The following is a 226,373-nucleotide window of genomic DNA, read 5'->3' as shown; positions in this document are numbered from 1 at the left end:
CACGCCCTCGCAGGTCGAGGTGGTCGGTCCCCGCAGCCGCGGCACGGGGACGGCCACCGCCACGGGGATCCAGCGGGCGGAGGGCCCCGCTGGATGGGTCCGGGGTCAGGAGCCGAAGGCGTCGCAGAGGTCGACGACGTCGGCGTCGAGCCGCAGGCCGTCCACCGCAGTGGACTCCCCGGTCGCGGGATCGACCGTCAGGCGCAGCAGGATCGTGCCCTCCTCGAAGTACATGAGGTACGGCAGGCCGGCCTCGTCCGCCGCCGCCCGCTCGACGTCGTTGCCGGCCCAGAGCACCGAGGGTCCGTCGACCTCGACGACCACCTGGGTGCCGTCGGACGAGATCAGGTCCCAGCTGGGACCCGAGACGTCCACCTCGTCGATGGTGGCGCCGTCGGACTGCCGGGTGAGGTCGACGGTCCGGCTGCCGCGGAACTCGACGAACGTGGCGCCGTCGTCCAGGACCTGCTGCCGCATCTCCGCCTCGCGGACGTCCCCACCGGCGATCGTGACCACCGATCCGCAGGCCTCCACGTCGACCGGGTCGTAGAACTCCTCCGGGACGGGAACCCAGCCCTCGTCGCCACCGGGTGGCTGTGCGTCCGCCGCGGCGGCCACGCCTCCGGACAGGACCATCACCGTCGCCGCGGTTCCCACCAGGACTCGTCGCACCGCGCCCACCTCCTCGCCGAGTCGGACCCTCGGCGGCGGAGCGTAGGGAGGAACGCGGCAGCCCGCGCCGGTCCGAGGTCGGTCGCGCGCGGGACGACCGCGTTCCGTCCCCGGCAGTGCGGCGGCGGCTACCCGCCGGTGCGGGCCGTCGGAGGTCTCGCCTGCGGTCACGACCGGCAGCCGCGACCGGCTAGCCTGCCGGCGTGCCCGATCGGGACGACGTCCGTGTGCTCGCCCTCGCGCTGCCCGAGGGCGGCGATCGGCTGGACCGCTCCCGGTACGACCTGGAGTTCGCCGAGGACTTCACCGGCACCGAGGTCGACCCGCGCCGGTGGATGGCCCACTACCTGCCGCAGTGGACGACCCCCGACCGGTCGGCGGCCCGGTACGACCTCCTCCCCGGGGTCCTCCGGCTCCGGATCGACGCGGACCAGCCCGCCTGGCGCCCCGACGACGGTGAGCTGCGCGTGTCGAACCTGCAGACCGGGTCGTTCTCCGGCGAGGTGGGGTCCGACCGCGGGACACACCGTCACCGCCCCGACCTCCGGGTCGCGACCGCCGTCCCCACCCGCCGGCTGTACACGCCGAGCAGTGGGCTGGTCGAGGCGCGTCTGCGGGCCGTCCCCGACCCGACCTGCATGATCGCGCTGTGGCTCGTGGGCCTGGAGGAGGCCGCACCGGAGCAGTCCGGGGAGATCTGCATCGCCGAGCTGTACGGCCACGCCGTCGGCCCGGACGGCTCGACCGTGCGCCTGGGCGTCAAGGCCCACCACGACCCCGGGCTCGTGACCGACATGGCCGACGTCGCCCTCGACCTCGACGCCGGCGACTGGCACTCCTACGCCGCGGCGTGGGACGCCGGCGAGACGCGCTTCTACGTCGACGACGAGCTCGTCCGGGTGGTGCCGCAGGGCCTCGCCTACCCGCTGGTGCTGATGGTCGACCTGTTCGAGTTCCCCGTCGGGGCCGATCGGGACCCGGCGGCCTACCCGAAGGCCGCCGAGGTCGGCCCGGTCCGCGGGTACCGACCGGCCTCCGACCGGCAGGCGTGATAGGGGCGGTGGCCGCGCGGCCTGGTGGCACCCGGACCGCTCGGCGTCTCCCGGGAGACGCCGAGCGTCCCGCGGGCGTCCATCTCGCCCTGCGCGGTCAGCCCCCGGACAGGGACTCCTCGACCAGGGCGGAGAGCACCGGACCCAGCAGCGTGGCGTACTCGACGGTCACGTGGTTGTCGTCGCGGAAGACCAGCGTGTCGCCCACGATCACGGGGCACCGGTCAGCGGTGCAGAACAGGTCGGCCAGGTCGGCGTACTGCCCTCCGCCGGCGGTCACGGCCGCCTCCTCCGCCGCGATGCCGGCGTCGTTCAGACCGGCCCCGCGGGTGGGCGCGCACTCGGCGGCGCTGGCCAGGTGCTCCGACAGGCAGGTGGGGACGTTGCCGTGCGGATCCGGGAGGGGGCCCAGGACCAGCACCGGGGCGATGGTGCGCAGGCCGGCCACCGTGCGGGCCAGGCTGTCGACCCACCTCGGGTCGTAGGACGCGAACCCGAAGTCGTCGCCGTAGCGTCGGGACGTGCCGAGCACGATGAGCGCCGGCGGTGCGGCGCGCAGCTCGTCGACCACCCGGGTCCGCCACTGCTCGCACTCGACGTACTCCCGGCCCAGGTAGGGGCTGGTGATCGGCAGGTCGAGCAGCGGACAGGTCACCTTGGCCCGCACCTGCAGCCGCCAGTGCCGCTGCTGGGCGGTCGACTGCAGGGCGGGCTGCCACTGTGCCGCGTGCGAGTCCCCGACCAGGGACACCGTGACGCTGCCCGCCGGGTCGCCGTAGCTGCAGTCCGGCTGTCGCATCTGCGTCCAGGAGAGCGCGCACCCCTCGCGGAACGGCGCCTGCTTGCTGTAGGGGGCACGGTCCAGCGTCGGGGTGAGGTTGGACGGCACGCGCTCCACTCCGACGGACGCCGAGACGGCTGCCTGCACCTGCGCGGTGAGCGTCAGCACCGCCGCCTCCTCGGGATCCACCTCGGGAGGGGGCGGCGTGCTGGGCGGTGCGATCGTCGGCCGGGCCGCTGCGGCCCCCTCCCCGGCCGGGACGGGCACGACCGCCAGCAGGACCAGCGCCGCTGCCGCGCCCGTTGCGGTCGTCGTGGCGCCGAGGAGGAGGCTGCGGCCGGTCGACCGCCGCAGCGGCGCAGCGAAGCGCACGGGGTCCTCGACGAGACGCACGGTCAGGACCGCGAGACCCGCGGCGAGGAGGCCTGCTGACAGCCGGCCACCGAGGCCGAGGGAGCGGCCGACCAGCGCCGGCGCGAGCAGGAGCACCGGCCAGTGCCACAGGTACCAGGAGTAGGACAGCCGTCCCACCGCGCGCATCGGGGCGAGGGCCAGGAGCGAGCCCACTCCCTGGCGGGGGGACGCGCAGCCGCCGCCCACGACGAGGGCGGCGCCGAGGACGGGAGCGAGGGCGGCCACGCCGGGAAAGGGGGTCGACTCGCCCAGCCGGACGCTGGCGGCGACGACCAGCCCGAGGCCCGCCCATCCCGAGGCCGCGGCGACCACCGCGGGCAACCGGTGCCACCAGCGGGCGGTCAGCGCGACCAGGCCGCCGACGGCCAGCTCCCACGCCCGGGAGGGCAGCGAGAAGAACGCCCACGCCGGCAGCGTGGTCGTCCACCGCAGCGAGACGGCGAAGGAGGTCGCCGCGAGCGTCGCGAGGACGGCCAGGTAGGGCGTGACGGACCGGTGGTCCGGGGGCGTCCGGCGGCGGGTCAGGCGGTGCACCACGTAACCGGTCCCCAGCAGCAACGCCGGCCAGAACAGGTAGAACTGCTCCTCCACCCCGAGCGACCAGTAGTGCTGGAACGGTGAGGGGACGACGTCGGCGGCCAGGTAGTCCGTGCCCTGGACGGCGAAGCGGTGGTTGCCGGCGTACAGAGCACTGGCCACGCCGTCCACCAGCACGCTGCGGGCCTCCAGCGGGGGCAGCAGCCAGGCCGACGCCGCGGCCGTGGCGACCAGCACGGTGATCCCCGCGGGCAGCAGCCGCCGGGCGCGGGCGCCGTAGAAGCGGCCCAACCGCAGCCGGCCGGTGCGCTCGACCTCGCGCCAGAGCATCCCGGTGATCAGGAACCCGGAGATCACGAAGAAGACGTCGACCCCGACGAACCCGCCGCCCAGGCCCGGCGTCCGGGCGTGGAACAGCACGACCGCCAGGACCGCGACGGCCCGCAGGCCCTCGACGTCGGGGCGGAACCCCGGCCCCCGTTCGCGCTCAGCCACCGAGGCAGGGCTCCGGAGCCCGGGACGGCGGCCCCGAGCGGACCACGGCCCGGGACGACGGCCCCCCGTTGGGCGACCGGTCTGCCGCCGCCAGGGCACCCGGCACACGACCGCGGCGTCCCGCAGGCGGCCACGCGGGGTGGGGGGCACGCCGACCTCGGCCTCCAGTTCCTCGCTCCGGTCCCGCAGCGAGCCGAGCGGTGGCGCGCTGCGGACCGGTAGGCGTCGCCGGCGCTCGGGCCCTACCCGGCACGGTGGGCCGGAGCACGAGCCTCCCGCGAGCCGGACCGGCTCGGTCGTCGTGTTGCCGGCGGTCTCGTCGGGGACGGTGCACAGGTCCCTCCGTCAGGGGGAGCGGCCCGCCCGGCGCCACTCCTGCGGCGGGATGCCGTGCGCGGCCCGGAACCGCCGGATCAGGTACCCCGCGTCGGCGTAGCCCACCCGGCCGGCCACCGCCTGCACCGTCAGGTCGGTCTCGGCGAGCAGCCGGCGGGCCTCGGCGAGTCTCCGCTCGGTGATCCACTGCTGCACCGTCCGCCCCGTGCGCCGGCCGACCACCGTCGTCAGGTGCCCGGCCGACAGCCCCACCGCCTCGGCCACCTGCCGCAGCGAGATCGGCTCGGCGTACCGCCGCTCGGGGTCGTCGCGCAGCCGCAGGGAACCCGGGACGGCGGCCGCCAGCCGGGCCAGCTCCACCAGCAGCAGGGTCAGCTGGGCCAGCGCGGCCTCGGCGTACCCCTCCCGCAGCTCGCGGTCCAGCTCGTCGAACCGTCGCGACCACGCGGGCCGGTCCGCCTCCGGCACCGACAGCCGCTGGACCCCGCCGGCCCGGTGCCCGACGAACGGGAACAGCAGCGGGTGGGCCCGCCAGGAGCCGAAGGAGCCCGGGCTGCGCCGCTCCACCGCGTCCGGTGGGAAGAACGCCGACCACACCGTCGCCCCGGCGGCGTCCCCGCTCCACTCCGGCGTCACCACCTCCCCCGGAGCGATCACGAAGAGGTCCCCCGGCGTGACCTCCCACCACCGGCCGTCCAGGCACAGCCGGCCCGCGCCACGGTCGACGAAGCTGAGCACGAGGAAGTCGTGCGCGTGCGCCCCGTGCAGCCAGCCCTCGACGGGCGCGTGGGTCCCCTCGAAGCGGGTGACGGTCACCGGTGGCCGCCCGGGGACCCGCTCGTACCCGTAGACCGGCGCACCATCGGCCAGGCGCCCGGTCAGCGGCCGGCCGACGGGTCGCCGAGGTGCCGAAGATGGTCCCATCCCGACCGATGTCCCGCCCTTGTCGTCGCCCGTGCAACGGCCGAGAGTAGCGGCAGCGAACGGAAGATCGTCCAGGACGGAGGGGGATCGGCATGGGTGGGACGACCGGCGCCACGGGCACGCGGACGGCGGTGACCGGCGGGCAGCGCAGCTTCCTCCCCGGGATGCGGCACGCCTGGCTGCTGCCCCTCTACGACCCGCTGAACCGGCTGCTCGGCGTGCGGCGGATCCGCCGGCAGCTGCTCGACCAGGCGGCCCTCCGGCCCGGCCAGCGCGTCCTGGAGATCGGCTGTGGCACCGGCGACCTGCTGCTCGCGGCCAAGCGGGACCAGCCCGCGGCGGTCGTCGTCGGACTCGACCCCGACCTCGCCGCGCTGGCCCGCGCCGACCGCAAGGCCCGCCGCCGCGGGCTGACCGTCCAGCTCGACCGCGGCTACGCCGACGAGCTGCCCTACGCCGACGACAGCGTGGACGTCGTCCTCTCCTCGTTCATGCTGCACCACGTGCCGGACGGCGAGCGGGAGCCGGCGATGCGCGAGGTGCGCCGGGTGCTGCGGCCCGGGGGTGCGCTGCACCTGGTGGACGTGGGCGGGTCCGGCGACTCCGGCCACCGGCACCGGTTCACCCGGGAGCACGCGGTCGACGACGTCCCGGACCTGCTCCGCCGGGCCGGGTTCGCCGAGGTCGCGGAGACCGGCTCCGACGTCCACCGCTGGGTCGGCCGGTACACCTGCTACCGCGCGACCGCCTGAGTCCGGCGAGCACCCGGGTCAGCGGCCGGCCAGCTCCACGACCGCGTCGATCAGCGCCTGGCCGTCCAGCAGCACACGGTCGTTGTGGTCGGCGCCCGGGACCTCCACCAGTCGGTGCAGGTCGGCCGCCGCCGCGGCGACGGCGCGGCTCTGCGCCGGCGGGACGATCGAGTCGGCGTCCCCCAGCACCACCGTGGTCGGCACCCGGATCGTCGCGATCCGCTCCGCCACCGGATAGCGGTCGCGCAGCAGCGCGCGGACCGGCAGGAACGGGTAGTGCTCCGCGCCGACGGCGGCGAGGTCGACGAACGGCGAGCGCAGCACCAGCCCGGCCGGCGGGTGCTCGGTCGCGAGCTCGGTGACGACGCCGGCGCCCAGGCTCTCGCCGAGGTAGAGCAGCCGGTCCGGCGACACCCCGGCCTCCTCCACCAGGTGGGCGCGGGCGGCGCGCACGTCCCGTGCCAGCCGCTCCTCGCTGGGACTGCCGGGGTTGCCGCCGTAGCCGCGGTAGTCGAAGAGCAGCACCGCCAGCCCCCGCCGGGCCAGCGCCGCGGCCAGCGGCGCCCGCAGCCCGCGGTGCCCGCCGTTGCCGTTGGCCACCAGCACGGCGGGGGCCTCCGCGTCGCGGCCGGGCAGGAACCAGGCCCCCAGCCGCAGCCCGTCGGAGGTCTCCAGGACGACGTCCCGGGCGCCGGGCAGCACCGTGGCGGCCGCGGGCACCGGGCCGTCGTCGGGCAGGTAGACGAGCCGCCGCTGCCACCCCCACAGCAGACCGGTCAGCACGACGAGGACGACGGCGAGGACGAGGACCGCGCGGGCCAGGCGCCGGACCGGGCCCCGTGCGGCCATCTCACCTGCGGCCGGGCAGCACCGCGTCGACCAGGTGCGGACCCGGGGCGCCCAGCGCCGCGCGCAGCTGCTCGGCCAGCTCCTCGGCGGTCGTGGCGCGGGTCGCGGGCACGCCCATGCCGGTGGCCAGCGCGACGAAGTCCAGCGACGGCCCACCCAGGTGCAGCAGCTCGCCGGCGCGCTTGCCGTCCTCGGCCGCCCCGACCCGCGACAGCTCGTGCTCGAGGATCGCGTAGGAGCCGTTGTCGCAGACGACGACGGTGACGTCGAGCTGCTCGCGGGCCATGGTCCACAGCGCCTGGATCGTGTACATCGCGCTGCCGTCGGCCTGCAGCGCGAGCACCGGCCGGTCCGGGCAGGCCACCGCGGCGCCCACGGCCATGGGCAGCCCGTCCCCGATCGCCCCGCCGGTCAGTGGCAGCCAGTCGTGCCGCGGCGCCCCGGCGGTCAGCTCGGCCAGGCCGACCCCCGAGGTCAGCACCTCGTCGACCACGATCGCCCGCTCCGGCAGCAGTGCCCCGACCACGGCCGACAGTGCCCGCGGCGTGAGCTCCCCACTCGGCAGCTCCGGCCGCGACGCCTCCAGCAGCTCCGCGCTCGCGTCCGGTGCCACGGCCTCGGCCAGCGCCCGCACCGCGGCGCCGCCGTCCTCACCGGGCGCGGACAGCACGTGCACCGTGCAGTCCTCGGGCACCGGCGTCCCGGGCACGCCGGGGTAGCCGAAGAAGTGCACCGGCGACGTGGCACCGGCCAGCACCAGGTGGCGGGTACCGGCCAGCGCGGCGATCGCCATCTCCGGGGGGTACGGCAGCTTGGGCAGGTCCGGAAGGCCCGCGCCGCGGACCGTCCGCGCGGAGAAGGTCTCGGCCATCAGTCGGGCGCCGGTGCCCGCGGCGACCTGCCCCGCGGCCAGCAGGGCCTCCTCGCCCGCGACGACGTCCCCGCCGAGGAACAGCACGGTGGGCTCGCCGGACCGCAGCACCGCGGCCACGTCGTCCACCACCGACGGCGCGACCTGCGGAGCCGGGCGCGCCGGCTGGGGCGGCGCCGGCTGGGCACCGTCCTCCCACGACACGTCGGCGGGCAGCACCAGCGTGGCGATGCCGCGCCGCGCGGACTCCGCGACCGCCTCGGCGGCGTCGGCGGCGACGTCGGCCGGGGACAGCGAGCGGCGCAGCCAGCCCGACACCGCACCGGCCAGGGCGTCCAGGTCGGACTCCAGCGGCGCGTCCAGCCGCTTGTGCGAGCGGGCGTGGTCGCCCACCACGTTCACCACCGGCGCGCCGCCCCGGCGGGCGTTGTGCAGGTTGGCCAGGCCGTTGGCCAGCCCCGGGCCCAGGTGCAGCAGCGTGGCCGCCGGCCTCCCGGCCATCCGCGCGTAGCCGTCGGCGGCGCCGGTCGCGACGCCCTCGAACAGCGTCAGCACGCCGCGCATCTCGGGGACGTCGTCGAGCGCCGCGACGAAGTGCATCTCCGACGTGCCGGGGTTGGCGAAGCAGACGTCGACCCCGGCGGCCACCAGCGTGCGGATGAGTGCCTGTGCGCCGTTCACGCCCGCGACCCTCGCACGCTCCCGCGGGCCCGGCAGCTCAGAAGGTGAGGACCAGCCGTCCGCGGACGCCGCCGCGCGCCAGCCGCCGGTGCGCCTCGGCGGCCTGCTCGGCGGGCAGCACGTCGGCCACGCGCAGGGTCAGCACGCCCTGCTCGGCCTGCTCGCGGAGCCGGTCGAGCGCCGCCCGGTCCTGGGCCACCCGCCGCACCAGCGTCGGGTGCACCCGGACCCGGCCGGAGCCGTCGCCCCGGTAGCCGCGCACGGTCGCCACCGCGCCGCCGTCGCGCACCGCGGGCAGCACCAGCGCGTCCTGCACCGCGCCGTCGGCCAGGCCGTCGACGCCGTCGGGGAAGCGCTCGCGGATCCGCGCGGCGACGTCGTCCCCCCGGCGGACGACGACGTCGGCGCCCAGGTCGCGCACCAGCTGCTCGTCGGCCTCGGACGCGTCGGCGACCACGGTCAGCCCCTCGGCCCTGCCCAGTTGGACGACGTAACCGCCGAACGCCCCGGCCGCGCCGGTCACCGCCAGCACCTGCCCCGGCTGCAGCCCCATGAGGTCGAGCGCCAGCCGGGCGGTGAGCCCGTTCATCGGCAGCGTCGAGGCCTCGGCGTCGGTGCTGCCGGCCGGCGTGCGGACCACCGAGGCGGCCGGCAGCACGAGGTCCTCGCGGTAGGCGCCGTGCGCTCCCGAGGGGACGACGATCGCCATCACCCGGCCGCCCACCTGCAGGTCGGTGTCGGTGTCCGGGCCGATCTCGGCGAGCACCCCGGCGGCGTCCATCCCCGGCACGTAGGGGAACTCCTGCACCGGGTCGCGCCCGGCGTAGGCGCCCTCACGCAGGTGCGTGTCGGTAGGGCTGACCGCCGCCGCGGTCACCCGCACCCGCACCTGGCCCGGCCCCAGCGGTTCCGGCGGGACGTCGACGACGTGCAGGGCCTCCGGCCCACCGAACTCGGTCACCCCGACAGCTCTCATGTCCGGAAGCCTCGCGGACGCCACCGGCCCTGTTCCCGCGGGGTGCCGCCGGCGTGTCGGGAATGGTGCGCGCACGCCGATCGCTGAACACGTGGAGCACCGCACGCCCGCCCCCGACCCGAGAGGCCGAGCATGCCCACGCTGCTGTCGTCCCGCCCCGTCTCCCTGGACCCGGCCCCGCGCCGGCGGCGTCGCCTCCGTCCCACGCTGGTGGCCGCGGGCATCGGCCTGGCGTTGCTGGTGCCCGCCGGTTTCCAGGTGGCCGACTGGCTGCCGGACCGGCCGTTCGACCAGAACGTCGTCGACACCAGCACTCCTCCGCTGCTGCTGGCCCTCGACGACCTCTCCGAGTACCACGCCGCGACCGGCACCTTCCAGGTCGTCGTCGAGCGCGAGGTGGACACCCGGTACGTCCCGTCGGTGATCAGCGGCGAGTCGGTGAGCTTCCTGGCGACCGGCACCGCCGATGCCTACGTCGACTTCGCGGGCCTCGACACCGGCCGGGTCGCCCTCTCCCCCGACGGCACGTCGGCGACCATCGCGCTCCCCGCCCCGCGGCTGGGCGAGGTGCGCATCGACCCGGCCGGGAGCCGGGTGCTCGACCGCGACCGCGGGCTGCTCGAGCGGGTCGGTGACGCGATCGGGGACAACCCGGTCGACGACAGCGAGATGTACGCGCTGGCCGAGGACCGACTGGCCGCCGCCGCCGCGCAGAGCGACCTGCGCGAGCGCGCCGAGGCCAACACCCGCGACATGCTGACCGGCCTGGCCCGCTCGCTCGGCGTCCAGCAGGTCGAGGTCACCTTCGACGAGCCGGCCGACGGCGAGAGCTGACGTCCTCCCGGGACCTCTCCCCCTGCCCCGCATGGTGGGCAGCGGGAGAGCGCCCGGGAGGACACCCCGCGGCCGTCAGGGCCTCAGCGCTTGAGCGCGTACTCCTTGAGCAGGCCCCGGCTGATGATCGTCTTTTGGATCTCGCTGGTGCCCTCGCCGATGAGCAGGAACGGCGCCTCGCGCATGAGCCGCTCGATCTCGTACTCCTTGGAGTACCCGTAGCCGCCGTGGATCCGGAAGGACTGGGTGGTCACCTCGGCGCAGTACTCGCTGGCCAGCAGCTTGGCCATGCCGGCCTCGACGTCGTTGCGCTCGCCGGCGTCCTTGAGCCGCGCGGCCCGGACCATCATCGCGTGCGCGGCCTCCACCTTGGTCGCCATCTCGGCGAGCTGGAAGGCGATCGCCTGGTGCTGGGCGATCGGCTTGCCGAAGGTCTCCCGCTGCTGGGCGTAGGCGATGGCCAGCTCGAACGCGCGGATGGAGATGCCGCACGCGCGCGCGGCGACGTTGACCCGGCCCACCTCGACGCCGTCCATCATCTGGGCGAAGCCCTTGCCGGGCACCCCGCCGAGGACGGCGTCGGCGCCGATCCGGAAGCCGTCGAACACCAGCTCGGTGGTGTCGACGCCCTTGTAGCCCATCTTGTCGATCTTGCCCGGGATGGTCAGCCCGGGGACGACCTCGCCGAAGCCGGCCGGCTTCTCGACCAGGAAGGTCGTCAGGTTCTGGTGCGCCTTCTCGGCGCCCTCGTCGGTGCGCACCAGCGCGGCGACCAGGGTGGAGGACCCGCCGTTGGTCAGCCACATCTTCTGGCCGTCGATGACGTAGCCGTCGCCGTCGCGGCGGGCCCGGGTGCGGATGCCCGCGACGTCGGAGCCCAGCCCCGGCTCGGACATCGAGAACGCGCCGCGGACCTCACCGGTGGCCATGCGCGGCAGGAAGCGCTCCTTCTGCTCGGCCGTGCCGTGCTGGAGGATCATGTAGGCGACGATGAAGTGGGTGTTGATGACGCCGGAGACGCTCATCCAGCCGCGGGCGATCTCCTCGACCACCAGCGCGTAGGTCAGCAGCGACTCGCCCAGTCCGCCGTACTCCTCGGGGATCGTCAGCCCGAAGATGCCGAGCTCCTTGAGCCCGTCGACGATCTCCTGCGGGTAGGCGTCGGCGTGCTCGAGTTCCTGCGCGGTCGGGATGATCTCCTTGTCGACGAAGGTCCTGACCGTCGACAGGATCTCCTGCTGGATGTCGGTCAGGTCGGCGGTCTGCGCCAGACGGGTCATCGCGTCGCTCCTCCGGGGACTCCGGTGTCCGGGTTACCGGTGAGTATGGGACAGGTGCCGGACGGCGTCCGTGTGCGCCTGCTCACCCTGCGGGGCCCCGCACGTCTAGCGTTCGACCGACCAGCCCCGAGCGCCGGAGGACGACGATGACGCAGGACGACGCCCACCGCGGGGCCCCCGACCCCACACCGTCCACCGGCGGCGAGGCCCCGCGGCAGCCCGCTCACCCGCCGCTGCCCTCCTACGGTGCGCACGGCTCCACGGGGGCCGGCGCGACTGCAGGGCACGGTGCCCCCGGCCAGCCGGGGTACGGCGCGCCGCCCGGGTACGGCAGCCAGCCGGGGTACGGCGTCCCACCGCCCTACGGCCAGCCCGCGTACGGCCCGCCGCCCGGGTACGGCGTGCCCGGCTACGGACCCCCGCCGGGCTACGGCTACCCGCGGCCGACCAACACGCTGGCCATCCTGTCGCTGGTGATGGCGTTCGTCTTCAGCCCGGTGGGTCTGGTGCTCGGCATCGTGGCCCGCCGGCAGATCCGCCAGACCGGCGAGCAGGGCGACGGCCTGGCGCTGGCCGGGATCATCATCGGCGGGATCGCCACCGCGCTGGCCGTGCTCGCCTTCCTGTTCTTGTTCCTCGCGCTCGCCTCGGTCGGCTCGGTGGACTTCGCCCCCTGAGGGACCCGAGGCATAGGAGGCTTTGCCTACGTCTTACGGCCGGCAGACGTATGCAGAGCCTCCTTTGCCTGGGCGTCAGCTCTCCGGCGGGGTGAAGGACGAGGTGCGCTGCATCCCGGCGGCGCGGCCCTTGCCGGCGATGACCAGCGCCATCTTGCGGCTGGCCTCGTCGATCATCTCGTCGCCGAGCATCGCCGAGCCCTTCGTGCCGCCGGCCTCCGAGGTGTACCAGTCGTAGGCGTCGAGGATGAGCTCGGCGTGGTCGTAGTCGGCCTGCGAGGGCGCGTAGATCTCGTTCGCGGCGTCGATCTGGCCGGGGTGCAGCACCCACTTGCCGTCGAACCCGAGGACGGCCGAGCGCTTGGCGACCTCGCGGAAGGCGTCGACGTCGCGCACCTGCAGGAAGGGGCCGTCGATGGCCTGTACGCCGCGGGCGCGGGCGGCCATGAGGATCTGCATGAGGATGTAGTGGAACGGGTCGCCGGCGTAGTCCGGGTGCAGCGCCCCCACCACCAGCGACTTCATGTTGATGCTGGCCATGAAGTCGGCCGGGCCGAAGATGATCGTCTCGATCCGCGGGCTGGCGAAGGCGATCTGGTTGACGTTGATCAGGCCCTGCGCCGTCTCGATCTGCGCCTCGATGCCGATCCGGCCCACCTGCAGGCCGTTGGCCTTCTCGATCTGGGTCAGCAGCATGTCCAGCGCCTGCACCTGAGCGGCGTCGGCGACCTTGGGCAGCATGATGCAGTCGAGGTTCCCACCGGCGCCGCCGACGACCTCGATGACGTCGGTGAAGGTCCACTCCGTGGTCCAGTCGTTGACCCGGACGGTGCGGATCTTCTCGCCCCAGCCGCCCTCGTTCAGCGCCGCGACGATGTTCTTGCGGGCACCGGGCTTGGCCAGCGGTGCGCAGGCGTCCTCCAGGTCCAGGAACACCTGGTCGGCGCCCAGGCCCTTGGCCTTCTCCAGGAAGCGGGGGTTGCTGCCGGGGACGGCGAGGTTGGAACGGCGGGATCGGAGCTCGGCCACGGTGCCTCCGCTACTAGGTGATCTGTCAGCTACCGAAGGGTAGCGACGGCCCGAGGCGGCCTCGGAGGCGCTCAGGTGCCCGGCTCGGCCAGGCCCGTGGGACGGCTCGCCCGCACGACGAGGGCGACGCCGACGACGACCAACGCGACCCCGGGCAGGGCCAGCAACGGGGGCACCTGCTGCAGCAGCACCAGCGCGAACAGCAGGGCGCCGGGCACCTCGAGCAGGATCACCAGGCTGACCATCGTCGGGCCGACCGAGGACAGCACCAGGTTGAACAGCGTGTGCCCGAGCAACTGGGCGCAGACGGTGATCGCGACGACGAGCAGCCAGTCGCGAGCGGCGAAGCCGACGAGCGGGTTGCCGACGGCGACCGCGGCGACCGCGATCGCCGCGGCGCACACCGAGTAGCAGACCACCGCGTACGCCGAGGTGGGAAGCCGCTGCCGGGCGCGTGCCCCGGCCAGCACGTAGCCGCCGGCGCAGATCGCACCCAGCAGCGCCAGCCCGTCACCGGCCAGGGCCCGCAGGCTCACCATGACGTCCACCCCGGCGATCAGCGCCACGCCGACCACCGCCAGCACCAGCCCCCACCAGGTCGCGGCGGGCAGCCGCACCCCGCTGACCCGCGCGACCAGCGCCGTCCAGATCGGGGTGGTGGTCACCAGCGCGGTGGAGGCCGCGACCGTCGTCATCGACAGGCTGGGCAGCCATGCGGCGAAGTGCGCGGCGAGGAAGAGGCCGGCGACGACGGAACTGGTCAGGTCGCGCGGCCGCAAGCCGGCCAGCACCGACCGCTCGCGCAGCAGCAGCACCGGCAGCAGGGCCGCTGCCCCGCCGACGTTCCGCCAGAACGCCAGCGCCAGCATCGGCGCGGCCAGCATCGTGGTCAGCGGCGCCGACACCGAGACGCCGACGACCCCGACCGCCATGATCGCGACGTCGCGCCCACCGGGCCGGTGCAGCGCCCAGGCGCTGGCCGGGCGGCCGCCCTGCAGGGACCCGCCGCGAGCTCGCGAGTGGTGGGGGGCAGGCGGGCCCGTCATGGGACCCGGATGCGTCCGCGGGCCACCGGCACCACCGCACCGCGGACGGTCGCCGCGACCGCGCGGCCCCCGGAGGCGGTGACCGTGCACGACAGCACCGAGGGGCGGCCCATCGCCTCGCCCTGGTGCAGGACGTAGGACGACGTCCCCTCCGGCGCGAGCAGGCCGGTGGCGACCAGCCAGACACCGGTGCCCAGCGCGGCCGAGCCGGTGGCCGGGTCCTCGCCCCAGGCCAGGTCGGCGGCGAAGACGCGGGCGCGGGCGGCGCCGGTCGCGCCGTCCCAGGAGAGCACCGAGACCCCCTCCCCCACGCCGTGTCCGCCGAGCAGCGCGGGGTCCGGCGCGGCGTCGTCCACCACCTCGGGTCGGACGGCGAGGAAGGCGAAGGGCAGGCCGCACCCGGCGACGTGCGCCGGCAGTCCCACGGCGTCGGCGGCGGAGAGCCCCAGGGCCTCGGTCAGCGCGGCCGGGTCCGGCCCGTCCTCGACGGTGGGCCGTCCGCCGGACAGCGTCGCGCCGTCGTCGTCCACGACCACGTCGAGGACGCCGGCGCCGCACTCCTGCCGCAGGGTGCCGGCGGGCAGCCGGCCGGCGCGGACGAGCGCGGACGCCGCGCCGACGCTGGGGTGCCCGGCGAAGGGCAGCTCGGCGTACGGCGTGAAGATGCGGACGCGATAGTCCGCGCCGGGCTCGGTGGGTGCCGAGAGGAACGACGTCTCCGACAGGTGGAACTCGTTGGCCAGCGCCTGGCACTGCTCGGTGGAGAGCCCGTCGGCGTCGAACACCACGGCCAGCGGGTTGCCGGCGAAGGCGCGCGGTGCGAAGACGTCGACGACCTCGTAGTCCAGCTCTCCGGGGGCAGCCACGGCTCGACGGTAGCCTCAGGCCTCGGTGACCGGGCTGGCGAGGTCACGCACGGGCACGGCACGCCCGGCACGGGGCCGACGAGCGCCAGCGAGGAGGACCCGTGACGACGGCGACCAGGGCGTACGTCTCCCGGCTCGCCGGGATGCCCGTCTTCGACCCGAACGGCGACCGCGTCGGCAAGGTCCGCGACGTGGTGGTGGCGCTGCGCGTAGGGACCGCGGCGCCCCGCGTGCTCGGCCTGGTCGTCGAGGTCGTGGCCCGCCGTCGCATCTTCGTGCCGATGGGCCGGGTGACCGCGGTCGACCCGGGAGCGGTGGTGCTCTCCACCGGCACGCTGAACCTCAAGCGCTTCGAGCAGCGTCGCGGGGAGACGCTGGTGCTCGGTGAACTGCTCGACCGGCGGGTGCAGATCACCGAGTCCGGCCGGCCCGCCACGGTGGTCGACGCGAGCATGGAGCAGACCCGCACCGGCGACTGGGTGCTCTCCCGCCTCGCCGTCCAGGAGCCGGGCCGGCTGGGCCGCCGCGGCCAGCTGCACCAGCTCGAGTGGGACGAGGTGACCGGGCTGGCCCTGCCGCAGGCCGGGCAGGGCGCCGAGACGCTGATCGCCACCTACCGCGAGCTCAACGCCGCCGACCTCGCCCACGCGCTGCAGGACCTGCCGATCAAGCGGCGGCACGAGGTCGCCGAGGCCCTGGACGACGAGCGGCTGGCCGACGTGCTCGGCGAGCTCCCCGAGGCCGACCAGATCACCATCCTCGGCACCCTCCACGAGGGCCGGGCGGCCGACGTGCTCGAGGTCATGGACCCCGATGACGCCGCGGACCTGCTGGCCGAGCTCTCCAACGTCGACCGCAACCGGCTGCTGGAGCTCATGGAGCCCGACGAGGCCGAGCCGGTGCGCCAGTTGCTGCAGTACTCCGAGGACACCGCCGGCGGGATCATGACCAGCGAACCGGTCATCCTCACCCCGGACGCCACGATCGCCGAGGCGCTGGCCCGGGTCCGCGACCCCGCGCTGACCCCGGCGCTGGCCAGCCAGGTCTACGTCTGCCGGCCGCCGTCCGCCACCCCCACCGGCCGGTACCTCGGCCTGGCGCACATCCAGCAGTTGCTGCGCGAGCCGCCGTCGAGCTTGGTCAGCGGGGTGCTCGACGACCTCGAGCCGCTGCGGCCCGAGGCGCCGCTGGCCGAGGTGACCCGCTACTTCGCCACCTACAACCTGGTCGCCGCCCCGGTCGTGGACACGCAGGGCCACCTGGTCGGCGCGGTGAGCGTGGACGACGTCCTCGACCACCTGCTGCCCGAGGACTGGCGCGAGCGGGCCCGCCGTGGCTGAGGGCCGCCGGCTCGACGTCCCACGAGGCGCCCGGCACTTCGGCACCTTCCTGCGCCTGGACCCCGACGCGGTCGGCCGGTACGCGGAGGGCATCGCCCGGTACCTCGGCACCGGCCGGTACCTCGCGGTCCAGACGGTCATCGTGATCGTGTGGATCCTGCTCAACGTCTTCGCCATCCGGCTGCAGTGGGACCCCTACCCGTTCATCCTGCTCAACCTGGCCTTCTCCACCCAGGCTGCCTATGCCGCGCCGCTGATCCTGCTGGCGCAGAACCGGCAGGCCGACCGCGACCGGGTGCAGGCCGAGGAGGACCGCGCGCGGGCGGCGCAGACCCGCGCGGACACCGAGTACCTGGCCCGCGAGCTGGCCGCGCTGCGGGTGGCCATCGGCGAGCTGGCCACCCGCGACTTCATCCGGGGCGAGCTCAACCGGATGACCGAGGAGAGTCCCGAGGAGGCCGAACGGCGCGAGCGCAAGGCCAGGAGGAAGCGGGAGGCCGCGGCCCGCGAGGCGGCCGGCTGAAGGAGGACCACCCTTCCACCCCTCGCAGGCTCGGCGCGGGCCCCTGGAGGGTGGCCGACCTCCACGACTCGCAGGCTCGGGGCGGTGCCCGGAGGATCCTCTGTCAGCCGGCGAGGCGCGCGGCGGCCCGGTCCAGCCGGCTGGTCACCTGACGGACCCCCGTGGCGGCGGCCAGCCCCTGCACCGGCACGTCGACGTAGACGCTCTCGGCGCGAGCGACCTGGTAGGTCTCGTGCCAGACCCCGACCGCACCCGGGATGCGGCGGGCACGCCGGTTGAAGGCGGTCCACGCCGGGCGGTGCCGCGCCCCCCTGTCGGTGGCGTAGCGGTAGACGTCCTCGACGCTGCGCCAGTACTGGACGAGCACCGGCCCTCGCCAGCCCAGCGTCATGCGGTAGCCGAGGAAGCCCGAGTCGGGGTCCCGCGCGAGCTCGGCGAGCATGGGGCCCATGGCGGCCAGGGTGGGCAGCCAGGCGTCGGGGCGGTGCAGCGCGTTGATGCGCATCCCGATCAGGAAGACGGTCAGGTCCCCCTCGTGCGCGTGGGTCTAGCGGCCCCGGGCGATGCGTGCCATGACGTCCTCCTGGTTGGATAGTGATGCTCTCCAATATTGGAGAGTGCAGGTATCCAACGTCAAGGAGGACACGTGCAGATCTCCGGGCTGGCCCGCCGGGCCGGGGTCCCGGTCGCGACCGTGAAGTACTACCTGCGCGAGGGGCTCCTGCCGTCGGGCGAGCTGACCGGTGCGACCCGGGCGCGGTACGGCGAGGACCACCTGGAGCGGCTGCGGCTGGTCCGCGCCCTCCTCGGGCCGGGCCGGTTGTCCGTCGCCCGGGCCCGGACGGTGCTGGCCGCCGTCGACACCCCCGGCACCTCCGTGCACGCGGCCCTGGGCGCTGCCCACCGGGCGCTGCCCGGCGTGGGGTCCGAGGGGCAGGTCGACGTGGAGCAGGCCCGCGCCGTGCTGCGGCGTCAGGGGTGGCGGGTGGCCGAGGACTCCCCCGCCCTCGTCGCGCTCGCCGGCGCCCTGGATGCGCTGCGCGCCGCCGGCGCGGCACCGACCGACGAGCTGCTCGACCGCTATGCCGAGGCCGCCGGCCGGATCGGCGAGCAGGACGTCGCCGAGGTGCCGACCGGCTCCGTGGCCGAGGCCGTCCGCTTCGTGGCGGTCAACACCGTGCTGCTCGAGCCGGTGCTGCTGGCGCTGCGCCGGCTGGCCCAGGAGGACGCCTCCCGCCGCCGGTTCCCGGACGACTGCTGAGGGTCGAGCGAGCAGCGTGGCCAGGACGGCGCGCCCCGGCCGGCCAGGTCGCGGCTGCGAGCAGGACCACCGGGTCGACTGCACCCGCATCCTGCGTGACACCCGCCGACCCGGCCGCCCGCCGCGCCGGACAGCCAGGGAGCCGGTCGGCGCTCGGCCGATTCCTGTCGGTCCCCCGCTCTACGGTCTCCACCCGAGGAGGACCTCACGTCCGGCGCCGATCAGTCGTCCACCGGGCATGGGGACGATGACGATGAGCAGGACGCACACCGTGGTGCCGTCACCGATCGGCCCGCTGACCGTCGTCCGCGACGGGGACGGCGCGCTCGTGCGGCTGGCGATGTCGCCTCCGGGCGCGCTCGCGGCGGAGGCGCTCGGCGAGCGGGCCGACACGGGGTTCGAGGACGTCGCGCGCCAGCTCGCCGAGTACTTCGCCGGCGAACGGACCGCCTTCCACCTGCCCCTGCGCCCCGTCGGCAGCCCCTTCGAGCTGGCCGTGTGGGACCAGTTGACCCGCATCCCGTACGGCGAGACCCGCTCCTACGGGTACGTCGCCGAGGCGGTCGGCGAGCCGGGCGGCGCCCAGGCCGTCGGCGCGGCGAACGGGAGGAATCCGATCGCGGTCGTGGTGCCCTGCCACCGGGTGATCGGCCCCGACGGCAGATTGGTCGGGTTCGGCGGAGGGCTACCTCGCAAGCGCTTCCTGCTCGACCTGGAGCAGCGCGCCGACCGGCTCTTCTGACCTGCGGCGGCGCCGTTCGGGGTGGGGCGGACCGGGCGATCGTGCGCGGCCCCCTGCAGGGTCCCGCCGCGAGCCTGCGAGGGGCGGGGAGCAGGGGGCCTCCTTCAGCCGGTGAGGACGTGTACCAGCGCGCCGGTCGCCCCGGCCAGCGCCAGGACGACGATGAACGGCGCCCGCAGCGCCAGCGCGAGCGCGGCGACCGCCAACCCGGCCAGCCGCCCGTCGACCACCAGCGCGGGCCCGGACGTGGCCGCCTGGACGGCCACCAGCGCGGCCAGCAGCGCCGCGGGGACGAACTCCACGACGCGGGTCACCCACGGCCGCTCGACCCAGGCGGCCGGCACCGACAGCCCGGCCAGCTTGAGCAGGTAGCAGCCCACGGCCGCGACGAGGACCACCGTCCACAGCGTCGCGCTGCTCACGAGTCCTCCTCACCGGCGCCCGTCGACCGCGTCGGCGGGGCCGCTCCGTCCTCGGGTGAGCTCGCGAGCTCGCCCGCCTCCGGCCGCGGCCGCCCGGCCAGCGCCACCGCGACGACGGCGGCGATCACCTGCACCCCGGCCGGCACCAGCGGGGTGAGCAGCAGCGCGACGACCGCGCCGCCGAGAGCGACCCGCCGCTGCACCGCGGCCTCGGGGAAGCCGCGCGTCAGCCGCGGCCACAGCAGCGCCAGGAAGGCGGCGGGGACGACGGCGTCCAGCGCGGCCTGCGCCGTCCCCCCGAGCTCGGAAGCGCCGAGCGCGCCGAGGACCGTCGTCAGGTTCCAGCCGAGGTAGATGGTCGCGCCGGTGGCCCAGAACGCCAGCCGGCCCAGCTCCCGGTCGGGCGCGGCGACGGCCATCGCGGTGGTCTCGTCGATCACCCAGTGCGCCGCGCCGACCCGGCGCAGCCCGCTGCGCGGGGCGAGCAGCGGGGCGAGCCGGACGCCGTAGACGGTGTTGCGGGTGCCCAGCAGCAGAGCGCTGCCGATCGCGGCGAGCCCCCCGCCCCCGGCCCCGAGGACGCCGACCAGCGCGAACTGCGAGGCGCCGGTGAACATGACCGCCGAGAGCACCAGCGCCTGCGAGACGTCGAGCCCGGCGGCGTTCGCGGCGGCACCGAACGCCACGCCGTAGAGGCCCACCGCCGACCCCAGCCCGACGGCGTCGCGGAGGGTGGCGGTGCGGGCGTCGGGCACGGCAGCGAGGCTAACCAGCCCCCCGGACGGACCCGGCCCCCCTCGGGACGGACACCGGCGGGTCGCCGGGCCGTGGGCGGGACCCCGCGGCGCCGTGCGTGCAGGTCCGTGGCGGCCGCCGTCGTCGGGGCTGCGTAGGAGATCACCCTCCGGACGGCGGCCGGGCCGGTTGACGGCCGTACAGTGGCAGGAGGCCCGTGAACGCAGGTCACCGCCGTTCCTCGGCGGACCGGACCGGGTCCACCGTCGAAGGAGACAGACGCACACCATGTCCGCCCCGCTGACCGGCGCGCCGGCGCTCGACGCCGTCAACGCCGCACTGGCCACCGTCCAGGACCCGGAGATCAACCGACCGCTTCCCGAGCTCGGCATGGTCAAGGACGTCCAGATCGCCGAGGACGGCACCGTCCGGGTCGAGGTCTACCTGACCGTCGCCGGCTGCCCGATGCGCGAGACGATCACCAGCCGGGTCACCCAGGCCGTCTCCGCCGTCCCCGGTGTCACCTCGGTGCAGGTGGGCCTGGACGTGATGAGCGACGAGCAGCGCGCCGAGCTGCGCCGCACGGTGCGGGGCACCGATGCGCCCGACCCGGTGATCCCGTTCTCCCAGCCCGGTTCGCTGACCCGCGTGTACGCCGTCGCGTCGGGCAAGGGCGGCGTGGGCAAGTCGTCGGTCACGGTCAACCTGGCGGCGGCGCTGGCCAAGCGCGGCCTGTCGGTGGGCGTGGTGGACGCCGACATCTACGGCCACTCGGTGCCGCGGATGCTGGGGGTCGACGACAAGCCGACCCAGGTCGACAACATGATCATGCCGCCGCAGGCCTACGGCGTGAAGGTCATCTCGATCGGCATGTTCACCCCGGGCAACACCCCCGTCGTGTGGCGCGGGCCGATGCTGCACCGCGCGCTGCAGCAGTTCCTCGCCGACGTGTGGTGGGGCGACCTCGACGTCCTGCTGCTCGACCTGCCGCCCGGCACCGGCGACGTGGCGATCTCCATCGCGCAGCTGCTGCCGAACGCCGAGATCCTCGTGGTCACCACGCCGCAGCTGGCCGCCGCCGAGGTCGCCGAGCGGGCCGGCGCCATCGCCACGCAGACCCACCAGCAGGTGGTCGGCGTCATCGAGAACATGTCCTGGCTGGAGCTGCCCGACGGCTCGCGCATGGAGGTCTTCGGCTCCGGCGGCGGCCAGGCGGTCTCCGACGCGCTCACCCGCACCCTCGGTGCGCGGGTGCCGCTGCTGGGCCAGATCCCGCTGGACACCCGGGTCCGCGAGGCCGGGGACGCCGGTGCGCCGGTCGTGCTGGCCGACCCCGACGCCCCCGCCGCCCAGGCGCTGGCCACGATCGCCGACGGCCTGGCCACCCGCCAGCGCGGCCTGTCGGGCATGTCGCTGGGGCTCACGCCCGTCCGTCACTGAGCTGACCGGCAGAGGCCCGGTTCCCCTCCTGGGGAGCCGGGCCTCTCGGCGTCCCTGGCCATGGCCTGCGTTCCTCGTGGGATGCCGGCCCTGCAGCACCCGCGGTCCACGCGGAACCCCGGCAACGCCAGGCGGGACGTCAGATCACGTCGCGTCGGGGTCGAACGGGGGCGGGGCGGCGTGGTCGCGGGTGCGGGCCGCCGCGGCGGCCACCGTGGTCGCGGCCGTGGCCCCGGAGGCGCGCGGCGGCGCGTCGTCGTCGGCGAACAGCTGGTTCCGGATGAAGGTCCGCGGGTGGTACTGGCGCAGGTCGAGGTCGCGCAGCTTGGCCAGGTCGTCGCCCAGGGACTCGTCGACCTGGGCCCGGACGCCGGTGATCGCGGCGCGCACCTTCTTCAGCCCGGCGGCGGCGTCCTTGGCCAGGTCCGGGAGCCGGTCGGGCCCGAAGATGAACAGCGCGGCGAGGGCGAGGACGACGATCTCGCCCCAGCCGATCGAGTCGAACACGCGCCGCTCCCCTCCTCGTGCGCCCGGTCCGGCCGTCACGCGTGTCCAGCCTAGGCTGCGCCCCCGCCGCGGTCAGTGCCCCGATCTGAGGGACTCCGTCCCGGGTCCCGCCGCCCCTGCAGGGTCCCGTCGGCCCCATCCTGAGCCTGCGAAGGGGTGGGGAGGAGGGGTGCTTCCTCAGGCCTCGTCGAGGGTGGCCTCGACCGTCGTCGAGGAGCTCCCCCGCACCACCTCGAGGCTGATCGTCTCCCCCGGGTCGTGGGCGTCGACGGCCACGACCAGCTCCTCGGAGCTGCCGACCGGCTCTCCCTCGACGGCGATGACGACGTCCTGCTCCCGGATGCCGGCCTCGGCCGCCGCGCTGCCCGGCTCGACGTTGACCACCAGCGCGCCGTCCCGGGTGCCGTCGGTGACCGAGCGGGCGTTGACCCCCAGGGAGGCGTGCACCGCGCGCCCGGTCGAGATCAGCTGCTCGGAGATGTCGCGCACGGTGTCGACCGGGATGGCGAAGCCGAGGCCGACGCTGCCGCCGCCGAGCGAGGCGATCGCGGTGTTGATGCCGATGACCTCGCCGGCGCCGTTGACCAGCGCACCGCCGGAGTTGCCCGGGTTGATCGGGGCGTCGGTCTGCACCGCGCTGATCACCGCGTTGGTGTCGCTGCCCTCGCCGGCCAGCCGCACCGGCCGGTCCAGCGCGCTGACGATGCCGCTGGTCACCGTGCTGGCCAGGCCCAGGGGCGAGCCGATCGCGACGACCGGGTCGCCGACGACGACCCCGTCGGACCTGCCCAGCGCGGCGGTGAGCAGGCCGGGCTTCTCCACCTTGAGGACGGCGAGGTCGCTGGCCGGGTCACGGCCGACGATGCGCGCCGCCGACCCGCTGCCGTCGGAGAAGACGGCCCGGATCTCGGCGCCCTCGACGCCGTCGGCGCCGGAGATGACGTGGTTGTTGGTGACGATGTAGCCGTTCGCGCCGTCGATGACGACCCCGGACCCGGTGGCACCGGCCTCGCCGATGCGGACCTCGACCGAGACCACGGCCGGGGTGACCCGCGAGGCGATGTCGGACACCGAGCCCGGCTCGCGGGCGATCCCCTCGTCGGTCTCGCTGAGCTGGGTGCCCGGGGCCAGCAGCGGCGACTCGTCGGCGGTGCGGGTCAGCCAGTAGCCGGCAGCGCCGCCGACCAGCCCGGTCAGGAGCACCGCGAGCAGGGCGAGGACCGCCAGCCGGATCGACACGTCGGCCAGCCGCAGCCGCCGGCGCCCCTTGGCGTCCACGACGACGGGGCCGGTCTGCTGCTCGGGCTCCTCGAACACGGCCGGGCCGGTGAGGCCGGCCGGGGCGTGCGGGTCGCGCCACGGGTCGGAGCGCGCGTCGGACTTCCACCACGGGCCGGTGGCGGTGCGCCGCCGTCCGGGCCGGCCGCCGGGTGGCTCCTGCAGGCCGCCCTGGCCGGGTGCCGGGGCGAAGGCGCGCAGCACCGCCTCGGGCGGCGGGGGCGGCAGCGGGCGGGCCGGCGGGAGCGGCCGGTCACCGGCGAAGCCGCCCTGCACGGCGGCGGGCCGCCCGAAGGCGGCCTGCTGGGCGGGGGTGGGCGCGGGTGTCCGCGCCGGCGCGGGCTGCGGGCGGGGTGGCGGGTCGAAGCCGCCGACGCCGTCCCGCGGCCGCGCGAAGGCCTCGTCGGGCACGGTCGGCTCGGAGCGGCCGTCCCCGCCGGGGGTGCGGGGGACGCCGGAGCTGTGCGGGTCCAGCGGGTCCTCCCCGGACGGGGTGCCGGCGCGGCTGGTCAGGGCGTCCCGCCCGGGTGCGCGGGAGGTGCGACGCCGGTGCCGATGGTCGTGGTGCGGACCACCGGCGGGACGATCTCGGTGCGCTCCTCGAACGAGCCGCGGGCCACCGAGTCCGGCGACGGGCCGGTGCCGTCGGAGCTGTCGATCGGGAGGTTCAACGCCAGGGCGGTCACCCCGATGCCGAGGACGCCGAGCACGCCGACGAAGCCGCGGCGCAGCCAGCGGGCGTGCCCGGGCCGGTCGCTGTCGGCCGGGGCCGGGGTCAGCGGCACCGACCACGAGCCGGTGGCGCCGCTGACGGTGAGCTGGCCGGGATCGGCGCTCATCGCGCCGAGCCCGCTGCCGGTGCCGGGCACGTCGGCGGTGAACGGGATGGCGCGCAGCCGGGACAGCAGGTCACCGGGGACGGCGACGTCGGACGAGGCGTGCAGCGCCTCCTTGGCCTCCCGCTGCGCCTGCACCGCCATCCGGCACTGTGCGCAGCCGGTCAGGTGCCGCGCGGCCCGGGCGGCCGGACCACCGCCGAGCTCGCCGTCCACGAGAGCGGCGATGGCCTCCTGGGCCAGGTGGCTCTCCGGGATGTTCACCCCGCGCTCCCCTCCGCGACGGCGTCCTGGCTGCTCAGCGGTCGGCGCGGGGCCAGGTGCGCGAGCGCCTCGCGCAGCTGGACGCGGCCGCGGTGGATGCGGCTGCGCACCGTGCCGAGCTTGATGCCCAGGGTCGCCGCGATCTCCTCGTAGGTCAGCCCCTCGATGTCGCAGAGGACGACGGCCACGCGGAACTCCGGGGAGAGCGCGTCGAGCGCGGCCTGTACCTGCGGGTCGAGGTGGGTGTCCGAGTAGACCTGCTCGGGGCTGGGCGCCGTCCCGGGCAGTCGCTCGGTGTCCTCGGGCAGGGCGTCGAACCGGATGCGCTGCCGGCGCCGCACCATGTCGAGGAAGAGGTTGGTGGTGATGCGGTGCAGCCAGCCCTCGAAGGTGCCCGGCGAGAAGTCGGCGAGCGAGCGGAAGACCCGGACGAACGTCTCCTGGGTCAGGTCCTCGGCGTCCTGCGGGTTGCCCGAGAGCCGGTAGGCCAGCCGGTACACGCGCGCGGAGTGGTCGCGGACGACCTGTTCCCAGGTCGGTGCGACCCACGCCTCGGTTGCGGCGGGGGCGGGGTCGGCGGCGTCGGACACGGTCCCAGGATCGCAGACCGGAGCCGTCGTCGACCCCCCGACGTCGGCGGGTCGGGCGGGGGCGGCTCTCTCAGGGCGCACGATGGTTCCAACGGGCCGGGCTCGGGGTGGTGTTCCCGTTCACAGGGACCTCACAGCTGTGCCGGCAGCGGGGTGGGGACACCCCGGGCCACTACCCTCGGCCGGTGATGAGCGCCTCGAGGACGACGGGCGAGCGAGCATCGCAGCGAGGTGCCCGGAGCCGAGCGCGAGTGAGCATCGCAGCGAGCGCGGGCGAGCGAGGAGCGGAGCGGGCGGGGAGGCGACTGACGGCGTCGAGCCAGGAGCGGGACGAGCCCGGAGCAGAGCGGTGAGCACCGAGGCACCCGGGCGGGACGGCGCGGCCTACGCCGACCGCTTCGCCGCCGAGACGCCCGCGCTGATCTCGGCCCGGGCCCGCGCGGCGCGGCTGACCGGCGCGCCGCCCGTGACGCCGGCGGAGGGCGCCACCCTCGCCGTCCTGGCCGCCGGGGCCGCGGCCCGCACGGTGGTGTCGATCGGCAGCGGCGGCGGTGTCGCCGGGCTGTGGCTGCTGGAGGGCATGCGCCCCGACGGCGTCCTGACCGTGCTCGACAGCGACGCCGAGGCGCTGCGTGCCACCCGCCGGGCGTTCGCGGAGGCCGGCCACCCGCCCGGTCGCACCCGGATGATCTTCGGCACGACCGGGGAGGTCCTCCCCCGCCTCTCCTCGGGGGCCTACGACATGGTGGTCTGCGCCGGGGCGCCCACCCAGTACGCCGTGCACCTGGACGCGCTGGTCGAACTCGTCCGGGTCGGCGGGACGGTGGCGTGCCACGGGCTCCTGGACGGTGACCGGATCGCCGATCCCCGCGCCCGCGACGACCAGACGGCGGCCTGGCGGGACGTCGCCCGCGCCGTCCGCGAGCACGAGGACCTGACCTCCGCCGTCCTACCGATCGGCGCGGGCCTGCTCGTCGCCACCCGGCGCCGCTGAAGGAGCAGGACCTCCCTGCCCTCGCCGCGGCCCCGTCCCGGGGCTCGTCCCGAGCCCGGACGGCCCCCCTCGGAGGCTCGCCCCGAGCTTACGAGGGGTGAGGAGAGCGGGGTCCTTCCCGAGGAGGACGCGGTCCGTCTACTGCAGGGAGGTCGGTGTCAGCGGAACGGGTACTCCGCGACCGGCGCCCACGGCCCGCCGAGGTAGCGCCACAGGCCCAGGCCGCGCGCGCCGACCCGGTGCGGCACGAACTCCGCGGCCAACCGGTCCCGCAGCGCCCGGGCGACGGCCGGCTCCACCTTGTTCTGCACCGTCACGTGCGGCGCGTGCCGCTGCCCGTCCTGCGGCGTGAGCCACGGCTCCCAGGCGGCCGCCAGCCCGGCGCGCAGCGCGGTCAGCTCCGGCGCCTGCAGCGTGTAGGCCACACCGCGGCCGAGCAGACGCAGGCCGGTGACGGCGACGTCGAACGCCGGGCAGCGCGCCGCGTCCGCGAGGTCGGCCGACACCGCGTCGACGTGGTCCCCGGGCAGCGCGTGGAACAGCGTCACGTGCGCGGAGAGGTGGTTGCGCTCGACCGGGAAGTGCGCCGCGCGCAGCCGGTCGAACCGCTCCTGGGCCTCGGGGTCCAGGAGCAGCGTGACGATCAGCGGCGACGTGCTGGAACGGCCCTCGTGCAGGGGCCCGGCCCGAGCGGAGCGAGGGTCGGGGGGCACGAGGGTCCCTTGTCAGCGCTGGGCGCGGACGCCCTTGCCGAGGACGGTCACGTCGCCGGAGCTGACGTGGTAGCGCTCGCGGTCGGCGGCGAGGTCGACGCCGATGCGGGTCCAGTCCGGGACGACGACGTTCTTGTCCAGGATGGCCCGCCGGACGTAGGCGCCCTCGCCGACGTACACGCCGTCCATGAGCACGCTGTCCTCGACCCGCGCCCCCCGCTCGACGCGTACCCCGGGCGAGATCACCGAGTTGTGCACCGAGCCGCCGCCGATGATGGCGCCGGCACTGACCATCGACTCCTCGGCCCGCCCGCCGAGCACGAACTTCGCCGGCGGCTGCTGCGGCGGCAGGGTGAGGATCGGCCAGCGGTCGTTGTAGAGGTTGAAGACCGGGGTGACCGACACCAGGTCCAGGTGCGCGTCGAAGTAGGCATCGATCGTCCCGACGTCACGCCAGTAGCCGTGGTCGCGCTCGGTGGCCCCGGGGACGATGTTGGTCGAGAAGTCGTAGACGTAGGCGTCCCCCGCGTCGGCGAGCATCGGCATGATCGAGCCACCCATGTCGTGCACCGACTGCTCGTCCTCGGCGTCCTTGCGCAGCGCCTCGAGCAGGGCCTCGGTGGTGAACACGTAGTTGCCCATGGAGGCGAAGCTCTCCTCGGGCGAGTCCGGCAGGCCGGGTGGGTCGGCCGGCTTCTCCAGGAAGCCACGCACCTTGCCCTCGGCGTCGGAGTCGATCACTCCGAACTCGGTCGCCTCGGCACGCGGCACCCGCAGGCCGGCGATGGTGACGCCCGCGCCGCTGCGCAGGTGCTGGTCGATCATCTGGCCCGGGTCCATCCGGTACACGTGGTCGGCCCCGAAGACGACGACGATGTCCGGTCGCGCGTCGTAGATCAGGTTGAGGCTCTGGAAGATCGCGTCGGCGCTGCCGGTGTACCAGCGCGGGCCGAGCCGCTGCTGCGCCGGCACCGGGGTGATGTAGTTGCCCAGCATCTGCGAGAGCCGCCACGTCGTGGTGATGTGCCGGTCGAGGCTGTGGCTCTTGTACTGCGTGAGCACCGCGATCTGCCGGATCTCGGCGTTCACCAGGTTGGACAGGACGAAGTCGATGAGCCGGTAGTTGCCGCCGAAGGGCACCGCCGGCTTGGCCCGGTCCTGCGTCAGGGGGGCCAACCGCTTGCCCTCACCGCCGGCCAGGACGATGCCGAGAACACGAGGACCGCCACGCATGAGTCGCAACGTATCCGCTGACCGGCGCGGGCGCTCCACCACGCTGCGCGCCAATCACCCCTAGGGTGACCGGCGTGCGCATCGGCATGGTGACCCGGGAGTGGCCGCCGGACGTCTACGGCGGCGCAGGCGTGCACGTGGAGCACCTCGCGGCGGCGCTGCGCGCGCTGCCCGACGGGCCCGACCTCGACGTCCACTGCTTCGGCGGCCCACGGGCGGACGCGACCGGGCACGAGGTCCCCGCCGGGCTGCAGGGCGCCAACGGCGCGCTGCAGGCGCTGGGGGTGGACGTGGAGATCGCCGGGGCGCTGGCCGACGTCGACCTGGTGCACAGCCACACCTGGTACGCCAACGGCGCGGGCCTGTTCGCCTCGCTGGTGCACGGCACCCCGCACGTGGTGACGGCGCACTCGCTCGAGCCGCGCCGGCCGTGGAAGGCCGACCAGCTCGGCGGCGGCTACCGACTCTCCTCCTGGGTGGAGCGCACCGCCTACCTCGCCGCCGACGGCGTCATCGCGGTCAGCCACGGCATGCGCGACGACGTGCTCGACGCCTACCCCGACCTCGACCCGGCCCGCGTGCACGTCGTCGGCAACGGGGTGGACGCCGAGGCCTACCGGCCGGTGCACGACCCCGGCGTCGTCCGCTCGCTGGGCGTGGACCCCGACCGGCCCTATGCGCTGTTCGTCGGCCGGATCACCCGGCAGAAGGGCGTGGTCCACCTGCTGCGGGCGGCCGAGCAGCTGTCCGCCGACGCGGGGCTGGTGCTGTGCGCCGGCGCCGCGGACACCCCGGCCGAGCGGCAGCAGGTCGCCGACGCGGTGGCCGAGCTGCAGTCCCGGCGGGACGGCGTGGTGTGGATCGAGGCGATGCTGCCGCGCGAGCAGCTGGTGCCGCTGATCACCGGCGCGACGGTGTTCGTCGTCCCCTCGGTGTACGAGCCGCTGGGCATCGTGAACCTGGAGGCCGCGGCGTGCGGCACCGCGGTCGTCGCCAGCGCCGTGGGCGGCATCCCCGAGGTGGTCGCCGACGGGGTGACCGGCCTGCTGGTGCCCTACGACCCCGACGACGTCCCCGCCTTCGAGGCGGGCCTCGCCGCGCGCGTCACCGAACTGCTGCACGACCCGGACCGGGCCGCCCGCATGGGCGCGGCGGGCCGGGAGCGGGTGCTGGCCGAGTTCGGCTGGCCGGCGATCGCCAAGCAGACCGTGGACGTCTACCGCGCGGTGATCGCAGCCCGGGGCTGAAGCAGGACCCCTGCCTCCCGCCACTCGCGAGCTCGCGGCGGGCCCCTGCAGGGGGCCACGGGCATCCCGGGATGATCGGGTCCCGGCGCGCCGCCCGGGCTGCGCCGGGGAGGAGAGCAGCTCGTGTCGCAGGCCGTCGCGCCCGTCGTCCAGGTCGGGCTGGTGGCCGCACTGGGGGCTCCGGCCGAGCTGGCCGGCTGGCTGGCCGGAGAGCTCGGCGGCGAGCTCGCCGCGGCGCACCCGCAGGTGCGCTGGGAGGTCCGGGCCGTCGAGGACGGGCTGGTGCAGCCCCCCGCCGACGACGACGAGATCGTCGCGGCCACCCGCCGGCGGCTGCTCACCGAGGACTGGGACCTCGCCCTGGCGCTCACCGACGTCCCGCTGGAGGTCGACCGTCGGCCGGTGGTCGGCTCGGCCAGCCCGGTGCACGGCGTGGCCCTGCTGTCGCTGCCGGCGCTGGGCGCGCTGGGGCTGCGCAGGCGGGCGCTGCAGACCGCGCTCGGACTGGTGCGCACCCTGATGGGCAGCGGCGAGGACGGCGACGCCGACGACCACGCCGCGATGGGACGGCGGCTGCGCGAGCTGGCCACCGACCCGGCCGACGGCAGCGCCGGGGTGGCCTTCACCGCCCGCGTGCTCACCGGCAACCTGCGACTGCTGCTCGGCATGGTGCGGGCCAACCGGCCGTAGCGGCTGGCCGTGCGGCTCTCCCGCGCGCTCACGGCGGCGATCGCGGCCGGCGTCTTCGCCCTCATCACCTCCGACATCTTGGCGCTGGCCGACAACTCCGGCTGGCCGCGGCTGACGGTCATCGCCGTCGGCTCGGTGGTCGCCGTCGTGGTCACCCTCGTGGTCGGCGCGGGGCTGTGGGAGCGGCCGCGCTCACCCCGGGTGCGCAAGCAGGTGCTGCTGTTCAACGTGGCGACCACCGCCACCGTCGTCGTCGGCGTCCTGGCCCTCTACGCCGTGCTGTTCGTGCTCGCCCTCGCCGGCGCGCTGCTGCTCGTCGTCGCTCCGCTGTTCGCCGAGGGCCTGGGGCACCCCGCCCGCCTGTCGGACTACCTCGAGCTGGCCTGGCTGACCTGCTCGCTGGCGACGGTGGGCGGCGCCCTCGGTGCGGGGCTGGAGTCCGACGACGCGGTGCGCGAGGCGGCCTACACCTACCGGTCGGAGCAGCCGGCGCACTGATCCGGGGCCCCGGCACCCCGGCACCCCCCATTGCCCCGGGGAGGCGGATGATCGTGCTCGTGTCGTCGATCGCCGAGCGCTTCCGCCTCGCGTTGGAGGACGTCCGCGAGCCCGGTCTCGCCGTTCCCGAGCTGCTCCCGGTACAGCTGGCGCGCGCCTGCGCCCGGACGCTCGGCGTGGACGCGGCGGGGCTGAGCGTGACCGCCGGCGAGCAGGGTCGGGCCCCACTCGGGGCCAGTTCGCCGACCGCCGACCTCGCCGAGCGGCTGCAGTTCACCGCCGGCGACGGCCCGTGCGAGACCGCCCACCGGCTCCAGGAGCCGGTGTTCGCGGCGTTCGCCGACCTGCAGCGCCGCTGGCCGGCGTTCGCGCGGCTGCTGGCCCAGCACACGCCGTACCGGGCGGTGGTCGCCCTCCCCATCGGCGAGACGCTGGCCGGCCCCGGCGCCATGGACCTGTTCTTCACCGACGAGCGCGCCGTTCCCGAGCTCGACGTCTTCGAGGCCATGGCCGTGGGCGACCTGGCCTGCGCGGCACTCGGGGACGCCGCCGTCTGGGCGGAGTGGTCACCGCAGGGCGGCCCGGCGTGGCTGCACGGTCCGACGGCGCAGGGTCGCGGGCGGGTGTGGACGGCGATGGGCCGGGTCGCCATGGCGCAGCACCTGAGCGCACCGGCAGCCCTGGACGTGCTGCGCTGCGCGGCCCGGGCCGCGGACCGCACGGTCGACGACCTCGCCGGTGACGTCGTCGCCGGCCGGATCGACCCCGCTGGCCTCGGGCAGCCGGACGGTTCCTCGCCGACCGCCCGCAGTTGACCGGCGACATCACGCTGGGTCACCGCCCGGTTCCGGTCGGCCCCCTGGGTTGGGGGTCCGCCACCCCCGGGGTCGGGCTGTCCCCGTCCGAGCACCCGTCGGCACACTGACCAGGTGCCGCGGGACGGGCACCGCGGCCGCCGACCGGCCGCGGGGACACGACCACGGCGGCGCGGACCGGAGGAGGCGACGCGTGATCACGGTGCTGCTCGCGGACGACCACGCGTTCGTCCGCGACTCCCTGGTCGAGCTGCTCAGCGCCAGCGGTGACCTCACCGTGGTGGCCGAGTGCGAGGACGGCGCGCAGGTGCTCGACGCCGCCCGGCGCACCCGACCCGACGTCGTCCTCCTGGACCTGGCCATGCCCCGGGTCACCGGGCTGCAGGCGGCCCGCGAACTGCTCGACGAGCGCCCGGAGTCGCGGATCGTCGTCCTCACCGGCTCACTGACCCCGGGCCTGGTGCGGGAGGCCCGGGAGATCGGCGTCGTGGGCTACCTGCTCAAGGACGACGATCCCGGCGCACTGCCCGGGCACGTGCGCACGGTGGCCGCCGGCGGCACCGCCTGGAGTGACGCGGCCACCGCCGCGACCGCCGGCGACTGATCCCACCGATCGGTAGCCGCGGCCACTCCCTCGTACGGGTGAGCGAGCCTGCACGGAGAGGCACTGGATCTGTAACGCAGCGTCGCGACGCGCAGAGACGTGACCGGGGCCACCGAGGATCTCGCTCCCTTGGGGGTGTACGGCCCCTGGCCAGGCGAGCGGATGTCGGGTCCCATGATCCTGCTCCCCCGCAGCGGCGGGCCGGGGCACGGGGATGATCACGGGGGTTCTGATGACGCTTGCCCATGTGGCGCGGCCGACCGACCTGGTGCGTGTCCTGGTGGTCGACGACCACCGCACCTTCGCCGAGCTCCTCTCGGGAGCCCTGGCCTCCGCCGGGATGGACGCGGTCGGCACCGCCCACTCGGCGGCGCAGGCGGTCGCCATGGCACAGGAGCTGCAGCCCGACATCGTCGTGATGGACATCGAGATGCCCCGTCAGGACGGGCTGGCCGCCACCCGCCGCATCCGCGAGCTCGCGCCGGACGCCGTCGTCGCCGTGGTCACCGCCCACCGTGACCCCGACTGGGTCGTCCGGGCCGCGCAGGCCGGGGCCTCGGCGTTCATCCCGAAGGACGGCTCGCTGGCCGAGATGATCGACGTCCTCTCCCGGGTGCAGCCCGGACAGATGCTCGTCGCGCCGTCCACCTTCGCGAGTGGGGCGCCCCGCGCCGCCTCGGCCGGCAGCCGGGGCACGGTGCCGCAGCTGACCCGGCGCGAGCAGGAGGTCCTCGACTGCCTCGGCCGCGGGATGCAGGTCAAGGCCATCGCCCGGGTCCTCGGCATCACCCTGGAGACCTGCCGCGGCTACGTGAAGTCGCTGCATGCCAAGCTCGGTGTCCGTTCCCAGCTGGAGGCGGTCGTCAAGGCCCAGCAGCTGGGGCTCCTCGGCGCCGTGGATGAGCGCTGAGCCCGGCTCCTCCCCCACCCCGGGACCCGCTCCCGCCCGTCGCCGTACCCCCTGGGGCCGCGAGCTGGCCGCCTTCTGCGCGGTCGCGCTGCTGGTCCTGCTCGCCGTCTCGGCGGGCACGGTCTGGCTGAGTGAGCGGATCGCGCAGGACAACGCGCTCGAGGAGGCCGAGGGCGGCGCGGAGCGGCTCGGCGAGCTGCTCGTCGCCCCGGTGCTCACCGAGGCACTGGCCGGGGTCCCCGGGCGGTGGGAGGAGCTCGACCGGATCGTCCAGCACCGGATGAACGACGGGTCGGTGATCCGGATGGTCGTCTGGCGGGCGACCGGCGAGATCGTCTACTCCAGCGACCCCGGGCAGCGGGGCCGGACCATCGCGCCGTCGGACGGCCTGGTGGCCGCGGTCGGCGGCGCGACGGTCTCCGAGGTCGACGACCGACCCGAGACGACGCCCGCCGGCGGACCGCAGACGCTGCTGGAGGTCTACACACCGCTGACCGCCGCCGGTGAGCAGCTGGTCTTCGAGGCGTACTTCTCCTACGACGGCATCGACCGGCAGGCGGCGCGGCTGCGCGGCCGGATCATCCCGATGGCCATCGGCGCGCTCGTCGTCCTGCAGCTGGTCCAGGTGCCGATCGCGGCGTCACTGGCCCGCCGCGTGCGCCGCCAGGAGGCCGAGCGGACCGCGCTCGTGCAGCGCAACGTCGAGGCCTCCGAACGCGAGCGGCGGGCCATCGCCGCCGACGTGCACGACGGGCCGGTGCAGGACCTCGCCGGGGTCAGCTACGCCCTCTCGGCCCTGCGCAACAGCGTGCCCGCGGAGCGACAGCCGACCGTCGACAAGCTGGTGGGTGCGGTCCGGCACGCCGTCCAGTCGCTGCGCCGGCTGATGGTCGACATCTACCCGCCCGACCTCAGCGGGCCGGGTCTGAGCGTGGCGATCGCCGACGCCGCCGAGCCGCTGCGCGCCGCCGGCGTCGAGGTGCTCATGGACGCCGCCCCGCTGCCGGGGACCGCGCCGGACGCGACCGCCGTGCTCTACCGCACGGCCAAGGAGGCCCTGGCCAACGTCGCCCACCACGCCCGGGCCAAGCGCACCTGGATCACCCTCGAGGAGACCGAGCTGCGCGGCGCACCGGCGGTGCGCCTGGAGATCGCCGACGACGGGGTCGGTTTCCCGGCGTCCACCGACAAGCGCAGGGAGGGCCACCTGGGGCTGTCGCTGCTCCGGGACCGGGTGGTCGACCTCGGGGGCACCGTCACGCTGGGTGACCGGCCCGGTGGCGGCGCGATGCTGACCGTTGTGCTGCCACTGCACCACGGACAGTGACGCCACGAGCGGCTGACCTGCGCGAACCCCCCAAATGCGGGAGCCCCCCGCCCCCCTCGTTCCGGCTGTGACGGGGGCGGGCGACGAGGGAGTGTTCCTCCACCGATCACCAGAGGTGAGTGAGGAGCACCCCCGATGGACACGCCCAGCCTGAACCGCCGCGACGTCCTCAAGGTGTCGCTGGCCGGGACCGCGGCCATGGCCCTGCCGTACCAGGCTGTGCTCTCGGCCAGGAGCGCTTCGGAGCTCGACGCCAAGAGGATGCCCCGGCCCTACGTCGCCGCCTTCACCGCCCCACCGGTGCTGGCGCCGTACCGCTCCGACGACAAGCCGGGCAACAGCTACGGCGCCGTCCCGGGCACCGGGGCCCCGATCGTCGGCGCCGCCTACACCGGCACCGACTACTACAAGATCGAGCAGAAGCCGACCCAGGTCGAGTTCGTCAAGGGCGTGAAGACCACGATGTGGGGCTACAACGGGCAGGTCCCGGGGCCCACCATCCGCGTCTACCAGGACAGCTACGTGAACACCGGCCAGAGCCGCCGGGTCGTCATGCAGCAGGTCAACAACCTGCCGGCCAAGCACCCGACCCTGGGCTACGTCCCCTGGACCTCCACCCACCTGCACGGCTCGCCGTCGAAGCCGCAGTTCGACGGCTACGCCGGCGACCTCACCGACCCGGGTGAGTGGAAGAACTACATGTACCCGAACAACTGCTCGCCCCGGACGCTCTGGTACCACGACCACGGCGTCCACCACACCGCCCAGAACGTGTACATGGGCCTGGCCGCCCAGTACCACCTGGTCGACGAGCAGCTCGAGCGCGACCTCGGCATCCCCCGGTACGACCGGGAGAAGGCCCGGCTGGGCCGGCCCCAGTACGAGTTCCCGCTGATCATCAGCGACGTCATGTTCGCTGCCAACGGCCAGTTGATGTGGGACGACGACGGGGAGTCCGGCCTCTACGGCGACGTCATCCTGGTCAACGGGGTGCCGTGGCCGACGATGAAGGTGGAGCCGCGCAAGTACCGATTCCGGGTGCTCAACGGCTCACTGGCCCGCGGCTACACGCTCAAGCTGAGCAACGGCAAGCAGTTCCAGGTCATCGCCACCGACGGCGGGTTCATGCACAAGCCGCAGACGGTCACCACGCTGACGATCGGCATGGCCGAGCGCTACGAGATCGTCATCGACTTCGCCGACCTGAGGGGCACGCGGGTCCAGCTGCTCAACGGCGGGGTCAAGAACGCCCGGGACTACGACCACACCGGCAAGGTGATGCAGTTCGAGGTCGGCCAGACGGTCACGAGCACCGACGGCAACACCGTGCCGAGCACGCTCGGCGCCCCGCACCCGGTGATGACGCTGGACCCGGCCGAGTCGAAGGCCACCCGCCGGATGCGGCTGGAGCGCAGCAACGGCCTGTGGGTCATCAACGGCGAGACGTGGGACGACGTCGTCAGGACCAGGTACGAGCACGTCTTCGCCAAGGTCGAGCCGCGCAGCACCGAGATCTGGGAGGTCGAGAACTCCTCCGGCGGCTGGTTCCACCCGCTGCACGTGCACCTGGTCGACTTCCAGGTCCTCAGCCGCAACGGCCGCCCGCCGCGGCCGGAGGAGCTGGGCCCCAAGGACGTCGTCTACGTCGGCGAGGGGGAGACCATCCGCATCCTCCTGCACTTCGAGCACGAGGAGGGGCGGTACATGATCCACTGCCACAACCTCTCGCACGAGGACCACGACATGATGACCCAGTACCAGGTGGGTCACCACGACATCGACTGCGACTCGATCAACAGCTGCCCCCCCACGCGCGGCACGCCCGACGACTTCGAGTCGGCCGACCCGGACGAGGTGCTCAAGGCGTACGAGAAGGCGTTGAAGGAGCAGGCCGAGGCGGCGGAGGAGGCGGCCGAGGAGGCGGAGGAGGCGGCCGAGACGCCGCCGCCGGCCCCGACGACCGGCACCGGCACGACCGGTGGGTCGCCGGCCGGCACCGGCACCACGACGCCTCCGGCCCCGGCCGCGCCGACGACGTCCGCCCCGCCGGCCGCGCCGGCGACGTCGGCACCTCCGCGCCGCGGTGCCGGCACCCCCACCACGGCTCCGGCGCCGACCCCGGCGACGCCCACCCCGATCCGCCGGGGGACGCGGTGACCGCCGTCGCCCCGGCCCCGGCAGCCGCCCGGGTGGTGCTGCGGTCCCGCCGCTGCACCGCCTGGTGGCAGCTGGCCGCTGCGCTCGGCCTGGCCACGGCCGGCGGGCTGCACGTGGCCGCCGCGGTCGACCACCTGTCCGCAGGCTCGCTCGCGGTCGGCTTCTTCCTGCTCACCGCGCTGGCCCAGGCGGGCCTGGCCGCCTGGCTGGTCCTCGGCGCCTGGGCCGGCACCGGCGCGGGCCGGCAGCTGGTGGCGACGGCGCTGCTTGGCACGGTCTGCCTGCTGGCCCTCTACGTCGTCGCCCACACGACCGGGCTGCTCGACGCCTTCGCGGTGCACGACCCGCTCACCGGCGGCCACGAGCACGACCTCCCCGGCCGGGTGACCACGCCGGTCGACCCGGTGACCGGCGTCGAGTTCGCCCAGGGCATGCCGCTGGGCGCCTCCGGGCCGATCGCGATGGACGGGCTCCCCGGGTCCACCGGCGGGCACGGCCCCGAGGCGGTCGGCACGGCCGTGGTCGCCGCCGAGCTGCTCACCGTGGCGGCGCTGGCCGCCCTGCTGCCGGCGTCCTGGCGAGGCCGGGCGCTCAACGGGCTGCTGGTCCTGGGCGGGGCCGCCTGGGCGCTGTGGCTCACCGGCGTCCTCGGATGAGGACCGCCCCCCGAACCGCCGCCGCGGTCCCCGGTGACCCCCGCACCAGGGACCGCGGCGGCTCCCCCCGGCACCGGGCGCCCGGTGCCGGGGCGGCCCCCGGGCCGACCGCCGCAGCCGGCGCCGGCGGTCGGCCGTGGCGGCGGCTGCGCGGCGCCGTCCTCTGGCTCGCCACCGGGACGGCGTTGCTGCTCGTGGCCGCGACCTCCGGCCTGCTGCCGCTGCAGCCCATGCACGTCGACGCCGCCAGCATGACGCCGACCGTCTCGCCCGGGGACCTGCTGCTGGTGCGGCACGGGCAGGGGCCGGTGCAGCGCGGCGACGTCGTCGCCGTGACCGACCCGTTCGGCGACGGGATGCTGGTCAAGCGGGCGGTCGCGCTGGGCGGCGACGAGGTGGCCATCGAGGACGGCGTCCTGGTCGTCGACGGGACGGCGGTCTGCGAGCCGGCGATCGACCCCGCCCGGCTCGACGGCGTCTGGTTCGGCCCGGTCGCCGTGCCGGAGGGGCACCTGTTCCTGCTCAGCGACAACCGCGACGGATCGGTGGACTCCCGCGCGTTCGGCCCGGTGCCGGCGTCCACGCTCGTCGGCACGGTGCCCGCCCGGCTGTGGCCCGACCCGGGAGCGCTGCCCTCCCCCTCTACCGGCTGCTGAGAGCCGGCACGGCGCGCCGACCAGCAGGAACACCCTGCGGCCACCCGGTGCTGTACCGGGCGTGGGAAGCCCCGCCGCTCCGTCGTCCCCCGTCTCCTCCCCCAGCGACCTGTCCCGCCTGCTGCAGGTGCGCCAGGTGTACGCCGAGCCCGCCGCGCTCGCCTCACCCCGCGGACGGCAGGTCCTGGCCCGCTTCCCCGGCGCCGAGGTGGTCGAGGTCCCCTCGCACTGGAAGATCCCCGAACTGCACGGCAACGAGGGCAACGTCGAGCGCTGGGTGCGGGTCAAGTCCGAGACGCTGGTGCTCGGTGTCAAGAAGTCCCTGACCGCCCGCCCCAACGGCCGCTCGGCGAACTGGATCGCCCCCTCGACGGCCAACGGCTGCGCGATGGCCTGCGCCTACTGCTACGTCCCGCGGCAGAAGGGCTACGCCAATCCGATCACCGTCTTCACCAACATCGAGCAGGTCACCGGGTACCTGCGCCGGCACGTCGCACGGCAGGGCCCCAAGACCGAGCCCGACCAGTGCGACCCGCAGGCCTGGGTCTACGACCTCGGCGAGAACAGCGACTGCTCGGTCGACGCGCTGGTCAGCGACAACGTCGCCGACCTGGTGGCGACCTTCGCCGAGCTGCCGACGGCGAAGGCCTCCTTCGCCACCAAGTACGTCAACCGGCAGCTGCTCGAGCTCGACCCGCGCGGCCGCACCCGCATCCGCTTCTCGGTGATGCCCGAGGACGACGCCAAGGTGCTCGACATCCGCACCAGCCGGGTCGCCGAGCGGATCGCCGCGGTGGACGACTTCGTCGAGGCCGGCTACGAGGTGCACCTCAACCTCTCCCCCGTCGTGCTGCGCGAGGGCTGGGAGGCCGACTGGGCGCAGCTGCTGCGCCGGCTGGACGACGAGCTCTCCCCCGCGGCCAAGGCGCAGGCCGCCGCCGAGGTCATCCTGCTCACCCACAACCGGGACCTGCACCAGGTCAACCTCGGTTGGCACCCCAGGGCCGAGGAACTGCTCTGGCGGCCGGACCTGCAGCAGCCCAAGCGCAGCCAGAACGGCAGCTGGAACGTGCGCTACCGCAACGACGTCAAGCGCGCCGGCGTGACGCGGGTGCAGGAGCTCGTCGCGGCGCACGCGCCGTGGCTGCGCATCCGGTACGCGTTCTAGAGGCGGCTACCCCGACCCGAGTCGACTTGTCGACGCCCCGTGCCGGGACACTGACACAACGTGTGGGACCCTGGGGGCAACCCCGGGTTGGAGGTGAGGGGGTGGCGCTCCACCACGAGGCCGCGCTGACCGCGCCGTCCCTGCTGACCGCGCTGCCGGACACCGTGGTCGTCGCCGACGCCGCGGGCCGGATCACCTACGTCAACCCGCACGTGCGGGTGCTGCTGGGCCACGAGCCCGCCGCCGTCCTGGGCCGGCCGCTCGAGGTCCTCATGCCCCGACGCTTCCGCCGCGGCCACGGCACCGACTACGCCCGCTTCCTGACCACGGGGCAGGGCGAGCTGGCCGGGCGCACCACCCAGCTGCCGGCGCTGCACGCCGACGGCCACGAGGTCACCGTCGACGTCACGCTGGCGATGGTGCCGCCGCCGGAGGGCGCCGGGCCGGAGGAGGCGGGGGTGGTCGCCGTCCTCCGCGACGCGAGCACCACGATCCTGCTGGAGCGTCAGCTGATGGTCAGCCGCTACCTCGCGGCGACGCTGCGGGTCACCGCCGCGCTGACCGAGGCGTCCGACGCCGACGTGGCCTTCCGCGACCTGCTGCCGACCCTGTGCACCGAGCTGGACTGGGACGCCGCCACCCTGTGGGAGCCCGATGGCGCCAGCCGGTCGCTGCACCACGTCGGCACCTGGACCGCTCCCGGTTCGGAGGCACCGGCGCTGCACGAGGCCTCCCACGCCCGCCGGATCGGCCGGGGGGAGCTGCTGCCCGGGCTGGTCTGGTCCCGTCGCGAGCCCGTCGTCGTGGAGGACCTGTGGTCCCAGCCCGGCCTCACCCGGCTCGACGCGGCGCGCGCCGACGGGCTGCGCACCGGCGTCGCCTTCCCGGTGGTGCGCGGCGACGAGCTGCTCGGCGTGTGCGAGTTGTTCTCCCGCGAGCTGCGGCCCGTGCCGGCCGAGCTGCTCGACGTGCTGGCCCACGCCGGCCGCCAGATCGGCCAGTTCCTCGGCCGGCTGCGCGCCGAGTCGGAGGTCCGGCAGCTGGCCGACACGCTGCAGCGCAGCCTGCTGCCCCCGCACCTGCCCGCCATCCGCGGCGTCGACCTGGCCGCCCGGTACCGCCCGGGCGGCGGCGCCGGCCTCGTCGGCGGGGACACCTACGACGTCACGCCGCTGCCCGACGGCCGCTGGATGGTGCTGATCGCCGACGTCTGCGGCACGGGCGCCGAGGCCGCCGCCGTCACCGCGCTGACCCGGCACACCGCCCGCGCGGCGGCCAGCCCGGCGGCCGAGACCATGGCCGGTCCGGCCGACGTGCTGCGCGCGGTGAACGCGGCGCTGCTGCGCGAGCAGACCGACGGCCCCCTGCGCTTCGTCACCGCGGTCTGCCTGGTGCTCTCCCCCGGTCCACGTGGCGTCTGCGCGACCATCGGCGTGGCCGGTCACCCGCTGCCGGTGCTCGCCACTCCGGACGGCGCGCGGGAGGTCGGGGTGGCCGGCCGCCCGCTGGGCATCACCCCCGACCTCGACGTCCCGGTGGTGGAGGCCGAGCTCCCGCCGGGGACGACGATGGTGCTCTACACCGACGGGGTCACCGAGGCCCGCGACGACACCGGTGCGCAGTTCGGCGAGGACGGGCTGCTGCGGGTGCTCGGCGGGCTCGCCGGGGACGCGGAGGCGACCGTCGAGGCGGTCACCGCCGCGGTCGAGGAGCGGCTGCGCGACTCCCGCTACGAGGCCGACGACCTCGCCGTCCTCGCCCTCGCCGTCCCGCGCTGAGGACGGCCCCCGGGACGGCGAGATCTGCACAGTCGCTGCCATCAGGCCGCCGATGACGACGAGTGTGCAGATCTCGCAGGGCCTGGGGTCTCAGCCTGTCTGGCCGGTGTCGGCGTGCGCGGCGCCCACCGGCTTGGACTCCGGCGAGCCGCGCTGGCGCAGGTAGACCGCGAAGATGGCCATCGACCCGACGGCCAGCATCTCCGACTGCCAGTTCTGGAAGGACCGGTTCCAGAAGTCGGCCTCGCCGAGGTACCCGACCCAGCTGACCGGGTCCTGCCGCTGGCCGAGCTGCTGGGAGTTGTAGGCGGCCCAGCCGGCCACCGAGGAGGCGGCCCACGTCAGCAGGAAGAGCGCGCCCATCAGCAGCCCCAGTGATCGGGAGAACACCGCGGTGCGCCACCCACCGGTGCGCGCCCACGCCGGGGACTCCTCGCCGGCGTGCGGTCCCACCTGCTGCTCGCGCTCCGACTCCGTGCCCTCCTCCCCGGGCTCCTTGGACTCCGACGAGCCGCGTTGCACCAGCCAGACGGTGGCGAAGACGTAGAGGAAGAACTGCAGGTACTCCGACTGCCAGTTCTCCATGACGTCGACGCCGAAGGACGACGAGGTGACGTAGTCGAGGAAGGACACCGTGGGCAGCCCGTCGGTCGCCTGCCGGGCGTTGAAGTCGGCCGTCCCGGCGACCGCCTGACCGAACAGGGTCACGAGGAAGAGCGCGCCGAAGACCAGGCTCAGCGCGTTCGCCCGGAGGAAGCCGTAGCGCGGTTCGCTCATCGGCCCATCAGCCCCAGCGCGGTCACGTAGGCGATCCCGAGCAGGATCACGACGAGGAACCCGATGAAGACCCCGCGCACGCCGTTCACGGCCCCTCCACCTGGCAGTCGTAGGGCATCGCGCCGCGTGGCTCGCAGGCCGCGGCGGTCACCCGCCAGCCGGACGGGGTCTCGGTCAGGAACACGGTGTCGCCGCTGAGGCGGACCTGCGCGTCACCGCCCCACACCTCCACCGCCTCGACGGCGCCGCCGGGCAGCGGGACCTGCCCGATGGCGTCGGCGCACGGGGCGGACTCGTCGGACTCCAGGGTCTGCAGCGTCGCCGGGGCGAGCAGCGCGCACCGGTCGGCGGGCGCGGCGGCCGGGTCCTCGAAGGCACCGGCCACGCGCGCGACGTCGTCCTCCTGGAGACCGGTGCAGCCGCTGAGAGCGGCCGTCGCCAGGACCACCGCGGCGAGCCTGAGCGTCGTCGGGGTACCCACGCGTGCCCTCCCGTCCTCCCCCTCTGCCTCCGGTGGTGCTGACCGGGACGACCGGCTACCCCGGCTCGCTCCCGCGGCAAACGGCCGTCCCCCGGCCGGGGGAACGGAGGGTTGCCCCGGAGGTCGGGGACTCGCCCGCCGTACCGTGGCGGCGTGGCGCGGGTGGCGGTGGTCGGCGCCGGTCTCGGCGCCCTGGCGGCCGCGGCCCGGCTCGCCGCCCTCGGCCACGCGGTGACCGTGCTGGAGCAGGCCCCGCAGGTCGGCGGCAAGCTCGGCTGGTACGTCCGCGACGGGCACCGCTTCGACACCGGGCCGAGCCTGGTGACCCTCCCCCAGCTCTACCGCGACCTGTTCGCGGCCACCGGCGGCCCCCTCGAGGACGCCGTCGACCTGGTGCGCCTGGACCCCGCCGTCGCCTACCGCTTCGCCGACGGGACGCGGCTGTCCGTGCCCGGCGACACCGGGGCGGTCCCCGGCGCGCTGGACGCCGCGCTCGGGGTCGGGGCGGGCGCGCAGTGGTCGGCGCTGATGGCGCGGGCCGACCGGATGTGGCGGGTCACCGAGCAGCCGTTCCTGCGCTCCCCGCTGGCCGGGGCGGCCACGCTGGCCCGGCTGGCGCGCAGCGGCTCCGACGTCGCGACGGTCGCGCCGTGGCGCACGCTGCGCGGCCTGGGGACGGCGTACCTGCGCGACCCGCGGCTGCGCACGCTGCTCGACCGCTACGCCACCTACTCCGGCTCCGACCCGCGGCGCGCGCCGGCCGTGCTGGCGACCGTGCCGTACGTCGAGCAGCGCTTCGGCTCCTGGTACGTGCGCGGCGGGCTGCGCCGGCTGGCCGAGGCGGTGGCGGCGCGGGCGGTCGAGCGGGGGGCCGTCGTCCGCACCGGGACCCGTGTCGAGCGGGTGCTGGTCGAGGGCGGCCGCGCCGCCGGTGTGCGACTGGCCGGCGGCGAGGTGCTGCGCGCCGACGTGGTGGTCTCCGGCGCCGACGCCGCGGCGTTGTACGCCGATCTGCTGCCCGCCGCCCGCCCGACCCGGCGGGTGCGCCGCGACCTGGCCCGCAGCACGCCGTCCCTCTCGGGGTTCGTGCTGCTGCTGGCGCTGCGCGGGCGGACGCCGGGGCTGGCGCACCACACCGTGCTGTTCCCCGACGACTACGACGCCGAGTTCGACGCGGTCTTCGGGGTCGGCCGGCACCGCGGCGCCCCGCAGCCGGTCGCCGACCCGACCGTGTACGTGAGCGCGCCCGACGACCCGGCGACCCGCCCCGACGACGACAGCGAGTCGTGGTTCGTGCTGGTGAACGCGCCTCGACACGTCGCCGGGCACGACCCGGCCGGCGGGGTGGACTGGGACGCCCCGGGGCTCGCCGACCGGTACGCGCAGCAGGTGCTCGAGGTCATGGCCCGCCGCGGGCTCGACGTCCGCGACCGGCTGCGCTGGTGCGTCGTCCGGACACCGGCCGACCTCGAGCGCGACACCCGCAGCGTCGGTGGCTCGATCTACGGGACGTCGAGCAACGGCGCCCGTGCCGCGTTCCTGCGCCCGGCCAACGCCTCGCCCGTGCCGGGGCTGTTCCTCGTCGGGGGCTCGTCGCACCCGGGTGGCGGCCTGCCGCTGGTGGCCCTGTCGGCGGAGATCGTCGCCGGCCTCGTCGGTCCGGCCTGAAGAAGGACCCCCCTGCCCCACCGCTCACGAGCTCGCAGCGGGACCCTGCAGGGGGGCCACTGGGCGGACGGCGGACACGGCGACCAGCGGGATGCCGGGCGCGATGCGCCGGGGCGCGGCCGGCTCGAGCCCGGCCTCGACGAGCTGCCCGACCAGGACGCCGGTGTCCGGCAGCTCCATCGCCCCCTCCTGCGCCCGGAGCAGCAGGTCGAAGTGGCGGCTGGTGAGCTGGGGCGTCGCCACGCTGGTCACGACCAGCAGGACGCCGCCGGGGGTGAGCAGCTCCGCGAGGGAGCGCAGCAGGAGGACCCGCTCCCCGACCGGCACGTAGTAGACGACGTTGGCGAGCAGCACGACGTCGAACGGGTCCTCCGTGCCGCCGGCCAGGTCCCGGACGTCGCCCCGGAGGACCCGCGCCCGCCCGGCCAGCCCCCGGTCGGCCAGCGTCCGCCCGGCCAGGACGGCGGCGTCGGCGTCCGCGTCGACCCCGACGCCCTCCGCGCCGGGTGCGGCCTCCAGCACCGTGGCCAGCTGGAGCCCCGCGCCACAACCGACGTCCAGCACCCGCCGCGGGGCGACCGCCGCCACCGTCTCCCGGAGGACGTCGTCGACGAACGGCTCGAAGGCCGCCGAGACCCGGGCGATCACCCCGCCCTCCTCGACGACGTCCCGCCGCCGCGGTCCACCGGCCAGCAGCGGCCCCAGCTCCCGGTACAGCCCGGTGTGGAACCCGGCGAACGCCTCGTGGGTCGCCCGCACCAGGTCGTCGTCCACCAGAGCACGCCCGCCGGCGGAGAGCGACCACCGCCCGCCGTCCTCGCCCACCAGCCCCACCGACACGAGGACACGCAGGAAGGCCGCCAGCAGGTCCTCCGCGGGCGCGCCCAGCCGCCGGGCCAGGTCGGACGTCGCGGCCGGACCGCCGGCCAGGGCGTCGAGCACGCCCGTGCGCAGCGCCGCCGCACCGACATTCAGCCGGACGGCGGCCTGCCCGTCGCGGGTCGCCCGCAGCCGGGCGCGCACGTTCCCCGCCCGGAGGACCGTGAACAGGGTGCGGGCGGTGGACGGCCGGGCCACGGGTCCTCCTGTCGGTCGGCGGGCGCCCACTCCGGCGGAGCGGACGGCTCCCGCGGTGGCCCCGTCCAGAGACTCACCGTGAGCTCGCGAACGGTGAGGAGGACGGGGTCCTTCGTCAGCTGCGGGCGGCGCCGTAGCCGAGCAGCGCGGCCAGGCCGAGCGCGCTGCGCGGTGCGTAGGCCCCTCGCCACAGCCCACCGTGCACCGCGGCGTACGCCTCGTCCTGCCACGGGTGCTCGTGCGCCGGACCACCGCCGGTGTGCAGGTCGTGCACCAGCAGCGCGGCCATGAGCACGTTGGACGTCGCCGGCTCGAAGACCTCGACGCCGAACCGGTGCGCCCCCGCGTAGGCCGCCGCGAGGGCGCGGTTCTTCACCACCGAGCGGGTGCGCGTGGGCGGCGCGACGTTCATCGACACCGTCGTCCCGGCGGCGCGGGCCACCGTCGCCCGCCACCGCTGCAGCCGCTTGGCCAACGCGTAGTTCGGCCCCTGCTGCGCGACCAGGCTGTCGACCACGCCGGGGTCGCTGCCGGGCAGGTACGCCCGCTGCAGCAGTCGCCCGGCCGACAGGGTCCGCAGCGGCCGGCCGAGCAGCTTCGCCGTCCGCGAGCGCCCGGCGTAGGCGCGCACCGACTGCGCCACCGCGTCCGGCGGGACGGCGAAGACGTCGGTCGGCGTGGCGAGGAAGGCCAGCGCCACGTCGTCGCGGGCCGCGGCCAGCCGGACGGTGAGCGCGTCGACCGCCGTCGAGACCCGGACGTTGGTGGCGCCGTCGGCGTAGACGTAGTCGCCGAGCACCAGGCGTCCCGGCAGGCCCGCCACCCAGTCCGCGACGACGGGCACCTCGGTGATCAGGTCCGCTCCGCCGTCGGGGTACAGCAGGGTCCCGGCGCCGCGGCGGGCGGTGTCGAGCACCCGCTCCCACAGCGCCGGGCGGGGCAGGTCGACCCCGGCCACCCGCGCACCCCAGCGCAGCAGCGCGGTCAGCGGCCCCATCTCGGCGCCGGCGCCGAGCACGACGACGGTGGTGTCCGGCAGCGCCAGCCACTCCGGGTGCGCGGCGACGGTGCGCACGGCCTCGGCGGCCGAGGGCTCCACGATGCCGCTCTCGACCCACGTGTCCAGCCGGCGCAGCAGCGCGTCGCCACGCAACCGCTCGCCGTGGAACGGCAGCGACAGCTCCGTCTCCGGCTCGGCGGTGCCGGTGACCTCCGCCGTGGCGAGCGCGCGGCCGGCGGGCGCGGCGACCAGGTCGCCCAGGCCGGTCTCCGCACCGTCCGGGCCGCCCACCCGCATCCGCCGGTGCAGCGAGGCCAGGCCCGCGTCGGCGATCGTCAGTGCCGCCTCCGGCGAGGCCAGCCCGGCCTCCACCAGCCGGCGGAAGTGCGGCAGGTACCCGGCGCGCCAGTTGGTCTCCCGCTCGGTCGCACCGGCCCCGGCCGGGTCGACCGGGCGCAGCGCGTCGGCGACGACGGCCCGGCCGAGCGCCGCGGTGCTGCGCCGTCCCTCCGGCCCCGCCGGGAAGACGACGCCCTGGTCGGCCATCAGTCGACCACCATCGGCGCGTCCACCGGCGCACCGGCCTCCAGCCAGCGCAGCAGGATGCGGGCGCCGAAGCCGGTGCCGCCCTTGACCACCTCGGCGTCGTCGGCCCCGGCGCGGGCCGGGCCCGCGACGTCCAGGTGCGCCCACGGCAGGTCCCCGGCGAAGGGGCGCAGGAAGAGGGCCGCGGTGGTGCCGCCCGGGTTGCCCGGTGCGTTGTTCGCGTCGGCGACGGTGCTCTCCAGCAGGTCGACGTGCTCCTCGGCCAGCGGCATCCGCCACACCTGCTCGCCGGCGTGCCCGGCGGCGGTGCGCAGCGCGTCGGCCAGCCCGTCGGTGGTCGCGTACAGCCCCGCGGTGCGGGTGCCGAGCGCGACCTTCATCGCCCCGGTCAGCGTGGCCACGTCGACCAGCACCGTGGCGCCGAGCTCCAGCCGCGCCCACGCCAGCCCGTCGGCGAGCACCATCCGGCCCTCGGCGTCGGTGTTGAGCACCTCCGTCGTCCGGCCGCCGACGTGCCGCACGACGTCGGCCGGGCGGTAGGACGAGCCGGAGACGGCGTTCTCCGCGGCCGGGACGACGGCGGTGACGGCGACCGGCAGCCCGAGGCGGGCGGCGGCGTCGACCGCGGCGAGGACGGCGGCGCCCCCGGCCATGTCGGTCTTCATCTCGCGCATGCCGGCGTTGGGCTTGATCGAGATGCCGCCGGTGTCGAAGGTGATGCCCTTGCCCACCAGCACGGGGTGTCCGGGGGCGGCACCCGGCGGCCGGTAGGACGCCACGATCACCCGCGGCGGGGAGGCCGAGCCGCCACCGACGGCCAGCACGCCGCCGAAGCCCCCGGCCCGCAGGTCGTCGGGGTCGAGCACGTGCACGGTGACGTGGTCGAGGCCGGCGAGCCGCTCCCCCGCCTCGGCGGCGAGCCAGGCCGGGTCCTTCGTGTTGCTGGGCGTGTTGACCAGGTCGCGTGCCCAGGCGACCGCGTGCCCGGTGATCTCGCCGGCCCGCGCGGCGGTGGTCACGGCGGGGTCGGTGCCGTCGGCGGCGACGACCGTGACCGTCTGCAGCCGCGGCGGGTGCGGCGTGGAGGTCTCCCGGAAGCGGTAGCCGGCCAGCAGCGCGGCCTCGACGGCGGCGCGGACCTCCTCGGCGCCCGCGGGGGCGGCCGCGTCGTCCAGCGGCAGCACCAGCCGGCGCGCGCCGTGCTCGGCGAGGGTCTGCGCGCGGCGGACGGCGGTGGCCACGTAGCCGCGCAGGTCCGGCAGCGTCGCGTCGCCGATCCCGACGGCGACCACGCTGCGCGGGCGGCGGCCGGGTACCGGCAGGTTGGTGACGTTGCCCGGGCGGCCGGTGTTGCCGGTGTCGGCCAGCGCGCCGGTGAGCAGCGCGGTGTCGACCGGCGCGTGCGGCCCGGTCAGCCAGCCGGGCAGGGCGGCGCCGCTGCCGACCGGCACCGCCAGGACGTCGTCCTCACCCAGCGCCGGGAGGGTGGACAGGACCTCGACCCGCGGCAACGGCGCGGCCCCGGTCGCCGGCGTGCTGCCGGCGGCCGGGGCCGCGTCGTCCTGCGCGGGGCTGCCCGGGGGCAGGCTCGCGGGGGTGTTCAGCTGGTCGCGCCCTTCAGTGCCTCGGAGAGGGCCGCGGCCTCGTCGGGCGACAGCTCGACGACCAGGCGACCGCCGCCTTCGAGCGGTACGCGCATGACCAGGCCGCGCCCCTCCTTGGTGACCTCGAGGGGACCTTCACCCGTGCGCGGCTTCATGGCCGCCATGCGTGCCTCCTTCGCGGCCGCGTCCAGCCCGTGGGCTGCGGCGCGGCGTCGTCGATGCTGTGAGCTCCGCTCCCCATGATCCCGTATCCCCGGCGCAGGTCCAACCCGAGCCCCCGTTCGGGCCGTGTCGACGCCCCGAGCGAGGACCCCTCGCACGCTCGGGGACGCCGAGGAGGGGCCGGGGGCGGGGTCACGGCGGTGTCGACGCCCCGACTCCTCGCCCCGCGCCACTGCTCGCTGCGGTGCTCACCGGGCTGTGGTCAGGGGGTGGCGCGGAAGCAGGAGGCGACGTGGTCGTCCACCATCCCGGTGGCCTGCATGAGCGCGTACGCGGTCGTCGGGCCCACGAAGACGAAGCCGCGGCGCTTGAGCTCGCGGGCCATCGCGGTCGACTCCGGACTGGTCGCCGGGACGTCGGCGAGGGTGGCCGGGCGGGGCCGCGGAGCCGTCGGCGCGAAGGACCACAGCAGCGCCGAGAGCCCCTCCGGGACCCGCTGCGCGGCGCGGGCGTTGGAGACGGCGGCGGAGATCTTGGCGCGGTTGCGGACGATGCCGGCGTCGGCGAGCAGCCGCGCCTCGTCGTCCGGGCCGAACTCCGCCACCGCGTCGATCGAGAAGCCGGCGAAGGCCGCCCGGAACGCCGGGCGCTTGCGCAGGATGGTGATCCAGGACAGCCCCGACTGGAACGCCTCGAGGCAGAGCCGCTCGAAGAGGGCGTCGTCGCCGTGCAGCGGCCTCCCCCACTCCTCGTCGTGGTAGGCGACGTACTCGGGCGCGCTGTCGCCCCATGCACACCTGACCAGCTCTGCACAGCGGATGCGCTCGTCCACGGCCGGGGAGGCTAACCGCGCCCACCGACACTCAGGGGACGGCGGCGTCCACGTCCCCCAGCTCGGCGCGGTCGCGGCGCACCGGACTGCGGCGGGTGGCCAGCACGCAGCCGAGCACCACGACCGGCAGGCCGACCGCGAGGCCGAGGGTGAACGGCTCGTCGAGCAGGAGGACGCCGAGCAGCACCGCCACGGCCGGGTTGAGGAAGGTGATGACCAGCGCGCGCTGCGGGCCGACCTCGCGGATCAGCGCGAAGAACAGCGCCAGCGCCGCGGCGGTGCACACGACCCCGAGGACCAGCACGGCCAGCAGTGCGTCGGCGGGTGCCCGGGCGGCCGCGCCCAGCCGGGGGGCGGCGAACGGCGCGTAGACCAGCGCGGTGACGGTGAGCGCCACCGCGCTGGCGGCCACGCCCGGCACGTCGGGCAGCGCCCGGCTGACGATCAGCGGCGCGGTGGCGTACCCGACGACGACCAGCGCGACCGCGAGCAGCGGCAGTGCCGCGAGGCCCTCGACGTCCAGGCCCAGCAGCACGGCGATGCCGGCCACGCCCAGGCCCATGCCGAGCAGCCGGACGCGGGTGAGCCGCTCCTCCTCGCCGGTCAGCCGGCCGGCCAGCGCGGCCACGAACGGCACCCCGGCGACGAGCAGGCCGGTGAGCGAGCTCGACAGCGTCTGCTCGGCGTAGGCCAGCAGCAGCCAGGGGCCGGTCATCTCCAGCACGGTGAAGGCCAGCAGCGGCCGCCAGCGCCGCAGCGCCGGGCCCAGCTGGCCGCGGGCGACCGTCCAGGGCAGCAGCAGCGCCGCGCCGAGCACGCACCGGCCGAAGACGACGACCACCGGCGGCAGCTCCTCGACGGCCACCTTGATGAGCAGGTACGGCACGCCCCAGATCAGCGACATCGCCAGGAACAGCACCCAACCCCGACGGCTCACCGCTGCCCCCGCGCCCCGCCGCACTCCCGCACCCCGTCATCCTGCCCGGGCGTTTCCCGGTCCTCGCACCGGGCACCGCCCGACGGTGCACGCACCTCCCCCGTCCGGACGGCGGCTGGCGGCCTCGGGGCTGCTGTTCGGCGCCGGCCTCATGGGCTCGGTCGACGAGATCGTCTTCCACCAGCTGCTGGCCTGGCACTCCTTCTACGACCGCGCCGGGGGCACGGTGGGCCTGGTCTCCGACGGGTTGCTGCACGCGGTCACGCTCTCGGCCGTCGTCGCCGGGCTGGCGCTGCTCGCCGACCTCCGCCGCCGCGGTGCCCTCGACGTCCGCCGGTGGTGGGGGCTGGTGCTGCTGGGCGCGGGCGCCTTCCAGCTGTGGGACGGCGTGGTCGACCACGAGCTGCTGCGGGTGCACCAGGTCCGCTACGGCGTCGACCTCACCGGCTACGACCTGGCCTGGAACGCCTCGGCCGTCGTCCTCCTCGCGGCCGGCGCGGCGCTGCTGCTGCGCGCCCGCCGCCGCCCGGCCCGGTGACCGGGCTCGCCGTCCTGGCGCTGCCGGCCGCCGGTGCGCTGTACGTGGCGGCCGGCTGGCGCACGCCCTGGCCGCTGCGGCGGACGGCGTCCTGGCTGGCCGGCCTGGCCGCGGCCGGGATCGGCGTCGTCCTCTCGGCCGCCCACGGTGACCTGCGCACGCACATGGCCGGGCACCTGCTGCTGGGCATGGTCGCGCCGCCGCTGCTGGTGCTGGCCGCCCCGGTCACCCTGGCGCTGCGGGCGCTCCCGGTCGGAGCGGCCCGGCGACTGGCCCGCCTGCTGCGGACGCCGCCGCTGCGCTGGGCGACCGACCCGCTGGTCGCCGTCCCGGCCAACGCCGCCGGGCTGTGGCTGCTCTACGGCAGCGGGCTGCACGCCGCCGTCGTCCACCGCCCGGCCCTGGGGGCGCTCGTGGCGCTGCACGTGTTGGTCAGCGGGTACCTCGCCACCGCCGCGGTGCTGGCCGTCGACCCCGCGCCGCACCGTCGCGGGGTCGGCGTGCGTGCCGCCGCGCTGGCGGCCGGCGCGGCCGCCCACGACGTCCTGGCGAAGTGGCTGTACGCCGCTCCCCTGCCGGGGGTGGCGCACGCCGCGGAGGGCGCGCGGTTGATGTGGGACGGCGGCACCGTAGGCACGCTGGTGGTCGCCGCCGTGCTGTGGCGGCGCTGGTACACCAGCCGCGCCGCCGTCCGGGCCGGGGGAGCGCCCACGGCGCCCGCTGTCCGGGCAGCATGAGCGGGTGGACGCCGCCGACCGCCTCGCCGCCCTCGTCGACACCCTCGCCGGCGAACCGGACGTGACGCTCCCCGACGCCACCGGCCCGCGCCGGTTCGGGTCGCGGGCGCTGAAGGTCGACGGCGCGGCGTTCGCGATGGTGGTGCGTGGCGCGCTGGTGCTCAAGCTGCCCGAGGACCGCGTGGCCGCGCTGCTCGCCGACGGGCGCGGCGGGCCGTTCGGCGGCCGGGGCCGGCCCTACCGCGAGTGGGTCGCGCTGCCCGAGGGCGAGCCGGCCACCGACCTGCCGCTGGCGCGCGAGGCCCTGGCCTTCGCCCGGTCCCGGCGCGACGCCGTCAGCTGACCGGCCAGGCCACCTCGAGGTGCGGCTCGTCGGGGCCGACGTCCCGGCCGGTGAGGTAGACCTCGGCCGGGCTGCCGGTGCGCTCCACCCCGGCGGCGTCGCACCAGCGGGCGACGGCGTCGTAGGCGTCGAGGAGGCGCGGGAACTCCGCCTCCGCGCGGGTCAGCACGGTCACCGCTTCGCGGCCGGCGGTCTGCCGCCGCACCCGCAGCTCTCCCCTCGGCCGCACCGTGCCGGTGAACGGCAGGGCGACCTCCACCGGGCCGTCGCTGTCGGCGGTGACCATGCCGTGGTAGACGACCCGCAGCGCACCGGCGCGGGTCGCACCCGCCGCCGCGAGGTGCTCCTCGAGGGCGCGGGCGGCGTCGGAGATGAAGGGGCCGAGCTCCTCGACGGTCAGCCGGCGCTGGGTCGTCAGCAGCGTGGCCTCCTCGGTGGTGCGCAGGGCGACGTCGTGCACGGGGGCCTCCAGGGGGTCGTCGTCGCCGGCGAGTCGCCGGTGCAGGGAGCGGACGAGCGCCCGGCGGCGCGCGACGTCGTCCTCGACGTCGCGCCACCAGTGGTCGACCGTGGCAAGCCGGTCCGCCGGCTCCAGGTCGACCACCTCGCGCACCCGCGCGAGCGGCATGCCGGCCTGGCGCAGCAGCCCGACGAGCCGGGCGCGGGCCACCTGGGCCGGGGCGTACCAGCGGTAGCCGGTGCACCCGTCGACCCGCGCGGGCGCGAGCAGCCCGCGGTCGCCGTAGAGCCGCAGCGCCTTGGGCGACAGGCGGGTGCGGCGCAGGAACTCCCCGACCCGCAGCAGGTGATGGTCCACACCGGTCACCCTGGGACCGGCCCCAGGGGCAGGGTCAAGCGCGGCCGGTGTAGCGCCGGGCGAAGTCGGCGAATCGCTTCAGCGAGAGGCGGACGCCCACCACCGCGGCCGGCTTGACCAGCGGCCAGCCCAGCTGCCCGAGCAGCCCGAAGGGCAGCCACAGCTGCTCGGTCCACGTCACGAGGGACCCCGCCCCCTGGGCCGTGACCTCGAATATGCCCGGCCCGCGCACGATCCGGCCGGTGTGCTGGACGACGGCGCGCCGCGGGGGGTCCCACTCGGTGATGACCATCGTGTCCAGCACGCCCAGGCGCCGTCCCCGCACGGGCAGGCCGGTGCGCGCCGCCAACCGGCCGCCGACCGCGTGCGGGTCCCCGCCGGTGACCTCGACGTCGGTCAGCAGCATCCACTCGCCCTGGCGGGTCCAGTCGGTGAGCGCGGCCCACACCTGCTGCGGCGGGGCGTCGACGACCACCCGCTCCACCAGCTCACGCATCGGTCCGCGCTCCGTTCCCGCCCGCCGGGGCGTCGTCCGCACCGGACGCCTTGCGCCCGGCCTCGTCCAGCCGGGCGCGCAGCGCCGCGACCTCCGCGTCGCGCTCCTCGAGCGCCTCGGCCAGCTGCTCGAGCAGCCAGTCGACCTCGGTCATCCGGTAGCCCCGCACGGTCACCGACATGCGCACCCCGCGGACGTCGTCCGCGGTGACCGGCCGGTCCTCGGGCAGCTCCAGCGGCGAGCGGTCCGGATCGGCCGGCGGTCGGGTCTCCCCCCGGCCGAGCAGCGCCGAGCCACCGAGGAACAGCAACCCGCCGACCACCGCGACGGTGAGGACGAGGACGACCGTCTCGAGCACCCGGGCCTCAGGCGTCGCTCGGGGCGTCGTCGACCGGGAAGGCCCGCATCCCGCCGAGGCTGTCGCCGGCCTCCCGCGCCTTCTCGGCCTCCTGGACGATCCGCACGACCTCGTCGACGTCGTCGGTCACCGTGAACAGGTCCAGGTCGATGTCCTTGATGGTGGCCGCGGGGACCATCGTCTTCCGCAGCCAGTCGACCAGCCCGGACCAGTACTCCGACCCGAACAGCACCACCGGGAAGCGGGTCACCTTGCGGGTCTGCACCAGGGTGAGCGCCTCGAACAGCTCGTCGAGGGTGCCGAAGCCGCCCGGCAGGATGACGAAGGCCTGCGCGTACTTCACGAACATCGTCTTGCGGACGAAGAAGTAGCGGAACGCGATGCCGACGTCGACCCACTCGTTGAGCTCCTGCTCGAACGGCAGCTCGATGCCCAGCCCGACCGAGAGCCCGCCGGCCTCGGAGGCGCCACGGTTGGCCGCCTCCATCGCGCCCGGGCCGCCGCCGGTGATGACCGCGTACCCGGCCCGCGCCAGCGCCGCGCCGATGGCCACGCCGGAGGCGTAGTACGGCGAGTCCTGGGGCGTGCGGGCGCTGCCGAAGACGCTCACCGCGCGCGGCAGCTCGGCCAGCAACCCGAAGCCCTCGACGAACTCGCTCTGGATGCGCAGGACACGCCAGGGATCCGTGTGCACCCAGTCGGTCGGGCCGCGCCGGTCGAGCAGCCGCTGGTCGGTCGTCGTCCCCTGGTCGCGGGGGTCGGGCTCGCCGCCGCGCAGCATCACCGGGCCGCGGTGGCGGGTGGGCCGTGGCTTGCGGGCGTTGGCGGGCTCCGGGGTGGTCGTCATGGGCGCTCCTGGTCCGTGGGCGTCGACAGGTAGGCGACGAGCGCGTCCTCGGCCGGCTGCAGCCGGTCGACGAGCACGTGCTCCTCGCGGGTGTGGGCCAGCGTCGGGTCTCCGGGGCCGTAGTTGACGGCCGGGATCCCGAACGCGGCGAACCGGGCGACGTCGGTCCAGCCGAGCTTGGCCCGAGCCGGGCGGCCGACGGCGGCGACGAAGGCCGCGGCCGCGGGCTCGGACAGCCCCGGCAGGGCCCCACCGGCGTTGTCGACGACGGTCAGCGTCACCCCTGCGGCGAGCGCGTCGGCGAAGACCTCGCGGACGTGGGCCTCGGCGGCGTCCTCGTCCCGGTCGGGCGCGTAGCGGAGGTTGACCGTCACCGTGCAGGCGTCCGGGACGACGTTGCCGGCCACCCCGCCCTCGATGCGGACGGCGTTGAGCCCCTCGCGGTAGACGCAGCCGTCGATGTCGACCTCCCGCGCCTCGTACGCCGCGAGGGTGGCGAGGATGCCGGCCGCGCCGTGGATGGCGTTGACGCCGAGCCAGCTGCGGGCGCTGTGCGCGCGCCGGCCGGGGACCTCCAGCACCGCCCGCAGGGTGCCCTGGCAGCCGCCCTCGATCTCCCCGTCGGTCGGTTCGAGCAGGATCGCCAGGTCGCCGTAGAGCCAGCCCCGGCGCTCCCGCGCCACCCGGCCGAGGCCGTTCTTCACGGCCTCGACCTCCTCGTTGTCGTAGAAGACGAACGTCAGGTCGTGCGCGGGCTCGGCACCGGGGACGCCGAAGCGCCCGGCCAGCCGCAGCATCACCGCGTCGCCGGCCTTCATGTCGCTGGTGCCGCAGCCGTAGAGCCGGCCGGTGGCCTCGTCGAGGCGGCTGGGGACGTTGTCGGCGATCGGCACGGTGTCCAGGTGCCCGGCGAGGACCACCCGGGTGGGTCGGCCGAGGTCGGTCCGCCCGAGGACGGCGTCGCCGACCCGCTCGACCTCCAGACCGCCGAGCGCCCGCAGGGCCGCCTCGACGGCGTCCGCGAGGGGACCCTCGCCACCCGACACCGATGGGGCGTCGACCAGCGCGCGGGTGAGCGTCAGGACGTCGGCGACGGGGTCCAGCGGGGGCAGGGCGGTCACGACTCCCGAGCCTACGGAAGGCGTCGGGGCCGGGCCGCCGCAGCGCGCGGACACCACCGCCCCGTCGCCCGCCGTTCACCGACGCGGGGACGGACCCGGCAGGCACGTCCCCGGAGCGTCTCCCCCTGCCCCGCATGGTGGGCAGCGGTGGAGGCGGCTCGACCCCTGCCCCGCATGGTGGGCAACGGCCGAGCGACCGCGCGGGGACGCGGCGCCGGGCTCCCTGACCGAGTCGTCGGCGCGCGACCGGCGCTCGGTAGCGTCGTCCCCGTGACCGACTCCGCCCCGCTCTCCGCCGTCGCCGCCGGTCTGGCCACCGTCACCCCCGCCGGGACGGTGCTCGACACGTGGTACCCCGAGCCGCGGCTCGGGGTACCCGAGGGCGCCGAGACCGGCACCACCCGGCTGGGCGCGCTCGAGATCTCCGGCGAGCTCGGCCCCGACTACGGCGGCCTGGTCCGCCGCGACGAGTCCCGGGGCGTGGAGGTGATCGCCGTCCGGACGGTCATCGCGGACCTGTCGGCACCGCCCGCCGACACCCACGACGTCTGGCTGCGACTGCACCTGCTCTCGCACCGCCTGGTGCGGCCCCGCACCCTCAACATGGACGGCGTCTTCGGCCTGCTGACCAACGTCGCCTGGACCAGCGCCGGCCCGGTCGAGGCCGCCTCCTTCAACCCGCACCGGCTGCGCGCCGCGCACGGGCAGGTCACCGTCTACGGCGTCGACAAGTTCCCGCGGATGGTCGACTACGTCATCCCCTCCGGCGTCCGCGTCGCCGACGGCGACCGCGTCCGGCTGGGCGCCCACCTCGCCGAGGGGACGACGGTCATGCACGAGGGCTTCGTCAACTACAACGCCGGGACCCTCGGGCCGTCGATGGTCGAGGGCCGGATCAGCGCGGGCGTCGTCGTCGGCGCCGACAGCGACATCGGTGGCGGCGCCTCGATCATGGGCACGCTCTCCGGCGGCGGGAAGGAGGTCGTCTCGATCGGCTCGGGCTGCCTGCTGGGCGCCAACGCGGGCATCGGCATCTCCCTCGGCGACAACTGCGTCGTGGAGGCCGGCTGCTACGTGACCGCCGGGTCGCGGGTGACCCTGCCCGACGGCTCGGTCGTGAAGGCCGCCGAGCTCTCCGGCCGGGACGGGCTGCTGTTCCGCCGCAACTCGGTCTCCGGTGCCCTGGAGGCGCTGCCCCGCACCGGCAGCTGGGGTGAGCTCAACGCCCAGCTGCACGCCAACGCCTGACGGAGGACCCCTGCCCCCGCCACCGCGGCAGGACCCTGCAGGGGCCGTTCCAGCCCCCAGGCTCGGCGCGGGCCCCTGACGGGTGGCCGTTCAGGTGAGGTCGGCGGGCTGCTCGACCGGGACGTCGAGGTGCTCGAGCAGGGCGACGACGAACTCCTGCGGCCGCTCGACGTGCGGGGAGTGCCCGGCACCCGGCAGCACGACCTCCCGGTAGGTCCCCCCGCCGGCGGCGTAGCGGTCCAGGACGGCGCGGGTCTGCGCGACCATCGGCTGCGGCGGGCAGACCCCGGCGCCCGGCCAGCCCGGCACCGCACCCAGCGCCCCCAGTTGCGCCAGGTCGAACAGCGACGCGTCGGAGACGATGGCGTCGGCGTCCCCGCGGATCCACAGGACCGGCGGCTTGGCCGGCAGGTCGGTGATCCCGGAGAGGTCGAACACCGTCGGCGCCATCGTGTTGAGCACCCCTCGCTCCCCCGGCGCCACACCCGGCCAGGTGGCGGAGGTGGCGGCGTTGCCCGGGTAGTGGTCCTCGCCGGTGCGGGTGGAGAGCATCGCGGCGACGAACACGTCCTCGAGCTGCGGGTCGATGGGCAGCGATCCCGGCGCCACGTAGAAGGCGCGCAGGATCGACCGCGGGCTGCTCGGGCGGTCGGCCGTGGTGTCGCCCGCGGCGAGCGCGGCCACGAACTCCGGGTTGGCCGCGCCCGCCCCGGAGCCCGCGCCGTCCTCCGACAGCCGTCGTCCCTCCGGCCCGGCGGTCCCCCCGAAGCCGTACGGGGAGATCGGCGCGACCAGCGCCACCGACGCGACCCGCTCGGGCCGGTCGAGCAGGTACTGCAGCACCACGCCGGCACCCATGCTCCAGCCGACCACGTGCACCCGGTCGAGGCCGAGGGCGTCGACGAGCGCGGCGAGGTCGTCCGCCCAGTCCCGCACCCCGCGCCGTGCGTCGATCGGCAGCGGGTCGGTGTCGCCGTAGCCCCGCAGGTCGACCGCGAGCGGCCGCACGTGGCCGGTCTCGGCCAGCGCGAGCACCGGCTGCTGCCAGAACAGCGCCGAGCTGACGTTGCCGTGCACGAAGAGCACGACCTCCCCGGGCCCGGCCGGGTCGATGCCCTCGGGGTGCAGGACGTTCTGGGTCAGCCGGGCGGTGGGCACCCGCGTCGCGGTGGTGCCGGGCAGCAGGGTGTCGCTCATGCGGTCTCCTCGCAGGTGGCTGGCGGCACACCGTAGCGACGGACACCTCCCCGTGGCGGCACCGCCATGCCAGGAACCGCACCTACAGTTCCGGTCGATGACGAGTGCACGGACCGCGACGGCACGGCGGACGACGGCCGCCCGCCGGCCGCCGGCGCGCCGCCCGACCACCCGGCGCCGCTCATCCGGACAGCGCACGCCGCCCCGCCGGGGACGCGCGCAGACCGCGGCGTCCTGGGGGTGGCTCGCGGTGGTGCTCGCCGTGGTCGCGCTCGTGGCGGTCTCGCTGGACACCGACGGGGAGGACGTGCCGGTGGCGACCGCGCAGTGCACGCTGCCCGCGACCGGCATCCGGCTCACCGGTGAGCAGATCGGCAACGCCCAGACCATCGCCCAGGTCGGCTACGAACGCGGCCTGCCGGAACGGGCCGTGGTCATCGCCCTGGCCACCGCGATGCAGGAGTCGCGGCTGCGCAACCTCGACTACGGCGACCGGGACTCCCTCGGCCTGTTCCAGCAGCGCCCCTCGCAGGGATGGGGGACGCCGGCCCAGGTGCAGGACCCCGTCTACGCCGCCGGCAAGTTCTACGACCACCTCGTGCAGGTCCCCGACTGGCAGACCGGGGAGCTCACCCTCGTGGCTGACGCCGTCCAACGCAGCGCATTCCCGTTCGCCTACGGAAAGTGGTCGGCCCTCGCCGTGGAACTCACCAGCTCGCTGGGTCCCGCCGCGACCGCCGAGTTCCCCTGCCTCTGAGCAGGCGCGGGCGCCCGGGGCGGCCGTGGCCGACACGGTCCGCCCGCAGCTCACCGCCTCAGTGCCACGAGACCCTGCCCCGGGGGATCACCGGCGCCGACAATGCCGGGATGACCACGGTCGGCGGCCTCCCGGCGCACCCGCTGCTCGTCCACGCGGCCGTCGTCCTCCTCCCGCTGGCCGCGCTGGGTGCCGGCCTGGTCGCGGTCCGGCCGTCCTGGAGCCGGCCGTACGGTCCGCTGGTCGCGGCCGGCGCCCTGGCGGGGGCGGTGGCCGCCACGCTGGCGAAGTTCGCCGGTGACCGGCTCGCGGCCGCGATCGAGATCACCCCGGGGTTCCAGCCCGTCATCGACGAGCACGGCCGGCTGGGCCTCTACGTCGTCCTGGCGGCCTGGCCGTTCGCGCTGCTCGCCGTCCTCGCCGCCGTGCTCGGCCGCCGCCCCCGCGGCGCGGCGGCACGCGTCGCGGGGGTGCTGGCCACCGTCGCGGGGGTCGCGGCGGTCGTGACCACGGTGCTGGCCGGGCACTCGGGCTCCGCCGCGGTGTGGGGTGCCGTCCTGCGGTAGGCCGCCGTAGGGTCCCCGCATGCTCGCCCGCGCCTGGGGGATCGGGCGGTCCCTGCTCGTCTACCACGGTGTACCGGGCAAGCACCGGCGCATGGTGCGGTTCTACGGCCAGTTCCTCGGGCCGGGGGACGTCGGCTTCGACGTCGGGGCCCACGTCGGGAACCGGGTCCGCGCCTGGCGGCAGCTGGGCGCGCGGGTGGTCGCGGTCGAGCCGCAGCCGGACTTCGTGCGCCTCCTGCGGCTCTTGTTCGGCCGCGACGACGGCGTCATCGTCGTCCCCGGAGCGGCCGGGGCGCGGCCCGGCCGGGCCCGGCTGGCCGTCTCGTCGGCGTTCCCGACCGTGTCGTCGCTGTCGCCGGGGTGGATCACGTCGGTGTCGGCCGACCGCAGCTTCGCCCGCGTCCGGTGGGACCGCGCGGTCGAGGTGGAGGTCTCGACCCTCGACGAGCTCATCGCCGTCCACGGCGTGCCGGCCTTCTGCAAGATCGACGTCGAGGGCTTCGAGGTCGAGGTGCTGGCCGGTCTGAGCCACCCGCTGCGGGCGCTGTCCTTCGAGTACCTGCCGCCGGCGCACGACGCCGCCCTCGCCGCGCTCGACCTGGTGGAGCGGCTCGGCGCCGCGGTGGGCGGGTACGCGTACAACTACTCCCCCATCGAGACGATGCGCCTCGCCAGCGACCGCTGGCTGACGGCGCCGGAGCTCGTGCCGTTGCTCGAGCGGTTCCGGCCGACGGGCCGGTCCGGCGACGTCTACGCCCGGCTCGCGCGGCCGGACCGCGCGCCCGCGTCGGGGGCCTGAGCGACGTCCCACGCGGTGACGACGTCCTCCGCGGTCAGGTGCACGGAGCGGTTGCGCAACTCGATGCCGTCGGCCACCCGCGCGATCCCGAGGTCGCCCACCGCCTCGGTGCCGGCCCCGATGATCCGGGGAGCGGTGCCGATGACCAGCCGGTCGACCAGCCCGGCACCCAGCAGCGAGGTGATCACGCGGGCGCCGCCCTCGACCAGCAGGGTCCGCACGCCGCGCTCCCGGAGAACTCGCAGCCCGGCGCGGAGGTCCACGCCGCCCGGGCCGCGCGGCAGCACGCAGATCCCCGCGCCCGCCACGCGCACGCGCCGGCGGTCGGCCTCCGTGGCCCGGTCGGTGGTGAGCACGAGCGTCGCCGGGCCACCGTCGAGCAGCAGGGCGTCCGACGGGGTCCGCAGGGTCGAGTCGAGGACGACGCGCAGCGGCGAGGCACCCGGGACGAGGCGGACCGTCAGCCGCGGATCGTCCTGGAGCACGGTGCCGATCCCGACCATCACCGCGTCGCAGGCCGCCCGCAGCGCGTGGGAGAGGGCGCGCTCCTCCGTCCCGCTGATCCACTTCGAGTCGCCGCCCCCGGTCGCGATCCGCCCGTCGAGGGTCTGCGCGTACTTCAGGACGACGCGGGGCCGCCCGGTCGGCGGGTCGGCGTCGCCGATCAGGCCGAGGACGTCGGGCGGCGCCTCCGGCGCCGGCTCCAGCTCCTCCCCCGCGAGCCGCAGGTGGCCGAGCCGCCGCTCCTTCGTCCGCAGGTAGCCGACGTTGCGGCTGTGCGCGGCCGTCCTCAGCGGCTCGGTCCCCACCACCGCGATCCCCGCGGCCCGGAGCCCGGCCACCTTGTCCGGGTTGTTCGTGAGCAGCCGCACCGCGTCGACGCCCAGCTGGCGCAGCACCGCGGCGGAGTCGTCGTAGCTGCGGCCGTCGACCGGGAGTCCGAGGCGGAGGTTCGCGTCGACGGTGTCGGCACCGGCGTCCTGCTCGACGTACGCGCGCAGCTTGTCCACCAGCCCCACGCCGCGCCCCTCGTGCCCCGTGGCGTAGAGCAGCAGGCCCCGCCCCTCGGCCGCGATCCGGCGCAGCGCGAGCCGGAGCTGGATCCCGCAGTCACAGCGCAGGGACCCGAGGACGTCACCGGTCAGGCACTCCGAGTGCAGGCGGGTCAACGGGGGGTCGCCGCCGCGGAGACCGCCCTGGGACAGCGCCAGGTAGACCGACCCGGTCGGCACCTGCAACGCCGTCGCCCGGAACTCCCCGAACTGGGTCGGCAGCGCCACGTGGACCAGTTCGCGCACCTCGTCCACCCTGGCCTCCTCTGCGCGCCCTGAGAGCTGGCTGCCGAGTAGACCCGGGGGCGCCGCCGCGGGGCCAGGGGCGCTGGTCCCGATCCGGCAGCTGGCTGCGCCGGCCGGGTCGCCACAGCAGCAGCACGGCACCGCCGGGGAGGCAGGCGACGAGGCTGAGCACCCCGTAGACCAGGGCGGCGGTGAGGCCCTGGGCCGCACCGAGCCCGCCCGCCGCGAACGCGCCCGCGGCGACGGCCTCCCGGGGGCCCCAGCCGCCGAGGCTGACCGGGAGGGCCATGGCCAGCAGGGCCAGCACCAGCAGCGGGAGCAGCTCGCCGAGCGCGGCCCGGCTGCCGGCGGCCCGCGCGGCGACGACGAAGAGCGTGAGGTACCCGGCCAGCGCGGCGACCGACAGCAGGACCACCCCCGGCCAGGTGCCGGTGGTGAGCAGGCCAGCACGGGCGTCGGCGCCGGCCGTCCGCAGCGTGGCGCGCAGCCGGGAGGGGTGGGGTGCCCGCACGGCCCAGGTGCCCAAGACGGCGACGACGGCGACCACCCCGATGGTGGCCGCAGCGCCGGGGACCACGGAGCCGACCGCGTCCGCGAGCAGCTCGGGCCGGGTGAGCAGCGCCGCGACCCCGACGACCACCGAGATCACCAGCCCGGCACACCGTTCGAGGGCGACCGCGCGGACGGCCCGCCCGAGGTCGCCGGCCCGGCGGCCGTGGAGGACGGCGCGGTCCACGTCACCGAGCACGCCGGCGGGCAGCACCGAGTTGAGGAACACCGCCCGGTAGCAGTGCGCGACCGCCTCCCCCAGCCCCAGGGGCAGGCCGAGACCGCGGGCCACGAGGCGCCACCGCCAGGCGCTGAGCACGGTGGTGGCCAGGCCGATGCCGAGCGCGGCGAGCACCGTCCCGGTGTCGATCGACCGCAGCCCGTCGAGGACGGTCCCATCGCCCAGCCGCACGAGCAGCGCGACCAGGATGCCGAGGCCGGCGAGGGCCCGCAGCCAGGGCCACAAGCCCGGCATCACGCCGCCTCCGCCGGGAGGGCGAGCACGTCGACGTGGCCGACTCCCACCCGCAGTCGGCCGGCGGCGCAGGCGGCGAGCCGGTCCCGCAGGTAGGCGGCTGCGTCCTCCTCGAGGTCCGGCTGCTGGGCGCAGGCCGCGCCGACCCACCCCCGCAGCCACTCCTCCGCCAGCCCGGCCCGGTCGGCGCCGAGCCGCCACGGGCTGGACCGGACCTGCACCGCCGCGCCCCGCCGGGCGAAGGCGTCGGCGGTGGCGACACCGGCGTCCGGTCCCAGCAGTCGCCGCCCGCCGGTGCGGCGCCGTTGGTGGGCGTCGAAGGCGGCCGCGAAGGCGGCGTCGAGCGGGTCGGGCGGGTCCAGCTCGACGTCGCCGGTGACGGTCAGCGTCAGCAGCGCGGCGGCTCCGGCCCCGGCGCAGGCGGCGGCGAGCCCGTCCACCTCCTCGGCGGTCAGCAGGTCGAGCAGGGCGGACGCGGTCACCAGCGTCGTCCCGGCGAGGTCCGCTGCGCGCAGGTCGGTGAGGTCCCCGCGCTGCGTCCGTGCGGTGACCGGGGTGCCGTCGGCGGCCACGGTCGGCGGGCTCCCCGCGGCGCGGGCGAGCAGCCGCGGGTCGCGGTCGTGCAGCACCCACGTCTGCGGTCCGGGCAGCCGCCCGGCCAGCCAGCGTCCCATCGAGCCGGTGCCGCACCCGAGGTCCCGGACCACCACCGGCCGGGCGCGGGTCCCGAGGTGGACGCGGAGGGCGTCGACCAGCTCGGCGGCGCGGGCCGCGGCGTCGGCGTCCTCCCGCAGCGCCAGCCAGTCCGGGGTGCACACGGGCGAGCCGGGGCTGCTCAGCCGGGCGCTCCACGGACCAGGTCGAGCACGCTGCTCAGGCATCGGATCGCTCCCTCCCACCCCTCCAGCCCGGGCCGCCGGGCGCGCGCGGCGAGGCGCAGTCCGGCGCGCAGGTCCGGCTCGCTCCACCAGCGGCGCACGGCCGACGCCAGGGCCTCGGCGTCGTCCGGTGCGACGAGGAGTCCCGGGACCCGGCCGGCCGGGTCGCGGCCGACGGTCTCCGGGACCCCGCCGACGGCGGTCGCGAGCACCGGGACACCGCGCGCGAGCGCCTCGGTCAGGACCATCCCGTAGGACTCCCGGCGGGACGGCAGCACCACCAGGTCGGCGGCGGCGTAGTCCGCGGCCAGCCGGGCTCCGGTGCGCGGGCCGGGCAGCCGCAGCCGGTCGCCGAGCCCGTGCCGCTCGACGGCCTGCGCGACGGCGGCCGCGTACGCGGGGTCGCGGCGCAGCGACCCGACCAGGTCGCAGGTCCACGGCAGGTCGTGGACGGCGGCCAGGGCCTCGACCAGGAGGTCCTGGCCCTTGGTGGGGGTGACCGCCCCGACGCAGAGCAGGTGGGAGGCGCCGTCGGTGCCGCGGGCCGGCGGCGCCGGGTCGACCCCGGGCGGGGCGACGTGCACCCGGCCGGCGGGCAGCCCGTGGACGGCGACCAGCCGGCGCGCCGCCCACGGGCTGGTGGTCACGACCGCGGCCGCGGCGCGCAGCGTCTCGCCCTCGAGGGCGGCCAGTCCCGGTGCCGCTCCCAGCTCGTCGCCGAGCGGCAGGTGCACCAGGACGACGAGCGCCAGCCGGCCCGCCTGCGGGACGACGACCTCCGGGACGCCGCAGGCCACCAGCCCGTCGACCAGCACGACCCCGCCGTCGGGCACGTCGGCGAGGGCGTGCGCCAGCGCCCGGCACGCGGCGGAGCCGGGTCGGGGCCACGCCCCGGGGACGGCGACCTCGGTGACCGGCCACCCGGACGCCGGCAGGCCTGCGCAGACGCGGCGGTCGTAGACGTTCCCGCCGCTCGGGACGGTGTCGTCGTCGACGTCCCCCGGCACCACGACGTGCACCCTCCGCGGGCGGGGTGCAGCCCGGGCGCTCACGGGCGCTCCTGTGCCGGCCGGTGAGCTCGCGAGCTCGCTCACAGCGGGCGCTCGTAGCTCGCCCACGCGACGTGCGACTCGTGCAGCACGACGGTGATCCCGGCCAGGTCGCGGGCCCCGTCCCCGAGGGCGCCGGCGTGCACCCGGTCGGCGAGCCGGTCGGCGACGACCCTGGCGAGGAACTCCGTGGTTGTGTTGACGCCGGCGAAGGCGAGGTCGTCGTCGAGGTTGCGGTGGTTCAGGTCGGCCAGCACGGCTCCCAGCTCCCGGGCCGCGAGCCCGATGTCCACGACGATGCCGTCGGCGTCCAGATCAGCACGGCGGAAGGTCGCGTCCACCACGTACGTGGCCCCGTGCAGCTGCTGCGCCGGGCCGAACACCTCCCCCCGGAGGCTGTGCGCGACCATCACGTGGTCACGGACGGTGACTGCGAACAACGTACTGCTCCTCTCCGGCGGGCTCAGCCCTCCCCGTAGGCGACCCGCACGCACAGCGCCCGGTGTCCGTCGTCGGCCAGGTCCCGCAGCACCGCGGGCAGGTCCCGGAAGGCGATCTCCTCGGTGACCAGCGCGTCGAACGCCGGGTCGGCCAGCAGGCGCAGGGCCAGGGCGAGCCGGTCGCCGGTGCTGCGGCGCGCGCGCCGGGCCGGGGCCACCGTGCCCACCTGGGTGCTGCGCACGGCCAGGCGCCGGGAGTGGAACGGCCCGCCGAGCGGCACCGTCACCGGGCGGTCGCCGTACCAGCTCAGTTCGACGACCTCGCCCTCGAAGGCGAGCAGCTCCAGGGACCGGGCCAGCCCGGCCTGCGTGGCGCTGGCGTGCACCACCAGGTCGCACTCGCCCGCGGCATCGCCGGGGAGGGCGAACCGCACGCCGAGGGCGTCGGCGACGGCGGCGCGGGCCGGGTCGACGTCGACCAGCTCGACCTCGACCCCGGGGAAGCGCGCCAGCACCGCGGCGACGCTGCAGCCGACCATCCCCGCCCCGACGACGGCGATCCGGTCGCCGACCAGCGGGGCGGCGTCCCACAGCGCGTTGACCGCGGTCTCCACGGTGCCGGCGAGCACGGCCCGGGTCGGCGGCACGTCGTCGGGCACCGGGGTCACCGCCGCGGCCGGCACCACGTAGCGGGTCTGGTGCGGGTGCAGACAGAACACCACCCGGCCGCGGAGCCCGGCGGGCCCGCGCTCGACCACCCCCACGTTGAGGTAGCCGTACTTGACCGGTCCCGGGAAGTCGCCCTCCTGGAACGGGGCCCGCATGGCCGTGGACTGGCTCTGCGGGACGCCACCGCGGAAGACGAGGGTCTCGGTGCCCCGGCTGACCCCGGACCAGAGCGTCCGCACCTCGACGTCGTCGGGGCCGGGCCGGGGCACGGCGACGGGACGGATCTCGCCCTCGCCCGGGGCCCGGATCCAGAAGGCGTACGCCGGTGGGTCCACGTCCGCCTCCCAGGTCCTCGCCGCGGAGTGTGTCCGTGCCGGGGACGGCCTGGCTAGAGTCCAACGGGTGACCGGAGCCCGGTCGCGGACCCGGCAGCAGCTGGCCGTCGCGGCAGGTGCCCAGGTCGTCCTGCTCGCCGTGCTGTCGGTCGGGGTCGGCCTGGGCCCGGTGGGCTGGCTGGCCGGCAGCGCCTGCCTCGTCGGCCTGTGCGTGCTGCTGACCGCCGCCACCCAGCGGGCCGGGGTCGCCGCGCTGGGCCCGGCCGACCTCGTCACGCTCACCCGTGCGGTGCTGACCGGGGGCGTGTGCGCCCTCGTCGCCGACGGGCTCCGGGACGGCGCCCCCGCCACCGGACCCCTCGTCGTGGTCGCCTCCGTGGCCCTGGTCCTCGACGCGGTCGACGGCCGGGTCGCGCGGCGCAGCGGGACGGCGTCCCCGCTCGGCGCCCGCTTCGACATGGAGGTCGACAGCTTCCTCGTCCTGGTGCTGAGCGTCCCCGTCGCCGTGCTCCTGGGCCCGTGGGTCCTGGCGATCGGGCTCATGCGCTACGCCTTCGTCGCGGCGAGCTGGTGGCTGCCGTGGCTGCGCTCGCCCCTGCCGACGCGGTACTCCGCCAAGGTCGTCGCCGCGCTGCAGGGCATCGCGCTCGTCGTGGCCGCCGCCGACGTCCTGCCGCGCCCGTGGGCCGCCGCGCTCGTGGCAGTCGCGCTGGCGTTCCTGGTCTGGTCCTTCGGCCACGACGTCGCCTGGCTGCGCCGCTCCGCCGGGGGGCGCGCCCCGACGTGGGTGACCTCCACCCTCGCCGGTGCGCTGGTGCTCGCCGCCCTCGTCGCCCCGAACGAGCTCACCGCGCTGAGCCCCGGGGCGTTCCTGCGCATCCCCGCCGAGGGCCTGGTCGCCGTCGCGGTCCTCCTCGCGCTGCCGTGGCGACACGGGCGGGTGGTCGCGGCCGTCGCCGGGGTGGCCCTCGGCCTGCTGACCGTGCTGAAGGCTCTGGACCTGGGGTTCTCCGCGGTCCTCGCCCGCCCGTTCGACCCGCTGACCGACTGGACGGCGTTCGCCCCCGCCGTGGAGTTCCTCAGCGGCTCCACCGGCCGTGTGGCCGCGATCGCCGCCGTCGTCGTCGCCGTGGTCACCGCTGTCGCCGTCGTCGTCCTCGTGACGGGGGCGGTGCTGCGGCTGGGCCGCCTCGTGCACCGGCGGCGGTCCGCGGCGGCCCGCTCCGTCCTGGTGCTCGGCACGGCGTGGGTCACCTGTGCGGTGTTCGGCACGCAGCTGGTCCCGCACGTGCACGTGGCCGCGGCCAGCACCGCCACCCTCGTCCGCGACCGGGTGGTCCAGGTGCGGGCCGACCTGCAGGACCGGCAGGCGTTCGCGGCGCAGGTCGCGGCCGACGCGTTCCGCGACAGGCCGGCGGCGGAACTGCTGACGGCACTGCGCGGCAAGGACGTCGTCGTGGCCTTCGTTGAGAGCTACGGGCGCAGCGCCGTCCCCGCCCCGCAGGTCGGCGCCGTCCTGGAGGACGGCCGTCGCCGGCTCGCGTCGGCCGGCTTCTCCGCCCGGAGCGCCCTGCTCACCTCACCGACGACGGGCGCCTACAGCTGGCTGGCCCACGCCACCCTGCTGTCGGGCACGTGGGTCGACAGCCAGCACCGCTACCGCGACCTCGTCTCCGGGGACCGGCTGACCCTCACCCGTGCCTTCCGCGACGCGGGCTGGCGGACCGTGGCCGTCATGCCGGGCACGACGCGGGCCTGGCCCGAGGCGGCCTTCTACGGCCTGGACCGGGTGCTCGCCGCGGACGACCTGGGCTACCGCGGTCCGGACCACGGCTGGCCCACCATCCCCGACCAGTACACGCTGGCCGCCTTCGAGCGCCTGGAGCACGGCCGGGCGGACCGTCCGCCGCTGATGGCGGAGATCGTCCTGGCCAGCAGCCACTCGCCGTGGCAGTTCGTCCCCCCGGTCGTCGACTGGGACGAGGTCGGGGACGGCTCGGCCTTCGCCGCCTTCCCCCCGGCGGACGGGGCTCCGGAGCGGGAGCGGTACCGCGACGCGGTCGCGTACTCGCTGGCCTCCCTGCTCTCCTGGGTCGAGACGCACGGGGACGACGACCTGGTGCTGGTCGTCCTCGGTGACCACCAGCCCTTCCCGGTGGTCACCGGCGACGGCGCCGGTGCCGACGTGCCCGTCAGCGTCGTCAGCCGCGACCCCGCCGTCCTTGACCGGATCGCCGGGTGGGGTTGGCAGGAGGGCCTGCGGCCGGGTCCGCGGGCGCCGGTCTGGCGGATGGACGCCTTCCGCGACCGGTTCCTGACCGCGTTCAGCTCGTGAGGCGGGCGACGGCGGCGTCGATCCGCTCGTCGGTGGCGGTGAGCGCCATGCGCACGTGCCGCGCGCCCGCCGGGCCGTAGAAGGAGCCCGGAGCGGCCACGACCCCCAGCCCGGCCAGCCAGTCGATCGTCGCCCAGCAGTCCTCGTCGCGGGTGACCCACAGGTACAGCCCGGCCTCGGAGTGGTCGATCCGGGCGCCGGCGGTCCGGACGGCGGCGGCCAGCCGGTCGCGGCGGGCGCGGTAGCGCTCCCGCTGCTCGTCGACGTGGGCGTCGTCGGCCAGCCCGGCGGCCATCGCGGCCTGCACCGGCGTGGGCACCAGCAGCCCGAGGTGCCGGCGCACCTCCCACACGCGGCGGACCAGCGCCGGGTCGCCCGAGAGCAGTCCCGCGCGGTAGCCCGCGGCGGTCGACTGCTTGGACAGCGAGTGCACGGCGAGCAGCCCGGTGTGGTCCTCGCCGGTGATCGCCGGGTGCAGGACCGAGTGCGGCTCGACGTCCCAGCCGAGGGTCACGTAGCACTCGTCGGCGACCACCGGAACGCCGTGCGCCCGGCCCCACGCCACCCAGGCGCGCAGCTCGTCGTCGGTGAGCACCCGGCCGTGCGGGTTGCCCGGGGAGTTCAGCCACACCAGGACCACGCCGGCGGCGTCGTCCGGCGGGGTGTCGGTGCGCCGCACGGCGAGCCCGGCCAGCACCGCGCCCACCTCGTAGGTCGGGTAGGCGACCTCGGGGATCAGCACCGTGCCGGCACCGCGCAGCCCGAGCAGGGTCGGCAGCAGCGCGACGAGCTCCTTGGACCCGACGGTGGGGATCACCGAGGGGACGGCGCCGAGCGGGTCGGCCAGCCGCACGCCCAGCCGCCGCTCCAGCCACCCGGCCGCCGCGCTCCGCAGCTCGGCGGTGCCCAACGCGGTCGGGTACCCCGGCGCGTTGCCCGCACCGGCCAGGGCGGAGGCCAGCAGCTCAGGGGTGTCGTCGACCGGCGTCCCGATGGAGAGGTCGACGACACCGCCGGGGTGCCGGGCCGCCTTGGCCCGGGCTCCGGCGAGCGAGTCCCAGGGGAAGTCGGGCAGCCGGCCGGCCGCCGTCCCCGGGGTGGTGGTGGTCAGTGACCCTCACCCTGCGGCGGCAGCGCGGCGACGAGCGGGTGGTCCTTGCCGATCCTGCCGGTCTTGGCGGCGCCACCGGGGCTGCCGAGGTCGGAGAAGAACTCCACGTTGGCGTTGTAGAAGTCCTTCCACTTGTCCGGGACGTCGTCCTCGTAGTAGATGGCCTCCACGGGGCACACCGGCTCGCAGGCGCCGCAGTCGACGCACTCGTCGGGGTGGATGTAGAGCATCCGGTCGCCCTCGTAGATGCAGTCCACCGGGCACTCGTCGATGCACGCCTTGTCGAGGACGTCGACGCAGGCCTGGGTGATGACGTAGGTCACGGGTGTTCCCTCCCGGGGACGTGCGGGGCTGCTCCGCCGGCGCCACGGCCGGTCGTCTCTGCCCTCAAGTATGGCCCGTGGGGCTCCGGCGAAACGGGACGGGTGGCGCGGCGGCCCCGGCGGGGGAGGACCCCACCGGATGGCGTCCCACGCGGACGGCGCAGGATCGGGCCGTGGGACAGAGCCGGTCACCCCTCGACGTCGCGGGCCTCGAGCTCCTGGCCACCCGGGGCTGGCGGGGCACGGAGGAGGCCCCGCTGGGCGAGTGGCTGCTGCGCGCGGGGGGCGGCTTCACCGGCCGGGCCAACTCCGCGCTGGTCGTCGGGGACCCCGGCATGCCGCTGCCCGACGCGGTGGACGCCGTCACGCGCTGGTACACCCACCACGGGCTGCGGCCGTGCGCGATGCTGCCGGGCCGCCAGTCCCGCGCCGCCGACGCCGCCTTCGCCACCGCCGGGTGGGAGCGCGACGAGGACGTGCTGGTGCTGACCGGACCGCTCGTGCCGGCGTCGGCCGACGGCGTCCCGGTGGCCCTCTCCCCCGAGCCGGACGACGCCTGGCTGATCGGCTACCGGCACCGCGGTCGGCCGCTGCCGCCCGCCGCCCGCGCCGTGCTCGTCAACGCCGAGGACGTCGTCTTCGCCTCGGTGCGCCTCGACCCGCCGCCGGCCCCACTGGCCGCCGTCGCCCGCGGGGTGGTCACCGACGACTGGCTCGGCGTCGCCGCGGTCACCGTCGAGGAGCGGTACCGCCGGCAGGGGCTGGCGACCGCCGTCATGGCCGCGCTGCAGCGCTGGGGCGCCGACCGCGGCGCCTCCTGGGTGTACCTGCAGGTGTCGGCGTCCAACGCCCCGGCACGGGCGCTCTACCGGCGGGCGGGCCTCATCGAGCACCACCGCTACCACTACCGGTACGCACCGGCCTGACGCCGTCCCGCGGCGCGGCCAGCACCTTCCCCACGGCGAAGGCGGCGGCCACGACACCGGCCAGCAGGAAGGCCAGCGAGAGGAACCCCAGGACCCCGCCGCCGACGAGCAGCAGGTCGCCCTCCGGACGGCGCAGGCTCGCCCCGACCGCGATGACCAGCCACACCACGGCGGGCAGCACCGCGGCCAGGCGGGACCCGGTCAGCCGCGCGGCCAGGCCGACCAGCAGCAGGTTGCCGACCACCGCGGCCACCACCGACACGGGCACGGGGACGCCGACCACCCGCAGCGGCAGCCAGAAGACCTCGACCAGCGCCAGCCACGCCGCCAGCACGGTGACCAGCAGCGCCGCCCCGAGCCTCCGGATCACGCGTCCAGGCCGGCGAACAGGTCGTCCTCCCAGCCCTCGGGTGTTCCCGCCGGGCCCCGCTGCCCGCGCACCAGCCGGTAGTACTCGGTGCCGAGGACCTCCTGGCCCAGGTTGTTCGACAGGGCGAAGAACGGGCCGTCGACGGTGATCTGGGTGGCGTGCGCGCGCATCGCGGCGTCCTTGCGCCCGGCGTGCGCCCGGCCGTCGACCGCCGCGGCGACCAGCTCGTCGGGGACGACGAACGGCACCTCGTCCACGTCCCCGAGGGACTCGAACGGCGAGGCCTCCCCCAGCGCGGCCATCGCCTCGATGCCCTGGCGCATGACCGAGCGCGGCACGCAGGCCCAGTAGACCTTCGCGACCTCCCACGCCCCGCCGAGGTCGGGGCGGTAGGCGGGGTCGGCGGCAGCGTCCACGGCACGCATGGCGACGCGGTGCGCCTGGATGTGGTCGGGGTGGCCGTAGCCGCCGTCCTCGTCGTAGGTCACCACGACCTGCGGCCGGACCTCGCGGACGACGGCGACGGCGTGCGCCACCGCCTCGTCGAGGTCGGCGTTCCAGAAGGCGCGCGGCTTCTCGTTGGCCGGCGTCCCCATCATCCCGGAGTCCCGGTAGCGGCCCGCGTCGCCGAGGAAGCGCCAGTCGGTGACGCCGAGGGCCTCCATCGCCGCCCGCAGCTCGGCGATCCGGTACCCGCCCAGCTGGTCGGCGTGGTCGGCGGCCAGCAGCTCCAGCTCGGGCACCAGCACCTCGCCCTCCTCACCGAGGGTGCAGGTGAGCAGGGTGACCGAGGCTCCCTCGGCGACGTAGCGGGCCATGGTGGCGCCGTTGTTGATCGTCTCGTCGTCGGGGTGGGCGTGCACCAGGAGCAGCCGTCTCTCAGCGATCACGGTGGGCCATTGTCCCCGGGCTGCCCGAGCCGGGGGACGCGCACCCGCGGTGTCGTGCCCGCGTGGGCCCCGGAGGGGTCCGCGAAGGGTGCGACGGCGGGGCTCAGCGCCGGCCGGGGACGGCACGTGGCCGCGGTGCCGGCCGGCAGGCCGGCGGTGTCATCGCCTCACTCGGTCGGGACGACGGTGCGGGCCTCGGCGAAGTGGCAGGCCGAGGGGTGGCCCTGACCGCGGTCGACCAGCGCCGGGGCCTCCTGGGCGCAGACGTCCTGGGCCTTCCAGCAGCGGGTGCGGAACCGGCAGCCCGACGGCGGGTTGGCCGGGCTGGGCACGTCGCCCTGCAGCAGGATCCGGTCCTTCTGCCCGCGCAGGTGCGGCTCGTGCAGGGGCACCGACGACAGCAGCGCCTGCGTGTAGGGGTGCGACGGCGAGCCGTAGACCTGCGCGTCGGTGCCCTCCTCCACCACGCTGCCGAGGTACATGACCGCCACGCGGTCGGAGATGTGCCGGACCACCGACAGGTCGTGGGCGATGAACAGGTAGGACAGGCCGAACTCGTCCTGCAGGTCCTCGAGCAGGTTCACGACCTGGGCCTGCACCGAGACGTCGAGCGCCGACACCGGCTCGTCGCAGACGATGACCTCGGGCCGCAGCGCCAGCGCCCGGGCGATGCCGATGCGCTGCCGCTGCCCCCCGGAGAACTGGTGCGGGTAGCGGTTGACGTAGTCGGGGTTGAGCCCGACGCGGTCGAGCAGTTCCTGGGTGCGCTGCAGCCGGCCCTTCTTCGGGGCGACGTCGGCGTGCACGGCCCAGCCCTCGGCGACGATGTCGCCGACGGTCATCCGCGGGTTCAGCGAGGCGTACGGGTCCTGGAAGATGATCTGGACCTCGCGCCGGTAGTCCTTGAGCGCGCGGCCGTTCATCCTCGCGACGTCGCGGCCCTTGTAGAGGATCTGCCCGGCGGTCGGCTTCTCCAGGGCCACCAGGAGCTTCGACACCGTCGACTTGCCGCAGCCGGACTCGCCGACCAGGCCCACGGTCTCGCCGCGGCGCATGGTGAGGTCGACGCCGTCCACGGCCCGGACGTGGCCGATGGTCCGCTTGAAGACGACCCCCTGGGTGAGCGGGAAGTGCTTCTTCAGGCCGCGGATCTCCAGCAGCGTCTCGCCGGGGGTCGACGCGGCGCGGGACGCGCCGGTCGTGGGCTCAGACACCGAGGACCTCCTCGCTGTAGTGGCAGGCCGCCTCACGGCCCGGGACGACCAGGCGCAGCGGCGGGACGTCGGTGGCGCACTCGCGGCCGGGCGCCGCCTCGGCCCCGAGCCGGCGGCGCGAGCAGCGCGGGTGGAACGGGCAGCCGCTGGGGATCGCCGCCAGGTTCGGCGGCTGCCCGACGATCGGCTGCAGCCGGCCGCCCTTGGCCTCCACCTGCGGCACCGAGCTCATGAGGCCGTCGGTGTACGGGTGCGCCGGGTTGCTGAAGACGTCGTCCACGGTGCCCCGCTCGACGATCCGGCCGGCGTACATGACCGCCACGTTGTCGGCGACCTCGTTCACCACGCCCAGGTCGTGGGTGATGAGGACCAGGCCCATCCCGGTGTCGCGCTGCAGGTCCTCGAGCAGGTCCATGACCTGCGCCTGCACCGTGACGTCGAGGGCGGTCGTGGGCTCGTCGGCGATGAGCACCCGCGGGTCGAGCGCGATCGCCATCGCGATCATCACGCGCTGGCGCATGCCGCCGGAGAACTGGTGCGGGTAGTCGTCCACGCGGGACGCGGCCGCGGGGATGCGCACCCGGTCCATCAGCTCGATCGCGTGCTTCCTGGCGTCCCGCTTCGACATCCCGCGGTGCGCGCGGAACATCTCGCCGATCTGGTAGCCGACGCTGTAGACGGGGTTCAGCGAGGACAGCGCGTCCTGGAAGATCATCGAGATCCCCGGGCCGCGGACCTTGCGCTGCTCCTCGGGCGAGAGCTTGAGGAGGTCCTCGCCCTGGAAGTAGATCCCCCCGCCGGTGATGACCGCGGGCGGGCTGTCGAGGATCCCCATGATCGCCTGCGCGGAGACCGATTTGCCGGAGCCGGACTCGCCGAGGATGGCCAGCGTCTCGCCCTCGGCGAGGCTGTAGCTGATGCCGTTGACGGCGTTCACCACGCCGGAGCGGGTGCGGAACTCCACGTGCAGGTCGTCGACCTCGAGCACGGGCGCCCCGACGCCGGCGCCGGGCACGGGAGAGGTGGACAGGTCGGGTCGGGTCATGCGCGCTGCCTCGGGTCGAGGGCGTCGCGCAGGGCGTCGCCCATCATGATGAAGGCCATCACGGTCAGGGTCAGGATCGCGCTGGGGAACAGCACCAGGTGCGGCGCGCTGCGGAACAGGGACTGGCCGGCCTCGATCTGCAGGCCCCAGGAGATGGCCGGGCGCTGCAGGCCCACCCCGAGGAAGGTCAGGGTGGCCTCCGCGGCGATCATCACGCCGATGGTGATGGTCGTGTAGACGAGGACCGGTGCGACCGCGTTCGGGAGGATGTGCCGGACGAGGATCCGGCGGTTGGACGCGCCCATCGCCCGGGCCGCGGCGACGTAGTCGGAGCTCTTCACCGCGATCACCTGCGAGCGCACCAGCCGCATGGCCGTCATCCAGCTGAAGGCGGCCAGCGCGATGGCCACGGCCACCACACCCCGGCCCAGGACGCCGCTGCGCAGCACGACGATCGCGCCGAGGATGAAGGGGACGGCGTAGAAGATGTCCGTCACCCGGGACAGGACGCTGTCGACCGCTCGGCCGTAGAAGCCGGAGACGGCACCCACGACGATGCCCAGCAGCAGGATGACGAGCACCGCCAGCAGGCCGATGACCAGCGAGTTGCGCGCCCCGTACACGACGTTGGCGAGGTAGTCGCAGCCCTGCTGGTCGAACCCGAACCAGTGCTCGGCCGACGGCTTCTGCTGGCTGTTGGCCAGGTTGCAGTCGCGCGGGTCGGCGCCCCGGGCGAAGACCTGCGGGAACAGGGCCATCAGGAGGAAGAGCACCCCGAGGAGGGCGCCGATCCAGAAGAGGACGTTGCGGCGCAGTTCGCCCCAGGCGTCGCTCCACAGGCTGTTCTGGCGCTCCTGGGTGACGTCGACCGAGGGGCTGGCCAGACCGGTCGTGGTCCCGGCCGTGACCTCGTCGTGGCGGAGGTCGGCCTGCTGCTGGTCAGTCATAGCGGATCCTCGGGTCGAGGACGGCGTAGAGCACGTCGACGACCAGGTTGAAGAAGATGAAGAAGAAGACCAGCAGCGTGACGATCCCGACGACGACGGCGCCCTCCTGGGCGCGCACCGAGTCGAAGATCGCCCGTCCGATCCCGGGCAGGTTGAACACCGACTCGGTGACGATGGCGCCGCCCATCAGCGTGCCGATGTCGGCACCGATGAAGGTGACGACGGGGATGAGGCTGTTCCGCAGGGTGTGCCGGAGGATGACCGCCCGGTTGGGCAGCCCCTTGGCCCGCGCCGTCCGCACGTAGTCGGCGCGCATGTTCTCGGCGACGCTGGTGCGGGTCAGGCGGGCGACGTAGGCCAGCGAGCCGCCGGCGAGGACCAGCCCTGGGAGCAGGTAGCTGTACCAGCCCTCGCCCGCGCCGGAGATGGGGAACCAGCCGAGCTCGAGGCCGAAGACGAACTGGGCCACGAAGGCGAGCACCAGGATGGGGACGGACACCACCACCGTGCTCGACACCAGCACGAGGTTGTCCAGGAACCCGTTGCGACGGATGCCCGCGAGCACGCCGGCGGTCACGCCGATCACGATCTCGAGCAGGATCGCGACGGTGGCCAGTCTGATCGTCACCGGGAGACGCTGCTCGATCGTGTCGAGCACCGGGCGGCCGCGGAAGTCGGTGCCGAGGTCACCCTGCAGCAGGTCGCCGACGTACTTCCCGTACTGGATGACCAGCGGGTCGTTGAGGTTGAACTCCTCGCGCAGCTGCGCGACCACGGCCGGGGACAGCGGGCGGTCGCCGCCGAGGGCGCGGATGGGGTCACCGGGCAGGGCGTACACCATCGCGAAGATCAGGAACGAGGCGCCGATCAGGACGGGGATGGTGAGCAACAGACGGCGCGCTATGTAGCGGCCCATGTTCCCCCTCGGGTCGTCGTGGCACCGGGATCATCCGAGGCCACGGAGTCCATCGTGCCCGGATCGCCGGGCACGCGCGCCGCCGGGGGCGACCGTCCTCGTCGGACGGGCGCCCCCGGCGGGTGGTGCGGGTCCTGCTAGCGGGTCACTCCACGACCTCGACGTTGGCGACGTCGATCCGCCCGAAGGCGTTGATGACCACGTTGTCGACGTGCTCGGAGTGGGCGCCCTGGTTGAGCCGGTAGAACAGCGGGGCCTCCGGCATGTCCCGGACGAGCAGGTCCTCGGCCGCCTGGTAGGCGGAGATGGCCTCCTCGTCCGACTTGGCGGCGTTGCCCTGCGCCAGGAGCTGGTCGAACTCCGGGTTGCTGTAGAAGCTGGTGTTCGACCCCGCCGGCGCGAGCGCGGCGGTGGAGTAGAGCGGGCCGAGGAAGTTCTCGGCGACCGGGTAGTCCATGATCCAGCCGTCGCGGAACGGACCGGTCATGCCCTTCTCGTCGCGCAGCGGCAGGTACTCCGAGAAGTCGAGCTCGCCCCGCAGGACGTACTCCACACCCAGGTTCTCCCGGAGCTGGTTGCCGACGGCCTCCATCCAGGCGTCGTGGCCGGCACCGCCGTTGAACCACAGGTCGACCGGCTGGCTGCGGTCGAAGCCGGCCTCGTCGAGCAGCCGGTTGGCCTCCTCGACGTTCAGCTCGCACGCGTCGCAGGCGTCGGCGCGGTAGCCGTTGATGACCGGGTTGAGGAAGGAGGTCGCCGGGGTGCGGGTGCCGTTGAAGATGGCGTCGCTGATCGCCTGGCGGTCGATCGCCATCGAGAAGGCGCGGCGGACCCGCGGGTCGGCGTACCGCTGGTCGTAGGTCGGGAAGCCGAGCGAGGTGATGTCGCCCTGCACCGTCTCGATGTAGCGGTCACCGAACTCCGACTCCGCCGAGGCGATGGCGTCCGGCGGCAGGGTGTCGATGACGTCGATGTTGCCGCCCTGCAGGTCGGTGTAGGCGGTGTCCAGCTCGGCGTAGACGACGAAGTCGACCGACTCGGCCTTGGCCGGCTGGTCCCCGCCGTACTGGTCGTAGCGGGTCACGGTGATGCCCTGGCCGGGGACGAAGGGCTCGTCGGCCTTGAACGGGCCGTTGCCGACCGGCTGCTCGCCGAAGCCCTCGGGGTTCTCGAAGAACGACGGGGGCAGCGGGAAGAAGGCGGTGTACCCGGTGGTGGTCGGCCACTGTGCGTACGGCGTGGCCAGCTGCACGGTGAAGGTCAGGTCGTCGACGACCTTCAGACCGCTCATCGCGTTGGCGGCCGGGTCGCCGGTCTGGTTGCCGGCGTCGTCGGTGGGGGCCTGGAGGTCGTCGTAGCCGACGATGTTGCTGAAGAAGTAGCTGTTGCCCTGGGCGTTCGGGCTGTAGGCCGCGTAGTTCCACGCGTCGACGAAGGACTGCGCGTTGACCGGGCTGCCGTCGTGGAAGGTCCAGCCGTCCTTGAGCTTGACGGTCCAGTTCGTGGCGTCCGGCGACTCGATGGACTCGGCGACACCGGTGAAGACGGCCTCGTTGGTGTCGTTGTCGTACTCGACGAGACCCGTCCACAGTGCGTCGACGACCTGGCCCCCCTCGGTCTCGCTGGTGTTGCCCGGGAGCAGCGGGTTCTCGGGCTCACCGATGTAGACGCTGAAGCTGCCGCCGTCCGCGGCAGCACTCCCCGAGCCGCCGCCGTCTTCGCCGCCACCACCACAGGCGGACAGCAGCATCGCACCGGACAGACCGGTCGCGATGAGCGCAGCAGAGCGCTTGCTCAACCTCACGTGCAATGCCTCCCTCGTCCCGCGGTGCGGGGGGAACGGACTCGTCGCCGGCAGCACGCGCCTCCTGGCGGGCGCCGGGGATCGTGCGGACAGGTACCGAGCCAACCCGATACGAGCCGGGACCCTAGGCGCGGCCCGCGAAGGGCGTCCACGACCGTCACCGACTTGTGACCTCGGCTCAGGATCCCACAGAGTGGAATCCCGCTTGCCCGCACCCCGGGGCTGCGCCCTCGTCGAGGACTTCCGTACGGACGCGCGTCGCGCCGGACGTCCTCCACCTCCCGCGCCCGCGTGTCAGGCCCGTCGTCCGCGGGTACCACGGTCGCACCGACGAGAGGAGTCGAGATGAGCGGCATCGACAAGATGAAGAACAAGGCCGAGGAGCTCTCCGGCAAGGGCAAGGAGAGCGTCGGCGAGGCGACCGGCGACCGCGACCTGCAGGCCGAGGGCAAGGCCGACCAGGCCTCGGGCAACCTCAAGCAGGCCGGCGAGAAGGTCAAGGACGTCTTCAAGTGAAGGACCCCGTCCTCCTCACCCCTCGCTAGCTCGGGGTGAGCCTCCGGACGGGGCCGTTCCGCACGTCACCAGGGCGCCGCCCCCACACGGGACGGCGCCCGCGGTGTGTCAGAGCCGGGCCAGCAGCGCGCGGACGGCGGGCAGCAGCGGCCGGTCGGCGGGGATCCAGTCCAGCGACTCGAGCTCGTCGGCGGTCAGCCAGCGCAGCTCGCTGTGCTCGTGGGCGGTGACCTCACTGCCGGGCTGGACCCGGGCCCACCACACCCGAAGCGTCGACGCGCCGGGCAGCCCGCCGGCGACCACGCCGTCGAGCACGACCTCGCCCAGGAACGCCTGGGGGACGACGGCCACGCCGAGCTCCTCGCCGATCTCGCGGACGAGCGCGGCGAGCTCCTCCTCCCCCGGCTCGACCTTGCCGCCGGGGAACTCCCAGCAGCCGTCGTAGGGCCCGCCCGACCGCTGCGCCACGAGCACCCGGTCGTCGTCCACCAGCGCGGCGCCGACCACCTGGACGACGTCGAGTGCCCGCCGGGCCGCCGCGGCGGCGTAGCCGTCGAGGTGGGCCCGCATCGCGCGCAGCACCCGCCGCCGCAGCAGCGGGTCCACCACCCGCCCGAGCGGGCGCGGCAGCGCGGTCGCCCAGTCGACCTGCTCCTCGACGAGGGTGCCGGCGCCGGTGGCGGTGAACCGGCGGGAGTGGGTGAGCCAGCGCCAGCCGCGACCGGGCCCGACGGCGTACACGTCGCGGGCCGGGCGGACCGACACGACCTCCTCCAGCGGCACCGGCCAGGGGCGGCCGAGCGCGCGGGCGACGTCGAAGGCAACGGTCAGCGGCGCGTCCACCAACGTGGTGAATCGCAGCTGGGACACGGTGTCACCCTCGCAGACCGGGCCGGAGGGCCCGCATGATGGGCACCGTGCGCATCACCGCCCGGGTCGACTACGCCGTCCGCGCCGCCGTCGAACTGGCCGCGGCGGCGCCCGGAGCCCTGACCTGCGACCGCATCGCCGCGGCCCAGGGCATCCCCTCCCGGTTCCTCCAGTCGATCCTCGGCGACCTCCAGCACGCCCGGCTGGTCACCAGCCAGCGCGGTCGCGAGGGCGGCTACCGGCTGGCCCTGCCGCCCGCCGAGGTCTCCATCGCCCGCGTCATGCGCGTGGAGCAGGGCTTCCTCGCCGAGGTGCACGGTCAGCGCCCGGAGGACGTCGAGTACTCGGGCACCGCCGTCCCGCTGGCCTCGGTGTGGGTCGCCGCGCGGGAGGCCTACCGGCGGGTGCTCGAGCGGGTCACCCTCGCCGACGTCGTCGCGGGCGAACTGCCGCCGGAGGTGGCCGACCTCGTCGCGCTGGAGGAGGCGTGGCGCTCGTTCGGGGACACCGCCAACTCCGCCGAGCGCCGCTGACCGGGGGCGGACCGGGGAGGCGCTGGGCGAAGCCGGCACGGGGTCGCTCCGGGGTCCGGCCGCGAGCTCGGGGACGCCGAGCGGGGGCCTCCGCCGCCGTCTCCTGAGTCACACTCCTCAGGTCCTGCCGCGTGTGGGACCATGGAGGGCGTGACCGCTCGCGCCCTCCTCCTCGTCGCGCGCCGTCACATCGACCTCGCGCTGGTCAGCAGCGCGGTCTGTCGCCCCGCGCGCTGACCCCGGTCCCCCGCAGCACCCGCTGCGCCTCCCGATCCGGCAGCGCCCACCCCGTCCGGTCCCGGCGCCGCGACGGGCCGCGCAGAAGGAAGTGCCATCGTGACGACTCCCCGCACCAGCAACAGGCCCCAGCGTGGCCAGGGCCAGTGGGCGCTGGGCTACCGGGAGCCGCTCAACCCCAACGAGCGGATGAAGAAGGACTCCGACGGGCTCGAGGTCCGCCAGCGCATCCTCGACATCTACGCGCACACCGGCTTCGGGGGCATCGACCCCAGCGACCTGCGCGGCCGCATGCGCTGGATGGGGCTCTACACCCAGCGGGCCCAGGGCATCCCCGGCGGGAAGACCGCCGTGCTGGAGCCGGAGGAGCTCGAGGACTCCTACTTCATGATGCGGGTGCGGACCGACGGCGGCGCGCTCACCAGCGCCCAGCTGCGGACGATCGGCGGGATCAGCACCGAGTTCGGCCGTGACGTCGCCGACGTCACCGACCGGCAGAACGTCCAGTACCACTGGATCCGCATCGAGGACGTCCCCGAGATCTGGCGCCGGCTCGAAGCGGTCGGCCTCACCACGACCGAGGCCTGCGGCGACACCCCCCGCGGCATGCTCAACTGCCCGCTGGCCGGCGTCCTGGAGGACGAGGTCCTCGACGCCTCCGGCGTCATGGCGGAGACGGTGGCCAAGTACGTCGGCAGCCCCGAGTTCAGCAACCTGCCGCGCAAGTGGAAGACGTCGATGTCCGGCTGCGTCGACCACTGCACCGAGCCGGAGATCGACGACGTCTCCTTCGTGGGCGTGCGCAACGCCGACGGCGAGGCCGGCTACGACCTGTGGGTCGGCGGCGGCCTGTCGACCAACCCGATGTTCGCCAAGCGGATCGGCGTCTTCGTGCGGCCCGACCAGGTGACCGACGTCTGGGCGGCCTGCACCTCGATCTTCCGCGACTACGGCTACCGCCGGCAGCGCAACCGCGCCCGCATCAAGTTCCTGATGGCCGACTGGGGCCCGGAGAAGTTCCGCCAGGTGCTGGAGGACGAGTACCTGCACGAGAAGCTCCCCGACGGCCCCGCGGCGGCCCCGCCGAAGCACGAGTCACGCGACCACGTCGGCGTCGCGCGGCAGAAGGACGGCACCAACGCCGTCGGCTTCGCGCTGCGCACCGGCCGGATCACCGGCACCCTGCTCACCCGGATCGCCGACCTCGCCGACGAGTACGGGCAGGGGCGCACCCGGACGACGACGCAGCAGAAGATGGTCATCCTCGACGTCCCCGACGAGCGGGTCGAGGGCCTCGTCGCGGCGCTCGCCGAGCACGACCTGCTGGTGCGCCCGAGCGCCTTCCGCCGCGGCACGATGGCCTGCACGGGCCTGGAGTTCTGCAAGCTCGCGATCGTCGAGACCAAGCAGCACGCCCAGGACCTCTACGCCGAGCTGGAGAAGCGGCTGCCGGACTTCGACGAGCCGATCGGCATCAACGTCAACGGCTGCCCGAACAGCTGCGCCCGGTTCCAGACCGCCGACATCGGCTTCAAGGGCTCGATGGTGCGCGACGACAGCGGCGAGATGGTCGAGGGCTTCCAGGTGCACCTGGGCGGCCACCTCGGCACCGAGGCCGCCTTCGGCCGCAAGTTCCGTGGCCACAAGGTGACCAAGGCCGAGACCGCCGACTACTGCGAGCGGGTGCTGCGCGGCTACCTCGAGCGCCGCGAGCCCGGCGAGCGGTTCGCCGCCTACGTGGCGCGGGCCGAGGAGTCCTGGCTGGTGTGACCGAGCTCGCGAGGTCACCGATGAGCACAGCACGCCCCGTCGCGAGACCGACGAGCGCCGGCGGGGAGGCTGCGTGACGGAGGATCCCCCCGGTGATGGCGGAAGAGCGCGGCAGCTGCCCGTGTTCTTCTGCCCGTACTGCGGGGACGAGGAACTGACCCCGCACGGGGACGGGAGCGAGTGGCACTGCGCCGCTTGCCTGCGGACCTTCACCGTCCGGCTCACCGGGACAGGAGTGCAGCAGCCATGACGACCGCCGTCTGGCCCACGCCCGAGCTTGCCGCGGAGGCCGACGCCCGCTTCGAGGGGATCACCGACCCCGTCGAGCAGGCGCTGGCCGTGCTGCGCTGGGCCGGGGAGACCTTCGGGGACGGCTTCGCGGTCACCTCCTCCATGGCCGACGGGCTGCTCTCGCACCTGGCGTCGCGGGCGGTCCCCGGCGTCCACGTGGTCTTCCTCGACACCGGCTACCACTTCGCCGAGACCATCGGCACCCGCGACTGGGTCAGCGGCGTCATGCCGATAACGCTGGTCAACGTGCTGCCCGAGCAGACGGTCGCCGAGCAGGACGCCGAGTACGGCCCGCGACTGCACGACCGCGACCCCGACCTGTGCTGCTCGCTGCGCAAGGTGCGGCCGCTCGCCGAGGCCCTCGCCGGGTACGCGGCCTGGGGCTCGGGCGTGCGCCGCGACGAGTCGCCCACCCGCGCGGGCACGAAGGTCGTCGACTGGGACGCCAAGCGCGGCATGGTGAAGGTCAACCCGCTGGCCGCCTGGACCCAAGAGCACGTCGACGCCTACATCGCGGAGCACCAGGTGCCGGTCAACCCGCTGCAGGAGATCGGCTACGCCTCCATCGGCTGCGCGCCGTGCACCCGGCCGGTGGCCCCGGGCGAGGACCCGCGCGCCGGGCGGTGGGCCGGCCGCGGCAAGACGGAGTGCGGACTGCACCTCTGATCGAGGACCTCGTCCCACCCCAGCATCGAAGGACCCCGTCCTCCTCACCCTTCGCGGACTCGGGTGGGCCTCGGGACGGGGCCGGCGCCGCGGGCCCCTGGGACGAGGCCGTCGCGCGCGGCAGGATGGCCGCCGTGCCCCCACCGCCGCGCCTCTCCCCCGACGAGCTCTCCGCCGCCCTGCTGGGGCTGCCGCTGTGGTCCGGGGACGGCGACGGCATCCGCCGCAGCCTGCGGTTGCCGGGCTTCCCGGACGCCGTGGCCGCCCTCGTGCGGATCGCGTTCGTGGCCGAGCAGATGGACCACCACCCCGACGTCGACCTGCGCTGGCGCACCCTGCACCTGACGCTGGTCACCCACTCGGCCGGCGGGGTCACCGAGCTGGACCTCGAGCTCGCCCGCCGGATCGACGGCCTGCTGCCGGGCTGACCGCGGACGGGTCATCCGATCGGCGGACAGCGTCCCCCGAGATGGGCGGTCGATCAGGGGTGAACGACTGGTGGACACAGCGCGAACGCGCGGCGTCACCTAGCGTGCAGCGGGTGTCCGACTCCACATCCCGCCCTGCGGTGACTTCGCGGTGAGTCCTGCACCCCGTTCACTCCAGCGCTCGGCGACCTCCCCACCGCAGCCCCCGCCGCCTGCCGGGCCGGCTCGACGGCACGGGCGGGCAACGGCCTGGTGGCCGATCGCCGCCACGCAGCTGGCCGGCGTCCTGCTGGTCGCCGCCACGGCACTCGCGTCGCGGGTGCTGGACGCGCCCGTGGCCGCGTTCACCCGCGACGTCCAGGACCTCGCGGGCATCGCCTGGTACAGCGGCGCGGTCAGCACCCTCACGGTGATGACCTGGACCGCGGTCGCGACGCTGGCGCTGTTCGCAGCCGGGGTCGTCCGCACGCACCGGCGGCGCGCCGCACTGTTCGCCGTCCTGGCGGTGGCGCTGGCGGTGGACGACGCCTTCCTCCTGCACGAGGCGGTCGGACCGGAGAACGGTGTGCCGCAGGAACTGTTCCTGGGCGGCTACGCCGTGTTGGCCGCGGTCCTCGTCGTGTGGTTCGTCCGCACCCCCCGTGCCGGCAGCACGATCGCCTTCCTGCTGGGCCTGGCGTGGCTCGGCTTCTCGGCGCTGGCCGACACCGTCCTCCACCACCGGTTCCTGCTGGAGGACGGGAGCAAGCTCCTGGGTGCCCTGACGTGGCTCGCCGTCCCGCTGCTCACCCTGAGGAGCCGGACGCCACGGGGGTGATCCCCCGGGTCCCTCCCAGCGCGCGCCACGGCGCGCCGTGACCACCGGGTGGCCACGGCGCGCCGTGGCCGTCGTGCGCGGTGCGCTCAGCTGCCGACCCGGCCTCCGTCGTGGCGGAAGACCACCGCGACGCCGGGCCGCGGGTAACCCCCCTGGGCCCGGTGCTCGGGCCAGGTGCTCGACGGGGTCGCCAGGGTCGACCCGGTCGTCTCACCGGGGTGCTGCACCGACACGAACACCGACTTCCCGTCCGCCGGGATCATCGGGCCGCTGCACTCGGCACCGATGGGCACGGTGAGGAACGCCTTGAGGTGACCGCGCTCCGGCCCCTCGGTCGGGACGGCGAAGAGCCCGTCGTTGGTACCCACCAGTCCGGTGGTGTCGGCCTCCTGGTTGCGGGTGGAGAGCACGGTGCCGTCCGTGGAGATCCACAGGTTGCCGGCCGGGTCGAACTCCAGGTTGTCCGGGCAGGAGATGGCGCTGACCTGGGACTTGTCGTAGCCGGCGAAGTAGGTCTCGGGCCGGTCCGGGTCGCCGGCGAGCAGGAAGATGCGCCAGGTGAACTCGGTCCCGCTGGCCGATCCCCTCTCCTCCCACTCGATGACGTGCCCGTTGTCGTTGCCCGGCTGCTCGGCGAAGGTCCCCTCGGCGCCGTCCTGGCCTTCCACGTAGGCGAAGGAACGCGTGAGCGGGTTGGCCTCGTCCGCGCCCGGCCGGCCCTCGGTGCCCCGACGGGAGTTGTTGGTCAGCGCCGCGTACACCCGGCCGTTGACGGGGTTGACCTGGATGTCCTCGGGTCGGTCCATCGTGGTCGGCACCTTCGACGGGTCGTCGACGATCTCCTCGCCCGCGGCGTCGAGCACCGGGTCGCCGTTGTCGTCGAGGCGCTTGCCCAACCGGTCGGCGGCGAGCCGGGTGAAGGTGAGCACCCAGGCGACGTCCTTGCCACGGATCGTGGACCTCCCGTTCTCGACCAGCGGGATCCACCGGCCGGTGCCGTCGAACTGGCCGTCGCCGGGGAGCGCGCCGCTGCCGTCGATCTCGGCGGGCGGGGAGTCGCCGGTGAAGCGGGCGACGTAGAGGTCGCCCTCCTCCAGCAGGGTCGCGTTGTGCTCGCGGGCCCTGCGGCCGTCCCCCGTGCGGAACTCCTTCCTCGACACGAACTTGTAGACGTAGTCGAAGCGCTCGTCGTCGCCGGAGTACGCGACGACCCGGCCGTCCCGGGCGATCTGGATGTTGGCGCCCTCGTGCTTGAAGCGCCCCAGGGCGGTGCGCTTCTTCGGCGTCGAGGTGGGGTCGTAGGGGTCCAGCTCGACGACCCACCCGAACCGGTTGACCTCGTTGGGCTCGCGCGCCAGGTCGAAGCGGGGGTCGACGGTCTGCCACCGGCGGGTGGGGGCGTCCGCGCCGTCGATTCCGTAGCGCTCCAGGGCCGCCAGCTGCTCGGCGTCGGTGATCGGCGCGGAGGCGCCGAAGTACTGGTTGAAGTTCTCCTCGCCGTGCAGGGTCGTGCCCCACGGGGTGATGCCGCCCGCGCAGTTGTTCAGCGTCCCCCGGACGGTGCGGCCCCTCGGGTCGGCGCTGGTCTGCAGGTACTCCGACCCGGCGGCCGGACCGGTGAGCTCGAACTCGGTGTCGGTCGTGATCCGCCGGTTGCGGTCCCGCTCGGGGGTGGGCCGCCACTGACCGGTCCGGCCGACGCGGCGGACCTGCACCACGGAGATGCCGTGCGCCATCATCGCGATGCGCTTCTGCTCGTCGGTGATGTCGCCGGCGCCCTCCTCGTCGGCGACGCCGGTGAACACCAGCTGCTCGTCGGTGTACTCGTGGTCGACCACGAGCAGCGCGTTGTCGTCGTCCAGCGGGAGCCAGCCGATGAAGTCGCAGTCGTAGCCGAACTGCTTGGCCTGCGCCTCCGGCGTCTGGGCGTCGATGCGGAACTCCGGCGCGCCCTCCTCGACCGGGTCGCCCCAGCGCATGACGACCGTGGAGGAGTAGCCGGCAGGGATGACGAGCTCGTCGAGCTGGTTCTGCTCGACCGGCTGGAAGGTCAGCGCGCCCCACCCGCAGCGGAGCTGCCACCGTGGTGTCGCGGTCGGTCGGAGGCGGCCGCGGGCAGGGCCGGCCCGGCCGCCACCACCAGTGCGCTGGCCCCGGCGGCCTTCAGCACGTTGCGCCGGCTGACGGCGGTCTGCACGACCGACGCGAAGGTGGGGTTGTCGGTCCGGTTGGGCACCGGCCGGTCACAGGCGTTGCCGCACTTGTAGAAGCACGTGGTGTGGCTGGTCGTGCCGTGCCGCACCGTGTCGGCACCGAGCAGCGGCAGGAAGCGGCGCCGGGGGGCGCGGATGTCCGTCATCAGGTTCCTCTGATCAGGTGACGAAGGACCCTTGCACGCTAGGCAGGGGCCTTCCCAGATCGGGTGGCCGCGAGGTGAACCTCCCGTGACCTGTGAGGTCGCTGTGAGGGGTCAGCCCTGGACGGGCAGGACGAGCAGCTCCAGCAGCCGGTCGGCCTCGGCGTCCGGGTCGTCCGTGAGCCCGGTGTGCACCGGCCCGGCCTGCACGACGGTGCTGCGCGGCGCGGTCAGCCAGCGGAACCGCGAGCCCAGCGCCTCCCGTCCCGCGGCACCCGAGGCGGGGTCGGCGGCACAGACGTCCGCGGCGGCCTGCAGTGCGCGGTGGATCGCCTCGGCGTCGGCGGTGGGGTCCAGGGCGTGCAGCCGGTCGGTGTCCAGGTGCACCCGTGAACCGAGGTAGTCACGCTGCCGGCAGTAGACGAGGACGCCGGCGTTCAGCGACTCGCCGCGTTCCACCCGCGGCACCACCCGCAGGACGGCGTACTCGAAGGTGTCCCGGCTCATCGCTGGGTGATCCCCTCGGGCGGTGGCGGCCCCAGCCACGACGGCCGGTTCTCCCCCCGCGGGGCCCGGCGCCGTGACCCGCCCGCGGCCGCGGTGGCCACCAGCGGCGGCAGCCACGCGTCCCGGGCGGCCAGCCGGGCGAGCAGATGGTCGACGTAGCGGGCCCGGACCTCGTCGGGGGCAGGTGACGGGTGGGGAGGCCGGGGTCCTTCCTCCTCCAGCCAGTCGTCGGGCACCTGGGCGAGCACGTGCTCCAGCAGCGACCGCGTGACCCGCGGGCCGAGCGCGGCGTCGGCGGCGCGGACGTCGGGAGTGCACTCGACCAGCGCGTGCTGCGCGGCGTCGTAGGGGCGGGACACCGCGGCGGCCGCACCGGGCCAGTTGTGGTGGAAGGTCAGCGCGGCCCCGTGGTCGATCAGCTGCAGCCGGCCGTGCCAGAACAGCATGTTGGGGTTGCGCCAGGAGCGGTCGACGTTGCCGATGAGCGCGTCGAACCACAGCACCCGGCCCGCCAGCTCCGGCTCGACCGACCCGACGCCGGCCTCGAAGTCCAGCGCCCCCGGCAGGTAGTCCAGCCCCAGGTTGACCCCGGCCGAGCGCTGCAGCAGCTCCTGCACCTCGACGTCGGGCTCCCCGACGGCGAGCTCCGGGGCGACGTCCACGGTCACCAGGGCCGGCACCGGCAGCGACAGCGCCCGGGCCAGCTCGCCGCAGACCACCTCGGCGACGAGCACCTTCACGCCCTGCCCGGCGGCCCGCCACTTCACGACGTAGGTGCCCAGGTCGTCGGCCTCCATGAGCCCCGGCAGCGAGCCACCCTCGCGCAGCGGGGTGACGTAGCGGGTGGCGGTGACGGCGGGTAGCACAGTGGCCGCGACCCTACCGGCGGGCGGACCCCTGGACCGGCAGTGTCACCGGGGACACTGCGGATGTGGGCCTCCTGCGTGCGACCGACCCCGCCGACCTGACCGACGTCCCGTTCACCTACCCGGAGGTGGGGGCGACGCGGGACCCCGAGCTGCCGGCCGGCTACGACACGGTCGAGCGCTCGGTCGTCGTCGGCTCGGGGACGGCGACCTTCGAGCGGGCCGCGGCGGCGGTGTTCGACTGGCGGATGCAGCGCAGCGTCGGCCTGCGCGTGCGGGCCACCGGGCCGGCGGGCGAGCCGGGCACCGTCGTCGTCCTCACGGCGGGCCTGTCGCGGCTGGGCTACGAGATCCCCTGCCGCGTGGTGTGGGCGCAGACGACCGGCGACGAGCGCGGCTTCGCCTACGGCACGCTGCCCGGCCACCCGGAGAGCGGCGAGGAGGCGTTCCTCGTGCGGCTCGAGCCTGGCGGGGACGTCGTCTTCAGGCTGCGGGTGTTCGCCCGGCTGGCCTCGCCGATGGCCCGGCTCGGCGGGCCGGTGAGCACGTTGGTCCAGCGGCTGGCCACCGCCCGCTACCTGACCGCCGTCCGCCGGGCCGCCCGCGGCTGAGGACCGTCGGTCGCGGGCACGGGATCCCCGGTCGCCTCAGGGCCGGCGCCCCAGGGCCCACGCTGCGGCCACCGCGGCGACGATCCCGAGGGCGACGCGCAGGTGGTGCCAGCGTGCCCAGGTGCCCAGCAGGTCCCTGGTCCCGGTATCGGTCAGGGCTCCCCCCGTGAACCGGGCGTTGGCCGGCTCGTTCACCGCGACGGTGACCGCCACCACGCCGAGGGTGGCTGCCGCGGCCGTCAGGGAGGCCGGGCCGGGACGGCGGGAACCGGACGCCTCCGAGACCGCCGTGGCGACGCTGACCGTCCCCGCGGCCGCACCCAGCGGCACCATGAGCGCGCGGATCCGCGGGGCGTTCGCGGTGAACCAGCGGCGGAACTCCTCGGGCGGGACGCTGCGCCAGAACGGCAGGAGCACCACCTCGATGAGGAGCATCCCCCCGGCGAGGAGGCCGACCAGCACCGCCGAGAGGAGCGCGACCGGCCGGGCGCTGCCGGCCGGAGTGCGCTGCAGTGGACTCACGGAGGTCCCCTCCTCGCGGTGTCGTCGGTGGAGCTGGCGCAGGTCGTGCCCGTGATGAGGAGGGCCCGGGCGGAGCACACGACCTCCCCGCCGGCGGCAGCCTAGCCAGCCAGGCCGTCCTCGCGGCCGGGTCCGCACGCGCCGGGGCGGCCGCCCCAGACGTCGCGGCGCTCGAGCAGCACCGCGCCGGTCGCCCAGGCGCCGAGCGCCCACGCTCCGCCCACGACCAGCCCGACGGCCCACCCGGTGGGGACGGCGAGGAACGGGTCCTCCCCCGCGGGCAGCGCGGGCAGCGCCTGGGAGAGCCGGGGGGCGACCGCGCCGCCGGCCAGCGCGAGCACCGGCGGCGCCACGAACGCCAGTGCGACCCCGAGGCCGACCGCCCCGGCCGTCGGGCGCAGCACGGCGCCCAGCGCGCGGTAGGGCACGCCGAGAGCACCGTCGCCGTCCCTGCGGTCGGGCGGGTGAGCCCGAGCACGCAGCGCACCGTCGTCGTCCCCGAGCCGTTGGGCCCGGGGAAGCCGGTGACCCGGCCGGGCTCGACGCGGACGGTGAGGCCGCTGACGGCGGCCCGCTCCCCGTAGCGCTTGGTGAGGCCGTCGCGCTCGATCACGCCGGACGGCATGGCGAGCACCGTGCGTCCCGCGCGGGAGGCCCGGCGGACGGCGTCCTCAGGAGGCGGCGGCGGACCGCTCCCGCTCGATGAGCTCCTTGCTCCGCACCAGCCGCAGGAACGTGACGACGACCAGCCCGCCGACGACGTTGAGCAGCGTCGTGTACCAGAACCAGGCCAGCCAGTCGCCGTAGCCGTACGGGGCGCCGTGGTGGATCGCCCCGAAGAGGATCAGCGAGTCCAGGATCGAGTGGAACAGCACCAGGCCCGCGAGGAGGAACGCCCCGGCCACCGCCGCGGCGAGCTTGCCCGCCTCGGAGTCCGCGCCGTGCTGCATGCGGGTCATCAGCGTGATGAAGGCGCCGGCCAGCAGCGCCAGCGAGACCGCCTTGAGGTCCAGCGGCGCCTCGACGAAGGTCCGGCCCGACTCGACCGCGGTGGCGCCGAGCTCGGGGAGCCCGTGCACGACCAGCCACATGACCAGCCAGCCACCGACGAGGTTGGCGACCAGGGTCCCGGCCCACAGCTTGACCAGCTGGCCGGTGCTCGCCCGGCCGGCGACCACCGCGGTCACCGGCACGAGGAAGCCCTCGGTGAACAGCTCGCTCTTGGCGAGCATCAGGGCGATGAAGCCGATGCCGAACGCCAGCCCGGCCAGCAGGTGACTGCCGGTCGCGGCGTACACGGCCAGCAGCGCGACCACGCCGGTGGCCACCTCGAGCCCGCCGGCCAGACCGGTGGTGAGCACCTCCCGCCAGCTGCGGTGCAGCCGCTGCGCCCCCTCGTCGACGATCCGGTCGAAGGCCTGCGCCACCTGGTCCTCGACCGGGGCGTCGGTCTCGCCCAGCTCCTCGCGTGCGGTCTGCGCCACGGCGGGTCTCCTCTCGGGCGGCCCGCCGGCCTCCCCTGGGTCCGAGGCGGAGGCGTGACCGGACGGGGGCTACCCGGGTTCCCCCCGGCCGCACACGTCGGCGTCGCTCAGCCCGGACGGGCGACGGCGGGCGCGTCGTCGATGAAGGGGATCTTGGTGACGTACTGCTGGTAGAGCTTCACCCCGTCCTCGACGGAGAGGGTGCCGAACTCCAGCAGCGTGGCCAGCCCCTCGAGCTCGGCGTCGGCCGCCTCGACCGCGCTGAGCTCCGCGACGGGGTCGCGCGTCCTGGTGATGTTGGTCAGGACCGTGGCGCCGACCGAGACCAGCAGCGCCAGCAAGCAGAGCGTCTTCCACACCGTCGAGCTGCTGTCGAGGCCGAACAGGTTCTGGACCGCCTCGGCGAACGACACCCCGCCGAGCGCGGGTCCGGCGGTGAAGACGGCCGACAGGGACGTGAGCACCAGCGTCACGGTGGCCCACCGCCGGACGCGGGGTCGCCGCTGGCGCAGGTAGGCCTCGACCCCCGCCCGGCGCGCGTTGATCCGCCGCAGCAGGTCCTGCCGGCGATCAGTCTGGTCGGCCATACCAGTCCCCTCGCTCCGCAGCACCGGAAACACGCAGGGTAGCGGCGGTCCCTGCCCGACAGGGCTCTGGACGACGGCCTCGACGCGGCGCAAGCCGTCCGTGACGGGGAGGATCGGGAACGTGACCACGCGACGATTGGCGACCCTGCACGTCTGGGGCGTGCCCGGCCGGTCGGTGCCGGCCGCGCTGCTGCGGATGGCGACCGACCGGCGTCCGCTGCGCCGCTCCCCCGGGCTGCGGTTCGCAAAGCTGCTGGGCACGGGCAGCGGCCGGAGCTTCACCGTGCGCGATGCCGACCCCCGCCGCTGGGCCTTGCTCGCCGTGTGGGACGACGCACGCGCGGCCGCCGCGTTCGAGTCCGGCGACGTCGTCGCCCGGTGGCAGCGGATCGCCGACGAGCAGTGGAGCGCCCGGATGCGGCCGCTCGCCGCCCGCGGCCGCTGGTCGCGGCAGGAGCCCTTCGGGCGGCCCTGGCCGCAGCGCTGGGACGGCCCGGTCGCCGCGGTCACCCGCGCCCGGCTCACCCCGCGCAAGGCGGTGACCTTCTGGCGCGCCGTCCCGCCGGTCTCGGCCGACCTGCACGAGAGCCCGGGGCTGCGCCTGGCCCTGGGCATCGGCGAGGCACCGCTCGGGCTGCAGGGCACCTTCAGCGTGTGGGACTCCGCGTCGGCGCTGAACTCCTTCGCCTACGACCGCGCCCCGCACGCCGCCGTCGTCACCCGCACCGCGCAGGAGGGCTGGTACGCCGAGGAGCTGTTCGCCCGGCTCGCGCTGCTCTCGGCCGCGGGGACGCTGGGCGGCCGCGACCCCCTGGCCTGACGACAGCCGCGGCGGTCAGCCGGGTGTCGCGACGTCCGCCAGCGTGAGCGGCGGGCCGAGGATCTCGTGGCGGTAGCGGGTGGCGGCCTCCGCGAGGCGCGGCACGTCGGGCTCACTGGGCTCCGGGAGACCCGGGCCCGTCGGCGGCCGGCCGAGCTCGGCGACGAGGTCCTCGAACCCCCCGGGCGAGGTGATCTGCAGCCCGCGCACCGGCCCCCGGGTGACGACGAAGACGTGCGGGATCGCGTGCGGCAGGAGGACGAAGCCCCCGGGGCCGGCCGTCCACCGGCGGTCGCCGCACTCCACGACCAGCTCGCCGTCGATGACGTAGAAGCCCTCGTCCTCCACGTGGTGCACGTGGCGCGGCGGCCCGAACCCGACCGGCGCCGAGAACTCGAGGAACGTGAACGCTCCGCCGGTCTGGGCGCCGCCGGCCTTGACCGTCATGCGGGTGTCGAGGAACCAGGAGTCCGTCCCCTCCCCCGCGCCGAGGACGTATCCGCGCTCGTCGAAGCTCATGCCGGCGTTCCCCTCCGTGCGGGTGTGGGGTCCGGGGCAGGATCCAGCGGACAGGCAGCGGCATCAAGTCCGCGGCGCGCGGAGGGTGACGGGACTACAGCCGGCAGGTCAGGTGCAGCTCGTCGCGGTCGTCACCGGGGGCCACGCGGATCGCCCCCGGCATCCGGCCGAACTCGCGGTAGCCGAAGCCCGCGTAGAAGGCCTCGAGACCGGTGCCGCCGCGCACGGTGAGGTGCAGGAACTCCAGGCCGCGCGCCCGGGCGATGTCGTGGACGCCGGCCATCAGCACCCGCCCCAGGCCCCGCCCCTGTCGTTCCGGGCGCACCTGCACACGCAGCACCGTGGCCCAGTGCCGCCGCAGCGGGCTGACCGACAGCGACAGGACGGCGAACCCGGCGAGCTCGCCGTCCACCCGGAGCACGGCGAGCAGCTCGTGCCCGCGGTGCACCCGCTCGATCACCGCGTCGAGGTACGGCGCGAGCCCCTCCTCGGTCACCGGGGGGACGAAGCCGACCGACCCGCCGGCGTTGCTCACGTCGGTCCAGCAGGTGAGCAGCTGGGCCCGGAGCTCGTCGTCGACGGCGTCGACCGGGCAGACCTCGGTGTGCACACGCCCATCCTCCCGGTGCAGCGGACGGCTCCCGACGCGGGCGGTCCCGCGCCGACCCAGGCGCGTGACGTGGCTCACAGCGACTGTCCAGGGTCTCCCCGGTCAGGAAACGCCCCACCCCCCGCGCTCACCCGGCGTCACCCCGGGCTGCGCGACGCGCGCCGGGCTAGCTTCCCGCTGTCCCGGCGTGGGACACGGCGCAGCCACCCAGGAGGGGCCATGGCCCGCAGACCCGTCGTGCTGGTGGCGACCGCCACCGTCCTCGTCGGCCTGGTCCCGGCGACCGCGGCCGCCGACGACGGCCAGGGGCAGTGGTCCGGAGAGCCGACCCCGGGCGCCCCGGGGATCGGCGACCCCTACTACCCGCTGGACGGCAACGGCGGGTACGACGTCGAGCACTACGACCTGGACCTGCGCTACGACCCCGCGACCGACGTCCTCTCCGGTACCGCGACCGTCGAGGCGACGGCGACCCAGGACCTGTCCGCCTTCGACCTCGACCTCGAGGGTCTGGAGGTGCGGTCGGTGACGGTCGACGGCCGGCCGGCGACCTGGAGCCGGGACGGCGGCGAGCTGACGATCACACCGGCGCGGCCGCTGGGGCAGGACCGGGAGTTCGCCGTCGCCGTCACCTACGACGGCGTGCCGGCCACGATCCAGGACCCCGCACTCGGGCAGTCGGGCTTCTTCCACACCGCCGACGGCGCCCTGGTCGCCGGCCAGCCCGAGAGCGCGGCCACCTGGTTCCCGGCGAACGACCACCCGCGCGACGCCGCCTCGGTGGCCGTGTCCATCGCCGTTCCCGAGGGGCTGGAGGGCATCTCCAACGGCGCGCTCGAGGGCACCCGGACGCAGGACGGGTGGACGACGTGGTCGTGGCGCGCCGAGGAACCCATGGCCACCTACCTGGTGACCCTCGCCGTCGGCGAGTTCGACATCCGCGCGTACGAGGTCGACGGCATCCGGTACTGGGACGCCGTCGACCCCTCCCTGGCCGGGCTCGACCCGGACCCGGACGTCGCGGGCCCGAGCGTCGGTGAGGTCGTCGACGCGGCTCTGGCCCGCCAGCCGGAGGTGATCGAGTTCCTGTCCGAGTCGTTCGGCCCGTACCCGTTCAGCACGGCGGGCGCGATCGTCGACAACGTCCCCGGGATGGCCTTCGCGCTGGAGACACAGACCCGGCCCGTGTACGCACCCGGTTTCTTCACCGACCCGGTGCAGGGCGACCTGGTCGTGGTGCACGAGCTGGCGCACCAGTGGTACGGCGACTCGGTCCGGCTCGACGCCTGGCAGCACATCTGGCTCAACGAGGGGTTCGCGACCTACGCCGAGTGGCTGTGGCTGGAGCGGGAGGGGCTCTCGACGCCCCAGAAGGAGTTCGACCAGCTGTACGCCAACGCGGACACGCTCTTCCCCGGCCTGCAGCCGCCGTTCTGGACGGTCCTCCCCGGAGATCCCGGCGCAGCCACTTCACTGCTGTTCCACCCGGCCGTGTACCAGCGCGGCGCCATGACGCTGCACGCGCTGCGGCAGGTCGTCGGTGACACGGCCTTCTTCCAGGTCGTCGACGAGTGGGCCACCTCGCGGGCGGGCCAGGCGGTCACCACCGACGAGTTCACCACCCTGGCGGAGAAGTTCTCCGGGCGCGAGCTCGACGACCTGTTCCAGGCCTGGCTGTACACGCCGGAGCGACCGGTGCTCGGCTGACGAAGGGCCCTCCTGCCCCCACCGCTCTCGCAGGCTCGCGGCGGGACCCTGCAGGAGGGCCGACGAGGGCAGGAGGGTCCTCTCTCAGCCGCTCGCGCCGAAACGCTCGACCCGGATCTCGGCCGCGGGGACGCCGAGGTCGACGAGCAGCTGACTGGCCGCCTCGGCGAACCCGGCGGACCCGCACACGTACGCGGTCCGGCCCGGCTCCCACAGCGGCACCAGCTCGGCGGCGGTCAGCCGCCCGGCCGAGCGGACGCCGTACGGCTCGCGGGTGGTGACGACGAGTGCGCCGGCCGCGAGCAGCTCGTCGGCGTAGGGCAGCTCGGCGAGTGTGCGGGTGGAGACGGCGGTGCGCAGGAGGTCGGTGCGGCCGAGGTCATGGGCGGTCCGCAGCATGGCCACCAGCGGGACGACGCCGGTGCCGCCGCCGACCAGCAGCGCCGGCCGCTCGCCGTCCCAGACGAACCAGCCGCCGATCGGGCCGCGGACGTCCAGCTCGTCGCCGGGCTCGACGACGTCGGCCAGGTAGGTGGAGACCTCCCCGTCGTCCAGCCGCTCGACGAACAGCTCCACCAGCGGGTCACCGGGCGGGGAGGCCACCGAGTAGGACCGCTGCGCGGTGTAGCCCTCCTCGGCGGTCAGCCGGACGACGTAGTGCTGGCCGGCCATGTGCTCGACCCGGTCGGTGACGTCGAGCCGCAGCTGGACGGCGTCCTCGACGGGATGCCGCACGTCGGTGACGGTCGCCGTCCGCCAGCCGCCGCTGGGCGCGTCCGGCCGCCTGGCCCCGTCCCGCGGCTCGCCCCGAGCCTGCCCGGGGGCTGACGGCCTCGGTTCCGGGTCCCGCCGCGAGCCTGCGAGCGGTGCGGGGAAGCGAGGTCCTTCCCGGGGTCCTTCGTCAGTCACCCTGGTAGCGCTGCTCGCGCCAGGGGTCGCCACGGTCGTGGTAGCCGTTCTGCTCCCAGAAGCCGGGCTGGTCGCGCTGCAGCAGCGTCAGCCGGGTGACCCACTTGGCGCTCTTCCAGAAGTACAGGTGCGGGACCAGCAGCCGCACCGGGCCGCCGTGCTCCACGGGCAGCGGGCCGCCGTCGTACTCCCACACCACCCACGCCCTGCCGCCGGTGACGTCCTCGAGCGGGAGGTTGGTGGTGTAGCCGGTCTTGGACGTCGCGACGACGAAGTGCGCGTCGGCGGTCGGGCGGGCCGCCTCCAGCAGGGTGTCGACGCTGACGCCGGCGAACCAGGTGTCGAACTTCGACCACGTGGTGACGCAGTGGATGTCGCCGCGGTACTCCGAGCGCGGCAGCCGGTGGGCCTCGTCCCAGGTCCACGTCGTCGGGTCCTCCACCCGGCCGTCGACGGTGATGCTCCAGGTCTCGGGCGAGATGCGCGGCGTCGGCTCGGCGGTCAGGATCGGCCAGTCGCGGCCGACGTCGTACTGCCCGGGCGGCAGCCGCGGGTCGCGCTCGCGGCGGCGGCCGAGGAATCCTCGCGTGGGTCCAGCCATGTCGTGTCCCTCCCCTGCGGGGACGCCCGCCAACCCCCGGCCGGTGTCGCGCTGCCCACGCGGCCGAGCAGCCTAACCACCCGGGCCGGTAAGGGCACCCTTACGAGAGCTGAGTCACTCTGTGTTCACGTGGTCGCAAACGTGGTAGAGGCATACCTTCGGTGGCTGTGGTGACGGTGACGCAACCCGGCCAGCGCAGAGCGCCCAAGGCCGCGAAGACGAGTTCGGTCTTCAAGAAGGTCGTGATGGCGGTCAGCGGCATCATCCTGGTGCTGTACCTGATCGCCCACATGATCGGGAACCTCAAGGTCTTCGCGGGCCGGGAGTCGTTCAACGGCTACTCCCACTGGATCCGCACGATCGGTGAGCCCGCCGTGCCCGCGCAGACGACCCTCACGATCATCCGCATCGTGCTGCTGGTCGCCGTGATCGCCCACATCTGGGCGGCGATCGCGCTGTGGCGGCAGGCCAAGCGGGCACGGCCGAACGGCTACGTCACGAAGAAGGCGGTGGCCCAGAGCTACGCCTCGCGGACCATGCGCTGGGGCGGTGTGATCGTCGGCCTGTTCGTCATCTACCACATCCTCGACCTCACGATGGGCGTGGCGAACCCCGAGGGCCCCGGCACCACGCCCTACGACCGCCTGGTCGCCGGGTTCTCGAACCCGCTCATCACCGCGGTCTACGTGATCGCCCTCATCCTGCTCGGCATGCACCTGCGCCACGGCATCTGGAGTGCCACGCAGACCCTCGGGCAGAGCAACAAGCGCCGGGAGAAGACGGTCAACCTCTTCGCCCTGGTCTTCTCCGTGGTGCTGATCGGCGGGTTCCTCCTCGTCCCGTTCAGCGTTCTCCTCGGGCTCGTCGGCTAAGGAGCTCAACGCGATGCCTCTCGACCTCTTCACCGTCGGCGACCCGATCGCCGACACCAAGGCGCCCATGGACGTGCCGATCGGCGAGCGGTGGAGCACCCGCCGGTTCCGCGCGCGTCTGGTCAACCCGGCCAACCGCCGCAAGCTCACCATCATCGTCGTCGGCACCGGCCTGGCCGGTGGCTCGGCCGCCGCGACGCTCGGCGAGGCCGGCTACAAGGTCAAGAACTTCTGGTTCCACGACAGCCCGCGCCGGGCGCACAGCGTCGCCGCGCAGGGCGGCATCAACGCCGCCAAGAACTACCGCAACGACGGCGACAGCGTGCACCGGCTGTTCTACGACACGGTCAAGGGCGGCGACTTCCGCTCCCGCGAGAACAACGTGCACCGCCTGGCCGAGGTCAGCGTCAACATCATCGACCAGTGCGTCGCCCAGGGCGTGCCCTTCGCCCGCGAGTACGGCGGCCTGCTCGACAACCGCTCCTTCGGTGGCGCGCAGGTGTCGCGGACCTTCTACGCCCGCGGCCAGACGGGCCAGCAGCTGCTCTACGGCGCCTACCAGGCGCTGGAGCGGCAGATGGCGGCCGGCACCGTCGAGCAGTTCCCGCGGCACGAGATGCTCGACCTGATCGTGGTCGACGGCCGGGCCCGCGGCATCGTGGCGCGCAACCTCATCACCGGCGAGGTCAGCACCCACTTCGCCGACGCCGTCGTCCTGGCCACCGGCGGGTACAGCAACGTCTTCTACCTCTCCACGAACGCCAAGGGCTCCAACGCCACGGCGATCTGGCGGGCGCACAAGCGGGGCGCGTACTTCGCCAACCCCTGCTACACGCAGATCCACCCGACCTGCATCCCGGTCAAGGGCGACTACCAGTCCAAGCTCACGCTGATGAGCGAGTCGCTGCGCAACGACGGCCGCGTGTGGGTGCCCAAGGAGCGCGGTGACACCCGCGACCCGAGGGAGATCCCCGAGGGCGAGCGGGACTACTACCTGGAGCGGATCTACCCCTCGTTCGGCAACCTGGTGCCCCGCGACATCGCCTCGCGCCAGGCCAAGAACGTCTGCGACGAGGGCCGCGGCGTGGGCCCGGGCGGGCTGGGCGTCTACCTGGACTTCGGCGACGCCATGAAGCGGCTGGGCCGGCCGGCCATCGAGGCCAAGTACGGCAACCTCTTCGACATGTACGCCCAGATCACGGGCGAGGACCCCTACGAGACGCCGATGCGGATCTACCCGGCGGTCCACTACACGATGGGCGGGCTGTGGGTCGACTACGACCTGCAGTCCACGATCCCCGGCATGTTCGTGATCGGGGAGGCCAACTTCTCCGACCACGGCGCGAACCGCCTGGGCGCCAGCGCGCTGATGCAGGGCCTGGCCGACGGCTACTTCGTGCTGCCCAACACCATCAACGACTACCTCGCCGACGGTCCGTTCCCGAAGGTCGACGAGGGCCACCCGGCCGTCGTCGAGGCGATGCAGGAGGTGCAGGGCCGGGTGCAGAAGCTGCTGTCGATCAACGGCAACCGCACCCCCGCCTCGTTCCACCGCGAGCTCGGCCGGCTGATGTGGGACCTGTGCGGCATGGAGCGCTCCGAGGAGAGCCTGCGCAAGGCCCTGGACCGGATCCCCGAGATCCGCCAGGAGTTCTGGACCAACCTCAAGGTCTCCGGCGACGAGAGCACGATCAACCCGACCCTGGAGCACGCCGGCCGCGTCGCGGACTTCATCGAGCTCGCCGAGCTGATGTGCGTCGACGCCCTCCACCGCGCCGAGAGCTGCGGCGGGCACTTCCGGGCCGAGAGCCAGACCCCCGAGGGCGAGGCGCTGCGCGACGACGAGAACTTCGCCTACGTCGCCGCGTGGGAGTGGACGCCGGAAGGCGCTCCCCCCGTCCTGCACCGCGAAGTCCTCGAGTACGAGTACGTCCACCTCGCCCAGCGGAGCTACAAGTGACTGCGACACGTGAGGGCGCGAGCTTCGCGTCCGGCACGGCGACCGACCCGGCCATGGCCCCTCACGGCATGACCCTGACGCTGCGGATCTGGCGGCAGAAGAGCCCCGCCGACAAGGGTCGGATGGTGACCTACCAGGTCGAGGACATCTCCCCGGACATGTCGTTCCTGGAGATGCTCGACGTCCTGAACGAGAAGCTGATCCTCGCCGGTGACGACCCGGTGGTCTTCGACCACGACTGCCGCGAGGGCATCTGCGGCAGCTGCGGCCTGATGATCAACGGGACGGCGCACGGCCGCGGCGTCTCGGGTGGTCCCACGACCACCTGCCAGCTGCACATGCGCAAGTTCAAGGACGGCGACACGATCGACATCGAGCCGTGGCGTGCGTCGGCGTTCCCGGTGATCAAGGACCTGTCGGTCGACCGGGGCGCGCTGGACCGGATCATCCAGGCCGGCGGCTACATCAGCGCCCCGACCGGGACCGCGCCGGAGGCCCACTCGATCCTGGTGCCGAAGGCCGACTCGGACGCGGCCTTCGACGCGGCGACCTGCATCGGCTGCGGCGCCTGCGTGGCGGCCTGCCCGAACGCCTCCTCGATGCTGTTCACCGCGGCCAAGGTCAGCCACCTCGGGCTCCTGCCGCAGGGCCAGCCCGAGCGCAACGAGCGCGTGGTCAACATGGTCACCCAGCAGGACCGCGAGGGCTTCGGCGGCTGCACCAACATCGGCGAGTGCTCGGCGGCCTGCCCCAAGGGCATCTCGATGGAGAACATCTCCCGGCTCAACCACGACCTGCTCGGCGCCCTGCGCGCCGGGGCCCGGCCGAAGAGCTGACGGAGGACCCCGTCCTCCCCACCCCGCGCGAGCTCGGCACGAGGACCCTCCTGCCCCCGCCACGCGCAGGCTCGCAGCGGGACCCTGCAGGAGGGCCGCTGGACGGGGCCGGCGGCGGTGCCCGGAAGGGGCCGCCGCCGACCGCCGGAGGGCGGGGACCCGAGCGCCGGGTCCCCGCCCTCCGGCGCGTTCCGGGCCCGGCTGGCGAGAGCTGGGTTCGGTGTGCGAACCTAGCGCGGTGACGACCGGACAGACGGATCTCTCCACGACGCCCGACGGCTGGGGCGAGCCCCGCTCGCGGACGGTGACCTGGCACGACCCGTTCGTCGTGGCCGCCGGGGCGATGGAGCGCAGCGGGCTCGAGACGCTGGAGGCGCTGCGGAACGGCGTCCTCCCGCCGCCGCCGATCGCCCGGCTGTTCCAGATGGACGTCGTCTCGGTCGCCGAGGGTCGGGTGGAGTTCGCCTGCGCGGTGGACGAGTCGATGTACAACCCGATCGGCGTCGTCCACGGCGGCCTGGTCTGCACGCTGCTGGACACCGTGGCGGGGTGCGCGGTGCACTCCACGCTCCCCCGCGGCGTCGGCTACACGTCCATCGAGCTGAAGGTCAGCTACCTGCGGTCGGTGCACACCGGCAGCGGCCCCCTCACCGCGATCGGGACGGTCGTCAAGCCCGGCCGGCGGGTGGCTTTCGCGGAGGGTGAGGTCCGCGACGCCGCCGGGCGGACGGTGGCGACGGCGACCAGCTCGCTGCTCGTCTTCCCCCTCGCCGGCTGACCGTCCGCCCGGGACGGGTTCACCCGACCGGGGTCGCCGTCCTGGCCTCGAGCCACGCCTCCAGCCGCTCGGGCGGCAGCGCCCGGCTGAGCTGGTACCCCTGGACGACGTCGCAGCCCAGGGCGGCGAGCGCGTCGACGGTCGCCTGGTCCTCCACGCCCTCGGCGACGAAGACCAGGCCGAGGGCGTGCGCGAGCTGCAGGGTCGAGGTGACGATCGACGCCGACCGGTCGCTGCCGGTCATCGCGCCGACGAAGGTGCGGTCGAGCTTGAGCTCGGTCACCGGCAGGGTGGCGAGGTAGGCGAGGCTGGACCAGCCGGTGCCGTAGTCGTCGATGGCGACGCCGACGCCGGCCTCGCGCAGGCCGGCGAGGACGCGGACGGCGCGCTCCCGGTCCTCCATGAGCAGGCTCTCGGTCACCTCGAGCACCAGTGCGGTCGCGGGGACGCCGTGCCGCGCGAGCAACCCGGCCACCTCGTCGGGGAAGCCCTCGTCGACCAGGTTCGAGGGGCTGACGTTGACCGCGACGGTCAGCTCGCGCCCGCGGTCGGACCACGCCCGCCGCTGCGCCAGTGCGGTGTCCAGCACCCGCCTGGTCAGCGCCGCCATGAGCCCGGCGGACTCCACCAGCTCGATGAAGGCGTCGGGGAACAACAGCCCACGTTCGGGGTGCTGCCAGCGCACCAGCGCCTCCACGCCGTCGACCCGGCCGGTCGCCAGGTCCAGTTTCGGCTGGTAGTGCAGCACCAGCTCGCCCTCGTCGACGGCTCGCCGCAGCTGGGCGATCGCCTCGAGGCGGTGCCGGCCCGAACCGTGGCGCTCGTCGTCGTAGACCACCGGGCCGCTGCGGCCGGCCTTGGCCGCGTACATGGCCAGGTCGGCCAACTGCAGCAGCTCCTGGGCCTGCCGGGAGTGCCGCGGGCCGAGGGCGATGCCCACGCTGGCCTCCACGCTCAGCGCCATGCCGGCGAGGTGGAACGGCCGCTCGAGCGTGGCGCAGAGCCGTCTGGCCAGTGCCAGGGCGCCGTCCTCCCCCAGGCCGGCCGCCAGGACGACGAACTCGTCGCCGCCCAGGCGGGCCAGCAGGTCATCGGACCGCAGGTGCCCGGCCAACCGCGGCCCGACCTCGCGCAGCAGCGCGTCGCCGACGCCGTGGCCCAGTGAGTCGTTGATCTCCTTGAACCGGTCGAGGTCCAGGACCAGGACGGCGGTGCTGCCGCCGCCGGCCGCCATCCGCGCGTCGGCTGCGGTGAGGGTCTCGAAGACCTGGCGGCGGTTGGGCAGGCCGGTGAGCTCGTCGGTGCGCGCCTGGTGCCGGCTGTCGGCCAGCGCCCGGACCTCGCGGAAGGTCAGCGCGGTGCGGGCGAGGGCGGCCACCACGGCGCCGAAGGCGAGCGCGCCGGCCAGTGGGTCGTGGTCCTGCGAGTAGCCCAGCAGCAGGAGGACCAGCGCGGCGAGGGCGCACAGCCCCGGGACGACGAGCGCGCGCACGCCACGCAGCTGGTCGGGCCTGGGCGGTCGGGGCCCTTGGCAGGCGGCCAGCCCGTAGCAGAGGAAGGCCAGCCCCCAGCCCACGTCGAGCGGGCCGCCGACGACGTAGGTGCCGTGCGCGACGTGGAAGGCGTACAGGCTGTCGGTCAGCACGAACAGCGCCGTCCCGGCGGTGAGCCACCACCAGGCCGCATCGGCGCCACGACCGATGACGACGAGGGCGCCGGCGATGAGCACCAGCAGCAGCAGATCGGCGACCGGGTAGGCGGCGATGAGCACGGCGCCGCGCAGCGCGAGGTCGAGGTAGGGGCCGAAGGCGAACGCCGACGCGAACGCCGCAGCGGTCAACCCGGTCACGACGGCGTCGAGCCACATGCTCGACGTCAGCCGCGGCGCCCGTGTCCGGAGCAGCCGGAACAGCGCGGCGCAGGCCAGCGGGTGGAAGCCGACGAAGGCGACGTCGAACCAGGCGGGGCGGACGACCGGTCCGGGCCCGGTGTCGGCGATGGCGTAGCCCAGCGCGCCGACCGTGTAGGAGCCCACGGCGGCGGCGAACAGCAACCACGCGCCGCGGTCCTCCCGCACCGTGACCGCCCGCAGGACCAGCAGCGCGGTGAGCCCGACGAGGAACACCCACTTGCCGCCGACGGCCAGGTCGCCCAGCACACCGGCGCCCCCGAGCCCGTGGGTCGCCAGCGACAGCACGTAGGCCGACGCCAGGACGGCGGCGCAGACGCGGACGCCCCGCAGCGGCCGGTCGACCGACTGCCGGGTGCGGCCACGCCGGGCGCGCGTGAGGACTCCGACCACGAGGACAGCATCGGTCACCCGGCGGCGGGCCTTCACCCCACGGCCGGGAGCACCGGGCCTGCCTCACTAAAAGGAGAGGAACGGTCACCGAGCGTACGGGCGGCCACGCTGGGTGCCCACCCTGGGGCCTCCCGGTGCGGCGTGACCGACTGGTTATGCTCCCCGAGCGGTCCGGTCAGGCGTCGAACAGTCGGCACCCGGCAACGAAGCCGACGAGCGACGACTGGCATCGGGGGATCGATGACGACCGGCACGCCCAGGCCCGGAGACCAGGGGTCCGGAACACCCGTGCCGCGGGACGCGGCGACCCGGCACGCCGACGCGATGCGGAGCCTCACCGCCGAGGTCGACCGCCTGCGGCACAACCTGGACAGCGTCAGCCGGCAGTCGGAGAACCTGCAGGCGGCACTGGAGAGCAACCGCCGCATCGGCATGGCCGTCGGCATCCTCATGGTCACCTGACGGCTCACCGACGAGGCCGCGTTCGAGTGCCTGCGTCAGGTGAGCAACCGGCGCAACGTGAAGCTGCGCCTGGTGGCCGAGGAGGTCATCTAAAAGGGCGTGCTGGACTAGCGGCTCTGCAGCGCGTCGAGCGCGACGGCCATGGCGGCCGCGACGCGGAAGTCGAGCCGCGGGTCGGGCACGGTGACGGTGTAGCGGTCCCGGACGGCCTTCTGCCGCTCGCTGGTCATCACCGGGGCGCCGGTCGCGGTGTCGACGAAGTCGAAGTGGAAGACGAACGGCACCCAGACCTCGCCGAGGTAGGGGATGAAGTCCCAGACCCGGCGCAGGACGGCGATCGACTGCCGGCGCTCGCGGCCGACGGCGTTGAGGGTGGGGGTCGACAGGTCCCAGGTGGAGCGCAACAGGCTGGCACCGAACTGCTTGCGGAAGTACCCCAGCGGGGTGCCGTACTCGTCGAAGACGTCGTGCTCCGCCGCGACGTCGAGCCGCTGCCGCGCCTTGAAGCGGAAGACCGCGCGGCTCTTGGAGGGGTCGGCGTAGAAGACGACCTCCTCCTTGAGCTTCATGCGCTTCTGCTCCGCGAACGCGAGCAGCGGCCCCTCGGAGCCGTCGGAGTTCATCCCGACGACCTCGTAGCGGTTGACCATCAGCGTGATCCGCTGCCGCACGAAGAAGGCCGGCACGACCATCGGGGCGGGCGGCTGCAGCGGTCCGGGCGGAACGGTCACGTCGGGTCTCCCGTACGGGTCCAGGGGTGGGTGGTCGGGCGTCATCGTGTCCCATCGGACGCCGTCCGCGCCGGTCGACGGCCCCGGTGCCCCCCGTGTCCTCCCCGCTTCAGGGGCCTCGGGGTCAGCTGCGAGGCACCTGCTCCTCGCGGGGCGCCGTCCCCCGCCGCTCCTGGCTGGGGACGACGGCCGCGACGTCGACGTCCCCCGGGCCCTCGTCCCCTCGGGCCGCCGTGGTGCCGAGGTGGCGCAGCGCGAAGCCCAGCACGATGCCCGTGACCCCACGCAGCAGCGCCATGGCCCCGACCCAGAACAAGATCAGGAAGGTGCGGCGGGCGATGGTCGCCGCCGGGTCGGCGCTGGAGGCCCACACGGCGAGCAGCAGCAGGAGCACCCCGCTGACCAGGCCGATCCACCAGTACGGGTTCTCCCGGCGCGAGGCGACCCCGCGGGCGATCTCGAAGGCGCCGGCGAGGAAGAGGACCAGGCCCAGCACCGACGCGAGCGCGAAGAAGGTGTTGATCGGCCGGAGGAACGCCCACAGCCCGGCCAGGACGAACAGCGCGGCGACGACGTAGTGCAGGACCCTCCAACCGCCGTCCACCATGGAGGCGAGGCCGGCCTCGTTGACCCCCGCGGCCAGGAGGACGCAGCCGATCAGCACCCCCACGGCCGCGAGCGAGCCGACGTCGGCCCGGAGCACCAACCAGGCGACGACCAACCAGGCCACCCCCGCGACCACCATCACCCACCAGTACCGGGCCGATTCCCGCAGCAGCACCGCTCCGGTGTCCCGCAGGGCTGTACGTCCTCCGCCGTCCATGACGTCCTCCGACGGTCGTCCGCGGCATGCCGGTCATGCCGCTGTCCACGGCCGGGGAGAGCCTCCCGCGCGGGGGACGCCCGCGACCACGGGCCTACGTCCCCGTGTCGGGCCTCAGGCGTGGTCGGCAGGCGCGGGGCCGGAGCGGGTGCCGACGAGGGCGGTGTGCAGCCGCTCGACGAGCCCGTCCAGGACGGAGGGACGGCGGTCGGGAGGCAGCGGCGCCGACGGCAGCAGCACCCACAGGAGCAGGTAGACGACGACACCGGCGCCACCGGCGACGGTGAGGCCGACCATGCCGACTCGCCAGAGGACGGCGTCGATGCCGCTGTACTCGGCGAGGCCGCCGCAGACGCCGCCGAGCCAGCGGTCGGTGCCGCTGCGACGCAGCTCCGGGCGGGCCGGCGGAGGGGTGGAGTGGTTCGGGATCGCGTTCGTCATGGGGACGAGCGTGGCCCCGCCCGGACGGCGCGGGTACCGGGGAACGCCCCGATCGGACCCCCGTTCTGGGCATCGGGGTGGTCCCTCGTCCCGGCTCGGGGTGTGGGCACGCGTGGCCACGGTGCGGCGGTGCCGACGAGCGACCGCGTGACGACGTCCGGGCCGGCCGGGGCGCCGGCGTCCTGCTGCTGCACCCGTGGTGGGGCGTGACCCCGGCGGTGCGGGAGTGGGCCGACCAGCTGGTCGCCGCCGGGCCGGCGCGGGACCGTGTCGTCGTCCGGCTCGACGTGCCGGCCCCGGAGGTCAGGGGCCGGCGGGCGTCCGGCTGCGCTGTTGGGCGCCGATGTCCCCGTACGGGTAGTCGGCGCGGCCGGGGTCGCTGACCGCGTCCAGCCGGGCGAGCTCCTCCGGCTCCAGCGTCACGCCGACGACGCCCAGGTCGTCGCTCAGTTGCCCGGTGGTGCGGGCCCCGAGGATGACCGAGGTGACGGCGGGCCGGTCGAGCAGCCAGGCGAGCGCGACCTGCGACATCGAGACGCCACGGGCCTCGGCGACGTCCTGGACGACCTCCAGCACGTCCCAGGTGCGCTGCCGGGAGCCGACCCGGTCGTAGGCCTCCATGCCGCGGCCGGGGTCCTCCCCCAGCCGGGTCGCGCCCTCGGGCCGCTGGGCGCGGGTGTACTTCCCCGACAGCCAGCCTCCGCCGAGCGGGCCCCAGGGCAGCATGCCGAGGCCGTTGTGCAGGCAGGCGGGGACGATCTCGAACTCGACGTCCCGGACGAGCAGGCTGTAGCTCGGCTGCAGGGTGACCGGGACGGCGAGGTGCTGGTGCTCGGCGAGGTCGACGGCCTTCTGCACCTGCCAGGCGGTGAAGTTCGACAGGCCCGGGTAGCCGATCTTGCCGGCGGAGACGGCGTCGTCGAGGAAGCGCAGGGTCTCCTCGAGCGGGGTCAGCGGGTCCCAGGCGTGCAGCTGGTAGAGGTCGACGTGGTCGACGCCGAGCCGGCGCAGGGAGTCGTCGAGGGCCCGGCGCAGGTGGCGGCGGGAGGTGCCGAGGGCGTTGGGGTCCTCGCCCATCGGGAAGCGGCCTTTGGTCGCGAGGACGACGCGGTCGCGGACGTCGGCCGGGCGGGAGGCCAGCCAGCGCCCGGTGATCTCCTCGGCCGCGCCGGCGGAGTAGACGTCGGCGAGGTCGACCAGCGTGCCGCCGACCTCGACGAACAGGTCGAGCTGCTCGTGCGCGCCCGCCTCGTCGGTCTCGGCGCCGAAGGTCATCGTGCCCAGGGCGAGGGCCGAGACCGCGCAGCCGCTGCGGCCGAGCGTGCGGTACTCCACGACGGTGCTCCTGTTCCCCGGGGTCCCGCGCGACGTTGCCGCAGCACGCGCGCGGCCACCACTCGAGGTCAGGCCGCCGCGGTGGTGTGTCAGCCGCTCCGCCGGTCGACTGCCGCCCTGAGCAGGCCCGCGACCTCCGGGGTGGCGGCGTACGCGCCGGCGGTCAGGAAGGACTGCTGGATGACCCCGTTGAGGTCGTGCCGCGACATCATGTCGTTGCCCATGGCCCGCTGCTCGGCCGCACCGGGAGCGAAGACGACGGTCCGGACGCCCGCCCGCTGCAACGCCCTGACCTCGTGCTTCAGCAGGCGTGCGGCGTGCCGGCGGGAGGCCGCGTAGACGTCGGGGAGCCAGCCCGCGGGTCCACTCATCGGTGAGATGACGATGACGATGTCCAGCCCCCGGCTGCGGAGCACCGCGGCGTTGGTGGGCGAGTGCACCCCGCCGTCGACGTACTGGTGACCGCCGATCTGGACCGGGGCGAAGTACCCGGGCACGGCGCAGGACGCCGCGACAGCCTGGTGGACCGGCACCTCGGGCGTACCCGGGCGGCCGAACACGACCCGGCGACCGTCGCGCCTGCGGACAGCACAGATCCACAGGTCGGGCTCCGGCCACTGCGGTCCCTCCAGCTCACGGAGGGCGGCCAGCTGTTCGGCGACGTCGTGCCGTCCCGGCGCGATGAGGGCCATGCCGGCCGCCAACGGCCGGAACCGCCACGGTCGGGTCAGCGCCCGCTGCACCATGTGCCGCCCCGGCAGCCGCAGGGGCCGGCGCAGGAGGTGCAGCGGGTTGAAGGGCGCCAGCTCGGGGACGGGCGTGCCGGCCACGTGGCGGAGGACGTCGTCCTCGTCCGACAGCGGGGCCTTCACCGTCCAGGCGGCGAGGTCCTCGGCCGAGACGCCCAGCCGCAGCAGCGTGCCGGTGATGGAGCCGGCCGACGTCCCGACGATCACGTCGACCGTGCGTGCGTCGAAGCCGAAGTCGTGCTCGAGCACCGCGAGCACGCCCGAGTGGTACGCCTGACCCACGACGCCGCCACCGCCCAGCACCAAGCCGACGTGCATCACGCATCGAGCGTGCCAGGCCCCTCCCAGGTCCGCGACGACCCCTCGGGGCGGGGCTCGCCGTGTATCGGACCGGTCGGTGGAGGCGGCGTCGCGCTCGCCTCCACCGACCGCTGGGCTCAGGTGCGGCTGCCGCCCCCGATCATGGGGTCGTCGCCGGAGTCCCGAACTCCCTGCTCGACGCCCTCGGTGGAGGACGGCGCGGTGTAGCCCGCGGGGTCGGACTCGGTGGTCAGCGCGTCGTCCCGCACCACGTCGGGGGGTGGCTGCTCGACGACGGTGACCTCCTGGGGCTGGCGCACGCCGCCCTCCGGCTGCTGCTCGCGCTCACTCCCCTTCGACGAGGCCACGGCCGCGCCTGCGGCTGCCGCGACGCCGGCCACGGCCGCGACACCGGCGGCGACGGCCTTGCCCGACACCCCGGCCTTGCCGCTGTCGCCGTGCGAGCCGACGGCGTCCCCGACGCCGGGCGTGCCGACGTCGAGGTCCTCGTTGATCGAGCCGCGCCAGGCACCGGTGGCGTAGCCCTCGTCCTCGATCAGCTCCTTGAACTTCTTCAGGTCGGAGTCGACCTGCCGCTCCACGATGCCGAGCTTGTCGCCGACCTGCTCCACGGCACCCTCGGGCTCGTACTCCAGGGTCAGGTAGACGATCGTCGAGCTCGGGCCGGCGGGCTCGAAGCGGACCGCGCCGGCGTTCGTGGCCCCGCTGGTCGCGGCCCAGGCGACCTTGCGGTCCGGTTCCTGCTCGAGGATCGAGGCGTCCCACTCCCGGCGGACGCCCGCGATCTCGGCGACCCAGTGCAGGCGCCGGTCGTCGAGCTGGCGGACCTCCCTGACCCCGCCCATGAAGTGCGGGAAGTCCTCGAACTGGGTCCACTGGTTGTAGGCCTGGTTCACCGGTACGTCGACCTGGATCGACCTCTCGACCTTGGTCGTCATCGCTGGTCCTCCCTCGTCGCGGGCAATGGACACCCCGGCTACCCCCGGGCGCAGCAGGTGATGCACGTCACTCGTGAGCGTGCTGCGGCGTGCGGGACACGTGTGACTCCCGGGTTCGCGCCGGGGACGTCGTCCGCCGATGAGGCGGGCATGCGCGCCAGCCACGTCGCCACCGCCCTCGCCGCCTTCCTCGCCGGGTCGACCGCCGCCACGGTCCTGCACCGCCGCGCCGCGCACCCTGTGCCGGCCGCCGCTCCCGTCGCTGCGTCCCCGGCCGCTCCGGTCGAGGAGCACGGCGCCGTCGTCCTGCCGTTTTCCCGCCCGGCCGTCGTGGCTCCCGTGGTCGCCACGCCGGCCGCCGCCGCTCCGGCCCGCTGCGGTGACAGCGGCGGTCGCACCAAGGCCGGCGCGCCCTGCGGCGCCCGCGCCACCACCGGTGGCCGCTGCCACCACCACCCGCTGGCCGCCTGAGCGGCTCCACGTTCCCGCGGGAACGTCTCGTCGGCGGACGTGGGCTCCGGAGGACCGCTCGGTCGGTCCCGCCCTCACCGGCCGACGCCTCGACGACGGTTGCGCGGATGCGCCGTTCCTGGGCTGCGGACTGCGCACCCGCGCACACCGTCGGGTTGTCGTGCCTCGACTCACCGAACCGGACGGTTGCCGGGGTGGGTGATCGGCGTCGGCCCTCGCCGAGCAGAGCCGCGCGGAGTGGTCCGCGAGTTCCGCTGGCGTCCTGAGCGGCCGGACCGGTGGCGGTTCCGACCGACGGTGCGGATTGGCGCGCCACCTGCTGGGTAGCTGCGGGCGACGGCCGTCGCACGACGGCCCGGTCGTCCGGCCGCTCAGACAGGAGGCCACCATGACACTGCCCGATCGGGACGCTGCGAGGGACTGGGTCGGCCGGACGGTGGTCGACCGCGACGGCACCGAGATCGGGGTGTGCGCCGCTCTGCTGGCCGACGAGGCGACCGGGCTGCCGGAGTGGTTGTACGCCGAACGCGACGAGGTGACCGTGGTGGTCCCGCTCCTCGACGCGACGGGGGACGGGAGCCGGGTCCAGGTGACGGTCACCCGGGCCGACGCCGACGGCGCGCCACGGTTCGGTCCCGCGCGTGAGCTGTCCCAGGACCAGGAGGCGGAGCTCTACCGGCACTACGGGATCGAGTACTCGACGGCCACCTCGGACAGCCTCCTGCCGACCGCCGACGCCGAGCCGACCGAGGTCGAGTCCACCGCGTCCGAGCTGGCCGAGACCGAGCCGATCATCCCTGAGCCGACCGTCGCTGAGCCGAGCGACACCGAGCCAGCCAGGCCCGAACCGGACACGGCCCGCAGCCAGTCCGTCGCCAGCGGCACCGCACGGCGCGGTCGCGGAGTGGCGGCCGCCGTGGCCCTGCTCGCGGGCCTGGCGGCCGCCGTCGTAGCGGCGGTACGCCTGCGCCGGGGGTCACCCCTGGGATCGGTGCGCCTGCTGCGGCGCGGGGCTCCCCCGCCGAGGTCGGCCGCGCAGCGCGCGCTCGCCGGCGCAGCCGCCGCCCGCGCTCGGGTCGTGCAGGCCGCAGCGGCGGCCGGACCCGTGGTGGAGGCCTCCGGCGTCCTGGCGCGGCGTGGTGCGTCCGCAGGTGCCCAGTCGGTCCGCCGTGCGGCGGAGACGGCGGCGACGGCGGCGAGGACCTACACCGACGAGGCGACGGCGCGGCTCGTACCGCTGCTGGCCGAGACCGGGCAGGCGGTCTGGCGTGCCGCCCGCGCCGGGACGGACTCGGCCCTGAGGACGACCGATGCGGCCACCTCGGCGGTCGGGGCGGCCGTGCCGCGGGTGGCCGCCGGCGCCGTGCGTGCCGGCCGGACGGGTCTGAGTGCCGTGCTCGCGGTGGGAGCGGCAGCCGAGGCGGTGCCCGAGGTGGTGGCCGAGACCGGTGAACGACTGGAGAAGGGCTGGAGGAGAGTCATGGGCAGGTTGTCGTTGGGGCTCGGCTTCGGTGTCGGGTACGTGCTCGGTGCGCGCGCCGGACGGGCTCGGTACGAGCAGATCAGGCAGGCCGCGGCCGGCCTCATGGAGCGGCCGCAGGTCCAGCAGGCCGTCGAGCAGGTCAGGGCCGCCGCTCCGGCGCCCCTGCAGGGGAGCATCGACAAGCTGTCCGGGCGGGGGGCCGACCGGCAGAGCACCGGCACGGGCACCGGTGCCGGCACGAGCACGAGCACGGGCACCGGGGCCGGCACGGGCGCGGGCACCGGCACCGGCACCGGCACGGACACGGTCGACGTCGAGGCTCTCGTCGTCGAGGAGGTCGACGTCGTCGTGACGCCACCTCCGCCGGCGTCGGGCACGGGCGGCCCCGTCGGGACGGACGCTCCCCTGCCGGACCCGCTGATCCCGCCCACCAAGTCGGACGACGGTCCCGCCGGACGGGTCTGACCACGGCGCAGCCGTAGCGGCCACTGCGGGCTCCGACCCGCCGTCCACGCCGGTGCAGGTGAGGTGTGCTCCGCGGCAGGCGACGACGGGACAGGCAGGGCGGGCGGGTGTCTCCATCCCCCCGCCCGCCCTGCGACAGCCGGGCTCAGCGGTGGACGAGCGTCCCGTCGTCGAGGTCGGCCTCGGGCAGCAGTTCCATCTCCTCTGCGTGCTCCGGCATGTGGGGTCCACGGCTCCCGGTCGCCCTGCTTGAACAGCACGTGCTGCGAGCGCAGGACGTACCCGGTGTTGAAGTCCTCCGGGTCCGACCACGGCCGGATCTGCATGTCGGCGTCCTCCGGCCGCAGCGTCGGGACTGCTCGCCGGGCACGTCGCCGCCCCCTGCCCGGAGGGCACCTGGTTCTTCACCGGGGGCGCCGGCCAGCCGCCGCACCAGAACACCGTCGGCCACCGCTGGCGGACGACGCTCGCCACGGCCGGCCTCACGGGCGTGAAGCTGCACGACCTGCGACACTTCTACGCGTCCGGGCTCATCGCCTCCGGCTGCGACGTCGTCACCGTCCAGCGGGCCCTCGGGCACGCCAGCGCCACCACGACGCTGAACACCTGCAGCCACCTCTGGCCCACCGCCGAGGAACTCTTCGCGGACAGTTGCGGGCTGGGTGCGGACCCGGCCACCTCGCCGAGCCTCTGACCTGCGGAGATACCGTCACCTACACGTTGAAGCGGAACTCCACGACGTCGCCGTCCTGCATGACGTAGTCCTTGCCCTCCATGCGCACCCAGCCGCGGGCGCGGGCCTCCTGCATGGAGCCGGCCTCGATCAGCTGGTCGTAGGAGACGATCTCGGCCTTGATGAAGCCGCGCTGGAAGTCGGTGTGGATGACACCGGCAGCCTGCGGGGCGGTCGCGCCGACCGGGATGGTCCAGGCGCGGGCCTCCTTGGGGCCGGCGGTCAGGTAGGTCTGCAGGCCGAGGGTGGCGAAGCCGATGCGGGCCAGCTGGTGCAGGCCGGGCTCCTCCTGGCCGATGCCGGCGAGCAGCTCAGCAGCCTCGTCCTCGGGCAGCTCGGCGAGCTCGGCCTCGATCTTGGCGTCCATGAGGATCGCCTCGGCCGGGGCCACCAGAGCACGCAGCTCGGAGATGAGCTCCTCGTTGGCCAGTTCCTCCTCGTCGACGTTGAAGACGTAGAGGAACGGCTTGGTCGTCAGCAGGGTCAGCTCGCGCAGCGGCTCCGGGTCGACGCCTGCGGAGAACAGGGTCTTGCCCTCGTCGAGCACGGTCTGCGCGGCCCGGGCGGCGTCGAGCAGCGCGGCCCGCTCCTTGTCCTTGCGAGCCTCCTTCTCCAGCCGCGGGATCGCCTTCTCCAGCGTCTGCATGTCGGCCAGGACGAGCTCGGTGTTGATCGTCTCGATGTCGTCGGCCGGGCTGATCTTGCCCTCGACGTGCACCACGTCGGGGTCGGTGAAGACCCGGATCACCTGGCAGATCGCGTCGCTCTCGCGGATGTTGGCCAGGAACTTGTTCCCCAGCCCCTGCCCCTCGCTGGCGCCGCGCACGATGCCGGCGATGTCGACGAACGACACCGTCGCCGGGATGGTCTTCTGCGAGGAGAACAGCCTGGCCAGCTCGTCGAGGCGCGGGTCCGGCACACCGACAACGCCGACGTTCGGCTCGATCGTGGCGAACGGGTAGTTCGCCGCCAGGACGTCGTTCTTGGTCAACGCGTTGAACAGCGTCGACTTGCCGACGTTGGGCAGCCCGACGATGCCGATGGTGAGACTCACGGACGTCCAGCCTACGGGGCTCCCCGAAGCCGGCCCGCCGCCCCGGGAGGGCCCCTTCCTTTCCGGCTGGCGAAGCGGCTGACGCCCCGTCGTGGACGAGCGGGCCGCGGCAGGTGAGCCGGCCGAGCGCGCCGGACCGCCGAGCCGCGCTGAGGTCGCCGCGGGGAGGACCATGTCCGCATGACCGGCCCCGTCGACCTCGCCGCCGTCCTCTCCCGGATCGACGAGCCCTGGCAGCCGCGCACGGTCGCCGTCCTCAACGACTACGACGTGCGGGTGGTCAGGACCCACGGCGAGTTCACCCGACACAGCCACCCCGAGACCGATGAGGTGTTCCTCGTCCTCTCCGGCTCCCTGAGCATCCGCATGGACGACGGTGACGTCACCCTCGGCCCCGGCCAGCTCTACGTCGTCCCGAGGGGTACACCACACCAGCCGTTCTCCCCCGACGGCGCGGAGGTGCTCCTGGTCGAGCCGAGCGCGACCGTCAACACCGGGGACTCCCCCGGTCCGCTGACCGCCGTGCGCCGGCTCGCGTGAGGAGCCACGCATGGCCCCGAGGCCGCTCGACGACGAGTACCTCGACCGCGTCGTCGTGGGTCCGCGCGACACCACGCCCAAGCGGGTCGTCCTCGTCGACCCCGACCCCGACTGGCCGCGGCAGTTCGCCGCGCACGAGGCCCGCATCCGCACCGCCCTCGGCAGCGACGCCCTGCGCGTCGAGCACATCGGGTCGACGTCGGTCCCAGGGCTGCGGGCCAAGCCGCGCGTCGACGTCCTGGTGACCGTCGACGACCCGGAGGACCCGGACGTCGTCTCCCGCCTGGAGGCCGCCGGCTACCGGCTCCACATCCGCGAGCCCGGACACCGGTGCCTGGTCGTGCCCGAGGGCAGCGGCCCCGACGCGAACGTCCACGTCTGGGCCGCCGACGACCCCGAGGTCGACCGGTGCCTCCTCTTCCGCGAGCAGCTGCGCGCGGACCCGGCCGACCGCGCTCGGTACCAGGCGCGCAAGGAGGAGCTCGCCGGCGAGCTGTGGACGGACGTCAACCACTACGCCGCGGCCAAGGGCGACGTGATCGAGTCGGTCATCGCACGGGCCCGGACAGCGGGCCGCCAGCCCCCGGCGCCGTGACCGCCGCTCCGATCCTGGACCCGACTCCATCTCTGGACTGATTCCAGGTTCGCGCTGCGGACTCCTGTGACCCGTGCCACGGTAGGTCGCGCGTCATGGTGTCGAGTGCGAGGGGGATCCGGTGTCCGCTGCACCACGTCGGGTCGGGATGGCCTTGGTCGGCCTCGGAGGAGCGGTCGCCACGACCGCCGTGGCGGGGCTGGAACTGCTCCGCAACGGTGCGGGCGACACGGCCGGGCTGCCCCTGGCGGGGCTGGAGGTCGGGGGTCGTCCCCTCGAGGAGGCGACCGGGATGGCCTCGTACGCCGACCTCGTCGTCGGGGGCTGGGACCTCGACGGCACTGATCTGCGCAAGGCCGCCGAGCTGCACGGCGTCCTCGACTCGCACCAGCTGGAGCAGGCGGGGCCGCACCTGTCCTCGGTGACACCGTGGCCGGCCGCCGGCGACGCCGACTTCTGCCGCAACGTGACGGGCGGCAACGTGGTGCTCGCCGAGACCCGCCGCGCCCAGGTCGACGCCGTCCGGGCCGACCTGCGCCGGTTCCGCGAGCAGCAGGACCTCGACGGGCTCGTGCTGGTCAACCTGGCCTCCACCGAGCGCTGGCCGGACCCGGAGGCGCCCGCGCTGCAGACGATCGAGGCCTTCGAGGCCGGGCTGGACGCCGACGACCGGGCCATCACCCCGGCGATGGTCTACGCCTACGCCGCGATCGCCGAGGGCGTGGGCTACGTCAACTTCACGCCGTCGCTGGCCGCCGACGTCCCCGCGCTGGTCGCCTTCGCCGAGAGCCGCGGTGTCCCGGTCGCCGGCAAGGACGGCAAGACCGGCCAGACGATGCTCAAGACGGTGCTCGCGCCGGCCTTCCGCAGCCGCTCGCTCACCGTCGAGGGCTGGTACTCCACCAACATCCTGGGCAACCGCGACGGCCAGGCCCTCGACGACCCGGACTCGCTGTCGAGCAAGCTGCAGACCAAGGGCAGCGTGCTCGACTCGATCCTCGGCTACCCGGTCGAGGACCACGTCGTGCGGATCGACTACTACCGCCCGCGCGGCGACCAGAAGGAGGCCTGGGACGCCATCGACCTGGTCGGCTTCCTCGGTCAGCGCATGCAGGTCAAGGTCGACTTCCAGTGCCGCGACTCGATCCTGGCCGCCCCGCTGGCCATCGAGCTGGCCCGGCTGACCGATCTGGCCCAGCAGCGCGGTCAGGCCGGCGTCCAGACCCAGTTCGGCTGGTTCTTCAAGGCGCCGATGTCCCCGGACGGCAGCACCCCCGAGCACGCCCTGCACCGGCAGGAGCGCGTGCTGCTCGACTGGGTCGCCGGCGTGCCGGCCGGCCGGTGACGGGCGGCTCTCCCGCCCTCGCCGCGCTCCGCCCGCTGCTGACCGAGGTCGGCGACGCCAAGCGGGTCCGCGTCGCCGACGCCCCCGGGTCGCTGGCCGAGCAGGCCTTCGCCCGCGCCTGGGGGCGGCTGGTCGCGGGTGAGGACGCGGCCGCGGTCGCGCTGTCGGAGACGGCGGCGGCCGTGGCCCGCGCCCGGCTGGCCGGCATCGACGGCACGGTGCTGCGCACGGCGGGCCTGACCGACGACGAGGCGCTCGGCGGGCTGCGCCGCGGTTTCGACGAGGTCGCCGGCCCGCTGGACGACGATCTGCGGGTACGGCTGCGCGAGGCCCTGCCGCTCGCCGTCCCGGCGTCGCAGCCGCCCGCACTGGTCGCCGCGCTCAACCGGCAGCCGCGCGCCGGTGCCACCGCCCCGGGGAGGCCGCGGGTGATCGTCGAGCCGCCGGAGAGCCACGGCGACCACTGCCTGACCGTCGCCGTCTACGGCGTGCTGGTCGCGCCGGTGTTCGGCGCCGACCCGGTCGCGCCGTTCCTCGTCGGGCTGGCCCACCACCTGCACAACGTCGTGCTGCCCGACGCGGGGTTCGCCGGCGAGGTGCTGCTCGGCTCGGCGCTCGACCGGGTGGTGACGACGCTGGAGGAACACGAGCTGGCCGCCCTGCCCGGCCCGCTGGCCGAGCGGCTGCGCCGCGTGCTGCGGCTGCGGGCGGACGCCGGTGCACCGGAGTCGCAGGCCTTCCACGCCGCCGACGTCCTCGACCGGGTGCTGCAGGTGCACCACCACGCGCGCGCGGCGGCGTTCACCGCGTCGCAGGCGCTCGACGACCTCGAGCTCGTGCACGCCGGGCCGGTGCAGGCCTTCCACCTCGACGTCCTGGCGGCGGCGGGACTGTGAGCGGGTGGTCGACCTGGCGGCTCCGCCGCGCGGGCGCGAACGGTGACGCGGTGAGCACGGCCGCCCCCGCCGTCCCGGTGGTCGACGGCATCCCGTACGCCCGGGCCGGGCGCGACGAGCTGCGCGCGGAGGTGGCCGGCCTGCTGGCGCACGGCGAGGTCGACCGCGCCCGCGTGGCGCTGCTGGCCGACGCCGACGACTGGTGGACCGAGCCACCCCCGCCGCCCGAGCAGCTGGCCCGCGTGCCGGCCGCGCGCACCCTGCGCGCGGCGATGGACGCACTCGGCATGGGCCGGGTGGCCGACTACTTCGCCCACCGCTGGTCCGACCCCACCCACCTGGCCGGGCTCGCCCTGCTGCAGCAGCACTGGCCGGGCGGGCGGCCGGTGGTGGACGTCGCCTGCGGCACCGGCACCCACCTGCGCGAGCTGGCCCGCCGCGGCTGCACCGACCTGGTCGGCGTCGACGTCGTCTGGGCCAAGCTCTGGCTGGCCCGGCGCTTCGTCTGCCCGACGGCGCGCTACGTCTGCGCCGACGTGACCGGTGTACCCGACCTGGGCGTGCCCACGCCGGCCTACGTGCTGTGCCACGACGCCTTCTACTTCCTGCGGGACAAACCGGCCGCGGCCGCGGCGATGCGCGCGCTCGCCGGGGACGGCGGCACCGTCGTCGTCGGGCACGCGCACGTCGCCGACCCGCACGGGGAGCCGCTGACCCCCGAGGGCTACGCCGCGGTGCTCGGCACCGACCTGCTCTACGACGACGCCGAGCTGACCGACGCGCTGCTCACCGGCCGGCCGCCGCGCCCCGCCCCGGCCGCCGACCTGCACGCGAGCGAGGCCGTCGCGCTGGTGGCCGGCGACCCGCGCTGCCCCGCGCCGGTGGACCTCGGCGAACCGCTGCCGCCGCTGCGCCCCAACCCGCTCTACGCCGACGGGGAGCTGCGCTGGCCGAGCGAGCGCTACGCCGGTGAGTACGGCCCGCGCTCGGCGTACCTGCCCTCCCGCTGGCCCGATCCGCTGCCCGCCGACGCCGCCCGCCGCCGGCTGCTGGTCGACCTCCCGGAGGCGTGGTGAGCGCGCGAGATCTGCACAGTGGCGCCCATCAGGGGCCTGATGGGCGCCACTGTGCAGATCTGGCGCAGGGGAGGCTCGCGGGGAGCGCCGTCGGGTGGGGCGTCGCCGGCTGCGGCTGGGTGGCCCGCGACCACGCGCTGCCCGCCCTCCTCGCGACGCCGGGCGCCCGGGTCGTCGCGCTGCACGACCGCGACCCCGGCGCGATGGCCCGCGTGCCCGTCGACGCGCCGGCGCACACCGACCTCGACGCCTTCCTCGCCACGCCGGGCCTGGACGCGGTGTACGTCGCCGTCCCCAACGTCGCGCACCGCGAGGTGGTCGAGGCGGTGGCCGCGGCCGGCAGGGCGGTGCTCTGCGAGAAGCCGCTGGCTGCCGACGTCGAGGACGCGCGGGCGATGGTGACCGCCGCCCGTGAGTCCGGCGTCCTCCTCGGGACGGCGTACGACCAGCGCTGGCACCCCGCCCACGTGCGGCTGCGCGAGCTGGTGCCCGAGCTGGGCACGGTGACCGCGGTGCGGATCGTCTACTGCTGCTGGCTGCCCGCCGACTGGTCGCCGGACGGCCGGCCGCACGACAACTGGCGGGTCGACCGGTCGCGGGCCGGGGGCGGCGCGGCGATCGACCTGGCGCCGCACGGCCTGGACCTGGCCGGGGTGCTGCTCGGTGAGGACGTCGTCGAGCTGCGCGCGCTGCTGCAGCGGCGGGTGCAGGACTACCCGGTGGACGACGGCGCGCTGCTGTCCGGGCGCACCGCGGGCGGCGTGCTGGTCGACCTGCACGTCGCCTTCAACACCCCCGACGCGCTCCCCCGCCGCCGGCTCGAGGTCGTCGGCACCCGCGGGATGGCCGTCGCCGTCGACACGATGGGCCAGACGGCGGGCGGCTCGCTCACCCTCCACCGGCCCGACCCGGTCGACGTCCCCTTCGCCGGGGACTCCCCCTTCGCCGCGCAGTTCGCCGCCTTCACCGCCGCGGTCGCCGGGCACGCGCCCTGGCCGTACGACGCGGCGCGTGACCTGGCGCTGCACCGGCTGCTGCTCACCGCCCTCGAGGACCCCGGAGGCCCCCGATGACCGATGACCCCGCCCGCACCGACCCGCCCGGCACCAACCCCTACCGCGGCCTGCTGCCGGACCTGCCCGCCTGGGCCTGCACCAACTGCGGGCACTGGCAGCGCTGGCCGACCCCTGGCCCGCTGGTGTGCCCGGTCTGCGCCGACGTCCGCAACGCGCTGCCCGAGAACGGCTTCGAGTTCGTGACGCCGGCGCAGGTCGAGGAGACGGTCGAGGGCTTCTGCCGCCCGACCGCCGTCGAGGGCGTCACCGAGTTCGGCACCCACCCCCGCTTCGGCCTGGACAGCCGCGGCTGGGTGATCGAGAGCGACGCCGGCCTGGTCGGCTTCGAGTGCGCCCCCTGGTACACCGCCGACATGCTCGCCCAGCTGCGGCGGATGGCCGAGGCCAAGGGCGGGTTCGACGTGCTGGCCTCCAGCCACGTGCACGGGTACGGCGCGCTGTGGCAGCTGCAGCAGGAGCTCGAGCCGCGGGTTGTCTGCGTCGGCGTCCGGGACCTGGAGTGGACCAAGGCCTTCCGGGTCACCTGGCCGGCGGACGACGAGCTGGAGCTGGCCCCCGACCTCACCCTGCACCGCACCGGCGGCCACTTCCCCGGGCACTCGGTGCTGCACGACCGCCGCCGCGGCGTCCTCTTCTGCGGCGACTCGCTCAAGGTCGACCTCGACGGAGCCGGCGCGCCGGTCGCGCTGAGCGCCCACAAGGCCTTCCACGCGCAGATCCCGCTCTCCCACGGCGAGCTGCGCGAGTACCTGACCGTGGTCGGCGCGCTGGACTTCGAGGCCGTCGCGACGCCGTTCGAGCTGGTCCGCGGGGTGACCACCGACCACGTCGTCCACCTGGTGCAGCGGCTGCTCTCCGGCCCTCCGGACGCCGCCCCCGTCGCGCTGGAGGAGTTGTGAGCGAGCTCGCGAGCCCACCGATGGGCACGGCACGTCTCGGCACGAGCCCGACGAGCGCCAGCGAGGAGGACTCGTGCCGAGCACGCTGACCGCGTCACAGCGGTACCTCGACTCCTTCCCCGCGCCGGTCGACGAGTTCGCCATCGAGGGCCTCGACGTCCTGGACGTGCCGCTGCACAGCGCGGTCCTGGCCCCGTCGCCGGAGCACCCCGGCGGCAGCGGCCTGGGCTACGGCGCCACCCGCGAGGAGGCGCGCACCGGGGCGCTCGGCGAGATGGCCGAGATGGCGCTGTCGCTGCGCGCGCACCGGGGGGTCGAGCGCGAGCAGGGCTCCTACGCGCAGCTGACGAGGCGGCACGGCCGCGACCGGGTGGCCGACCCGCGCACCCTGTGCCTGGAGGCGGGCAGCGCCTACGACGACGACCGGCCGCTGCAGTGGCTGCCGATGACCCGGCAGCGGGACGGCGAGACGGTGCTGGTGCCCGCCGAGCTGGTCGCCTCCGCCCCCGACGACCTGCCGGGCACCCCGCCGCCCGACGGCTGGCTGACCACGGTGATCACCAACGGGCAGGGCGCGGCCTTCGACGCCGAGCGCGCGGTCGCGCACGCGCTGCTCGAGGTGCTGCAGCGCGACGGCAACGCCACCTCCTTCCGCGCGATGGACGCGGGTGTCGTCGTCGACCTCGCCGGTCTGCGCGACCCCGACGCGCTGGCGCTGCTCGACCGGCTCGACGCCGCGGGCATCGAGGTCGTGGTGAAGCTGGCGGCGACCGAGTTCGGCGTGGTCGACGTGTACGCCGTCGGCTGCTCGCGGGACCTCTCCGAGCCGGTGCCGGTCATGGCGACGGCGTGCGGCGAGGCGGCGCACCCCGACCGCGACACCGCCGTCCGCAAGGCGCTGCACGAGTTCGCGTCGGCGCGCAGCCGCAAGGCGTTCATGCACGGCCCGTTCGACGTCGTCCGCACCGCCACCCCACCGGGCTACCTCGAGTCCTGGCGGGGCGGGCACCCACCGGAGCGGCTGGTCGACGAGGGCCGCGCGCTCGAGGCGATGCTCGCCTGGGCCCGGATGGGCACCGGCGCGCTGGTCGACCTGCTGCAGGACTCGGTGCTGTCGCGCCGGGAGACCGTCGCGCTGGCCGACCTGCCGACGTGGTCCGGCCCAGGAGACGGTGACGACCTGGCGGCCACGGTGCTCGGCTCGGTCCAGGCCGCCGGGCACGACGTGCTCGTCGAGCTGCAGCCCTCGATGGGGGACGCGGTCGCCGCCAAGGTGCTGGTGCCGGGCCTGGAGGTCGAGACGATGTCCTACGGGCGCATCGGCGAGCGCGGCGTGCGCCGACTGCTCGACCGCGGCGACGCGCTGGTGGCCGTCGGAGCGGACCCGGGCGGCTGGGCGCGGGTGCACCTCACCGCGGAGGCCGAGGAGCGGCTGGGCGGGCCGGCCTGGTTCGACCGTGCGGGCGCCGACCGGCGGGTGGGCCCCCTCTACGCGCTGTACCGCGAGCCCGGCCGGCACGCGGTCGCGGAGGTGCTGGCCCGGTGACCGCCCTGCGCTACGCGTACAACACCAACGGGCTGACCTCGCACCGGCTGTCCGACGCGCTGCCCTTCCTCGCCGACACCGGCTACGCGGGGGTCGCGCTCACGCTGGACGTGGTCCACCTCGACCCGTTCGCGCCCGACGCCCTCGCGCAGGCGGAGGAGGTGCGGGCGCGCTGCGATGAGCTGGGGCTGGGCGTCGTCGTCGAGACCGGCGCGCGCTACCTGCTGGACCCGCGGGCCAAGCACGAGCCCACGCTGGTCACCCCGGACGCCGAGGGACGGGCGCGGCGGCTGGCCTATCTGCGGCTGGCCTGCGAGCTGGCCGAGGTGCTGGGCGCCGAGGCGGTCAGCTTCTGGGCAGGTGTCCCGCGGCCGGGGGTGGACCGCGACGCCGCCTGGGGCTGGCTGGTCGACGGCGTGCGCGCACTCGTCGACGGCTCCGGCGGGAGGGGCTTCGCCCTGGCCGTCGAGCCCGAGCCCGGGATGCTGGTCGAGGACTGCGACGGTTGGGCCCGGCTGGCCGCGGAGGCGCCGGGGATCACGCTGGCGCTCGACACCGGCCACTGCGTCGTCGCCGGGGCGTACCAGCCGGAGGAGGCGGTCGCCGCGTTCGCGCCGCACCTGGGCACGGTCGCCGTCGAGGGCATGCGCCGCGGCGTGCACGACCACCTGCCCCTCGACGAGGGGGACGTCGACCTGCCCGCCGTCCTGCGGGCGCTGCGGGAGGTGGGCTACGAGCGGCTGGTCACCCTCGAGCTCTCCCGCGACGGACACCGCGCGCACGAGATGGTGCCGCGGGCGATCGCGACGCTGAGGGAGGCCGAGCAGGCGTGAGGATCTGCTTCGTCAGCCGCCGCTACTGGCCGGCGGTCAGCGGGATGAGCGTCTACGCGGAGAACCTGCTGCGCGAGCTGGTGGCCCTGGGCAGCGAGGTCGCACTCGTCAGCCAGTACCGCGAGGACGAGGCCGGGACCCGCGTCTACGGCGGCGGCCCGCCTCCGCCCGACCGGGTCCCGGCCGGCGTCGAGGTGGTCGCGCTGCCCAGCCGCGGCGAGACCGTCGTCCCCGCCGACTGGGAGGGCGACATCGATGCGATCGTGCGCACCGTCGTCGGCCTGCACCGCGAGCAGCCCTTCGACGTCCTGCACGCCCAGTACGGCTATCCGCCCGGCCTGGCCGTGCTGGCCGCCGCCCGCGAGACCGGGCTGCCGGCCGTGGTGAGCATCCAGGGTGGCGACGGTCACTGGGTGGGCACCTGCTGCACCACCCACGCCGAGGCGATGCGCGCGGTGGTGGACTCCTCGAGCGCGGTGCTCATCGGCAGCGCCAGCTTCCGCGACGAGGTGGTGGGCAACCTCGGCAGCGACCCGGCGCGGTTCACGGTCGTCCCCGGGGCCACCGACACCCGGCGGTTCACGCCGGCCGAGAGACCGCTGGGCGCGCTGCGCGAGCCGCCGGTGCTGCTCTTCCACGGCCGGGTGGACCGGCGCAAGGGCGTGCTGGACCTGCTCGAGGCGCTGCCCGACGGCGTCCGCCTGGTCGTCTCCGGCATCGGCCCGGACCTCGACGAGGCGAGGGCCCGCGCCGACGAACGGACGACGTTCCTCGGGTACGTGCCACCCGACCGGGCGCCGGAGGTCTACCGCTCGGCCGACGTGTTCGTCAGCCCGACGTACAGCGAGGGGTTCAGCAACACCCTGCTCGAGGCGATGGCCAGCGGGCTGCCCACGGTGAGCACCGACAGCGTCGGCGTCGTCGACTGCCTGCGGCACGAGGAGAACGGGCTGCTGCACGCGCCCGGGGACGTCGCCGGGCTGCGGGCCGCGCTGACCCGCCTGCTGGACGACGATGCGCTGCGCACCCGGCTGGCGACGACGGCGCTCGAGGAGGTGCGGCGGCTCTACTCCTGGCCGGTGCTGGCGCGGGCCGTCGACGCCGTCCACCGGTCGGTGGTGGGGACGACGCCGTCCGCTGACTGGTCGATGCCCTCGGGCGTCGACCTCTCCTGCCGGTTCCGTTCCGCGGCGCACCTGCTGTGAAGGTCCTCGCCGTCAGCCCGCACCTCGACGACGCCGCGTTCTCCGTCGGCGGCACGCTCGCGGCGCTCGCCACGGCCGGCCACGAGGTCACCGTGGTCACCTGCTTCACCGCGAGCGTGCCCGACCCCCGGGGCTTCGCGCTGGCCTGCCAGCTGGACAAGGGGTTGCCGGCCGACGTCGACTACCTCGCCCTGCGCCGCGACGAGGACGCCGCGGCGATGGCGGTGCTGGGCGCGACGCCGCTCTACCTGGGCCTGCCCGAGGCGCCGCACCGCGGCTACACCAGCGCCGCGGACCTCTTCGCCGGCGTCCACGAGGAGGACGCCGTGTGGCGGTCGCTGGCCGCGGCCCTGGAGGAGCACGACGCGGACCTCTGGCTGGCCCCGCAGGCGCTCGGCGGGCACGTCGACCACCTGCAGGTGCTGCGGGCGGTGGCGGCGCTGGACCGGCCGGTGCTGTGGTGGCGCGACAGCCCGTACGTGTTGCGCGTCCCGGCCGCCGTCCCCGGCCCGCACCTGCCCGACGGGCTGGCCGAGGTGTGCCTGCCGCAGGACCTGGACCGGCGCGCCGAGGCCTGCGCCTGCTACCCCACCCAGCTGGGCTTCCAGTTCGGCGGCGTGGAGCGGATGCGTGCGGCGCTGGCCGGCCTGCCCGAGGTGCTCCTTGGCGGGGACCGGGCGCGCGCCGTGGTCGCCGGCCTCGGCAGCGACGCGGCCCGGTGAGCCGGCTGGTCACCGGCGGCGCCGGGCACGTCGATCCGCGACCTCGTCCACGTCACGGACGCCGCCGAGGCCCGTGTCGGCGCAGCACGTGTCCTGGGTGTCGGGCGGCCGTGCGCGAGGCTGGTGACATGGCGACCGAGTTCACCGGCACCGGCGACCCGGCTCGGAGCATGGCGTTGCTGTGGCGGACCACCGACCAGTCCGCCCCGCGTCCCGGGCCGCGACCGGGGCTGGACGTCGACCGGATCGTGGCCGCCGCGGTGCGGCTCGCCGACGCCGAGGGGCTGGCGGCGCTGTCGATGCGCCGGGTGGCCGGCGAGCTCGGCGTGGGGACGATGACCCTCTACACGCACGTCCCGGGCAAGGGCGAACTGGTCGACCTGATGCTCGACACCGTCCTCGGGGAGACCTACCCCGACGAGGGGGTGGTGACCGGCCACGGCTGGCGGAGCCGGCTGGAGGCGGTGGCCCGGGCCAACTGGGAGCTCTTCCTCCGCCACCCGTGGGCAGTGCACGTGGCCACGGGCCGGCCACCGCTGGGGCCCGGGCTGATGCGCAAGTACGAGCTCGAGCTGCGGGCGGTCGACGGGCTCGGGCTCTCCGAGCTGGAGATGGACCTGCTGGTCAGCCTGCTCAACGGCTTCGTGCGCGGCTCGGTCGGCGACGTGCACGAGCGGGCCGCGGCCGAGCGGGTCACCGGGACCACCGAGGAGCAGTGGTGGCGGGCCACGGAGCCCTACCTGGCCCGGGTGTTCGACGCCTCGCGCCACCCCACCGCGGCCCGCGTGGGCCCGGTCGCCGGCGAGGAACTGCAGGCCGCGTACGTCCCGGAGCGCACGTTCGAGTTCGGGCTGGCGCGGCTGCTCGACGGCGTCGGCGTCCTGGTCGAGGGCCGGGCCGGCTGAGGGCTGCCCCCGGGATCCGCCGCCCAGCGCCCTGACAGGAGAGCCGGAGGAGTGCCAGGCTGCCCGGCATGCAGCAGGCCTTCGGCATGGCGGTCCCCGAGACGGTGGCCGAGATGTGCCGCCCAGCGACGACGGCGGTGCTCGTGTACGACGCGCAGGTGGGCATCCTCGCGCACGTGCGGGACCGGGACCGGTTGGTGGAGCGGATCTCGGCGGTCCTGCGGGCGGCGCGGGAGTCCGGGGTCCCGGTGCTCTACGTCCGGCACGTGTCGCTGCCCCCCACCCACATGGGGGTCACGGCGCTGCGCACGGCCATGGCGTGGCAACGGGTGGGCGAGGCGGCCGCGGTGACGGCGGCCTTCCCGCCGGACGCACCCCACACCCAGGTCGTCGACGAGCTGGCGCCCGCGGACGGCGAGCCGGTGTTCGACAAGCTCGGGATGTCGGCCCTGGTCGGGACCCCGGTCGAGGCCGTCCTGAGAGACCGCCGCGTGACCACCCTCGTGCTGGTCGGCGCCGTCCTGGAGATCGGGATCGAGCCGACCGCGCGGCACGCCGCCGACCTCGGTCTCCTCCCCGTGGTGGTCGAGGACGCGTGCGGAGTGGTCGACACGGCGGCGGCGGAACGCTCGCTGGCGAGCCTCGACTACAGCCTGCTGACCTACCGCTGCGACAGCCGGGAGGTCGTGGACGCCTTCGGCGCGACCGGCCTGCTGTCGGAGGCCGCGTCGCTCTAGCCTCTGCGGGTGGCCGACGACCTCCAGGGACTGGTGCGACGCCGCCTGCTCGAACTCGGCGGGGATGTCGAGGAGGCATCGCGCCGGTCGTCCTGGGCTGTGGCGCCTCAGACCATCGAGCGGATCGCTGAGGGCCGCCACCGCCGGCCGGTCAGCGAGCGACTGGCCGAGGCCCTCGCCCGGGCGCTCGACGTACCCGAGAACCGCGTCCGCCGGGTGGCCGGGCTGCCACCCGTGGAGGACCCCCGCGCCGACATCCGCACCGGTCCGCACCTCCGGGTCGTCCGCGACGACGGCCGGCTCTCCTAGGCCGGCACCCGGACCGCACCGGCCCGACGCAGGCGTCCGAAAACCGCCAGTCCCCGCCGTCCGGCGCTGTCATGCTCGTTCCGTGACACCGCTGCTGGACGCCGAACGCTGCTACCGCGCGGTCGCCAGCCGGGACGCCCGGTTCGACGGCTGGTTCTTCACCGCGGTCGCCACCACCGGGATCTACTGCCGCCCGTCCTGCCCGGCCCGCACGCCGCTGCCGCACAACGTCACCTTCTTCTCCACCGCGGCCGCCGCCCAGGGCGCCGGGTACCGGGCCTGCCGCCGCTGCCGCCCCGACGCCGTCCCCGGGTCGCCGGAGTGGGACAGCCGCGCCGACGTCGTCGCCCGCGCCGTCCGGCTGATCGGCGACGGCGAGGTCGAGCGATCCGGCGTCCCCGGCCTGGCCGCGCGGCTCGGCTACTCCGAGCGCCAGCTGCACCGGCTGCTCGTCGGCGAGCTGGGCGTCGGGCCGCTGGCGCTGGCCCGGGCGCAGCGCGCGCAGACCGCCCGACTGCTCATCGAGACCACCGACCTGCCCATGGCCGACGTCGCCTTCGCCGCGGGGTTCGCCAGCATCCGGCAGTTCAACGACACCGTCCGCGAGGTCTTCGCCGCCACCCCGACCGAGCTGCGGCAGACCGCGCCGGCCGGACCGCCCGGCGTCCCCGGCCGGCTGACCCTGCGGCTCGCCGCGCGCGCCCCCTACGAAGCCGCCGAGGTGCTGCTCTTCCTGGGCGTGCACGCCGTCCCCGGCCTGGAGGAGTGGGACGGGACGACGTTCTCCCGCGTGCTCGACCTGCCGCACGGACCCGGGGTCGTGCACCTCTCCCCCGCCCCGGACGGCGGCCCCGCGGTGGCCGCCCGGCTCGACCTCTCCGCGCTGCGCGACCTGGGGACGGCGGTGGCCCGCTGCCGCCGCATGCTCGACCTCGACGCCGACCCGACCGCGGTCGACGGCGTGCTCGGCGCCGACTGCGCGCTGGCCGGGCTGGTGGCCGCCGCGCCCGGCCGCCGGGTGCCCGCATCCCCCGACGCCGACGAGCTGGCCGTGCGCGCCGTCCTCGGCCAGCAGGTCTCCCTCGCCGGTGCCCGCACGCTCACCGCCCGGGTGCTGCAGGCCACGGGCACACCGCTGCCCGAGCCGGTGGGCACCCTGACCCACGCCTTCCCCCGCCCGGCCGCACTCGCCGACGCCGACCTCACCGCCGTCGGCCTGACCGGCGCCCGCCGGCGCACCGTGCTCGCGCTCGCCGCCGCGCTGGCGTCCGGGGCGGTGACGCTCGACCCCGGCGCCGACCGCGAGGAGGCCGGCCGCGCGCTGCGCGCCGTCCCCGGGATCGGCCCCTGGACCGCCGCGCTGGTCGCGATGCGGGGGCTCGGCGACCCCGACGTGTGGCTGCCCGGCGACCTGGCGTTGCGCCGCTCCCTGGCCGCGCTCGGCAGCTCCGACACCGATGCCGCCACCCGCTGGCGGCCGTGGCGGTCCTACGCCGTGATGCACCTGTGGGCACTCGCCGTGCCGATGCTCTCGACCCGCCCGACCACTCCTACCCGCCCCGCCGCCCACGCACGACCACTCCCCCTCGATCGGAGCGCCTCATGACCCCGCTTCCCGCCCGCTCCGCCACCGTCGAGACCCCGCCCGGGCCGTTCACCGTGGTCGTGGCCCGCGACGGCGCCGTCCTCGCCAGCGGCTGGACCGCCGACGTCGCCGAGCTCCTCCCCGTCGTGCACCGCGCGCTGCGGCCGGCCTGGGTCGAGCCCGTCGAGCACCTGCCGGTGCTCGACGCGGTCGAGGCCTTCGTCGCCGGCGACGTCACCGCCATCGACGAGGTCCCGGTGCGCCAGCGCTCCGGCCCCTTCCTCGAGGACGCCTGGGAGGTGCTGCGCACCGTCCCGCCCGGCGAGCCGGACACCTACGCCGCCTTCGCCGCTCGCTGCGGGCGCCCGGCGGCGGTCCGCGCGGCGGCCAACGCCTGCGCCCGCAACGCCGCGGCGCTGTTCGTCCCCTGTCACCGGGTGCTCGGGTCGGACGGCGGGCTGGGCGGCTTCCGCTGGGGGACGCCGGTCAAGCGCTGGCTGCTCGACCACGAGGCGGCCCACGCCCCCGTCCCCGCCTGAACCCAGGCCGTCCCCGCGCCACCCCAGGCATAGGAGGCAATGCACACGTCCTACGGCCCCGGGACGTGGGTATTGCCTCCTATGCCCCGGTCACCCGCGGTGTCTACCGGCAACTGTCGGTGGCGTCCGGCACCCTCTCGGTGTGGACGCCGCCTCGCTGCTCACCGGTCTGTTCGTCGGCGCGCTGCTGGCCACCGCGGTCACCCTCGGCGTCGTCGCGCTGGTCTCCCGGCGCCGCCCGGCCGACGACGGTCTGGAGCCGGTGCACGAGTCGCTCGACCACCTGCACCGGCTGCTGGCCGGCATCGAGCGCGACCGCGCCACCGCGCACGGCGAGCTGCGGGAGCAGATGGGCACCGTCGGGCAGACCTCGGCACTGCTCCGGCAGGAGACCGCCGCGCTGGTGACCGCGCTGCGCACCCCGCACGTGCGCGGCCGGTGGGGCGAGGTGCAGCTGCGCCGGGTGGTCGAGGTCGCCGGCCTGCTCGAGCACTGCGACTTCGTCGAGCAGCCCTCCAGCACCAACGACGCAGGCGCGGGCGTGCGTCCCGACCTGGTGGTCACCCTCTCCGACGGCCGGCAGGTCGTGGTCGACGCCAAGGTGCCGTTCACCGGCTACATCGAGGCGGTGCAGGCCGAGGACGTCGCGGTGCGCGCCGAGCGGGTCGCCGCGCACGCCCGGCAGCTGCGCGCCCACGTCGACGCCCTCGCCGCCCGCCGCTACCCCACGGCGTTCCGGCCGGCCGCGCCGTTCACGGTCCTCTTCGTGCCCTCCGACGGGTTCCTCACCACCGCCCTCGAGGCCGAACCCGGGCTGCTGGAGTACGGCTTCGCCCGCGACGTCGTGCTGGCCACCCCGAGCACGCTGCTGGCGCTGCTGCGCACCGTCGCCTACTCGTGGCGGCAGGAGCGGCTGGCCCGGGACGCCGACCAGGTGCTCGAGGTCGGCCGCCGGCTGCACGCCCGCCTGTCCACCCTCTCCGGCCACCTGACCCGGCTGGGCTCGGCGCTGTCCTCGACGCTGACCCGCTACAACGAGACGATCGGCTCCTACGAGGGGTCGGTGCTCGCGGCCGCCCGCCGCTTCGACGACCTCGGGGTCGCCGAGTCGCCGGTGCCCACACCGCCGCCGGTCGAGGCCACGGTGCGCACGCTGCGGCCCACCGAGCTGCCGCTGCCCGGGGAGCTGCCCCGGGCAGCGGGGCTGTCGCCGCGGGACGACGGGTCCCGCTCCGTGGAGCGCGACGGCACGACCGGCTGAACCCCGGCCCGACTCAGGACGCCACCGTCGTCACGTCCGCACCGTTCTGTCACAGGCGTCCCGCGGACCCCACCGCATGTGCGCTCCGGCCTGCGGTTTTGTCATTTGTGCACAGTGCGCCTCGGTGCCGTCCTCCCTCGTGGGCACCTCGGCCGTGGCTACCGTTGCCCGTGACAGGGACCCCCTCTGAGGAGGTCCGCCACGAGGGGACGGGAGGTCCGCCATGGCCTCGGTGAGCACCGCCGACACCTGGCGCGAGTCCGGGGGGCGTGCCGACGGGCGCGTCGCCGCCCGTCCCGAGGGGGCGGACTACGTCTCGCGCATCGGTCGCCCACCGGTCCCGCCGCCGTCTCCGCGGAGGAGGTCGACCGACCTGCCGCCGTTCCCCGAGGACATGGCGCGCGCCGCGCGCAGGCGTGACGACCGCCCCGCTGCGGTGGCGTCGCGCCCGTCCGTCGCCCGGACCGCGCGCCCCGCACCGCGGGACGCCGCGCGCAGCCGTCCCGTCCACCGCGACGCCGACCGGTCGCGGAGCCGGGAGGACCACCCCCGCGACCTGCCCGACGTCGGCGCCGACGACCGGCGCCGCGAGCCCCGCTCCCCCGAGCCCCGGGCCGCGGGTCGCCGTCCGAGCGGTCGCCGGGCGACGGCGCAGGCACCCCAGAGCCGCAGCCGGGTGCGCGGCGCGCTCGCCGTCCTCGCCGTCTTCCTGGTCACCCTGGCCGCTGCGGTCCTCGAGTCCTGGATCGGCGACGACCTGGGACCGGTCACGCTGGTGGCCCTCACCGCGGCCAGCGCCGTGGCCACCCTGGTGGTCCGCCGCAGCGACCTGCTCACCACGGTGATCGCCCCGCCGCTGGTCTACGTCGCCGTGGCCGCGCTGGACACCGCGCTGGCGTCGCCGGCCTCGCTGAACCTCGCGTCGGCGGCCACGCTGCTCATCCGCGCCTTCCCGGCGATGGCGGTCGCCACGGCCGGCGCGGCGGTCGTCGGGCTGATCCGCTGGGCCGCCCGCCGCTGAAGGAGACCCCGTCCTCCGCACCGTGGAAGGACCCCGTCCTCCCCTTGGAGGACCCCTTGCCCCGCCACTCGCAGGCTCGCGGCAGGACCCTGCAAGGGGGCCGTCAGAGCTCAGGGTGGGACCCGGGACGGGGCCGCAGCGGGATCCTGCAGGGGGCCGGCGGTGCCCGTGACGGGACCGCGGCGAGCCTCCGGACGGGGGCCGTCGTCCCGGCAGGAGCCCCCTCCCCGGTCGGGAGGGGCCTCCTGCCGTCCGTGAGGTCGTCTCTCAGCGGGCCTGGCGGGCGGCTCCGTCGCGCTTGGGGCGCAGCTCGTGCGGCAGCGCGAACACCAGGCGCTCCTCGGCTGCCTTCACCGTCTCGACATCGGGGTAGCCGCGCGCGGCCAGCCAGTCGAGCACCTCGCTGACCAGCACCTCCGGCACCGAGGCGCCGCTGGTCACGCCGACGGTGCCCACACCCTCGAGCCAGGCCGGGTCGATCTCGGAGGCGAAGTCCACCAGGTGCGCGGCCCGGGCGCCGGCCTCCAGCGCCACCTCGACCAGCCGGACGGAGTTCGACGAGTTGGTGGAACCGACGACGACCACCAGGTCGCACTCGCCGGCCATCTGCTTGACGGCCTGCTGCCGGTTCTGGGTGGCGTAGCAGATGTCGTCGCTCGGCGGCGACTGCAGGCCGGGGAAGCGGGTCTTGAGCTGGTCGACAGTCGTCAGCGTCTCGTCGACCGACAGCGTGGTCTGCGACAACCAGACGACCTTCTCCGGGTCGCGCACCTGGACGTTGGCCACGTCCTCGGCGCCGTCCACGAGCTGGATGTGCTCGGGCGCCTCGCCGGAGGTGCCCTCGACCTCCTCGTGCCCGCGGTGGCCGATCAGCAGGATGTCGTAGTCGTCGCGGGCGAACCGCTTGGCCTCCTGGTGCACCTTGGTCACCAGCGGGCAGGTCGCGTCGATCGTCCTCAGCTGCCGGGCCGCGGCCTCCTGGTGCACCGCCGGGGAGACGCCGTGCGCACTGAAGACGACGACCGACCCCTCGGGCACCTCGTCGGTCTCGTCGACGAACACCGCCCCGCGCCGCTCGAGCGTCGCGACCACGTGCTTGTTGTGGACGATCTGCTTGCGGACGTAGACCGGGGCGCCGTGGATCTCCAGAGCGCGCTCGACGGCGACCACCGCCCGGTCCACGCCGGCGCAGTAGCCCCGGGGATCGGCCAGCAGGACGCGTCCGCGCTGATCAGCCATGGCCCCATGGTAGAGAAGGGGTCCGCTGCCCCCCGGTGTTCGCAGGCTCACACCGGGACCCTGCAGGGGGCCGCCTGCCCTGCGCCGCGCGAGCTCGCGGCAGGCCCCTGCAGGGAGGCCGCCCCCGCCCGTGCGCAAGCTCACACCCAGCTCTGCAGGGGCAACGCCCGGGATGAGACCCGGACCACCATCCGTGTGGTCCGCGCTGGAGCGGGGTGTCGGGCGCGGCGATTCGGGGCAGGGTGGGGCCATGTCGCGTGAGATCCCTCAGGCCGTCCGTGCCGTGGTCGGTCTGGCCGCCACCGTCCTCGAAGACGCCCTCCGGCTGCCGCGGACGCTGCCCAGCCTCCCGGTCCGCGTGATCGGCCTGGCCATGCAGGCCACGATGAAGCTGCAGCAGCAGTACTCCGGTCTGGTGGCCCGCGGGGACGAGGTCTTCACCGGGCTGCGCGGCGAGTCGGAGCCCGGCCTGGCCACCTTCGACGAGGACCTCCCCCAGCAGACCCCCGGGCGCACCTCTGCCTTCGACCGCACGCCCGGTTTCGACGAGCAGACGTCCTTCGACCGTGCCTCGGCGCCGGTCGACGACGAGGAGATGGCCGAGGAGGTCGCCCTGCTCATCGACGACGAGGTCTCCGGGCTGCCCGCCGAGCCGGCCCCTGAGGAGGTCGTCGAGGCCCTGGCCGACATCACCGACGAGGTGGCCGCCGCCGGCCTCGACGTCGACCGCGCCGAGCCCGGCCTCACGACCGAGGACGCGCTGGAGACCGCGCTGCTGGAGGCAGATGGCGCGCCCGACAGCGCGCTGGTCGACGGCGGCTCGGGGGACGTCGGCGTCGTCGACAGCGACGAGATCGCCGAGAGCCCCACGCCCCCGCCGGCGTCCCTGCTGGACGCCGAGGCCACCGAGTTCGACGTCCACACGTCGGCACCCGCCGAGGCCCCGGCACCCAGCGACCCGGGCGGCTCCCCCGTCGGCGAGGAGGCCGGCGCGCCCGCCGTGGCCGGCGAGGTCGACGTCCTCACCCCGGACGGCGGTGTCGCGACCGTCGAGGGGACCGTGACCGACGAGGGTGTCGCCGCGCCCGAGGCGCCCGCGGAGGAGACCGCCGGCACGCCCGTCGACGGGACCCCCGGCGCGCCGGCCCAGGCCGACCGGCAGGAGACCGGCGTCGACGAGGCCCTCGGCAGCGAGGCCAGCGAGGCCGACACCCGCCCCTCCACCGAGGGCACTCCCGCCGGTGCCGACCACGAGGCGACCGGCCGCGGCGACGAGGTCGTCACCGCCGCGGGCGCGCAGGTCGACGACGAGCTCGGCGGAGGCGAGGACACGAGCGCTCCCGCGGCGACCGACGAGGGCACCACCGACGAGACCGGCACCGCCGACGTGGTCGCCACCGACGAGGGCGGCGGCGACGTGGCCGCGGCGACCGGGGTCCGCACCGACGTCGACGAGTCCGGAGCCGCCGGCGCGGCCGAGGACACGGCCGGTGCCCAGGCAGCCGGCGCCGCGCCGGTCGAGGGCTACGACGGCTTCACCATCGCCCAGCTGCGCGGCCGGCTGCGGGGCTACCAGCTCTCCACCGTCGCGGACCTGGTCGCCTACGAGGAGGCCACCCGGGGCCGCGAGCCCTACCTGCGGATGCTGCGCAACCGGCTGGAGAAGCTGGAGCGCCAGGCCGTCGAGGACAGCCCGCTGGCCCCCCGCGGCGTCTGAGAGAGGACCACCCTTCCCCCCACGCGTCGCACGCTCGGCGCGGGTCGCTGAAGGGTGGCGGTTCCAGCACGTCACCAGGCTCGGGGCGGGACCCGGGACGGGCCGCCCGGGGCAGCTCCACGGGGTGTCGCCACCGTTTGGCACGCTCGGGGGGTGACCTCCCCCTCCACGCCGGAAGCACCCTGGCCGGTCCGCACGGTGGCCCGCAAGGTCGCCGAGTGGATCGGCCGGCTGGGTGAGGTCTGGGTCGAGGGGCAGATCGCCCAGCTGTCCCGGCGCGGCGCCGCGACGGTCTTCCTCACCCTGCGCGATCCGGCCGCCGACCTCTCGGTGCCGGTCACCTGCAGCCGGGACGTCGCCGACCGCCCCGGCCTCGAGCTGACCGAGGGCGCCCGCGTCGTCGTGCGGGCGCGGCCGGACTACTACATCGCCCGCGGCTCCTTCTCGCTGCGCGCCACCGAGATCCGCGCCGTCGGCCTCGGTGAGCTGCTGGCCCGCATCGAGCGGATCCGCCGGCTGCTGGCCGCCGAGGGCCTGTTCGACGCCGCCCGCAAGCGCCCGCTGCCGTTCGCCCCCGCCGTCGTCGGGGTGGTGACCGGGCGCGACAGCGCTGCCGAGCGCGACGTCCTGGTCACCGCGCGCCGCCGCTGGCCCGCCGTCCGGTTCGCCGTCCACCACAGCCTGGTGCAGGGGCCGTTGGCGGCCGCGTCGGTCATCGAGGGGCTGCAGCGGCTCGACCGGGACCCCGAGGTCGAGGTCATCGTCGTCGCCCGCGGCGGCGGCTCGGTCGAGGACCTGCTGCCCTTCTCCGACGAGGGCCTGGTCCGCGCCATCGCCGCCTGCCGGACGCCGGTGGTCACCGCCGTCGGCCACGAGACCGACACGACGCTGGTCGACCACGCCGCCGACGTCCGGGCCGCCACCCCCACCGACGCCGCGCACCGCGTGGTACCCGAGATCGGTGAGCAGCGCCGGCTGGTCGACGGGCTGCGCGCCCGCGCCCGGCACCTGGTCGGCGCCCGGCTGGAGCAGCAGGAACGGTGGCTGGAGAGCGTCCGCAGCCGCCCGGTGCTCGCCGATCCGCAACGGCTGCTGCACGGCCGGGCCGACGACGTCGAGCAGTTGCGGACCCGCGCCCGCCGGACACTCGTGCACCGGCTGGAGGGTGCCGAGCGCGACCTCGAGCACGCCCGCGCCCGGGTCGCCGCCCTCTCCCCCGCCGCGACGCTGCAGCGCGGCTACGCCGTCGTCCAGCGGGCCGACGGCTCCCTGGTCCGGGACCCCGGCGAGGTGGCCGACGAGGAGCGGCTGTCGGTGCGGGTGGCGGGCGGTCGGCTGCCGGTGCGCGTCGCCAGGGAGGATGGGGAGCCGTGAGCGAGAAGCCGACCGAGCAGCCGACGACCACCTACGAGCAGGCCCGCGAGGAGCTCGCTGACGTCGTCCGCCGGCTGGAGGCCGGCGGGCTGACCCTCGAGGAGTCGCTCGCCCTGTGGGAGCGCGGCGAGCAGCTGGCCGAGCTGTGCCAGCACTGGCTGGACCGGGCCCGCGAGCGCCTCGCCGCCGCGACCCCCGGCGATCAGTCCGAGTAGGGCCGCACCGCCCCCGCGACGGTCTCCAGCTCCCCGTCGGGAGCCGACCCGGTGACCAGCACGGTGACGTCGCCGTCGGTGCGGGAGAGCACCGTCTCGCCGCGCTCCGTCGTCCCCCGGGTCCAGGTCTGCCCGCCGAGGTCGACGGTGCCCTGCTCCTGCGCGCCGTCGAGGACGCCGTCGACCGCGCCGGCCCGGGCGTCGTCGCTGACCACGAAGCCGGCGTACTCGGCCGACGGCGTGAGGTAGCCGATCTCCAGGGTGACCGGGTCGCCGGCGTCCGCGTCGCCGGCGTCGGTGCGGGCGCTGGTCGGGCGGTAGCCGTCGGGCAGGCCGTCCGGGGCGACCACCGGGTAGCCGGCGCGGGCGGCGGCCAGCTGCACGGTGCTGGCCGGGTCGACCTCGCGGACCGTGTCGACGCCGGACTGCTTGAACGCCATCCAGCCCACCAGCGCCAGGCAGATCAGCACCAACGGGCCCAGCGAGCGCAGCATGTTGGCCGCGCTCATGCGGTTGGCCCGCTCGATCGCCGGCGAGGGCGCCTGCGCGGGGGACTGACTGGACGGGCCGGCTGAGCTCACCCCCCTAGGATGACAGGACTCATCGCCCCACCCCGCCGTCCAACGTCCGTGCGGCGGAACCAGGAGGTCCGCGTGTCCCTGCCCCTGCCCGACGGCTCCGCGACCCACAGCGGAGGCAGCTTCAGCTCCGACCGGCCGGCACCCGACCGCAACCTCGCCCTGGAACTGGTCCGCGTCACCGAGGCCGGCGCGATGGCCGCCGGCCGCTGGGTGGGCCGCGGCGACAAGAACGGCGGCGACGGCGCCGCGGTCGACGCGATGCGGGCGCTCATCGGCACGGTGAGCATGAAGGGCGTCGTCGTCATCGGTGAGGGCGAGAAGGACCAGGCCCCGATGCTCTTCAACGGCGAGCAGGTCGGCGACGGCAACGGCCCGGAGTGCGACGTCGCCGTCGACCCCGTCGACGGCACCACCCTCATGGCCAAGGGCATGCCCAACGCCATCGCGGTCATGGCGGTCGCCGAGCGCGGCGCCATGTACGACCCGTCGGCGGTGTTCTACATGGAGAAGATCGCGACCGGCCCGGCCGCGGCCGACGCCGTCGACATCACCGCTCCCGTCGCCGAGAACATCCGCCGGGTGGCCAAGGCCAAGCGCAGCTCCCCCGGCGACGTCACCGTCTGCATCCTCGACCGACCCCGCCACGACCAGCTGGTCCACGAGGTGCGCGAGGCCGGCGCGCGGATCAAGTTCATCACCGACGGCGACGTCGCCGGTGCGATCGCCGCCGCGCGCGAGGGGACCGGCGTCGACCTGCTCATGGGCATCGGCGGCACGCCGGAGGGCATCATCGCGGCCTGCGCCCTGAAGTGCATGGGCGGTGCGCTGCAGGGCCGGCTGTGGCCGAAGGACGACGACGAGCGGCAGAAGGCCCTCGACGCCGGCCACGACCTCGACCGGGTGCTGCAGATCGACGACCTGGTCCGCGGCGACGTCTTCTTCGTGGCCACCGGCATCACCGACGGCGAGCTGCTGCGCGGCGTCCAGTACCGGGCCGGCGGGTGCACCACGCAGTCGCTGGTCATGCGCTCGAAGTCCGGCACGATCCGGCTGATCGACAGCCTGCACTCGCTGGAGAAGCTGCGCGCCTACTCCGCCGTGCCCTTCGACCGCTCCGAGGGCTGAGTCACTGCGGTCCTCCGGACCGCACCGCGGCCAGGAGCCGTCCCCCGGTCGAGCCGAGCCGCCGCGTCGTCCCTGCGCGGCCCCCTCGGAGGACCGGCGACGCCTCACCGGGGCGGCGTCGGCGGCGGGGGGATCGGCGGCAGGGGCGGGACCGGCGGCGGAGGTGGCGGCGTCAGGTGCCGGGCGGCGAGGCGGTCGACCATGGCCCGCCACCGGCTCGCCGACTCCCCCGGCGCCAGGCTGCGCAGCCGCAGGTCGCCGAACACGCTGCGCGCGTGGACGACGATCCGCGGCGTGCCGGCCAGCCGCGGCACCGGGGCCAGCTGGGTCTTCCGGTCGCCGAAGACCGTCCGGCCGCGCAGCTCGGCGTCCACCCCCTCGGCGACGACCACGTCGATGTCGCCGAACACCGTGCCGAGGGTGATCTCGATGCGGTCGGCGTCCGTGCGCAGGCCGCGCAGGTCCAGCCGGACGTCACCGAAGACGGTGCTCACCCGGTGCGGCGCGTTGGGGCCGGCGAGCTTCACGTCGCCGAACACGGTGCTGAGCTCCTCGGGGACGCGCGTGCCGACGATCTCGACCGGGGGCGGGGCGTCCGGCGGCAGGTCGGCGACGAGCGCGGCGAGGTCCTCGTGGGCGCTTGCCGCGTAGGCGGCCTCGACCCGCTCGCCGAACTCGGTCAGGTCGATCCGACCCTCGGCGACGGCCCGTTGCAGACGCGTCACCGTGGCCTCGCGGTCGGCATCCGAGGCGCGGACGACGGGCCGGGCGGGGACGGCGTCGGGCTTCACGCGGCCGACCGTAGCCGAGCCGCTGCCCGCAGTGCCGGTCGGACGGCGGATGCGACGCCCCGTGCCCCATCCGCCCTCGCCACCCGGGCCGTTCCCACGCCGGAGCGGTCCGGACGGTGCCCTCGCGGGCATCTAGGGTCCGTAGTCGGAGCACTGTCACCAACGACCACCGGGAGCCGCAGCAATGCCCGCTGAGACCCAGGCCGCCTCGCAGGACGGCGCCGACTACCGCATCGAGCACGACTCCATGGGCGAGGTCCGGGTCCCCGCGTGGGCGAAGTGGCGGGCGCAGACCCAGCGCGCCGTCGAGAACTTCCCGATCTCCGGCACGCCCATCGAGCGGGAGCTGATCGCCGCGCTGGCCGCCATCAAGGGCACGGCCGCCGCCGTCAACGCCTCCCTCGGCGTCCTGCCACAGGAGACCGCCGACGCCATCGGCACCGCCGCCGCCTCCGTCGCCCGCGGCGAGTGGGACGAGCACTTCCCCATCGACGTCTTCCAGACCGGCTCGGGGACGTCGAGCAACATGAACACCAACGAGGTGATCGCGACCCTCGCCACCGAGGCGCTCGGGTCGGCGGTGCACCCGAACGACCACGTGAACGCGTCACAGTCGTCCAACGACGTCTTCCCGTCGGCGATCCACGTCGCCGCCACCCGGGCCATCGTCCGCGACCTCGTCCCGGCGCTGCGGCACCTGGAGGCGTCGCTCGAGCGCAAGGCCGCGGAGTTCGCCGAGGTCGTCAAGAGCGGGCGCACCCACCTGATGGACGCCACCCCGGTGACGCTCGGCCAGGAGTTCGGCGGGTACGCCGCGGCGGTCCGCTACGGCGTCGAGCGGCTGGAGGCCTCGCTCCCCCGCATCGGCGAACTGCCGCTGGGCGGCACCGCCGTCGGCACCGGCATCAACACCCCGCCCGGCTTCGCGGCCGCCATCATCGACCGGCTCGCCGACGAGCTGGACCTGCCACTGACCGAGGCACGCAACCACTTCGAGGCGCAGAGCTCGCGGGACGCGCTGGTCGAGGGCTCCGGTCAGCTGAAGACCATCGCCGTCGGCCTGGTGAAGATCGCCAACGACCTGCGCTGGATGGGCTCCGGCCCGCGCACCGGCCTCGGCGAGATCCAGCTGCCGGACCTGCAGCCGGGCAGCTCGATCATGCCGGGCAAGGTGAACCCGGTGATCCCGGAGGCCGTCATCCAGGTGGCCGCCCAGGTGATCGGCAACGACGCCGCCGTCACGTTCGCCGGCACCACCGGCGTCTTCGAGCTCAACGTGACGCTGCCGCTGATGGCGCGCAACGTGCTCGAGTCGATCCGGCTCCTGGCCAACGCGAGCCGGATCCTGGCCGACCGCTGTGTCGACGGGATCGTCGCCAACGTCGACCGGTGCCGGGAGTACGCGGAGTCCTCGCCGTCGATCGTCACGCCGCTGAACAAGTACATCGGCTACGAGGAGGCGGCGAAGGTCGCCAAGCAGTCGCTGGCCGAGCAGAAGACGATCCGTCAGGTCGTGGTGGAGCGCGGCTACGTCGAGCAGGGAAAGCTCACCGAGCAGCAGCTCGACGAGGCCCTCGACGTCCTCTCGATGACCCACCCGTGACGCTCGGCGGGGGCGGTCCGACGACTGATCCGCTCCCGCCGTCCGGCAGGGCGTGGTGACACACCCGGGAACCTGGGTAGCGTCCCCCTCGATGAGCGAGAGTGCGAGCGCGGCTGCGGCCGGCAACGGTGAGGTGGCCCTGCGCCATCCCGGTGGAGAACTGCCCCTGCCCGTGGTCCCGGCCACCGAGGGGGCCGATGGACTGGACACGGGCAAGCTGCTGGCGACGACCGGGCGGGTCGCGCTGGACATCGGCTTCGTCAACACCGCCGCGTGCACCTCGGCGATCACCTACATCGACGGTGACGCCGGCATCCTGCGCTACCGCGGCTATCCGATCGACCAGCTGGCCGAGCACGCCAGCTTCGTCGAGGTCAGCTATCTGCTGATCTACGGCGAGCTGCCCACCGCCGCGCAGCTGGCCGACTTCGACTCCCGGCTGCGCCGGCACACCCTGCTGCACGAGGACCTCAAGCAGTTCTTCAAGGGCTTTCCCCGCGATGCCCATCCGATGCCGGTGCTCTCCAGCGCGGTCAGCGCGCTGTCCACCTTCTACCAGGACTCCCTGGACCCCTTCGACCCCCAGCAGGTGGAGATCTCCACGCATCGGCTGCTGGCCAAGCTGCCCACCATCGCCGCCTACGCCTACAAGAAGTCGGTCGGCCAGCCGTTCCTCTACCCGGACAACTCCCTGGGCCTGGTGGAGAACTTCCTGCGGATGACCTTCGGCTTCCCCGCCGAGCCCTACCAGGTCGACCCGGAGCTGGCCGCGGCGCTGGACATGCTGTTCGTGCTGCACGCCGACCACGAGCAGAACTGCTCGACGTCCACGGTGCGGCTGGTCGGCTCCTCGCAGGCCAACCTGTTCGCCTCGGTGTCGGCCGGGATCAACGCGCTGTTCGGGCCGCTGCACGGCGGGGCCAACCAGTCGGTGCTGGAGATGCTGGAGTCCATCGCCCGCGAGGGCGGGGACATCCCGGCGTTCGTGGCGCGGGTGAAGAACCGCGAGCCCGGCGTGAAGCTGATGGGCTTCGGGCACCGGGTGTACAAGAACTACGACCCGCGGGCGGCGATCGTGAAGAAGACCGCCGACCAGGTGCTGGCCAAGCTCGGCGGCAACAACGAGCTGCTGGACCTGGCGCGGCAGCTGGAGGAGATCGCGCTGTCCGATGACTACTTCGTCGAGCGCAAGCTGTATCCGAACGTGGACTTCTACACCGGGCTGATCTATCGGGCGATGGGCTTTCCGACCCGGATGTTCACCGTGCTGTTCGCCCTGGGCCGGCTGCCCGGCTGGATCGCCCAGTGGCGGGAGATGATCAACGACCCGGCCACCAAGATCGGCCGCCCGCGGCAGGTCTACACCGGCGCCACCGAACGCGCCTTCGTCCCCATCGACCAGCGCTGAACAAGGCTCCCTCCCGCCCGCGCTTCGCAGGCCCAGCGCGGGCCCCTGGAAGGGAGCCGTTCCAGCACCTCACCATCCCGCCGAGGTCCCGTCGTCCGCCCCCGGACGACGGGACCTCGGCGTCTCGGGCAGCATGGGGTCCGCCACGTCCGTCCGCGCGACCGTCCCGGGAGGGAGTCCCATGGCCGAGTCCCCACCCGAGGACGACCTGGTGTTGCCGCCCGTGCCGCTGGCGACGGGTGGGGCCGTGCAGGTCGGCGGCTCCGGCCGCCGGGTGAGCCGGGTGGAGCTGGTCGTCTCCACGGAGGACGGCGAGGAGCTGCGCATCCCGCTCGAGCACCACCACGGCGCCTGGTGGCCGCCGGCCGAGCGCACCGCACCGCCGGCGGGCGTGTACGCCGATCGGGTACCACCTGCGGATCACCCTCACCCGGAGGGGTGAGACCGCCTCCCCCTCCCTCCGGGGACTCCCCTGCCACGTCGATACGAGGTCTGAGCGCACCGCGGGACCCCGCGGAGCCGGCCACGTAGGACGAGCAGCCCGGGGGACCCGCAGTGCCCGCACCACGCACGACGGCCCCTCGCACCACCGCCGGCCGGGGCGCCCCCGCCCGCACCGGCGCCCGTCCCGCCGGCAGCCGGAGCGCCGCCACCCGCAGCAGCACCGCCCGCCCGCCGCTGACCGCGCAGCAGGCGCAGGCGCTGCGCGCCGTGCTCGCCGCCCGCGCCGCCGCGGCCGGGGACGGCACCGCGCCGGCCCGCCGTCCCCCTTCCTCCGGGCGCCCGGCCTCCGGTCGCCGTCCGGCCTCCGGCACCCGGGGCCGCACGAGCCGTACGCGGCGGCGGAAGACCTCGGCCCGCCGGGCGCCCACTCGTCGCTGGCTGCCCGCCGCCGACGGCCGCCGCTGGCGGGTGCGGCTGTCGCTGGCGGCCCTCGGCCTCGTGCTGCCCGTGCTGGCCGGCCTGGTGGCCCCGGGCGCCCAGGTGCCCGGCACCGCCGCGGAACCGACCGACGTGGCGGGGCTCGCCCTCGCCGCGCAGAGCAGGATGCTCGACGCCGCGACCCGCTACCGCGACCTCCAGCAGTCCCTCGCCACCCGGCAGGCCGAGCTGGCGGCGGCCCGCGCCGCGGAGCAGTCCGCGCAGCAGCAGGTGGCCGCCGCGCGCGCGACGGTCGGCACGGGTGCCGCCGCGCTCTACCGGTCGCCGGTCGAGGCGCGCACCCCCCTCGTGACGCTCGACGTGCACGCGGCCGAGACCGCCCCGGGCGTCCTCCACTTAACCGCGATCGCCGAGCGCGCCGCGCGGGACCTCGAGGCCGACGTCGTCCGGGCCGAGCGCGCCGCGGTCGACCTGACGCTGGCCACCCGCCGCGTGGCGGTGGCCGAGGCCGCCCTGGCGACCGTGCAGGCGCAGGCCGCCGCCGTCCTCGACGAGGTGCGCGCGGAGGTCGGCGGGCTACGGACCGACGTGGCCGTCCAGCTGGCCGCGCTGGGCACCGGCCGGGCCGCGGCCGCCCAGCAGGACGTCAACCAGCAGGCGCTGCGCCGCTGGCAGGACCACCTCACCCGGCTGGCGCTCGCCGGCATCGTGCCGCCACCCGCGGCGGCCCTCGCGGACCCGACGGCGCTGCCGGCGGGCCTGTCCGCCGCGCTCGACGGCACCGGACAGCCCGTCCCGGGCGTCGCCTGGGCCGTGGCCGGCAACCGCCCGGTGACCGTGCTGCCGGCCGAGACGGTGGCCGCGGTCAGCTCCGCACTGGCCCAGCTGGGCAAGCCCTACGTGCCCGGTGGCACGGGCCCGGACGCCTACGACTGCGGTGGCCTGGCGGCCACCTCCTGGCTGCTCGCCGGGTACGCGATCCCGACCGCCGCGGGCGACCAGTGGACGCACGGCGCCGCCGTCCCGCTCGCGCAGCTGCAGGTCGGCGACCTCGTCTTCGCCGACGGCGGCAGCGACGTGGGCATCTACCTCGGCGAGGACCAGGTCGTGGCCGCGTCGGCCGCCGGCTTCCAGGTCGGCGTCCGCCCCGTCGCCGACGGCGTCGCCGCCGTCCGGGTCACCCTGCCCGCCCCGATGCAGCCGAACCCCGCGCTGCCGGCCGGCACGGCCGGACGCGGGGCGTGTGGCGCCCCGCCCGCTCCGGTCGGCCCGGTGAGCCCCGCCTGGGGTGGCTGGGCGAACGGCCGGATCCCGACCACCGCCCTGTGTCCGATCGCCCGCGGCCACGCCCTGCGCTGCGACGCCGCCGCCGGCTACGCGGCCCTGGCCGACGCCTACCGTGCGGCCTTCGGCAGCCCGCTGTGCATCACCGACTCGTACCGGTCGCTGGGCGCGCAGGTCACCGCCTTCCGCGCCAAGCCGGCGCTGGCCGCCGTGCCCGGGACGTCGAACCACGGCTGGGCGCTCGCGGTGGACCTCTGCGGCGGCATCAACGTCGCCGGCACGGCGCAGTCGGCCTGGATGGCGGCCAACGCCGGCCGGTTCGGGTTCGTGCAGCCGGAATGGGCGCGGCAGGACGGTGAGAAGCCGGAGCCGTGGCACTGGGAGTTCGGCCACCTGGTCTGAACGAGGACCCTCTCCCGCGGTGGCAGCGTCCTCGCGGGCTCGCGAGGGACCCAGGAGCGGCCTCGCGGCGCGGCGGTGGTGTGCGCCGGTGGCGGGCTCTGCGCCGCGATCGTGCCGCGGACGCACACCGGCCGGAGGTGCCCCTGGGCGGGGTGACCCGGTGGGTCCTCCGTGCAGCCGGCGAGCGGTGGGGGCAGGAGGTCCTTCGTCAGATCCAGCGCAGGCGGGCGACCTGGCGCCAGGGCAGGCGCTGGCAGGCCTCGCCGGTCTCCCCGGCGAGCCGTGCGGCGACGGCGGCACCGGCGCAGGCGAGCGGCGAGTCCGGCGTGACGACGACGTGCGGGTCGTGCAGGTCCAGCCCGGCCGCGGCGATCCGGTCCAGGAGCAGCTGCGGCGCGGCGAGCACGGCGGAGGCGAGCGTCGGCACCTCGGGGTGCGTCCACAGGGCGACCGGGCCCTCCACCCGCAGCTGGCCGCCGACGGCGGCGGCGCGCTCCCCGGCGGCCACGCGCACCCGCTCGACGGCGCGCCGGTCCAGGCCGGACGACGGCGTCCACGGCAGCGCGCGGTCCCCCCGGCGGACGACGACGCGCCAACCGACCGCGGTCTCGGTGCGGTCGGTCCAGTCGAGCGCCGCGACGCCGGTCTCGGCGGCCACCGCGTCGGGGACGGGCCGGTCGTGCACCCACGCCGTCAGCGCGGTGGCGAGCTCCTCGGGCGTCGAGCCGACGCGGGCGTGGGTCATGTCCTCGGCCAGGTCGCGCAGCGGCGTGCGCACCCGGCGCTCGTCCTCCTCCAGGACCACGACCGGGCCGTCGACCCGGTCGTCGGTGAGGGTGACGCGCAGCCGGCCGGTGGCCAGTGCGGGCAGCACCTCCTCGGCCGTCCGCCGCAGGTCGGCCACCGTCACCGGGACCGACCGGAGCCGCTGCAGGAGCCCGGAGGCGGCGAAGAGGCCCCCGCTCACGGACGGTCCTGGCACAGCGCGGTGCGCAGCGCCGGCGCGAGCTCGGGCAGGGTCAGCACGCTGGAGAGCTCCCGGGCGGACAGCCGCACCGGCAGGACGTCGGCGGCCCAGCCGGTCACCCGGCGCACGCGGGCCGCGGAGGAGGGCCACACGGCGTCGCGCGCCGCGGCCACGTGCAGCTCGGTCAGCACGTCGGTGAGGAGGATGGCGGCCACCGGGTGCAGCGCCTCGTCCGCGAGGGCGGAGCGCACGACGGCGGCCAACTGCTCCCGGTGGGCGGCGGTCAGCCAGTGCGGGACCAGGACGTCGGGCACGGGGCCGCCCGAGGGGAGGGCGCTCACCGCGTACCCGCCGCGGCCCGGGTGAGCGCCGCACGGCGGTGGCGGCGGGCTCCCCTGCGCTGTCTCACACCGGTGATATCGGCAGGCCGGCGCGGTGTTCGACCCGGGCCGGCCCCATTTCCGTGGATGGAACGGATCAGTCCCCGAGCTCGGCCAGGCGCGTCTTGAGCGCCCGCTCGACGCGGTCGGCGTGCACGTTCATGTTGCGCACCGAGGTCCCCAGGTCGGCCGACAGCTGCGTCTTGGTCCGACCGCCCCAGGTGGTCAGGTACCACGTCGCCCAGCCCAGGACGTTGGGCTGACCGGCCCGCTGGTCGGGCCGTGCGTCGGGGTCCGGCGCGCAGGCCGCGGTCAGCGCGTGCGACAGCAGGGTCTGCTCGGCCTCCCCCATGATCTCGTCCGGCGCCTCGTGTGCGTCCGGCAGCATGATCTCGGTGCCGTCCGGGCCGACGCCGTCCAGGGACTGCAGGTTGCGCAGCCCGTTGAGGGTCGCCACCGTCTGCGAGTTGCGGCGCAGCGTCGCCACGCTCTGCCCCATGTACGCGGCCAGCTCCTTCTCGCTGGGCCGCCGCTGGTGCTCGGCGAGGAAGGCGGCGATCGCCTTCTGCTGCTTGTTCTCGGTGTCGGCGGCGGTGCGGCCGTGGGCGTTGCGGCCCAGGTCGTGCACCCACTTCGACAGCTGGGTGGCGAGGAAGGCGCCGAAGGGCACGCCCTTGGTCTCGTCGTACTGCGCGACCGCCTTGAGGATCCACTCGCTGACCTGCTGGGTGAGGTCGTCGGGGTCGGGCACGTGCAGCCGCAGCGTGCTCGAGTTGCGCTGCAGCCGCTTGAGGCTGACCGGGAGGTAGTGCCGGCACAGCTCGTCGAGGAAGGCCGGCGGCAGGTCGCGCGGCGCACGGCGGCGGACGTCGGTCTCCGCGCGCAACCCCACGGTCGCCGTCCCCCGCCCGGCGCACCAGGCCTTGACCCACTCGGCGAGCACGGAGGCGGTGCCGCAGGCGCCGTCGACGCGGTACAGGCCCTCACCCTGGTCGTAGCTGACCGTCACCCCGCCGGGCAGCTCGCTGCGGAACTCCCCGAGCGCCAGCTCGTGGTCGGTCCGGAAGTGGACCCGGTCGCGGGGGGTGATGGGGGCGAGGGCCCAACCCTCGGCCTCGGGGATGCCACCGAAGACCAGTGGCTCGCGGCCACGGGTGGCGCGGGTGTCGTCGACGGAGGTGGGGAGGGGCTGGTTCACCGGGACTCCTCGGCGCTGTGGGGAAGACGGTGCCGCGTCGGGTGCAGGAGGACGGGTGGGCCCCTGCAGGATCTCGCCGGCCCGTCCGGAGGCTCGCCGCGAGCGTGCGAGCGGGAAGGAGGACGGGGTCCTGCTTCAGGCGGGGATCCGCTCGGACCGGCGCGCGGCGGGGACGACGGCCTCGGTCGCCGAGTCGGCCGCGAGGCGGGCCATCAGGTCGGCGGCCGCTGCGCGCTCGGTCTCGCTCGGCTCCGCGGTGTAGACCGGCATGTGGTCGTACAGCGTGGTGAAGACCGAGCTGACGAAGGCGTAGGCGGTCTGCGCCTGCGGCGAGAAGCGGGCGACGGCGGCCCGCGGGCCGAGCTCCACGCCGACGGTCACGCGCACGACCCGGTCGTCCTTGCTCAGCCCGGTCAGCGTGAAGGACACCGCGGGGTGCGCGCCGGCCAGCTCGGCCAGCGCCGCGAGGCACCGGCGGGCGGACCCCCGGCGCGGCCGCAGCTGCACGTGCACGACGACGGCGTCGGACTCCGCGCCGGAGCCGACGACCGTGGCGACCTGGTCGCCGGACTCGGTGATAACGCTGTGCTGCATCGTGATCGCCCCCTGTGACGTGCTTGGGGCAACTCTGGCGCATCCACCACCCGGTGAGCGGCACAACTCTCGCTGTGCCATACGCAATGTCAGGGCATCTCTTCGGCAGGTGTTGCCCGTGTCGATCGACCGCCCGGCCTCTCCGGTGCGGTGATCGGCAGGAGTCCACAAGGGCTGGGGGACGCGTCCCGGCCAGTTCTGTCAGCCGGCAGAGCCCTCCGTGACCTCCCCGTGACCAGCCGGAGCGGTAGTCGCCGCCGGCTCCGGTGCGGCGTCGCGCGACACGTCGGCCGTCGCAGGGGCGAAGGCGGCCAGCGCACCGAGCGTGTCGGCGGTGACCTGGGCCGCGAGCAGGTTCGCCTCGGCGATCTGCCGGTAGACCTCCTCGCGGTGGATGGTCACCTCACGGGGGGCCTTGAAGCCGAGGCGGACGGTGCCGCCGCGCACCTCGACGACGTGGACCTCGATGTCGTCGCCGATGCGGATGGTCTCGCCGACGCTGCGGGTGAGAGTGAGCACGAGAGAACCCCTCCATGGGTGTGGTGGCCGTCCGTGGCTGTGGCGTTCCCAGGTCCGGGGCGCCGTCCTGGTTATCGGCGCAGGGGACGCCGGATGGGATGCGATCCGTCGAGCAGCACGACCTGCACGGAGCGCCAGTTGGCCGGGTTGACCACCAGGGGGGCCCGCAGGTTGGCCGTGGCCGCGGCCGGGCCCTGGGCCGGCACCGTGACCAGGCAGTACAGCCGCGCCTGCGCCGGGTCCTCGAGCTCCAGGTCCGCGCACACGGCCGGGGGCAGGGCCGGGGCGTAGTCCGGGAAGTACCTGCCCGGGTCGATGGCGAGGAAGCGGGGGCCCTCCGGTGCCATCGACTGCAGCCAGAACAGCCGGCCGTCGCCGTCGGCGGTCACCAGCACGTAGTCGCGGTGACCCGGGAAGCCCGGCAGCGCCTCGGTCATCGAGAGCAGCGGGAGGGTCGTGACGACCGAGAGCGTCATGCCAGGAAGTCCACGAGCGTGGGCTGGATCACCTTGGCAGTGGCCTGCAGCGCCGCCTTGTAGCCGACCTCGGCCTGGCTGAGATCCATGATCGTCTTGGCCAGGTCGATGTCCTCGACCGCTTCGAGCTGGCCGGTGAGGGTCAACTGCAGGTCCGCGTTGAGCTGTGCGGACGCATCCATCCGGGCTGCCCTCGCCCCGACCGCAGCGGTCACGTCCAGCAGCCGGTCGAGAGCACCGTCGAGGGCCGTCAGGTCCGCCGACAGCTCGTCCGGGTCGCCGACGACGTTCCTGGCGATGCGGTCGACGACGGCGAAGAGGTCCGTGTCCCCCGGCGTGCCGAACGCCTCGGGACCGGTGATGTCGATGCGGATCTCCTCGGAGTCCGACACCCGCCGCATGATCTTCTGGACGGGGACGTCGTCGGCGCCACCGACGCCGGTGTACCCACCGGTCGCCGCGTCGTAGGCGGCGCTCCCCGTGGTCGGGCCGCCGAAGAGCGGCCGGCCGTTGATGCCGGCGTTGGCCAGACCGAGCATGGCCTCTCGCAACTGGGCGACCTCGACACCGATGGCCTCCCGGGAGGCCGCCGACATTGCGCCGGTGTTCATGCCCTGCACCGTCAGCGCCCTGACCTTGTGCACGTGCTCGACGATCGACTGGAGCTTGCTGTCGGTCTCGTCGAGCCAGCCCTGGCCGTCGGTGATGTTGCGGGCGTACTGGAGGGCCGCCCGCTGGTCCTGACGCACCTGCATGGCCGTGTTCGCGCCGGTCGGCGAGTCCGAGGGCGTGCTGATCAGCTTCCCGGAGGTCAGCTGCCGCTGCAGCTTCGCCACGGACGAGAGGTTGGTGTTCAGGCCGAGGAGGGCGGTCTGGGTGACGGCCCGGTGGGTGATGCGCATCAGGTCACCGCCCCACGACGCCGGTGCGGTTGATCAGCGTGTCCAGCGCCTCGTCGATCGCGGTCACCATGCGGGCGGCCGCGCTGTAGGCGTGCTGGAAGGACAGCATGTTGGTCATCTCCTCGTCGAGGTTGACGCCGGACACGGACTCGCGGGCGGCGTCCACCTGCGTGGAGATCACCGTCTGCACCTGGAGGTCGCGCGCTGCGACGGCGGACTCGACGCCCAGCGAGACCACGAGCTGCCGGTAGTCGGCGTCCACACCGCCCTTGGTCAGGCTCAGCTGGAAGAACGCGTCGGCGTTGCGGCCGTCCGCGGAGACCTTGCCGCCGAGCTCGTCCTTGCCCAGCGCCGCGGCGGCGAGCTCCCCGGGCTCGGTGATCCGCAGCGTGATGTTGCCGGCGTTGACGTTCGCGATCGCGAAGGTCGCCAGTCCCGAACCGTCGTCCAGCAGGACCTGTCCCTTGTTCCCCGCGAGGTCCCACCCGCCGTCGTGGGACACCCCGGCACTGTCGACCCCGCCGGCGTGCACGGCGTTGAGGTCCTGCACGAGGTCGCGAGCGAGCTCGTCGAGAGCCTGGCGGTAGCGGGGCAGGGTGTCGGTGAGCACGGTCAGCTGGCCGCCCGCGGTCCCGCCCACGGCGAGCGTCGTGCCGCCCGGGGCCGTGACCAGCCGCGGGTCGTCGCCGGTGCCGACCGTGTCGGGGTCGTCGACCCCGGCGACGCGCAGGCCGAGGGCTGACGAGCCCGCGACCAGCGTGGTGCCGGCGACGATGACGTCGACCATGCCGTCCGCCGCGGCCACGGAGGTGGCACCCATCTTCCCGGCCAGGTCCATCACCAGAAGGTCGCGGCGGTCGGACAACTCGTTGGTGGGCAGACCCGCCAGGGTGGCCTGACGGATCTGGGTGTTGAGGTCGGCGATGGACGCCGTCGTGGCGTTGACGTCGCCCGCGAGCGTGACCAGGTCGTCCCGGGTCTGCACCCACTGGCCGTCCAGGGTGTTGCGGGTCGTCCGCATGCCGGCGGCCAGCGTGTCCAGCCGCTCCAGCACCTCCCGGCGGGCACCGGCCTCGGTCGGAGCACTGGAGACGGAGCTGAAGCCCGCCCACACGTCGGCGAGCATGCTCTGCAGGCCCGTGTCGCCGGGCTCGCGGAGTGCCGCTTCGACGCTCTTCAGGGCACTGCTCACCTCGGTGAGGTGAGCAGTCCGCGCCGTCTCGGTCTGCCCGCGCCGCTCCAGGAACACGTCCCGGATGCGGTGGACCTGGCTGGCGTCGACGCCGTTGCCGACCGGGCTGCTCACCGAGTGGATCGCCGGGACGGCGGTGCCGCCCATGGCGCGCAGTTCCACGCGCTGCCGGGAGTAGCCGTCGGTGTTGACGTTGGCGATGTTCTGGCCGGTGACGTCCAGTCCGCGCTGCGAAGCCCACAGCGCGGTCCGGGCCGTGTTCAGCCCGCCGAAGGTGGAGCTCACTTGTAGTCCTCGCCGGCGCTCGTCGTCCGCGTTCGCGGCACGCTGGCTCCCTGCTGTGACCTCGCCAGCTCGGTCACAGGGCACCGTCCAGGGTGACCGCGCGGTGCGTGCGCTCGTCGCTGCGGCCGGTCGAGCCGTAGGTGCCCGCCGACGGCGCCTTGACCGACAGCAGGGCGTCCCCGATGGCGGACAGGCCGCCCTCGATCAGCTCGCGGTTGGCGTCGGAGAGGCCGCGCAGCTCGGTGACGAGCACCAGGAGCGCCTCGTGGTGCTTGCCGTACAGGTCGTTCCACGGGGCCGGCGCGGCCTCGGCGAGCTTCCGCAGTGACGGATTGGCCCCCACTCCGAGCCGGGTGGCCAGGACCTCGGTGGCCGCGGCGCGCTCCACCTCCAGGGTGCGCAACTGGTCGAGGACGACCTCGATCTCGTGGGCGATCCGCGCCAGCCAGCGGGTCTTGCCCGTGACGATCAGGTACTGCTTCTCCTCCGCCTTGAACAGCAGCAGGTCCAGCAGCTCCTGCTCGCGCCACAGCAACGTCGACAGGTGCTGGAAGTCCACGCCCCCACCGTCCTTCCGCTCTCCCCGCGGCAGGCGTCGGTGCTGCCGGCGGGTTCTCACGAGCACCTTCGGCATCCCCTGTGGGCCCTTGAGCCGAGGCACTCAAGTCCGGACGGGTCCGTGCCGAGTAGGGGGTGCCGACCGGGCGCGGGTCTGCCGAGAAGGGGGACGTGAGCCCATCGCGTGCCCAGGCGACCCTGCGGTCCCGTGCCTCCGCCTCGCGCCTCCCCGTCGCCGCGGCTGCCGGCGTGCCCGCCCGGCCGGCCGCGCCGCGGGACACCTCCTCCCCCGACACGTCCCCCCGGGACCTCGACGCCCTGGTCACCGAGCACCTGCCGCTGGCCGCCTTCGCGGTCAACGCGGTCGCGTCACGCATCTCGCTGCCCGCACACGTCAGCCGCGAGGACCTGCTGTCCTGCGCGCGCGTGGCGCTGGTCGAGGTGGCCCGGCGGTTCGACCCGTCCGCGGGTGCGTCGTTCGCGACCTACGCGCTGGCCCGGCTGCAGGGTGCCGTCCTCGATGAGCTGCGCTCCGGCGACTGGGCCAGCCGCTCGGTGCGGGCCGCCGCCCGGCGCACCGACGCCGCGGCCGATGCGCTGGCCATCCAGCTGGGCCGCCCGCCGACGCGTGAGGAGCTCGCCGCGAGCCTCGGCATGGCGACCAGCGACCTGGACTCGCTGCAGGTAGACGTCCACCGCGCCGTCATGGTGAGCATCGACGCCGAGACCGGCCCCGACGGCGCCTCCCTCGACCTCCCCGACACCGGGGAGTCGCCGGAGCGGGCACTGCTGCGCAGCGAGCGGTCCCGGTACCTGCAGGAGGCGATCCGCCAGCTGCCCGACCGGCTCGACGAGGTCGTGGAGCGCAACTTCTTCGGGGGCGAGTCGCTGACCGACATCGCCGCCGACCTCGGCGTCACGCTCTCGCGCGTCTCGCAGATGCGCGCCCGCGCACTGACCCTGCTGCACGCGGCGATGAGCGAGGTGTGGGAGGGCAGGACGGTGCCGGCCGACGGCGGTGTGCGCGCGCGCAACCAGCAGCGCTCCTACGTGGACCGGGTGGCCGCCCGCAACGCCCCGCCGGCGGGGGCTCCGCCGCTCCCCCATTCGTGGCCCGCGGCGGTACCCCCGCACCGCAACCCGTGGGTGACGGCGACCGGTCGCGGCACCGCACGACCCGCCTGAGTGAGGCCGGACCGAAAAAGTCCGGAGTTCGCCTCAAGGACCGACCGCTCCCGACCGTAACCACTCACGTACCACCCGCAGCACGGATGCAGCGGGAACGAGAAACGACCCGATTCCAAGGAGGAACACCGTGGGTCTGCGCATCAACCAGAACATCGCGGCGATGAACTCGTACCGCAACCTCTCGGCCACGGACACCCAGATGTCCAAGAGCCTGGAGAAGCTGTCGAGTGGTTTCCGCATCAACCGTGCTGCTGACGACGCCGCTGGTCTGGCGATCTCCGAGGGCCTGCGCTCGCAGGTCGGCGGGCTCAAGGTCGCCGTCCGCAACGCCCAGGACGGCATCTCCGTCGTCCAGACGGCGGAAGGCGCCCTGACCGAGGTCCACTCGATCCTGCAGCGTCTGCGTGACCTGGCCGTCCAGGCGGGTAACGACAGCAACAACGACGACTCGCGGGCAGCCATCGACACCGAGGCCACCCAGCTCGTCTCCGAGCTCGACCGCATCGGCAAGTCGACCAACTTCAACGGCATCAACCTGCTCGACGGCTCCGCCGGTGCCGCCGGGAAGCTCAACTTCCAGGTCGGTGCCGACGGGGACACCAGCAGCAAGATCGAGGTCGACCTCAGCGGTGCGGACGTCGAGGCCATCGCCGCTGACCTGAAGACCGGTGCCCTCGCCGTCAACGCCACCCGGTTCGCGGTCGCCGACCCGAACCTGGTTGGCGGAACGCAGACGTTCACGGTGACCAAGGGTGGCGTGACCAGCACGGTCGCCGTGACCCTGGGTGCAGCGGGCACCTACGACAGCGTCGACGGGCTGGCCGAGGCGCTCCGTTCCAACGCGGACTTCGCGGCCAACTTCAGCGTGTCCGTGGAGAAGGACGCCAACGGCGCGGGTGTGGCCCTCAACGTGCGGTCGCTCGACGGCGGCACGATCGGCACCACCACGGCTCCGGGCACGGGCGTCGCCACCGGCACCACGGTCGCCAGCGCGGCCGCCGGCCTGGACTTCTCGTCCAACGCTGCTGCCCAGGCGTCGATCACCAAGCTCGACGGGGCGATCCGCGACATCTCGACCGCCCGCGCCGGCCTCGGTGCGCTGCAGAACCGGTTCGAGCACACGATCAACAACCTGAACGTGTCGGTCGAGAACCTGTCCGCCTCGGAGTCGCGGATCCGCGACGCCGACATGGCGCAGGAGATGATGCAGTTCACCCGCAACCAGATCCTGTCCCAGGCCGGCACCGCGATGCTGGCCCAGGCGAACCAGGGTTCGCAGGGCGTCCTGCAGCTGCTCCGCTGATCCCCGCCAGGGACCGGCTGACGCAGTAGGAACACAGCACCACCCGGTGAGGGGGGAGGCCCACGGGCCTCCCCCCTCACTGGCGCTCCGCCCCACTTCTCGCCATACGACCAGGAGGCGCCCTCATGGCTGGCATGTCCGTCGACGGCCTGATCTCGGGGCTGGACACCACCAGCCTCATCAACCAGCTCGTCCAGGCCGAGGGCGCTCCCAAGGCGCAGCTCCAGACCCGGCTCACGACCACGAAGGCCGCCGGCGACGCCTACCGGGGGATGAACACCCGCTTCGACGCCGTCCGCACGGCCGCCGAGGCGCTGACCAAGCCCGAGCTGTGGAGCTCGGCAAAGGCGACGAGCTCGTCGAGCAGCGTCACGACCTCTCTGAGCGGCACCCCGGCAACCGGCACACTCACCGTCAACGTCACCGCGCTGGCGGCCACCCACACCGTCGCCAGCACCGACCGCGTGGCGCTGGACGCGCCTGGCCGCTTCACCTCGATCGACATCAAGGTGGGGACCACCACCACGACCATCCCCGTCGGCGGCACCGGCACCCTCGACGACGCGATCAAGGCCATCAACGCCAGCCCCGTGAAGGTCTCCGCCAGCTCGGTCCAGGTCGCACCGGGCCAGTACGCCCTCCAGCTCACCGCGGACGAGTCCGGATCGGCCGGGACGTTCGAGGTGACTGCCGGCGGAACCTTCACGACCATCAGCAAGGGCGCCGACGCGAAGCTCACCGTGGGGACCACGGCCACGGCGCTCGAGATCTCCTCGCCGACGAACACCTTCACCGGCGTGATGCCCGGTCTCACGCTCACCGTGAGCAAGGTGGAGAACGGTGTCACCGTCGGTGTCGCCGCCGACCCGCAGGCGATCGCCGGCAAGGTGAAGGCGCTGGTCGACGCCGTCAACAACGCACTCAGCGGGATCAAGACCTACACGTCGGCCACCGGTGGGCCGACCGCCGTCCTCAAGGGCGACTCCGGGCTCATCAGCCTGGCCAGCCGTGTCCGGACCCAGGTGTCCGACGCGGTGGGCGACGACGGCTCACCGTGGGGCGCCGGGATCCGGCTCGAGAAGGACGGCAGCGTCGTCTTCGACGAAGCCAGGTTTCTGGAGAAGCTGAAGGCGGACCCCGCACTGGTGCAGCGGTTGGTCGGTGGGAAGCCGGCCACGGCGGGTGAGGCCGCGGTGAAAGGGGTCGCCCAGCGGGTGTTCGACCTCGCGAAGGCCGCCACCGACACCACCACCGGCACGCTGACCAGCCTCGCCAAGGGCCGCGACGACCTGGTCAAGGACATCCAGAAGCGGATCGACGCCTGGGACCTGCGTCTCGTCCAGCGCAAGCAGACGCTCACCCGGCAGTTCACCGCCATGGAGACGGCACTCAGCAGCATGAAGAACCAGTCCACCTGGCTGGCCGGGCAGCTCAACTCACTGTCCAGCTAAAGCTGACGACCGCCGCGCCGATGCTTCCACCACCACCGCTTCCCCAGGAGACCGCCTGATGAGCACCGCCTCCCTCCGTTCCCGCTACCTGGGCGACTCGGTCGCGACGGCGTCCCCCCAGCGGATCCTCGTGATGCTGTACGACCGGCTCGCGCTGGACCTCGAGCGCGCTCACGTGGCCCTCACCGAGGGTGACCGGCAGGCGGCGAGGGTGCAGCTGCAGCACGCGCAGGAGATCGTGCTCGAGCTGCGCAGCAGCCTGCAGATCGACGCGTGGGAGGGTGGCCCGCGGCTGGCCGCGCTCTACAGCTGGCTCATCGGCGAGCTCGTGCAGGCCAACGTCAAGGCCGACCGCAACCGGGTGGCGTCCTGCCTGCAGGTGGTCGAGCCGCTCCGGGACGCGTGGCGGCAGGCGGCCGCCATCCTCGCCGCCACCCCGGCATGACCTCCGGTCGCCCCTCCGCGGCCGGCGGCGGGGAGACCTCCCGCGACTGGGCCACCGTCCTCGACGAGCTCGAGGGCGAGGTGCTCGCCGCCGAGTCCGTCCTCCGGGCCGACCGCGCAGAGGAGATCGCCGCCTGGGGACGGCGCGCCGAGGACTGGGTCCCGCCGTCTCCGGCCCTGGGCCCGGTGCCCGAGGACCTCCGCGAGCGCGCCGCGCGGCTGCTGCAGCACCAGCTGGCCGTCGCCGAGGAGCTGGTCGAGCGGATCATCCAGTCGCGGCGACAGCGCGACGTCGCCGCCCGGATGTCCTACGGCCCGCCCCGCCCGGTGGCCTCCTACATCGACCGGGCCCTCTAGAGCCGAACTCCCCCGCCCCCCACAGCGTCGATCCAGCGCTGTGGGGGGCGTCGGCGTTTCCGGGGTCCATCCGCTCAGTCACGCACCGCGAGTCACAGTCGGCACGTCCACCCCACCGGCGTACTCGGACCACTCGCATGAGGTCCGCGGGGTCAGGGCCCGACCCGCCCGTGCCGATGACTGCAGAGCACGGAAAGCGCACCTCTCGCCACGGATCGGCGAACCACTCCACTCGCTCGCGAGTGTCTCCTGCGTACCCGGAGGCCGATCGTGTCCTGCTGCCCTGCCCGAGGAACCGCCCGGTGATCGGCGACGTCACCTCGTCGGCCCTGCACTCCGCCCTGACCGGGCTCGCCCAGCGGCAGCGCGTCACCGCCGACAACATCGCGAACCTGCAGACGCCGGGCTTCCTGGCCGGCCGCGTCGACTTCGAGTCCGGCCTGCGCGGCGCCCTGGCCGGCGGTCAGACGCCGACCGCCTCGACCGGCACGGTGTCCCGCTCCCTGGAGCCGACCCGCCTCGACGGCAACAACGTCAACCTCGACGCCGAGACGGTCATCGCCACCGAGACCGGCCTGCGCTACCAGCTGGCGCTCAACGCCCTCGACGGCAAGTACACCGTCATGCGCACGGCCCTGCGGACGGCGTGATGAGCACGTTCGACTCCCTCGGCATCTCCGGCTCCGGGCTGCTCGTCCACCGCAAGTGGCTGGACGCCGTCTCGGACAACATCGCCAACATCAACAACGTCACCTCGACCGACCAGGACGCGTTCCAGGAGCGGCTGATCGTGGCGCAGGCCGTCGACTACGGGTCCGGCGAGGGCGGGGTCCGCGTGGCCCGCGCCGAGTACGGCAGCGCGGAGGGCCGGATGGTGTACGAGCCGGACCACCCGCTCGCCGACGCCAACGGCTACGTGAAGTACCCAGACGTCGACCTGGGCGACCAGATGACCCAGCTGATCATGGCGCAGCGCGGCTACCAGGCGAACCTCGCCGTCGTCGAGCGCGCCACCACCGCCTACCAGGCCGCACTCCAGCTCGGGAAGGGCTGACCATGACGTCCCCCATCGGCGGCATCTCGTTCCCCACGGCGATCACCGGCCTGTCCGGGGTCACCGGGGCGGCGGCGACGCCCGACGTCGAGCGGACCGCGGCGGCCGGCGACAACGGTTTCGCCTCCGCCCTGGTGTCCTCGCTGGAGGAGCTGCAGGCCACGCAGTCGACCTCGGACGGCCTCGCCGTCCAGGCCGCCACCGGCGACCTGCGTGACGTGCACGACTACATGATCGCGGCCAACGAGGCCAAGCTCGCCACCGAGATGGTCGTGACCATCAAGAACAAGGCCGTCGAGGCCTTCAACGAGATCATGAGGATGCCGGTCTGATGCCTGCTGCCCTCGCCGGGCCGCTGGAGCGGATCCGCTCCGCGCTCTCCACGATCAGCCTCGGCCAGAAGGTCGTCATCGGCCTGCTCGGCCTCGGGCTGCTCCTCGGCGGGTTCTTCTTCTACCGGTGGATCACGGCCCCCACCTACGCCCCGCTGTTCTCGAACCTGGCCTCGACCGACGCGTCGGCGATCGTCGACGAGCTCAACGCGGCCGGCGTCTCCTACGAGCTCGCCGACGGCGGCGGGACGATCATGGTCCCGAACGAGCAGGTCTACGACCTGCGGCTGTCGATGAGCGGCAAGGGCCTGCCCGCGGGCAACGACACCGGGTACGCGCTGCTCGACGAGCAGGGCATCACCACCAGCGAGTTCCAGCAGCAGGTCACCTACCAGCGGGCCCTGCAGGACGAGCTGTCGGCGACCCTGGAGTCGCTGGAGGGCGTGCGCACCGCCGTCGTCCACGTGGCCCTGCCCGAGGAGGAGGTGTTCGCCTCCGACGAGGCCGAGCCGACCGCCTCGGTGCTGCTCGACCTGGCGCCGGGCACCGCGCTGGACAGCGGCCAGGTGCAGGCGGTCACCAACCTGGTCTCCTCGAGCATCGAGGGCATGGACCCCGACCAGGTCACGGTCGCCGACGCCACCGGCACGGTGCTCTCGGCGCCCGGCCAGGGCGTGACCACGGCTGCCGGCGACGCCCGCTCGCAGCTGGAGCAGGACTACGAGAACCGGCTGGCCGCCAACGCCCAGGCCGTCCTGGACCCCATCCTCGGGCCGGGCCGCGCCAAGGTCTCGGTCCGGGCCGACGTGGACCTCGACCAGCGCAGCACCACCTCGGAGACGCACACCTACGAGGAGGGCACCCCGCCCATCTCGGAGAGCACGACGACCGAGGAGTACACCGGCAACGGCGCCGCCGTCGGCGGCGTCCTCGGCCCGGAGAACCAGGCCGACGCCGGGGCCGGCACCGGGGACTCCACGTACAACAAGGAGTCCACGACCGCGAACAACGCCGTCGGCACGACCGTGGAGACCGTCGAGGGCGCGCCCGGGCGGATCAACCGGCTCACCGTCTCCGTCGTCATGGACGAGGCCGTCGCCGGCAACCTGAACCAGGCACAGGTCCAGGACATCGTCGGCAACGCCGTCGGCCTCGACGTGGCGCGCGGCGACGACATCACCGTCGCCTCCATGGAGTTCGACACCACCGCCGCCGACGCCGCGGCCGCCGAGCTCGAGGCCGCCCAGGAGGCCGAGCGGCAGGCCCAGATGTGGTCGCTGATCCGCACCGGTGGCATCGCCCTCGGCATCGCCCTGCTCGTGCTGGTCGTCTGGCTGCGGTCGCGGCGGCGCGGAGAGGACGAGCAGGAGGACTACGAGGCCCTCGAGCTCGACGACGACGTGTTGGCCGAGCTCGACCGGATCCGCATCGAGAGCACGCGGGCCGTGCCGGTCGCCGACACCGCCGCCCTGGAGCTGGAGGCCGCCGAGCGGGCCCGGGTCCGCGGCGAGATCGCCACGATGGTCAGTGAGAAGCCGGACGAGGTGGCTGCGATGCTGCGCGGCTGGCTGAGCGAGAGCGGGACGAAGTCATGACGTTGGCGTCCGTCGAGCAGATGGTCGGCATGGCCCCCGCGGCCGCGCAGACCGCCGTCCTCCCCGCGGTGCGGGAGCGGAGGGAGTTGCCGGGCCTGCGCAAGGCCGCGGTCTTCGTCGCCCAGCTGTCCAAGGAGGAGGCCGGTGCGCTGCTGGCCAAGATGCGCCCGCGTGAGGTCGAGATGCTGACCCGCGAGCTGATGAAGCTCGGCTCGGTGGAGCCCGACGACGTCGACGGCGTGCTCGAGGAGTTCCACCACCTCATGACCGCCCAGCGGTTCGTGGGGCGCGGCGGCGTCGAGTTCGCCCGCGAGATCCTCGCGGCCGGCCTCGGCGAGGACAAGGCCGACGGCATCCTGTCCCGCCTCAACGTCGTCTACACCGAGGTCCCCTTCGCCTCGCTGCGCAACGCCGACGTCCGCCAGCTGGTCACCTTCCTCAAGGACGAGCACCCGCAGGTCATCGCGCTGGTGCTGGCCCACCTGACCGCCGCGCAGTCGGCCGAGGTGCTCTCCGGGTTCGCCCCGGAGCAGCAGGCCGCCGTCGCGCACCGCATCGCGACCATGGACCGCACCTCCCCGGAGATGGTCCGCCTGGTCGAGGAGGAGCTCGGCCGCCGGATGGGGTCGCTGCTGGCCCACCAGGACATGAGCACCGTCGGCGGCGTCGAGACCCTCGTCGAGATCATCAACCGCTCGCCGCGGCCGACCGAGCGCTCGATCCTCGAGTGGCTCGACAGCACCGACCCGGAGCTGGCCGAGCAGGTCCGCGCGCAGATGTTCGTCTTCGAGGACATCGTCAGCATCGATGACCGCTCGCTGCAGCTGGTGCTGCGCGAGGTCGAGGCCAACGACCTGGCCACCGCGCTCAAGGGCGTGCGCCCCGACGTCCGCGACAAGGTCGTCCGGAACCTCTCCGAGCGTGCCGCCGAGAACCTCGCCGAGGAGATCGAGCTGCTCGGTCCGGTCCGCACCCGCACGGTCGAGGAGGCACAGGCCAAGGTCGTCGGTGTCATCCGCACCCTCGAGGAGCAGGGCGTGCTGACCATCTCGCGGGGCGGTGAGGACGATTTCGTCGCCTGAGCGAGGACCCTCCCACCTCTCGCAGACCCGGGGCGGGACCCTGGACGGGGCCGGCGGGAACATCGCAGCGGGCGCCACGGAGCCGACCGGTGGCGTGATGCGCGGAGCTGACCGCGGCGCGCAGTCGGGCCGTCGGACACCGCGTGAGTCGTCGGCGCGGGAGTCCGCGCTGCTGCGCGGCGGCACCGCGCAGGCAGCACCCCGGGCGCCGTACACCCGCGCGGTGCCGGTCCCGCCGCAGCCGACCGGCGAGCGGCGGACGACGGTGCGCCGGGCGGCCGACGTGCCGGTGCCGGGCCGGACGTCGTTCCGGCTCGGCGACGTCTACGCCGAGGAGCTGGCCCGGCTGCGCGAGCACGCCCACCGGGAGGGCTACGCCGCCGGCCACGCCGAGGGCAGCAAGGCCGCCGAGGCCGTGGTCGCCGAGGCGGAGCGGGCCGCCGAGGCCCGCCTGGCCGAGGTGCAGGCCCGCTGGGAACGGCGGATGGTCTCGGCCACCGCGGCGCTCGGCGCGGCGGTCACCCAGCTCGAACAGGCCGCCCTGCCGGTCGCCGAGGACGTGCGCGACTCGGTCATCACCGTCGTGCTGACCCTGGTCGAGGACATGCTGTGCCGCGAGCTGGCGCTCACCGACTCGCCCGTGGTGGACGCCGTCCGCCGCGCGCTGACGCTGTGCCCGGCCGACGCGCCCACCGTCGTCCGGCTGCACCCCGACGACCTCGCCGAGCTGCCCACCGAGGCGCTGGCCGAGCTGCCGGACACGGTGCGGGTCGTCGGCGACCTCTCCGTCGAGCGGGCGGGCGCCGTCGCCGAGACCGGTGCCACCCGCGTCGACGCCCAGCTGGGCGCCGCGCTGGAGCGGGTCCGGGCGGTGCTGACACCGTGAGCGGGCTCGCGAGCTCACGCGCAGGCACAGCACCCCGGGTCATGCGGCCGACGAGCGCCGGCGAGGAGGACGCATGACCCTCGGGCTGCTCGACCGCGCCCGCGCGGCGGCCCGCCCGCAGGTGACCGGCTCGGTCGTCGGCGCGATGGGCCTGACCCTCTCCGTGGAGGGCGTCGTCGCCGCCGTCGGCGACCTCGTGGAGATCAACCCGTCGCCGCGCGGCGGCCTGCTGGCCGAGGTGGTCGCCGTCTCCCGGGAGCGGCTGACCTGCATGCCGCTCGGTGAGCTCTCCGGCGTGCACGCCGGCGCGCGGGTGCGCGCCACCGGCATGCCGCTGCAGGTGCCGGTCGGCGAGGCGCTGCTGGGCCGGGTGCTCGACGGCCTCGGCCGGCCGGTCGACGGCGGCCCGCCGCTGGACCAGTCCCTGGAGTGGGTCGACCTGGCCAGCGAGACGCCACACGCACTGGCGCGCACCCGCGTCGAGGAGCCGCTGACCTCCGGCGTCCGCGTGCTGGACACGATGGTGCCCCTCGGCAAGGGCCAGCGACTGGGCATCTTCGCCGGCTCCGGCGTGGGCAAGTCGACGCTGCTGGCCCAGATCACCCGTGGCACGGACGCCGACGTCCGGGTCATCGGACTGATCGGCGAGCGTGGCCGCGAGGTGCGCGAGTTCCTCGAGGAGAACCTCGGCGAGGAGGGCATGGCGCGCACCGTCGTCGTCGTCGCGACCTCCGACGAGCCGCCGCTGGTGCGGCTGAAGGCGGCGTTCGTCGCCACCCGCATCGCCGAGGGCTTCCGCGACCAGGGCCGTGACGTGCTGCTGATGATGGACTCGATCACCCGTACCGCGATGGCCCAGCGCGAGGTCGGCCTGTCGGCGGGCGAGCCCCCGGCGACCCGCGGCTACCCGCCGAGCGTCTTCGCGATGATGCCCAGGCTGCTGGAGAAGGCCGGGACGGCGTCGGTCGGCTCGATCACCGGCCTGTACACCGTGCTGGTGGACGGCGACGACCACAACGAGCCGATCGCCGACACCGCGCGCTCCATCCTCGACGGGCACGTCGTGCTCACCCGCAAGCTCGCGACCGCCGGCCACTTCCCGGCGATCGACGTGCTCGAGTCGATCTCCCGCGTGGCCACCGCGGTCGTCCCGCCGGCGCAGATGGCCGACGCGCGCGAGGCGCGCCGGCTCATGGGCGCGCTCCGCGACGTCAGGGAGCTCATCGAGATCGGCGCCTACCAGGCCGGCACCGACCCGCTGGTCGACCGCGCCCGCCAGCTGGCGCCGGCCATCGAGGCGTTCCTGCAGCAGCCCACCGGCGAGCTCACGCCGGCCGGTGAGTCGTGGGCCTGGCTGAACCGCATCGTGAGGTCGGCATGACGCAGCTCGCAGAGTGCCGCCGACGGTCCTCAGCGACCTCGCCCTGCCGGTGAAGCGGGCCGCCTTCCGGCTGCAGCCGGTCCTCGAGCTGCGCCGCACCGAGGAGCGGGCGGCCGCGCTCGCCGCGGCCGAGGCCGCGCGGGCCGCCGCCGACGCCGACCGCCGGGCCACCGAGGCCGAGGCCGCGGTCGCCGCGGTGCTGCCCACGGGCCCGGTCGCCCCCGGCGCCTTCGCCGCCGCCATGGTGCTCGGCCGGCTGGCCGCCGAGGACGCCGCCGCGGCCCGGGCGCTCGCGACCGCGTCGGCCGAGCAGGCCCAGCTGGTCCGCGCGGCCTGGACGGCGGCCGCGCAGCGCACCAAGGGCCTGGAACGACTCCGGGAACGACACCTCCAGGCGGTGCGACTGGCCGAGCAGGCTGCCGAGGAGAGGACCGTGGACGACCTCGTCACCGGCCGCTCCGGCCGCCGCACCCGCACCGACGGGGAGGCGGCGTGGAGGGACTGACCGCGGTGCAGTCCCGGATCAGCGAGATCCAGGCCCGCTTCCTCGTCGCGCCCCGCCCGGCGGCCTCCGCCGGCTGGACCGCGGCCGCCACCGCCGCCGGGCTCACCGGCACGAGCGCGACCTCCGCGGCGACGGGCACCGCCACCGCCGGCGGCGCCTCGGAGGCGGCGGTCGTCGCCGAGGCGCGCCGGTACCTCGGCGTGCCCTACCTGTGGGGCGGCACCGACCCGGCCAAGGGCCTGGACTGCTCCGGCTTCACCAAGCTCGTGTACGGCAACCTCGGCATCGACCTGCCCCGCACGTCCTCGCAGCAGGCCACCGCGGGCACCGCCGTGGCCTCGCTGGCCGACACCCGCCCCGGCGACCTGGTGTTCTTCGACCACTCCCCGGGCCGTCCCGGGATCGACCACGTCGGAATCTACGTCGGCGACGGCAAGATGATCGCCGCCCCGCAGCCCGGCGAGGTGGTCAAGGTCCAGGACGTCGGCAACCCATCGGTCATCCGCCGCGTGCTCCCGGCCGAGTCGGCGTCCGCGGTGTCCGGGACGGCGGCCGGCGCGTCGCTGTCCGGCGTGCCGTACGCCGACCTGTTCACCCGGGCCGGCAGCCGGCACGGCGTCGACCCGGCTCTGCTCGCCGCGGTGGCCCAGCAGGAGTCCGGCTTCGACGCCTCGGCGGTCTCCCCCGCCGGCGCCCAGGGCCTCATGCAGTTCATGCCCGCGACCGCCCGGGGGCTCGGCGTCGACCCGTTCGACCCCGCCTCGGCCGTCGACGGCGCGGCCCGCTACCTCGCCGACCTGACGCGGCAGTTCGGCTCCACCGAGCTGGGCCTGGCCGCCTACAACGCCGGGCCCGGCACCGTCCGCCGCCACGGCGGCATCCCGCCCTACCCCGAGACCCAGGACTACGTGCGCAGCGTGATGAGCAAGGCAGAGGCCCTCCGATGACGACGCCCCTGGCAACGGCCGCGCCGGCGCCCGCCCCGGCCGCCGCGACCTCGGCCGGGACCGAGGCACCCGGCGGCGGCGAGCGCTTCGCCAGTGCTCTGGACACCGCCCTCGACGACGCGGTGTCCCGCGGGCAGGACGGCCCCCGTGGCCAGGAGCGCGCCACCGAGAGCGACGGCACGCCCGCCGGGGCGGCCCCCGAGGTCCCGGACGGCGAGCAGCCCACCGCCGAGCCGCCCGTTCCCGGACAGCCCGCCGTCTCCGGCGCCGGCATGCCGCCGGGCCTGTGGGCACTGCTCACGGGCATCGGCCCGGGCGCGCCCGGGGCGGCGAACGCCGTCGCGCCCGCGGCCGCCGGCCCCGCGATCGCGGCGGTGGCCGACGCCGTCGCGACCGGCACCGTGGTCGCGCCGCCGGTCGTCCCGAGGGGCGTCCCGGACGTCGTCCCCGCGGCGGTACCGCCCGCCGGCGTCCCGGCGCCCACCGCGACCGGGCTCCCGGCCGCCGCGGTCCCCGGCCCCGACGCGCCGGCGACCGACGCCGTCCTGCCCGGCACCCCCGTGCCGACCCCCGCGACCGCCGCGGCCGACCCGCTCCCGGGGGTCACCGTCGTGCTCGCCGCTGCGGACGCGCCCATGACCCCGACGGCGCCGGAACTCGTGGCCCCGGACAGCGTCGTCCCGCTCCCCCAGCCCGCCGCCGCCCCGGCTCCGGCCGAGGGTGCGGGCACCGGCACCGGCACGGCCCCCGACCAGGACGTCCCGGTGCCGACCCCGGCCCCCGCCGCCGCGCCGACCGCCGCGGCACCCGCTCCCGCCGTCCCGGTGGCGCCGCCGGTCGCGACCGCCGAGCCGGCCACCCCCACGGCACCGCCGGTCGCCGGTCAGGTCGCGCAGCAGGTCGCCGTCCTGCGGCACGGGCCGGACGGCACGCACACCATGACCCTGGTGCTCACGCCCGAGACCCTCGGGCCGGTCGAGGTCCAGGTGACCCTGAGCCAGGGCTCGGTCGACCTCGCGCTGAGGAGCGCCACCGAGGCCGGCCGCGCCGCGCTGCTCGACGCCCTGCCCGACCTGCGGCGGGACCTGGCCGCCGCCGGCCTCACCTGCACCGGCGCCTCGGTCGACCGGGACACCGGAGCGTCGTGGGCCTCCGCCCAGCAGCACGCCGCCGGCGACCGGGACGGCCGGCACGGGCAGCCCGACGGCCGCGGCCGGCCGTGGCTGCGCGGCGCCGAGGCCGACCCGGGCCGCCCCGCCCCCGGGACCACCGCCATCCCGTCGTCCGGCCTGGACGTCCGGGTCTGAGAGGAGCGATCGATGACCAGTCCCGTGTCCGGGGTGGGCGGCGCCCCCACCACGACCGCCACCAGCAGCGTGAACCGCACCGACCAGATGGGCAAGGACGTGTTCCTGCAGCTGCTGGTCGCGCAGATGCGCTACCAGGACCCGAACAGCCCGGCGAGCACCACCGAGTTCATGTCGCAGACCGCGACGTTCACCCAGGTGGAGAAGCTCGAGGAGATCGCCGCGCAGAACGCCTCCCTGGTGGCGCTGCAGCGCTCGCTGTCCGCCGGGGCCCTCGTCGGCCACACGGTGAGCTACACCGGCGAGGACGGCAGCACGGTGACCGGCACCGTCGGCTCGGTGAAGATCACCGGCGACGAGCCCAGCGCCGTCGTCGACGGCGTCGACGTCCCGCTCGGCCGGCTCACCGAGGTGTCACTGCCCGGCACCCGCTGACCTCCGCCGTCCCCGACCTCCCCGGCGGTTTCCGCGGAACCCGCCGTCCCTCCCGGCCGTCCCACTCCTGAGGAGCCCCTCCCCATGCTGCGTTCCATGAACTCCGCGATCGCCGGTCTGCGCGCCCACCAGACCAAGCTCGACGTCACCGGCAACAACATCGCCAACGTCAACACGGTCGGCTACAAGAGCAGCCAGACCGTCTTCGAGGACACGCTGTCCCAGGTCATGCGCAACGGTTCGGCCCCGCGCGCCGAGGCCGGTGGCACCAACCCGGCCCAGGTCGGCCTCGGCGTGAAGGTCGCCGGCATCACCACGAACTTCGAGCAGGGTGCGGCCCAGAACACCGGGCGGTCGACGGACTTCATGATCAGCGGTGACGGCTTCTTCGTCACCCGCGTGGGCAACGAGCAGCTCTACACCCGCGCCGGGTCGTTCAACTACGACGCGTTCGGCAACCTGGTCACCCCGGACGGCGGCGTCCTGCAGGGCTGGATGGCCGACGACGGCGTCGTGGACACCAACGGGGCGATCGAGCCGCTGAGCGTCCCCTTCGGTGAGGTCATGCAGCCGACGCGGACCCAGAACGGGCAGGTCGTCGGCAACCTGTCCAGCGGGGTGGCCGCCGGTGCCGCCTCGCAGGTCCAGACCCAGTTCACCGTGTACGACGCCCTCGGGACCGCCCGGCAGATCAGCGTCACGTTCACCAAGACCGGCGCCAACCAGTGGGACGTCGTCACCAGCGACGGCAACGGTGGCACCCAGACCACCGGACTGACCTTCAGCACGGCTCCGGGCAGCGAGGGCGAGCCCACGGCGGGCCAGACCGTCAGCTTCACGCCGTCGACCGGCACGTGGCCCGGGCCGATCACGATCGACCTCTCGGCGATGCGGCAGTTCGGTGGCGCCTCCTCGCTCGTGCCGGGTGACGTCGACGGCAACGCGATGGGCACCCTGCAGTCCATCTCGCTCAGCGGCGACGGCACGATCATGGGCGTCTACTCGAACAACCTGCGCGAGCCGATCGGCAAGCTGGCCCTCGCCACGTTCGCCAACCCCGGTGGTCTGGCCAAGGCCGGCAACAGCTCCTACCGGGTCGCCGACAACTCCGGCCAGCCCGCCATCGGCGAGCCCGGCGCGGGCGGCCGGGGCACCCTCATCGCGGGTGCCCTGGAGATGTCCAACGTCGACCTGGCCGAGGAGTTCACCGGTCTGATCGTCGCCCAGCGCGGCTTCCAGGCGAACAGCCGCGTCATCACCAGCTCCGACGAGGTCCTGCAGGACCTGGTCAACCTCAAGCGCTAGAGGACCCTCCACGGGCGCCGTACGGCCCGGTCCCTCCTCCGTGAGGGGCCGGGCCGCCGTCGTCCGCGCCCCGTGTCTCCGCAGGTCACCCCCCTCACCCGCGGGGGTGAGGCGCCCTGTTCGGCTCAAGGCGCGCCCGCGCCGCGCCGAAGACAACTGCAGACCGGCAGCCTGCGCGAGCGGTGGCCGTCACCCCCTCCCCGATCGAGCCAGAGGACCCCCCGTGATCCGTGTGACGCGCCTGAACGGAGAGCGGTTCGCGCTCAACCCCGACCTCGTCGAACGCGTCGAGGGCCACCCCGACACCGTCGTGTTCCTGGTCGACGGCACCAGGTACGTCGTCTCGGAGAGCGTGGAGGAGGTGCTCGTGGAGATCCGCGAGTACCGCGCCAGCATCCTGGCCACCGCCTACGAGATGGACCGCGGCACCTACCGCTCGCCCTCCCGTCCCGAGGAGTCCGACGCGAGCGCCGCCGTCGTCCCCTTCCCGGCCCGCGAGGAGCGCTGAGCCCTGTGGATCCCGCCACCCTGATCGGGTTCGTCGTCTCGCTCGTCGCCCTCCTGGTCTTCATGGTCCTGGAGGGGTCCGACCCGACGTCGCTGCTCTTCCTCCCGGCCATCGTGCTGGTCATCGTCGCCACCTTCGGCGCGGCGATGTCGAGCCAGACGATGGACGACCTCAAGAAGCTGCCCGGCTGGTTCAAGATGGCCATGATCCCGGCCAGGGTGCCGCCGGCCACCGACCAGATCCAGACCCTGGTCAGCCTCGCCGAGAAGGCCCGCAAGGAGGGCCTGCTGGCGCTCGAGGCGCAGGTCAAGGCGATCGAGGACCCGTTTCTGAAGCGCGGCCTGCAGATGGGCATCGACGGCACCGACCCCGAGGAGCTGCGCGCCGTCCTGGAGAGCGAGATCGCCGCCAAGAAGGCCGAGGACAAGGTCGCCGCGAAGTTCATGAACGCGATGGGCGGCTACGCCCCGACCATCGGCATCGTCGGCTGCATCGTCGGCCTGATGAACGTGATGGCCAACCTCAGCGAGCCGTCGTCGCTGGGCCCGATGATCGCCTCGGCGTTCGTCGCCACGCTGTGGGGCGTCATGGCCGCGAACTTCTGGTTCCTGCCGATGGGCGCCAAGATCCTGCGGGTCAGCGAGCTGCAGGCCGCGCAGATGGAGCTGCTCGTCGAGGGCATCGCGGAGATCCAGGCCGGCACCAGCCCGCGCGCCGTCCGGCTCAAGCTGAACTCGCTCATCCCGCCCAGTGAGCTGGCCAAGGAGGCCGCGTGAGTTCCGGCGGCCACGGCGGCCGCCGCCGCGCGAAGAAGCACGAGGAGGAGGAGCACGAGAACCACGAGCGGTGGATGGTGTCCTACGCGGACATGCTGACGCTGCTCTTCGTGCTGTTCGTCGTGCTCTTCGCGATGAGCCAGGTGGACAAGGAGAAGTTCGCCGCCCTGGCCAGCGGCCTGTCCGAGAGCCTCGGCGGCCCGATCACCGTGATGCCGGCGTCGAGCCCCGAGGGAGAGGTGCTCGACGGGCTCCCGGGGGCGATCGACATCGCCTCGGCCATCGTCCCGGAGGAGACCGTCGAGCAGGCGGAGGTCGACGCCGCCGCGGCGCAGGCCGCGCTCGCCGAGGCCCAACAGGTCGCGGCCGAGGCCCGGGCCGAGTACCAGGAGCTCTCGCAGGTGCGGGAGCGGATCGAGGCCGCGCTGGCCGCCGCCGGCCACGCCGGTGCGGCCCGCTTCGAGATCGACGAGCGCGGGTTGGTCGTGCACATCGTGGCCGACCAGGTGCTGTTCGACGCCGAGCAGGCGGTGCTGCGGCCGGAGGGCCGGCAGATCCTCGACGCCATCGCGCCCACGCTGCGCGACCTGCCCAACGCCCTGGGCGTCGAGGGCCACGCCAACCACCTGCCGGTCACCCCCGGCGGCCCGTGGCCCTCGAACTGGGAGCTGTCGGCCTACCGCGCGACGACCGTCGTCCGGTACCTGACGACCGACGGCGTCCCGGGGACCCGGATGGTCGCCAACGGCTACTCCGACACCCGCCCGTTGGTGCCGCCGAGCGACCCGAACTCCATCACCGTCAACCGCCGCGTCGACGTGGTGGTCCTGTCCGACGCCTCCGCCGAGGCCAAGGACCTGCTCCCCGGCCTCGACGCCGGGACGACCGACGCCGGCACCCCCCAGGAGGACACCCATGGCTGACAAGAAGAGCGCGAAGGACCAGGCCCCCGAGGACGATGAGGCGAAGGGCGGCGGCAGGAAGAAGCTGCTCCTCCTCGGCCTGGTCGCGGTGCTCGCGGTCGCCGGCGCGGCCTACTTCTTCCTCTTCGCCGGCAGCGGCGAGGCCGAGGCCGCGGAACCCGAGCACGGCGGGTACACCGCGCTGGAGCCGATCGCGGTGAACCTCGCCGGCGGCGGCTACCTCAAGGTCGGCATCACCCTGGAGTACACCGCGGCCGCGGCCAGCGGCGGGCACGGCAGCGGCGGCGTCGACGGCGCCAAGGCCCTCGACCTGGTCATCTCGACCTACTCGCAGGCCCAGCCGGCCGACGTCGTGGGCGCCCGCGAGGCGCTCAAGGAGGCCCTGGAGCAGAGGATCGTGGAGGCCTACACCGAGGACGGCGTCCCGATGGTCATGCACGTCTACCTCACGGAGTACGTCACCCAGTGACCACCGGGCCCCCTCGGGGAGCCCTCCCGCACCACCCGTCACACCCGTCCGCCCTGACCGGCGGCGCCCCGCGCCGCCGGTCAGGGCGGACTCGTTCCCCGCCGATGAACCTGGCGTGACCCGCCCCGAGAACGGAACCGCCCCCACCGGGCGCACCCGCCGCGGCGAACCCCGAACCTACGACTTCCGCCGCCCCACCAAGCTCTCCCGCGAGCACGTGCGGGTGCTGCAGATCGCCCAGGAGGCGTTCGCCCGGCAGACGACGACGGTCCTCACCACGATGCTGCGGACCAGCGCTCGACTGGAGCTGCTGCGCATCGAGCAGCACTCCTACGACGACTACGTCGCCTCGCTGCCCGACCCGTGCTTCATCGTGACGTTCTCGATCGAGCCGCTGGCCGGCAAGGGCGTGCTGGCCTACCCGCTGGACATCGCGATGGCCGCCGTCGACCACATGCTCGGCGGCTCGGGTGCCGCGGACCAGCCGGAACGGCCGATGACGGTCATGGAGACGGCGATCACCCACCACCTGCTCAACCGGCTGCTGCAGGAGTTCACCGCCGCCTTCTCGCACATCGTCGAGCTGCAGCCCGAGCTCAGCGAGGTCGAGTACAACCCGCAGCTGGCCCAGGCCGCGGCGGGCTCGGACACCGTGATGGTGGCCTCGTTCACCATCGGGATCGGCAGCCGTACCGGCGAGGCCACGCTGGTGCTGCCCTTCTCCTCCTTCCAGGTGCCGCTCGCCAACGCCGCCTCCCCTCAGCTGTCGGAGTCGGCCCAGGCCAAGCGGCGGCGCGCCTTCGAGGCCCTCAACGAGCGGCTCACCCACGTGCCGGTCGACGTCGGCGTGCGGTTCACCCCGCTCGAGGTCTCCTCCGAGGACCTGCTCTCCCTCGCGGTCGGTGACGTGCTGCTGCTGCGCCACCCGCAGGACGCGCCGCTGGAGGTCACCACCAACGACGTGACCTTCGCCTACGCCATCGCCAGCAACCACCGCCGCCGGCTGGCCGCCGCCATCGTCCCCACCCCGGCCACCTCCCAGAACCCAGCCCAGAAGGACACCGCATGACCGCCACCGTGGAGCACTCGCAGGCATCCGAGACCGTGATCGCCGTCGTGGCCTCCGCCGCGCGGGCCGCGGCCGGACTGGTGCCGGCGACGGCCGAGCTCGTCCCCGGCGCGCCGGTCAGCGACCCCGACGCCGTCCTCGCGCCGGCCACGGCCGCCACCGCGGTCGCGGCGCGGCTCTCCGGGGAGGTCAGCGGGGACGTCGTCCTCGTCCTCTCGGCCGAGGTCGTCGACGCCCTCGCCAACTCCCCCGTCGGCCCGATGGACGTCGCCGCCGCCCTGCGCCCGGCGCTCGAGGCCGCCGCCACCACGCTGGGCCGGGTGCGCGTCGGCGCCGAGCGCACCGAGGACCCGGACACCGCGATGGACGGGCTGCGGGACAAGGGCATGTTCGTCGCCGTCCCGCTGATGGGCGTGGGCGGCACCGTCGAGGCGGTGTTCGCGCTGCAGGTGACGCTGCCCCAGGCGCGCACCCAGCGCGGCAGCCTGGACCTGCTCCGGCACGTGGCCATGGAGGTCACCGTCGAGATCGGCCGCACCCGGATGACCGTCGGCGAGCTGCTCTCCCTGCACCCCGGCGAGGTCATCGAGCTCGACCGCGCCGCCAGCGCCCCGGCGGACCTGCTGGTCAACGGCACGCTGATCGCCCGCGGGGAGGTCGTCGTCGTCGACGAGGACTTCGGCCTGCGGATCAGCGAGATCGTCGCCGACGCCACCTCCGAGATGGGGGGTCGGCAGCCGTGACGTGGATGGTCATCCGGCTGGTGCTCTCGCTGGCCTTCATCGCCGCCGTCCTGTGGTTCGCCGCGCGCGTCGCGCAGAAGCGCGGCCTGGGCCAGGCCAACGGCCTCATCGAGGTCGTCGCCCGGCAGCGCATGGGCCGGGCCAGCAGCGTCAGCGTCGTCCGCATCGCCGACCGCGTGCTCGTCGTGGGCTCCACCGAGGAGCAGGTCACCCTGCTCGCCGAGGTGGACGGCGACGTCGTCGAGGAGGCCATCGCCGAGCGGCGACCGGCCACCGCGCCGCCGGCCGTGGCCGGCACCCCCGACGCGCTCGCCGGCTCGGTGTTCGACCGCAACGGGTGGACGACGTTCGTCTCCCAGCTGCGGGAGCGGACGGTCCGCCGCTGATGACCGCCTCCCCCGCTCCCGTCCGGGGCGTCCCGGTCGCCCGGCGCGTGGGGCTGGTCCTGCTGCTCGCGGCGCTGCTCGGCGTCGTGCTCACGCTGCTGGCCGGCCCGGCGTCCGCCGCCCCCACCGCGCCGGTCGAGCCGACGGCCCCGACCGCCCCCGTGGTCCCCGCCGTCGACGGCGGCGTGGACATCTCGATCGGCGGCGGCAGCCCCAGCACCTCGATCACGCTGATCCTCGCGATCACCGTGCTCTCGGTGGCGCCGGCGGTGCTGCTGCTGGCCACGTCGTTCACCAAGATCATCGTGGTCCTGTCGCTGACCCGGAACGCGCTCGGCATGCAGATGTCGCCGCCGAACACCGTGCTCACCGGCATCGCGCTGTTCCTGACCCTGTTCGTCATGGGGCCGGTGTTCTCCGACATCAACGAGACCGCCGTCCAGCCGTACCTGAACGGCACCATGACCGTGTCGCAGGCCTACGACGTCGGCGTCGTCCCGCTGCGGGAGTTCCTGCTGGACAACACCCGCGAGGACGAGCTGTCGCTCATGGTCGGGCTCTCCGGCGAGGAGGCCCCGACCGAGGCCGCGGACGTCAGCATGACGACGCTGGTGCCGGCGTTCGTGCTCTCCGAGCTCAAGAGCGCCTTCATCATCGGCCTGGTCGTCTTCATCCCGTTCCTGGTGCTGGACATGCTGGTCAGCGCCGCGCTCATGTCGATGGGCATGATGATGGTGCCGCCGGTGATCGTCTCCCTGCCGTTCAAGCTGCTGCTGTTCGTGGTGGTCGACGGCTGGGCGCTGATCACGACGGCGCTGGTGGGGAGCTACGGATGAGCGAGCGCGCGAGCTCATCGATGAGCACGGCAGTGCCGGGAGCGGCGGCGACGAGCGCCAGCGAGGAGTCGACGTGAGCGACGCCGACGTCACCGAGATCGCCGTCCAGACGATGCTGGTCGCCGCCAAGGTCGCCGCCCCCGTGCTGCTGACCGCGCTGCTGGTGGGCTTCCTCATCTCCCTGTTCCAGGCGGCGACGCAGATCCAGGAACCGACCCTGTCCTTCGTGCCGAAGGTCATCGCGGTCGCGATCGCGCTGCTGGTCACGGGCAACTGGGTGCTCTCGGAGCTGGTCAGCTTCACCCAGTCCCTGTTCGACTCGCTGCCCCGCCTGCTCGACCGGACGTAGCGGCCGTGGACCTCGAGGTCCCGGCGGGCACCCTGGCCGCGCTGCTGCTCGGCACCGCGCGCGCCACCGGCTTCGTGCTGCTGGCCCCTCCGTTCAACTCCAAGAGCATCCCGGCCCCGGTGAAGGGAGCGCTGGCGCTGGCCCTGTCGGTCGCGCTGATGACCCGCATCGCCCCGGGGTTGCCCGAGCCCACGACCGGCTTCCTCGTCGTCGGCGCGATCACCGAGGTCGCCATCGGCGCGGCGCTGGGCTTCGTGGTCCACGTGCTGTTCGCCGCCGTCCAGTACGCCGGCGACCTCATCGACCTCACCGGCGGCTTCTCCCTGCAGCCGGCCTACGACCCGCTCTCGATGACCACCAGCTCCTCGGTCGGCCGGCTGCACTACCTGCTGGCGACGACGCTGCTGTTCAGCAGCGGCGGCCACCTGCTGATCGTGCGCGGCTTCGCCACCTCCTACGAGGGGATGCCGGTCGGCGGGTCGGTGCCCACCGAGCAGCTGGCCCAGGTGCTCATCACCGCGCTGTCGATGATGTTCCTGGCCGCGCTGCAGATCGCCGGACCGATGGTGGCGGTGCTGCTGCTCGCCGACGTGGCGCTCGGACTGCTGTCGCGCGCCGCGCCCGCGCTGAACGTCTTCTCCTTCGGCTTCCCGGTGAAGATCCTGCTGACGATGGTCCTGCTGGGCCTGACCTTCCCGCTGCTGCCCCCAGCCCTGGACACGCTGCTCGAGCACGCGGCCCGGGCGATGGTCTCCCTCCGGAGCGGGTGACGGTGCGCGGGTACCGGACGGCGGCGCTCCTCCGGCGAGATCGGCGATGCCGCCCGGCTGCGCCGTCCCCAGCGTGCGAGACCGCCGAACTCGCCGGTCCCGGGAGGAGGTGAGCCGTGGCCAAGGACGGACCGGGTGGGGAACGGACAGAGGCCCCCACTCCCCAGCGGCTCAAGAAGGCGCGCAAGGAAGGTCAGATCCCGCGGACCCAGGAGCTGGGGACGTGGGCCGGCGCCGCGGCGGCGAGCTTCCTGCTGCCGGTGCTGGTGGGCAACGCCTTCGACGAGGTCGGCCGGATGTTCGTGCAGGTCGGCGTGGTCGTCGAGCGGCCGGAGGTCGAGGCCGTCACCGCACTGCTGAGCCAGGCGCTGGACACCTTCGTCACCGTCGCGCTGCCGATGGCGGTCGCCCTGATGGTGGTCGGCGTCGCGGCCTCGGCCGCCCAGGGCGGGGTCACCGTCAGCGGCAAGCCGGTGAAGCCGACGCTGCAGAAGCTCAACCCCCTGCCGGGCATCAAGCGGATGTTCGGCGGGCACGGCCTGTGGGAGGCGACCAAGGCGGTCATCAAGACCGCGGCGCTGGGCACGGTCGTCGTGATCACCAGCGACAAGGCCCAGGCACTGGTGTCGTCGTCCGGTGCGCTGCCGCTCTCGGCGGTCACCGCCACCTTCACCGACTCCGCGGTCCTGATGATCCGCGTCGTGGCGGTCACCGGCCTGGTGATCGCGATCGCCGACTACGTCGTCGTCCGCCGGCAGACGATGAAGCAGCTCAAGATGACCAAGTACGAGATCCAGCAGGAGCACAAGAACTCCGAGGGTGACCCGCACGTAAAGGCCCAGCGCCGGGCCACCCAGATGGCGATGTCGCGGAACCGGATGATGGCCGAGGTCGCCACCGCCGACGTCCTGCTGGTCAACCCCACCCACGTCGCCGTCGCGCTGAGGTACGAGCCCGACCGCGGCGCTCCCCGGGTCGTCGCCAAGGGCGCCGACGAGGTCGCGGCGAAGCTGCGCGAGCGGGCCGCGGAGGCGCGGGTGCCGCTGGTGCAGGACGTCCCGCTCGCCCGTGCGTTGCACGCCTCCTGCGAGATCGGCCAGGAGGTGCCCGCGCAGCTGTTCACCGCGGTCGCACGGGTGCTGGCGTTCGTCATGCAGCTGTCGGCGCGCGGCGTGCGCGGGGGCTTCCACCGGCCCGGCTTCGCCGCCCCGGACGTCGAGGGGCTGCCGCGCGCCGGCGCACGTCGCTGACAGAGGACCCTCCTGCCCCCCACCACTCGCAGGCTCGCGGTGGGGCCCGCAGGAGGGCCGACGGGGCGGCTGGGGCGGGCGTGACGGCTGGGGCGGACGGCGGTGCCCCGGGGTGGGCGCTCTGCCGATGAGGGGTCCGTGCAGAAGCTGACGAAGGCCGCCGTCCCCATCGGCGTGGTGGCCATCGTCCTCATGCTGGTCGTGCCACTGCCCGCCGCGGTGCTGGACCTGCTGCTGGGCCTGAACATCACCGCGTCGCTGCTGATCCTGCTGGTCGCCATGCAGATCAAGCGGCCGCTGGACTTCGCCGTCTTCCCGTCGCTGATCCTCATCGCGACGCTGTTCCGGCTGGCGCTCAACGTCTCCTCGACGCGGCTGGTGCTGACCGACGGCTACGCCGGCAAGGTGATCGAGGCCTTCGGGCACTTCGTGATCGGCGGCTCGCTGATCGTCGGCCTGGTGATCTTCGTGATCCTCACGATCATCCAGTTCGTCGTGATCACGAACGGTGCCGGCCGCGTCGCCGAGGTCGGCGCCCGCTTCACCCTCGACGCGATGCCCGGCAAGCAGATGGCGATCGACGCCGACCTCAACGCCGGGCTGATCGACGAGCAGCAGGCGCGCAGGCGGCGCACCGAGGTCACCTCCGAGGCCGACTTCTACGGCTCGATGGACGGTGCCTCGAAGTTCGTCAAGGGCGACGCCATCGCCGCCATCATCATCACGCTGATCAACCTCATCGGCGGCATGGCCATCGGCGTCATACAGCTGGGCATGGCCCCGGCGGACGCCGTCTCCACCTACTCGCTGCTGACCGTCGGCGACGGCCTGGTCTCCCAGATCCCCGCGCTGCTGCTGTCCACCGCGACCGGCATCATCGTCACCCGCTCGGCCTCCGACGGGGACATGGGCACGGACCTGCTGGCCCAGCTCGGCCGCTTCAGGCAGCCGGTGCGCATCGCCGGCGGCGCCGCGCTGGCGCTGTGCCTGATCCCCGGCCTGCCCAAGCTGCCGTTCCTCGTCATCGGTGGGCTCTTCCTGCTCATGGCCTCGCGCATGCAGGAGACCCCGGACGTCGACGAGGACGCCGACCCGCAGGCCGCCGTGGACGACGAGCCCCGCCCGGACTCCCCCGAGGCCATCGCCGAGAAGATGCGGGTCGACCCGCTGGAGCTCGAGGTGGCCTTCGACCTGGTCGACCTGGTGGACGCCTCCCGCGGCGGCGACCTGCTCGACCGCGTCAAGGCGCTGCGCCGGAAGGTCGCCATGGAGACCGGCCTGGTGATCCCGCTGGTGCGCACGCGCGACAACCTCGACCTGCCCGCCTCGCAGTACGTCATCTGGCTCAACGGCGTCCCCGCGGCCAAGGGCACCTCGCCCGCCGGCACGGTCCTGGCGATCGGCGACATGCTCGACGCACTGCCCGGCCGGGCCACCCGCGAGCCGGTGTTCGGGCTGCCGGCGAAGTGGGTGCCGGTCGAGCTGCAGCGGCAGGCCGAGATGGCCGGCGCCACCGTCGTCGACCGTTCCTCGGTCATCACCACGCACCTGGCCGAGGTCGTCCGGCAGAACGCCGCCGACCTGCTCGGCCGGGAGGACGTGCGGCTGCTGGTCGAGATGGTCAAGCGGACCCACCCGATCGTCGTCGAGGAGTTCACCCCCACGCTGCTCACGCTGGGCGAGATCCAGCGGGTGCTGCACGGGCTGCTCGCGGAGAACGTCTCGATCCGCGACCTGGTGCGCATCTTCGAGGCGCTCTCGGTCCGGGCGAGGGTCTCCACCGACGTCGACGGCCTGGTCGAGGCCGCCCGCGCGGCGCTCGGGTCGGCGATCAGCCAGCCCTACGTCACGCCCGACGAGCGGCTGCACGTCATGACCCTCGACCCGGCGTTCGAGCAGCGTCTGCTCGAGGCGGTGCGGCAGAGCGAGGCCGGTCAGGTCCTCGCCCTGGACGCCGGCACGGTCGACGCGCTGGTCAACGGGTGCAGCGGCCTGCTGACCGACGCGGAGCGGCTGGGCCTGTCCCCCGTGCTCGTGTGCTCGCCCCAGGTCCGGGCCGCGCTGTCCCGCCTCATGCGTCAGGTCCTCCCCCGCCTGCCGGTGATCTCCTATACGGAGGTCTCCCGCACGGCCCAGATCGAGTCACTGGGAGTGGTGAACGGTGCCGTTGCCGTCCGTTGAGGCCGCCTCCCGCGAGGGCGCCATCGCCGCCGCACGGGAGAAGTACGGCTCGTCCGTCCGCATCGTCGGCATCCGCCGCGTCCGCACCGGTGGGGTGATGGGCTTCTTCACCACCGAGCGCTTCGTCGCCGAGGTGGAGGAGATCGCCCCGCCACCGGTGGTCGAGCGCCGACCCGCGTCGAAGGCCGAGTCGATGGCGCGCATCGAGGCCGCGCTGCGCCGCGACCCGGTGCTGCCCGACCCGGTCGACGAGGTCGCCGACCTGCTCGGCGGCGGCGCCGGCCAGCCCTCCGTGGGGCTGTACTCGCGCACCTCCGCGCCGCGCGCCGCCCGTCCGGCTGCGGCGAGGGGCTTCCGCAAGGCCCCCGCCCCGGCTGCGGCTCCCGCTGCTCCGGCGGCACCGGCGCCGGAGCCGGCTGCTCCCGTGGCGGACGACGCCGCGCTGCCGCCGTCGCCGTTCACCGCCGCGCTGGCGCAGATGGTGGCCCGGGACGTCGACGTGCGCGAGGCCGTGGACGAGGCGATCGCCGCCGTCGCGACCGCCGCTCCCGCCCCGGCGCCCGCTCCCGCCCCGGCGCCGGCGGCTGCTCCCGCTGCTCCGGTTCCTCCCCCGGCTCCCGCGGCTGCTGCGCCGACGCCCGCACCCGTCGCCGTCCCCGCCGCGGCCGTCGGGGCCGACGACCCGTTCGACGACGGGGACGCGGGGCTGGACATCCTCTGGGGTTCGGCTCCCACGCCGGCTCCTGCTCCGCAGCCGACCGGCGTCCCCCAGCCCGCTGCGGCTCCGGCACCCGGTGCGGAGCCGGCGGCCGTCGTCCCCCCGGTGCTGGCGCCGCAGCCCGAGCCGCTGCCCGAGTGGGTGCACGAGCCGGACTTCAGCACCGGGCCCATCACCTCCCGCGAGGAGGCGATCGCCGAGGTGCTGCGTGCGGCCCTGGCGCACGACACGTCGGACGCGGCGCTGACCCAGCTGCTGCGCGGCGTGCTCGTCGGCTCCCCGGAGGACGAGCCCGACGCTGCTGCGGCCGACGACGTGTGGGCCGAGGCCGACGCCTGCGCGCACACCGCCGAGATCCCGGTGTGGGTGGACGCGACCGCCGAGGCCGACGAGTGGGAGGTGGAGGCCGAGGTCCTGGCCCCGACCGCCAGCGACCCGGCTCCGCTGCCGCTGCCCGCCGACGCCACCACGATCCTGCCGCCGCTGTCGCTGCTGCCGCCGCCGGCGCCCGGGACCGCGCTGGCCGTCCCGCCGCTGCTGGGCCGCCCGCCCGTGCCGCCGGCGATCGGCCGCACCCCGGGGCAGTCGGTGGCCCGGCTGGCGCCGCCGTCCGCGGAGGCCCTGGCCACCGTGACCCGGCTGCCGGTGGACAAGCGCGCCGCCTGGCGCCGGTCGGCGCCGATGGTGGTGCCGTCGGTCCGCGGGCGGTCGACGTCCGGGGGCAACAGCGGCCCCGTGCCCGGTGCCGCCGAGGACGCCCTGGTCCTCGAGCTGCTGGAGCTGGGCGTGCCCGAGCGGCTGCTCGGCGCGGACTTCGCCGCGGACGTCGCCCGGCGCGGCGCCTACGCCGCGCTGACCCGCGCCCTCGCCGCCGGCCTGCCGGCTGCTCCCGCGGTGCCCTCCGGGGCCGGCGAGGTGCTGCTGGTCGTCGGCCCGGGCGTGGAGACCCTCGCCGCTGCCCGCTCCCTGGCCGCCTCGATGCGGCTGGACGGCGAGCAGCTGCAGTGGGCCTCCCGGGGTGACCTGGCCGCGCTGGCCCCGCGCAGCAACCGGATCACCAGCATCGACACGGCCCTCGAGCGCAAGCAGGAGGCCGACCGGTCGAGCGCGCTGACGATCGTCGCCGTCGACGTCCCGCTGCGCGCCGGTGGTGGTGCCTGGCTGGAGCAGATGGTCGCGGTCTTCGCGCCGGTCGGGGTGTGGGCGGTCGTCGAGGCCACCCGCAAGCCCGAGGACGTCGGCCCGTGGCTGGACGCGCTGCCCCGCGTGGACGCGCTCGTGGTCCAGGACACCGACCTGACCGCCGACCCGGCCGCGGTGCTCGGCCGCACCGCCACGCCCGTGGCCCTCCTCGACGGGGTGCGGGCGACCGCCCACCGCTGGGCCTCGCTGCTCTGCGAGCGACTGGAGAGCGCGGGGGCATGAGCCCGCTGCGCTGGGACGTGCTGGCGGTGTCCTTCGTCCTGGCCCTCCCGGTGCTCGCGCTGGGTCTGCGCGGCGACCTCGGCGTGCACGACGTCGTCACGCGGCTGCCGTGGTGCCTGGCGGCGGGCTGGGGTCTGGTGGCGCTGCTGCGCTGGGCCGCCACCCCCCGCCCGTCGGCTCCCCGTGCCGCCGCCGACGAGGACCCCGATGCCGCGGCACCCTGACCCCGGCGCTCGCCCTCTCGCTGAGCGAGCCACTCTCGCGCGGTTCCTGCAGCACACGCGCTGGTGCAGCGGCGTCATCGCACACGGAACAGCGCGAGAGTGGCCTCTTTCCACAGATCCGGTCGCCGCCGCCCGTGACCTGAGGGCCACCACGAAGCTGGGCGGGTGACCGCCTCGGAACCCGACCCGCCGTTCCTGCTGCGCCGGGCAGACGCGTTGACGACCGGTTACGACGACGCGGAGCTCGCCCGGATGGTGCGCCGCGGTGAGCTGCGCCGGCTGCAGCGCGGCACGTACGCACACTCGCCGGCGGAACTGCCCACGGACGCCGTTGCGCGGTACCGCCTCACCGTGCTGGCCACGATCCCTGGACTCCGCTCACCGGCGGCGGTGAGCCACCTCTCGGCCGCGGTCCTGCACGGCCTGCCCGTGTGGGGTGTGCCCCTCGACCGCGTGCACGTCACTCGTCGCCCGCCGGCGAACGGCTCCGGCAGCACCCGGCTGCACCAGCACGTCGGCAGGGTGCCCGCCCACCACCTCACCGTGGTCGACGGTCTGGTCACCACGAGCGTCGCCAGGACCGTCGTGGACGTCGCTCGGTCGGCGCCCTTCGAGTCAGCCGTCGTCCTCGCCGACCGTGCGCTCCGGGCGGGCGGCAGCACGCGGCAGGACCTGCTGGACTGCCTCGCGACCATGGGGCGGGTCCCCGGGATCCGAGCGGCCGCCCGCGTGGTCGACTTCGCCGACCCGTTGAGCGAGAGCGTGGGCGAGAGCCGCAGCCGGGTGCTCATCCACCGGCTCGGTCTCGCCGCACCCGACCTGCAGGTACGGGCCCGCCGCCGCGACGGCAGCGTCATGGCGCGCTGCGACTTCGGCTGGGAGGAACACCGCACGCTCGGGGAGTTCGACGGGCGGGTCAAGTACGGCCGGCTGCTCCAGCCGGGACAGGAACCGGGCGAGGTCGTCTTCCAGGAGAAGCGGCGGGAGGACGAGCTGCGCGACCACTGCTGGCAGGTCGCCCGCTGGACGTGGGACGACCTGGACCGGCCCCGCGTCCTGGGCGATCGCCTGCTGCGGGCCTTCGCGCGGGGCCGCCGCTGACTCCCGCGCGGTTCCCCAGTGCCCCGCGCCGGTGCAACGGCGCGACGACGAGGGGAACCGCGCGAGAGTGCGTTCAGGTGCGCCCGGTCCTGCAGGTCAGCGCGGGAGGTCCTCGAGCATCTCGGTGACCAGCGCGGCGATCGGGGAGCGCTCCGACCGGGTCAGCGTCACGTGGGCGAAGAGTGGGTGGCCCTTGAGCTGCTCGACCACCGCGGCGATGCCGTCGTGCCGGCCGACCCGCAGGTTGTCGCGCTGGGCGACGTCGTGGGTGAGCACCACCCGCGAGCCCGACCCCAGCCGCGACAGCACGGTCAGCAGCACCCCGCGCTCCAGCGACTGCGCCTCGTCGACGATCACGAACGAGTCGTGCAGCGACCGCCCGCGGATGTGCGTCAGGGGCAGCACCTCGATGAGGTCGCGCGAGGCGATCTCGTCGAGCACGTCCTTGGAGACCAGCGCGCCCAGGGTGTCGTAGACCGCCTGCGCCCAGGGCGACATCTTGTCGCCCTCGCTGCCCGGCAGGTAGCCGAGCTCCTGGCCGCCGACGGCGTAGAGCGGCCGGAAGACGACGACCTTCGCGTGCGCCCGCCGCTCCATCACCGACTCCAGGCCCGCGCACAGCGCCAGCGCGGACTTGCCGGTGCCGGCCCGCCCACCCAGCGAGACGATGCCGATCTCCGGGTCGAGCAGCAGGTCGAGCGCGATCCGCTGCTCCGCGGAGCGGCCGTGCAGGCCGAAGGCCTCGCGGTCGCCGCGTACCAGCCGCACCTGCTTGTCCGGCGCCACCCGCCCGAGCGCCGACCCGCGGGAGGACAGCAGCACCAGCCCCGTGTGCGCCGGCAGCTCGGCGGCGGCCGGCACGTACACCTCGCCCGCGTCGTACAGGCCGGCGAGCTCGGCGTCGTCGAGGGAGAGCTCGGCCATGCCGGTCCAGCCGGCGTCGACGGCGTCCAGCGCCCGGTACTCGTCGGTGTCCAGCCCCACGGCCGCGGCCTTGACCCGCAGCGGCACGTCCTTGGTGACCAGGCAGACGTCGGCGCCCTCGGCACGCAGGTTGAGTGCCACGACCATGATCCGGCTGTCGTTGCTGTCGTTGCGGAAACCGGCCGGCAGCACGGAGGGGTCGCTGTGGTTCAGCTCGACGTGCAGCGTCCCGCCGTCCTCACCGACCGGCACCGGGGCGTCGAGCCGGCCGTGCTGCACCCGCAGGTCGTCGAGCAGCCGCAGTGCCTGCCGGGCGAACCAGCCAAGCTCCGGGTGGTTGCGCTTGTCCTCCAGCTCCCCGATCACGACGAGCGGGAGGACCACGTCGTGGGCGCCCATGCGCAGCAGCGCACCGGGGTCGGAGAGCAGGACGGAGGTGTCGAGGACGTACGTGCGGCGGCGAGTGGTCACGGTCGACTCCCGTTGGGGCGCGGGACGCGCCCCGGCTCGAAGGTGGCCGGGCCCCGGCCGAGGGGCCGGGTGCCGGCCCCCCTGGTCGACGAGTTCGTCAACACCAACCGGGCCTCCCGTGGACGACGAGGTGAGCTCGCCGTCCACCGCGGACGTTAGGCCCGGGAGGTGACAGGAACATGTCGAGGAGGAGGCGTGTCCCTCGTTCGGGGCACCAGCCGCACCACTGGTCTCAGCGGCGACGGCGCGGCCGGACGGCGACGAGCACCCACACCAGCGGCACCAGCAGGACCGGCCACTGCAGGCTCAGGTCGCCGAGCCACCACAGCCCGCCGACCAGCAGCACGGCCAGCCACCCCGCCGTCCACAGGCCCAGATCGCGCGCCTCCTCCGGGCTGTGCCGCGCCATGTCACCCCCCGCCACGTCATCCCCACCCGCCTGCTCAGCCGGCCCGCAGCTCGCCGGTGACGGCGGCGGGGGTCAGGGGCTCGTCGAGCAGGCGGACGAAGCGGTCGGCGACGGACTGGTCCGCGGGGCGCGCGTCCAGCCACCGCGAGAGCAGGTCGAGGCCCTCGACGTAGGTGGTGGTGTAGGCCCGCCACAGCGGGTGGGTGAGGAAGCGCAGCTGCTGGCGGGCCCGGTCACCGTTGACCAGCGACCAGCGCTGGATGAAGGCGGCCACCTCGTCGGCCGAGGCGCCGCGGTCGTGCAGCAGGACGGCGGCGTCCTGGCGCACCCGGTTCAACGGCGCGGCCGCCGCGGCGACCCGCTCGGCGAGGTGCCCGTCGACGTGCAGCCCGAGGTCGCCGAGCACCTCGGCCGCCCAGGGACCCCAGCCCTCGCCGATCGCGGCCCGGACGCCGAGGTCGGCCAGCCCCTCGGCCATGAGGCACTCGGGGGTGTTGACCAGGAAGACGGTGTGCTCGAGCCGCGACCCACGCTCGACCAGGCCCAGCTCCTTGCGGCAGTGCTCGGTGTGGTGGCCCGGGTAGGCCTCGTGGGCCACCAGGTGCGGCAGCTGGCTCAGCCGGTGCGGCAGGTCGGCGTTGATCGCGACGCGGGAGCGGTAGTCGCCCTCGTAGTAGTTGAAGCCCGACCACGGTCTGTCGGTGACCACCTCGTAGTGCACCGTCTCGACCTCGGGCAGCCGGTAGTCGGCGCGCACCCGGTCGCGCAGTGCGCTGGACAGGGCGTGCACCGCCTCGGCCAGCCGCTCGGGCGGGCACTCCTCGCGGCGCCGGTGGGCGGCGTAGCGGTCGGCGAGCGGGCCGCTGCCGGGCAGCAGCGCGTCGAGCTCGGCGTGCGCGGCGGCGTAGGCGGCCGGCTCGCCGAGGGTGAGGTCGACCTGGAAGTAGCTGCGCACCTCGTCGAGGAAGGGCACCGGCTCGCCGGCCATCTTCCGGGCGCTGCACTCCAGGCCGGTCAGCTGCCCGCGGAGGAACCCGGCGCGGTCGGCGGGCAGGTCGGCCGACGCCAGCTCGGCCAGCAGCGCCCGGGCCTGGTCCCGCAGCCCCTGCGGCGTGGGCGCCGGCTCGTCCTCCACCGCGGCGCGGATCCGCTTGTCGCCGGTGTAGGCGTCGACGAAGCCGGCCTCGAGCCGGTCGAAGCGCAGCCCCAGCCGCACGTACTCCAGGGGGATGTCGAGGGCATGGGCCATGACCAGCAGTTTCTCAGCCGCCGAAGCGCCGGTGCCGGGCGGCGTAGGCGCGCAGCGCTCGCAGGAAGTCGACGCGGCGGAAGTCGGGCCAGTAGACGTCGGTGAAGTGGAACTCCGAGTGCGCGGTCTGCCAGAGCAGGAAGCCCGAGAGCCGCTGCTCCCCGCTGGTGCGGATGACCAGGTCGGGGTCGGGCTGGCCGCGGGTGTAGAGGTGTTCGGCGATGTGCTCGACGTCGAGCACGCTCACCAGCTCGTCCAGCGTCGTCCCGCGCTCGGCGTGCTCGGCCAGCAGGGAGCGGACGGCGTCGGCGATCTCCCGCCGTCCGCCGTAGCCGACGGCGAGGTTGACCGTCGCGCCCGGCCGGTCGCAGGTGTCCTCGGCGGCCTGCTTGAGGACGGCGACGGTCTCGGCGGGCAGCAGCTCCAGGGCGCCGACCGGGCGCAGCTGCCAGCGCCGGTCCGGGGCGGCGAGGTCCTCGGCGACGCCCTCGATGATGCGCAGCAGCGGCACCAGCTCGGGCTCGGGGCGGGACAGGTTGTCGGTGGAGAGCAGGAAGAGGGTGACCACCTCGACGCCGGCCTCGTCACACCAGCCGAGGAAGCTGGCGATCTTGTCCGCGCCGCGGCGGTGGCCGGCGTTGGGGTCCTCCAGGCCGATGGCCCGTGCCCACCGCCGGTTGCCGTCGACGATCACCCCGACGTGCCGCGGGATCGCGGCACCCTCGAGCGCCCGGGCCAGCCGGTGCTCGTACACCTGGGTGAGGACGTCGCGTGCCCACTGCCGCACCCCCACGGTGGGTCACACTAGGCCCACTCCGCGAGGTCGCGCGCACCCGTCCCCGACCTGCACGAAGGTCCCACTCCTGCCGGCGACCTCACATCCCGGTCCCGTCGCTGCCCTCCCTGCGCGTGCGTAACCTCGGCCCATGAGCGTCCCCCGCAGCGAGGGCGAGGCCGTCCGGGTCGAGGCCGACGGCGCCCAGATAGAAGCGCCGCCCGGCGTCGCCGTGGCCACCGTCCTCCAGGAGGGCGAGCAGGTCGAGCGCGCCTGGACCGCCGCGGACTTCGGCGACAAGGACTGGGACCACCCCGACACCCGGCCGCGGATGCGCGGCTGGCTGCACCTGTTCTCCTTCTTCGGCGCGATCGTCGCCGGGGCGGTGCTCGTCCCGCTGGGGTCGGTGCTCGGTGCCCGCGCCGGCGTCTCGGTGGCCGTCTACTGCGTGACCATCTGCGGGCTGTTCGGCGTCAGCGCGCTCTACCACCGACGCCGCTGGTCACCGCGCGGCTGGAAGACCATGAAGCGGCTCGACCACTCGATGATCTTCCTGTTCATCGCCGGCACCTACACGCCGTTCGCCCTGCTCGCGGTCGACCAGCCCACCGGGTACTGGGTGCTCGCCGGCGTCTGGGCCGGCGCACTGGCCGGCGTCTCGCTCAAGCTCACCTGGCCGACCGCGCCGCGCTGGGTGGGCGTGCCCCTCTACATCGGCCTGGGGTGGGTCGCCGTCTTCATCCTGACCGACATCCTGCACATCGCCGGCGTGACGTCGCTGGTGCTGCTGGCCGTCGGTGGCGTGCTCTACACGCTCGGCGGGGTGGCCTACGCGGTCAAGAAGCCCAACCCCTGGCCCGGCGTCTTCGGCTACCACGAGGTCTTCCACGCGATGACCGTCGTGGCCGCCATCTGCCACTACATCGCCGTCTACTTCGCCATGTACTCGAGCCCATTCGTCTGAGGGGGCCGAGGCATTGGAGGCAATGCACACATCCTGAGCTCGCGGGACGTATGCATTGCCTCCTATGCCCAGGGCGCTCAACTGAAGGGGGGGCGGGTGTCCGCCTGGGTGCTGAGCCGGCCCGCCGAGCGCCACAGGCGGGCGACGAGGTCGCGGTCGGCGTCGGTGACCAGGTTGCCCATGACCCGTAGTGCGACGGTCATCAGCGCCCGCGAGCGCATGCCGACCGGGCCGGCGGCCGGCAGGAACCGCGGGACCGTCAGCAGGCCGGCCAGGCGCCGGGCGATGGAGAACGCCTCGCCGTAGTGCCGCCGCAGCTCCACGGGCCAGGCGGCGGTCCAGTCCTCCTCGCCGAGGAGGCCGACCACGCTGCGACCGGTCTCCAGGCCGTAGTCGATGCCCTCGCCGTTGAGCGGGTTGACGCACCCGGCCGCGTCGCCGACCAGCGCCCAGTTGCACCCGGCCACCCCGGACACCGCGCCGCCCATCGGCAGCAGCGCCGACGCCGGCGCCTCCACCGGCCCGTCGAGGCGCCAGTCCTCGCGGCGGGCGTCGGCGTAGACCTCCATCAGCGCCTTGAGCTGCACCCCGGCGGGACGGCGGGCGGTCGCGAGCGTGCCGACGCCGATGTTGACCTGCCCGGCCTCCGCGCCCAGCGGGAACACCCAGCCGTATCCGGAGAGCAGCTCCCCCTCGGTGCCGCGCAGCTCCAGGTGCGAGGAGATCCACTCGTCGTCCGCACGGCCGGAGCGCACGTAGCCGCGGGCGGCCACGCCGTAGGCGGTGTCGCGGTGCCACTCGCGGCCGAGCACCCGCCCCAGCGGCGAGCGGACGCCGTCGGCCACGACCAGCCGCCGGCAACCGACCGTCACCGTCTGCTCGCCGGCGGTCTCGAAGACCACGCCGGTCACCCGGTCGCCGTCCCGCTCGACGTCCACGGCCCGCGCGCCCTCCAGCGGGACGGCGCCGTCGGTCAGCGCCACCTCGCGGATCCGGGCGTCGAGCTCGGTGCGGGGCACCGCACTGCCGTGGTCGGGGAACGCGCCGCCGGGCCAGGGCAGCTCCCACGTCCGGCCGAAGCCGGCCGCGCGCAGGCCCCGGTTGCGCGCCCGCGAGCGGGCCCAGCCGCCCAGCCCCAGCAGGTCGAGCTCGGCGATCGCTCGCGGGGTCAGTCCGTCGCCGCAGGTCTTGTCGCGGGGGAAGACGGCCGCGTCGGCGAGGACGACGTCGTGCCCGGCCCGCGCGGCCCATGCGGCGGCCGCCGCACCCGCCGGACCGGCACCCACCACGAGGACGTCGGTGTCGACGGGGACGGCGGCGCTGGCTGGCACGGCCCCAGTGTCCCTGGTCGTGTGGACCCGAGGGGCGGGGGCCGGAGGACGGCTGTGTCGTCCATCCCCTCGCGGACGCGCCGCACGCCGGCCGACGGTGCGGCTGCCGGCCCGGTCGGGCCTTCAGTCGACCTGCGGACCGCGGGCGCGGACCTCCTCGACCGAGGCCATCGCCGCGCGCAGTTCACCGAGCCACTCGTCGGTGTGCTGGGCGACCAGCCGGACCGCCCAGGCCAGCGCCTCGGACCGGGACCGGGCGACCCCGGCGTCCACGAGCGTGTCGAGGACCAGCCGCTCGGGCTGCCGCAGCCGGGTCATCACCGGCACCGAGAGGTTGGTGAACACCTCCCGGACGTCGCCGCAGACCGCGCCCCACGCGACCGACCGGCCGTACCGGGCCTGCGCGGCGTCGGCGACCGCCATGCGCTGCTCGCGGGTCTCCTCGCGGAAGCGGGCGACCCGCCCGGCCCGCGCCGCGGCGGTGTCGCCCTCGCCGGCCTCCGGCTCGGCCAGGGTGCCGACCACGGTGATCTCGTCGCGGTCGACGGTGAGCTCGACCGGCCCGGTGAACCAGTCGTCGGGCAGCCGCCCGGCGAACCAGCCGGCGACCTCGGCCCGCTCGACCGGAGGCGGCGCGTCCGGGCCCCGGCCGCGACCGCCGGGGCCGCGACCCCTCGGGCCGCGGAACCCGCCGCGCATGCCGGCGAAGGGGTTCTCAGCGAAACGGTGGTGGTGTCCGTGCACGACGGCCTCCCGAGTGAGGTGATTACACACTTACAAGGTAAGCCGTCACCGCGGGCTCAGGAAGGGGCCATCGCTGCGCCCAGAGCGGACACGTCGGTGACCGGCGCCGAGCAGACGAAGCCGCGGCAGACGTAGGCGGCCGCCCGGCCGCCCACCAGGGGGCGACCGGCCAGCAGCGGGACGCCGGGCGCGTCAGGCTCGCCGACCACCACCACCGCGCCCGGGCTGGTCGAGGCGCGGGCGGCGGACGCCAGGGCGTCGCGCTCGGGCCCGGCCGGCCCGCTCACCGCGACCTCCAGCGGGCCGGCCAGCAGCGCCTCCGCCACCGCGAGCGCCCAGCCGACCGCCCGCGGAGCCCGTTCGGCCAGCCTCGCCAGCTGTCCCACGGCCGCCTCCCCCAGCTCCCGGTGCCGTGGTGCGCCGGCCAGCGCGGCGTACGACACGGCGGCACCCGCGACGGCGGCGATCCCGGACGGCGTCGGACCGTCAGCCGGGTCGAACGGCCGGTGCACGAGCGCCTCGGCGTCCGCGGCGGTGTCGTGCCAGCCGTCGGCGTCCACGAACTGCTCGGCGACGACGTCCAGCAGGTCTCCGGCCAGCTCCAGCCAGCGCCCCTCGCCGGTGGCCTGGTGCAGCGCGAGCAGTCCCTCGGCCATGTCGCCGTAGTCCTCGAGCACCCCGGCCGGGGCGCCGGCGACGCCGTCCCGCGAGGCCCGGCGCAGCCGCCCGTCGACCCAGTGCACGTCGGCGAGCAGCTCCGCCGCCCGCCGTGCCGCGTCGACCGAGGAGGGCGTCCCGGTGAGGACCCCGTGCTCGGCCAGCGCCGCGATCGCCAGCCCGTTCCAGGCGGTCACCACCTTGTCGTCGCGCGCCGGCTGCGGGCGCTGCGCCCGGACCGCGGTCAGCCGCTCGCGCACCGCGGCCAGCCGGGCGGGGTCGTCGGGGTCGCGCAGCAGCTGCAGCGTCGAGGTGCCGTGCTCGAAGGTGCCGTGCTCGGTCACCGCGAACGCCTCCGCAGCCCAGGTCCCGTCGTCCTCGCCGAGCACCTCGACCAGCTGTGCCGGTGTCCACACGTAGGTGAGCCCCTCGACGCCCTCGGTGTCGGCGTCCAGCGCGGAGGCGAAGCCGCCCTCGGGCGTGCCGAGGTCGCGGACCAGGAAGGTGGCGGTCGCGTCGGCGACCCGGCGGGCCCACTCGTCCCCGGTCGCCCGCCACAGGTGCAGGTAGACCCGCAGCAGCAGGGCGTTGTCGTAGAGCATCTTCTCGAAGTGCGGCACGACCCAGTGCGCGTCGACGGAGTAGCGGGCGAAGCCGCCGGCGAGCTGGTCGTGGATGCCGCCGCGGGCCATCGCCTCGAGCGTGCCGCGCGCCATGCGCAGCGCCCGCTCGTCGCCGGTGCGGGCGGCGTGGCGGAGCAGGAACTCCAGCAGCATGGACGGCGGGAACTTCGGGGCGCCGCCGAAGCCGCCCCAGCGCTGGTCGAAGTCGGCGGCCAGCGCGGCGACGGCGCGGTCGAGCACCTCGGGCGTCAGCGGGGTCGGCGGTCCGAGGTCCAGCCGGGCGGAGATCCCCTCGGCGATGCGCGTGCCGGCCGTCTCCAGCTCGTCGCGCCGCGTCCGCCAGGCGTCGGTGACCGCGGCGAGCAGCTGGCGGAACGACGGCATGCCGTGCGCGGGCCGGGGCGGGAAGTAGGTGCCGCAGTAGAAGGGCCGCCCGTCGGGCGTGGCGAAGACCGTCATCGGCCAGCCGCCGTGCCCGGTCAGCGCCTGGGTGACGGCCATGTAGACGCTGTCGACGTCCGGCCGCTCCTCGCGGTCGACCTTCACGCAGACGAAGTCCGCGTTCATCTGCGCCGCCGTCGCCCCGTCCTCGAAGGACTCGTGCGCCATGACGTGGCACCAGTGGCAGGCGGCGTAGCCGACGCTGAGCAGGACCGGCACGTCCCGGCGGCGGGCCTCGGCGAAGGCCTCCTCACCCCATTCCCACCAGTCGACCGGGTTGTCGGCGTGCTGCAGCAGGTAGGGGCTGGTGGCAGTGCCCAGGCGGTTGGTCACGGGGGTCACTCCTCACGTCGGATGACGGGTCCGGTGACCGGACACCGTGATCCGGTCACGTCCGGCGCTCGCAGGAGCGGCCCCCGGCGGCCGCTGTGTCCCCGCCTCTGGCCGGCGCCGGCCCTCCGGTGTCCACACCGTCCGAGCCGTGGACACTGCACCCCTTCCCCGGCCGGCCGCCGGGTCAACCGCACACGTCGCGGACGCCCGGCGACGTCGGCGCGTGCAACGTCAGCCGGGCGTCAGGCCTCGATGGCGACGACCGTGCTCCTCGTTGCTCCTCCGCCGGAGCTGGGGTCGCGGCCCTTCCGTGCAGGCTGCTCCGGGCCTCTACCAGGGCCGCCGGTCCAGGATCCACAACGCCAGTCCGAGGATCACGGCCACGACCGCGATCACGGCCAGGATGACCCAGTCCGTGGATGTCACGATGCGATCTCCGCCTCTCGTCGGGAAGGGGTGGTCGACCCGGTCATCGCCGTCCCGGCGGCGCGTTCCGCGGTCCCGCTGCGCGCCCGGACGCACGTGCGGCACAGCTCAGTGCACGACGGGCTCCGCATGGTCCGCGTCGTTCCGGAAGGCGCCACCCGCCCCGCCGCTCCCAGCGAACTCCACGTCAGCAGTCGCTCCAGCGGCCCCCGGCCGAGGAAGAGACGCCAGAGCGTGGCGGCGACGGTGGTGATCAGGGTCGACGACCGGCCGTTGACGACACCGGGCCAGCCGGCCGGTGACGGCCCGACGTCCGGCGGTACCGCGCCGAGGTGGGCGCCGATCGTGCCGAACACGGTGAGAGCGCGGGCGACGTCGAGCCCGACGATCCGGCCGCGCTGACCACTCGAGTGCTGCCGAGACGGCGACGGTGCGTCGTCCCGGCCGGGGCACGCGGTGGTCACGGGCGGCACGCTAGGCAGCAGCGGGTCGCGGCGATGCCGGTGTCGGGCCCGGTTTGCCGAATGCTGGTCGAACGCTGGCATCCGCTTGGGTCCAGGGCCTGCGTCGGGAGCCGAGGATGGGCTCTCACACCCGGAGGCGGTGACAGGTCCGCAGGGGCCGGGCATCCTGGCCGCTGCCGAGACCGCGGCCGCCGGCGGCTGCGGAACGGAGGCCGGGTCTCATGCGCACTCGGATCATCGGCGTGGCCGTCCTCGCGTCCGTCCTCGCGACCTGCCTGTTCGGCGGGCCGCTGGCGGTCGGGGCGCTGCGGTACCTGCTGCGCAAGGAGCGCGGCCATCTGGTCCGGGTGGCCAACGACGTGGCGATCACCGTGGCCGCCGACGTGGAACAGGCCTCCGCGATCGACCCGGACGTCCTCACCGACCTCGGCGAGGACGGCGAGCACCTCACCGCCGCGGTGTTCGACGGCGACGGGGACCGGCTGGCGGGCGCCGCGCGGGCCGGGGACACCGACGTCCTCGCCGGGGCACTGGACGGCGACATCCGCACCGGCGACGACGGGGACGTGCTGGTCGCGGCCGTTCCGGTGACGCACGGCGACCAGGTGATCGGCGCGGTGGTGGTCTCCGAGCCCCGCAGTGACGTGCTCACCGAGGTCACTCTCATCTGGGCCGCGATGGCCGCACTCGCCGTCGCGGCGGTGACCGTCGCCTGGCTGGTCGGCCGCCGGCAGGCCCGCCGGCTGGCGCGCCCCCTCGAGGACCTGGAGGAGAGCGCCCGTCGGCTGGGGGACGGTGACTTCAGCGTCCGCACCCGCAGGGGCGGGATCGCGGAGATCGACGCCGTCGGCACCGCGCTCGATGCCACCGCCATCCGCCTGGACGACCTGCTGGCCCGCGAGCGGGCGTTCTCCGCTGACGTCTCCCACCAGCTGCGGACCCCCCTGGCGGGACTGCGGCTGCGGCTGGAGGCGGCGGCAGAGCGCGCGGACCCCGACACCCGGCGGGAGATCGCCGCGAGCCTGGCCGACACCGACCGGCTGGAGGCCATCATCGACGAACTGCTCGCCCTGGCCCGCGCCGGCCAGACCGCCTCGGCCGGCCCGGTCGACCTCGGCGGGCTGCTCGGTGAGCTGTCGCCGGAGTGGGGCGCGCGACTGGCGCTGCACGGCCGGGACCTCGAGGTACAGGTCGCCCCCGGTGTGTCGGACGCGCGGGCCTCGACCGCTGCGGTCCGCCAGGTGCTCGGCGTGCTCGTCGACAACGCCACCACCCACGGCCGGGGCACCGTCACCGTCACCGTGCGGGAGGCCTCCGGTGCGGTGGCGGTCGACGTCTCCGACGAGGGACCGGGGGTGCAGGACGGCGAGGGCGACCTGTTCGCCCGGCGGGCCGACCAGCGGCACGGCCACGGCATCGGACTGGCACTGGCACGCCGCCTGGCCGAGGCCGAGCAGGGGCGGCTGACCCTCTCCCGCGTCACGCCGCCGGTGTTCACCCTGCTGCTGCCCGCAGCTACCGAGGCGCCGGACGTGCACGAGGCACGCGTCGCGGTGGCGCGCTCCGCCGTCCGATGAGCAACCGCTCAGCACCCGCCGAGCGACGAGATCCCGGGCCTCGCCTGCTCAGCCGGCAGGACGACGCCGCGGTGTGACGCCCCCCGTCCCACCGCGCTCGACGTCCTCCACGATCCGCGCCCGCACCCGGCGCGGACGGCGCCCGCACGCCGCGCCGGCTCAGGCTCCCTTGCTGGAGAGGGCGCGGGCCGAGCCGAGCGCAGCCACCAGCCCCCGGCTCACCGGCGAGGCGAGCGGTGCGACCACGGTCGCGATGGGCCGCCGGCCGGGCCAGACCCGGCCCTCCATCTCGGTCGGCCCGCCGGTGCAGACGTCCCGGAAGACGACGGACTCGTCGGCGAAACGGTCGGCGTGGTCCACCATCGCGAGGATCCCCGGCGTGTGGGCGCGGTACCGCTCGTCGTGGGCGGTCTTGAGGTGGAACGCCCCTCCTCCCGCGTGGAGGGCCATCTCCATGGCCACCGGGCCGGCGGGGACGTCGAGGGACCGGAACTCGAGGCGCCCGGCCGCGCCGAAGCGGGCACACACCTCGCGGAAGAAGGCCGTCGTCGCCGGGTCGCAGGCGATGGCGGTGCCGCCCTCCCCCTTCCACCCGGACGACTCCATGGCCAGGAAGAGGTCCACGGCCGCCGGATCGGTCGACCGGTCGACCGAGGTCACCGGCCCGGCCTTCCGCTCCAGTCCGCGCCGGGCACGCCGCCGCCGCTCCCGCACGTCGTCTCCCACCAGGCCGCCGTCCTCGGTACGCGCTAGCACGGCCCGCTCGTAACGGTCCCGACGACGCACCCGGATCCCGAGGGACGCGGCCGCCTCGTCGAGCGCGGCGGCGACCGGTCCACCGTCGCCGAGGTCCTCGATCTCCAGGAGCACCGCCCCCTGGCGCGCCCGCCAGGGCGCCTGCAGGAGCGCTGCGAGGGTCGGGACCGCGCGCTCGGCGTCGACCAGCGGCGTCCCGAGCACCTGGAAGTCGTGCGTCCAGGACACGAGTGCCGGCACCGGGACGCGGCTGCGCCACCGGTGCAGGACGAGCACGGGCAGGAGGGCGTCCAGGCGGTCCCCGTCGGTGACCACGAGCAGTCGCACCCGCCGGCCGCCGGGGAGCAGGCGCATCGCCGGCAGGAGCATGTCGGGCTCGTTGCACGGGTTCGGCTCGGCAGCCCGCCGGGCCAGGTCCCGCCAGGCGGCCTCGACCGCGGGGGTGACGTCCTCCAGGGTGAGCAGGCGCACCGCCGCCCCGGCTCGCGACGGCACGCGCCCGTTCGTCCATGGTCGTCTCGGCGCAGGCCTCAGCAACGTCCCTCCCCGTGGTCGCCGTCCGCTCGGCGGGCGGCCGCGCACCTGGCCCTGATGCCGCCCCCCGGACGGCGATCCTGACAGGTCGAGACGGCGGCGCCGACGCCCGGCGGACGGCTCACCCGATCGGACGACCACCCTCCGCTCGACCCCGGGGCCCGTAGCAGGTACTGCCGCTGAACAGTGGGAGGCGCGCCGGGGCGCCTTGGCAATCTCTGCCGGTAGCGGGTCGAGCGGTTCGTCGAGTCGACGTGTCGACACCCGTGGTGTGCGGCAGCTCACGGGCGGATCCTGCCGTGGGCACGTCCACAGGAGGCCCCCATGAACCGGACCCGGTTCCTCGCCCTCGCCGTCTCCGCTCTCGCCGCCCTGGGGGTGGTCGCGCCCGCTCCGGCGAGTGCGAGTCCCTACTGCGGCACCACCTGGGGCTCACAGGCGGAGTCGGCGGACGCCGGCGACCGGGAGCGGCTGTACGACGTCCGCGCGGGGCGGCACGCCTGCTTCGACCGGCTGGTCATCGACGTGGGCGGGGAGGACACCACCTTCGGCTCGTTCTCGGTCCGGTACGTGCCGGTCGTGCGGCAGGACGGCTCCGGCGAGCCGGTGCCCGTCCGCGGCGCCGCGGACCTCGAGATCGTCGTGGAGGCACCGGCGTACGACGAGCACGGACGGCCGACGTTCCAGCCGGCCGACCCGCGGGAGGTCGTGGACGTCTGCGGGTACCGCACCTTCCGGCAGGTGGCCTGGGCCGGGTCGTTCGAGGGCTCGACCACGCTGGCCCTCGGTGTCCGCGCCCGGCTGCCGTTCCGTGTGTTCAGCGTCACCGGGACGCCGAACTCCGACGACACCCCGCGGCTGGTGATCGACGTGGCGCACCGCTGGTAGCGCCCTCCGGCGACGGCCGGCCGGTCAGCCCTCCGGGGTACCCGGCCGGTCGTCGTCCCGCCGCGGCCCCTCGATGGCCCGGGGCGCCCGCCGCAGCGTGTCCAGCAGGTCCTCTCCGGGCGCAGGTGCCGGGTCGACCAGCTCGGCCGGGGTGTCGGGGACGACGATCCGCGGGCCGTCGTCCTCGGGGTCGAAGCTGCGCGGCACCCGCTTGAGGTGGGTGGTCATCGACTTCACCAGCAGCAGGATGGCGATGAAGAGCAGCAGGGTCAGCAGCGCACCGATGGGGCCGGCCTTGCCGACGTCCTCGGGCAGCTGCTGGTCGGCGGCGAGGAGCACGAACCCGGTCACCGGACGACCACCTCACTGCGGACCCCGGCGAAGAGGTCGTCCTCGGGCGCCGGCGAGTCGACGACCGACCGGGCCAGCTCGTAGTCCTCGGTCGGCCAGACCCGCTGCTGGACCTCCAGCGGGCAGGCGAACCAGCGGCCGTTCGGGTCGATCTGCGTGGCGTGCGCGATCAGCGCGGCGTCCCGGACGGCGAAGTAGTCGGCGCAGTGCACCTTCGTGGTGACCCGGTGGGACATGTCCCGGTCGGGATCCCAGTTCTCCAGCCACTCGGCGTACGGGGACTCCTGGCCGGAGGCGAGGATCGCCTCGTGCAGCGCCCGTGTCCGGGGCAGGGTGAAGCTCATGTGGTAGTAGAGCTTGAGCGGCTGCCAGGGCTCACCCAGCTCCGGGTACCGGTCGGGGTCGCCGGCGGCCTCGAAGGCGTGCACCGAGACCTCGTGGGTCTTGATGTGGTCCGGGTGCGGATAGCCGCCGCGCTCGTCGTACGTGGTGATGACGTGCGGCTTGAACCGGCGGATCAGCTCGACCAGCGGTGCGGCCGCCTCCTCGGTCGGCACCAGCGCGAAACAGCCCTCGGGCAGCGGCGGCAGCGGGTCGCCCTCGGGCAGGCCGGAGTCCACGAACCCGAGGAACTCCTGCTCGACGCCGAGGATGTCCCTCGCCCGGGCCATCTCCTCCTGGCGGATCTCCGGCAGGCGCTCCCAGACGTCGGGCCGGTCCAGCGCCGGGTTGAGCACCGAACCGCGCTCCCCCCCGGTGCAGGTCGCCACCATGACGCGGACACCCTCCGCGACGTACTTGGCCATGGTCGCGGCGCCCTTGCTCGACTCGTCGTCGGGGTGGGCGTGCACGGCGAGCAGGCGCAACGGGTCTGCTTCGGTCACCCGTCCATCATCCACCGGCGGCGCCGGGTGCCGTCGCCGTCGGGGGCACGATCGGGCGATCGTGACGCGCGTCACCTCTCGGTACGATGACGTTCCGCATCCCCGAGGCCGGGACACGGGTGGAACACCGACCCCGGCCGACGGTGTTACGTTGGCCGTTCTGAACGCGGCCGTTCCCCGGGCGGGGAGCGGCCACCGACTTTTCAGGAGCACTGCCGTGTCCACCCCCACTGACGAGCAGCACCAGGGCGTCTGGCTGACCCAGGAGGCCCACGACCGGCTGAAGGCCGAGCTCGACCAGCTGGTGGCGAACCGTCCGGCCATGGCCGCCGAGATCAACGCCCGCCGCGAGGAGGGCGACCTCCGCGAGAACGGCGGGTACCACGCCGCCAAGGACGAGCAGGGCAAGCAGGAGTTTCGGATCCGCCAGCTGGAGGACCTGCTGCGGACGGCCCGGGTCGGCAACGCGCCCACGACGGCGACCCACGCCGCCACCGGCACCGTCATCACCATCCGCTTCCAGGGCGACGACGAGACCGAGAAGTTCCTCCTCGGCTCGCGTGAGATCGCCGGGACGACGGGGCTGCAGGTCTACTCCCCCGAGTCGGCGCTCGGCGCGGCCATCCTGGGCGCCGCGCCTGGGGCGACGGTCACCTACCAGGCCCCGAACGGCCGCGACATCACCGTCGACGTCGTCGCCGTCGAGCCCTTCGTCCCCTGACCGGGGCCCGACCGTGAGCCCCGTCCGCTCGCGGCGGGCGGAGAACACCGGGTTCGCCTGCGTGCACTGCGGATCGGCCGTGCCGGCCAACACCGACGGGCACTACCGCAACCACTGCCCGGTGTGCCTGTGGTCACTGCACGTCGACGACCTCCCCGGCGACCGGGCGAGCGACTGCCGGGCACCGATGGAGCCGATCGGCCTGGTGGAGAAGTCGGGCAAGGGCTGGCAGGTGGTCCACCGCTGTACGGCGTGCGGCCACCGCCAGCCCAACCGGCTGGTCCGCGAGGGCGAGGGCCCCGACGACCTCGACGTCGTCCTGTCCCTGCCCTGGCTGTGACATCGTCGGCCTACCGGCCGACACCGCGGCCAGGTGCCGCCCCCCGTCGCGTTGAGCCCCTCCCGTCGACCCTCGGGGACCCTCCGGGCCCCACTCCGTCAGGACAGGAGGGCTCGGGTCTCAGGTCGGCAGCAAGCCTCGTCGCCGCAGCAGGGGCGTCGGGTCGGCGTCGCGGCCGCGGACGGCGCGGAAGGCCTCCAGCGGGTCCACCGAACCGCCGACGGACAGCAGCCGCGACCGGAAGACCTCGCCGTTCTCGCGGCGCAGTCCACCGTTCTCCCGGAACCACTCCACCGTGTCGGCGTCGAGCACCTCCGACCAGATGTAGGAGTAGTAACCGGCCGCGTAGCCCCCGGCGAAGACGTGCTGGAAGTACGTCGTCCGGTACCGCGGCGGCACCAGGTCGTAGGCGACGCCGGCCGCCTCGAGCGCGGTCCGCTCGAACTGCTGCGGGTCGCCGATCTCGGTCTCCGGCGTGATGCGGTGCCAGGCCTGGTCCAGCAGGGTGGCCGCCAGGTACTCCAGCGTCGCGAAGCCCTCGCCCCACAGCTGTGCGGCCTCGATCGCCTCGACGACGCTGGCCGGCAGCGGCTCCCCGGTCTCGACGTGCCTGGCGTAGCCGGCCAGGACCTCCGGCCACAGCGCCCACATCTCGTTGACCTGGCTCGGGAACTCGACGAAGTCCCGCGGCACGCTGGTGCCGGAGAAGCGCGGGTAGGTGACGGCGGAGCTCAAGCCGTGCAGCGTGTGGCCGAACTCGTGGAACAGGGTGTTGACCTCGTCGAGGGTCAGCAGCGTGGGCTGCCCGTCGGCGCCGCGGGTCACGTTGAGGTTGTTCACGACGACCGGCTGGGTCTCCAGCAGCCGCGACTGGGTGACGAACGAGCTCATCCAGGCCCCGCCGCGCTTGCCCTCGCGGGCGTAGAAGTCGCCGAGGTAGAGGCCGATCGTCCGCCCGTCCGCGTCGGTGACCTCCCAGACCCGGACGTCGGCGTGGTAGCCGGTGAGGTCGCGCCGCGGCGTGAACCGGTAGCCGTAGAGCCGCTCCGCGGCGGCGAAGACGCCGTCGACGAGCACCCGGTCCAGCTCGAACCACGGTCGCAGCGCGGTGGTGTCGACCGAGTACCGCTCGGCGCGCACCCGCTCGCTGTAGTAGGCCCAGTCCCAGGGCGCCAGGTCGGTCACGCCGTCCCGCGCGGCCACCTCCCCCAGCACGGCCGCCTCTGCCCGCGCGTTGCCCAGCGACGGGCCCACCATCCGGCCGAGCATCGCGTCGACCGCCTCGGTACTGCGTGCGGTCTGGTCGGCGAGCACCAGGTCGGCGTGGGTGTCGAAGCCGAGCAGCCGGGCGCGCTCGGCGCGGACCCGGGCGATCCGGACGGCGACCGGCCCGTTGTCGTGCTCGCCGCTCGACGCCCGTTCCACCGATGCCTCGAACACCCGCCGACGCAGCTCCCGGTCGCGCAGCTTGGCCAGGACGGGCTGGCCGGTGGGCAGCAGCAGCGGGATGAGGAACCCGGTGCCCCCGCGGTCGGCGGCGGCGCGGGCGGCCGCGGCGACCTCCTCCGGGCTCAGCCCGTCGAGTTCGGCGGGGTCGCTCACCACGACCGCGGCGGCCTCGGTGGCCAGCTGCAGGTTCTGCCCGAACGTCGTCGACAGCTCGGACAGCTCACGGTTGAGCTCGGTCAGCCGGCTCCGGCCGGACTCGTCGAGCCGCGCGCCGGCGAGCACGAAGTCCAGGTGGTAGCGCTCCACCAGCCGGACCGCCTCGGCGTCCAGACCCGAGTCGTGCCGCTGCGCGTGGACGGCGTCGATGCGGGCGAACAGGGCGGGGTCCAGCCGCAGGGCGTCGGCGTGCGCAGACTCCAACGGGGCCAGTTCCCGCTCGATCTCGCGCAGCCGGTCGGTCGCGACCGACGAGGCGAGGTTGTGGAACACCGCACCGGCGCGGCGGTACAGCCGCCCGGACCGCTCCAGCGCCACGACGGTGTTCTCGAACGTCGGTGGCTCGGGCGACCCGACGATCGCGGCGACCTCGGCACGCTGCTCGGCCATCCCGGCCAGCATCGCCTCGCGGCAGTGCTCGAGGGTGACCTCCGCGAAGGGCGGCAGCTGCAACGGCAGCCACGACGGCTCGAGGAGCGGGTTGTCGGCGGACGGGGCGGCGGGGTCGGCGTTCATCGCCGCCCATCCTGCGCCCGACCGCAAGAGCGCACCCGGGTGGCCCAGCACGGGCCTCGGTCCGGGCCATCCGGGTGCGCAGATCCCCCGCGCGGCCGCTGAGCACGGCCCCCTCCCGGACTCCTGGCCGCGGTGTCGGCGGTCTCTGGGAGCGGGGGCCCGGAGGGTCCCCCGAGCAGGGACGGGAGTGGGGGCTCAGCGCCGGTCGGGGACGGCTCCTGGCCGCGGTGTCGGCGGTCTCTGGGAGCGGGGGCCCGGAGGGTCCCCCGAGCAGGGACGGGAGTGCGGGGCTCAGCGCCGTCCGGGGACGGCTCCTGGCCGCGGTGTCGGCGGTCTCTGGGAGCGGGGCCCGGAGGGTCCCCCGAGCAGGGACGGGAGTGCGGGGCTCAGCGCCGGTCGGGGACGGCTCCTGGCCGCGGTGCGGTCCGGTAGGACCGCGATGTCATCGCGTCGCGGCGCGCTGGTAGAGCCGCACCGAGAGCGGCACGAAGACGGCCAGGATGAGCGCCGTCCAGATCAGCGTGTAGAGCACCGGGTTCTGCAGCGACCAGACGTCGGGCACCGAGGTGCCCGGTGGCACGTTGCCGAACAGCTCTCGCGACGCGAGGGTGACCGTCGAGACGGGGTTCCACTCGGCGAAGACCCTCAGCGCCGAGGGGAAGGTCTCCAGCGGCACGAAGGTGTTGGCGATGAACGTCAGCGGGAAGATCACGATGAAGCTGGCGTTGTTGACCACCTCCGGCGTCCGGACCAGCAGCCCGACCACCGCCATGAGCCACGAGATCGCGTAGGCGAAGACCAGCAGCACGAGGAACCCGGCGAGCGCCTCCCCGAGCGACGAGTGGATCCGCCAGCCGACTACCAGGCCGGTCACGGCCATGACGGCGATCGAGATGACGTTGAGCCCGGAGTCGGCGACCGTCCGCCCGACGAGCACGGCCGACCGGGACATGGGCAGAGAGCGGAACCGGTCGATCAGCCCCTTCTGCAGGTCCTCGGCGATGCTCGCGCCGGTCGTGGTCGACCCGAAGACGACCGTCTGCGCGAAGATCCCCGGCAGCAGGAACTCGGCGTAGCTGATGCCCGGCGGCAACCCGCCGATCGCGCCGCCGAACACGTAGCGGAACAGCACCACGAACATGATCGGCGAGAGCGTCGCGAAAACGATCAGGTCCGGCACCCGCTTGACCTTGATCAGGTTGCGCTTGGTGATGACGACGCTGTCGGACAGCGTCGTCGCGAGGCTGCTCATGCCATCCCCCCGGTGGTGGCCGGCTGGGCCGGTCGGTCGTCGTCGTCGTCGGTGCCGGTCTCCTCCGCCGCGTGCCCGGTGAGGGCGAGGAAGACGTCGTCGAGGTCGGGACGGCGCAGGCCCACGTCGAGGATCTCGGTGGTGTGACCGTCGAGCCGCTGCAGGGCCTCGGCCAGGACCTCGGCGCCGCCGCTGACCGGCAGGGTCAGCCGGCGCGCCTGCTCGTCCACGTGGGGCTCGTCGACGGCCAGCCCACGCAGCCGCGCCAGGATGTCGGGCAGGACGGCCGCCGTCGTCACGGTGAACTCCAGCCGTTGACCGCCGACCTGCGCCTTGAGTTCGTCGGCGGTGCCACGGGCGATGACCCGCCCCCGGTCGATGACGACCATGCGGTCGGCCAGCCGGTCGGCCTCCTCCAGGTACTGCGTGGTCAGCAGGATCGTCGTCCCGCCGTCGGCGAGGTCGGCGATGAACTCCCACATGCCCAGCCGGCTGCGCGGGTCGAGGCCCGTCGTCGGCTCGTCGAGGAAGAGGATCCGCGGCCGCGCGATCAGCGAGGCGGCGATGTCCAGCCGCCGGCGCATGCCCCCGGAGTAGGTCTTGGCCGGCCGGTCGGCCGCGCCGGTGAGGTCGAAGCGCTCGAGCAGCTCGCCCGCTCGCGCCCGCGCCTCCCGCCGGCTCAGCCGGTAGAGCCGCCCGACCATCTCCAGGTTCTCCAGGCCGGTGAGGTACTCGTCGACGGCGGCGTACTGACCGGTCAGCCCGATCGAGGCGCGCACCGCGTCGGCGTCGTCCACCACGTCGAGGCCGGCCACGCGCACCCGCCCCGCGTCGGCCCGCAGCAGGGTGGTGAGGATCCGCACCACCGTCGTCTTGCCCGCGCCGTTGGGACCGAGCAACCCGAGCACGGAGCCCGCGGCCACGGTCAGGTCCACCCCGTCGAGGGCCGTGGTCGCGCCGAAGCGCTTCACCAGGCCCTCGACGACTATCGCGTCGGTCATGACCGGCAAACTAGGTGACGGAGCCGACACTTCCCGACCGGTTCTCGGGTTCTCCACGGCGGGGCAGACCGGCGCCGGCCGCGGCCCCGCTGCAGGGGCCCGCCGCCGGCCCCGTACAGCGGCTCGTCCCGAGCTTGCGAGGGATGAGGACGGGGTCCTTCTCCGGTGGGGGGCAGCGGGTCCCTCCTTCAACCGGTGGTGACCGTGTAGCCGGCCCGGTGGAGCCGGGCCAGCACCTCCTCGGCGTGCTCGGGCCCTCGGGTCTCCAGAACGACGAACACCTCGACCTCGCCCAGCCCCAGCCGGGTCGCCGTCCGCTCGTGCTCGACCTCCAGCACGTTGGCGCCCACCTGCGCCAGCTCGCCGAGGACCGCGGCCAGGGACCCCGGCTGATCGGGCACCCGCAGCCGCAGCGACAGGTAGCGCCCGGCCGCGGCCATGCCGTGCTGCACGACCTTGAGCAGCAGCACCGGGTCGATGTTGCCGCCGGAGACGACCGCGACCACGGGCGGCGGGAAGGCCGCGGGGTCGGCCAGCACGGCAGCGACGGCGGCGACGCCGGCCGGCTCGACGACGAGCTTGGCCCGCTCGAGGCAGAACAGCAGCGCCTGCGAGAGGTCCTCCTCGCTCACCGTGCGCACCTCGTCGACCAGGTCGCGGACGTGCGCGAACGTCAGCTCCCCCGGCGAGCCGACGGCGATGCCGTCGGCCATCGTCGTCATCCCCGACAGTGCCACGGGCCGGCCGGCGGCCAGCGACCCGGGGAAGGCGGCGGCCGCCGCGGCCTGCACGCCGACGACCCGGACGTCGGGACGGCGGGAGCGCACGGCGGCCGCGATGCCCGAGACCAGACCCCCGCCCCCGGTGCACACGACGACGGTGGCGACGTCGGGGCACTGGTCGAGGACCTCCAGGCCGACCGTCCCCTGCCCCGCGATCACGTCGCGGTGCTCGAACGGGTGGATGAACACCGCGCCGGTGCGCTGCGCGTGGTCGGCGGCCGCGGCGAGGGCCTCGGTCAGCGAGGCGCCACCCAACCGGGCCTCGGCGCCGTAGCCGCGGGTGGCCGCCACCTTGGGCAGCGGCGCGCTCTCGGGCATGAAGACCGTGGCCCGGACGCCCAGCAGCTGAGCGGCCAGGGCGACCCCCTGCGCGTGGTTGCCCGCGCTCGCCGCGACGACGCCCCGCGCCCGCTCCTCCGGCGTGAGCCGGGCCAGCCGGGTGTAGGCGCCACGGATCTTGAACGAGCCGGTGCGCTGCAGGTTCTCGCACTTCAGCCACACCGGGCCGCCGACCCGCTCCGCCAGCGCGCGCGAGTGCTCCAGCGGCGTGCGCCGGACGACCCCCTCCAGCAGGGCCGCCGCGGCCTCGACCTCCACCCCGCCGACCAGCGCGACGCCGTCCCGCTGCACCTCCCCAGCCACCATGCGGCCGATCTTCGCAGCACGGAGGCCCAGGTGGCAGCGACGGACGGGTGCCCGTGCCGCCGGTCGCGTCGTACCGTGGCGGGGGTGACGGACCCTGGCACCCCCGCCTCCGCTCCCCCCGCCCCCACGACCCTGGGCGAGCTCCGCGACAGCGGGGCCACCTTCCGGCCGGTCAAGGCCGAGATCCGCGCCAACCTGCTCGCCCGCCTGGCGTCCGGCGAGCACTCGCTGCCGGGCATCGTCGGCTTCGAGGACACCGTCGTCCCGGAGGTGGAGCGCGCCCTCATCGCCGGCCACGACCTGGTCCTGCTCGGTGAGCGCGGGCAGGGGAAGACCCGCCTGATCCGCACGCTGGTCGGCCTGCTCGACGAGTGGACGCCGGTGCTGGTCGGCAGCGAGCTCAACGAGCACCCGCTGCAGCCGATCAGCGTGTGGGCACACCGGCAGATCGCGGAGCACGGCGACGACACCCCCGTCGGCTGGCTGCACCGCAGCGACCGTTTCGGCGAGAAGCTGGCCACCCCCGACACCAGCGTCGGTGACCTCATCGGCGACGTCGACCCGATCAAGGTGGCCGAGGGCCGCACGCTGGGCGATCCCGAGACGGTGCACTACGGCCTGGTGCCGCGCACCAACCGCGGCATCTTCAGCGTCAACGAGCTGCCCGACCTCGCCGAACGCATCCAGGTCGCGCTGCTCAACGTGCTGGAGGAGCGCGACATCCAGATCCGCGGCTACCGCGTGCGGCTCCCGCTGGACCTGCTGCTGGTGGCCAGCGCCAACCCCGAGGACTACACCAACCGCGGGCGGATCATCACCCCGCTCAAGGACCGTTTCGGCGCGGAGGTGCGCACCCACTACCCGGTCGAGCTGGCCGACGAGGTGCGCCTGCTGCACCAGGAGGCGCACACCAGCTGGCTGGGCGGCGGCGCGCTCGAGGCGCCGCTCATCCCGGAGCACCTGGTGGAGATCGTCGCCCGCTTCACCCGGCTGGTCCGCGACTCCAACCACGTCGACCAGCGCTCCGGTGTCAGCGCCCGCTTCGCCATCGCCGGGCTGGAGACGGCCGCCGCCTCCGCCGTCCGCCGGGCCGCCGTCGCCGGGGAGACCCGGCCGGTCGCCCGCGTCGTCGACCTGCCGGCCATCGTCCCGGCCAGCCGCGGCAAGGTGGAGTTCGCCGACTCCGGCTCCGACCCGGACGACGAGCGGGAGCTGGAGGTGCTCGAGCACCTGCTGCGCCAGGCGACCGCACAGACCTTCCGGGCCCGCTGCGCCGGGCTGGACCTCACCGGCCTGCAGGAGCACTTCACCGGCGGGGAGACCGTCGAGTCCGGCGAGCTGGTGCCGGCCGCGGCCCTGCTCGGTCAGCTCGGCACGATCCCGAAGCTCGCCGAGCTGCTCGGCCGCCTCGGCGTGCCGGAGGGCGAGCAGTCGGCCGAGCAGGCCGCCGCCGCGGTGGAGTTCGCCCTCGAGGGCCTGTACCTGACCCGTCGGCTGGCCAAGGACACCGACGGCCCGCGCACGGTCTACGGGGCCTGACCGATGGTGAGGCGGCCCGGCAGGGGCTACCGGTACGGGCGCTGGCGGGGCGGGCCCGACCCGCTCGCCCCGCCCTACGACCTGGGCAGCGCGGTCGACGAGATCGGCGACTCGGTGCTCGGCGGCAGCGGCGTCCGCGAGGCGCTGCGCGAGCTGCTGCGCCGCGGGATGGACGGCCGGCGGGGGCTGGACGAGCTGCGCCGGTCGGTCCGCGAGCGGCTGCGGCAGGCGCGCAACGCGGGGCGGATGGACGGCACCCTGCAGGAGGTCCGCGAGCTGCTCGACCGCGCCGTGGAGGCCGAGCGGCGCGAGCTGTTCCCGGACCCGGACGACATGGCCCGGCTCAAGGAGGCCGAGCTCGACGCGCTGCCCGAGGACACCGCGGGCGCCGTCCGGGCGCTCAAGGACTACGACTGGCGCTCGGCCGAGGCCCGCCAGGCCTACGAGCAGATCCAGGACCTGCTGCGCCGCGAGGTGCTCGACAGCTCCTTCGCCTCGATGAAGCAGGCGCTGGAGAACGCCACCGAGGGCGACGTCCAGGCGGTCAAGGACATGGTCGCCGACCTCTCGCAGCTCATCGACGCGCACAACCGCGGTGAGGACACCGACGAGCAGTTCCGGCAGTTCATGGAGAAGCACGGGCAGTTCTTCCCCGACGACCCGCAGTCGGTCGAGGAGCTGATCGACCAGCTGGCCCGCCGGGCGGCCGCCCAGGAGCGGATGATGGCCGGCCTCACGCCCGAGCAGCGGGCCGAGCTGGCCGACCTGATGGCCCAGACGATGCAGGACATGGGGCTGGCCAGCGAGATGGCGCACCTGCAGGACGCGCTCCGCCAGGCCCGGCCCGACCTGCCGTGGGGGCAGCGCGGGCAGGTGCCCGACGGCGAGCAGTCCCTCGGCATGGGCGACGCCACGACCGCCGTCGCCGAACTGGCCGACCTCGAGTCGCTGTCCAACCAGCTCTCCCAGGGCTACGCCGGGGCCTCGCTGGCCGACGTCGACGAGGAGCTGCTCGAGCGGGCGCTGGGCCGGCCCGCCGTCGACGACCTCGCCGCGCTGCGCCGGCTGGAGCGGGAGCTGGAGCGGCAGGGCTACCTCAACCGCTCCGACGGGAAGCTGGAGCTCTCCCCCAAGGCCGTCCGCCGGCTGGGCGCGACCGCGCTGCGCCGGGTGTTCGCCAAGCTCGACGCCACCGGCCGCGGCGAGCACGACGTCGCCGACGCGGGGGCAGCCGGGGAGCTGACCGGCGGCTCACGGGAGTGGCGGTTCGGCGACGAGCAGCCGCTGGACGTCGTCCGCACGGTGCGCAACGCCGTCCTGCGCACCGCGCACGAGCCCCGTCGTCGGGCCCACCCCGCCACCCCCGGCACGACTGGCGACCGTCGCGTCCGGATCGCCGTCGAGGACTTCGAGGTCGTCGAGACCGAGCGTCGCACCGGGGCCGCGGTCGCGCTGCTGGTCGACCTCTCCTACTCGATGGCGCTGCGCGGCACGTGGGGCGCGGCCAAGTCGACGGCGATGGCGCTGCACTCGCTGGTGACCACCCGTTTCCCGCAGGACGCCATCCAGATCATCGGCTTCTCCTCCACCGCCCAGGTGCTGCGGCCGGAGACCCTCGCCGAGCTGAGCGTGGACACGTTGCAGGGCACCAACCTGCAGCACGGGCTGATGCTCGCGCGGCGGTTCCTCGCCCACCACCGGGACGCCGAGCCGGTGGTGCTTGTGGTCACCGACGGCGAGCCGACCGCCCACCTGGAGGACGACGGGACGCCGTTCTTCTGCTGGCCGCCGATGCCGGAGACGATCGCCCGCACCGTCGCCGAGGTGGAGCGGGTGGCGCGCTCGGGGGCGACGATGAACGTCTTCGCCCTCGACCCGGAGCCCGGGCTCGTGCACTTCGTCCACGACATCACCCAGCGGGCCGGTGGTCGGGTGTTCACCCCCGACAGCGAGCGACTCGGCGAGTACGTCGTCGCCGACTACCTGCGCACCCGGCGCGGCCGTCGGACGCGGTGAGGACCCCTCTGCCCCCACCGGAGAAGGACCCCGTCCTCCTCCGGTGGGGGGCCGGGGACCCTGCAGACGGGGCGGGAGGACGGGGTCCTCTCAGCGCGGGACCGGGAGGGACCCACTGGAGCTGATCCCCGGGATCCGCCCGGCGCGGAACGCGTCGACGAACAGCCGGAAGTCGTCCTGCGTGCGGCGCGCGTAGGAGTGCGCGAAGTCGACCAGGTCGGCGACGAACTCCTCCCGCCGGCCACCGACCATCTCGGTGATCGCCTCCTCGGTCTGGAACGGCACCAGGGTGTGGTCGCTGTCGGCGTCCCCGACGCAGTGCATCTTCGCCGTGGCCCGGCCCAGCTGCGCCAGGACCGGGGCGATCTCCTCGGGCTCGGTGAGGTCCTCCCAGTCCAGGTCCAGCTCGTAGGGCGAGAGCTCCTGGACGACGAACCCCACCCCGTCGACCTCGGTGTGACCGAGGAACTGGGAGGCGTTGGCCTGCAGCGCCCGCTGCGACACCGCCGTCCGGTGCCCCTCGTGCTCGAAGGACGCCCGGATCTGCGGGTCGCGGACGACGCGGCTGGGCGCCGGCACGTTGCCCTGCTTGAGCGAGAGGACGACGTCGTTCTCCAGCGCCTGGTCGTAGCCCTCGATCAGCACGTTGTAGGCGGGCAGGCCGGCGCTGCCGATGCCGAAGCCGCCCGTGGCGACGACGTCCTTGACGTCGTAGGCGACGTCGCGGCGCCGGCGCGGGGGGAAGACGGTCCCGCGCCAGCGGTCCAGCGCCGCCAGCACCCGGTCCCGCTCCGCCTCGTCCAGCCGCCGGGTGCGCGGGCCGTCGGCGAAGCGCCGCTGGAAGTCCTCGACGACGGTCATCCGGTCCAGCAGCCGCGCCCGGCTGCGCGCGCTGGTCTCGAGGATGACCCGGTGCACCGCCCCCTCGGTGTTCTCACGGACCAGGGCGAAGGACTTGTCGTCGTCGAGCCGGGTGAAGTGCTCGACCTGGTCGAGGTAGGCGTGCAGGTAGCGGCCGAGCAGCTCGGCGATGACCTCGTCGGAGAACGCCTTCCGCCAGGCCAGCAGGGCGAAGCTCGCCACGAACCGGCGCAGGTCCCAGCTGGCGTGCCCGACGTAGGCCTCGTCGAAGTCGTTGACGTCGAAGACGATCCGCCCGGCGCCGTCCATGTAGGTGCCGAAGTTCTCCGCGTGCAGGTCGCCCTGGATCCACACGCGGCTGGTGCGCTCGTCGCACCAGCGGTCCTCCAGCTGACCCATGTCGGCGTAGAAGAGGCAGGCGGTGCCCCGGTAGAAGGCGAACGGGTCGGCCGCCATCTTGCGGAACTTGGTGCGGAAGGCGCCGGCGTCGGCGGTCATCAGCTCGGAGAAGGCGTCGACCAGGACATCGACGATCTGCTGGGCGCGGTCACCGTGGGTGACCCGTGCGGGGGATTCGGCCACGGGGGGACCGTAGGGGGCGGTTAGCCTGCTGGGACAGGTGCGTTCTCCATCCGAGGGACGGGGTGGCGGTGACTCGAGCGACCACGGCATGGCGGCTGGCCACGGGAGCCGCCTACGGCGGCGGGGGGCTGGGCCTGGCCGGCGCCGGGATGCTGGCCGTGCTCCGGCAGCAGGCCCGCTCCGCCCGGCGCCGGGTCCAGTCGAGCAACCTGCGCGGGGACCCGCCCTCGGGCGAGGGCGTCTACGGGCGCGGCCGCGGCCGGCCGATCGTGTTCGCGGTGCTGGGTGACTCCAGCGCCGTCGGGCTGGGTGTGCACCGCGCCGCCCAGACCCCCGGCGTGCTGCTCGCCGCGGCGTTGGCCGAGCTGGCCGAGCGCCCGGTCCGGCTCGTGCGGCTGGCGGTCTCCGGCGCGAAGTCCTGGCAGCTCGACGAGCAGGTAGACAAGGCCCTCCTGGAGCACCCCGACGTCGCCCTCATCATGATCGGCGCGAACGACGTCACCAGCCGCACCGCCCCCGCGATCTCCGTCCGGCACCTGCGCGACGGCGTCCGCCGGCTCACCGAGGCCGGCACGCAGGTCGTCGTCGGCACCTGCCCGGACCTGGGCACCGTGCGCCCGATCGCCCAGCCGCTGCGCTGGCTGGCCCGCCGGTGGAGCCGGCAGCTGGCCGCCGCGCAGACCATCGCCGTCGTCGAGGCCGGTGGGCGCAGCGTGTCGCTGGGTTCGGTGCTCGGGCCGTCCTTCGCCGAGGACCGGGACCTGTTCAGCATCGACGAGTTCCACCCGAGCGCGGCCGGCTACGCCGCGGCGGCCGCCGTCCTGCTGCCCTCGATCGCCGACACGCTCGGCGTCTGGCCGGCCGCGGCCGACCGGGGGCTGCGCAACCTGCGCCGCGACACCGTCCGCCCGGTCGCCCGGGCCGCCGCCCGGGCCGCCGGCCGCACCGGCACCGAGGTCCAGGCGACGGCGGTCCGCGGTCAGGACACCGGGCCGCGGGGTCCGTGGGCGCGGCTGCGCCGACGCCGGCCGCCGGACCTGCCGACGCCCGAGCAGGCCGAACGCGCCGCGGAGGCCACGCCACTCGGGTGACGCCCCTGGGCTGAGCGAGATGGGCCCTACCGGGGAGTAGGTTCGGGGGCGACCCGACGTCCGGCGCCCGTCGTCGGATCCCCTCATCGTGGAGGACCCATGCCCGAAGCCGTCATCGTCGCGACCGCGCGCTCGCCCATCGGTCGTGCGTTCAAGGGCTCGCTCAAGGACCTGCGGCCCGACGACCTCACCGCCACCATCGTGCGCGCGGCCCTCGACAAGGTGCCCGCGCTGCACCCGACCGACATCGACGACCTGATCCTCGGCTGCGGCCTGCCCGGCGGCGAGCAGGGCCACAACATGGGCCGCGTCGTCAGCGTGCTGCTCGGCATGGACCACCTGCCGGGGACGACGATCACCCGCTACTGCTCCTCCTCGCTGCAGACCACCCGCATGGCCATGCACGCGATCAAGGCCGGCGAGGGCGACGTCTTCATCTCCGCCGGTGTCGAGATGGTCTCCCGCTTCGTGAAGGGCAACAGCGACTCGCTGCCGGACACCCAGAACCCGGTGTTCGCCGACGCGCAGGCCCGGGTGGCCAAGACCGCCGAGAGCGGCGCGGACTCCTGGGCCGACCCCCGCGAGACGGGTGACCTGCCGAACATCTACATCGCGATGGGGCAGACCGCCGAGAACCTGGCGCTGCTCAAGGACGTCTCCCGCGAGGAGATGGACGAGTTCGCCGTCCGCAGCCAGAACCTGGCGGAGCAGGCGCTGAACGAGGGCTTCTGGGAGCGGGAGATCACCCCGGTCACCACGCCGGACGGCACCGTGGTCGGCAAGGACGACAGCCCGCGCGCCGGCACCACGCTGGAGGGCATCGCCGGCCTCAAGCCGGTCTTCCGCCCCGACGGCCGCGTCACCGCGGGCAACGCCTGCCCGCTCAACGACGGCGCCGCCGCGGTCGTGGTCATGAGCGACACCAAGGCCCGCGACCTGGGGCTGACCCCGCTGGCCCGCATCGTCTCCACCGCGGTCACCGGTCTCTCGCCGGAGATCATGGGCTACGGCCCCGTCGACGCCTCCAAGCTCGCGCTGCAGCGCGCCGGGATGAGCATCGGCGACATCGACCTCGTCGAGATCAACGAGGCCTTCGCGGCGCAGGTCATCCCCAGCTACCGCGACCTGGGCATCGACATCGACCGGCTCAACGTGCACGGCGGCGCGATCGCCGTCGGCCACCCGTTCGGCATGACCGGCGCCCGCATCACCGGCACGCTGATCAACGGCCTGCAGACCAAGGACAAGACCTTCGGCCTGGAGACGATGTGCGTCGGTGGCGGCATGGGCATGGCGATGGTCCTGGAGCGCCTCTCCTGAAGAAGGACCCCCTCGCCCCCGCCGCTCGCGAGCTCGTGGCGGGACCCTGCAAGGGGGCCGTGCCAGCACGTCACCTGCAAACGGCCAGTGGCCCGGCCCCCTCGCGGGGACCGGGCCACTGGCATGTGGTGCGGTGTCAGATCACTCGCTGCTCTGCAGGTAGGACAGCAGCCGCAGGATCTCCAGGTACAGCCAGACGACCGTGATGAGCAGGCCGAAGGCGATGTACCAGGCGAACTTCGCCGGGGCGCCACGGCGGATCGCCTCGTCGGCCATGTCGAAGTCGAGCAGCAGCGAGAACGCCGCGACACCGATCACGACCAGGCTGAAGACGATCGACAGGGTGCCACCGTCACGCAGGCCCAGGCCGCCGGGGACGAAGAACCCGACCACCAGGTTGACCAGGACCAGCGCCAGCACACCGAACATCGCGCCGACGATCCAGCGGGTCAGCTTGGGTGTGACCCGGATGGCGCCCGTCTTGTAGACGACCAGCATGCCGGCGAAGACACCGAAGGTGCCGACCAGCGCCTGCATCACGATGCCGGGCCACACCTGGTTGAAGGCCTCGCTGATGGCACCGAGCGCGATGCCGTACAGCGCCCCGTAGGACAGGGTGGCGACCGGGTTCGCGATCTGCTTGAAGGAGATCACCAGGCCGAGCACCAGGGCCACGAGGACCGCGGGCAGGGCCAGGCCGAACGCCAGCTGCTGCGGGAGCAGCGCCCAGGTGACGGCGGCCGAGATGACGGTGACCAGGAAGGAGAGGCCCGTCTTCTGGACGACGTCGTCCATCGTCATGTAGCGCGTGGTCGGCGGCGCGTACGGCGACTGCGCGTACGGCGACGGCGCGGCGTACGGGTCCTGCGTCCCGTAGCCGTACTGCGGGGCCCCGTACTGGGGCGCGCCGCCCCACGGGGACTGCTGGCCGTAACCGGGGCCCGCGTTCTGGAGTCCCCGGCCGAAGACCGGGTTGGAGCTGGGCATCGTCATCTCCTCGAGGTGACCTGGCTGTCGTGGGGCCCACGGTCCTGCACCCCACTCGTCCAGGTCAACGCCCAAAGGGCCCTGCGCGTTCCTGGCCGCCCCCTGGACACCCGGACGAGGGGGTGCGGAGACGCCGTGGGGCCGGTGGCTGCCGGCCACCGGCCCCACGGTCCGGTCGACGAGCGATCCCGACGAGCGATCCCATCGACTCGGCACCCCCGGCCCCCTCCCGGGCCCCACCGGCCCGAGGCTCGTCGCGAGCCTGCAACCGGTGGGCAGGGGTCGGCCCCGTCCCGGCGGCCCTCCTGCCGGGTCCCGCCGCGAGCTCGCGAGTGGCGGGGGGCAGGGGAGCCTTGCTCAGACCGCGTCGCCGCCGTGGTCGTGGTCGTGCCCGCCACCGCCGGCCTCGTCCGCCGCGGGCGGCGTGAGCCGGTACTCCCGGGCCAGCGGGTCACCCTCGTAGGTGCCGCCGGGGACCGGCCTGCCGGCCACCCCGTTGACCCGCTCGGTGTCGTAGGCCAGCGTCAGCACCGAGTAGGCGATGGCGTCGGAGTTCTGGTCGAGCGCCTCGGGGTCGAGGTTGGCGATGTCGTCCCCCGGCTGGTGGTAGTTCGGGTCGTACGCGACGCCGGCCTCACCGCCGTAGGCCTCCACCTGGTACGGCTGCTTCAGCACCTCGGCACCGGTGAACAGGCCGCCGGAGGGGATGCCCGCACCGATGAAGGCCTGGTAGTCGCTGCGGCCGCTGAACTCGGTGCCCTCGTAGAAGAGCTCCTGCTCCTCGTAGAAGTCCTCGAAGACGTACTCGATCTGGTCCGAGCCCTCCGGCACCGGCACGCCCTCGGGAGCCGGGAAGGTCGACTGGTCGCCGTCGTAGATGAACCGGGCGAAGTTGGGGGAGCCGACCATGTCGAAGTTCAGGTACAGGCCGATGTCCCCGCGCTGGGCCTCGGTCAGCGTCGTGACGTAGTGCTCGGACCCGAGGAGGCCCAGCTCCTCGGCGCCCCACCAGGCGAAGCGCACCGTGTTGTGGAGCTTGGCCTCGGCCAGGTTCTCGGCCACCTCGACGAGGGCGGCGCTGCCGCTGCCGTTGTCGTTGATCCCCGGACCGGCGAGCACCGAGTCCAGGTGGGCGCCGGCCATGACCACGTTGTCCGAGGTGGCCCCGGGCAGCTCGGCGATGACGTTCTCGGTCGTCCGGATCTCGCTGGTCGCGTCCACGGCCAGGTCGACCGTCGTGCCCCCGGCGGCGAGCTCCCTCCCGAGGGTCGTCGGGACGCCGACGACCGGGATCGTGACCCCGGGGGCGCCCAGCGTCCCGTTGAGCGGCCCCTCCGTGTTGTTGAACACGATGACCGCGGAAGCGCCCGCGGCCTGGGCGTTGGCCGCCTTGACCCCGAAGGGGCAGGTACCCCGCTGGACGAGTGCCACCGACCCGGCGACGAACCCGGTGAAGTCCTCGACCTCGCAGCCGCTGGTCGTGGAGTCGACGTCGACCGGGGCGACGGCGCCGTTGTCCACCGTGCCGGCGCCGGTGTACGTCATGGGGGCGTAGTCGGTGTCGACCTGGTACGTCGCCGGCGTGGGCGTGACGCGGGCGAACGAGCTGCTCCGCAGCTCGAAGAACGGGAACTCGAACCCCTGCCGGGTGACCGTCCAGCCCGCGGCCTCCAGGCGTTCCTGCACGTAGTCGGCCGAGGCGGTGTAGCCGGGCGTCCCGGACGCGCGGGTGTCGCCGTGGGCGTCGGCGATGCCCTGGAACGCCTTGAGGTGCTCCATGACCCCGTCCAGGGTCACGCAGTCGGTCAGCTTGGCGACGGTGTCGTTCGTCCGCTCCTCGCACGCGGTGGCGGCGCCCGGTGCGGCCACGGCCGGGCCGGCCAGGGCGACGGTGCCCGCCAGCGCCATCGCGCCGGCGGCGCCGAGCGCGACCGCGCGCGCCCGGCGGGAGGTGGTGGGAATCATGCGGGGCCCCCTCTGCTCGCGGGTGCCTCGCCGTTGAGAGCACCCTCCGTCAACCCCTGTGACTCTTTGTGATGCGATCGGGTTCCGTCAAGCCTTGTTCTGTGACCGGCGACGTGCTAGTGCCCCCGGTCGGGTTCGAACCGACACTGGGACCCTTTTAAGGGGCCTGCCTCTGCCAGTTGGGCTACGGGGGCCGCCGAGCACGCTAGCCCGGCGGTCAGCCCGCCCGCAGGGAGCCCGACTGGGCCTTGTCCTCCGCCGAGGGCGGCGGCAGCGCGCCCGTCCGGCCGGTGTTGGCGGCTTGGACGAACTCGCGGCGCGGGTCCTGCAGCTGGCCCAGCGAGATGATCTCCCGGCGGAAGAGCGCGGCCATGGTCCAGTCGGCGACCACCCGCGCCTTGCGGTTGAAGGTGGGCACCCGGCTGACGTGGTAGGTGCGGTGCATGAACCAGGCCGGCCAGCCCTTGAGCTTCACGCCGTACACCTGGGCGACGCCCTTGTGCAGGCCCAGGCTCGCCACCGAGCCGGCGTAGGCGTGCCGATAGGGCACCGGCTGCTCCCCCCGCAGCGTCAGCACGATGTTGTCGGCCAGCCGCTTGGCCTGCCGGACGGCGTGCTGCGCGTTGGGCGCGGTGGTCGCTCCGGGGTCCTCCTTGGTGAGGTCCGGGACCGCGGCGAGGTCACCGGCCGACCACGCGTCGGGCAGCCCCTGCACCTGCAGGGTCGCCTCGCAGAGGACCCGCCCGCGCCCGTCGACGGGCAGGTCGGTCTCGGCCAGCATCGGGTTGGGCTTGGTGCCCGCCGTCCACACCAGGGTGTCGCTGTCGAACTCGTCGCCGTCGCTGAGCCGGACGTGGCAGTCGGACACCGACTCCAGCCGGGTGTTGAGCCGGACGTCCATGCCACGCGCCGTCAGCTGCTTGACCGTCCAGGCGGCCATGTCCAGGTCGACCTCGGGCAGGATCCGGCCCATCGCCTCGACCAGCACCCAGCGCATGTCCGCCGGGGACAGCCGCGGGTAGTAGTGCGTGATGGCGTAGTGGGCCATGTCCTCGAGCTCGGCGAAGGCCTCCACGCCCGCGTACCCGCCGCCGACGAAGGTGAAGGTCAGCGCGCGGCGGCGGACCTCCGGGTCGTCGGTCGAGCTGGCGGCGTCCAGCCGGGCCAGCACGTGGTTGCGCAGGTAGATGGCCTCGCCGACGTTCTTGAAGCCGATGCCGTGCTCGGCCAGCCCGGGGATGGGCAGCGTGCGGGCGACGGAGCCCGCAGCCATCACCAGCACGTCGTAGCGGAGCTCGTAGGGCTCGCCCACGAGGGGGGCGATCCGTGCCCGCCTGTCGGCGTGGCTCAGGTCGGTGACCGCACCGGTGACCACCCGGCACCGCGGCAGCGTCCGGCGCAGCGGCACCACGACGTGACGCGGCTCCACCGAGCCGGCCGCGGCCTCGGGGAGGAACGGCTGGTAGGTCATGTGCGGCTGGGGGTCGACGACGATGACCTCCGCCCGCCCGTGCGAGAGACGCTTCTGCAGCCGCAGGGCGGTGTAGAGCCCGACGTAGCCGCCGCCGACGATGAGGACCACGGGTCGGTCTGCCATGCGCCCGAGCCTAGGGCGAATGAGGCGGTCCCGGCACGGTCGCGGCCAGCATGGTCGCGCGGGCGAGGACGGCGTCCAGCATCGGCTCGGTGAGCTTGCCGGTGAAGGTGTTCTGCTGGCTGACGTGGTAGCTGCCCAGCAGGGTCAGCGGCCCGCGCGGCCCCTCCAGGGACACCTCGACGCCGTGCCCGAACGCCGGCCGCGGCCGCGGGAGCGCGTAGCCGGCCTCGGCGAGCACCGGCCACAGCGCCGTCCAGCCGAACCCACCGAGGACGACGACGACCCGCAGCCGCGGCAGCAGCGCCAGTTCCCGCGCCAGCCACGGGGAGCAGGTGTCCCGCTCCTCCGGGGTGGGGGCGTTGCCCGGCGGGGCGCAGCGGACCGCGGCGGCGACCCGCACGCCGGTGAGCTCCAGACCGTCGCCCACGTGGGTGGACGTCGGCTGGTTGGCCAGGCCGGCCCGCCACAGCGCAGCGAAGATCCAGTCCCCGCTGCGGTCGCCGGTGAACACCCGACCGGTCCGGTTGCCCCCGTGCGCGGCCGGCGCCAGCCCGACGACGGCGATCCGGGCGTTGGCCGGTCCGAGCCCCGGCACCGGCCGGCCCCAGTAGTCCTCGTCCCGGAAAGAGGCCCGCTTCACGCGGGCGACCTCCTCCCGCCAGGCGACCAGGCGCGGGCAGGCGCGGCAGCCTGAGACCCGGGCGTCGAGGACGGCGAGGTCGCGGGCGCCGCGCGCCGAGCGGACGACACCGGCCGGAGTGCGGGTGACCGGGAAGCCGGCCGCGTCCCCGGGGCGACCCCGCTGCAGGGGTCCACCGCGAGCCTCGGTCGGCCCCTCTGCAGCGGAAGGACCTCCCTGCCCCCCACCGCTCGCGAGCTCGCGGCGGGCCCCTGCAGGAAGGCCGTGGGAGCAGGGGGGTGCTTCACGGGGGGCAGCAGGGTCCTTCACGGACACCAGCAGACCACCTGGGCGAGCGCGGGTGCACCGCGGGGCGGCATGATCGCGGGGTGGCCCGGACGAGGAAGCAGAAGGCACCGCTGACCTGGAAGCTCCTGGGCACCGGCACGGCGGTCCCCACGGGGATCGCCGTCCGGAAGCTCAGTGACGCCGCCTGGTACGCCGTGCGGGGCACTCCCCCGCCGAAGAACCCGGCCGCGCCGGGCGTCGGCTGGGGCGAGGCCCTGGCCTGGGCGGCGGTGTCGGGGGTCGCCGTGGCGGCCGGCCGGCTGGTCGCCGCCCGCGGCGCGGCGGCGGCCTACCAGTCGCTGACCGGCAAGCTGCCGCCCGGGATCAACGAGAGCTCCCCCTGACCGGTCCGCGGGCCAGCTGCAGCGCGATGCCGTCGAGGATGTCGTGCTCGCTGACCACGACGTCGTCGAGGGCGAAGGCGTCCATGAGCACCCGCAGGATCAGCGAGCCGGCGCCGATGACGTCGACCCGGCCCGGGTGCATGACCGGGTACGCGGCGCGTCGCTCCCGCCTGGCGGTGAGCAGCCCGGCGGTCACCGCGCGGACGGCGGACACCGGGATCCGCGAGCCGTGGATGGCCACCGGGTCGTAGGCCGGCAGGTCCAGGGCGAGCGCCGCGACGGTGGTGACCGAGCCGGCCAGGCCCACCAGGGTGGCGGTCTCCTCCACCGGCACGGCGGCGGCGACGTCGGCCAGCGCGGCGCGGATGTCGGCCTCGGCGCGCTGGATCTCGTCGGCCGAGGGCGGGTCGCCGTGCAGGTGCCGCTCGGTCAGCCGCACGCAGCCGACGTCGACCGAGCGGGCCGCGCGCACCCCGGTCCCGTCGCCGAGCACGAACTCGGTGGAGCCGCCGCCGATGTCGACGACCAGGTACGGCGGGCGGGGACGGGCCTGGCCGTGGGCGGCGACCGCGGCGTCGAGCGAGGCGGTGGCGCCGACGAAGGAGAGCCGGGCCTCCTCGTCGCCGGGGACGACGTCGGGCAGCTGGCCGAGGGTGGCCAGCACCATGCCCTCGAAGTCGGCGCGGTTGGCGGCGTCCCGGCTCGCGCTGGTCGCGACCATGCGCACCGCCGTCGCGCCGAGCTCGCGGGCCTGGGCGGCGTACTGCTCCAGGACGACGCGGGTGCGCTCGATGGCCTGCGGTGCGAGCCGGCCGGTGGCGTCGACGCCCTGGCCGAGCCGGACGACCTCCATCCGGCGCAGCAGGTCGGTGTGCGGCCCCTCCGGCGGCACGTCGGCCACCAGCAGGCGGATGGAGTTGGTGCCGCAGTCGATGGCCGCCACCCGGGTCATGGCCGGTCCTCCTGTGCGCAGGGACCGTTCGCCCACCACTCCCCCATCGCGGCCACCGCACGATCGCCGACCGGGTTGACCCCCGGGCCGGCGGCCAGCGCGTGCGCGGCCAGGGCGTGCAGGCACTTCACCCGGTCGGGCATGCCCCCGGCGGTGTTGCGGGTGGGCAGCTCTCCGAGGGCGTCGCGCTCGGCCAGGTAGGCCTCGTGCGCGGCGCGGTAGCCCGCGGCCAGCTCCGGGTCGGTGCCCAGGTCGGCCTGCCACTCCCGCATCCGGCCGGTGGACTCTAACCGGCTGGCCGCGGCGCTCGCCCGCGGGCAGGTCAGGTAGTACAGCGTCGGGAACGGCGTGCCGTCCTCCAGCCGCGGTGAGGTCTGCACGACGTCGGGCTGGCCGCACGGGCAGCGGTGCGCGACCGCGCGCAGGGCACGTGGCGGCCGCCCGAGCTGGCGGGCCACGACCTCCCGCTCCTCGGGTGTGATGGGTTCCCTCACGTGGCCTCCTCGCCGGCGCTCGTCGGCCACGTCCGAGTCCCTGCTGTACACATCGGTGCGCTCGCGAGCTCGCTCACCCGTCGGGCTCCTCGGCGCCGTCGGCCACCGCGACCGACTGCAGCAGCCCCTCGTACCAGGACAGGTCGGCGTCCGCGGGCTCGGGCACCGTGCCGGCGTCCCCCTCGACGGCCTCGCCGTCCACCACGACCACCAGCCGGTCACCGGGCAGCACGTACGCCAGCCGCTCGCGGGCCTGCCGCGCCTGGTAGTCCGGGTCGGCCTGCCGCTCCAGCTGCTCCTGGAGCTGCTCGGCCCGCTGGTCGAGAGCGGTGCCCTCCGCGGCCAATCGGGTCAGCTCGGCGCGGCCGGCGAGGAACTGGCGCACCGGGCCGGCCAGCGTCAGCAGCAGCACCAGGACCAGGCCGGCGAGCAGGACCGCGCGGCCGGTGACCAGCGGGCGCCGGGGCGTCCCGGCGGCCGGCGCCGTCCGCGCCGTGCGGCGGGCGGCCCGCTTCGGTTCCGGCCGGCTGCTCGCACCCGAGCGGGAGCCCGTGGGAACCGGGCGGGACGTCGCACCCGACAGCGGGCGCCCGGTGGCGCGCCGTCGTGCGGACGACGCGCCCGACCCGCCGCGGCGACCACGCGCCGCGCTCATGGGCGGGCGCGACCGGTCACTCGCCGGCCGCCGCGCCCAACCGCGGGAAGGCGGCCGCACCGGCGTAGCGGGCGGCGTCGTCCAGCTCCTCCTCGATGCGCAGCAGCTGGTTGTACTTGGCGACGCGCTCGCTGCGCGCCGGCGCACCGGTCTTGATCTGCCCGCAGTCGGTGGCGACGGCGAGGTCGGCGATCGTGGTGTCCTCGGTCTCGCCGGAGCGGTGGCTCATCATGCAGCGGTAGCCGCTGCGGTGCGCCAGGTTGACCGCGTCGAGGGTCTCGGTCAGCGTGCCGATCTGGTTGACCTTCACCAGCAGCGCGTTGGCGGCGCTCCGCTCGATGCCGTCGGCCAGCCGCGCCGGGTTGGTGACGAACAGGTCGTCGCCGACGAGCTGCACGCGGTCGCCGAGCGCGGCGGTCAGCGCGATCCAGCCGTCCCAGTCCTCCTCGGACAGCGGGTCCTCGATGGAGACGATCGGGTAGGCGTCGACGAGGCCGCGGTAGTAGTCGGTGAGGTACTCCGCCGAGCGGGCCTGACCCTCGAAGTCGTAGCCGCCGTCGGCGTGGAACTCGGTGGCGGCGACGTCGAGCGCGAACGCGATGTCACGGCCGAGGGTGTAGCCGGCCTTCTCGACGGCCTCGGCGATGAGGTCGAGCGCGTCGCGGTTGCTGGGCAGGTCGGGGGCGAAGCCGCCCTCGTCGCCCAGACCGGTCGACAGGCCGCGGCCCTTCAGCACCGACTTGAGGGCGTGGTAGGTCTCGGTGCCCATGGCCAGCGCCTCGGCGAACGTCGGCGCGCCGATGGGGGCGATCATGAACTCCTGCACGTCGACGTTGCTGTCGGCGTGGGCGCCGCCGTTGAGGATGTTCATCATCGGCACCGGCAGCAGGTGCGCCGAGGGCCCGCCGACGTAGCGGAACAGCGGCAGCCCGGCGGACTCGGCGGCGGCCTTGGCCACCGCGAGGCTCACCCCGAGGATCGCGTTGGCGCCCAGGCGCTCCTTGTTCGGCGTCCCGTCGAGGTCGAGCAGTCGCTGGTCGACCAGGCGCTGCTCGTTGGCGTCGTAGCCGACCAGTTCGGGGCCGATGACGTCGAGCACGTTGTCGACGGCCTTGGTCACGCCCTTGCCGGCGTAGCGCTCACCGCCGTCCCGCAGCTCCACCGCCTCGAAGGCGCCGGTGGAGGCCCCGCTGGGCACGGCGGCCCGCGTGATCGTCCCGTCGTCGAGGGCGACCTCGACCTCCACGGTGGGGTTTCCGCGCGAGTCGAGGATCTCCCGCGCGCCTACGGCGTCGATGCTGGGCACGGGGGTCAGCCTAGCCAGCGAGCCGGGCCGCGCTCACCTGCCGCGCGTTCCGGCGTCCGGTCCACCGCGCGGGCGTCCCGTGGTGAGTCCCCCGCGCGGGCCTCCGCGTCGGCGTCGAGCTCTCCGGCGTAGCGGCGGACCGCCTCGCGCAGCGCGTCCTCGACGTCCCAGCCGCGCCGCTCGGCGGCGGCGACGACGGACAGCAGCCGCTCCCCCAGCTCCTCCGGGCTGGCCGAGCCGAGCTCCGCTGGCTCGGGCGTGGTCAGGCCGGCGCGGGTCGCCCGGCGCACCAGCGCCGCGCCCCACGAGGCCGCGGGCTGCGACCGGGAGACGCCCTCGGTCGGCGAGCGCCGCTGCTTCTCGGCCCTCTTGATCTCCTCCCAGCCCGCCTCGACCTGCGACACGTCGCGTGGACCGGCGTCGCCGAACACGTGCGGGTGCCGGCGGACGAGCTTGTCGACGAGGTCGCCGGCGACGTCGTCCACGTCGAAGCGCCGGCCGGGTGGCGCCTCCGCGGCGACGCGCGCGTGGAAGACCACCTGCAGCAGCACGTCGCCGAGCTCCTCCCGCATGCCGGCCGGGTCGTCGTCGACGATCGCGTCGTAGGCCTCGTGTGCCTCCTCGAGCAGGTAGCCCCGCAGCGAGGCGTGCGTCTGCTCGGCGTCCCACGGGCAGCCGCCGGGCGAGCGCAGCACGTCCATCACCCGGACGACGTCGAGCAGCCGGCTGCCGGGCAGCGGCGGGGCGTCGACGACCTCCCCGGCGTCCACCTCGACCCCGGCCGGGACGAGGGCGACGACGCTGTCGGGGCGGACTGCGGCTGCCGCGGCGTCGGGGACGTCGTCCACCGGCCAGCCCTCGGCGCGCAGCGCGTCGGCGGTCGCGGCGGCGCCGGGCAGCGCGACGACCGGCCGGCCGCTGGCGACCGCCCGCCAGGCCGCCGGGGCGAGCAGGCCCGGGAGGGAGGGGTGGACGACGACGGCGAGCGCGACGGGCACCCGGTCAGTCTCCGGCAGCCGCCGGCGCGGTGCCGCCCGCCGCCTCCAGGAGGTCGACCACCCCGTCGCCGGACGGGACGATGGCGCCGTCCTCGAGAACGCCGTACCGCGGGTTCACGGTGACGTCGATGCCGGCGCGGACGTCGTCGACGAGCTGCTGCGCGGCGGTGTCGGCGTCGGCCCGGGCGGCCTCCTCGAGGTCGGGGCGGACCTCCTCGAAGGTCGGCACGGCCGGCTCGCCGACGAACACCACCAGGACGCCGGGCACGTCGGGCACGGTGAGCGAGGTGGCGGAGTTCGGGGCGGCGTTGCCGACCACCTCGGCCAGCGGCGCCGGGACGTCCCCGGCCGCGCGCGTCGACACCTCGGGCAGCGTGGTCTGGCCGGGGTACTGCGCGGCGATCGCCGGGTAGGCGCCCGGGTCGGCGTTGAGCGCGGCGACCGCGGCGTCGGCAGCGGCCTGGTCGGGGACGTTGACGTAACCCAGCCGGACCTGCGCGAGCGACGGCGCCTGCTCCGCGTACGCCGCGCGCAGCTCCTCCTCGCTCAGACCGCCGCCGAGCCCCTGGGACTCCGCGACCCGCTGGCGCAGCAGCTGCTGGCGGACGGTCTCGAAGACGTCGGCCCGCGCCACGCCCTGGGCGGCGGCCTGCGCGTAGACGGCCTCCGGGTCCTCGCCGGCGAGCAGCTCGTCGAGGCGCGCCAGCACGTCGGCGTCGTCCACCGTGACGCCGTAGCGCTGCGCGACCCGGTCGTAGAGCTCGGCGGTGACCAGCCGGGTCAGGACCAGCCGGGTGAACTCGTCCTCCCGGCCCGTGGCGGCCTGGGCCAGGGCCGGGTCCTCCAGGCGGGTGTCCACCGCCGTCTGCAGCTCGTCGACGGTCACCTGCTCGTCGCCGACGTAGGCGGCCACGCTCGGGTCGCTGCGGCAGCCGGCCACCCCGGCCAGCGCGACCAGGCCCACGGCCAGCGATGCGGTCAGGCGACGCATGTGCACGATCGGAGCGTGCCACAGCCCGTGTGACCGGGGACGCACCTCACACCACCGGGGGTGGCGCCGCGCCCACCCCCCACATGGGGGGGGTTCGCGCCGCAGGGGTTCCGCCGGGCGCGACCCGCTGACAGCATCGCCGGATGCCTCTGGCCGTTCCCGCAGCGAGCTGCGCGGATGCCACGGCGGCCGGCGTCCGCGTCGCCGTCCGGCTGGTCGACCTGGCCGCGGACGACCGGGTCACGGCCCGGGCGGCGAGCGTCCTGACGCCGGCCGAGCTGGCCCGCGCCCGGCGCGGCACACCCGCCGTCCAGCGCCGCCGCGTGCTGCTCCGGGCCGCCCTGCGGGCCGCCCTGGCCACCGAGCTCGGGGTGTCCCCCCGCGCGGTCCCCGTCCGCACGACCCCGTCCGGCCGTCCCGAGGCGGGTGTGCCCGGCCTGGACGTCAGCTGCTCGGCCGGCGGCGTCCTGGGCCTGGTCGCCGTGGGCCGCGACTGCCGTCTCGGGATCGACCTCGAGCAGGTGACACCCTGGACCCCGGACGTCCTCGACGAGGGCTGGCTCGACCCCGCCGAGCAGCGCGCGCTCACCCGGCTCCCGGCGACGGCCCGCGCGGTCGCCACCGCGCGGGCGTGGACGCAGAAGGAGGCGGTCCTCAAGGCCCGCGGCACCGGCCTGCTCGAGGACCCCCGCACCACGGTGACCCCGATCGGGCAGCCGGCCGGCACGGTGGCCGGCTGGTCGATGAGTGACGTGCCGGTTCCGGACGGATGGGTGGCCAGCCTGGCGGTCGCCCGCGACGAGGAGAGACCCCGATGACGCTCGCCCCCACGGTCCCGCAGCTCGCCGGGTTCCGCGCCCGCTGCGAGGAGGTGGCCGGCGCCGAGCTGCCCACCCCCGGCGCGCTGCACGCCTTCTCGATCGAGCAACCAGACCGGTTCTGGCGGACGCTGCTGGAGTGGTCGGAGCTGCCCTGGTCCGGCTCGGCCGACGTCGTCCTGACCGAGGGGGACGTCGAGACCGCCCGGTTCTTCCCCGACGTCCGGCTCAACTACGCCGAGGCCCTGCTGCGGCCGTTGCCCGGCGTGGACGACGACCGGCCCGCGGTCACTGCCGTGCACGCCGACCGCCCGGCCGAGCGGCTCAGCCGCGGGCAGCTGCGGGCCGAGGTCCAGCACACCGCCGCCGTCCTCGCCGGGCTCGGCCTGCGCGAGGGCGACCGCGTGGTGCTCGTCGCGCCCAACACCGCGCGGACCGTCGTCGTGGCGCTCGCTGCCGCGGCGCTCGGCGCAGCGGTGGCCACCGCCGTGCCCGACATGGGCGCCGCCGCGCTGCTGGGTCGCTTCGAGCAGGTGGAGCCGGCGCTGCTGGTCCTCGACCGCGCCGGGATGACCGACGACACCGTGACCGCGCTGGTGGCGGGGCTGCCCACCGTGCGCCGGCTGCTCGTCCTCGACGACCGGCCCCTGCCGACGGCCGCGGTCCCGGTCGACCGACTGGCCGACCTCGACGCGCCCCCTGGACCGGGCCCGGTCTGGGAGCACCGCTCGTTCGACGCCCCGTTGTTCGTGATGTTCTCCTCGGGCACCACGGGGCCGCCGAAGGCCATGGTTCACGGCGCCGGCGGCACGCTCCTGGAGCACGTCAAGGAGCACCGCCTGCACGGCGACCTCGGCCCCGCGGACACGCTCTACTTCCACACCACCACCGCCTGGATGATGTGGAACTGGCAGCTGTCGGCCCTCGCCGTCGGTGCGCACGTCGTCCTCTACGACGGGCCGGTCAGCGGGCCGGAGACGCTGTGGCGGCTCGTCGCCGAGCACGGGGTGACCGTCTTCGGCACCAGCCCCGCGTACCTGCAGCTGTGCCAGGACGGCGCCTACCGCCCCGCCGACGCCGTCGACCTGACCCGGCTGCGCGCCGTCCTCTCGACCGGGGCGGTGCTGCACGACTGGCAGTTCGACTGGGTGGCCGACGCGGTCGGCCCGCTGCCGCTGCAGTCGGTCTCCGGGGGCACGGACATCATCGGCTGCTTCGTCCTGGGCTCTCCCGAGCTGCCCGTCCGTCGCGGCCGGTGCCAGGTCCGCAGCCTGGGACTGGACGTCGCCGCGGTGGACGAGGACGGCCACGAGGTCGTCGGGGCGGTCGGTGAGCTGGTGTGCCGGCGACCGTTCCCGTCCCGCCCGGTCGGCTTCCTGCGCGACCCCGACGGCGCCCGCTTCCACGCCTCCTACTTCGCCGCCCACCCCGGCATGTGGACCCACGGGGACCTCGTCGACTTCGAGTCCGACGGATCGGCGCGGCTGCACGGCCGCTCGGACGGGGTCCTGAACGTCGACGGACTGCGGATCGGGCCCAGCGAGGTCTACACCGCGCTGCGCGGCGTCCCGGAGGTCGCCGACGCGATGGCGGTCGAGCAGCGCGACCCCGACCGCCCGGGCTCCACCCGCATGGTGCTGCTGGTCGTGCCGCGCCCCGGCGCCCGGTTCGACGACGACCTGGCCCGCAGGATCCGCCGGACGCTGCGGCAGGAGGCCTCCGCGGCGCACGTCCCCTCGGTGGTCGTCGCCGTCCCCGAGCTGCCCCTCACCCACAACGGGAAGCGCTCGGAGCGCGCGGCCCGGGACGCGGTCAACGGCGACCCGGTCGTCAACGCCGCGGCCCTGCGCAACCCGGAGTGCCTCGAGGCGATCGGGGCGGCCGTCCGCGCGCCGGACGCGGAGGTCGTGGCACCGGTCGGCACGGGCCCCGGCACACCGGACACGACCGTCCTGGGAGACCTCCGTCCCCTCTGGCGCGACGTCCTGGGCGGGACCGGGGCCGGGCCGGAGGACGACTTCTTCGACTCGGGCGGCACGTCCCGCCAGGTCATGAGCCTGCTGCGGAGGGTCCGGCTCGACCTCGGCGTCGACGTCCCCCTGCAGGAGTTCCTCGGTCAGCCGACCCTCGCCGGGCTGACCGACGCCGTGGGTCGGGCGCGCTCGGCCGCCGCTCCGGAGGTCCCGCTGCTGCGTGCCGGGCACGGCCGGCCGGTGTTCGTGCTCGGCGACGCGTGGGGGCAGTTGAACTCCTACGCCGCGCTGGTGCAGCAGCTGGACACCGAGCGCCCGGTCCACGGCATCCAGGTGCCCCTGACGTACGAGGGACGCCGGCGGACGGTCGTCGAGGTGGCCGAGGACGCCGTGGCGCGGATGCGGCTGGTGCAGCCCTCCGGCCCGTACAGCCTGCTGGGCTACTCCTTCGGCGGCCTCGTGGCCTACGAGATGGCGACCGCGCTGCAGGCAGCGGGCGAACCCGTCGGCTACCTGGGCCTGATCGACGTGCTGCCCCCGCTGGCCGCCCTCACCCCGGCGGAGGCGCGCGCCCGGCGGTGGGTCGGCCGCGTGGAGACCGTCCTGTCCGGCGAGGCGCGCGCCGCGCTGACCCGGCGTCTGCGGCTCCCGGCCCGCCACGCCTCCGCGGCGGCGGAGGATGCGTTCTTCCAGGGGTCCTACGAGGCGGCGAACTCCTGGCGGCCCTCGCCCTACGCCGGTGCGGTCACCTACTACCTCGCCGAGGGCCGCCCGCCGCTCGTCGGCAACTCGCTGGCCGCCTGGCGCCGGGTGGCCCCCCACCTGCTGGTGACCGAGGTGCCCGGGCACCACGGGGACCACGACGACGACCGCCCGAGCGTGCTGAGCGCGCGGTTCGTCGGGTTCCTGGCCGCACGTGTCTCCGCGACGCTGCGGTGACACCGTCGACCTACCGGTCGACACCGCGGCCACGTGCCGTCCCGCTCGGAGAGCCTCCGGCCCCCACTCGTCGCGACGAGTTCAGGCGGCGATGGGCTGCTCCAGCAGGGCGGACAGCAGCGAGTGCAGGTGGTCCAGCAGGGCGACGTCCCGCAGCGGCGTGCGCCGGTCCGGGCCGACCGGCACCTTGAGCGAGATGGTGTCGACGGCGGACTTGTAGGTGGCGCCGTCGGCCAGCCGCGCCAGGCGCATCTGCTTGGACTCCGGCAGCCGGACCGGTGAGATCCGGATCGCCCGGCCCTGCATCGACACCTCGGTGATGCCCCACTGCCGGACGGCGGCCCGGAAGCGCGCCACGGCCAGCAGGTTGTGCACCGGCGCCGGCGGGGCCCCGTAGCGGTCGGTGAGCTCGTCGAGCACGGCCTGCGCCTGCTCGTCGGACTGCACCGAGGCCACCTTGCGGTAGGCCTCCATCCGCAGGCGCTCGCCGGGCACGTAGTCGTGCGGCAGGTGCGCGTCGACCGGCAGGTCCACCCGGACGTCGGCCGGCTCGGCCGGCGGCTCCTCGCCGGCCAGCTGCGCCCGGTAGTCGGTGACCGCCTCACCGACCAGCCGCACGTACAGGTCGAACCCGACGCCGGCGATGTGCCCGGACTGCTCGCCGCCGAGCAGGTTGCCCGAACCGCGGATCTCCAGGTCCTTCATCGCCACCGCCATGCCGGCGCCGAGGTCGGTGTTGTGCGCGATGGTGGTCAGCCGGTCGACCGAGGTCTCGGTCAGCGGACGGGAGGGGTCGTAGGTGAAGTAGGCGTAGGCCCGCTCCCGGCCGCGGCCCACGCGACCGCGGATCTGGTGCAGCTGGGACAGGCCGAAGGTGTCGGCCCGGTCGACGATCAGCGTGTTGGCGTTCGGGATGTCCAGCCCCGACTCGACGATCGTCGTCGCGACCAGGACGTCGTACTCCTTCTCCCAGAAGCCGACCATGATCCGCTCGAGCTGGTGCTCCTTCATCTGCCCGTGGCCGACGGCGACGCGGGCCTCCGGCACCAGGGCGCGGATCTTCGCGGCGGCCTTGTCGATCGACTGCACCCGGTTGTGGATGACGAAGACCTGGCCGTCGCGCAGCAGCTCCCGGCGGATCGCGGCGGCCATCTGCTTGTCGTCCCACGCGCCGACGTAGGTCAGCACCGGGTGCCGCTCCTCGGGCGGGGTGAGGATCGTCGACATCTCGCGGATGCCGGTCAGCGACATCTCCAGGGTGCGCGGGATCGGGGTGGCCGACATCGACAGGACGTCGACCGCCGTCCGCATGGTCTTCAGGTACTCCTTGTGCTCGACGCCGAAGCGCTGCTCCTCGTCGACGATGACCAGGCCGAGGTCCTTGAACCGGGTGGTCGGCTGCAGCAGCCGGTGGGTGCCGACGAGGATGTCGACCTCGCCGTCGGCCAGCTCGCGCAGGATCTGCGTCGTCTCCGCGTCGGACTGGAACCGGGACAGCACCCGCACCTCCACCGGGAACTGGGCGACCCGCTCGGAGAAGGTCTTGTAGTGCTGGTTGGCCAGCAGCGTCGTCGGCACCAGGACGGCGACCTGCTTGCCGTCCTGCACCGCCTTGAAGGCCGCCCGCACGGCGATCTCGGTCTTCCCGTAGCCGACGTCGCCGCAGATGATCCGGTCCATCGGGACCGGGTGCTGCATGTCGGTCTTGACCTCGTCGATCGCGGCCAGCTGGTCAGGGGTCTCCTGGAACGGGAAGGCGTCCTCGAGCTCGCGCTGCCAGACGGTGTCCGGGCCGAACGCGTGGCCCTTGGTCGCCATGCGCGCCGAGTAGAGCCGGATGAGCTCGGCGGCGATCTGCTTGACCGCCTTGCGGGCCTGGCCCTTGGTCTTCTGCCAGTCCGCGCCGCCGAGCTTGGACAGCGCCGGGGCCTCGCCGCCGACGTAGCGGGTCAGCTGGTCGAGGGCGTCGGTGGGCACGAACAGCCGGTCCGGCGGCTGGTTCCGCTTGCTGGGGGCGTACTCGACGATGAGGTAGTCGCGCTGCCCGCCGTTGACGGTGCGGCTGACCATCTCGATGTAGCGGCCGATGCCGTGGTGCTCGTGGACGACGAGGTCGCCGGGCTGCAGCTGGACCAGGTCGACGGCGTTGCGCCGGCGCGCGGGCATCTTCACCGCGTCACGCATCGAGGTGCCGCGCTGCCCGGTGAGGTCGTGCTCGGTGAGCAGCGCCAGGCCGACACCCGGGAAGGCGAAGCCGGCCTCCAGGTTGCCCTGGGTGACGTGGGGGAGCCCGTGCTCGGGGGCCGTCGCGATGTCCGGCACGAGCCGCGCGCCGAGGTCGGCCTCGGTGAACTGGTCGGCGGCGCGCTGTGCGGGGCCGGGACCGGCGAAGGTGACCACCGTCCGCCAGCCGTCGCGGGACCAGGCGCGCAGCTGCTCGATCGCGCGCGGGACGTCGCCGGCGAAGCGCTCGACCGTCGTCGCGTTCAACGTGACGGAGGTGTCGTCGTCCTCCGTCTGCAGCGTGAAGGCGCCGGTGCTCCACCACGGCAGCCCGCGGCCGCGGGCGGCGGCCTCGACGTCGGCGAGGTCGCGGAAGGACGACGCACCGAGGTCCAGCGGCGCCTCGCCCGCCTCGGCGGCGGTCGCCCACGAGGCGGCGAGGAACTCCTCGGCGGTGCGGACCAGGTCCGCGGCGCGGCTGCGCACCCGCTCGGGGTCGCAGACCAGCACGTGGGTGCCGGCGGGGACCAGGTCGGTGAGGAGCTGGAGGTCCCCCTCGATGAGGGCGGGGGTCAGCGACTCCATGCCCTCGACGGCGATGCCCTCGGCCAGCTTGCCCAGGATCTCCACGAGACCGGGGTGCTCGGCCGCCAGCTCGGCGGCGCGGGCTCGCACCCCGTCGGTCAGCAGCAGCTCACGGCACGGCGGGGCCCACAGCCGCTCCGGGCGCTCGTCGAGCGAGCGCTGGTCGGCGGCGGAGAAGTAGCGGAGCTCGTCGACCTCGTCGCCCCAGAACTCCACTCGGATCGGGTGCGGCTCGGTCGGCGGGAAGACGTCGAGCAGGCCGCCGCGGACGGCGAACTCGCCGCGCTTCTCGACCAGCTCGACGCGGGTGTAGGCGGCGTCGGCCAGCGCGCGGGCGACGTCGTCCAGCTCGACGGTGTCCCCCGGCTCAAGCTCGACCGGCACCAGGTCGCCCAGCCCGGGTGCCAGGGGCTGCAGCACGCTGCGCACCGGCGCGACCAGGACGTCGACGGCGCCGTTGACGCCGGGGTGGGTGAGGTCGCGCAGCACGGCCAGCCGCCGGCCGACGGTGTCCGCGCGGGGGGACAGCCGCTCGTGCGGCAGCGTCTCCCAGGCCGGGAAGACCTCGGTGCGCCGGTCGGGCAGGAAGCAGCGCAGCTGGTCGGCGACGGCGTCGGCGTCCCGCTCCCCCGCCGTCACGACGAGGACGGGCACGCCGGCGCCGCGCTCTGCACCCGACCCGCCCCGCGCCGCCAGTGCGGCGGCGACCAGCGGCTGCACGGACGGCGGCGCGGTGACCGCCAGCTCCGCGTTCCCGGCGGCGGCCACGACGCGGGCCATCCCGGGGTCGGTGAGGACGACGTCGAGCACGCCGCGGAGGGTCACGAAGGAGTCTCCTGAGGTCGGGTGGCCACACACGGCGCGCCGGGTGCGCGGGGGGCCGTACACCCAGGTTAGTCCCGCTGCGACCGCCCCGCCGCCGCTCCGCGTGGCTCGGTCGCCGCCCCGGCCCCGGACGCACCGCGGGCCCCCGACACCGGTGTCGGGGGCCCGCGGTCCTGCGGTCGTCCTCAGCCGGCGGGGGCCAGCACGATGGTGAACACGGTCGCCCGGTTGCTGGGGGTCGGGACCGTCGCGGTGAGCCCGCCGACCGGCCCGGCCGCCACCGAGCCGCCGCTGTCGGCGACCAGGGTGGCGATGTCGCCTGCCCCCACGCCGGCAACGTTGCTGCGCTCGGACGCGCCCGCCGGCGGTGACCACTGCCGCGCCTCGGCCTGCTTGTCCGACCACACCGACAGCACCCAGCTGCCCTCGGCCGCCGTGGCCTGCGGCGTGGTGTGCGCCGTCCCGGCACCGTCCTCGGCGCCGGTCACCGAGGCGATCGGCCCGGCGGCCGCGGTGCCCGAGTAGGCCAGCAACTGGAGGGTCAGCTTGGCCGTCCCGCTCAGCGTCACCGTCACCGTCGAGCCGGCGTCGCCGGCTCCGGCCACCCGGGAGAACACCTGG

At 74.8% G+C, this 226,373-nt stretch carries 229 protein-coding genes, 1 tRNA gene and 1 pseudogene (1 of these 231 cut by a window edge); 121 read left to right on the top strand and 110 right to left on the bottom strand.

The window, feature by feature from the left end; translation table 11 throughout:
* Positions 1-105: 105 nt before the first annotated feature.
* Complete coding sequence (locus ACU610_RS25225; protein ID WP_446770427.1) at positions 106-672, bottom strand: hypothetical protein; 567 nt, start codon at positions 670-672, stop codon at positions 106-108.
* Between the two features lie 203 nt (positions 673-875).
* On the opposite strand from ACU610_RS25225, the gene ACU610_RS25220 reads away from it, so the two are divergent.
* Positions 876-1,724 carry a glycoside hydrolase family 16 protein gene (locus ACU610_RS25220; protein ID WP_446770426.1) on the top strand — a complete coding sequence of 283 codons (849 nt, stop codon included), beginning with the start codon at positions 876-878 and terminating at the stop codon, positions 1,722-1,724.
* A 97-nt stretch (positions 1,725-1,821) separates the two neighbouring features.
* On the opposite strand, the gene ACU610_RS25215 is transcribed toward ACU610_RS25220, so the two are convergent.
* Positions 1,822-3,951, bottom strand: a complete 2,130-nt coding sequence (locus ACU610_RS25215) for an acyltransferase family protein (protein ID WP_446770425.1) — start codon at positions 3,949-3,951, stop codon at positions 1,822-1,824.
* A 345-nt stretch (positions 3,952-4,296) separates the two neighbouring features.
* Complete coding sequence (locus ACU610_RS25210) at positions 4,297-5,103, bottom strand: AraC family transcriptional regulator (protein WP_446770424.1); 807 nt, start codon at positions 5,101-5,103, stop codon at positions 4,297-4,299.
* 200 nt (positions 5,104-5,303) lie between these two features.
* Between ACU610_RS25210 and ACU610_RS25205 the strand changes: the two genes are divergently transcribed.
* Positions 5,304-5,963, top strand: coding sequence for a class I SAM-dependent methyltransferase (locus ACU610_RS25205; protein WP_446770423.1), 660 nt, complete (start codon positions 5,304-5,306; stop codon positions 5,961-5,963).
* Between the two features lie 18 nt (positions 5,964-5,981).
* Here the strand turns inward: ACU610_RS25205 and ACU610_RS25200 are convergent, their stop codons facing one another.
* Genes ACU610_RS25200 through ACU610_RS25190 form a run of 3 tightly spaced genes read right to left on the bottom strand, consistent with a single transcriptional unit; the run spans position 5,982 to position 9,340 of the window.
* Entirely contained in the window at positions 5,982-6,812 is an 831-nt protein-coding gene (locus ACU610_RS25200) for an alpha/beta hydrolase (protein ID WP_446770422.1), read from the bottom strand.
* Position 6,813: 1 nt separating this feature from the next.
* Positions 6,814-8,364, bottom strand: a complete 1,551-nt coding sequence (locus ACU610_RS25195) for an acetolactate synthase large subunit (protein WP_446770421.1) — start codon at positions 8,362-8,364, stop codon at positions 6,814-6,816.
* A 37-nt stretch (positions 8,365-8,401) separates the two neighbouring features.
* Positions 8,402-9,340, bottom strand: coding sequence for an NADP-dependent oxidoreductase (locus ACU610_RS25190; protein WP_446770420.1), 939 nt, complete (start codon positions 9,338-9,340; stop codon positions 8,402-8,404).
* A 132-nt stretch (positions 9,341-9,472) separates the two neighbouring features.
* On the opposite strand from ACU610_RS25190, the gene ACU610_RS25185 reads away from it, so the two are divergent.
* The gene (locus ACU610_RS25185) at positions 9,473-10,174 is read left to right on the top strand and encodes a DUF4230 domain-containing protein (protein ID WP_446770419.1); all 702 of its coding nucleotides are present in this window, start codon (positions 9,473-9,475) and stop codon (positions 10,172-10,174) included.
* An 83-nt stretch (positions 10,175-10,257) separates the two neighbouring features.
* Here the strand turns inward: ACU610_RS25185 and ACU610_RS25180 are convergent, their stop codons facing one another.
* Positions 10,258-11,454, bottom strand: a complete 1,197-nt coding sequence (locus ACU610_RS25180) for an acyl-CoA dehydrogenase family protein (protein ID WP_446770418.1) — start codon at positions 11,452-11,454, stop codon at positions 10,258-10,260.
* Between the two features lie 146 nt (positions 11,455-11,600).
* On the opposite strand from ACU610_RS25180, the gene ACU610_RS25175 reads away from it, so the two are divergent.
* Positions 11,601-12,131 carry a DUF4190 domain-containing protein gene (locus ACU610_RS25175; protein ID WP_446770417.1) on the top strand — a complete coding sequence of 177 codons (531 nt, stop codon included), beginning with the start codon at positions 11,601-11,603 and terminating at the stop codon, positions 12,129-12,131.
* Between the two features lie 75 nt (positions 12,132-12,206).
* Here the strand turns inward: ACU610_RS25175 and ACU610_RS25170 are convergent, their stop codons facing one another.
* From ACU610_RS25170 to ACU610_RS25160, 3 genes are all read right to left on the bottom strand, one after another.
* The gene (locus tag ACU610_RS25170; RefSeq protein WP_446770416.1) at positions 12,207-13,160 is read right to left on the bottom strand and encodes an HpcH/HpaI aldolase/citrate lyase family protein; all 954 of its coding nucleotides are present in this window, start codon (positions 13,158-13,160) and stop codon (positions 12,207-12,209) included.
* A 71-nt stretch (positions 13,161-13,231) separates the two neighbouring features.
* Positions 13,232-14,206 (bottom strand): DMT family transporter, encoded by a 975-nt coding sequence (locus tag ACU610_RS25165; RefSeq protein ID WP_446770415.1) that lies wholly within the window; start codon positions 14,204-14,206, stop codon positions 13,232-13,234.
* Entirely contained in the window at positions 14,203-15,072 is an 870-nt protein-coding gene (locus tag ACU610_RS25160; protein WP_446770414.1) for a PhzF family phenazine biosynthesis protein, read from the bottom strand. Before ACU610_RS25160 ends, ACU610_RS25165 begins: the two co-directional genes overlap by 4 nt.
* A 101-nt stretch (positions 15,073-15,173) precedes the next feature.
* On the opposite strand from ACU610_RS25160, the gene ACU610_RS25155 reads away from it, so the two are divergent.
* Together ACU610_RS25155 and ACU610_RS25150 are read left to right on the top strand one after the other, a co-directional pair.
* Positions 15,174-16,412 carry a magnesium transporter MgtE N-terminal domain-containing protein gene (locus ACU610_RS25155; protein WP_446770413.1) on the top strand — a complete coding sequence of 413 codons (1,239 nt, stop codon included), beginning with the start codon at positions 15,174-15,176 and terminating at the stop codon, positions 16,410-16,412.
* The gene (locus ACU610_RS25150) at positions 16,405-16,935 is read left to right on the top strand and encodes a DUF1003 domain-containing protein (protein WP_446770412.1); all 531 of its coding nucleotides are present in this window, start codon (positions 16,405-16,407) and stop codon (positions 16,933-16,935) included. Before ACU610_RS25155 ends, ACU610_RS25150 begins: the two co-directional genes overlap by 8 nt.
* 103 nt (positions 16,936-17,038) lie before the next feature.
* Here the strand turns inward: ACU610_RS25150 and ACU610_RS25145 are convergent, their stop codons facing one another.
* Positions 17,039-17,449 (bottom strand): DUF4188 domain-containing protein, encoded by a 411-nt coding sequence (locus ACU610_RS25145; RefSeq protein WP_446770759.1) that lies wholly within the window; start codon positions 17,447-17,449, stop codon positions 17,039-17,041.
* 132 nt (positions 17,450-17,581) lie between these two features.
* Between ACU610_RS25145 and ACU610_RS25140 the strand changes: the two genes are divergently transcribed.
* Both ACU610_RS25140 and ACU610_RS25135 read left to right on the top strand, forming a co-directional pair.
* Positions 17,582-18,196, top strand: a complete 615-nt coding sequence (locus ACU610_RS25140; protein WP_446770411.1) for a MerR family transcriptional regulator — start codon at positions 17,582-17,584, stop codon at positions 18,194-18,196.
* Between the two features lie 253 nt (positions 18,197-18,449).
* A complete protein-coding gene (locus ACU610_RS25135) occupies positions 18,450-18,938 on the top strand; it encodes a methylated-DNA--[protein]-cysteine S-methyltransferase (RefSeq protein ID WP_446770410.1) in 489 nt (162 codons plus the stop codon).
* Between the two features lie 104 nt (positions 18,939-19,042).
* Here the strand turns inward: ACU610_RS25135 and ACU610_RS25130 are convergent, their stop codons facing one another.
* Both ACU610_RS25130 and ACU610_RS25125 read right to left on the bottom strand, forming a co-directional pair.
* Positions 19,043-19,360 (bottom strand): AzlD domain-containing protein, encoded by a 318-nt coding sequence (locus tag ACU610_RS25130; RefSeq protein WP_446770409.1) that lies wholly within the window; start codon positions 19,358-19,360, stop codon positions 19,043-19,045.
* On the bottom strand, positions 19,357-20,115 hold the full coding sequence (locus ACU610_RS25125) for an AzlC family ABC transporter permease (protein WP_446770408.1): 759 nt from the start codon (positions 20,113-20,115) through the stop codon (positions 19,357-19,359). Before ACU610_RS25125 ends, ACU610_RS25130 begins: the two co-directional genes overlap by 4 nt.
* 268 nt (positions 20,116-20,383) lie before the next feature.
* Here ACU610_RS25125 and ACU610_RS25120 point away from each other — a divergent pair, with 268 nt between their 5' ends.
* Positions 20,384-21,535 (top strand): Mrp/NBP35 family ATP-binding protein, encoded by a 1,152-nt coding sequence (locus ACU610_RS25120; protein ID WP_446770407.1) that lies wholly within the window; start codon positions 20,384-20,386, stop codon positions 21,533-21,535.
* Positions 21,536-21,679: 144 nt separating this feature from the next.
* Here the strand turns inward: ACU610_RS25120 and ACU610_RS25115 are convergent, their stop codons facing one another.
* The 4 genes from ACU610_RS25115 to sigE form a co-directional block, all read right to left on the bottom strand.
* Positions 21,680-22,042, bottom strand: coding sequence for a twin-arginine translocase TatA/TatE family subunit (locus ACU610_RS25115; RefSeq protein ID WP_446770406.1), 363 nt, complete (start codon positions 22,040-22,042; stop codon positions 21,680-21,682).
* A 177-nt stretch (positions 22,043-22,219) separates the two neighbouring features.
* Entirely contained in the window at positions 22,220-23,731 is a 1,512-nt protein-coding gene (locus ACU610_RS25110; RefSeq protein ID WP_446770405.1) for a S1C family serine protease, read from the bottom strand.
* 98 nt (positions 23,732-23,829) lie between these two features.
* Positions 23,830-24,420, bottom strand: coding sequence for an anti-sigma factor family protein (locus ACU610_RS25105; protein ID WP_446770404.1), 591 nt, complete (start codon positions 24,418-24,420; stop codon positions 23,830-23,832).
* On the bottom strand, positions 24,417-25,010 hold the full coding sequence (sigE, locus tag ACU610_RS25100; protein WP_446770403.1) for an RNA polymerase sigma factor SigE: 594 nt from the start codon (positions 25,008-25,010) through the stop codon (positions 24,417-24,419). Before sigE ends, ACU610_RS25105 begins: the two co-directional genes overlap by 4 nt.
* A 349-nt stretch (positions 25,011-25,359) precedes the next feature.
* On the opposite strand from sigE, the gene ACU610_RS25095 reads away from it, so the two are divergent.
* Positions 25,360-26,004 carry an O-methyltransferase gene (locus ACU610_RS25095; protein ID WP_446770402.1) on the top strand — a complete coding sequence of 215 codons (645 nt, stop codon included), beginning with the start codon at positions 25,360-25,362 and terminating at the stop codon, positions 26,002-26,004.
* A gap of 158 nt (positions 26,005-26,162) precedes the next feature.
* Here ACU610_RS25095 and ACU610_RS25090 read toward each other — a convergent pair whose 3' ends face one another.
* Both ACU610_RS25090 and glgC read right to left on the bottom strand, forming a co-directional pair.
* A complete protein-coding gene (locus tag ACU610_RS25090) occupies positions 26,163-26,717 on the bottom strand; it encodes a 2'-5' RNA ligase family protein (protein WP_446770401.1) in 555 nt (184 codons plus the stop codon).
* 12 nt (positions 26,718-26,729) lie between these two features.
* Positions 26,730-27,950 carry a glucose-1-phosphate adenylyltransferase gene (gene glgC, locus ACU610_RS25085; RefSeq protein ID WP_446770400.1) on the bottom strand — a complete coding sequence of 407 codons (1,221 nt, stop codon included), beginning with the start codon at positions 27,948-27,950 and terminating at the stop codon, positions 26,730-26,732.
* A 74-nt stretch (positions 27,951-28,024) separates the two neighbouring features.
* Here glgC and glgA point away from each other — a divergent pair, with 74 nt between their 5' ends.
* The 12 genes from glgA to ACU610_RS25025 all read left to right on the top strand — a co-directional run bounded on the left by glgA (position 28,025) and on the right by ACU610_RS25025 (position 40,456).
* Complete coding sequence (gene glgA / locus ACU610_RS25080) at positions 28,025-29,197, top strand: glycogen synthase (RefSeq protein WP_446770399.1); 1,173 nt, start codon at positions 28,025-28,027, stop codon at positions 29,195-29,197.
* 123 nt (positions 29,198-29,320) lie between these two features.
* Positions 29,321-29,887, top strand: a complete 567-nt coding sequence (locus ACU610_RS25075; protein ID WP_446770398.1) for a hypothetical protein — start codon at positions 29,321-29,323, stop codon at positions 29,885-29,887.
* Between the two features lie 9 nt (positions 29,888-29,896).
* Positions 29,897-30,385 carry a hypothetical protein gene (locus ACU610_RS25070; RefSeq protein ID WP_446770397.1) on the top strand — a complete coding sequence of 163 codons (489 nt, stop codon included), beginning with the start codon at positions 29,897-29,899 and terminating at the stop codon, positions 30,383-30,385.
* 47 nt (positions 30,386-30,432) lie between these two features.
* A complete protein-coding gene (locus ACU610_RS25065) occupies positions 30,433-31,200 on the top strand; it encodes a GAF domain-containing protein (protein WP_446770396.1) in 768 nt (255 codons plus the stop codon).
* A 193-nt stretch (positions 31,201-31,393) separates the two neighbouring features.
* A complete protein-coding gene (locus ACU610_RS25060; RefSeq protein ID WP_446770395.1) occupies positions 31,394-31,804 on the top strand; it encodes a response regulator in 411 nt (136 codons plus the stop codon).
* 232 nt (positions 31,805-32,036) lie between these two features.
* Positions 32,037-32,714, top strand: a complete 678-nt coding sequence (locus tag ACU610_RS25055; RefSeq protein ID WP_446770394.1) for a response regulator — start codon at positions 32,037-32,039, stop codon at positions 32,712-32,714.
* Complete coding sequence (locus tag ACU610_RS25050) at positions 32,704-34,041, top strand: sensor histidine kinase (RefSeq protein ID WP_446770393.1); 1,338 nt, start codon at positions 32,704-32,706, stop codon at positions 34,039-34,041. Before ACU610_RS25055 ends, ACU610_RS25050 begins: the two co-directional genes overlap by 11 nt.
* A gap of 135 nt (positions 34,042-34,176) precedes the next feature.
* Positions 34,177-36,198, top strand: a complete 2,022-nt coding sequence (locus ACU610_RS25045) for a multicopper oxidase domain-containing protein (protein WP_446770392.1) — start codon at positions 34,177-34,179, stop codon at positions 36,196-36,198.
* Positions 36,195-36,854, top strand: coding sequence for a hypothetical protein (locus ACU610_RS25040; protein ID WP_446770391.1), 660 nt, complete (start codon positions 36,195-36,197; stop codon positions 36,852-36,854). Before ACU610_RS25045 ends, ACU610_RS25040 begins: the two co-directional genes overlap by 4 nt.
* Positions 36,851-37,510 (top strand): signal peptidase I, encoded by a 660-nt coding sequence (gene lepB / locus ACU610_RS25035; RefSeq protein WP_446770390.1) that lies wholly within the window; start codon positions 36,851-36,853, stop codon positions 37,508-37,510. The genes ACU610_RS25040 and lepB overlap by 4 nt, the downstream gene beginning before the upstream one ends.
* Before the next feature lie 61 nt (positions 37,511-37,571).
* Positions 37,572-38,678 (top strand): spore photoproduct lyase family protein, encoded by a 1,107-nt coding sequence (locus tag ACU610_RS25030; RefSeq protein ID WP_446770389.1) that lies wholly within the window; start codon positions 37,572-37,574, stop codon positions 38,676-38,678.
* 101 nt (positions 38,679-38,779) lie between these two features.
* Positions 38,780-40,456 (top strand): SpoIIE family protein phosphatase, encoded by a 1,677-nt coding sequence (locus ACU610_RS25025; protein ID WP_446770388.1) that lies wholly within the window; start codon positions 38,780-38,782, stop codon positions 40,454-40,456.
* A gap of 90 nt (positions 40,457-40,546) precedes the next feature.
* Here the strand turns inward: ACU610_RS25025 and ACU610_RS25020 are convergent, their stop codons facing one another.
* Positions 40,547-41,233, bottom strand: a complete 687-nt coding sequence (locus ACU610_RS25020) for a DUF6766 family protein (protein WP_446770387.1) — start codon at positions 41,231-41,233, stop codon at positions 40,547-40,549.
* 85 nt (positions 41,234-41,318) lie between these two features.
* Positions 41,319-41,714, bottom strand: coding sequence for a hypothetical protein (locus ACU610_RS25015; RefSeq protein ID WP_446770386.1), 396 nt, complete (start codon positions 41,712-41,714; stop codon positions 41,319-41,321).
* Positions 41,715-41,867: 153 nt separating this feature from the next.
* Here ACU610_RS25015 and ACU610_RS25010 point away from each other — a divergent pair, with 153 nt between their 5' ends.
* Positions 41,868-43,382, top strand: coding sequence for a phytoene desaturase family protein (locus ACU610_RS25010; protein ID WP_446770385.1), 1,515 nt, complete (start codon positions 41,868-41,870; stop codon positions 43,380-43,382).
* Positions 43,383-43,406: 24 nt separating this feature from the next.
* Here ACU610_RS25010 and ACU610_RS25005 read toward each other — a convergent pair whose 3' ends face one another.
* From ACU610_RS25005 to ACU610_RS24980, 6 genes are all read right to left on the bottom strand, one after another.
* Positions 43,407-44,459: a methyltransferase domain-containing protein gene (locus ACU610_RS25005; RefSeq protein ID WP_446770384.1), complete on the bottom strand. Its 1,053-nt coding sequence runs from the start codon at positions 44,457-44,459 to the stop codon at positions 43,407-43,409.
* Between the two features lie 115 nt (positions 44,460-44,574).
* Entirely contained in the window at positions 44,575-46,005 is a 1,431-nt protein-coding gene (locus ACU610_RS25000; RefSeq protein ID WP_446770383.1) for a hypothetical protein, read from the bottom strand.
* The gene (locus ACU610_RS24995; protein WP_446770382.1) at positions 46,005-47,516 is read right to left on the bottom strand and encodes a leucyl aminopeptidase family protein; all 1,512 of its coding nucleotides are present in this window, start codon (positions 47,514-47,516) and stop codon (positions 46,005-46,007) included. The genes ACU610_RS25000 and ACU610_RS24995 overlap by 1 nt, the downstream gene beginning before the upstream one ends.
* Before the next feature lie 89 nt (positions 47,517-47,605).
* Complete coding sequence (locus tag ACU610_RS24990) at positions 47,606-47,773, bottom strand: DUF3117 domain-containing protein (protein WP_012947303.1); 168 nt, start codon at positions 47,771-47,773, stop codon at positions 47,606-47,608.
* 260 nt (positions 47,774-48,033) lie between these two features.
* Positions 48,034-48,603, bottom strand: coding sequence for a DNA-3-methyladenine glycosylase I (locus ACU610_RS24985; RefSeq protein ID WP_446770381.1), 570 nt, complete (start codon positions 48,601-48,603; stop codon positions 48,034-48,036).
* 31 nt (positions 48,604-48,634) lie between these two features.
* Complete coding sequence (locus ACU610_RS24980; protein WP_446770380.1) at positions 48,635-49,540, bottom strand: DMT family transporter; 906 nt, start codon at positions 49,538-49,540, stop codon at positions 48,635-48,637.
* An 85-nt stretch (positions 49,541-49,625) separates the two neighbouring features.
* On the opposite strand from ACU610_RS24980, the gene ACU610_RS24975 reads away from it, so the two are divergent.
* Genes ACU610_RS24975 through ACU610_RS24965 form a run of 3 tightly spaced genes read left to right on the top strand, consistent with a single transcriptional unit; the run spans position 49,626 to position 51,158 of the window.
* Positions 49,626-50,078, top strand: a complete 453-nt coding sequence (locus ACU610_RS24975) for a DUF2243 domain-containing protein (RefSeq protein ID WP_446770379.1) — start codon at positions 49,626-49,628, stop codon at positions 50,076-50,078.
* Positions 50,075-50,815 (top strand): cytochrome c oxidase assembly protein, encoded by a 741-nt coding sequence (locus ACU610_RS24970; RefSeq protein ID WP_446770378.1) that lies wholly within the window; start codon positions 50,075-50,077, stop codon positions 50,813-50,815. Before ACU610_RS24975 ends, ACU610_RS24970 begins: the two co-directional genes overlap by 4 nt.
* Before the next feature lie 4 nt (positions 50,816-50,819).
* A complete protein-coding gene (locus ACU610_RS24965) occupies positions 50,820-51,158 on the top strand; it encodes a hypothetical protein (protein ID WP_446770377.1) in 339 nt (112 codons plus the stop codon).
* Here the strand turns inward: ACU610_RS24965 and ACU610_RS24960 are convergent.
* From ACU610_RS24960 to dapE, 5 genes are read right to left on the bottom strand one after another with little or no spacing between them, the layout of a single operon-like run.
* On the bottom strand, positions 51,151-51,975 hold the full coding sequence (locus tag ACU610_RS24960) for a MerR family transcriptional regulator (RefSeq protein ID WP_446770376.1): 825 nt from the start codon (positions 51,973-51,975) through the stop codon (positions 51,151-51,153). The genes ACU610_RS24965 and ACU610_RS24960 overlap by 8 nt on opposite strands.
* Positions 51,976-52,009: 34 nt before the next feature.
* Complete coding sequence (locus tag ACU610_RS24955) at positions 52,010-52,471, bottom strand: SRPBCC family protein (RefSeq protein ID WP_446770375.1); 462 nt, start codon at positions 52,469-52,471, stop codon at positions 52,010-52,012.
* Positions 52,464-52,829 carry a DivIVA domain-containing protein gene (locus ACU610_RS24950; protein ID WP_446770374.1) on the bottom strand — a complete coding sequence of 122 codons (366 nt, stop codon included), beginning with the start codon at positions 52,827-52,829 and terminating at the stop codon, positions 52,464-52,466. Before ACU610_RS24950 ends, ACU610_RS24955 begins: the two co-directional genes overlap by 8 nt.
* A 7-nt stretch (positions 52,830-52,836) precedes the next feature.
* Positions 52,837-53,676, bottom strand: a complete 840-nt coding sequence (locus ACU610_RS24945; RefSeq protein WP_446770373.1) for an LOG family protein — start codon at positions 53,674-53,676, stop codon at positions 52,837-52,839.
* Positions 53,673-54,797, bottom strand: a complete 1,125-nt coding sequence (gene dapE / locus ACU610_RS24940; protein ID WP_446770372.1) for a succinyl-diaminopimelate desuccinylase — start codon at positions 54,795-54,797, stop codon at positions 53,673-53,675. Before dapE ends, ACU610_RS24945 begins: the two co-directional genes overlap by 4 nt.
* Before the next feature lie 270 nt (positions 54,798-55,067).
* On the opposite strand from dapE, the gene dapD reads away from it, so the two are divergent.
* Positions 55,068-56,045: a 2,3,4,5-tetrahydropyridine-2,6-dicarboxylate N-succinyltransferase gene (dapD, locus tag ACU610_RS24935; protein ID WP_446770371.1), complete on the top strand. Its 978-nt coding sequence runs from the start codon at positions 55,068-55,070 to the stop codon at positions 56,043-56,045.
* A 90-nt stretch (positions 56,046-56,135) separates the two neighbouring features.
* Here the strand turns inward: dapD and ACU610_RS24930 are convergent, their stop codons facing one another.
* Positions 56,136-57,242 (bottom strand): alpha/beta fold hydrolase, encoded by a 1,107-nt coding sequence (locus ACU610_RS24930; protein ID WP_446770370.1) that lies wholly within the window; start codon positions 57,240-57,242, stop codon positions 56,136-56,138.
* A 97-nt stretch (positions 57,243-57,339) separates the two neighbouring features.
* Here ACU610_RS24930 and ACU610_RS24925 point away from each other — a divergent pair, with 97 nt between their 5' ends.
* The 3 genes from ACU610_RS24925 (at position 57,340) to ACU610_RS24915 (ending at position 59,364) form a co-directional block, all read left to right on the top strand.
* A complete protein-coding gene (locus ACU610_RS24925) occupies positions 57,340-57,999 on the top strand; it encodes a hypothetical protein (RefSeq protein ID WP_446770369.1) in 660 nt (219 codons plus the stop codon).
* Positions 58,000-58,109: 110 nt separating this feature from the next.
* Complete coding sequence (locus ACU610_RS24920) at positions 58,110-58,565, top strand: DUF2231 domain-containing protein (RefSeq protein WP_446770368.1); 456 nt, start codon at positions 58,110-58,112, stop codon at positions 58,563-58,565.
* A gap of 19 nt (positions 58,566-58,584) precedes the next feature.
* Positions 58,585-59,364 (top strand): FkbM family methyltransferase, encoded by a 780-nt coding sequence (locus tag ACU610_RS24915; RefSeq protein WP_446770367.1) that lies wholly within the window; start codon positions 58,585-58,587, stop codon positions 59,362-59,364.
* On the opposite strand, the gene ribA is transcribed toward ACU610_RS24915, so the two are convergent.
* The 6 genes from ribA to ACU610_RS24885 are packed head-to-tail and all read right to left on the bottom strand — an operon-like array spanning position 59,316 to position 65,057.
* Positions 59,316-60,596 (bottom strand): GTP cyclohydrolase II RibA, encoded by a 1,281-nt coding sequence (ribA, locus tag ACU610_RS24910; RefSeq protein WP_446770758.1) that lies wholly within the window; start codon positions 60,594-60,596, stop codon positions 59,316-59,318. The two genes, ACU610_RS24915 and ribA, sit on opposite strands and share 49 nt — an antisense overlap.
* The gene (locus ACU610_RS24905) at positions 60,499-61,686 is read right to left on the bottom strand and encodes a lysylphosphatidylglycerol synthase transmembrane domain-containing protein (protein WP_446770757.1); all 1,188 of its coding nucleotides are present in this window, start codon (positions 61,684-61,686) and stop codon (positions 60,499-60,501) included. Before ACU610_RS24905 ends, ribA begins: the two co-directional genes overlap by 98 nt.
* On the bottom strand, positions 61,686-62,567 hold the full coding sequence (locus ACU610_RS24900) for a hypothetical protein (protein WP_446770366.1): 882 nt from the start codon (positions 62,565-62,567) through the stop codon (positions 61,686-61,688). The genes ACU610_RS24905 and ACU610_RS24900 overlap by 1 nt, the downstream gene beginning before the upstream one ends.
* Positions 62,522-63,616: a glycosyltransferase family 4 protein gene (locus ACU610_RS24895; RefSeq protein ID WP_446770365.1), complete on the bottom strand. Its 1,095-nt coding sequence runs from the start codon at positions 63,614-63,616 to the stop codon at positions 62,522-62,524. Before ACU610_RS24895 ends, ACU610_RS24900 begins: the two co-directional genes overlap by 46 nt.
* A 38-nt stretch (positions 63,617-63,654) precedes the next feature.
* On the bottom strand, positions 63,655-64,053 hold the full coding sequence (locus ACU610_RS24890) for a 6-pyruvoyl trahydropterin synthase family protein (RefSeq protein ID WP_446770364.1): 399 nt from the start codon (positions 64,051-64,053) through the stop codon (positions 63,655-63,657).
* Between the two features lie 23 nt (positions 64,054-64,076).
* Positions 64,077-65,057 carry a zinc-dependent alcohol dehydrogenase gene (locus ACU610_RS24885; protein WP_446770363.1) on the bottom strand — a complete coding sequence of 327 codons (981 nt, stop codon included), beginning with the start codon at positions 65,055-65,057 and terminating at the stop codon, positions 64,077-64,079.
* Between the two features lie 67 nt (positions 65,058-65,124).
* Between ACU610_RS24885 and ACU610_RS24880 the strand changes: the two genes are divergently transcribed.
* A complete protein-coding gene (locus ACU610_RS24880; RefSeq protein WP_446770362.1) occupies positions 65,125-67,392 on the top strand; it encodes a CDP-alcohol phosphatidyltransferase family protein in 2,268 nt (755 codons plus the stop codon).
* On the opposite strand, the gene dapC is transcribed toward ACU610_RS24880, so the two are convergent.
* The gene (gene dapC, locus ACU610_RS24875; RefSeq protein WP_446770756.1) at positions 67,382-68,467 is read right to left on the bottom strand and encodes a succinyldiaminopimelate transaminase; all 1,086 of its coding nucleotides are present in this window, start codon (positions 68,465-68,467) and stop codon (positions 67,382-67,384) included. The genes ACU610_RS24880 and dapC overlap by 11 nt on opposite strands.
* A gap of 32 nt (positions 68,468-68,499) precedes the next feature.
* The gene (gene fdxA / locus ACU610_RS24870) at positions 68,500-68,826 is read right to left on the bottom strand and encodes a ferredoxin (RefSeq protein WP_446770361.1); all 327 of its coding nucleotides are present in this window, start codon (positions 68,824-68,826) and stop codon (positions 68,500-68,502) included.
* Between the two features lie 173 nt (positions 68,827-68,999).
* Between fdxA and ACU610_RS24865 the strand changes: the two genes are divergently transcribed.
* Complete coding sequence (locus ACU610_RS24865; RefSeq protein WP_446770360.1) at positions 69,000-69,752, top strand: GNAT family N-acetyltransferase; 753 nt, start codon at positions 69,000-69,002, stop codon at positions 69,750-69,752.
* On the opposite strand, the gene ACU610_RS24860 is transcribed toward ACU610_RS24865, so the two are convergent.
* The 7 genes from ACU610_RS24860 to ACU610_RS24830 form a co-directional block, all read right to left on the bottom strand.
* Positions 69,709-70,122 carry a hypothetical protein gene (locus tag ACU610_RS24860; protein WP_446770359.1) on the bottom strand — a complete coding sequence of 138 codons (414 nt, stop codon included), beginning with the start codon at positions 70,120-70,122 and terminating at the stop codon, positions 69,709-69,711. The two genes, ACU610_RS24865 and ACU610_RS24860, sit on opposite strands and share 44 nt — an antisense overlap.
* A complete protein-coding gene (gene mshB / locus ACU610_RS24855) occupies positions 70,119-71,012 on the bottom strand; it encodes an N-acetyl-1-D-myo-inositol-2-amino-2-deoxy-alpha-D-glucopyranoside deacetylase (protein ID WP_446770358.1) in 894 nt (297 codons plus the stop codon). Before mshB ends, ACU610_RS24860 begins: the two co-directional genes overlap by 4 nt.
* A gap of 167 nt (positions 71,013-71,179) precedes the next feature.
* Entirely contained in the window at positions 71,180-72,226 is a 1,047-nt protein-coding gene (locus ACU610_RS24850) for an ABC transporter ATP-binding protein (RefSeq protein WP_446770357.1), read from the bottom strand.
* Positions 72,219-73,271 (bottom strand): ABC transporter ATP-binding protein, encoded by a 1,053-nt coding sequence (locus tag ACU610_RS24845; RefSeq protein WP_446770356.1) that lies wholly within the window; start codon positions 73,269-73,271, stop codon positions 72,219-72,221. Before ACU610_RS24845 ends, ACU610_RS24850 begins: the two co-directional genes overlap by 8 nt.
* Positions 73,268-74,218 carry an ABC transporter permease gene (locus tag ACU610_RS24840; RefSeq protein ID WP_446770355.1) on the bottom strand — a complete coding sequence of 317 codons (951 nt, stop codon included), beginning with the start codon at positions 74,216-74,218 and terminating at the stop codon, positions 73,268-73,270. The genes ACU610_RS24845 and ACU610_RS24840 overlap by 4 nt, the downstream gene beginning before the upstream one ends.
* Positions 74,211-75,134, bottom strand: coding sequence for an ABC transporter permease (locus ACU610_RS24835; RefSeq protein ID WP_446770354.1), 924 nt, complete (start codon positions 75,132-75,134; stop codon positions 74,211-74,213). Before ACU610_RS24835 ends, ACU610_RS24840 begins: the two co-directional genes overlap by 8 nt.
* A gap of 145 nt (positions 75,135-75,279) precedes the next feature.
* Positions 75,280-76,938, bottom strand: coding sequence for a peptide ABC transporter substrate-binding protein (locus tag ACU610_RS24830; RefSeq protein ID WP_446770353.1), 1,659 nt, complete (start codon positions 76,936-76,938; stop codon positions 75,280-75,282).
* Positions 76,939-77,283: 345 nt separating this feature from the next.
* Between ACU610_RS24830 and ACU610_RS24825 the strand changes: the two genes are divergently transcribed.
* On the top strand, positions 77,284-77,454 hold the full coding sequence (locus ACU610_RS24825) for a CsbD family protein (protein WP_091215265.1): 171 nt from the start codon (positions 77,284-77,286) through the stop codon (positions 77,452-77,454).
* A gap of 108 nt (positions 77,455-77,562) precedes the next feature.
* Here the strand turns inward: ACU610_RS24825 and ACU610_RS24820 are convergent, their stop codons facing one another.
* Positions 77,563-78,324, bottom strand: a complete 762-nt coding sequence (locus tag ACU610_RS24820) for an NUDIX domain-containing protein (RefSeq protein ID WP_446770352.1) — start codon at positions 78,322-78,324, stop codon at positions 77,563-77,565.
* A 35-nt stretch (positions 78,325-78,359) separates the two neighbouring features.
* On the opposite strand from ACU610_RS24820, the gene ACU610_RS24815 reads away from it, so the two are divergent.
* From ACU610_RS24815 to ACU610_RS24790, 6 genes are all read left to right on the top strand, one after another.
* Positions 78,360-78,857: an RrF2 family transcriptional regulator gene (locus ACU610_RS24815; protein WP_446770351.1), complete on the top strand. Its 498-nt coding sequence runs from the start codon at positions 78,360-78,362 to the stop codon at positions 78,855-78,857.
* Positions 78,858-79,193: 336 nt separating this feature from the next.
* A complete protein-coding gene (locus ACU610_RS24810; RefSeq protein ID WP_446770350.1) occupies positions 79,194-80,864 on the top strand; it encodes a nitrite/sulfite reductase in 1,671 nt (556 codons plus the stop codon).
* A 73-nt stretch (positions 80,865-80,937) separates the two neighbouring features.
* The gene (locus tag ACU610_RS24805; RefSeq protein WP_446770349.1) at positions 80,938-81,114 is read left to right on the top strand and encodes a hypothetical protein; all 177 of its coding nucleotides are present in this window, start codon (positions 80,938-80,940) and stop codon (positions 81,112-81,114) included.
* Complete coding sequence (locus tag ACU610_RS24800; protein ID WP_446770348.1) at positions 81,111-81,821, top strand: phosphoadenylyl-sulfate reductase; 711 nt, start codon at positions 81,111-81,113, stop codon at positions 81,819-81,821. Before ACU610_RS24805 ends, ACU610_RS24800 begins: the two co-directional genes overlap by 4 nt.
* A 125-nt stretch (positions 81,822-81,946) precedes the next feature.
* Entirely contained in the window at positions 81,947-82,249 is a 303-nt protein-coding gene (locus ACU610_RS24795; RefSeq protein ID WP_446770347.1) for a 4a-hydroxytetrahydrobiopterin dehydratase, read from the top strand.
* Between the two features lie 151 nt (positions 82,250-82,400).
* Positions 82,401-83,066 (top strand): hypothetical protein, encoded by a 666-nt coding sequence (locus tag ACU610_RS24790; protein ID WP_446770346.1) that lies wholly within the window; start codon positions 82,401-82,403, stop codon positions 83,064-83,066.
* Between the two features lie 86 nt (positions 83,067-83,152).
* On the opposite strand, the gene ACU610_RS24785 is transcribed toward ACU610_RS24790, so the two are convergent.
* The 4 genes from ACU610_RS24785 to ACU610_RS24770 all read right to left on the bottom strand — a co-directional run bounded on the left by ACU610_RS24785 (position 83,153) and on the right by ACU610_RS24770 (position 86,795).
* Positions 83,153-85,075, bottom strand: coding sequence for a PhoX family protein (locus ACU610_RS24785; RefSeq protein WP_446770755.1), 1,923 nt, complete (start codon positions 85,073-85,075; stop codon positions 83,153-83,155).
* Positions 85,076-85,116: 41 nt separating this feature from the next.
* Positions 85,117-85,425: a twin-arginine translocation signal domain-containing protein gene (locus tag ACU610_RS24780; protein WP_446770345.1), complete on the bottom strand. Its 309-nt coding sequence runs from the start codon at positions 85,423-85,425 to the stop codon at positions 85,117-85,119.
* A 111-nt stretch (positions 85,426-85,536) separates the two neighbouring features.
* Entirely contained in the window at positions 85,537-85,929 is a 393-nt protein-coding gene (locus ACU610_RS24775) for a DUF3037 domain-containing protein (protein ID WP_446770344.1), read from the bottom strand.
* Positions 85,926-86,795: a HipA family kinase gene (locus ACU610_RS24770; protein WP_446770343.1), complete on the bottom strand. Its 870-nt coding sequence runs from the start codon at positions 86,793-86,795 to the stop codon at positions 85,926-85,928. The genes ACU610_RS24775 and ACU610_RS24770 overlap by 4 nt, the downstream gene beginning before the upstream one ends.
* A gap of 65 nt (positions 86,796-86,860) precedes the next feature.
* On the opposite strand from ACU610_RS24770, the gene ACU610_RS24765 reads away from it, so the two are divergent.
* Positions 86,861-87,406, top strand: a complete 546-nt coding sequence (locus ACU610_RS24765; protein ID WP_446770342.1) for a DUF1990 family protein — start codon at positions 86,861-86,863, stop codon at positions 87,404-87,406.
* A gap of 36 nt (positions 87,407-87,442) precedes the next feature.
* On the opposite strand, the gene ACU610_RS24760 is transcribed toward ACU610_RS24765, so the two are convergent.
* From ACU610_RS24760 to ACU610_RS24745, 4 genes are all read right to left on the bottom strand, one after another.
* Positions 87,443-87,928, bottom strand: a complete 486-nt coding sequence (locus ACU610_RS24760; RefSeq protein WP_446770341.1) for an anthrone oxygenase family protein — start codon at positions 87,926-87,928, stop codon at positions 87,443-87,445.
* A gap of 101 nt (positions 87,929-88,029) precedes the next feature.
* Positions 88,030-88,356: a hypothetical protein gene (locus ACU610_RS24755; protein WP_446770340.1), complete on the bottom strand. Its 327-nt coding sequence runs from the start codon at positions 88,354-88,356 to the stop codon at positions 88,030-88,032.
* Between the two features lie 243 nt (positions 88,357-88,599).
* Complete coding sequence (locus ACU610_RS24750; RefSeq protein WP_446770339.1) at positions 88,600-89,412, bottom strand: formate/nitrite transporter family protein; 813 nt, start codon at positions 89,410-89,412, stop codon at positions 88,600-88,602.
* A 107-nt stretch (positions 89,413-89,519) separates the two neighbouring features.
* Positions 89,520-89,999, bottom strand: coding sequence for a hypothetical protein (locus ACU610_RS24745; protein WP_446770338.1), 480 nt, complete (start codon positions 89,997-89,999; stop codon positions 89,520-89,522).
* A 121-nt stretch (positions 90,000-90,120) separates the two neighbouring features.
* Here ACU610_RS24745 and ACU610_RS24740 point away from each other — a divergent pair, with 121 nt between their 5' ends.
* Positions 90,121-90,819, top strand: a complete 699-nt coding sequence (locus ACU610_RS24740; protein WP_446770337.1) for a monooxygenase — start codon at positions 90,121-90,123, stop codon at positions 90,817-90,819.
* Between the two features lie 15 nt (positions 90,820-90,834).
* Here ACU610_RS24740 and ACU610_RS24735 read toward each other — a convergent pair whose 3' ends face one another.
* Positions 90,835-91,338: a cupin domain-containing protein gene (locus tag ACU610_RS24735; protein ID WP_446770336.1), complete on the bottom strand. Its 504-nt coding sequence runs from the start codon at positions 91,336-91,338 to the stop codon at positions 90,835-90,837.
* A gap of 94 nt (positions 91,339-91,432) precedes the next feature.
* Positions 91,433-91,948 carry an N-acetyltransferase family protein gene (locus tag ACU610_RS24730; RefSeq protein WP_446770335.1) on the bottom strand — a complete coding sequence of 172 codons (516 nt, stop codon included), beginning with the start codon at positions 91,946-91,948 and terminating at the stop codon, positions 91,433-91,435.
* Positions 91,949-92,167: 219 nt separating this feature from the next.
* Between ACU610_RS24730 and ACU610_RS24725 the strand changes: the two genes are divergently transcribed.
* A complete protein-coding gene (locus ACU610_RS24725) occupies positions 92,168-93,655 on the top strand; it encodes a M1 family metallopeptidase (protein WP_446770334.1) in 1,488 nt (495 codons plus the stop codon).
* An 84-nt stretch (positions 93,656-93,739) separates the two neighbouring features.
* On the opposite strand, the gene ACU610_RS24720 is transcribed toward ACU610_RS24725, so the two are convergent.
* Positions 93,740-94,390 carry an FAD-binding oxidoreductase gene (locus ACU610_RS24720; protein WP_446770333.1) on the bottom strand — a complete coding sequence of 217 codons (651 nt, stop codon included), beginning with the start codon at positions 94,388-94,390 and terminating at the stop codon, positions 93,740-93,742.
* A gap of 166 nt (positions 94,391-94,556) precedes the next feature.
* Positions 94,557-95,165 carry a sulfite oxidase-like oxidoreductase gene (locus tag ACU610_RS24715; RefSeq protein WP_446770332.1) on the bottom strand — a complete coding sequence of 203 codons (609 nt, stop codon included), beginning with the start codon at positions 95,163-95,165 and terminating at the stop codon, positions 94,557-94,559.
* 170 nt (positions 95,166-95,335) lie between these two features.
* Here ACU610_RS24715 and ACU610_RS24710 point away from each other — a divergent pair, with 170 nt between their 5' ends.
* The 4 genes from ACU610_RS24710 to ACU610_RS24695 all read left to right on the top strand — a co-directional run bounded on the left by ACU610_RS24710 (position 95,336) and on the right by ACU610_RS24695 (position 99,611).
* Positions 95,336-96,037 carry a succinate dehydrogenase cytochrome b subunit gene (locus ACU610_RS24710; RefSeq protein ID WP_446770331.1) on the top strand — a complete coding sequence of 234 codons (702 nt, stop codon included), beginning with the start codon at positions 95,336-95,338 and terminating at the stop codon, positions 96,035-96,037.
* Positions 96,038-96,050: 13 nt separating this feature from the next.
* The gene (locus tag ACU610_RS24705; RefSeq protein ID WP_446770330.1) at positions 96,051-97,997 is read left to right on the top strand and encodes a fumarate reductase/succinate dehydrogenase flavoprotein subunit; all 1,947 of its coding nucleotides are present in this window, start codon (positions 96,051-96,053) and stop codon (positions 97,995-97,997) included.
* The gene (locus tag ACU610_RS24700; RefSeq protein WP_446770329.1) at positions 97,994-98,833 is read left to right on the top strand and encodes a succinate dehydrogenase/fumarate reductase iron-sulfur subunit; all 840 of its coding nucleotides are present in this window, start codon (positions 97,994-97,996) and stop codon (positions 98,831-98,833) included. The genes ACU610_RS24705 and ACU610_RS24700 overlap by 4 nt, the downstream gene beginning before the upstream one ends.
* Before the next feature lie 238 nt (positions 98,834-99,071).
* On the top strand, positions 99,072-99,611 hold the full coding sequence (locus ACU610_RS24695) for a PaaI family thioesterase (protein WP_446770328.1): 540 nt from the start codon (positions 99,072-99,074) through the stop codon (positions 99,609-99,611).
* A 19-nt stretch (positions 99,612-99,630) separates the two neighbouring features.
* On the opposite strand, the gene ACU610_RS24690 is transcribed toward ACU610_RS24695, so the two are convergent.
* Entirely contained in the window at positions 99,631-101,913 is a 2,283-nt protein-coding gene (locus tag ACU610_RS24690) for a putative bifunctional diguanylate cyclase/phosphodiesterase (protein ID WP_446770327.1), read from the bottom strand.
* 288 nt (positions 101,914-102,201) lie between these two features.
* Here ACU610_RS24690 and ACU610_RS24685 point away from each other — a divergent pair, with 288 nt between their 5' ends.
* Positions 102,202-102,375: a hypothetical protein gene (locus tag ACU610_RS24685; RefSeq protein ID WP_446770326.1), complete on the top strand. Its 174-nt coding sequence runs from the start codon at positions 102,202-102,204 to the stop codon at positions 102,373-102,375.
* A 12-nt stretch (positions 102,376-102,387) separates the two neighbouring features.
* Positions 102,388-102,468, top strand: a pseudogene (locus tag ACU610_RS24680) (ANTAR domain-containing protein); the annotation flags it as partial.
* Between the two features lie 14 nt (positions 102,469-102,482).
* On the opposite strand, the gene ACU610_RS24675 reads toward ACU610_RS24680, so the two are convergent.
* The 6 genes from ACU610_RS24675 to ACU610_RS24650 form a co-directional block, all read right to left on the bottom strand.
* Positions 102,483-103,106, bottom strand: coding sequence for a hypothetical protein (locus ACU610_RS24675; protein ID WP_446770325.1), 624 nt, complete (start codon positions 103,104-103,106; stop codon positions 102,483-102,485).
* Between the two features lie 124 nt (positions 103,107-103,230).
* A complete protein-coding gene (locus ACU610_RS24670; RefSeq protein ID WP_446770324.1) occupies positions 103,231-103,929 on the bottom strand; it encodes an HdeD family acid-resistance protein in 699 nt (232 codons plus the stop codon).
* A 114-nt stretch (positions 103,930-104,043) separates the two neighbouring features.
* Positions 104,044-104,370 (bottom strand): PspC domain-containing protein, encoded by a 327-nt coding sequence (locus tag ACU610_RS24665; protein ID WP_446770323.1) that lies wholly within the window; start codon positions 104,368-104,370, stop codon positions 104,044-104,046.
* Between the two features lie 303 nt (positions 104,371-104,673).
* Entirely contained in the window at positions 104,674-105,705 is a 1,032-nt protein-coding gene (locus tag ACU610_RS24660) for an aldo/keto reductase (protein ID WP_446770322.1), read from the bottom strand.
* Between the two features lie 89 nt (positions 105,706-105,794).
* Positions 105,795-106,772 carry a patatin-like phospholipase family protein gene (locus tag ACU610_RS24655; RefSeq protein WP_446770754.1) on the bottom strand — a complete coding sequence of 326 codons (978 nt, stop codon included), beginning with the start codon at positions 106,770-106,772 and terminating at the stop codon, positions 105,795-105,797.
* 119 nt (positions 106,773-106,891) lie between these two features.
* Positions 106,892-107,713 (bottom strand): SRPBCC family protein, encoded by an 822-nt coding sequence (locus tag ACU610_RS24650; protein WP_446770321.1) that lies wholly within the window; start codon positions 107,711-107,713, stop codon positions 106,892-106,894.
* 150 nt (positions 107,714-107,863) lie between these two features.
* Between ACU610_RS24650 and ACU610_RS24645 the strand changes: the two genes are divergently transcribed.
* From ACU610_RS24645 to ACU610_RS24635, 3 genes are all read left to right on the top strand, one after another.
* Positions 107,864-108,184, top strand: coding sequence for a hypothetical protein (locus ACU610_RS24645; RefSeq protein WP_446770320.1), 321 nt, complete (start codon positions 107,864-107,866; stop codon positions 108,182-108,184).
* A gap of 388 nt (positions 108,185-108,572) precedes the next feature.
* Positions 108,573-110,132 (top strand): hypothetical protein, encoded by a 1,560-nt coding sequence (locus ACU610_RS24640; RefSeq protein WP_446770319.1) that lies wholly within the window; start codon positions 108,573-108,575, stop codon positions 110,130-110,132.
* A gap of 355 nt (positions 110,133-110,487) precedes the next feature.
* On the top strand, positions 110,488-110,826 hold the full coding sequence (locus tag ACU610_RS24635) for a tyrosine-type recombinase/integrase (protein WP_446770753.1): 339 nt from the start codon (positions 110,488-110,490) through the stop codon (positions 110,824-110,826).
* Between the two features lie 19 nt (positions 110,827-110,845).
* Here the strand turns inward: ACU610_RS24635 and ychF are convergent, their stop codons facing one another.
* Entirely contained in the window at positions 110,846-111,919 is a 1,074-nt protein-coding gene (ychF, locus tag ACU610_RS24630) for a redox-regulated ATPase YchF (protein WP_446770318.1), read from the bottom strand.
* A 180-nt stretch (positions 111,920-112,099) separates the two neighbouring features.
* Between ychF and ACU610_RS24625 the strand changes: the two genes are divergently transcribed.
* The 18 genes from ACU610_RS24625 to ACU610_RS24540 all read left to right on the top strand — a co-directional run bounded on the left by ACU610_RS24625 (position 112,100) and on the right by ACU610_RS24540 (position 129,009).
* Positions 112,100-112,459: a cupin domain-containing protein gene (locus ACU610_RS24625; RefSeq protein WP_446770317.1), complete on the top strand. Its 360-nt coding sequence runs from the start codon at positions 112,100-112,102 to the stop codon at positions 112,457-112,459.
* 10 nt (positions 112,460-112,469) lie between these two features.
* Positions 112,470-113,054, top strand: a complete 585-nt coding sequence (locus ACU610_RS24620) for a GrpB family protein (RefSeq protein ID WP_446770316.1) — start codon at positions 112,470-112,472, stop codon at positions 113,052-113,054.
* Between the two features lie 121 nt (positions 113,055-113,175).
* A complete protein-coding gene (locus ACU610_RS24615; RefSeq protein WP_446770315.1) occupies positions 113,176-114,399 on the top strand; it encodes an inositol-3-phosphate synthase in 1,224 nt (407 codons plus the stop codon).
* Complete coding sequence (locus ACU610_RS24610) at positions 114,396-115,295, top strand: hypothetical protein (RefSeq protein WP_446770314.1); 900 nt, start codon at positions 114,396-114,398, stop codon at positions 115,293-115,295. Before ACU610_RS24615 ends, ACU610_RS24610 begins: the two co-directional genes overlap by 4 nt.
* Positions 115,296-115,345: 50 nt before the next feature.
* Entirely contained in the window at positions 115,346-116,371 is a 1,026-nt protein-coding gene (locus tag ACU610_RS24605) for a class I SAM-dependent methyltransferase (RefSeq protein WP_446770313.1), read from the top strand.
* A 59-nt stretch (positions 116,372-116,430) separates the two neighbouring features.
* Entirely contained in the window at positions 116,431-117,444 is a 1,014-nt protein-coding gene (locus ACU610_RS24600) for a Gfo/Idh/MocA family protein (RefSeq protein WP_446770752.1), read from the top strand.
* A complete protein-coding gene (locus tag ACU610_RS24595; protein ID WP_446770312.1) occupies positions 117,441-118,346 on the top strand; it encodes an MBL fold metallo-hydrolase in 906 nt (301 codons plus the stop codon). The genes ACU610_RS24600 and ACU610_RS24595 overlap by 4 nt, the downstream gene beginning before the upstream one ends.
* A gap of 73 nt (positions 118,347-118,419) precedes the next feature.
* Positions 118,420-119,892 (top strand): YcaO-like family protein, encoded by a 1,473-nt coding sequence (locus ACU610_RS24590; protein WP_446770311.1) that lies wholly within the window; start codon positions 118,420-118,422, stop codon positions 119,890-119,892.
* Positions 119,889-120,725 (top strand): sugar phosphate isomerase/epimerase family protein, encoded by an 837-nt coding sequence (locus tag ACU610_RS24585; RefSeq protein WP_446770310.1) that lies wholly within the window; start codon positions 119,889-119,891, stop codon positions 120,723-120,725. Before ACU610_RS24590 ends, ACU610_RS24585 begins: the two co-directional genes overlap by 4 nt.
* Positions 120,722-121,930: a glycosyltransferase family 4 protein gene (locus tag ACU610_RS24580; RefSeq protein WP_446770309.1), complete on the top strand. Its 1,209-nt coding sequence runs from the start codon at positions 120,722-120,724 to the stop codon at positions 121,928-121,930. Before ACU610_RS24585 ends, ACU610_RS24580 begins: the two co-directional genes overlap by 4 nt.
* On the top strand, positions 121,927-122,652 hold the full coding sequence (locus ACU610_RS24575) for a PIG-L deacetylase family protein (protein ID WP_446770308.1): 726 nt from the start codon (positions 121,927-121,929) through the stop codon (positions 122,650-122,652). Before ACU610_RS24580 ends, ACU610_RS24575 begins: the two co-directional genes overlap by 4 nt.
* 128 nt (positions 122,653-122,780) lie before the next feature.
* Positions 122,781-123,557 (top strand): TetR/AcrR family transcriptional regulator, encoded by a 777-nt coding sequence (locus ACU610_RS24570; RefSeq protein WP_446770307.1) that lies wholly within the window; start codon positions 122,781-122,783, stop codon positions 123,555-123,557.
* 68 nt (positions 123,558-123,625) lie between these two features.
* Entirely contained in the window at positions 123,626-124,294 is a 669-nt protein-coding gene (locus tag ACU610_RS24565; protein WP_446770306.1) for a cysteine hydrolase family protein, read from the top strand.
* Positions 124,295-124,303: 9 nt separating this feature from the next.
* Positions 124,304-124,603: a hypothetical protein gene (locus tag ACU610_RS24560; RefSeq protein ID WP_446770305.1), complete on the top strand. Its 300-nt coding sequence runs from the start codon at positions 124,304-124,306 to the stop codon at positions 124,601-124,603.
* 82 nt (positions 124,604-124,685) lie between these two features.
* Positions 124,686-126,209 (top strand): AlkA N-terminal domain-containing protein, encoded by a 1,524-nt coding sequence (locus ACU610_RS24555; protein ID WP_446770304.1) that lies wholly within the window; start codon positions 124,686-124,688, stop codon positions 126,207-126,209.
* Positions 126,206-126,727 (top strand): methylated-DNA--[protein]-cysteine S-methyltransferase, encoded by a 522-nt coding sequence (locus ACU610_RS24550; protein WP_446770303.1) that lies wholly within the window; start codon positions 126,206-126,208, stop codon positions 126,725-126,727. Before ACU610_RS24555 ends, ACU610_RS24550 begins: the two co-directional genes overlap by 4 nt.
* A gap of 142 nt (positions 126,728-126,869) precedes the next feature.
* Positions 126,870-127,988 (top strand): DNA recombination protein RmuC, encoded by a 1,119-nt coding sequence (locus ACU610_RS24545; RefSeq protein WP_446770302.1) that lies wholly within the window; start codon positions 126,870-126,872, stop codon positions 127,986-127,988.
* A gap of 223 nt (positions 127,989-128,211) precedes the next feature.
* Positions 128,212-129,009: a DUF6542 domain-containing protein gene (locus tag ACU610_RS24540; RefSeq protein WP_446770301.1), complete on the top strand. Its 798-nt coding sequence runs from the start codon at positions 128,212-128,214 to the stop codon at positions 129,007-129,009.
* Positions 129,010-129,276: 267 nt separating this feature from the next.
* Here the strand turns inward: ACU610_RS24540 and ACU610_RS24535 are convergent, their stop codons facing one another.
* Positions 129,277-130,248 carry a 4-hydroxy-3-methylbut-2-enyl diphosphate reductase gene (locus tag ACU610_RS24535; RefSeq protein ID WP_446770300.1) on the bottom strand — a complete coding sequence of 324 codons (972 nt, stop codon included), beginning with the start codon at positions 130,246-130,248 and terminating at the stop codon, positions 129,277-129,279.
* Positions 130,249-130,498: 250 nt separating this feature from the next.
* Between ACU610_RS24535 and ACU610_RS24530 the strand changes: the two genes are divergently transcribed.
* The 3 genes from ACU610_RS24530 (at position 130,499) to ACU610_RS24520 (ending at position 133,554) form a co-directional block, all read left to right on the top strand.
* Positions 130,499-131,965: a hypothetical protein gene (locus tag ACU610_RS24530; RefSeq protein ID WP_446770299.1), complete on the top strand. Its 1,467-nt coding sequence runs from the start codon at positions 130,499-130,501 to the stop codon at positions 131,963-131,965.
* A 153-nt stretch (positions 131,966-132,118) separates the two neighbouring features.
* A complete protein-coding gene (gene xseA, locus ACU610_RS24525) occupies positions 132,119-133,339 on the top strand; it encodes an exodeoxyribonuclease VII large subunit (protein WP_446770298.1) in 1,221 nt (406 codons plus the stop codon).
* Complete coding sequence (locus ACU610_RS24520; RefSeq protein WP_446770297.1) at positions 133,336-133,554, top strand: exodeoxyribonuclease VII small subunit; 219 nt, start codon at positions 133,336-133,338, stop codon at positions 133,552-133,554. The genes xseA and ACU610_RS24520 overlap by 4 nt, the downstream gene beginning before the upstream one ends.
* On the opposite strand, the gene ACU610_RS24515 is transcribed toward ACU610_RS24520, so the two are convergent.
* Positions 133,542-134,135, bottom strand: coding sequence for a DUF4245 domain-containing protein (locus tag ACU610_RS24515; RefSeq protein WP_446770296.1), 594 nt, complete (start codon positions 134,133-134,135; stop codon positions 133,542-133,544). The two genes, ACU610_RS24520 and ACU610_RS24515, sit on opposite strands and share 13 nt — an antisense overlap.
* Positions 134,136-134,207: 72 nt before the next feature.
* On the opposite strand from ACU610_RS24515, the gene glpX reads away from it, so the two are divergent.
* Positions 134,208-135,260 (top strand): class II fructose-bisphosphatase, encoded by a 1,053-nt coding sequence (glpX, locus tag ACU610_RS24510; protein WP_446770295.1) that lies wholly within the window; start codon positions 134,208-134,210, stop codon positions 135,258-135,260.
* 104 nt (positions 135,261-135,364) lie between these two features.
* Here the strand turns inward: glpX and ACU610_RS24505 are convergent, their stop codons facing one another.
* Entirely contained in the window at positions 135,365-136,051 is a 687-nt protein-coding gene (locus ACU610_RS24505) for a DUF1707 domain-containing protein (RefSeq protein ID WP_446770294.1), read from the bottom strand.
* Between the two features lie 184 nt (positions 136,052-136,235).
* On the opposite strand from ACU610_RS24505, the gene ACU610_RS24500 reads away from it, so the two are divergent.
* From ACU610_RS24500 to ACU610_RS24485, 4 genes are all read left to right on the top strand, one after another.
* Positions 136,236-137,654, top strand: a complete 1,419-nt coding sequence (locus ACU610_RS24500) for a class II fumarate hydratase (RefSeq protein ID WP_446770293.1) — start codon at positions 136,236-136,238, stop codon at positions 137,652-137,654.
* 91 nt (positions 137,655-137,745) lie between these two features.
* Positions 137,746-139,062 (top strand): citrate synthase, encoded by a 1,317-nt coding sequence (locus ACU610_RS24495; RefSeq protein WP_446770292.1) that lies wholly within the window; start codon positions 137,746-137,748, stop codon positions 139,060-139,062.
* Positions 139,063-139,243: 181 nt separating this feature from the next.
* Positions 139,244-139,504 carry a hypothetical protein gene (locus tag ACU610_RS24490; RefSeq protein WP_446770291.1) on the top strand — a complete coding sequence of 87 codons (261 nt, stop codon included), beginning with the start codon at positions 139,244-139,246 and terminating at the stop codon, positions 139,502-139,504.
* A 113-nt stretch (positions 139,505-139,617) separates the two neighbouring features.
* On the top strand, positions 139,618-141,630 hold the full coding sequence (locus tag ACU610_RS24485; protein WP_446770290.1) for an NlpC/P60 family protein: 2,013 nt from the start codon (positions 139,618-139,620) through the stop codon (positions 141,628-141,630).
* Positions 141,631-141,838: 208 nt separating this feature from the next.
* Here the strand turns inward: ACU610_RS24485 and ACU610_RS24480 are convergent, their stop codons facing one another.
* The 9 genes from ACU610_RS24480 to ACU610_RS24440 form a co-directional block, all read right to left on the bottom strand.
* Positions 141,839-142,597, bottom strand: a complete 759-nt coding sequence (locus ACU610_RS24480) for a hypothetical protein (protein ID WP_446770289.1) — start codon at positions 142,595-142,597, stop codon at positions 141,839-141,841.
* A complete protein-coding gene (locus tag ACU610_RS24475) occupies positions 142,594-142,938 on the bottom strand; it encodes a hypothetical protein (protein WP_446770288.1) in 345 nt (114 codons plus the stop codon). The genes ACU610_RS24480 and ACU610_RS24475 overlap by 4 nt, the downstream gene beginning before the upstream one ends.
* 136 nt (positions 142,939-143,074) lie before the next feature.
* On the bottom strand, positions 143,075-144,175 hold the full coding sequence (locus tag ACU610_RS24470; protein WP_446770287.1) for a flagellar biosynthesis protein FliA: 1,101 nt from the start codon (positions 144,173-144,175) through the stop codon (positions 143,075-143,077).
* A 135-nt stretch (positions 144,176-144,310) separates the two neighbouring features.
* Positions 144,311-144,769, bottom strand: coding sequence for a hypothetical protein (locus tag ACU610_RS24465; RefSeq protein WP_446770286.1), 459 nt, complete (start codon positions 144,767-144,769; stop codon positions 144,311-144,313).
* Between the two features lie 201 nt (positions 144,770-144,970).
* Positions 144,971-145,288, bottom strand: a complete 318-nt coding sequence (gene csrA, locus ACU610_RS24460) for a carbon storage regulator CsrA (RefSeq protein ID WP_446770285.1) — start codon at positions 145,286-145,288, stop codon at positions 144,971-144,973.
* Between the two features lie 71 nt (positions 145,289-145,359).
* Positions 145,360-145,764 (bottom strand): flagellar assembly protein FliW, encoded by a 405-nt coding sequence (gene fliW / locus ACU610_RS24455; RefSeq protein WP_446770284.1) that lies wholly within the window; start codon positions 145,762-145,764, stop codon positions 145,360-145,362.
* Positions 145,761-146,666, bottom strand: coding sequence for a flagellar hook-associated protein FlgL (flgL, locus tag ACU610_RS24450; RefSeq protein WP_446770283.1), 906 nt, complete (start codon positions 146,664-146,666; stop codon positions 145,761-145,763). Before flgL ends, fliW begins: the two co-directional genes overlap by 4 nt.
* 4 nt (positions 146,667-146,670) lie before the next feature.
* Positions 146,671-148,143 carry a flagellar hook-associated protein FlgK gene (gene flgK, locus ACU610_RS24445; protein ID WP_446770282.1) on the bottom strand — a complete coding sequence of 491 codons (1,473 nt, stop codon included), beginning with the start codon at positions 148,141-148,143 and terminating at the stop codon, positions 146,671-146,673.
* A gap of 73 nt (positions 148,144-148,216) precedes the next feature.
* A complete protein-coding gene (locus tag ACU610_RS24440; RefSeq protein ID WP_446770281.1) occupies positions 148,217-148,702 on the bottom strand; it encodes a flagellar protein FlgN in 486 nt (161 codons plus the stop codon).
* Between the two features lie 170 nt (positions 148,703-148,872).
* On the opposite strand from ACU610_RS24440, the gene ACU610_RS24435 reads away from it, so the two are divergent.
* The 32 genes from ACU610_RS24435 (at position 148,873) to ACU610_RS24280 (ending at position 178,001) form a co-directional block, all read left to right on the top strand.
* A complete protein-coding gene (locus ACU610_RS24435) occupies positions 148,873-149,886 on the top strand; it encodes a sigma-70 family RNA polymerase sigma factor (protein ID WP_446770280.1) in 1,014 nt (337 codons plus the stop codon).
* 130 nt (positions 149,887-150,016) lie between these two features.
* Complete coding sequence (locus tag ACU610_RS24430; protein ID WP_446770279.1) at positions 150,017-151,192, top strand: flagellin N-terminal helical domain-containing protein; 1,176 nt, start codon at positions 150,017-150,019, stop codon at positions 151,190-151,192.
* A gap of 125 nt (positions 151,193-151,317) precedes the next feature.
* Positions 151,318-152,643: a flagellar filament capping protein FliD gene (fliD, locus tag ACU610_RS24425; RefSeq protein WP_446770278.1), complete on the top strand. Its 1,326-nt coding sequence runs from the start codon at positions 151,318-151,320 to the stop codon at positions 152,641-152,643.
* Positions 152,644-152,701: 58 nt separating this feature from the next.
* Complete coding sequence (gene fliS, locus ACU610_RS24420; RefSeq protein WP_446770277.1) at positions 152,702-153,088, top strand: flagellar export chaperone FliS; 387 nt, start codon at positions 152,702-152,704, stop codon at positions 153,086-153,088.
* Positions 153,085-153,444 (top strand): hypothetical protein, encoded by a 360-nt coding sequence (locus tag ACU610_RS24415; RefSeq protein ID WP_446770276.1) that lies wholly within the window; start codon positions 153,085-153,087, stop codon positions 153,442-153,444. Before fliS ends, ACU610_RS24415 begins: the two co-directional genes overlap by 4 nt.
* Positions 153,445-153,746: 302 nt before the next feature.
* A complete protein-coding gene (gene flgB, locus ACU610_RS24410) occupies positions 153,747-154,094 on the top strand; it encodes a flagellar basal body rod protein FlgB (protein ID WP_446770275.1) in 348 nt (115 codons plus the stop codon).
* Complete coding sequence (locus ACU610_RS24405) at positions 154,094-154,498, top strand: flagellar basal body rod protein FlgC (protein WP_446770274.1); 405 nt, start codon at positions 154,094-154,096, stop codon at positions 154,496-154,498. Before flgB ends, ACU610_RS24405 begins: the two co-directional genes overlap by 1 nt.
* A 2-nt stretch (positions 154,499-154,500) precedes the next feature.
* Positions 154,501-154,830, top strand: a complete 330-nt coding sequence (gene fliE / locus ACU610_RS24400; protein WP_446770273.1) for a flagellar hook-basal body complex protein FliE — start codon at positions 154,501-154,503, stop codon at positions 154,828-154,830.
* Positions 154,830-156,425, top strand: a complete 1,596-nt coding sequence (gene fliF / locus ACU610_RS24395; protein ID WP_446770272.1) for a flagellar basal-body MS-ring/collar protein FliF — start codon at positions 154,830-154,832, stop codon at positions 156,423-156,425. Before fliE ends, fliF begins: the two co-directional genes overlap by 1 nt.
* Positions 156,422-157,507, top strand: a complete 1,086-nt coding sequence (gene fliG / locus ACU610_RS24390) for a flagellar motor switch protein FliG (RefSeq protein WP_446770271.1) — start codon at positions 156,422-156,424, stop codon at positions 157,505-157,507. Before fliF ends, fliG begins: the two co-directional genes overlap by 4 nt.
* Before the next feature lie 97 nt (positions 157,508-157,604).
* Positions 157,605-158,393: a FliH/SctL family protein gene (locus ACU610_RS24385; RefSeq protein ID WP_446770270.1), complete on the top strand. Its 789-nt coding sequence runs from the start codon at positions 157,605-157,607 to the stop codon at positions 158,391-158,393.
* 73 nt (positions 158,394-158,466) lie between these two features.
* The gene (locus ACU610_RS24380; protein ID WP_446770269.1) at positions 158,467-159,774 is read left to right on the top strand and encodes a FliI/YscN family ATPase; all 1,308 of its coding nucleotides are present in this window, start codon (positions 158,467-158,469) and stop codon (positions 159,772-159,774) included.
* 13 nt (positions 159,775-159,787) lie between these two features.
* On the top strand, positions 159,788-160,279 hold the full coding sequence (locus tag ACU610_RS24375; protein WP_446770268.1) for a flagellar export protein FliJ: 492 nt from the start codon (positions 159,788-159,790) through the stop codon (positions 160,277-160,279).
* Positions 160,267-161,226, top strand: coding sequence for a transglycosylase SLT domain-containing protein (locus ACU610_RS24370; RefSeq protein ID WP_446770267.1), 960 nt, complete (start codon positions 160,267-160,269; stop codon positions 161,224-161,226). The genes ACU610_RS24375 and ACU610_RS24370 overlap by 13 nt, the downstream gene beginning before the upstream one ends.
* On the top strand, positions 161,223-162,533 hold the full coding sequence (locus ACU610_RS24365) for a flagellar hook-length control protein FliK (RefSeq protein WP_446770266.1): 1,311 nt from the start codon (positions 161,223-161,225) through the stop codon (positions 162,531-162,533). The genes ACU610_RS24370 and ACU610_RS24365 overlap by 4 nt, the downstream gene beginning before the upstream one ends.
* Positions 162,534-162,545: 12 nt before the next feature.
* On the top strand, positions 162,546-162,968 hold the full coding sequence (locus tag ACU610_RS24360; protein ID WP_446770265.1) for a flagellar hook capping FlgD N-terminal domain-containing protein: 423 nt from the start codon (positions 162,546-162,548) through the stop codon (positions 162,966-162,968).
* Positions 162,969-163,052: 84 nt separating this feature from the next.
* Positions 163,053-164,273, top strand: a complete 1,221-nt coding sequence (locus ACU610_RS24355) for a flagellar hook protein FlgE (protein ID WP_446770264.1) — start codon at positions 163,053-163,055, stop codon at positions 164,271-164,273.
* Between the two features lie 223 nt (positions 164,274-164,496).
* A complete protein-coding gene (locus tag ACU610_RS24350; protein WP_446770263.1) occupies positions 164,497-164,781 on the top strand; it encodes a flagellar FlbD family protein in 285 nt (94 codons plus the stop codon).
* A gap of 5 nt (positions 164,782-164,786) precedes the next feature.
* Entirely contained in the window at positions 164,787-165,557 is a 771-nt protein-coding gene (locus ACU610_RS24345) for a flagellar motor protein (RefSeq protein WP_446770262.1), read from the top strand.
* Positions 165,554-166,480 carry a flagellar motor protein MotB gene (locus ACU610_RS24340; protein WP_446770261.1) on the top strand — a complete coding sequence of 309 codons (927 nt, stop codon included), beginning with the start codon at positions 165,554-165,556 and terminating at the stop codon, positions 166,478-166,480. The genes ACU610_RS24345 and ACU610_RS24340 overlap by 4 nt, the downstream gene beginning before the upstream one ends.
* On the top strand, positions 166,473-166,949 hold the full coding sequence (locus ACU610_RS24335) for a flagellar basal body-associated FliL family protein (protein WP_446770260.1): 477 nt from the start codon (positions 166,473-166,475) through the stop codon (positions 166,947-166,949). Before ACU610_RS24340 ends, ACU610_RS24335 begins: the two co-directional genes overlap by 8 nt.
* 115 nt (positions 166,950-167,064) lie before the next feature.
* A complete protein-coding gene (locus ACU610_RS24330; protein WP_446770259.1) occupies positions 167,065-168,018 on the top strand; it encodes a flagellar motor switch protein FliM in 954 nt (317 codons plus the stop codon).
* On the top strand, positions 168,015-168,761 hold the full coding sequence (fliN, locus tag ACU610_RS24325) for a flagellar motor switch protein FliN (protein WP_446770258.1): 747 nt from the start codon (positions 168,015-168,017) through the stop codon (positions 168,759-168,761). Before ACU610_RS24330 ends, fliN begins: the two co-directional genes overlap by 4 nt.
* Positions 168,762-168,766: 5 nt before the next feature.
* Positions 168,767-169,147, top strand: a complete 381-nt coding sequence (gene fliO / locus ACU610_RS24320) for a flagellar biosynthetic protein FliO (protein ID WP_446770751.1) — start codon at positions 168,767-168,769, stop codon at positions 169,145-169,147.
* Positions 169,147-169,983: a flagellar type III secretion system pore protein FliP gene (gene fliP / locus ACU610_RS24315; RefSeq protein WP_446770257.1), complete on the top strand. Its 837-nt coding sequence runs from the start codon at positions 169,147-169,149 to the stop codon at positions 169,981-169,983. The genes fliO and fliP overlap by 1 nt, the downstream gene beginning before the upstream one ends.
* A 73-nt stretch (positions 169,984-170,056) precedes the next feature.
* Entirely contained in the window at positions 170,057-170,332 is a 276-nt protein-coding gene (fliQ, locus tag ACU610_RS24310) for a flagellar biosynthesis protein FliQ (RefSeq protein ID WP_091223336.1), read from the top strand.
* 5 nt (positions 170,333-170,337) lie between these two features.
* The gene (fliR, locus tag ACU610_RS24305) at positions 170,338-171,102 is read left to right on the top strand and encodes a flagellar biosynthetic protein FliR (protein WP_446770256.1); all 765 of its coding nucleotides are present in this window, start codon (positions 170,338-170,340) and stop codon (positions 171,100-171,102) included.
* A gap of 116 nt (positions 171,103-171,218) precedes the next feature.
* Positions 171,219-172,352 (top strand): EscU/YscU/HrcU family type III secretion system export apparatus switch protein, encoded by a 1,134-nt coding sequence (locus tag ACU610_RS24300; protein WP_446770255.1) that lies wholly within the window; start codon positions 171,219-171,221, stop codon positions 172,350-172,352.
* A gap of 138 nt (positions 172,353-172,490) precedes the next feature.
* Positions 172,491-174,533: a flagellar biosynthesis protein FlhA gene (gene flhA / locus ACU610_RS24295; protein ID WP_446770254.1), complete on the top strand. Its 2,043-nt coding sequence runs from the start codon at positions 172,491-172,493 to the stop codon at positions 174,531-174,533.
* Positions 174,514-176,676: a hypothetical protein gene (locus ACU610_RS24290; RefSeq protein WP_446770253.1), complete on the top strand. Its 2,163-nt coding sequence runs from the start codon at positions 174,514-174,516 to the stop codon at positions 176,674-176,676. Before flhA ends, ACU610_RS24290 begins: the two co-directional genes overlap by 20 nt.
* Complete coding sequence (locus tag ACU610_RS24285) at positions 176,673-176,900, top strand: hypothetical protein (RefSeq protein WP_446770252.1); 228 nt, start codon at positions 176,673-176,675, stop codon at positions 176,898-176,900. Before ACU610_RS24290 ends, ACU610_RS24285 begins: the two co-directional genes overlap by 4 nt.
* 165 nt (positions 176,901-177,065) lie before the next feature.
* On the top strand, positions 177,066-178,001 hold the full coding sequence (locus tag ACU610_RS24280) for a type IV toxin-antitoxin system AbiEi family antitoxin domain-containing protein (RefSeq protein WP_446770251.1): 936 nt from the start codon (positions 177,066-177,068) through the stop codon (positions 177,999-178,001).
* A 96-nt stretch (positions 178,002-178,097) separates the two neighbouring features.
* On the opposite strand, the gene ACU610_RS24275 is transcribed toward ACU610_RS24280, so the two are convergent.
* From ACU610_RS24275 to ACU610_RS24260, 4 genes are all read right to left on the bottom strand, one after another.
* Entirely contained in the window at positions 178,098-179,396 is a 1,299-nt protein-coding gene (locus ACU610_RS24275) for a PhoH family protein (protein WP_446770250.1), read from the bottom strand.
* A 232-nt stretch (positions 179,397-179,628) separates the two neighbouring features.
* Positions 179,629-179,820: a hypothetical protein gene (locus tag ACU610_RS24270; RefSeq protein ID WP_446770249.1), complete on the bottom strand. Its 192-nt coding sequence runs from the start codon at positions 179,818-179,820 to the stop codon at positions 179,629-179,631.
* A 19-nt stretch (positions 179,821-179,839) separates the two neighbouring features.
* The gene (locus ACU610_RS24265) at positions 179,840-181,054 is read right to left on the bottom strand and encodes a DUF885 domain-containing protein (protein WP_446770248.1); all 1,215 of its coding nucleotides are present in this window, start codon (positions 181,052-181,054) and stop codon (positions 179,840-179,842) included.
* A 13-nt stretch (positions 181,055-181,067) separates the two neighbouring features.
* Complete coding sequence (locus ACU610_RS24260) at positions 181,068-181,847, bottom strand: isoprenyl transferase (RefSeq protein WP_446770247.1); 780 nt, start codon at positions 181,845-181,847, stop codon at positions 181,068-181,070.
* Positions 181,848-181,980: 133 nt separating this feature from the next.
* Here ACU610_RS24260 and trhA point away from each other — a divergent pair, with 133 nt between their 5' ends.
* Entirely contained in the window at positions 181,981-182,793 is an 813-nt protein-coding gene (gene trhA / locus ACU610_RS24255; protein ID WP_446770246.1) for a PAQR family membrane homeostasis protein TrhA, read from the top strand.
* Positions 182,794-182,870: 77 nt separating this feature from the next.
* Here the strand turns inward: trhA and ACU610_RS24250 are convergent, their stop codons facing one another.
* The 4 genes from ACU610_RS24250 to ACU610_RS24235 all read right to left on the bottom strand — a co-directional run bounded on the left by ACU610_RS24250 (position 182,871) and on the right by ACU610_RS24235 (position 187,812).
* Positions 182,871-184,124 (bottom strand): geranylgeranyl reductase family protein, encoded by a 1,254-nt coding sequence (locus ACU610_RS24250; protein ID WP_446770245.1) that lies wholly within the window; start codon positions 184,122-184,124, stop codon positions 182,871-182,873.
* 123 nt (positions 184,125-184,247) lie between these two features.
* Complete coding sequence (locus tag ACU610_RS24245; protein WP_446770244.1) at positions 184,248-184,868, bottom strand: hypothetical protein; 621 nt, start codon at positions 184,866-184,868, stop codon at positions 184,248-184,250.
* Between the two features lie 56 nt (positions 184,869-184,924).
* Positions 184,925-186,922: a thioredoxin domain-containing protein gene (locus ACU610_RS24240; RefSeq protein ID WP_446770243.1), complete on the bottom strand. Its 1,998-nt coding sequence runs from the start codon at positions 186,920-186,922 to the stop codon at positions 184,925-184,927.
* A 422-nt stretch (positions 186,923-187,344) separates the two neighbouring features.
* Positions 187,345-187,812, bottom strand: a complete 468-nt coding sequence (locus ACU610_RS24235) for a hypothetical protein (protein ID WP_446770242.1) — start codon at positions 187,810-187,812, stop codon at positions 187,345-187,347.
* Positions 187,813-188,033: 221 nt separating this feature from the next.
* On the opposite strand from ACU610_RS24235, the gene ACU610_RS24230 reads away from it, so the two are divergent.
* Positions 188,034-189,389, top strand: coding sequence for a sensor histidine kinase (locus ACU610_RS24230; protein WP_446770241.1), 1,356 nt, complete (start codon positions 188,034-188,036; stop codon positions 189,387-189,389).
* A 159-nt stretch (positions 189,390-189,548) separates the two neighbouring features.
* On the opposite strand, the gene ACU610_RS24225 is transcribed toward ACU610_RS24230, so the two are convergent.
* On the bottom strand, positions 189,549-190,640 hold the full coding sequence (locus tag ACU610_RS24225; RefSeq protein ID WP_446770240.1) for a GNAT family N-acetyltransferase: 1,092 nt from the start codon (positions 190,638-190,640) through the stop codon (positions 189,549-189,551).
* A 363-nt stretch (positions 190,641-191,003) separates the two neighbouring features.
* On the opposite strand from ACU610_RS24225, the gene ACU610_RS24220 reads away from it, so the two are divergent.
* Complete coding sequence (locus ACU610_RS24220) at positions 191,004-191,567, top strand: AMIN-like domain-containing (lipo)protein (protein WP_446770239.1); 564 nt, start codon at positions 191,004-191,006, stop codon at positions 191,565-191,567.
* A 24-nt stretch (positions 191,568-191,591) separates the two neighbouring features.
* Here the strand turns inward: ACU610_RS24220 and ACU610_RS24215 are convergent, their stop codons facing one another.
* Both ACU610_RS24215 and mca read right to left on the bottom strand, forming a co-directional pair.
* The gene (locus ACU610_RS24215) at positions 191,592-191,918 is read right to left on the bottom strand and encodes a hypothetical protein (protein ID WP_446770238.1); all 327 of its coding nucleotides are present in this window, start codon (positions 191,916-191,918) and stop codon (positions 191,592-191,594) included.
* The gene (mca, locus tag ACU610_RS24210) at positions 191,915-192,802 is read right to left on the bottom strand and encodes a mycothiol conjugate amidase Mca (protein ID WP_446770237.1); all 888 of its coding nucleotides are present in this window, start codon (positions 192,800-192,802) and stop codon (positions 191,915-191,917) included. The genes ACU610_RS24215 and mca overlap by 4 nt, the downstream gene beginning before the upstream one ends.
* A 217-nt stretch (positions 192,803-193,019) precedes the next feature.
* Here mca and greA point away from each other — a divergent pair, with 217 nt between their 5' ends.
* Together greA and ACU610_RS24200 are read left to right on the top strand one after the other, a co-directional pair.
* The gene (greA, locus tag ACU610_RS24205; protein WP_446770236.1) at positions 193,020-193,523 is read left to right on the top strand and encodes a transcription elongation factor GreA; all 504 of its coding nucleotides are present in this window, start codon (positions 193,020-193,022) and stop codon (positions 193,521-193,523) included.
* A gap of 13 nt (positions 193,524-193,536) precedes the next feature.
* The gene (locus ACU610_RS24200) at positions 193,537-193,863 is read left to right on the top strand and encodes an RNHCP domain-containing protein (RefSeq protein ID WP_446770235.1); all 327 of its coding nucleotides are present in this window, start codon (positions 193,537-193,539) and stop codon (positions 193,861-193,863) included.
* A gap of 120 nt (positions 193,864-193,983) precedes the next feature.
* Here ACU610_RS24200 and ACU610_RS24195 read toward each other — a convergent pair whose 3' ends face one another.
* The 4 genes from ACU610_RS24195 to ilvA all read right to left on the bottom strand — a co-directional run bounded on the left by ACU610_RS24195 (position 193,984) and on the right by ilvA (position 199,724).
* A complete protein-coding gene (locus ACU610_RS24195; protein ID WP_446770234.1) occupies positions 193,984-196,044 on the bottom strand; it encodes a M3 family metallopeptidase in 2,061 nt (686 codons plus the stop codon).
* Positions 196,045-196,486: 442 nt separating this feature from the next.
* Positions 196,487-197,296, bottom strand: coding sequence for an ABC transporter permease (locus tag ACU610_RS24190; protein ID WP_446770233.1), 810 nt, complete (start codon positions 197,294-197,296; stop codon positions 196,487-196,489).
* Complete coding sequence (locus ACU610_RS24185; RefSeq protein WP_446770232.1) at positions 197,293-198,297, bottom strand: ATP-binding cassette domain-containing protein; 1,005 nt, start codon at positions 198,295-198,297, stop codon at positions 197,293-197,295. The genes ACU610_RS24190 and ACU610_RS24185 overlap by 4 nt, the downstream gene beginning before the upstream one ends.
* Positions 198,298-198,485: 188 nt before the next feature.
* A complete protein-coding gene (ilvA, locus tag ACU610_RS24180) occupies positions 198,486-199,724 on the bottom strand; it encodes a threonine ammonia-lyase (protein WP_446770231.1) in 1,239 nt (412 codons plus the stop codon).
* Between the two features lie 84 nt (positions 199,725-199,808).
* Between ilvA and ACU610_RS24175 the strand changes: the two genes are divergently transcribed.
* Together ACU610_RS24175 and ACU610_RS24170 are read left to right on the top strand one after the other, a co-directional pair.
* Positions 199,809-201,263, top strand: coding sequence for a sigma 54-interacting transcriptional regulator (locus tag ACU610_RS24175; RefSeq protein ID WP_446770230.1), 1,455 nt, complete (start codon positions 199,809-199,811; stop codon positions 201,261-201,263).
* Between the two features lie 3 nt (positions 201,264-201,266).
* On the top strand, positions 201,267-203,279 hold the full coding sequence (locus ACU610_RS24170; RefSeq protein WP_446770229.1) for a VWA domain-containing protein: 2,013 nt from the start codon (positions 201,267-201,269) through the stop codon (positions 203,277-203,279).
* 90 nt (positions 203,280-203,369) lie between these two features.
* Here the strand turns inward: ACU610_RS24170 and ACU610_RS24165 are convergent, their stop codons facing one another.
* Positions 203,370-204,722 (bottom strand): DUF2252 domain-containing protein, encoded by a 1,353-nt coding sequence (locus ACU610_RS24165; protein ID WP_446770228.1) that lies wholly within the window; start codon positions 204,720-204,722, stop codon positions 203,370-203,372.
* A 68-nt stretch (positions 204,723-204,790) separates the two neighbouring features.
* Here ACU610_RS24165 and ACU610_RS24160 point away from each other — a divergent pair, with 68 nt between their 5' ends.
* Both ACU610_RS24160 and ACU610_RS24155 read left to right on the top strand, forming a co-directional pair.
* The gene (locus ACU610_RS24160) at positions 204,791-205,813 is read left to right on the top strand and encodes an SGNH/GDSL hydrolase family protein (RefSeq protein ID WP_446770227.1); all 1,023 of its coding nucleotides are present in this window, start codon (positions 204,791-204,793) and stop codon (positions 205,811-205,813) included.
* A gap of 99 nt (positions 205,814-205,912) precedes the next feature.
* Complete coding sequence (locus ACU610_RS24155; protein WP_446770226.1) at positions 205,913-207,133, top strand: acetyl-CoA C-acetyltransferase; 1,221 nt, start codon at positions 205,913-205,915, stop codon at positions 207,131-207,133.
* 141 nt (positions 207,134-207,274) lie between these two features.
* On the opposite strand, the gene ACU610_RS24150 is transcribed toward ACU610_RS24155, so the two are convergent.
* The 5 genes from ACU610_RS24150 to ACU610_RS24130 all read right to left on the bottom strand — a co-directional run bounded on the left by ACU610_RS24150 (position 207,275) and on the right by ACU610_RS24130 (position 212,322).
* Complete coding sequence (locus ACU610_RS24150) at positions 207,275-208,120, bottom strand: Bax inhibitor-1/YccA family protein (RefSeq protein WP_446770225.1); 846 nt, start codon at positions 208,118-208,120, stop codon at positions 207,275-207,277.
* A gap of 357 nt (positions 208,121-208,477) precedes the next feature.
* The gene (locus tag ACU610_RS24145; protein ID WP_446770224.1) at positions 208,478-210,085 is read right to left on the bottom strand and encodes a M28 family metallopeptidase; all 1,608 of its coding nucleotides are present in this window, start codon (positions 210,083-210,085) and stop codon (positions 208,478-208,480) included.
* A 120-nt stretch (positions 210,086-210,205) separates the two neighbouring features.
* Positions 210,206-210,279 (bottom strand) — tRNA-Leu (locus tag ACU610_RS24140).
* Positions 210,280-210,302: 23 nt separating this feature from the next.
* The gene (locus ACU610_RS24135; protein ID WP_446770223.1) at positions 210,303-211,682 is read right to left on the bottom strand and encodes an NAD(P)/FAD-dependent oxidoreductase; all 1,380 of its coding nucleotides are present in this window, start codon (positions 211,680-211,682) and stop codon (positions 210,303-210,305) included.
* A 10-nt stretch (positions 211,683-211,692) separates the two neighbouring features.
* Positions 211,693-212,322: a uracil-DNA glycosylase gene (locus ACU610_RS24130; protein WP_446770222.1), complete on the bottom strand. Its 630-nt coding sequence runs from the start codon at positions 212,320-212,322 to the stop codon at positions 211,693-211,695.
* A 368-nt stretch (positions 212,323-212,690) separates the two neighbouring features.
* On the opposite strand from ACU610_RS24130, the gene ACU610_RS24125 reads away from it, so the two are divergent.
* The gene (locus ACU610_RS24125; protein WP_446770221.1) at positions 212,691-212,993 is read left to right on the top strand and encodes a DUF4235 domain-containing protein; all 303 of its coding nucleotides are present in this window, start codon (positions 212,691-212,693) and stop codon (positions 212,991-212,993) included.
* Here ACU610_RS24125 and ACU610_RS24120 read toward each other — a convergent pair.
* The 6 genes from ACU610_RS24120 to ACU610_RS24095 form a co-directional block, all read right to left on the bottom strand.
* On the bottom strand, positions 212,974-213,945 hold the full coding sequence (locus tag ACU610_RS24120; protein WP_446770220.1) for a Ppx/GppA phosphatase family protein: 972 nt from the start codon (positions 213,943-213,945) through the stop codon (positions 212,974-212,976). The two genes, ACU610_RS24125 and ACU610_RS24120, sit on opposite strands and share 20 nt — an antisense overlap.
* Positions 213,942-214,439: a DUF501 domain-containing protein gene (locus ACU610_RS24115; RefSeq protein ID WP_446770219.1), complete on the bottom strand. Its 498-nt coding sequence runs from the start codon at positions 214,437-214,439 to the stop codon at positions 213,942-213,944. The genes ACU610_RS24120 and ACU610_RS24115 overlap by 4 nt, the downstream gene beginning before the upstream one ends.
* A gap of 73 nt (positions 214,440-214,512) precedes the next feature.
* Positions 214,513-215,094, bottom strand: a complete 582-nt coding sequence (locus ACU610_RS24110) for an FtsB family cell division protein (RefSeq protein WP_446770218.1) — start codon at positions 215,092-215,094, stop codon at positions 214,513-214,515.
* 16 nt (positions 215,095-215,110) lie between these two features.
* Positions 215,111-216,400, bottom strand: coding sequence for a phosphopyruvate hydratase (eno, locus tag ACU610_RS24105; RefSeq protein WP_446770217.1), 1,290 nt, complete (start codon positions 216,398-216,400; stop codon positions 215,111-215,113).
* Between the two features lie 5 nt (positions 216,401-216,405).
* Positions 216,406-217,398 carry a MazG family protein gene (locus tag ACU610_RS24100; protein ID WP_446770216.1) on the bottom strand — a complete coding sequence of 331 codons (993 nt, stop codon included), beginning with the start codon at positions 217,396-217,398 and terminating at the stop codon, positions 216,406-216,408.
* Positions 217,399-217,402: 4 nt separating this feature from the next.
* Complete coding sequence (locus ACU610_RS24095) at positions 217,403-218,389, bottom strand: peptidyl-prolyl cis-trans isomerase (protein WP_446770750.1); 987 nt, start codon at positions 218,387-218,389, stop codon at positions 217,403-217,405.
* A gap of 143 nt (positions 218,390-218,532) precedes the next feature.
* Between ACU610_RS24095 and ACU610_RS24090 the strand changes: the two genes are divergently transcribed.
* Together ACU610_RS24090 and ACU610_RS24085 are read left to right on the top strand one after the other, a co-directional pair.
* Positions 218,533-219,207, top strand: a complete 675-nt coding sequence (locus tag ACU610_RS24090) for a 4'-phosphopantetheinyl transferase family protein (protein WP_446770215.1) — start codon at positions 218,533-218,535, stop codon at positions 219,205-219,207.
* Positions 219,204-222,119, top strand: a complete 2,916-nt coding sequence (locus tag ACU610_RS24085) for an acetoacetate--CoA ligase (protein ID WP_446770214.1) — start codon at positions 219,204-219,206, stop codon at positions 222,117-222,119. The genes ACU610_RS24090 and ACU610_RS24085 overlap by 4 nt, the downstream gene beginning before the upstream one ends.
* An 81-nt stretch (positions 222,120-222,200) precedes the next feature.
* On the opposite strand, the gene mfd is transcribed toward ACU610_RS24085, so the two are convergent.
* Positions 222,201-225,752: a transcription-repair coupling factor gene (gene mfd, locus ACU610_RS24080; protein WP_446770213.1), complete on the bottom strand. Its 3,552-nt coding sequence runs from the start codon at positions 225,750-225,752 to the stop codon at positions 222,201-222,203.
* Between the two features lie 185 nt (positions 225,753-225,937).
* Positions 225,938-226,373 carry the 3' end of a PKD domain-containing protein gene (locus tag ACU610_RS24075; protein ID WP_446770212.1) on the bottom strand. 3,491 nt of this gene lie beyond the right edge of the window, so the window shows 436 of its 3,927 coding nt (coding positions 3,492-3,927); its start codon lies off the right edge, out of view; its stop codon occupies positions 225,938-225,940.

It is taken from the genome of Geodermatophilus sp. URMC 61 (genome assembly GCF_052931555.1).
The sequence above is the reverse complement of the archived record's forward strand: the minus strand, read 5'-3'. Positions and strand labels throughout refer to the sequence as shown.

What these genes read in the sequence shown, in the direction of transcription:
- ACU610_RS25205 (WP_446770423.1), top strand. Translation starts at nt 5,304, where the DNA reads ATGGGTGGGACGACCGGCGCCACGGGCACGCGGACGGCGGTGACCGGC.
- ACU610_RS25200 (WP_446770422.1), bottom strand. Translation starts at nt 6,812, where the DNA reads ATGGCCGCACGGGGCCCGGTCCGGCGCCTGGCCCGCGCGGTCCTCGTC.
- ACU610_RS25190 (WP_446770420.1), bottom strand. Translation starts at nt 9,340, where the DNA reads ATGAGAGCTGTCGGGGTGACCGAGTTCGGTGGGCCGGAGGCCCTGCAC.
- ACU610_RS25185 (WP_446770419.1), top strand. Translation starts at nt 9,473, where the DNA reads ATGCCCACGCTGCTGTCGTCCCGCCCCGTCTCCCTGGACCCGGCCCCG.
- ACU610_RS25180 (WP_446770418.1), bottom strand. Translation starts at nt 11,454, where the DNA reads ATGACCCGTCTGGCGCAGACCGCCGACCTGACCGACATCCAGCAGGAG.
- ACU610_RS25175 (WP_446770417.1), top strand. Translation starts at nt 11,601, where the DNA reads ATGACGCAGGACGACGCCCACCGCGGGGCCCCCGACCCCACACCGTCC.
- ACU610_RS25165 (WP_446770415.1), bottom strand. Translation starts at nt 14,206, where the DNA reads ATGACGGGCCCGCCTGCCCCCCACCACTCGCGAGCTCGCGGCGGGTCC.
- ACU610_RS25135 (WP_446770410.1), top strand. Translation starts at nt 18,450, where the DNA reads ATGAGCAGGACGCACACCGTGGTGCCGTCACCGATCGGCCCGCTGACC.
- ACU610_RS25120 (WP_446770407.1), top strand. Translation starts at nt 20,384, where the DNA reads ATGTCCGCCCCGCTGACCGGCGCGCCGGCGCTCGACGCCGTCAACGCC.
- glgC (WP_446770400.1), bottom strand. Translation starts at nt 27,950, where the DNA reads ATGCGTGGCGGTCCTCGTGTTCTCGGCATCGTCCTGGCCGGCGGTGAG.
- ACU610_RS25065 (WP_446770396.1), top strand. Translation starts at nt 30,433, where the DNA reads ATGATCGTGCTCGTGTCGTCGATCGCCGAGCGCTTCCGCCTCGCGTTG.
- ACU610_RS25055 (WP_446770394.1), top strand. Translation starts at nt 32,037, where the DNA reads ATGACGCTTGCCCATGTGGCGCGGCCGACCGACCTGGTGCGTGTCCTG.
- ACU610_RS25050 (WP_446770393.1), top strand. Translation starts at nt 32,704, where the DNA reads ATGAGCGCTGAGCCCGGCTCCTCCCCCACCCCGGGACCCGCTCCCGCC.
- ACU610_RS25045 (WP_446770392.1), top strand. Translation starts at nt 34,177, where the DNA reads ATGGACACGCCCAGCCTGAACCGCCGCGACGTCCTCAAGGTGTCGCTG.
- lepB (WP_446770390.1), top strand. Translation starts at nt 36,851, where the DNA reads ATGAGGACCGCCCCCCGAACCGCCGCCGCGGTCCCCGGTGACCCCCGC.
- ACU610_RS25020 (WP_446770387.1), bottom strand. Translation starts at nt 41,233, where the DNA reads ATGAGCGAACCGCGCTACGGCTTCCTCCGGGCGAACGCGCTGAGCCTG.
- ACU610_RS25000 (WP_446770383.1), bottom strand. Translation starts at nt 46,005, where the DNA reads ATGGCCGACCAGGGCGTCGTCTTCCCGGCGGGGCCGGAGGGACGGCGC.
- ACU610_RS24990 (WP_012947303.1), bottom strand. Translation starts at nt 47,773, where the DNA reads ATGGCGGCCATGAAGCCGCGCACGGGTGAAGGTCCCCTCGAGGTCACC.
- ACU610_RS24955 (WP_446770375.1), bottom strand. Translation starts at nt 52,471, where the DNA reads ATGCGTGAGCTGGTGGAGCGGGTGGTCGTCGACGCCCCGCCGCAGCAG.
- ACU610_RS24945 (WP_446770373.1), bottom strand. Translation starts at nt 53,676, where the DNA reads ATGACGACCACCCCGGAGCCCGCCAACGCCCGCAAGCCACGGCCCACC.
- ACU610_RS24930 (WP_446770370.1), bottom strand. Translation starts at nt 57,242, where the DNA reads ATGAGCGACACCCTGCTGCCCGGCACCACCGCGACGCGGGTGCCCACC.
- ACU610_RS24925 (WP_446770369.1), top strand. Translation starts at nt 57,340, where the DNA reads ATGACGAGTGCACGGACCGCGACGGCACGGCGGACGACGGCCGCCCGC.
- ACU610_RS24920 (WP_446770368.1), top strand. Translation starts at nt 58,110, where the DNA reads ATGACCACGGTCGGCGGCCTCCCGGCGCACCCGCTGCTCGTCCACGCG.
- ACU610_RS24915 (WP_446770367.1), top strand. Translation starts at nt 58,585, where the DNA reads ATGCTCGCCCGCGCCTGGGGGATCGGGCGGTCCCTGCTCGTCTACCAC.
- ACU610_RS24905 (WP_446770757.1), bottom strand. Translation starts at nt 61,686, where the DNA reads ATGCCGGGCTTGTGGCCCTGGCTGCGGGCCCTCGCCGGCCTCGGCATC.
- ACU610_RS24900 (WP_446770366.1), bottom strand. Translation starts at nt 62,567, where the DNA reads ATGCCTGAGCAGCGTGCTCGACCTGGTCCGTGGAGCGCCCGGCTGAGC.
- ACU610_RS24845 (WP_446770356.1), bottom strand. Translation starts at nt 73,271, where the DNA reads ATGACCCGACCCGACCTGTCCACCTCTCCCGTGCCCGGCGCCGGCGTC.
- ACU610_RS24840 (WP_446770355.1), bottom strand. Translation starts at nt 74,218, where the DNA reads ATGACTGACCAGCAGCAGGCCGACCTCCGCCACGACGAGGTCACGGCC.
- ACU610_RS24835 (WP_446770354.1), bottom strand. Translation starts at nt 75,134, where the DNA reads ATGGGCCGCTACATAGCGCGCCGTCTGTTGCTCACCATCCCCGTCCTG.
- ACU610_RS24825 (WP_091215265.1), top strand. Translation starts at nt 77,284, where the DNA reads ATGAGCGGCATCGACAAGATGAAGAACAAGGCCGAGGAGCTCTCCGGC.
- ACU610_RS24815 (WP_446770351.1), top strand. Translation starts at nt 78,360, where the DNA reads ATGATGGGCACCGTGCGCATCACCGCCCGGGTCGACTACGCCGTCCGC.
- ACU610_RS24800 (WP_446770348.1), top strand. Translation starts at nt 81,111, where the DNA reads ATGACGACCGCCGTCTGGCCCACGCCCGAGCTTGCCGCGGAGGCCGAC.
- ACU610_RS24795 (WP_446770347.1), top strand. Translation starts at nt 81,947, where the DNA reads ATGGCCGCCGTGCCCCCACCGCCGCGCCTCTCCCCCGACGAGCTCTCC.
- ACU610_RS24780 (WP_446770345.1), bottom strand. Translation starts at nt 85,425, where the DNA reads ATGACGGACATCCGCGCCCCCCGGCGCCGCTTCCTGCCGCTGCTCGGT.
- ACU610_RS24775 (WP_446770344.1), bottom strand. Translation starts at nt 85,929, where the DNA reads ATGAGCCGGGACACCTTCGAGTACGCCGTCCTGCGGGTGGTGCCGCGG.
- ACU610_RS24745 (WP_446770338.1), bottom strand. Translation starts at nt 89,999, where the DNA reads ATGGCCGACCAGACTGATCGCCGGCAGGACCTGCTGCGGCGGATCAAC.
- ACU610_RS24735 (WP_446770336.1), bottom strand. Translation starts at nt 91,338, where the DNA reads ATGAGCTTCGACGAGCGCGGATACGTCCTCGGCGCGGGGGAGGGGACG.
- ACU610_RS24725 (WP_446770334.1), top strand. Translation starts at nt 92,168, where the DNA reads ATGGCCCGCAGACCCGTCGTGCTGGTGGCGACCGCCACCGTCCTCGTC.
- ACU610_RS24715 (WP_446770332.1), bottom strand. Translation starts at nt 95,165, where the DNA reads ATGGCTGGACCCACGCGAGGATTCCTCGGCCGCCGCCGCGAGCGCGAC.
- ACU610_RS24705 (WP_446770330.1), top strand. Translation starts at nt 96,051, where the DNA reads ATGCCTCTCGACCTCTTCACCGTCGGCGACCCGATCGCCGACACCAAG.
- ACU610_RS24670 (WP_446770324.1), bottom strand. Translation starts at nt 103,929, where the DNA reads ATGGACGGCGGAGGACGTACAGCCCTGCGGGACACCGGAGCGGTGCTG.
- ACU610_RS24665 (WP_446770323.1), bottom strand. Translation starts at nt 104,370, where the DNA reads ATGACGAACGCGATCCCGAACCACTCCACCCCTCCGCCGGCCCGCCCG.
- ACU610_RS24655 (WP_446770754.1), bottom strand. Translation starts at nt 106,772, where the DNA reads ATGCACGTCGGCTTGGTGCTGGGCGGTGGCGGCGTCGTGGGTCAGGCG.
- ACU610_RS24650 (WP_446770321.1), bottom strand. Translation starts at nt 107,713, where the DNA reads ATGACGACCAAGGTCGAGAGGTCGATCCAGGTCGACGTACCGGTGAAC.
- ACU610_RS24645 (WP_446770320.1), top strand. Translation starts at nt 107,864, where the DNA reads ATGCGCGCCAGCCACGTCGCCACCGCCCTCGCCGCCTTCCTCGCCGGG.
- ACU610_RS24640 (WP_446770319.1), top strand. Translation starts at nt 108,573, where the DNA reads ATGACACTGCCCGATCGGGACGCTGCGAGGGACTGGGTCGGCCGGACG.
- ACU610_RS24625 (WP_446770317.1), top strand. Translation starts at nt 112,100, where the DNA reads ATGACCGGCCCCGTCGACCTCGCCGCCGTCCTCTCCCGGATCGACGAG.
- ACU610_RS24620 (WP_446770316.1), top strand. Translation starts at nt 112,470, where the DNA reads ATGGCCCCGAGGCCGCTCGACGACGAGTACCTCGACCGCGTCGTCGTG.
- ACU610_RS24595 (WP_446770312.1), top strand. Translation starts at nt 117,441, where the DNA reads ATGACCGATGACCCCGCCCGCACCGACCCGCCCGGCACCAACCCCTAC.
- ACU610_RS24570 (WP_446770307.1), top strand. Translation starts at nt 122,781, where the DNA reads ATGGCGACCGAGTTCACCGGCACCGGCGACCCGGCTCGGAGCATGGCG.
- ACU610_RS24565 (WP_446770306.1), top strand. Translation starts at nt 123,626, where the DNA reads ATGCAGCAGGCCTTCGGCATGGCGGTCCCCGAGACGGTGGCCGAGATG.
- ACU610_RS24550 (WP_446770303.1), top strand. Translation starts at nt 126,206, where the DNA reads ATGACCCCGCTTCCCGCCCGCTCCGCCACCGTCGAGACCCCGCCCGGG.
- ACU610_RS24540 (WP_446770301.1), top strand. Translation starts at nt 128,212, where the DNA reads ATGGCCTCGGTGAGCACCGCCGACACCTGGCGCGAGTCCGGGGGGCGT.
- ACU610_RS24535 (WP_446770300.1), bottom strand. Translation starts at nt 130,248, where the DNA reads ATGGCTGATCAGCGCGGACGCGTCCTGCTGGCCGATCCCCGGGGCTAC.
- ACU610_RS24530 (WP_446770299.1), top strand. Translation starts at nt 130,499, where the DNA reads ATGTCGCGTGAGATCCCTCAGGCCGTCCGTGCCGTGGTCGGTCTGGCC.
- ACU610_RS24500 (WP_446770293.1), top strand. Translation starts at nt 136,236, where the DNA reads ATGCCCGCTGAGACCCAGGCCGCCTCGCAGGACGGCGCCGACTACCGC.
- ACU610_RS24495 (WP_446770292.1), top strand. Translation starts at nt 137,746, where the DNA reads ATGAGCGAGAGTGCGAGCGCGGCTGCGGCCGGCAACGGTGAGGTGGCC.
- ACU610_RS24490 (WP_446770291.1), top strand. Translation starts at nt 139,244, where the DNA reads ATGGCCGAGTCCCCACCCGAGGACGACCTGGTGTTGCCGCCCGTGCCG.
- ACU610_RS24465 (WP_446770286.1), bottom strand. Translation starts at nt 144,769, where the DNA reads ATGCAGCACAGCGTTATCACCGAGTCCGGCGACCAGGTCGCCACGGTC.
- fliW (WP_446770284.1), bottom strand. Translation starts at nt 145,764, where the DNA reads ATGACGCTCTCGGTCGTCACGACCCTCCCGCTGCTCTCGATGACCGAG.
- flgL (WP_446770283.1), bottom strand. Translation starts at nt 146,666, where the DNA reads ATGCGCATCACCCACCGGGCCGTCACCCAGACCGCCCTCCTCGGCCTG.
- fliD (WP_446770278.1), top strand. Translation starts at nt 151,318, where the DNA reads ATGGCTGGCATGTCCGTCGACGGCCTGATCTCGGGGCTGGACACCACC.
- fliS (WP_446770277.1), top strand. Translation starts at nt 152,702, where the DNA reads ATGAGCACCGCCTCCCTCCGTTCCCGCTACCTGGGCGACTCGGTCGCG.
- ACU610_RS24415 (WP_446770276.1), top strand. Translation starts at nt 153,085, where the DNA reads ATGACCTCCGGTCGCCCCTCCGCGGCCGGCGGCGGGGAGACCTCCCGC.
- ACU610_RS24405 (WP_446770274.1), top strand. Translation starts at nt 154,094, where the DNA reads ATGAGCACGTTCGACTCCCTCGGCATCTCCGGCTCCGGGCTGCTCGTC.
- fliE (WP_446770273.1), top strand. Translation starts at nt 154,501, where the DNA reads ATGACGTCCCCCATCGGCGGCATCTCGTTCCCCACGGCGATCACCGGC.
- fliF (WP_446770272.1), top strand. Translation starts at nt 154,830, where the DNA reads ATGCCTGCTGCCCTCGCCGGGCCGCTGGAGCGGATCCGCTCCGCGCTC.
- fliG (WP_446770271.1), top strand. Translation starts at nt 156,422, where the DNA reads ATGACGTTGGCGTCCGTCGAGCAGATGGTCGGCATGGCCCCCGCGGCC.
- ACU610_RS24385 (WP_446770270.1), top strand. Translation starts at nt 157,605, where the DNA reads ATGCGCGGAGCTGACCGCGGCGCGCAGTCGGGCCGTCGGACACCGCGT.
- ACU610_RS24380 (WP_446770269.1), top strand. Translation starts at nt 158,467, where the DNA reads ATGACCCTCGGGCTGCTCGACCGCGCCCGCGCGGCGGCCCGCCCGCAG.
- ACU610_RS24365 (WP_446770266.1), top strand. Translation starts at nt 161,223, where the DNA reads ATGACGACGCCCCTGGCAACGGCCGCGCCGGCGCCCGCCCCGGCCGCC.
- ACU610_RS24360 (WP_446770265.1), top strand. Translation starts at nt 162,546, where the DNA reads ATGACCAGTCCCGTGTCCGGGGTGGGCGGCGCCCCCACCACGACCGCC.
- ACU610_RS24355 (WP_446770264.1), top strand. Translation starts at nt 163,053, where the DNA reads ATGCTGCGTTCCATGAACTCCGCGATCGCCGGTCTGCGCGCCCACCAG.
- ACU610_RS24335 (WP_446770260.1), top strand. Translation starts at nt 166,473, where the DNA reads ATGGCTGACAAGAAGAGCGCGAAGGACCAGGCCCCCGAGGACGATGAG.
- fliN (WP_446770258.1), top strand. Translation starts at nt 168,015, where the DNA reads ATGACCGCCACCGTGGAGCACTCGCAGGCATCCGAGACCGTGATCGCC.
- fliO (WP_446770751.1), top strand. Translation starts at nt 168,767, where the DNA reads ATGGTCATCCGGCTGGTGCTCTCGCTGGCCTTCATCGCCGCCGTCCTG.
- fliP (WP_446770257.1), top strand. Translation starts at nt 169,147, where the DNA reads ATGACCGCCTCCCCCGCTCCCGTCCGGGGCGTCCCGGTCGCCCGGCGC.
- ACU610_RS24285 (WP_446770252.1), top strand. Translation starts at nt 176,673, where the DNA reads ATGAGCCCGCTGCGCTGGGACGTGCTGGCGGTGTCCTTCGTCCTGGCC.
- ACU610_RS24265 (WP_446770248.1), bottom strand. Translation starts at nt 181,054, where the DNA reads ATGGCCCATGCCCTCGACATCCCCCTGGAGTACGTGCGGCTGGGGCTG.
- trhA (WP_446770246.1), top strand. Translation starts at nt 181,981, where the DNA reads ATGAGCGTCCCCCGCAGCGAGGGCGAGGCCGTCCGGGTCGAGGCCGAC.
- ACU610_RS24230 (WP_446770241.1), top strand. Translation starts at nt 188,034, where the DNA reads ATGCGCACTCGGATCATCGGCGTGGCCGTCCTCGCGTCCGTCCTCGCG.
- ACU610_RS24220 (WP_446770239.1), top strand. Translation starts at nt 191,004, where the DNA reads ATGAACCGGACCCGGTTCCTCGCCCTCGCCGTCTCCGCTCTCGCCGCC.
- ACU610_RS24195 (WP_446770234.1), bottom strand. Translation starts at nt 196,044, where the DNA reads ATGAACGCCGACCCCGCCGCCCCGTCCGCCGACAACCCGCTCCTCGAG.
- ACU610_RS24190 (WP_446770233.1), bottom strand. Translation starts at nt 197,296, where the DNA reads ATGAGCAGCCTCGCGACGACGCTGTCCGACAGCGTCGTCATCACCAAG.
- ACU610_RS24185 (WP_446770232.1), bottom strand. Translation starts at nt 198,297, where the DNA reads ATGACCGACGCGATAGTCGTCGAGGGCCTGGTGAAGCGCTTCGGCGCG.
- ilvA (WP_446770231.1), bottom strand. Translation starts at nt 199,724, where the DNA reads ATGGTGGCTGGGGAGGTGCAGCGGGACGGCGTCGCGCTGGTCGGCGGG.
- ACU610_RS24170 (WP_446770229.1), top strand. Translation starts at nt 201,267, where the DNA reads ATGGTGAGGCGGCCCGGCAGGGGCTACCGGTACGGGCGCTGGCGGGGC.
- ACU610_RS24155 (WP_446770226.1), top strand. Translation starts at nt 205,913, where the DNA reads ATGCCCGAAGCCGTCATCGTCGCGACCGCGCGCTCGCCCATCGGTCGT.
- ACU610_RS24150 (WP_446770225.1), bottom strand. Translation starts at nt 208,120, where the DNA reads ATGCCCAGCTCCAACCCGGTCTTCGGCCGGGGACTCCAGAACGCGGGC.
- ACU610_RS24145 (WP_446770224.1), bottom strand. Translation starts at nt 210,085, where the DNA reads ATGATTCCCACCACCTCCCGCCGGGCGCGCGCGGTCGCGCTCGGCGCC.
- ACU610_RS24135 (WP_446770223.1), bottom strand. Translation starts at nt 211,682, where the DNA reads ATGGCAGACCGACCCGTGGTCCTCATCGTCGGCGGCGGCTACGTCGGG.
- ACU610_RS24120 (WP_446770220.1), bottom strand. Translation starts at nt 213,945, where the DNA reads ATGACCCGGGTGGCGGCCATCGACTGCGGCACCAACTCCATCCGCCTG.
- ACU610_RS24110 (WP_446770218.1), bottom strand. Translation starts at nt 215,094, where the DNA reads ATGAGCGCGGCGCGTGGTCGCCGCGGCGGGTCGGGCGCGTCGTCCGCA.
- ACU610_RS24095 (WP_446770750.1), bottom strand. Translation starts at nt 218,389, where the DNA reads ATGCGTCGCCTGACCGCATCGCTGGCCGTGGGCCTGGTCGCGCTGGCC.
- ACU610_RS24090 (WP_446770215.1), top strand. Translation starts at nt 218,533, where the DNA reads ATGCCTCTGGCCGTTCCCGCAGCGAGCTGCGCGGATGCCACGGCGGCC.
- ACU610_RS24085 (WP_446770214.1), top strand. Translation starts at nt 219,204, where the DNA reads ATGACGCTCGCCCCCACGGTCCCGCAGCTCGCCGGGTTCCGCGCCCGC.